This window comes from Paenibacillus sp. FSL H8-0280, from assembly GCF_045040665.1.
Classification (GTDB): domain Bacteria; phylum Bacillota; class Bacilli; order Paenibacillales; family Paenibacillaceae; genus Paenibacillus; species Paenibacillus xylanexedens_A.
Map to the genome: position 1 here is coordinate 3,517,956 of NZ_CP150296.1, position 230,686 is coordinate 3,748,641.

Below are 230,686 nucleotides of genomic sequence, written 5' to 3' on the forward strand. Positions count from 1 at the left end.
TCAAAATCTTCACCAAACCAGTCTGCAAACTCATTTTTTGAAAACGTCTGCTTCATTGACTGTCGTGAACAGATCAGTGGAACATGTAATAAGTCTGTAGATCGAATCGTATCTTTGGAGGCGAGTGGACTTTCTTTTCTCATAACCACTCCCCAAACATCTTTGTCGGAGAAATTGATATAGTTATATTTGGAGACATCCGCTGGCTGGATTAGAATACCGAAGTCAAGGAGTCCCTTGTCAAGCCGCTCAGTTACATCATCTTCGTTACCGCTGAATAGGTGATAGCGTATATTGGGATATTTATTCTGCACTTCTTTTGCCACTCTTGCAATCTGTTTCATGGCTTCCGTTTCTCCACCGCCTATATAAATATCTCCACTTATGGTTTCTTCCATGGATTGAAATTCTGCCTCTAATTTATCAACCATACCCACAATTTCTTCAGCCCTATTTCTTAAAAGCATACCTTCATCTGTGAGAATAATACTGTAACTACTGCGAATAAATAATTTCTTTCCCAACTCTTGTTCAAGGTCTTTCAATTGTCTGGACAAGGTGGGCTGCGTAACATGCAAGAAATCAGCAGCACGTGTAATGCTTCCTTCTCTGGCGACCGTAAGAAAATAACGCAATACTCTAATCTCCATTTTAACTCCTCCTTTTATCCTTCTATATTCTACAATAAACCTATCAGAAATGCCTTTCAAGCATATCTTGTTATAAGATATGAGTATTTGCTATGTGGTGTATAAACGCTAAACTAAAGAGCAAGGCAACTGGAAAGGAAATTGAAAGGAATGAATGATATGGATAAGACAAAAGTATGGTTTATCACTGGCGCTGGTCGAGGTATGGGCACAACTATTGCGAAGGCTGCTTTAACTGCTGGACATAAGGTTGTTGCTACCGGCCGGAATCCTGATGCAGTGGTTCGTGCGATCGGTGATTCCGAGAATGTAATGGTTATCCCATTAGATGTTTGCGAGCCTGCTGATGCACATGCCGCAGTTAAGGCGGCAATTGAACGGTTTGGGGCAATCGATGTACTCGTTAATAATGCGGCACATTTCTGTGGAGGGTATTTTGAGGAACTGACCCCGGACCAGATTGAACATCAACTACAGGTGGCGTTGGTTGGTTCCATGCACGTTACCCGGGCCATATTACCTGTGATGCGCACCCAACGTTCAGGACATGTGATCTCGATCTCTTCGGGCGCTGGCATTTCAGGATTTGAGTTTAATTCGGCATACAGTGCTGCAAAATTTGCGCTTGAGGGATGGATGGAGGCACTGGCTCCTGAGGTAGCTCCTTTTGGTATTCATACGACTATAGTCAATCCCGGATTTTTCCGAACAGAATTTCTTACGGATGCATCCTCAACTTTCGCTAAACCCTCGATTGAAGATTATGATGACCGAAGAAATGGTCATATGGAATTTTTCAAGAATCAGAACGGGCAACAACCTGGAGACCCAAAAAAACTTGCCAATGCTCTCCTTCAAATTGCAAACGATACCCAACCGCCGCAACGCTTCATTGCAGGAGCCGACGCGATAGACATTGCAGAGCAGAAAATGGCCAACCTTCAGACAGAGATCAATGCTTACCGGGATCTCTCTAAATCCATGGCATATGACAATTAAACGAAATCACCTGCTTGTATTCATTCTGACCTTTGGTGTATTCAGTATTTTAAATACGGAGATGGGCGTAATCGGAATCTTGCCTTTGATTGCAGAACATTACCAGGTTAGTATCTCAACCGCTGGTTTGATTGTGAGTCTTTTTGCGCTTGCGGTTGCTGTATCTGGCCCCATTGTACCCTTATTATTTTCGGGCATGAACCGCAAGCATGTTATGTTGTTCGTACTTGGCATTTTTGTTGTGGGCAGCCTGGTCTCCGCTATCACATCGAACTTTACGGTATTGGTCATTGCACGTGTCGTTCCGGCTTTTTTCCATCCTGTCTATTGCTCATTGGCATTTACGGTCGCAGCGGCGTCAGTCCCCAAGGAAGAAGCGCCGAAGGCAGTGGCTAAAGTATTTGTAGGCGTGTCGGCAGGCATGGTACTTGGAGTACCCCTCTCGAGTTTGATTGCCACCAGCACATCGTTGTTCTATGCGATGTTGTTCTTTGCCGCCGTAACGATCGTCGCATTTGTAGCAACACTTCTTTTTGTGCCCTCAATGCCAGTTACGAAAAGAATCTCTATGGGTACTCATCTGTATGTATTGAAAAGATCCGTGATGTGGCTATCCATTGCTAGCGTGATTTTCATGAACGGAGCTGTATTTGGGGTCTATAGTTACCTTGCCGAATTTCTGAAAACCGTGACAAGATATGACTGGAACACCGTCAGTGTGTTGTTATTTCTATATGGCTTGGCCAATATGGTTGGGAACATGATAGCAGGGAAACTGCTCGCTAATTTCCCTTTAAGAACGATCAAGATGTATCCCATTGCATTAATAACGGTATACATCTTGTTGTTCACCTTTGGACAATTCAGTGTGCCAACAGCCTTCCTTATTTTCATTTGGGGGATCATAGGAGGCATAGGGGGCAATATCACTCAATATTGGGTGGTATCGGCAGCACCAGAGGCACCCGAATTGTCGAATGGGATCTTTCTGACCTCTTCCAACCTGGGAACAACACTTGGTGCTAGTGTATGTGGACTAATCGTAACTGGAATAAGTACACAATATATTGTAGTTGGAGGAATCGTGTTCCTTATCTTTAGTATCGTAACGAATTACTTCAGAATCTCCATGACTGGCCGATTCGAGGGCTCCAAAGTTGGAGGATAAGAGGCGGACGTAGTGATAGGCGTTATGCATTACCGTTTCGGCATTTTGCTCTCATCCATATACAACAGGTTCCAGCGGTGACCGTCCAGGTCGGCAAATCCCGCGCCGTACATCCAGCCGTCTATTTCACCCGGCTTGCCAAAGATGGTTCCTCCAGCTAACTCGACTTTTTCAATAAAAGCATCAACTTCTTCTCTGCTGTCAGCACCAATCGAAAATATCACTTCTGCGCTATGGGAAGTATCTGCGGTTTTGGCACCTGTAAATTTCTCAAACGTTGCATCCGGAAACAGTAGAATCGTTGTTGAGCCTATGACAAGCTGGGCTCTCTCGTTGCCAACATTCTCCCCATGGAATCCAATCTCATTGAAAAAGGTAGTGGATTTCACAACATCTTTCACCGGCAGGTTCATCCAGATTTTTTGTGACATGGCAGTAGCCTCCTAGAGTATATTTTCGACACTCTTACTATACTCTACCTCAATTCAAAATTACATAATCGGGTACATACGATTATGAAAGAGTTAGATATAACTAATATAATGAAGGATGATTTAGAGAAATCGTTCTAATCAGTTCAGAATCCAAACCAAAAGAGCAATCTCCAATGAGGTTGCTCTTTTGGTCATGACTTATTTTGCCTAACGGTGTATACGCAGTTTCTTCCTCCGGCTAGAATGTATTCTCCCCGTTCAATATGAACATTATCGCCTAGAACTGTTTTGAATAAATGTAACTCATTCTTGCATAAACCGGTACATACCGCGGCCGCTTCACAGATCGGACAATGCTTCTCAATAAATAGAAGACTGCCATCATCCTGCTCCTTAACCTCGGCCATATAACCTTCATTGGTACGAATTTCGGCCAATTTCTCCAATCTCTCTCTAACTCCTGATGAATCGCCAAGATGCTGAAGATATTGTTCTTGCATATTTTTATTTCGAACATCCAGCAGCTTGTCCAGCCCTTCAGTACCAAAAGCTTCTTTCATCGAATTGATGAGGCTAACGGATAAATCCGAATATCCACTTGGAAAAAAACGATTAGCCGCGGGAGTTAATATCCATAGCTTGGTGGGGCGACCCATGGGACGGGCCTCTTCCACAGTGGTAACCAATCCTTCTTCTTTTAGCGCATTCAGATGTTGCCGAATAGCCATTCCGGATAACGAAAACTGAGTGGAGAGTGCCATAACATCCATTCCCCCGCGCTCTTTTAACAGATTAATAATTGCTCTCCGGGTACTGGTCGAGGCATCCTTTTTGGTTTGATTTCCGCTCATGGTGCACCTCCTTTTGAAACAACTGAATCTTCATGAATAACTACATTTTAAACAAAAATGTTGACAAAGTCAAAGCCGAACTGTAGCTTAGACATTATAAACAAAAATGTTTACTAAGTATCCGGATACGATGTATACATAACAATTTTCTTGGAGGTCACATTTCATGTCGTCTAATCATCAGAGTATTTTCAGCCCGCGTTATTTTGCATTATCCATAGGAATCATTTTGTCAGTGATGGCCGTTGGATTCGAAGGTCTATCCGTCACCACCATTGCTCCTTCAATTGCTGGAGACTTGAACGGTCTTAGCCTGTTCGGGTGGATATTCAGTACATATCTGCTTGCGCAGATTATCGGGACGCTGGTCGTCGGTCGGATCATTGATAAAAGAGGACCTGCAGCACCGTTCACTTTTGCACTTCTGTTGTTTATCGTAGGGCTGATCGCTGCCGCAACCGCAGGCGACATGTATACCATGATAGGATCACGGGCCCTGCAGGGTTTGGGTGCCGGAGCTATGATGACTTGTGTATATACGGCTATATCCTTAAGTTACCCAGATGAGTTACGTGCCAAAATACTTGGAGCATTTGGTACAGCCTATGTTCTTCCGTCTATGCTCGGTCCATATGTAGCCGGTCTTATCGCAGATCAGTGGTCCTGGCGCTTTGTTTTCTGGGGGATCTTACCTGTGCTAGTGGTTTCAGCATTGCTTAGTTTACCTGCCTTTAGGAAATTAAAAGTGCAGAAGACGGGAGTGGATAGCGGATCTTCATCCACTTGGATGGCGTTACTCTTAACGTTAGGTACAGGGATTTTCCTGGTTGGTTTAAGTATGCTTCCGAGCATTATGGGATTTGTTTTAGTCGTGATTGGCCTAGTATTGATGTTATTTCCGCTCCGTAAATTACTACCGAAGGGAACACTTACGTTGCGAAGAGGTATGCCAGCAATTCTGGCAACACGTGGGTTGTTCTTCGCTGCCTATACCAGCACACAGAATTTCCTGGTATTAGCTCTAATCGACGTGAAAGGAATTACACCTTCACAAGCCGGATTAATTGTCGCGAGTGCTGCATTAAGTTGGTGTATCATTGCGTATCTGCAAGGACGGTGGGATGCGGCAGATCAGGGCCGTGGACGTCATATGAGAATTTTTCTTGGGGTATTGCTGCTTGCGATAGGGATTGCCATCGTATTTTGGGTACCTGTTGTGACCGTTACCATCGCAGTTCTTGGTCAGATCATTGCAGGAGTTGGTATTGGATTGGCGCATCCGATTAGCGGTGTTGTCGCATTTTCCCAAACGGGGGAAGAAGGCGTGGGCCAAACCTCGGCAAATCTGCAATTTGCAGATTCTTTTACACCTGGTGTAGTGATCGGCATTGGTGGTTCCATTCTTGTAGTGTGTCAGGCTGGCGGTATGTCACTTCAATCCGGCTTAATTGTAGCCATGGGTTTCCATCTCTTGTTAATCGTCACGAGTATCATTGCCAGCACTCGGATCTCACCACGCGGATGAATAAGAAAGTGGGTGTACAGACCATTGCTCACTGAAGACCCGAATAAACTATTTACAGCTTATCGCATCATCGGAACGAAATGGACGATCCATATTTTATGTACTCTGTCTCAAGGCCCGAAGAGATTCGGTGAAATATTCGATAACATTCCTTCCATTTCCGAAATGATCCTCTCCAGACGTTTAAAGGGTCTTCAACATGATCATTTGGTCAAAAAAACAATACTGACACGCCCTACACAAATTATTTATGAACTTACGCCAAAAGGAGCTGCTCTTGCAGCATTCATACCCTGTCTAATGGACTGGGATACCAAATTTCAAAATGATACCACCGGGAGGAATAAAGATGATCATTGAGGTCAGTGATACAGCATCGGACAAAATCGTTGAGATCTTATCAAGTGCGGATATCCAAAATGCCTTCCTTAGAGTAGGCGTTGATGAAGGGGGATGCAGTGGTTTGTCTTATACCCTTATCGTGGATGAACAGCAGGCAGAAGAAGACATTGTGTTAAATAAAAAGCAATTCAAAATATTGGTGCACGCGAAAAGTATTCCATACATTGATGGTCTTGAGATTGACTATGAAGAGAGCGGAATGTTAGGTGGATTCACCATGAATAATCCAAATGCCAAAGTTTCGTGTGGATGCGGAGCCAGTTTCAGAATGGCCAATTATCGTGGCGAAGTGAAAAAATGTGACTGAAATGAAGGAAGGAGTGCAGAGCAATGATCTCATTTGTAGTATCTGAACAAGCAATCGATTCATTTAAGAATGAATGGGGATTGGAAGAGGACCAATATGTAAGGATTTATGCAAAATATGTCGGAGGAGGCTCCGATGCCTTTACAATTGGCATAAATGCGAGTGCTACACCGGTCGATCCCGCATTGGTTCAATCTATTGGAGGATTTCATTTCTTTGTTGAAAAAACAGATGCCTGGATCCTGGAGGATGAACTTCTCCAAATTGACTGTAATGAAGATGGCATATTTTCAAGCAAAATCTCCTATTGAACATGAGTACCCTATTCTAGACCATGATCTCACTTTTTAAACATTTAACTTTACAAAGTGTAACACTTCATGTATATTCAGGGAGTTAAAAGGTTTAATTTACCATAATAACCATCTAATTACGGAGGTGTGGAAGACAAACAACAATCAGATTGGGATTTTTGATGCTCAGTACAGGGCGACTACAATTGGTATTATGCTGGTTCTGGCAACCGTAGCTTTCGAAGGACTGGCTATCACGACGATTGCCGCGAAAATGGCACAAAGTTTAGAGGGCATTCATTTATACGGTTGGATCTTCAGCGCATTTTTGTTATCTCAGCTTGTTGGAACCTTGGTTATGGGGCAACAGATTGACAAGCGCGGTGTTTTTACATCCATGCTGATATCTTTTAGTGTTTTTGTGTTAGGAACTGTGGTCTCCGCTGTCTCTTTCGATATGCATATGCTTATTGCCGGAAGAGCCCTTCAAGGTTTTGGAGCGGGGGCCCTGATCACATGCATTTATACCTGTGTGACGTTACATTATCCAGATGCACTTCGTACTCAAATCCTGGCCGCATTCTCTATGGCATTTGTCCTACCAACCTTAATCGGACCTTATGCAGCAGGCCTTATTGCTTCCTACATCTCGTGGCGATATGTTTTCTGGATCGTTTTACCCTTGAGTGGAATAGCGTTGAGTCTCACATTCCGTTCTTTCCGTAATTTGCAGCTTCAGCAAGATCTGTCAGGTCCAGCGCGAGCAACCGACTCAAAGATTATGTATGCGATTCTGCTTGCCGTTGGAACGGGGCTGTTACTCACAGGACTTGGTATGATAACCGATTGGAAAGGTATAGTACTCACTTTGGCTGGATTAGTCGTCATGATCCAACCAATGCGTAAATTGCTGCCTGTGGGGACTTTTTCGGTAAAAAAAGGATTGCCTGCTACTTTGGTATCGAGGGGTCTATATGTTGCTTGTTATTTTACTACGGAAAGTTTTGTGATCTTGGCACTAACCGAAGTGAAGGGGTTATCAGCTGACCTTGCTGGTCTCATTGTAGCAGCTGGTTCCCTGAGCTGGTCCGCCGCAGCGTGGTTGCAAGCCAAGCTTGACGCACGAGATCAAGGTCGTGCCCGAAAGGGCAGAGTCATGACCGGCATTGGGATTATGATCGTTGGAACTGTACTTGTGATCCTGGCTCTTATTTTGACGGACGGCGGGATTATACTCATCCTTCTCTCGCAAATGATTACAGGGTTCGGTGTTGGATTGGCTAACCCTACAACGGCAGCCATTGCTTTACAACATGCCTTGCCCAGAAAAGAGGGAGAAATGTCTGCGAATCTGCAATTTGTGGACTCCTTCTATATGGGAGTAAGCATTGGAGTTGGTGGCGCATTGATTGCCTTGTCTGAAACTTTACAGTGGGGCATATCGACAGGTGTTTTGATCGTGTTAACACTGCAATTACTATGGGTCTTGTTAAGTTTCTTGGCATCACTACGAATTACCAAACTCGTTCATCAAGAACATCATCCAATCAGCCAAGTGAAGGATAACATCTCCATGTAACGGATGACGACCGCGTCGTTAAATACATCATGAAGAACGGGGGGACTAATTGCATTGGGAGGTGGGTAAGATGGCACGTGTATTAGTAGTCATTACTCCAGCTGAAGGACATGTGAATCCATCGTTAGGATTAGTTACTCAGTTGACGAACAATGGTGAGGAAGTCATCTATGTGTGCACGGAGGAGTACCGTTCCCGAATTGAACAAACCGGTGCCCAGATCATTACCTATCCGTTTCCACAAGATGCCTTCTCTCATGATCCGGTGTTGAAACCCCAGGAATATACGCATTCTTATCAGTTCATTTTTATGATGGTAAGCGGTATTATCCGGAGGATCATCCCCAATGTGCTACAGGTGATCGAGGATCAAAAGTTCGATTATATGATCTTTGACTCCCTGATGGGATGGGGAGGGACTATTCTTGCAGAAAAACTGGGAATTCCTGCGGTGTGCTCGATTGCATCCTTTGCTTTTGTGGAGCCTCTGGGGTCTAGCTCAGTTCTGAATGAGACGGAGACGAAGGAGCTTTATGAGGCTACGATGAAGATCACAACGGAGTTAGCTGAAGAGCTTCAAGTGAGTATTCCAGCCATGGAAGAGATTCCGGCACATGCAGGTCAGTTAAAGCTCGTGTACACCAGCCGTTATTTTCAGCCGCAGGCAGAAAAGCTGGATGATCGTTTTATTTTCACGGGTCCTTCGATCATAACACGTCAAGATGCTCCGACCTTCTCGTTTGAGGTGCTTCGTGAACGGTACCCGCAAACCGTGTACATTGCTATGGGTACGATTTTAAATAAAAATTTGGATTTCTATCAGCTTTGCTTTGAAGCATTAGGGGATCTACCCGTGAATGTTGTTCTATCTTCAGGAAAGTACACGGACATGACGCCGCTGGCGGATCAAGTTCCTCCTAATTTTATCGTCAAGCCATACATTGCCCAGTTAGACATACTGCAGCATACCGATGTTTTTATTACACATGCTGGAATGAACAGCACAAGTGAGGCGTTATATTACAACGTTCCGATGGTGATGATTCCATTAACATCGGATCAGCCTCTTGTCGCCAATCGGGTACAGGAGTTGGGCGCGGGTATTACTTTAAATAAACATAATCTCAGTGCAACTAATTTGAGAGAGGCATTAACAGAAGTACTACACAATTCACTTTATAGACGGCAGGCTTACCTCATTGGTGAATCTCTAAGGCAGGCAGGCGGTTACAAGCGAGCTGCCGAAATGATTATGAGTCATATGGGTTCAGATCGGAAAAGTTACACAATTTAATGGTTTTCCATTCAAAGTCGCTTAATAAGCGGCTTTTTTTGGTTTTAATAAACCTAAAGACTTGACCTACAGTTAACTCTATGTCTTATACTCCGATTAGGCTTGCAAATTATATAAGGAATTGGAGATTTTATTTATCATGGCGAAGAGCACGAATTGGAATGTTTTTGGACTTGCAGTACTACTAGGTTTATTTTCTACATTAGGTCCATTTACGATTGATATGTATTTACCGGCTTTTCCGGAGATTGCACAAAATATGAATACAACGGCATCACTTGTACAATTTAGCCTTACTGCCTGTTTATTAGGACTCGGTGTAGGACAACTCGTTATGGGTCCTTTGAGTGACGCGTACGGTAGACGTAGACCACTGCTAATCTGCATGGCAGCCTACATTATTTGTTCCTTGGCATGTGCTTTTGCTCCGAATATCGGACTATTGATTTTGTTTCGTTTCACGCAAGGATTTGCGGCATCCGCTGGAATTGTCATTTCCCGTGCGATAGCTAGAGATCTATATAGCGGACATGAACTCACTAAATTTTTCTCGTTGCTGTTGCTCGTAGGGAATTTGGGGCCTTTGGCAGCACCGATTGCGGGAAGTGGGGTTCTTTCCTTCACAACATGGGTTGGTGTGTTTATCTCTCTTTCATTCCTGGGGATTTTCTTATTAATCATGACAAAGTGGAGCTTAAAAGAAACACACCCCGTCGAAAGACGTATGGTTCCTGACTTCAAACAACAATTGGGTAATTACAGAATGCTTCTGCGTGACCGCAAGTTTGTAGGCTACATGCTGGCACAGGGAATCATGACCGCAGGGGTCTTTGCTTATGTGGCGGGAACCCCATTCATTTACCAAAATATATATGGAGTCACACCCACAGTTTTTGCTATACTGTTTGCTTCAAACGGCATCAGCTTGATCATCGGATCTCAAATCGTGGGTCGATTGGCCAAACGTATCCCTGAGCAGACGCTGCTATTATCGGGACTATGGCTTGCTATAATAGCAAGTGTGGCTGCTTTGGTGGTAACTCTGGCTCATGGTCCACTTTTCGCGTTGGTTATTCCATTGTTCTTCTTCGTATGCTCGATCGGCATTACGTCTACAGCGGCATTCCCACTTGCCATGGAGAGTCAAGCCAAGATGGCCGGAAGTGCAGCAGCTCTGCTCGGCGTTGTGCCTTTTCTTCTGGGTGCACTGGTTGCTCCTCTGGTCGGCATCGCAGGTGAGGACACTGCCGTCCCGTTAGGACTCACGTTATTAATGACCAGTATCATTGCGATTGTTACTTATTTTCTACTCGTTAAAAAAATCCCGCAGCATACACCTAATCATGCCCAGTCTAATGCTGACTTTTAGTATAGAAGGAACAGCTCGCCAAGCATTGGCGTAAGACATGAATGAATATGATTCCATTACAAGTCGCTGCAATAGCGGCTTTTTTTGGTTTAAGGGCAGAATAAGCTTAATCTCTCTTGTACAGCATTCAGGACTTCTTCCGGAATCTCCTTCACCTTGATATCTTCTCCTAGAAAAAGCAACCAATTGGTGATTTCGGTTAACTCTTCTGAGTTATGAACATTCATAAATGCCTTTAGGAGAGCCGTAGTCTGGTATGGATTTGTATAGGCAATTGAAAACTTTAAAGGATGGTATTTTTTGAATTGCGCAATCGCCTTTGGGCCAAGTTCCAGGACAAGGTTGATAACTTCTTCATGCGTATTTCGTTTGAGTTGTTCTACAATCTTTTTTGTACTCAGTCTTTTTTTCGCCGGGTATGCTTCGACATGGATGAGGTTGTCAACGGATACGATTCGTCTCTTTTCTTCCTCCAGGTCAAAACCTTCAATGATCCAATGGCCTTTTTGATGATGAAGGTGCAAGAGAACGATGGGATAGGACTTTGTTTTCTTCTCTACTTGGACAGTAACCAACAAATAACGTTCTATAAGAAGAATTTGGATGAGTTTTTCCAAGGTAGGGTGAGGCAGGTCTGATAGATCAAGCAAGTCTGGATTATGGGGATTGGTCCCTTCAAAAAGCAATATTTGATTCAAATGCACCAGGTCATCTTGCTGATTTTCTGAAATAAGGCCCAATAATTTTTCAGCCAAAGATTGACGACTCTTCAGATAAGGAAGTTGTTGATTTCTTGTCGCCATAAAGGCTATGAATAACGCTTTGATTTCATTATCGGTAAACCGGACTGTGGGCAGGAGGGAGTTGTTCATGACAAAATAACCCCCGTCCCGCCCAACTTCAGCGACAAGTGGCATTCCCATGGCTTCAATTTCTCTGATATCTCGAATGGCTGTTGAACGAGAAATATTAAATTCTCGCATGATTTCAGAAATGGTAAAGTGTGCACGGTTATTGATATACCGCGTGATGGTATTAATGCGTTCAACTTTTTTCATTGGGCCCCCTAAACAGTATCATATTCTGACACGATTTAAGGTTATTATAAACCTATCAAGTGAAAACACAAATCAATTGAAAATTGAAAGAGGACGGTGTAAACCATGAGTAATTATCATTTCGAAGAAAAAGAGAGCTTTATCGTGTTAGGTATTGGAACAGATCTTAAGAGCGACTATACAGACTATGTTGGCATCAGCAAGGAGAAGGCGGATTTTTGGTCCACGGTGAAAGCGGATGGAAGGTTGGACAAACTAAAGTCTCTGGCAACAAACGACTACATTTTTGCCGTAAACGAAGCAGTGAATAACCAGATGATGCATTATGCTGGTGTCATGACAGAAGAATCTCTGCCAGAAGCAACGAGAGTAATCCAATTTCCTAAGGGAGAATACCTTGTTGTGAAGGGTGAAGCAGAGACGGCTGATGCGCTCAGTAACATGCTTACTGGCATTGCCTTTGGTCAAGCTCTCCCCGTAGAAAAGGATTATGCCTATGTTGGCGGTCCGAATACAACAGTTGAAATGGGAGAGAAAAACGGTCTGGTATATGGTGAAATGTGGATTCCTGTTGTAAGGAACTAACGAGCAGGGGAGATTGGATAGTCGGTCGTATATCGTTTAAAGTCATGAACATAGTACTATTAAAAGCCGCTAATGTAGCGGTTTTTTTGTTGTTCATTAGGAGCATAATCATACATGAAAACAACAGATCACTAATAAAATAGATGAAAGGAAGAATTATGGAAGGGAGCAGTCTGAGTGAATACTCGTCTCGCTGAAACAACCATTTGTGGGGAGTTCCATATTAATTCAGCAACCATAACAGAGGTTTTAACCCTGTGGTCAGCATCTTCAACCTTAAACGTGCATGGTACAGTAAGTATTTATAATCATAAACAAAGTAATTCATCTGTCTTTTTGAACATAATACATAATGAAGGAACGTGTTCGCTTCCTGTTCTACCGGGTAACACCTGTGCGTTTAGCTGTGCCGGAATGCATCATATTGAAGTGGAGATTGAAAAGAGCTTAAACAATATTGCAAGCGGCACATTTGGAATAGATATATACTATCAGGTTCTAAATGGAGAAGAGGATGAGGAATAAATGGAAACAAAGTTGGAATAGCCCGAACCACTACTATTTCCCCACATATATTTATAGAAAGAGTATTTTTAAGGAGGTTCATTAATGGCTCAAATTGGTAATTGTAATAATACGGTTTCTCCAGCGGTGGTAAACGATGCCGTATGTACTACGATAAGTTTGTCAGATACGGGAGGGACACCAACAATTATATACGAAAATTCCTCAACGTTTCTGATAAACGGAACTATTCTAATTGAGAATAACGGAGTGGGGGCTTCACCCACCGCTGCTTTGCTTATTGACGGTGTTCAAATTCCTGGTTTTGTCGTAGCTCCAGGTAGCAGTAGATCTTATACTGCACCAACAATTAATTCTATAAGTCTCATTGGAGCCGGTTTGGGAACAACAAGTATCAAAATTGCGTTCTCTTTGAATTACAGATTCTAAGTATAGGATATTCAATGCAAAAGAATCCCTTCTTTTATAGGAAGTGGATTCTTTTTTTAGTTCGATGTCTAGTGATTATCATTTAATAGATTTAGTATTCCTCAAGTATGTTATCATATTCTTTGGGATGACGGCTTTTTATTATTTACATAAAGTCAATGGAAGGCAGGAGATATAGCAGTATGGTCACGCTGATACTTTCGCTCGTTATGATTATAAACATATTACTCTCAGCGGTATTTTTGTTTTTTGAAAGGAGAGACATTGGTTATACTTGGGCCTGGCTCATGATATTTTACTTCATTCCTATTTTAGGTTTTATCGTTTATCTCTTTTTGGGACGTAACCTTAAAAAGAAAAATTTCTACGGACTTTCAGCTGAAGAGAGAAACTCTCTAAAGTTAATTGTCGAGAACCAGTTAGTGACATTGAAGGAACAACGTAAGGAAAACAACCCACTGCTCATGAAATATGCTGACCTGATTCAATTGAATCTCACTTCATCTAATGCAATCCTAACCAATGACAATGAGATATTCATCTTTGATGATGGACAAGAGAAATTTGATTCTTTATTTGCTGATATCAAGGAAGCCAAGAAAGAGATTAACATCCAGTATTACATTATTCAACCGGATTCCTTAGGGAAGAAATTACGAGATGAATTAACTATAAAAGCTAAAGAAGGCGTAAAAGTGCGAGTTCTCTATGACGAAATTGGTTCAAAGAAACTTTCATTGAAGTTTTTCAGAGAACTGATCTCTGCTGGTGGAGAAGTAGAGGTCTTTTTTCCGTCACTGATTAGGCCATTGAATTTCCGTATGAATAATCGAAATCATCGAAAACTTTGTGTTATTGATGGGGAGATTGCTTATATTGGCGGATTTAATCTGGGGAATGAGTATCTAGGCATGGATAAAAAGTTTGGATACTGGCGTGATACACATTTTAAAATGCACGGAGATGCCGTTAATCATATTCAAGGAAGGTTTATTTTGGATTGGAAACACGCCAGCAAATCCCATCAAGTAAGTTACGAACAATACTCCTTCAACACAGCAAGGCTTGATGGTTCAAGTCCAGTTCAGATTGTGTCTAGTGGTCCTAACTCACAGGTGGAACACCTGAAGAATATGTACATCAAGCTTATAGTAAATGCCAAAAAGAGTGTGTATATTCAAACGCCTTACTTTATTCCTGACAGCACTTTTATGGATGCATGTAAAATCGCACTGCTATCCGGGGTGGATCTGCGCATTATGATTCCCAATAAGCCCGATCACCCGTTTGTATATTGGGCGACTTGGGCGTATGCTGGTGAATTATTGGACTATGGAGCCAAGATTCTGTTGTATGATAATGGATTCTTACACGCAAAGACCATTGTAGTAGACGAAGAAGTCGCTTCAGTAGGGACGATGAATATTGATTCCCGGAGCTTTAGGTTGAATTTTGAGGTGAATGCAATTGTATATGACGAGGGAGTTGCGAAACAACTTCAAGAATTGTTTCATCAAGATAGCCAGTTAAGTACAGAACTTACTTCTGATCGTTATAGAAACAGGTCCCTTATTATCAAATTTAAAGAAGGAATATCACGTCTTCTTTCACCTATTTTATAGCTCAGCTTCACTGCCGATGTTATACTCAACCAGGCACGATAAAACTTTCCACTGAAGTGCTTCTTAACGACTAGAGGTATTAGGAAATCCTTCTTTTTAAGTCAACAGTCAAAAGCTCTCTTCCAAATGGAAGAGAGCTTTCCCAATTGCACGACAGCATGTTATTAATTTAAAACGCCGCTGCCGACTATTGTAACCTTTACTTCCGGGTGAAAACGAACTTGGGCATATTCTTTATTCCAGTTTAGGCTTTTCCATAAGTTCGGGTAATGGGCAATTAAATGTCTGCCAATACCGAAGGAATCACAACCACTTTGCTGAAGTGTCTTGATAATTTGTTCTGCGTCCTGAGTCATGTCATCGGTTAACTTGCGGTTCAGACGTTCAATTGTGTCTTTTTCCTGAAGATGATTCATTGCATACTCAACGATCGTTACTGGAAGTTCGATACGGAGGTTCACATCAATTTGGCTATCACTTGCCACCTTTACCGCAAGTTTGCGCTTAATTTGTGCGATATTTGCTTCATAAGTGACATAGTTCCGCGGGTTGCTGGAAGGCCCTGGGTGGACCTTTTTGACAAAACGCGCTGTTTTATTCCATTTCCCACTCATAATAATGTATAGAGGAGCCTGTTCGGTAGTAAGACTCCCATTGAATCTTTGCCCATGAAACAGGGCGATTCCCTGAGCATCAATCTCCTCTCCATCCTTATATAGATAAGGCAGTGTAAAATCCTGTCCCGGATCCAGCATGGGAGGGAGAAGGGTCTCTAACGTCATTTCCGGAAAAATACATAATTCCTCCAGACTCTTAATTTTTTTCGTAATAAAATCACCAATCAATATGCTGCCAACTTTTTTTTGGTGTAACAGATCTCCGGCATCGCCATCCACAATCGCAATTTTCACATGTGAGGTTGGGTAATCGGGTTCCCGATATAAGACGTCCAGGTAGGGGTAGATATCATTTTGTGCGAGTTTGTTGCCGTATAAGATCATCCCATATTTAAAAAACCGGATATCACCAGTCACTTTAGCGCGAATTCTATCCGTACTTTGACGGACGGATCTCCCGGTGCCTGAGTGGACTTCATTACCGCTGCTCCCTTGTTGACTCTCAGAATCATCGACAATTTCAAGCGTCTGTTTAATTTCACCCTCTGAGGTGATGTCAAACGCCGAAGCATTAGCCAGTCTTGCATCTTTTAAACTATCCTGATCCCAACATCCCGTCATCACCATGAGCAGGGTCAGCAGGATGAGGATTTTCCCCCGTTTACTCATATCATCTTCTCTTTTCGTTTCATTATATAAGATAGAACCAACAGGAGCAGAGGCAGGATCATGAGAAAAAAGTATGCCGATCTGTTTGCTATCGTACTAATTAACTCAAGTTTTTCCTTCTGTTGTGGCAGATACGCAATTATGCAAGAAGCAAGAACGACATAAGGCACCGCTTTTTTATGGTGTTTTTGTTTGAAGAGATAACTTATACCATAGGATGCCGTATAGTAATAGCCACATATGGCCCCAAAAATGGATATTAACCAGATAGGGAGGAACAGGAAATCGGCCCGATCCATTGTCCCGAGTGGGATAGAGCGGAGCAGATAAATAACCGGTTCAGGCATTAAGTCAAGTTGCTGGGGGCTGAACGCCGTTGAACAAATGAACACGGTGAATGCATACAACACCACGACTACAGCACTTGCTAAAGCAACAGACTTGAGTTTGCCACCGCTGCTACCTTCAACCATAGGAAACACAACGAGAAAAAACTCGAATCCAAACATAGCCATTAATGTTTCCGTTGATCCACTAATGATATTGGGCCATCCTGCTTCGGTTAAAGGCAAAAGATATAACAGATTAACTTCCTTGAGTCCATAACTGATCAATACCATCATGGGCAAGACCAAAAAGGAGATGAGTACAAGTACTCGCGCAATGATTCGTAATTTTTGCCGAACCAAATAGATACTGCTGAACAAGAAGAGGGCTAATATAGCCCATCGAGGCGTATCCTGCAGCATCCAACGGTTAATCACACCGTAACCGTTCACCAGAACAGAAGTGCCCATTAACAGGAAATATCCAACGTAGGCAATGATCAGCAACTTGCCAATCCATTTCCCCGTAATCAGCGTTACAATGTCATAAATGGATGAACTCGGGAATCTTCGCATCAAAAGCCAGCACAACAGTATGACAAGTTGGATCAGGAACCCTCCAAGAAAAACAGAAATCCATCCTCCGCCTTTAGAGATAAGGTGTATACGGTAAGGGAGGGACAGAATATCTACACCGATCTCAAATTTCAAAATGAGCAAGAATAGTTGTCCCCGAGTGATTGTTGTTTCCTTATTCACGTTTTTTCCAACTCCTAGAGAACTTCTGCTGATTCAGCCGCTGCGGGCGGGCATCATGAGGACGCCCGCGAAGCGCCCAGATGGGAAATCGAATCCATACATCCTTCATGTCAGCTAATCGGAAAGGGGCCACTGGAGCAAAATAAGGCGATCCGAAGTTTTCCATCTTACAGAGGTGAATGGTTAGAATCACCAGACCAAATGCGATGCCGATATATCCAAAAAGCGCCGCTCCAATCATCATTGGAAAGCGGAGAATACGGACTGCCGAACTCATCTCATGCGAAGGCACCAAAAACGACGAGATAGCGGTTAGTGAAACCACAATAATCATTGTATAGGATACAAGCCCCGCACGAACGATAGCATCTCCGATAACCAAACCGCCAACGATGCCGATGGTCTGGCCGACTCGGCTGGGAAGTCGGACCCCGGCTTCTCTTAATACTTCAAAGATCAGTTCAAGCAGCATCGCCTCTACAAGTGCAGGAAAGGGGATGTTCTGCAATGATTTCTTGATCGTGTGTGCCAGTTCGATCGGTAAAATAGCGGAGTGAAAAGAGATGGTTGCAATATAAACAGCAGGTAATGTAAAAGCAATGACAAAACTCATCATGCGAATTAAACGTAAAAATGAACTGACAATCCAGCGACCATGATAATCATCCGGACTTTGATAAAAAGCAAAAAACGTAACTGGAGCGATAAGAGCTGAAGGACTTCCTTCCGCAAGTATGGCGACACGTCCTTCCATCAAGTTGGCAATAACCCGGTCAGGTCTTTCTGTATTGAGCTGCTGGGGAAACAGAGAGAAGGGGTTATCCTCCATAAACTCTTCAATAAAGCCTGGTGCGAGCACCATATCTGAAGATATGGACGTGATTCGCTCTTTTACTTCGTTCACTAACTCCGGATTGGCCAAGTCCTGAAGATATACAACTGCAATTTTGGTATGTGTCTTCTCGCCGACGTTAAAATATTGAACGATTAAGGATGGACTAATAATTTGTCTACGAATCAGATTCAAGTTAACCGAAAGCTGCTCTACGAATCCATTGTGCGGCCCTCGAATAACGCCTTCGTTTTCCGGTTCGGTTGTGCTTCGGACATACATTTTCTCGGTAGAAAGAATGTAAAACTCCGGGTACCCATCGATTATGTAAAGACATTTCCCTTGAATAAGTGAATCTATTCCACGTTGCAGATCCGTATCTTTTCGACTTTCTAAAGTGGTGAACGATGGGTAGATTTCCGAATGAGCTTGGCCATTCAGTGCTGTTAAGACATGTGTTTGAATGATCTCCTGATCTACAAGTGAATCAATATAGAGAAGCACACTCTGTACACCATTAAGTAAAAGCTGTTGTTGTTTCAAATCGTCTGTACAGTAGAGGGACTGTTCCACATAAGAAATATTCATTTTTAATTCAGAAAAAGCCTGATTGGCTGGGGTCATTGATCCACCTCTTTATAAAATGCGACATGAATTATCTTGTGCAAAATCAAGACTATTATGCAATAGGCGCTTCTTATTCAAAGAACTTATAACCAAACATTGAAAAAATAGTTGCACAAAAATCCATAATTTACAATTCAATTAGAAACTTTTTCCTAAATCTAGCGTCTAATATTATGACTTTTTGAGGGGTTATAAATTACTAGAGAGTAGAAGGAGCCAAAGACAACACATGAATATGAAGAAGAAATTATCCATTTTTACCGCTTTAGCCGTTTTTCAAGCATTTGCAGTTGGTTCTGTGAGTGCGCAATCAGCACCGCAAGGTGACACCGCGTCAGTAAACACAGCCAATGTAGAATCAGTTGAGGTGTTAAAACAAGAGCAGCCGATTGCAGAGCGTGAAGTGAAGACGGAGAGCAATAACAAATCTATCAATACTCCGCCCACTGAAGCCAAGGACACTCAAACCTCAACCGGTACTGAGGCAACACCTATAACAGAGAGCGAGAAACCTGCATTGGATGGGGGAGAGACCCCTGCAAACGAAACGGGTACAAAACCTGTAGTTCAAGAGGAAACCCCTGAGAAGGTTGAAACGCCAGCTACGCCTGCTCAGATAGAACAACCATCCGTTGATGGGACGTCTCCTACAGTAGCAGGTGGGAACCTGACGTTGTACATGAATAGCAACAAAATGGAGCAGGATGGAAAAACGTATCTTGCTGGACAGCCAATGGCTGTGAAAAACGGTGTATCCTATGTTGCAATCCGTGCGCTGGTTGACCGTGTGGGATATGGCGTCAAATACGATAACAAAACCAAGGAAACCATCATTATTAGTGGTGAGGATGAACTCCGATTCAAAACTAACAGCAAGGACTATACGGTAAATGGAGAGACCAGAACGATGAAAGGCCCTGCATATCAACAAAAAAGTACATTCATGGTGCCGTTAACTTCCATTACTCAAGCTCTGAACATCACCTATAAAGTGAATCAGTCGGCTAAAACGGTTGTGTTGAATCTTAATACAAAACCTGTTGCAAGCTTTACCATTTCCCAAAAGGAAATCTTTGCGGGTGATCAAGTGGACTACGTGACTTCTTCCAGTTCACCTAATGGAATGGATATCGTTGACGAACGCTGGACTGGTCGCCAGGATTCATTTGATCAAGCAGGTACATATACGATTTCATATCAAGTACAGGATTCCAATGGTCAATGGAGCGATCCCTATTCAACTACGATTGAAGTTTTGGCTCCTAATCTTCCTCCTGTAGCCATGTTCGCCACGGATAAAGAACAATATAAAATGGGCGAAAAAATAACATACACAGACCAAAGCACAGATGATGAAAATAATATTGATAAAGCGGTATGGGAGAACAATTCACTTGCGTTCTTTGAACCGGGTCCAAAAACGGTGACACTTACGGTTACTGATAATCACGGCGCTACGAACACGTACTCCAAAGTCATTACCATAACGAATGAGACCTTATATTCATTTACCGACTTCAATTTACTCTTCACGCCGGTAGGACAGAAATTCACCTTTAACGGCGGCGAAGTGACTACCATGGAGAAAGTGCCTTATACGTACATGGATGAGCCAAGTTTGCTGATCCGCAGTAACAGTCCGGAAACTGTGAATACGGAAGGCATTGTATATAAAGAATCATCTTCGGGGCAGACCCGTTTCATGATTCACCACGTGAACAATACAGGCAAAAGAGTAAAAATGTATGTGATTGCAACCAATAACAATCCGAATCCAGCCGTATTTGAACAACAGAATATGGGCTTTGCCGGACCTACACCGTATGCTACTGTAGCTGGGAAATTGTCTATTGATAAATGGTTCAAGTCGATTCAGACTGGAGCGGATCAAAAGAAAGAGTACCTTCAACCTGGAGAAAGCAAACTCATTTTGACCGAACTTAATAAAACGCCGATGAAAGAAGGACAAGTCATCTCTCTCTATTCGGACGCTTATAGTGATTATTCCTTAGACTATAACGTTATCCTGGTGGAAGAAAATAAAGATCCGTTCGAGGCTCTGCCATTGCTACCTGTGCTTGATCGTGACGGAGTGCACAACCGGGGTACGTACCCGAATGCGACTCGCGTTATAAAGTACGATGAGCACGTGGGAATCAAACCTGCCCGTCTGCCACTTGGTGACAATTCAAGCGATCCCAATCTGGTAGGAACAGATCCGATGGCTTACACAGACGCATCCAATGCGGGTAATTTCGGTGTATTGTACAAAATCACGCTGACCAATGTTGCACCGCGTACGCTTATCTCCTTTAACCCTCGTGGAGGGAAGTATTCCGGAGTAGCTCTGGTGAACAATCAGTTGGTATCGATTGCCGAAGGTAACGTTGCGGTTGCCAATTCAAGTGAACAAAGCGTTCTTTACCGCACCGGGTTAACTGGAGAGAGCGTAACGATTCTATTCTCTGCCGCGCCAGGAAGTAACCTGCCGGTGAATCTGCTCTTTACACCACTCCCATCGGAGAAGTAAAGTAGTTTTCTCTTATAACGAATGGTTTGGTGGCACGTTAATCATCGACAGAAAAGACTCCATATGGAGTCTTTTCTTTTCATAAGGCAATATGAGGATGTACTCAATGGATGCAGCTAAAAAAGCCATATATAGCACCGCTATTTCTACTTAGGAGGAATCAAATTCCGATGAATGTAGTCGTCAAGTTGATACGTGAATTCAAAGAGCGCGATACCCGGCGTTTGTTGAAAGATTATCGAGACAGAGTGGAGCTTATAAGGAAACGGAATTTGGAAACTTGGGACGATCGGCGCCTGCAAGCGGAATCCCTTCGGCTGCAAGAAGAAGCAAGATCAGGCACGCCTTTGGATGATCTGCTTGTAGATGCTTATGCTCTAGTCTGCGAGGTTGCGAAGAGAACACTCGGATTACAGCCTTACGATGTGCAAATTATGGCTGCGATTGCTTTGGACGAGAGATTTTTGATCGAGCAGCATACCGGTGAAGGAAAAACACTCTTTGCCGTTATGCCTGCTTATCTTAACGCTTTGACAGGCAAAGGCGTTCATGTGCTTACTTTTAACGACTACTTGGCAAATCGAGATGCGGAGTGGATGGGCCCGATCTATCGCTTCCTCGGGTTAACGGTAGGCTCGGTTCAATCGGGCATGAGCCTTTTCGAGAAACGGGAAGCTTACGCCAAGGATATAACCTATGTTACAGCTAAAGAAGCAGGGTTCGATTATTTGCGTGACACAATAACATTCAATGAAGCTGATACCGTACACCGTCCTTTCCACTACGTCATCGTTGACGAAGCAGATTCGCTGCTTCTTGATGAAGCGCGGGTGCCACTAGTCATTAGTGGCGATTCGAGTGCTTCCAAGAGTGATGGCGTTCTTTTCGCAGAAGTGGCCCGTAAGCTGCAGCCAGGAGAGCATTACGATTTTGACGAATTCCAACGAAACGTTTATTTGAATGAAGCGGGTGCTGCAAAAGCGGAGTTGCTGCTGGGATGTGGCAATTTGTACGATAGCCATAACAGTCATTGGTTAACATCATTGAATTGTGCGTTGCATGTGGAATCGTTATTAAAAAAAGACGTCGATTATATCGTCCGGGACGGTGTAATTGAGCTAATCGAAGAACATACCGGCCGTGTGGCCGAGAACAGGTATTTGCCGGACGGGCTGCAAGCTGCGCTGGTGGCAAAAGAAGGGTTGCAGTGGAAGGCCGGCGGAAGAATTCTCGGTACGATCACGATTCAGCACTTTATTAGCCTGTATTCGGGAATTTGCGGAATGACGGCTACGGCGCACGCTTCAGCAATGGAATTTGAGGATATCTATGCGTTACAGGTCGTGCAAATACCGCCAAACCAGCCAAACATACGGATCGACCACAAGCACCGAATTTACACCCATAAAGAAGCCAAATATAAGGCGCTTGTACAAGAAATCTCTTCCGTCCATAGGGTGGGACGCCCCATTCTTATTGGTACGTCAAGCGTCGAGGAATCTGATATGCTAGCGGAGGAGCTTGCCATTGCTGGGGTACCTTGCCAGGTTCTGAATGCAAAAAACGATGCAAAAGAAGCCGAAATCATCGCTAAAGCGGGAGAAATAGGCGCGGTAACGGTATCTACGAATATGGCAGGGCGCGGCGTCGACATTCGTCTCGGCGGTGGTAATCCCGCACAGGCAGAAGTGGTTGCCAAACTGGGCGGATTATACGTGATAGGTACATATGTGAACGAAAGTATGCGGATTGATGACCAGCTGCGCGGACGTTGCGGCCGCCAAGGTGACCCTGGAGCTTCCGTATTTTATATTAGCCTGGAAGACGAGTTGATGCTTCGCTTTGGCATTCATAAACTGTTTCGCGCCCCAAATCAGGACGAGGTTCTTGATGATCCGGCGCTCCGCAGCAAAATCGAGCATATCCAGCGCGTTATTATAGGTCAAAACTTCGATATTCAGCGGGAATTGAACTGTTATTCGGATATGGTGGAGGATCAGAGGCGAATTCTATATGAAGAACGGCTCGGAATTTTGAAAGCTGGGAGACTGATGAGTCCATCGGAGCAGCGTGTACGGCTTTTTTACATCGACGAGTTCTGGGCTGACCATCTGGCATTTGTTTCTTACATTCGTGAAAGCATTCACCTCGAGAGCATTACCAGTCGCAACCCGATCGACGAGTTTCATACGCAAATCACCCAAGCATTCGAGCAAATTCCGGCTAAAATAGATCATGAATCGGCGCATATGCTTAGAAAACTCGGAGGTTCGAATGATCCCGAGAAATGGGAACAGTTCGGTCTGAAGAGTCCTATTTCGACTCGGACTTATATGATCAACGATCAATACAACCAAGATAAGCGCAGTTCATGGACCGGAACGACGGTATTTGCTTTTTGGGGCAGTAAAATTTTGAAGCTGTTACTGAAGCCAGTATATAGGATGTCAAAATAGTGATGGGAGCGTGACGATCGATGAACAATAGAGAACGGTTTTCGAGCCGGGTCGATTCGTATTTGAAATACCGCCCGAGTTATCCAAAAGAGGCTATTGACTATTTGTACGACGTCGTCGGTTTACATGCGAACAGTACCATATCAGACATCGGTTCAGGTACTGGCATCATCTCAAAACTACTTCTGGAACGCGGAAGCTATGTAGTCGCAGTCGAGCCAAATCAGGCAATGCGGGAAGCCGCCGAGCAAATGTTAGAAAGTAATCCTAAATTTCAGAGTACATCAGGTTCTGCTGAGTCTACTGGATTACCTGATCAGTCGGTTGATTTTATTGTCTGTGCTCAGGCATTTCACTGGTTTGATCGCTCCGCAGCCCAAATCGAGTTCCGCAGAATTCTACGGCCAGGTGGGAGAGTAATACTCATCTGGAATTCACGTCTTACTAACGGTACTCCATTTCGTGAAGAGTACAATCAACTGCTCCATACATATGGAACCGACTACGAAAAAGTTAATCATAAAAATATTTCTCAGACGATGTTGCTCTCTTTTTTCAAGGAAGGTTCAATGCATGAAATGCGATTCAGAATGAGTCAGGAGTTCGATTTCGAAGGATTGAAAGGCCGTTTGTTATCATCTTCTTACAGCCCTGTACCCGGGCATGCAAATTACGATCCTATGATGACAGAACTGCGGAATCTATTTGATAAAAACAATCAAGAGGGTATTGTTGAATTCGATTATGAAACTGAGATTTTTTGGGGAGAAGTATAAATACGGCATGGAAAGTCGCTACTATAGCGGCTTTTTTTTATTTTAGTGGAACAAGTTTTTATCTCACTTGCCGGGATTAGCTGTTGGAACGAGCCCAGGCACACTTCCTTAAAATCTTATAAGAAATTCTTGATATTTCAGAAATTTATCCGAAAGGCGGGTGCTATTATACAAATACAAACAAAGACGAGGTGATGAAATGCAAGCAAAGTTGGCAGCGGACGCCATTCCCATCTCCAAAAAGCGAAAGACATGGATAAGGACGATCCAAAAGTACAAAGTGATGTATGCTCTCTTATTACCAGCCTTAATTTACTTTGCGGTATTCAAATACATTCCTATGGCGGGAATCATGATTGCTTTTAAAAACTACAACCTGGCTTTGGGACTATGGGATAGCCCATGGGTGGGATTCAAAAATTTTACGGATTTTATGAACGGCGTTTATTTCTGGGACATCATGAAAAATACGATCATCATATCGCTGTATAAGTTATTGTTCGGTTTCTCCGCACCCATCGTACTTGCTTTACTCCTCAATGAAGTTTATAGCCAATGGTTTAAGAAGATTGTTCAGACAATCACCTATTTGCCTCATTTTCTGTCATGGGTCATTGTGTATGGAATCATGGTAGCATTACTAGCCCCAGGCGATGGTCTCTTTAACATGATTTTGAAGGATTTTGGTTTTGAACCCATCTCGTTTCTTACGGAACCTGCCTGGGGCAGAATGCTGATCATCTTATCTGAAGTATGGAAGGATATTGGATGGGGGGCGATTTTGTACCTTGCCGCCTTGGCAGGAATCGATCCAAGCTTATATGAAGCGGCTCGAATGGATGGTGCATCCAAATGGAGACAGCTCTGGCATATCACGTTACCTGGCATTCGAGGCGTCATTATTCTGATGCTGATTCTTAAATTAAGCCATATCCTGGATGCGGGTTTTGACCAAATATTCATGTTTGCCAACACCTTTAACCAAGAGAAGATCGATATTATCGACACATGGGTATACCGGGAAGGGTTGGAGCGTCTTAAGATCGGTTTGGCTACTGCTGTAGGATTGTTTAAAGCTGTCATCGGATTTGCTTTAGTGTTGGCAGCGAATAAGCTCGCCAAAAAATTCGATGGGCAAATCTGGTGAGGTGGTCTTTAAAATGATCCATATGACAATCGGGGAAAAAGTCTGGCAAACCGTCGTTTATGTAATTCTTATTTTATTATCCCTACTGTGCGTGCTACCCTTTCTATATGTGGTTGCTGTCTCCGTAACGCCAGAATCGGAAGTATTAAGAAGAGGGATTGTGATTATACCAGAATCCTTTACCTTTCTGGCCTATAAAGAAGTATTCATTTCTCATGGGATCTGGCAGGCGTATAAAATTACGTTGTTTCGAACAATTGTAGGAACTGCGTTAAATGTGTTTTTTACGGTAATCGCGGCCTACCCGTTATCCAAAAAATATTTGCCCGGAAGAAGTCCGTTTTTACTCTTCATTGTGTTTACCATGATGTTCAGTGGAGGGTTAATTCCGACATATTTACTAATCCGCTCTCTGGGATTGTTAAACAGTCCTTGGGTATTGATCATTCCAAATCTCATTAGTGCATTTAATCTCGTGATCATCAAAGGCTTTTTTGAGCAATTACCTGGTGAAATCGAGGAATCAGCGAGGGTAGACGGTGCGAGTGAGCTTCAGACGTTATGGCGGATCATTTTACCCTTGTCCTTACCCGTACTTTCTACCATTTCCCTATTTTACGCAGTCGGGCATTGGAACAGTTATTTTGATGCCATTGTATATATCAATGATTCCAACTACATGCCACTTCAAGTGATTTTGCGCAACATCCTGCTTAACGTTGCAACTCAAAGCGCTGATTCGCTCGCCAATTCCGGGGCTGTCAGTACGTTCGCTGTACAGATGGCTACAGTTGTTGTAACTACAGTTCCGATATTGATCGTTTATCCATTTTTGCAAAAGCATTTTACCAAAGGTGTACTCCTGGGATCCGTTAAAGGATAAAAGATGTTCCAACCTAACTTATTACGGGGAAACCGTGATAATATACAAGCAAAGGAGAGGTCAATATGCAGCGTAAAAAGATTTCATTTGCTATTCTGTCGGCAATTTTAGGGCTTGGAACGCTATTGTCAGGATGTGGGGGAAATGAAGAAATTACATCGACAACTTCGGGTAATTCGCAAGGCCAGTCTGGCCAGTTTGCAAACAAAATGAAAATCTCAATGTTTAACCAAGGTACTTTTAATGCTGCTGCTCCGGTACCTCCACGTGATGAAGATATTCAACGCCAAATGTTGGAAGAAGAGATGAATATTGACTTGGAGATGATGATTCCTCAAGCGGGTCAAGCAACAACCAAACTGAATACACTCATTGCAGGCGGGGATATTCCAGACTTGATCTTCTTGAAGAGTCGTGCTGATCTTGCGCAATATTACGACCAAGGTGTTCTTGCGGATTTGACACCGTATATGGACCAATTCCCTGAATTACAGAAACGATTTGGCACCGACTCCTGGGAGGCGATGTCCTATCAAGGAAAAACGATTGGAGTTCCAGGCTATGATAATGTAAACGGTATCAGTCGAAGCTTCTTCATCCGTAACGATTGGCTGAAAAAGTTGAATATGGAAGTACCAACGACACCTGATGAGTTGTTCGAAGTTATGAAAGCCTTTACAGAGAAAGATCCGGACGGGAATGGTAAAAACGATACGTACGGATTCATCGGCGGTATGAATAAAGAAGGCAATCTGCAAACCTACGGCTTTGATAGCTTGATGTGGATGTTTGGCGTCAATCCTCCTTCGGCCGTTGAGATAAAAGATAATGAACCGGTATTTCTGTTTATCGATCCCAAAATGAAAGAGGCGCTTGCTTACATTAATAAAATGATGGCATCCAAGGTGGTTGACCCAGACTGGGTGACGATGAATTCGCCTGATCTGTTGGACCAAAAGATGTTTAAGGGAAAAGTTGGCTTCATGATCAGAGATGCTCGTAGACTGGAACCGGATTATCAACAGAAAATGAAAGAAATTAGTGGCGAGGTGCCCGAATGGATCGTTATTCCTCCGATGAAAGGTCCTTACGGGGATCAAATTGTAGAGAGAAAATCATTCCAAGGCAATTCATGGGCCATATCCGCAAAAGCGGACGAGGACAAAATCATTCGGATCTTGTCCATGCTAAATTATCTCTTTACGGATGAAGAAGCCTATCCGAACTTTGCATACGGAATTAAAGGCATCCATTGGGATGTCGTAGACGGCAAGATCAAGAATAAAACCTCCGAGTTATCAAAGGAAATGAAAGAGAAGTACCTATGGGTCGATCATTATAGAATGCCGCGCCGTGGTGATGATGCAGAGTACTTCAGCTTCCAGAATCCAAAGACGGCGGAAGCTTTCAAGGACAATCAGCAATATGTGGGGCCAACGTTGCCCGGAAATTTATTGACCCCAGACCCCAGCGATACCTTGGATGCTGACCGCACACGTTTCATTAATGAAAGCTTGGTTAAATTTATGACGGGCAAAGAGCCTCTTTCCAACTGGGACAATTTCCTCCAGACGCTGGATACCAAGTTTGACATGCAGAAATATAAGGAAACCGCAATCCAGCAATTTAAAGAAGCCGGCCTTATCAAGTGAAAATAAACGAAGAGAGAGTGGCTATTCGTAGCCCCTCTCTTTATTAGCATATGCTATTCTTAGTTTAAAACGGAACTAAAAGGAAGATGATGGATGCGAAGAAGAATCAGCTTGCCTTTAAAATTATTTTTTATCGTGTTTGCCTTTGTATTAGGCTGCATCATCTTGATAAGCCAATTGTCTTATCGCTATGTTCAAAAGGAAATAAGAACCAATGACATTTTTTACACCAATCAAATACTAGACAAGGTTGACCAGTATTTCACCGTTAATTTTTCCTCCTTCCAGACGATTCTCTTCTCAGTTGAAACATCAGTGAAAGCCAACATTAACAATACCGAAGTGATTAAAAAGCAATTAAGGGAGCTGTATGAACTCAACAGTATTTATGTCAGTAATATTTATTTGATCAAAAGCGATTTATCCATTTTGGGTGGAAGTACACCTACTCGAATATTCGATGAACCTTTATCTGAAAGAGCACCTTTATTTGATGCGGCTGACAAGAATAGAAGGACTACCTTTGTTAGTGAACCTTACAAATCGAAGTATTCCGGCTGGACCGTTACGATGGTTCGATATCTGAACGGTGCTCCGTTTCCTATGGCCATCGCGGTTGATTTAGATCTAAATGCCATTGAAGAAACCTTGTTCAAGATTAATAAACAGGAACAAATGAATCTGGCTCTGATCACTGCGTCAGGTAAGATCATTGCCGGATTTTCTGAAAATAAAGGACCTCTGAATATCCAAGATCATTCTTTTTCGATCGGAGAGACGTCAGCGGAAGAAATTCTGGATACAACAGAAACAAATCTTCAACTGTATACCAACGATGGTATTCCGGTCTCCCTTTTGAAAAAACCAACGGAGAAATTCAACTGGACCATCATCTCGATTAACGATGAATCACGCTTAAAAGCAGCGTTGTCCAGATTGGAAACCTATTACCTCGAGCTTCTTGCTGCAGGTCTTCTTTTAAGTTTGTTCATTTCTTTTTTGGTTGCCAAATATATAAGAAAACCACTTTATACGCTCAAAACAAAAATGAATCAGGTGGAACAAGGTATCCTCACAACGACAGTTACGATTAATCGAAACGATGAGTTTGGCGATCTTTCACGAGCATTCGATCGTATGCTTCAGCAGATTGTTGAACTGATTCGCCGAGCTGAACTTCATAATGAACTTGAGCGGAAGTTGGAAATCCAGGTGTTACAGTCTCAAATTAACCCACATTTTCTGTATAACACACTTGGTTCGATCAGCAATGTGATACGTCTCGGACAAATAGAGAAAGTAGATGTGGTGATCGGATCGCTCATTTCATTATTGGAATACGGAATAGACGATGCTTCAGAGAAGGTTTCCCTACGCCAGGAATTACGCAATGTAGCAGATTATATCGAGATCCAGAACATCCGGTATAACCGAAACTTCCACTTGATTGAAAATATCGAAGCAGGGTTGATGGATTTTCCAGTTTTCCGAATGCTGTTACAGCCCCTTGTGGAGAACAGTATCTTCCATGGTTATAACGGAGGGGGAATTGAGGGCCCTATTACGATTCATGCGTACAGGGAGGACGGCATCGTCATCATCGAAGTTATTGATCAAGGTGAGGGAATTACAGCTGATAAAATAAAACATATTTTAATCTCAGAACCGACTGAAGAGGAAGTAAAAAGAAAAAGAATCGGGCTGAACAATATTCATGGGCGAATAAGACTCCACTACGGAGATCAATTTGGGCTGGATATCATTAGCATACCTAAGGAAATAACCCGTATACGCGCTGTATTCCCGGCAGAATTGCCAAAAGGAGATGCATAATGGGGAGAGACTATACCTGCTTCATTGTTGACGATGAAGACCTGATCATTCAACGATTGGAATTGTTTTTTAATGAACTCTCTCACAGGGATAGACGTTTTGTTCTGGTGGGCAAAGCGAATAATGGGCTGAATGGGATCGAGGAGATCATAAAACTTAAACCGGATATCGTTATATCTGATATTGTAATGCCGCGAATGGACGGCATCTCCATGATTGAGCAGCTCAAGGCGGAGCTCCCCCATACCCAATACATACTGCTGACCGCCTATTCATCCTTCGAATACGCTCAGCGGGCGATTCAAGCCAACGTATTGGAGTACATTGTAAAGGTTCCGTTGAGGGAAGCCGATTTGAATCGAGCGTTGGATAAGGCAGCCGGAATTTTAAATGAGTTTGAGAAAAAAGAAGCGGAATTTCACTCGTTAAACGTATCCGTGCTTGAAAATAAATACAGAGTCCGCAAGCAATTTTTTAACGAATTGATCCGAGGTGAAATTCCTTCTCATCGGGCATCAGATTTTGCTAATCGCATGCAGTTTCATTTCTTTCAAGCGAACTATTGCTGCTTCATTGTTGAAATGAATACGTATGAAAGTTTCCGAAACGAATACGCGGCCGCAGATCAAAACATCTTGAAGTATGCGATTACAAATATCATCGAAGAAACGGTGATGAATGGTAGCAGTGGGGTAGCTGCGGATCTGTCGGATAATCGTTTTATTGGTTTTCTATCTTGGGAAAATAACCGCAGTGATATGGAAACGGAATATGCTTGCCTATCATTGGGAGGGCAGATCATCTCTCATTTGCATCAATATTTGAATAAAAGGGTATCTGTCGCTTTTGGAAGTCCGCACCGAGGCTGGGAATCGATCAAACAGGCGTATACGGAAGCTAAAAATGTGAGTGAGGACTTCTATTATCATACCGAAAAAGTCGTAAAAACACCGATGCATCGGTTCCAATACCATAATGACAAAAAAGCAGATTTTCAGCAGAAGCTGGCTGATTTTCTTATACGGCTGAAACGAAAGATTTCCAAGGAAGAGCTGGACAATGCACTTGCTGATCTGTCGCAATTTGTTACCGACCATAAAATCCATAAGTCTATCATGGCGCCAATGATTAGAGATTTGTACAGAGACATTACCGTGAAATTTAAATCGGGGAATAAGATGGCCACGGAAGTTCCAGACTTCCCCATGGAATTTATGGCTTTTCAGGAGCAGCTCGCCTATATTGGTGACTTCACATTCGAATACGTGCATGCGGGCCAACTATTACATCGTGCAGAAATTATGAGTGCTATGCATTATATAGAGACAAACCTGAAACAGCGCTTAACGCTGGAGGCAATTGCGGAGGAAGTGAATTTAGCGCCATCATATTTTAGCAGCTTATTCAAAAAAACAATGAACGAAGGCGTGATTAGCTACATTAACCGTAAAAAAATCCATCTCGCCCTTGAGTTGTTAAACGTTCGGGATTATTCTTTATTGGAATTGTGTGAGGAAGTAGGTATCGTCAATGAAGGGTATTTTTGCAAACTTTTTAAAGAATATACGGGGGATACACCCAAGCAATATCGGATAAAAATGACACGGTAGGAATCCAACTAAGGATGCAAAAAATGTATGATTTTTTCGCGAAATCTTGTAAAAAAAAAGGGGCCAAAACCATTACCATGATAGGAGCATCTAATCATGGAGGTTATCCAAATGGAACTTATGAAAGCAGATGTAACCGTCGTAGGTGGAGGAATTGCCGGGATATGCGCTGCCATTGCTGCCGCACGCCAAGGACTCCTGGTTTCACTTATCAATGATCGGCCAGTTCTGGGTGGAAATGCGAGCAGCGAGGTCAGAGTTCACATTAACGGGTCGGCATATCTCGGAAACAGTCCATCCTATTATGCTCGCGAAGGCGGGTTGGTAGAAGAACTCAAGCTGAAGATCTTTCATTATAATCCGTTATACAACAAAAAACTTATGCTTTCACTTTCGGATACGGTCTTGCTTGACATGGTTTATGATGAGCCCAACATTTCTCTATTCCTGAATACATGTGTGCATGAAACGGGCTTGGAGAACGGCAGAATCAAATGGGTGGAGGGCCTTCAATTGGCTTCCGAAAGAAAATTTCGTTTTGAAAGCCCAACCTACATTGATTGCTCCGGGGATGGAATTGTTGGATACCAAGCTGGTGCTCACTTCCGATGGGGAAGAGAGGCGAAGCATGAATACAAGGAGGAACTCGCTCCAGAAGTGGCGGATCATTACACCATGGGTGATACGATTCTGTTTCAAGCCCGTGACGTAAACTATTCCGTTCCTTACAAAAGACCAGGCTTTGCGTATGATATTACGAAGCTGGAGTTTTTCGATAGTATCCGAAAAGGATTAAACCATCGGTCTTTTCCAAGAAAAATCAACGGGCTTGGCGGATTGTGGTGGCTGGAATACGGCGGACATATGGATATTATCAAGAATAATGAAGACATCGCCTTGGAACTGCGGAAATTGGTGTACGGGATATGGGATTATATCAAAAATAGCGGTGAGTTTGATGATGTAGACCATCTCATCCTGGATTATGTATGCCCGATTCCGGGAAAGCGAGAGTCGAGACGTTTTATAGGGGAACACATGCTGTCTCAGAACGATCTTACAGCAAAGCCTCATTTCGAAGATGCGGTATCCGTCGGAGGCTGGTATATGGATCTGCATGCGAATAAAGGCATCTACGATGAGGGTCCCGCTACAGCGTGGAATTTTGTGCCGGGATTGTATAATATCCCGTTCCGCAGCTTATTTTCACGCAATATTCCTAATCTCATGTTCGCTGGCCGTAATATAAGCGCTACTCATGTGGCTTTTGGGTCTACAAGGGTGATGGCAACTTGTGGTTGTATGGGGCAGGCGGTAGGAACGGCTGCTGCGTTATGCGTAAAATATGATACAGACCCCGCGGCCATCGTCAAAGCGCATATGGGTGAGCTTCAGGCGCAGCTGCTTCGAGACGGGCAAACGATTGTAGGGCTTCATGAGCCGTTGGATCCTTATTTCGCTGACGGATTAACGATTCGGGCCTCATCTCAGCAAAGCTATGAACAACTTCATCCAACCGAAGAGATTTCCTTGGAGAACGCGTTATGTTTGGTCTTGCCGATCCAGACATCTCTGGTTGAAAGTGTGCAGATCAAAATTAAAAATAGATCCGAGCAATCAGAAATGCTGCAAGTGAAGCTGTTTGGCGGGGATCGGAAGGAAAACTATATTCCCACCAGCGAGCTGAAAGGCTACAACTTGTTGATTTCAGCGGGTCACGATGACTGGATTACACTGGACCTCAGCTGCAAGAAGCCAGAAGACGACAAAATCTACATCGTATTGGAAGGTACGGCGGACCTCACTGTACACAGCAATGAAGAGAAAATGACAGGAGCAGTGAGCTTCTATTATAGACCGGAAGAGCCATCCAGGCTAAAGAAACTTAATAAGAGCATTTGCTTCAAAGACCTGATACCATCCCAGGATATGTATAATCCCGCGAATGTCGTCAACGGTTTCTCCAGACCTTATGGTTTGCCGAACGGCTGGATTTCGGAACGTATAGAAGGACAGGAATGGTTGGAATTTGGTTTTGCAAACCCCAAGAATCTGGATGAAATCCATCTTGTTTTCAATTCACAGCTGAATTTGGAGCATTTCGACGATCCGATCGAGCCACTGATCCAAGATTATAATGTGACTTTAACCTTGGAAAACGGAACCAAGAGTGAAATTAAAGTCCGTGGGAATTATCTTTCGTTGAATAAACTTCAGGTGCATGCACAAGGTGTAACCCAAATCCGATTTGATTTCTGTGCAACATATGGTTCGCCCTATTATGAAGTGTTTGCTGTTAAATTTTTTGCTCTTAAAAACGCTAAGTGAGGTCGGGTGAAGTCGTGATGAAGGAATTTTTTCCTCGAAGAGGGCTGCCTAATGTCATTCAGAAGTTGGAAAATGGAGAAACAGTAACAATAGTCTATTTTGGCGGCAGTAATACACGTTCGAAAGGATACAGGGTCATGACGGCGGATTGGCTGCGAGGGCAATATCCCCATGCGGATATCCGCTGTGTGAATGCAGGCATTGATGGGACAGGATCGGACCTCGGCTGCGCCCGTTTGGAGACCGATGTACTGCGTCATCAGCCTGATCTCGTATTTGTTGAATTCGTTGGAAACGATGGGGGAGTTCCCGAATCCAAGGCACGGATCGAAGGCATTGTCCGCCAGATCCGCAAGCGCAGCCGGTTTACCGATATCATGTTTGTATATACGGTTAAGGAGCGGGATTTGACCTCATTTCAATCCGGCGAGTATCAGAAGGGCGCTCTTATGCAAGAGGAAGTCGCCGACTATTACGGCATTCCTTCGATTCATCTGGGCGTAGCGGTCAGTCAATTGGTTTCGGATGGAAAGCTCATTTTCACCTCAAGGGCAGGCGTGGCCATTCCCGGGGCAATTATTTTCACGCATGATTCGATCCATCCGACGATTCCCGAAGGACACCAGATTTACACGGACACCATCATTCGGTCGTTTGAGAAAATGAGCGAACTTCGAGATCACGTGGGAAAAGTCGAACATCACTTGCCGCAGGACCCCTTGGTCCCGGCCAATCCTTGGGAGTATGCAACCATGCTGCCACTGGATCGTCTCACTCATTTTACCGCAGGGTGGTCTTACATGACCCCAGATGATTTTCCTTTAGTGCGAGAGTATGATTGGTTGTTCCCCGGTCTATGGCGAGCAGTTGATCCCGGAGAGGCGATCACAGTGGAGTTTGAGGGAACCCACATCGGCTTATTTGATATCGGGGGGCCGGATTCTGGCCGATTGAAGGTGTCGGTGGATGGAAGGGAACCCTTCCTTGTTGATCGATTCACACCCTATAACGATCATAATCGAAATCAATATGTTTTCTTGCCGGAGCTACCAAATGGGAAACATACCGTTCGCTTCGAGATTGATCACGAGAAAACTGAAAAAGCGGCCGTGTTTGAGGCAAGTGGCAATGAACGAAGTATGGAGCATGTTCGGCAGCATCCTGCTTGGTATGATCAAACCGTCATTCAGCTTGGAAAGTTGTTATTGGTGCAGCCGCCTTTATAATTGATAAGTCCTCTTGGAACACTTGAAAGACCTATATTCTATCTGACTGCAACTGAGCAATCAATTAGGATGTAGGTTTCTTTTTTTACTTAAAATCGTATAAGAAATTCTTAAAATGAAAGAAATTTCACCGTCATGTAACATGCTAAGATAAAAACGACAGAGCGGAATTAGACAGAAGGGGAAGGTTAATTGCTTTTTTACAATCATTTGAGCAAAAGGCAATGCATTTATGGAAGCGTTATCATTTAAGGAGAGGCTGTGAATTGTATGGTCAAAAGGAAGCTGCTTTTCTTCATCGTTTTCATGTTGACGGTCGTAGTTCCTTCCAGCCTGATCGGAATAAGGGCCGCTGATGCGGAGACCTTACCTTATCAGACGATTATCATCGATGACGGGAGTATCAAGATCAATGATGTTGTGACACCTGATGCGGGTAACGAGAACAATGGATATGTGGCTCCAAATTGGACTACAAGCACAGGGGTGAAGGGGTATGATCTTTCCAGCACCAAATATACGAGTACAGCAGGCAGAACGATAACATGGAATCCACGCTTAGAAGAAGGAACGGCGAAAATATCGTTCTATAAGCTGGATTGGGCGGATAAGGCTGATAGCAATGTAAAAATCGAAATTGTTCATAATGGAACAACGGATGTAGTCTTTATGGATCTAAGACCCTCATCTGGCGCTCCAGCAGGGTGGGTTGATTTGGGAGAGTACTATTTTTCTGGAGTTGGTGAAGAATTCGTTCAATTGACCCGTTCTACCGGCACCACAAACACGATCCTTACACGCGCGGATGCGGTTAAGTTCGAAGGGAATATAACGCAGAAAGAGCCACATAAGACAATCATCATTGATGATGGGAGCCTCACAATTGATCATGTCGTTACGGTTGATTCCGGCAACGCTAATAACGGATTCTCCGCTCCATATTGGAGCACAAGCGCGGGAGTGAAGGGATACAATAATTCCAGTTCCAAATTTACAGACGCTGTAGGTAGAAGCATCACCTGGAATCCACGCTTGGAAGCAGGGACGGCGAGAATATCGTTTTATAAGCTGGATTGGGCGGATAAAGCAGACAGTAATGTGAAAATTGAGATTGTTCATAACGGGATTACGGATGTTAAGTTTATGGATCTAAGACCTTCGTCAGGTCCATCGGTTGGATGGGTGGATCTGGGGGAGTATGAGTTTAGTGGTGATGATAGCGAATTTGTCAGGCTGACTCGAACGCAGCCTTCTACGGGTACAATTATTACGCGGGCTGATGCAGTCAAGTTCGAGGGGAATATCCGTCAACAAGCACCACCGCTCCCCCCGCTAAGAAGCCGTACCTTAGCGAATCTCAGTTACACAGAGAAAGGCAGCATCGAAAATGCGAACTATAAGGCAACCTTCTATGAGGCAGCATGGGATGAAGGTAAATCCATCGTTCGTGACATGTTCTACAAAAACACGGAGACAGGGAACTGGGTTCCAATCAATAATGAATCGGAAAGACTTGAGGAACAATGGGTTCTATTGGACGGGAACGCGGGCAGCCGAACCAATTACTACGATACGATGAACAAACGCTGGATTACATTCGACGAGGTCCATTTTCCAGACAGCCAGACGGCGGTATTAACCGATTCTGCGCATGGCAGTGATTACGATTTTGAAGTGAACTGGTCCATGGCAGGGGATAAACCAGATGTTTCTTTTGCCTTTACACCTCGCCGCGACGGCAATTATGTGATTGGATATCAGTCCTTCACAACAGAGGCAGTCTCGGGCATCAATGAAGTGTTAAATGGATTCAGGTCACATGCCAAAATGGTAGGTACGGTGGAATCAACAAGTTTAAGAGAGCTGAGCGCTCCGATGAGCCTGGTTGAGAAAAATGATGGTTCAGGAAATCCATTGACGTATGGCGTATTTGTACCTTCGGCAGAGCTTCCGGTTGAATTTGAACCGACGGGAGGTGTTACGAAACAACGGCTTGGCATGAGCCTGGTTAACAACGAAGGCAGCGTGCAGCCAATCCTGTATGCGCCTCAATTAGGGACTTATTCGCAAATGGCCGCAGAAAACACCTATCAATTTCATATGGGGCTAATCGCTCAAAAAAGCAATCTATATGAGTCCTACGTGGATATTCTTCGCAATGAGTACGATTATTCGGCATACCGGAAAAATGTGTCAGATCAGTCGCTTACTGACGCGATGTTTAATATGATTGATCTCCTTAAAATTGAGCCGCAAGGAGACGACTCTGTTAATTATGTCCCATCACCCAGCGGGTGGTGGAGCCGTGCCAAGGGTTTTATTGATATCGAAAACGAGGATAGCGTCCGAACAAGCTCAAATGCGGTTCTTTTGGGAGCTTATTATTTAACTGGGGATGACCAGCTTTACGATACGAGAGCACTACCGTCCGTCCAGTATGGCGTATCGCGAAATGGTATCGGTTGGTCGCCAACGCAGAAGAAAGTATACGGTGTGCCTTCCTTATGGAAAATGGCTACTCTGCCTTTTGATGTTTCAAGCGTAGCGGCTGTTAATCAGATGATGGGCACTTCGGCAGGCATTGGTGCACTCGCTCAGGAAGAGTACCTTGTACGTGACCCGGATCAGAAAGACCGGGGGCCTGTCATTCAGCCCCTGATGATGTATCGGATGACGGGAGATGCACAGTATTTGCAAGCTGCGAAGGATGCAGCCGACAGTTATATCGCGCAACATATTGATACGCCTGCATCCGTCGATGTGAGTAAAAATGAGTTCATTTATTATTATAGCAAGCTGTGGATGGAGATCTTGGAGCTATATGAGGAAACTCAGGATCCCAAATACTTGGATGCCGCCTATAAAGAAGCCAAACGCTATGCGACCATGTTTGTTGCTCGTCCAGTTCCTGAAGGTAACGTTACAATTCCTCAGCCGGAGACATATAATTACGCCGAGTCGTTTCATTGGCCGGAAAGTGGTAAATTTCAATATCCTAGGCTCAAGCTTCCCGAAGATATTGCCGGAGGTGTTCAAGCGGAGCGTTGGCTTATTTCACCGAGCGGATTGACGTTTGAAGCAGGAAGTACAACCGGCTATTATCGGATGAATGCTCAGGAAGCTCCGTTCATGCTGAGATTGTCGCTCTATACAGGGGATGAACTGTTGCAGGATATTGCTCATAATGCGGTTATTGGACGATATTCCAGTTATCCAGGTTATTATTATAAAGGATTCGCCGTTAGCCAACTTGAACCGGACTTTCCTCTGGAAGGCCCCAGCGGGGCTACATCCATCTATTATCACCATATCCCTGGGCAACTCGGGCAAACGATGGATTATTTGATCAGCGAACAATCATTGAAATCAAACGGGAGCATTACGTTTCCTTCCGTATTTGAAACGAATTTTTTATGGTTCAAATATCACCTCTATGGGAATAAACCAGGTCAATTTTATGGTAATTCGGACGTTTGGCTCTGGATGCCTAAGGGGATTATTAAGACCAACCATCCTCAATTGAATTGGATAACGGGTGAGAGCGGGGATAAATTCTACATCGGATTAAGCAATGCATCGTCTGAAGAAGTTCAGACTCCGATTGAATTGAATGAACAGATCATTGGATTCAACCCGGCACAGGATTATACCGTAACGATCATCCGCGACAATGGTACACCAGAGCAAGCAGTTATGAGTGGTGGAATCATTCAAGCCACGGTTTCAGGCAAGGGCATCACCGCGATCATTGTAGAAGGACTTAACATTAATGTGCCGCTACATCAGGTCAGAACGGCAGATACATCGGATGCAAGTTATTTCTTTGATACCCACAGTCCAATTGATGCGGTTAAAGGCATGCTGATCGTTAAGCCCGACGAAACGGTCTATGATGTTTATGTGCAGGCCAAAACGACAAAACCAGCGACAATCCATTATTCATTGGATGGCGGAGCTACGTATACGACTATACCCGATACGATATACCCGATGGAATGGTCTATACGAGTGGATGATTTATCCCAAACCTTTACGTATTACGTGGAATCGGACGGGAAACAGACCAACAAGCGTACACTTTATCTGCCTGATCAGGTAACGGAAACTCCAGTCCAACCCGATGGGCAGGATAGTTCATCCATCATCGTGGATAATACGGAGGCGGAGACAGAAGGCGTCTGGATAAGGGATACGACGGCTAACGATTATTATTATGATAACTATGTGTATGCCAAATCTACGACCGGCACAGCGACAAGTAAAATGAGATGGCGGCCTGAGCTGCCGGAAAGTGTCACTTACAGTGTGTATTACAAGATTCCGCAAATCACGGCTGCGAGTGAAAATTGGGCAACAAATGTCTCATTTACCGTTTATCATAGCGGAGGTTCCGAGACGGTGACAGTTGATGAGACAACAGCGAATGGTACTTGGATGCACCTGGGGGATTATCCTTTTGCTGCAGGCGATAGCGGGTACGTGGAACTAACCAATAAGGCCAATAAGTCCAGAGTCGTTGCCGATGCAATCATGTGGGTGGACCCAAACAGGATACCGCAATTGGAGTCTGCTGTGATCCTGTCCGATCGGAACGAACTGCAGATGACTCAAACCGCACAACTGAATGTAACCGGTTATTTGGATAACGGTTTGGTCGGTGATCTTACACAAGCCGATGTGCAGTATTTCGTTGATCGTACGGATCTGGCCGAAGTGAATAACAGTGGGGTGTTGACCCTTCTTAATCTTGATGGAGACACGGATCACATTGAGGTATGGGCTACGGTTACGATTGACGGAGTGACCTTAACCACACCACCTTTGAACATCACGATCAGGGACCTAACGGTTATCGTCGATAGTACAAATACAACGGGGTTATACACGACAGAAGGGTCTTGGAGCCAAAGCAATTTAGCAGGATACAAAATTGGGGTTAAATCCCGCTATTCAACAGTTCAAGGCTCATCAGCAACGTGGAAAGGCCAGTTCCCAGAGGGGAAATATACGGTCTCGATCTACAAACTCGTCCATACGACGGCAAACGATAACAATGTCAAAGTGGAAGTGAAACATAAAACGGGTACCGAGGTCACCTATATCGATGCAACAGCCGGCTCATCGGGTTGGGTTAATCTGGGAATGTTCGACTTTACGGGTGACGGTAGCGAGTATGTCCGGTTAACCAGAGTTTCGCCTACCACGGTAGACCCGCCAACGCTTCCTGCGGATATGATCTATACGAGGGTTGACGCAGTTATGTTCGAACGGCATTCCGATGATTCGGAGCCGCTTGCCAATGAGGCGCCAGTTGAATCGACACTTTCTGAATAAGGGCAGTGATTTATGAATGGAAGTGGAACAACGGTACGTGATGTTAAACAAATGATTGTAAAATAACGCTAAGAGCCGAGTGGATCAGAACGATCCATTTGGCTCTTTGTGTCTAAGTGTAAGAAAGTGTGGTTACAAGGGAAGGCAGTCGGCCACCTTCCTCTTACCACCCATTAATCACTTAAGTTTGCCAAATCCAACTTTTTTGGATGCTCGTAAAAAAATTGCCGCGTTCAGATTATGTTTCGTCACACTCAAAACGTTTCTCTAGACCCACACAAATCTTCAATGGTACCATCATACACGTGCTTGAATTGAAGATTGCAGGAGGATATCATGTGGATCAACTTAAATACGATAATCTAAAGCTGGGGGAGCGCGGAGCTATCATCAGCATTATCGCCTACATATGTTTGACCGTATTAAAACTGATCGTTGGCAATATGGCCGGATCAGAAGCGCTCAAGGCGGATGGATTAAACAATGCCACCGATATTGTGGCCTCAATAGCTGTACTGATCGGTTTGAAGCTTGCCCAACGCCCAGCCGACACAGATCATACATATGGTCACTGGAGAGCAGAGACCGTTGCGTCACTTGTTGCTTCTTTCATTATGATGGCAGTAGGTTTACAAGTACTGTTTCAAGCCATTGGTTCTGTGTTTCAGGGTACACATGAATCTCCGGATATCATCGCCGCGTATACAGGCATTTTCTGCGCGGTTGTCATGTATGTGGTCTATCGCTATAACAAGAGACTTGCTTCCCGTATTAAAAGTCAGGCGGTCATGGCTGCAGCTCGAGATAATATCTCCGATGCCTGGGTGAGCACCGGTGCGGTCATTGGGATCGTGGGTTCCCAGTTCGGCCTCCCATGGCTGGATCCTGTAACGGCTGTCATCGTAGGTTTCCTAATCTGCAAGACTGCTTGGGACATTTTCAAGGAAGCCACACATCATCTGACGGACGGTTTTGATGTTGAACTGATTCAGGAGTACAAAAAAACGATTGCCGGAATTGACAGCGTAGAGACAGTTAAAGACGTGAGAGCGCGGAATTATGGCAATAACGTTGTAGTAGACGTTGTCATAACAGTCCATGCTGAGCTGGATCTTCAACAAGCACACGATATCTGTACAGACGTGGAGAACGAGTTAATGGAGGAACATGACGTATACACCGTTCACGTTCATGTGGAACCTGATACGTTGGAAGAGTGCATTTAAACTCAGGATTATAAAAGAGCGACTCGGCAAAGCAAAAAACCAGTGAGCTTTAATTCTTCACTGATTTTTTGCTGATTTCAATTTTCATTTTTAAAAGAATACGCGCGTTTTTTATCCCATACATGACTATCTCGGCAAATTGTAGGTAATCAGATTGTTATATTTATCCGCATGTTTCTGTTCGTCCAGGATGATTCCCCACACCGTGTCTTTATATATGCCATAAGGGAGACCAAACCATATTTTTCTATACTTTTCCACGGCCGCCAATTCACCCTGAAACGCCTTTTGCAATCCGACAAGATAAGAGGGTACCGTCTCAACTGGCTCACTGCTTACACCCGAAATCTCCTGGCCTGTCAGATCCTTGTACATTTGGCGGAACATTTGATTATGTCCTCGTTCATCATTACGGATGCTCGTGATGATGGCAGCCTGATTGGCATCGGGTGACAACTGAATCAGTGAATCATAGAACAGCTCATCGTTTCGTTCTCCTTGCACAGCTGTTTTGATTAATTCGAGTGCTTCGGCTGATGATGTTGCCCATACCGGAGTAAAAGTGTACCTGTAACCATAAGGATATGCCACATACATTACGAATCCCTCCAAGACGAATATGAGTTAAGATATGCACGTATACCCATCAGCGTTAACCCATATCATCTGTCCTGCCTTATTAGTGGAAAGCTTCAGTATAACTTCACTTTGTATACCTCAATAATTTGCTGTAACCATAAGCAAGAACAAATGGCAGGAGGTATGACAAAAAGGTCCAAAGAATGTTCCATCCATTAAAATAAAGAACATGCCCCATCATTTTGGCAACCCATTCGATTAATGTCAGCGACAATGATGCAACAAAAATCGCCAACCATGGCTTGGCACCTTTTTCAAAAATCGTATACATCATCAGACAGCCGGCAATCGGATAGATTCCAAGATCCATTGGAAGAGCAGCCAAGGATTGATTATGTGTATTCGGAAGAATGTTCCAGAAGTAATTAAACCCGATATTGTTGATGGATGCTGAAATAGCCACACCAAGTGGATAATATAGAATAAGGATTGTAAAGTTCCGACGCAGAATCCATACACCCACTATAATGGGAATGACCATACCCAGCAGAATGTTTCCTAACATGCCATTTTCCTCCAAAGCTTTGTTACTTCTGTAGTTTCACTATAAGCGGCATCAGCATTTATCGGATTTCTCTCACTTCAATACAAGTGGTTTTGTATAAGGTAACCAACTCCATGGGATATAATGCATATTAACAAATTCGAAATAGGCATGTGTGAGTCCAAACGTTAAAAAGGCCGCTTATCCAACAAGGGTAAGCGACCTTTTTTAGCGCATTTAGTAAACTTACATTAATGCAGTTTAAATTCGTTTAAAAACGGAGCAGCTTATCCACATGATTCATATGTTCCAGATTACGAATAAACTCGTATCGTTCTTGTTTTGTTCCATTAAATGGTGTTTCTAAAAGAAATTGATTGAATTTCTGTTCAAGCATATTCCAGCCAAACGGAGTTTCCATATCGCCTAGAGGTACAGGCATCCACCGTTCATATATATTGCCATCATGTGTTGTTATAACAACATGGGCAGCGCAAAAATGAGTCGGATGATCAGCCAGATATTGCTGCACTTCATCATCCAGGGTTACTGTAATTTTTTGCACCAGCTCCTGAACCTCCGGATCGGTGAAGCTATTGAATATTAATTCCTCTGAGTCCATACGACCGTATTTGAGAGCCACGGCTGAAGTGAATTGTGTGCTGGCCTGTGCTCCGATTGCGGTCTTGGGCTTAGGATTCGTCAGACGATATACAAATGAAGAGGTCCTCACATCAACAGACTTGATCTTGGATGGTGTTAAACTATAGTCTTCGCGAAGTTCCAACATAGCATCCAGAGTGGCGTGTAATCCACGCTGGCAGGCATGACGTTTGAAATAAATGTCAGTCACTTTAAAATCAGTTCCCCGTCCTTCCAGCACATGACTTGTGTCACAATGCCCGCTTGTTCCTTTGAAGGCCTGGAAGAATCCATATTTTCCTTCCAAAGCTGCATCAGGACCTGTGAAACCACAGGATGCCAGTCTCACGGCCCTTAATCCGGTCAATGCCGCCCAGCCGCTGCATAAAATTTTCCCTGAAGTTCCATCATTCTGATATTCAATCAAACCTCCTGTGAACAGAGAAGCAATCCCCATCGCATCCTTGGTCTGCTTGGCATCTGCATTTGTTAATTTACTTACCAAGGCCGCTGCTGCGACAGCACCGCATACCCCGGTAGCATCAAATCCTTTTTCCCGGTACATAAATGGATTGATCGCTTCGCCTAACCGAGCATATACGTCATAAGCCGCAACAATGGCGGTGATCATCTGTTTCCCATCGTTTCGGTGGAGCTGAGCCATACTTAGCAGGAGCGGAACAAGCACAGATCCAGGGTGGCCCATGGCGTGGCGATAGCCGTCATCCAGGTCTGCACAACGTGCCATCATGGTATGAATGAAGACAGCATGATCTGTGCTAGTGCGGACATCCTGTTCACCAATCAATGAGACCAAGTCTTCATTTTTAATAATAGAGTCTGCCAATCTTGCGTATTCCAAAATACGTTCACTTGTTTCAGAGTATCGACCAAATACCATATTACCGTAAGAGTCCAGTATTACCTGTTTACCTACTTCGATAGCCCTCTCGGAGAGATCCTCATATTGAAGACGGGTTATGTAGTTGGCAAGTTCTACAATCATATGATTCACAACAGTTCACCTCGTTATTTTGACTTCAATCCGCAAATACACGGGAAGTTTACATAACAGAAATATAAAGTTGTCATGATGTTGAACTCAAGCACAAGTTAACTGCACTAACTCAACTTTTGTATGCACATAAGTAATTGAACGCCAATATGATTCAATTGCTTTGATGTAATGAAGGGGTGCAATAACGTTTGACTATTTTTTTCAAATCCTCTACGTAAGAGGGGAAAATTTTAGATTTGTGATAGATCAATGCGAGCGGGTGAAGATAAGAAAAATCAGCGATTGGAAATACATGAAGGTGAGAATTCGTATGATTAGACTCATTTAATGCATGAATCCCTGAAAGATACATCGTTAATGAAAAACTGGCTGCGTAATCCTCAGCACACAAAAGGTGATGGATATCCGGTTGCGTCAATTCGTTAATACAATGCAGGGATATGTTACGTTCAGCGAGATGTTTATCGAGCAAAATACGGGAATTGAAGTTTTTCTTATTCAGAACAAAGGGTACATGTTGAAACAGACTCAAATCCGCACCCTGGTTAAATGTTTCGATGCACTCGGGATATTGATCAGGGAAATACTGCTTGAGCAAATTGTCCGAGATTACCATGTACATCTGCTCAAGCAGAATCGTTTCATACTTTACATTTTGCGTTACGATATTGTCCACACCCGAGAGAAACAGATCCAGTGAATTGTTTAACACCATCTCCTGCATTTGCGGTGAGGTTGTACGATGAATTTTAAGCTCCACTTTAGGATGCAGGGCATAAAACTCTTTTAATAATTTCGGCACGATAATGGGATAGCGGCCTTCGGTAATGCCAAAATGAATCGTGCCTGTCTTATCCTCTTTAAGATCAGTAAGTTGATTCTCCATGTTTTGATCCAGCAACTCAATTTGACGAAGCGTATCTTGCATAATTTTCCCCGCTGCTGTCAGCGCAATTTTAGGTTTTCTTTCGAAGAACGCAACACCATGTTTTTCTTCTAAGCTTTTTAGGTATTTGCTGAGTGATTGATGGGAAATATATAGTCGTTTCGCTGCATTGGAAATGTTTAACTCTTCGGACAGAATCAAAAAATATTTATAGTTATTAAGCATGCATACCTCCTGAGGTAATCTTCTGTGTGACTCTGATGTAAATACTATAGATGCATCACGGTTAAAGATCATCATACTGCAACTATTAGTTACATACAAGCAATCTAAATGTGCTTTGGGGTTGCGAATATCTATGATAAATTATGAATGTATTCACGATGTCCATAGCGGTGTAAGCGTGAGCAATATGCAAATGTCTGCTCCAAAATATAATTAACAGGAGGTTATGTGCGTGAGTAAAGTTGCAGTTCTATTAGCAGAAGGATTTGAAGAAAGTGAGACCCTGACGATTGTTGATATTTTGAGAAGAGCACATATCGAATGTCACATGATTAGTACAGCGGGTGAAATGGTTTGTGGTAGTCATGACATCGTGGTCAAGGCTGATGCGCTCATCAGTGAAGATGCTAAAACCTACGATATGATTGTACTCCCTGGAGGAATGCCCGGGGCCGCTAATCTTCGTGATGATGACCGTGTAATTCAACTTATTCAGGAAATGAATCAGTCCGGCAAATATGTAGCAGCCATGTGTGCAGCACCTCTTGCACTAGGCAAAGCAGGTGTGTTGGAGAACAAAAATTTTACCGCTTATGTAGGTTATGATCAGAAAATTGAAACGAGCGGTACTTTTAAAGAAGATATTGTTGTTAAAGATGGAAATCTGATTACAAGCCGCGGCCCCGCGACGTCTTATGCTTTCGCTTTTGCATTAGTGGATGCCTTAGGCGGAGACAGTATGGCTGTCAAAAATCGTATGGTATATTTCAATGCATTTGATGCTGAATAGGAGGGAACTGAAATGACGAATAAAGTAGCAGTATTGATGGCGGAAGGTTACGAAGAGGGCGAAACGCTGACGATTGTTGATATTTTGAGAAGAGCTGGATTAACCTGTGACACGTTTTATTTTGGCGATAAGCTGGTTAAGGGCATGCACGGCATCTTTGTAGAAGCAGACAAACCTTTTGGCGAAGAAGTAAAGCAATATGACATGATCGTTCTGCCGGGAGGCCGCCCAGGTGGACAAAACCTGAAGGAAAATCCGGATGTGATTGACATGGTGCAGTACTTCAATCAGAACAATAAGTACATTGGCGCAATGTGTTCCGGTACGGTGGTACTGTCCGATGCAAAGGTCATTGAGGGCAAACAGGTAACAGGTTATGTAGGGTACGCTGAGAAATTGATTGGCGGCATCTTCAAGGATGAAGTCGTCGTAGCTGACCAGAATCTCGTTACAAGCCAAGGGCCTGCAACACCTTATCCATTTGCATACAAAATTGCAGAAATCTTCGGCAAAGATACATCAGGCCTACGTGAAAAGATGTTATACAACTTTGCCGGAGGCAAGTAAAGACAGCTAAGAGGGCGGGGGAATCATATGAAAACAGAGGAATTGGCTAAGGAGATTATCGCTAACATTGGACAGGATAATATTACGTATGCCACGCATTGTGCAACCAGATTGAGATTCAACGTAAAAGATGAGTCTCAGGTTAACTTGAAAGCGCTTGATCGACTGGAAGGTGTCCTGCGAGCCCAGTTTAACAGCGGTCAGTTACAGATCATCATTGGCGCAAAAGTGAAAAGCGTTTTTGACGCAGTAAGTGAAAAGCTTGACTTGGAAAATCAGGACATTGAAGTGAAAGCAGTACAACAAAAAAAGAATGTGATTTCCCGAGTCGTGGAAACGGTGGCAGGTATATTCGGGCCAGTCATTCCAGTGTTGATTGGGTGCGGTATGGTGAAGTCTGTGCTTGCAATCCTGACGACAATGAATCTTCTTGAGACAACAAGTGGTGCGTACCAAACCTTTAGTCTGATTAGCGATCTTATTTTCTATTTTTTCCCCTTCTTCCTTGCAGTCAGCGCGGCCAAGAAGTTCAAAACCAACGAATATCTGGCTGTGGCCCTTGCCGGGGCTTACATGTATCCCACCATTATGGAAGGTGCAGCAAAAGTGGCAGAGACGGGTGTTACCAGTTTAAGCTTTTTCGGCCTTCCATTATTGCTCGTGAACTATAAATCAACGATCATTCCGATTATTATTTCGGTTTGGGTGATGAGCTACGTCTACCGATTTGTTAATAAGCGAATACCCGATATGTTTAAAATTTTGTTTGTGCCGATGATTGTGTTGTTCATTATGGTTCCACTTGGATTAATTGTTTTCGGACCTTTAGGAACCTACTTCGGCAGTGGAGTTGCTCAAATTGTAACGTATTTGTATACGGTGAATGGCGTCATTGGTGCATTTTTATTTGGAACATTCAGACCCCTTCTAATTATATTTGGCATGCATTACGCGATTACTCCAATTAACAGCCAGCTGATTGCTGAATATGGATACTCGGTAATTTCACCTGCGAACTTGACTGGAAATCTGGCTCAAGCCGGGGCATGTATTGGTGTATTCCTCTTATTGAAACATAAAGCGAGCAAATCCAGTGCTCTATCCAGTGGTGTAACGGCGATGTTTGGTATTACCGAACCGGCTATCTTCGGATTCAACCTTAAGTACAAGCGCCCATTTATCTGTGCAATGCTTGCAGGAGGTATCGGAGCAGCTTACATCAATTTCTGGGGTGGAGGAGCAACGGCTCTGATTCTGCCAGGTATCCTGGCCTTGCCAACCTATATCGCTGACAGTTATATACACATCATTATCGGGGTAGCAATCAGCATTACGCTTGCACTGGTTGCCGTCTTGATCTGGGGAATTGAAGAAGAGATTCCAGCTCCAGTTACTGCAAGTGTTGGCAATGGAACAGATGGTTCTGCTGCCGCTAATGTGATTACGTCGACCTCAGAATCCCATGCTTTGACTCGACCAACCGGAACACTAATCATTGGCTCTCCGATTAACGGGATAGTTAAAAATATAACGGAAATCGACGATCCCATCTTTGCTCTGGGGAGCGGTGCTGCAGTTGAATCAATCGATGGCAAAGTATACGCGCCATTTGACGGTAAAGTTGTATCGCTGTTCCCAACCAAACATGCCATTGGACTGATGTCGAATGAAGGAGTGGAGATGCTTGTTCACGTAGGGATTAACACCGTCAAGTTGAAAGGAAAGCATTTCACAGCTTATGTGCAGCAGGATCAGGTGATTAAGCAAGGAGATCTGCTGATCGAATATGATCATGAAGCTATTCGGGCAGCAGGATTTGATACGGTCGTGCCCATCATTATATCAAATACTTTTGAATATCAGAGTGTTGAGCAGATTGCTGAGGATCGAGTTGTCCAAAACGAAGCATTGTTACGCATTCACGCTTAGAGGTGGTTAATATGAGTAAATTATCTGAAGACTTTCTTTGGGGAGGCGCTGCAGCGGCCAACCAGTTAGAAGGTGGATGCAATGAGGGCGGCAAAGGAGTCAGTGTTGCAGATGTCATGACAGCAGCAACACATGGCTTGGAACGAAGAATTACACAGGGAATTGAGGAAAATGTATATTACCCTAGTCATCAGGCTAGTGATTTTTATACAAGATACAAGGAAGATATTCAGTTGTTTCATGAGATGGGATTCAAATGCTTTCGAACCAGCATCGCGTGGACTCGGATATTTCCAAACGGAGATGAGACGGAACCGAATGAGGAAGGTCTGCAATTCTATGATGACTTGTTTGACACCTGTTTGGCATACGGGATTCAGCCAGTAGTCACCATATCTCACTTCGAAATGCCATATCATCTAGTGACGGAATATGGGGGATGGCGCAATCGTAAATTGATTGACTTTTACTTAAACTTCTGCGAAGCAGTCTACACCAGATATCGGACAAGGGTTAAGTACTGGATGACGTTTAACGAAATCAATATGATTGTGCGCAAGCCATGGAAGCCGGGAGGCATTCAGTGGAACGATGGGGAAAACAAACTTCAGACCATGTACCAGGCTGCGCATTATATGCTGATAGCCAGTGCCAAAGCAGTCAAGCTTGGTAAAGAGATCAACCCGGACTTTATGATCGGCGGCATGTTCCTTCATCCAACATCATACGCAGCTACATGCGACCCTGATGATGTGCTTGCCCAGGTCAAAAAACTTCAACAAGCTTACTTCTTTCTCGATGTACATGTCAGAGGCAAATATCCACGCTCATATTATGGGTTCCTGAAGCAGCATCAATTGGAAATTGAAACTGCTCCTGAGGATGAATTGATTCTGAGAGAAGGAACCGTAGATTATATCGGATTCAGTTATTACTCCAGCTCTGTCGTTATGGCTAATCCAACCGATCAGGACAAGAGTGAGGGGAATGAAATAAGCGGTTATAAAAATCCGCTCTTGCCTGCCAGTGAATGGGGATGGCAGATTGATCCGGTAGGTCTCCGGATTACATTAAACTGGCTGTATGATAAGTATCAGATCCCGCTATTTATTGTAGAGAATGGTTTAGGCGCAGTGGATACGCTCGAAGAGGATGGGTCAGTGCATGATCCGTATCGGATTGATTACCTTAGACAGCATGTGAGTGAGATGAAAAAAGCGATTCTGGAAGACGGGGTCGAAGTGATAGGTTACACTCCTTGGGGTTGCATTGACCTTGTCAGTGCCGGAACAGGAGAGATGAAAAAGAGATATGGCTTAATCTATGTCGATAAAGACAATGATGGAAAGGGTTCATTAAAGCGAGTTAAAAAAGATTCTTTCTACTGGTATAAAGAATGTATTAAAAGTCAAGGGAAGATAATATAACACTTCGTCAAGTACACGAATGATCAATTAAAAGCCCTTGTCTCCATCGGCAACAACTGGAGACAAGGGCTTAAGCTTTTTCAAAGTTTTACCCGAAATTTTTAGGGATTTTTTTTACTGGTGCTTGCTGAGAATATCAAATATGATCTTGGCATTATCTGTGTTGTCGATCAAACCGGCGAAGCGATGACTTGCCGGACCGTAGGCATAGACCGGAACATCTTCACCTGTATGTCCACCTGTTGTCCAGCCCGTAAATGAACGGTTATCAATAATCGCTTCAATGGCATTATCAATCTTTGTTATATCCGCAGTTTGGGCTGCTTCTTTCACCGATTGAATCTCTTCAGGTTTCAACTCCAATTTCAGATAACTTTTCAGTGTTTCTTCAACCGAAGCACCTTTTGCAATTTGTGCTGCCATGAAGTCAGGTGTGCGCAGTGCAGCTTTGATCGGGTCTACGAAGAAGTTGTATTCTCCGTCTTTTCCAAGCGTAAGTCCACCCGTGGAGTGGTCGGCAGTAGCTACGACAAGTGTTTCACCGTCTTTTTTGGCAAAATCAATAGCTGCCTGAAATGCTGCTGCGAAATCTTCCATTTCACTCATCGCGCCAACGATATCATTATCATGTCCTGCCCAGTCGATCTGGCTGCCTTCGACCATTAGAAAGAATCCTTTGTCGTTCGAACTGAGGCGATCAATCGCTGTATTGGTCATCTCAGCTAATGATGGAGTTGCAGCAGTACGATCAATCAACTTGTCCAGCCCTCCGTCCGCAAACAGTCCAAGAACTTGTTGATTCTTATCAGCAAGGAGAGAGGAACGATCCGTCACATAGCTGAATCCGGCCTTCTGGAACTCCTTCGTCAGATCACGACCCTCGCGTACAAAATTGGATTTCCCTCCACCCAGAAGTACATCCACCTTATGCTTGCCATTAATCAACTCATCATAATAATCGTCCGCAATTGCATCCATATTTTTTCGACTGATATCATGGGCACCAAATGCAGCTGGTGTGGCATGAGTGATCTCCGATGTAGCCACGAGTCCGGTGGACTTGCCGTTGTCTTTGGCCTGCTCAAGTACCGTTTTGACTTCCTTCTGCTCAGGGTCAACGGCAATGGCCGCATTGTATGTTTTCACGCCCGCGGACATGGCCGTTGCTGCGGAAGCGGAATCCGTTACATTTTGTTTATCATCATCCGGATAGGTCATTTGTGCTCCAACCAGATAAGGGTCGAATACGGTTTTGTCCATGCCCTTAGTTGAAGGATCATCTTTCATATAACGGTAGGCGGAAGTATAAGAGGTCCCCATGCCATCCCCAATGAGGAAGATGATGTTCTTGATTTGTTTTTTCTCCACACTTACAGCTTGAACGGCACTTGCTTGTCCGGCAGACAAGAGAGTAGAAGCCGATACAGCCAGAGTCAGCGCTACCGCTGGTAATACTCTTTTGGATAATTTCACAATGATTCCTCCTCGTAATATCTCAACAACAAAAATGAATGCATGAATCTATATTCATTTGTTCATCATTAAGAAGATTAGCATTTATATGTAAATGAACACCAAGAACTTTGTATACCTGATGTAAATTAAACAAATACGGCGATAACTTTAATTTTTTTTGCATGAGGAGCAAGTCAAACATTCCAATTAGGACATATGTTTCCGGCGAAAGATTCACATGATCTTCTACATACGAGATTACAAAAATATACTCATCCCGCTGTTTTTGAAGTATGATACAACATAAGTAGAACGCTTTCATTTTTATATTACTGTTAGTATACAATCAATTTCATTTTCAGGAGGCTCTTTATCATTGACCAAAACAACTCCAAATTATGATGGGTATCTCTTTGTACATTTTATTGGCGAACAACCAGACGGAGAGCAGGTTTATTTCTCCTATAGCGAGGATGGTCTTCACTGGAAGGACCTTAATGGCGGATCGCCTGTGCTGTTTTCCGACCTTGGAGAAAAGGGGGTACGGGACCCGTTTCTGGTTCGTTCAGTCAAGGATAATAAATTTTATCTGATTGCTACGGATCTCCGCATCGCAAGCGGCAAAGGATGGACTCATGCCGTTAATGCCGGGAGCCGTGACGTAATTATATGGGAATCCAGCAATCTCGTGAACTGGTCATCCCCATGGAACGTTACACTAGGTGTTGAGGGCGCTGGATGTGTCTGGGCACCAGAAGCTGTGTATGATGAAATGGCAGATGAGTTTCTTGTATTCTGGGCTTCTGCGACGCAGGAACTACAGGAGCAAGAACGAAAACAAAAAATATACAGTGCTCGCACAAAAGACTTTCGTACGTTCTCTGCATCGGAAAAATACATTGAGCGGGATAATCATATTATTGATACAACGATTCTTCCTGCGGATGGCTCTTATTATCGATACTCCAAGGATGAAACAACCAAAAACATACGGGTAGAAAAAGGAGTCTCTCTCGACAAAGGGACATTTGTTACACTTCAAGCTCCGGTACTGGAGGCTATGGCAGGTGTGGAGGGACCTCAAATCTTTAAATTCAATGACCGGGAGGAATGGTGTCTGATTGTTGATCGATTTGCTGAAGGCAAGGGTTATCTTCCTCTGCTGACTACGGATCTGGGAAGTGGAGAATTCCGAATCGTCCCTGATGGTGAATTCGATATGGGAACGACTCAAAAGCGGCATGGAAGTGTCCTGCCAATCACAGCTGAGGAGTGCAGCCGGCTTCTCGCGGCTTTTGGGGATGGTCATCAGGTGCTTCCCGGACAATATGCCGATCCTGATGTCGCACAGTTTAGGGATCGTTACTATATGTATCCGACAACAGATGGCTTCGAGGGGTGGTCAGGGACACAGTTCAAAGTGTTTTCTTCTTCAGACCTGAAGCATTGGCCTTGATCTGGGAACAGAGGATGTCGCCTGGGCAACCGGTAATGCCTGGGCACCGGCAATTGCCAGCCGTAACGAAAAGTTCTATTTTTATTTCTGTGGCAAAATGCGGAACGGCGACAGTGCCATTGGCGTTGCTGTAGCGGATACACCGATTGGTCCATTCCTGGCCGAGTCGCAACCTTTGATCACAATGGAGCAGTTGAAACGTCTGGGCATTGCTATGGGCCAAGCTATTGATCCCTCCATCTATGTCGAAGATGATGGAAGACCGTATCTGCTATTTGGCAATGGACATGGTGCCATTGTGGAGCTTGGTGAAGACATGATAAGTGTCGTTGAGGACACAATGAGCAATCTGGCGGGCTTGCATGATTTTCGTGAGGCGGTAACCGTGTTGAAGCAGGGTGGACTATACCACTTTACATGGTCCTGTGATGACACAGGTAGCGAAGACTATCATGTGAATTATGGTACGGCAGAGCAATTATATGGTCCAATTACCTATCGATACCCAATCCTGAGCAAAAATGTGGAGAAGGGCATGCTGGGAACAGGTCATCACTGTATCTTTAATGAAAATGAAACCGGTCAACTACGGATTGCCTATCACCGTTTTGTAACGCCACTATCCAGATTTTCATCTGGAAAGGGGTATCACCGCGAAATATGTATGGACCCGATTCTTTTTGGTAAGGACGGACTGATTCAGCCGGTCATACTCTAACATAAAACGTTCAGTTAAATCACTATTTTATGAAGAACTGATACAGCATGATTGCCTGTCAAATGTCGCTTTTAGCGGTTTTGGCAGGCATTTTTATCATCCACCTGGAACAAGCCAAAACAGTAGGGTTGAGCGTGTATGGAACTTATTAAACGCATTAACTCCAGAATACATTTGACAGAAGAATCAATAAATCGTATTATTACGATATAACGATTTAGGAGGAATACTTTTGAACACTCCCGCTTTTGACAGCAATAACATTAAACAGTTGTTCGATGAACCAGCTAATCTGCTGAAAGCTTTGTCTCACCCCATTCGTTTATGCATTGTGCGGGGACTGATGATGAAAAAAAAATGTAATGTTTCTTATATGCAGGAATGTCTGGATCTTCCCCAATCAACAGTCTCACAACACCTCCAGAAACTTCGTAGTGCAGGTATTGTTGCTACGGAGCGGAATGGTCTTGAAGTGAACTATGTGCTTGCCGATCAACGGGTTGAACAGATTATCAAAACTTTATTTGAAAAGGATGATTGTGAATCATGAGCAAAAAAGTACTCATTGTTGGCGGTGTAGCTGGAGGGGCATCTGCAGCTGCACGTCTTCGCCGTCTGAATGAACATGCCGAAATTATTATCTTCGAGAAGGGACCCTATATCTCATTTGCCAATTGTGGTTTACCTTATTATATAGGTGGCACAATCGATGATCGAGAGCGTCTGCTGGTGCAAACGCCAAAAGGGATGGCAGATCGCTTTCGTATCGATGTGCGTACAAGAAGTGAGGTCGTAGCTATTGATTCGCAGAAGCGAGTGGTTAAGATACAATCCCAGGAGCGCGGTGCATATGAAGAAAGCTATGACGAGTTGATATTGTCACCAGGTGCAAAACCGATCATTCCCGATCTGCCGGGCAAGGACAATCCACTAATTTATACCGTACGAAGTATTCCTGATATTGATCGGATCAAAGAACAGGTGAGTTCTTCTAACAACCAATCTTCGATCGTAATAGGCGGTGGGTTTATAGGCGTGGAAATGGCTGAGAATTTAAAGGAAGCTGGTCTGGATGTAACGCTGATTGAGGGGAACGCACAAGTACTCACACCCTATGATACCGAGTTAGCAGCCGCATTAGCACAGGAAATGGAGAATCATGGTGTAAACCTGCTGTTTTCCAAACGTGTTCAGGGATTTCATTCCCTAGAGCAGGGCATAGGGGTTGAACTTGCCGATGGTCATGTGTTGACAGCTGACATGGTTATTCTTGCGATAGGCGTAACGCCGGACACCTATTTTTTGAAAGATAGCGGCGTTTCGCTGGGTGCACGTGGACATATTATCGTAAATGAAGCCTTGGAAAGTAGTGTGCCACATATCTATGCTGTTGGGGATGCCATCGAAGTTACGGAAACCATTCATGGTACGAAGGCAACGATTCCACTTGCCGGCCCTGCCAACAAACAAGGCCGTATTGTTGCTGACCGTATCGCAGGGCTTCCTTCTACCTATAAAGGAACACAAGGTACGTCCATTATCAAAGTCTTTGGAATGACCGCAGCCACGACAGGCAGTAATGAAAAAACACTGCAGCGTCTCGGCGTGGAATATCAAACCGTTATCGTACACCCTGCTTCTCATGCATCGTATTATCCGGGTTCAAGCGCAATTACTCTTAAACTGCTGTTTACTCCGGAAGGTAAAATTTTGGGCGCACAAGCAGTCGGTTATGATGGAGTGGATAAACGAATTGATGATATTGCTGTAGCCATTCATTTCGGAGGACATGTCCGGGATTTGACAGAGCTTGAACTGAGTTACGCGCCTCCTTATTCGTCTGCCAAAGATCCCGTGAATATGGCTGGATATGCAGCAGAGAATATGATTACCGGACGTGTTCAGACGTTCACCTATAATCAACTGGCTGATCGTCAGCCGGGGCAGTCGATACTTCTGGATGTTCGCAGTGAAATTGAGCATCAAAATGGTCATATTCCGGATTCACTCTCTATTCCAGTTGATGAGCTTCGTCAACGGTTAGATGAATTAGACCCATCCAAAGAAATCTGGCTATACTGTCAAGTCGGCTTACGTGGTTACACCGCTTCGCAAATTTTGCGTCAGCATGGTTTTAGCGTGAAAAACTTGAGTGGTGGTTATAAAACATACCGTCAAGCCCAGTTTAAGCCTGCTCCCTTTACTGCTGCAAAACAAGATCATCATGATCCTGCGGTGGACGTTAAGGAAAAAAAGTCTATTCCCACTGCCTCAACACAGCCGCAACGTATTGATCATGACTTGAACGTATGCGGATTAAGTTGTCCCGGTCCGCTAATACAAGTGAAGCAAAAAATGGATCAACTCTCGAACGGGGAAACCCTTCGCGTGAAAGCTTCCGATCCAGGCTTCTATGAAGATGTCAAAGCATGGGCCACGATGTCGGGTTCCACAATCTTGCAGTTGGAAAGAATGAAAGGCGGTACCATTGAGTCCGTCATTGTAAAAAATACAGCACAACCCGTATCGGATTCCCCCATCAGCGATCCTGCCAGCACGATGGTTGTCTTCAGTGGTGATCTGGATAAAGCGATCGCCTCACTCATTATTGCTAATGGGGCAGCAGCGAGTGGACGGAAAGTAACCCTATTTTTCACTTTTTGGGGATTGAGTATTATTCGTAAGCAGCAACCGCAGAAGTTATCCAAAACTATGATCGGCCGTATGTTTGATATGATGCTGCCTCGCGGGAGCCAGAAGCTTGGCATGTCCCAAATGAATATGCTTGGAGCAGGCCCGAAGATGATCCGTGGTTTGATGAAAAAACATCAAGTGCCGTCGTTGGAGGAATTGATTGAGAGCGCAATTACACAAGGAGTAGAGATCGTTGCCTGCCAAATGTCCATGGATTTAATGGGAATTCAGCGTGAAGAATTAATAGACCAAGTCAAGATTGGTGGGGTCGGTTACTATCTTGGACAAGCATCACAAGCCAATCATAACCTGTTTATTTAAAAATTAATCACAAACTCCAAAAAGCGTTGATTCGAATTCGAACCAACGCTTTTTGGACTTAATCATCAAGTAAACATTGACTTCATTTTTTTGATATTATAATATAAGCATACACTTATATGTAGTCGAAGGAGGAAGTGCTATGGATTCTATGCAAGAGGTAGCGGATAAGCTTAAATTGCTGGGTGATAAAACACGTCTTACGATCCTTACACTCCTCAAAGAACGTGAATGGTGCGTGTGTGAATTTGTAGAGATTTTAGACATGTCACAACCTGGAATTAGTCAACATTTGCGCAAGCTGAAGGATCAAGGCTTGGTTAAAGAAAATAAACGTGGTCAGTGGGTATACTACTCTTTAAATGTAGAGAATACACCCTATATTACATCTGTCCTGGAATTGATGCCGGATACAGCAACTATTCTTAAATCGTTAAATAAAGAAAACTTTACTTCAGGGTGTAATTAATTTTTGTTCAATATATAAGCATATCATTATATACAAATACAAAATTAAGATGAACTGAAAGGGGGTATATGGTTTTGTTTTCTACGCTGTTAGCCTGCATCATCTTTTTGATTACACTTGTACTCGTTATTTGGCAGCCTAAAAACCTGTCCATTGGTTGGTCTGCTTGCGGCGGAGCAATCCTTGCTTTATTTGTGGGTGTGGTCAATTTGGAAGATGTATGGGATGTGACACAAATCGTATGGAACGCCACGCTTGCTTTTGTGGCAATCATTCTGATCTCATTAATTCTGGATCGTATTGGCTTTTTTGAATGGGCTGCCTTACATATGGCCAAAGCCGCTCATGGCAATGGTGTACGAATGTTTGTCTACGTCTCCATTCTGGGAGCGGTGGTTTCTGCTTTCTTTGCCAACGATGGAGGCGCACTGATTCTGACACCGATTGTTCTAGCCATGGTACGTGCACTGAATTTCGATGAGAAAAAAGTATTTCCATTTATTATTGCCAGTGGATTTATTGCGGATACAACTTCCTTGCCGCTGGTTGTAAGTAACTTGGTCAACATTGTGTCTGCAGATTTCTTTGGTATTACGTTTATGGAGTATGCAGGAAGGATGTTTGTTCCAAATCTGTTCTCGCTGGCGGCGAGTATCGGTGTACTGTATCTCTTTTTCCGCAAGAGTATTCCCAAACGATTTGATGCCAGTGAATTGAAGCCTCCGGTATCTGCCATTAAGGATATGAAAATGTTTCGGCTGTCATGGGTGGTGTTGGGGGTTCTTTTCATTGGATACTTCACCAGTGAATTCGTCGGTATTCCTGTATCTCTTGTAGCAGGTGTTGTTGCGATATTCTTCCTGATCATGGCTTCCCGGAGTTCTGCTGTACCAACTACATTGGTTGTCAAAGAAGCGCCGTGGGCCATCGTATTTTTCTCCATCGGCATGTATGTCGTGGTTTATGGTCTACGTAACGTAGGTTTGACCGATCTGTTGGCCGTAGTTATTCAGGCTGTGGCTGATCAAGGATTGTTCGCTGCAACAATGGGTATGGGCTTTATTGCGGCAATCATTTCATCCCTGATGAACAATATGCCTACCGTGTTGATTGATGCGCTTGCCATTGATGCAACCACAGCTACAGGGACTGTTCGGGAGGCGCTTATCTATGCCAATATTATTGGCTCGGACTTAGGTCCCAAGATTACCCCAATTGGTTCACTCGCGACCCTTCTCTGGCTCCATGTTCTTAGCACCAAAGGTGTCAAAATCTCATGGGGCACTTACTTCAAGACGGGTATCATAATCACGATTCCGACTCTGTTTATTACGCTAGTGGGTCTGTATCTGTGGTTAAGCATTCTATAAAAGCAATCTATAATTCAAATAACGAGGAGACGATGAACATGAGTAAAAAAACACTGTACTTCCTGTGCACAGGTAACTCTTGCCGGAGTCAAATGGCCGAAGGCTGGGCCAAGAAATATCTGAGTGAGGACTGGAATATCTATAGCGCAGGAATTGAGGCCCACGGTCTGAATCCAAAAGCGGTTGAAGCCATGAACGAAGTTGATCTGGACATTTCAACTCAAACCTCGGACATCATTGATTCAGAGTTGTTGAACAACGCTGATTTCGTAGTCACGTTGTGTGGGGATGCAGCAGATAAATGTCCAATGACGCCTCCACATGTGAAGCGAGAACACTGGGGATTTGATGATCCTGCCAAAGCGCAAGGTACAGATGAAGAGAAATGGGCCGTATTCCAAAGGGTTCGTGACCAGATCGGGGAACGCATTAAAACATTTGCTGAAACCGGAAAATAATACAAACCTGCCTGAGCAGGATAATTGAATGCGTACCAAGAGAATGCCACGATGAGTGGCATTTTTTTGTTCAAAAAAAATGAACGTTTCATTCAGAAACGGTTCTTTGACTTACATTTAACAGCAACATAGAGTGATGACAAGGACGGTGGTTGATTTAGCTAGGCAAATGAGAAGCATATACACCCTTGACTTTCCCCTGTACGGGAAACTATATACTCGCATTATGTTAAAAGATTGGAGATGATATGTTGTTCAAAATCAGTGCGTTTTCCAAGCTAAGTAGGGTCTCATTAAAAACACTGCGTTATTATGACCAGATTGGCATACTTAAGCCGAGAAAGGTAGATCACGATACGGGTTACCGTTACTATTCCGCAGATCAGCTTCTCGAGCTTAACCGAATCTTCATTTATAAAGAATTGGGGTTCACGTTGCCACAAATCACACAGCTGTTACAGGAGCATATTACATTGGAGAATATTCAAGGCATGTTTAAGCTAAAAAGAAGCGAAATTCAGCAGATTATCGATACGGAACAAGCCAAACTCGTCCGGATTGAGGAACGCATGCAGCTTATAGAGGAAGAGGGGCACGTCGAAACTGGACAAGAAATTCGAATCAAAGAGGAGGGTGCTCGGCAGTTTCTTTTTCAGACAGGGTGCGGGAGGGAAGAGGATATCCCGAGTTTATTTCATCAGTTTGATCAATCATTAACAAAAGAAATGCGCCAACTGATCGACGGACCTCAGGTTGTTTTGTGGAAAGAAATCGCAGGACAAGAGGAAGAGTTCGAGTTTGAAATAGGTTACTTCTTAACCTGTGAGCTGCGATCACCTCCCGACCCATTTCAACAGCGGACTCTTCCTGCCGAGCCCATGATGGCCACCATAGCTTATCGTTCCAATGCCACCTTTGCCTGTAAAGCCTGTGTTCATCTAGCTACATGGATTGAGAATAATAACTATCAGATCAAGGAGAACGGAGCTGGTAGGGAATTATATTTACCCTTATCTCAAGAACAAGATGTACAGTTTATAGAAATACAAATTCCAATACTAAATAGATAACTAGAGAAGACGGAGTGGATTAAAGTGAAAAATAAATGGATTATATATATCTTGGCATTGGCTGTTTTTCTGATTGGAACCCTTGAATACATTATTACAGGAGTCATTGAAATGATCGCCTCAGACTTGAGCGTATCTACTTCCGAAGTGGGTTTACTGGTGACTGTATTTGCTCTGGCAGCGGCCATTATCGCTCCGATTCTCATTGCAATTACAATAAATATGGATCGCAAGAAGTTACTGTTGTCCGCCCTCAGTGTGTTTATTGCCAGCAACGGACTTATGCTTGTTGACCTTTCTTATGAAACTTTACTATGGGTGCGAATTATTCAAGGGGCTAGCGGAGGAGTGGCTACCGTAGTAGCGATGGCCGTATCGACACGACTGGTTGAAAAAGAAAAAAGGGGCAATGCCATCGGCATCATTTTGATGGGGCTAAGCAGTTCGCTAGTGCTCGGTGTCCCATTGGGCACATTTTTTAGTGAAATGTTTGGGTGGAGAGTTCTATTTATATTCATTGGATTGTTAAGTGTTCTTCCATTACTTATTATCTACAAGCAGGTTCCGGCAATCAAAGAGGAAGAAAAGATCACCCTCAGAATGCAGCTCTCCATTTTGAAAAATCCACTCATTCTGACTGCCTTGCTTATTACATTATTGTATATCGGCGGCTATTCGACACTGTTCACGTATATTACGCCTTTCTTGCAAGCTACATCCACTCTTTCTATGACCGAGATAAGCGGTGTTCTGTTTCTCGCGGGAATTTGCAGCTTTGTCGGATCAAAAGTGGGCGGACAATTGGCAGATGCAAAGGGATCAAAGTTTACAATTTGTCTAGGCCTTCTGTTACAAGGCGTAACTCTTCTTTTGTTTGCTCTAGCTGGAGTTAATCTTATCATGTTAATCTTGGTTTTAATGATTTTTATGTTAGCAACGTGGAGCATATCTCCGGCCCAGCAACTATATCTGGTTACACTGGCACCTCGTAATCCCGACATTGCCCTTAGCGTAAATACGTCATTTATCCAATTTGGTTTTGCACTGGGATCTGGATTAGGTGGGATTGTGATCAGTCGTACATCTGTCCTGTACTTAAATTGGTTGGGGTTTGGAGCTGTAAGCATTGCTTTACTTCTTGCCATCTTACTATTTAAGAAATCGAGAAGCAGGACTGGAACGCCAGATCCAGTGTAATTTTTTTGAGTTGCAATTGACCGTTATATGTAAAATAAAAAAAGATCTCTTCAGCATTCACTGCACAAGAGATCTTTTTGGCGTTTAACAAAGTAATAATGGGAATCACATTACATCATCATGACAGAATAGAGCATGAATCCATTAACAAATTACTGTTGTCCACCTGTATTCGAAGCCCAGACAGGATACCAGCCCAAGGCCGGATTTTCATTGTTGTACAGCACCAGATTGCCGTCAGTTTGCATAATGAGCACATTGCCTCTAAGATTGGCTGGCACATTGTCTGCTCCGTACCATGCCTTAGCCCACGCCAGGTTATCGGATGTCCAATAAGGTGTGTTTTGCGGATCTGATATGACCAACTTCCCGCTGAAATAATTAATCTGGAGTTTATGTATTCTTGTGTCTTTAGTGTTACTGTGCCATATCATTTTACGTGATTTGACGTCCCAGATCTGCGCATCCCCATAATTATCAAATTGAAACGAGAACCTGTTATTGTTTGACACTAACCCTCCACCTGCGACATTATACATAATGTCATAAATCAGCCGATCTCCACTGGCAGCGGAAGTCGCGGGTGAAAATGAAATCAAAAACATAAACATGGCAAGGCAAGATAAAAAGACTTTTTTCATAGAACATCCTCTTTTCCTTAATATGTTTTAAGTTACCTATCAAATATAGCATATATATTTCTTTAATGGATAAATTTTCAATTCGCGATCAACTATCTGCAATATTCTTTTTCTGGACTGATCAGTTCAGATATGTTATATTTCTGAAACGGGAGGTGTTACTTATCGCCAGGACTAAAGAATTTGACAAAAATCAAGCGTTACACGAAGCAATGCTGTTGTTTTGGAAAAAAGGATACGAGGCTGCTAGCATACCGGATTTACTGGAAGTGATGGGCATTAGCCGATCCAGCCTTTATGATACGTTTTCCGATAAGCAAACCTTGTACAGAGATGCCCTGGAGCATTATAAAAAAGGGAGTTCCAATAAGCAGACTATTCTTAAACAAGCATCAAACGTAAGAGATGGAATTCTTCAATTTTTTGAGTATCATATTGCTTCGGCATACGATACCAGCCTACCGGGCGGATGTTTTGTAACGAATACAGCTACAACATTGGAGTCACCAGATGAACAGATAAATGTCTTGATACAGACTAGTTTTTCGGATTTGGAACAAGCATTTTGTGAGCTTTTGGAGAAGGGCCAACAATCGGAAGAGATAGATAAAACAACAGATATCGAAACATTGTCTTATTTATTGCTGAATTTACATCAAAGCATAAATATTATGGCCAAAACAGGTCAAAATCCAGAACGTGCAAAAGAGATGATTAGCTATATAATTGCAGGGATATAATTTTTTTTAGCAATATTGGAATGATTGTTCCGTTATTATATTCCTCATATTTTGAAGGTGCCATTTGAAGAGTATCTGTAAGACCATAATTTTTTTAATCATTCTGGAACATTCATTCCGTTATCGAAACAATCCATCAACAATAAGGAGATGCAACCAATGAAGGTATCGTTTATTGGACTTGGTAATATGGGGCTTCCAATGGCACAAAACCTGTTGAAAGCGGGTTATGACGTAGTCATCTTTAATCGGACCCCTGAAAAAGTTGAACCGTTAATAAAACAGGGAGCACGTTATGTCCAAACACCACTAGAGGCAGCGAAAGAAAGTAATCTTGTAATTACCATGTTATCTGATGATGCTGCTTTGAGAGAGATTGTTGAGGGACCAAATGGAGTTCTGAACGGATTATCTGAAAATGGAATTCACGTATCTGCCAGTACGATCAGCGTAGATCTGGCTCGGAAATTATCCGCTTTGCATGCGGAGAAACACCAGCACTTTGTGTCTGCCACCGTAATGGGGCGCCCGGATGCCGCTAAAGCAGCTACATTGCGCATTATTTTAGCTGGTCCGGAACATGCAAGACAGCGAGTACTTCCCATGTTAACAGTACTAAGTCAAGAGATATTTGAGATTGGGGATCATGGCGAAGAAGGTAACATTATCAAAATAGGCGTTAACTTTCTAATTGCTTCAATGCTGGAAGCTTTGTCGGAAGCGCAGCTCATGGTTGAAAAGCACGGCATTAAGCCGTCCCGATATATGGATGTTGTGAATGCTCTTTTTCAATCTCCGGTATATCAGAACTACGGAGCGATCATGACCGAACAGCGCTTTGAACCAGCTGGTTTTAAAATGAAGCTCGGGTTAAAGGATGTTGCATTAGCTATCGAGGCAGCCAAGTCAGTTCAAGCTCCACTCCCTTTAGGTCAGCTTATTCATCAACACCTCTCTGAAGGAATTACCCATGGTTATGGTGAGTTGGATTGGACGGCTTTAATCCGTTGTCTTGAGCATTCCTCTTAAGGAAAGAAAAATATAAGGAGAGATTAATTATGGAAATAGGTGTTACTTCATTCGTAGAAACAAAGCCTGATACTAAGACCGGAGTTGTCATGAGTCACGCTCAGCGATTGCGAGAAGTCGTGGAAGAAATCGTCCTTGCAGATCAGGTAGGACTTGATGTGTTTGGCATAGGTGAGCATCATCGTGATGATTATGCAGCATCTTCACCAGCAATGGTGTTGTCCGCTGCGGCGCCCCTCACAAAACGAATTCGATTGACAAGTGCTGTGACGGTCCTATCTTCAGCAGATCCTGTCCGTGTGTTTCAGGATTTTGCCACGCTTGACGGTCTCTCCAATGGACGTGCCGAGATTATAGCGGGTCGGGGTTCCTTCATTGAGTCCTTTCCACTGTTTGGTTATAACCTGCATGACTACGAGGATTTATTTAATGAAAACATTGAACTGCTTCTTAAATTACGAGAATCCGAGAAAGTAACATGGAATGGAGGCCATCGACCAGCGATACATAATGTGGGGGTATACCCTCGTCCTGTTCAGAATTCTATACCTGTATGGATCGGTAGCGGAGGTACTCAGGAATCTGCCATACGTGCTGGAATTCTAGGTCTGCCACTTGTTCTTGCAATTATCGGTGGTAATCCAACGAAATTTGCGCCACTTGTAGAACTGTATAAAAAGGCGGCAACTCATGCTGGTCATGATGTATCGCAGCTCCGGGTAGGTTCACATTCTATCGGATTTGTTGCAGAAGATACAGAAAAGGCCGCAGAACTCTTTTTCCCGTCCACTCAGTACGGCATGAATAAACTAGGCAAAGAGCGGGGGTGGGCATATTATGATCGTTCCAGCTATGATGCTGCCCGCAGCTCTGATGGTGCGTTGTATGTAGGGGATCCGGAAACAGTTGCTCAAAAAATTATTCATCTGCGCAAACATGTAGGAATTACACGTTTCATGATGTATGTTCCCTTAAGCACGATGCCACATGAGTTGGTAATGCGGGCTATAGAATTGCTCGGTACAGAGGTTGCACCGCGAGTACGAGAGGAAATTTCCAAGTGGGAAGCTGAAATGAGATAAGAATTAACTAAAAAAACGTACACGATCGAATTCATTATTATATTTGGAGGAATTATAATGAGTATTGAGAAACGTATATTACCAGAATTAAGAGAGGTTTATTCACAATTTCCAGGGTTTGAGTTGGAGAAAAATTTAGAGTGGAGCAGAAACTTAGTATCGGCTGCATCGGTGAGGAAATCAGAGCATGTAAACACAACCAGCCGGAAAATTCCGAGCGATGGAGGTGAGATGCTTGTCAAAATATATGAACCTGCCGATCGAACAAATGATTTACTGCCAGCCATGTTATGGATTCACGGGGGCGGATACGTGTTAGGACATCCAGATATGGACGACAAATTGTGCGAACGTTTTGTTCAGACAGCAGAATGTATTGTCGTATCAGTGGATTATAGGCTCGCTCCTGAGCATCCATATCCTGCGGCGATTGAAGATTGTTATGCTGGATTGGTATGGATGACGGAGGAGTCAGCAATTCTTGGCATTGATGTGAATCGGGTTGCAATTGCTGGTGCTAGCGGAGGTGGAGGGCTGACAGCAGCACTCGCGCTGATGGCACGTGATAAAGGAGGTCCGTCTATTATTTTTCAAATGCCATTGTACCCGATGTTAGATAATCGTAACATCACGCCATCTAGTCATGAGATTACAGAAGAGGGTTCAATCTGGAACCGAACGGACAACGTGGCTGCTTGGAATATGTACCTTGGTGAGGCGAACGATGTCATTGAAAGTTCTTCTTATGCAGTACCTTCTAGAGCAGATAGCTTGGCCGGATTGCCGCCAGCCTATACTTGTGTAGGTCAGCTCGATCTATTCCGGGACGAGACGATGGAGTATGTGGCACGACTAGCACAAGCAGGTGTGGATGTTGCATTTCACCTCTATCCAGGTTGCTTCCACCTTTTTGAAATTCTTGCTCCAGAAACAGAAGTGAGTCAGCGCGCTGTTCAGGGTTATATGGATGCAATGGCTCGTGCACTTCATCCTAATAGAACCCTTAATTAAGGATTGATAAATCAAAACCTTTTAGGTTAAAGAAAATTTATAATAGGAAACTTTATGTCCGAAGAAGTCACTAAATTAGTGACTTCTTTTGTTTGGAGATATAAGTATTGATAAATAATCCCAAAAGTTCGAAATGGGGTTAAGCTCCAAGATTCCAATCAGGATAACTCGCTCTTTAGATTGCTTGTTCAATTTCGAACTCTGTTCCTATACTATAGTGAGTGACTCCGTCGAGCATATGCGGGAGTTGGATGATCCAGAGAATAAAGCAGGGTAACGTTCCTTGGTATCAAAATAAATGAGATCGGAGATTATTATGCGAAAATACATAATCGGAATTGACCTGGGTGGAACCAATATTAAGTCCGCCATCTTCAACGTGGAGTTTCAAAAAATTCATGAAAGAAGTGACCCTACGGAGGCAGAAAAAGGGCCGTTCCATGTCTTAAATCGAATGGTAGGCATTATTCAAGAGATGCTGACATATGAGGGCATCCAGCCAGAATCTATTCTATGCATGGGTATGGGCATTCCTGGATTATTAGATCCTGAGCAGGGACTATCTCTATTTTCACCTAATTTTCCAGACTGGGAAAACATTCATGTCGTTAACCATATGAAAAATCATTTTGAATTTCCTGCTTATATCGACAATGATGTTCGGGTAAATCTGTATGGTGAATGGCTGTTCGGTGCAGGCAGCGGGTATAAAAACCTGATATTGATTACGTTAGGCACCGGTCTTGGATCTGGTATTGTCATTGACGGAAAAGTTCTCTACGGTACTACATCAAGTGCGGGCGAAATCGGTCATATGAATATGTACCGGGAGGGGCGGCCTTGTCGTTGTGGAAGTTCGGGCTGTCTGGGGAGATACGTATCTGCGATAGGCATCGTCAAAACCTTTACAGACAAGCTTGAGGAAGGCCGGTCAAGTATGATTATGGAATGGGTGGGAGAGGATTGGACGACAATTACTGCCCGTATGATCTCGGAAGCATACGATCTTGGAGATTCACTTGCTGTTGAGGTTATGCATGAGACAGGAGAGATTCTTGGATTTGGTCTTTCCAATGTAATCAATCTGTTCAATCCAGAAGTAATTATTGTTGGTGGAGGAATGTCGGCAGCCGGTGATCGATTACTGAATACAGTGCGTGATACTGTTGAGAATCATGCGTTAAAGCTTTCTTCCGATGCATGTAAAATAGTGCAAGCGAAATTAGGCGGGCAAGCAGGGATGATCGGCGCGGCTGCATATGCAAAAAATAAGATGCCATTATAAGGTAGCACAATATGATAATTGATCAATCATGCTTGAGAATATGTCATTGCATCATACAGTCTAAAACCTTAACTTAAAATGACAGCAGAGAACGCTAACAACCTCGATGACGTTTATTCGGTTGCATGGCTAAGGTATGTTTGAACGCCCATTATTGGACAAAGTGAGAATTTTTCCAATGATCTACGTACATCCCTCTTAAGAGTGAGATTTAGCTCCCAACTCTGTTATGTCAGCCGGGACACCTTCACGTCGTTTATGAAACTGCTTAGGCGAGGAACCGGTCATCTGTTTGAACTGCCTGCAAAAATGCTCGACATTACGGTAACCGCATCGATCGGCAATCTCTGCAACCGTATACATATGATGTCTGAGATATTCTTTGGCCAAACGTATTCTGCTATGAATAACATCCTCCATACACGAGAGGCCAAACGATTTCTTGTACATTAACTGCAGGTACCCTGGACTGACGTTTATGATCTTCGCCATTTCTGATATTGTCCAAGGACGGCTGGGATGGTTATGAATTGCCGTTCGAAGCTTCAACAGAGGATAGTGCTGAGGACTAATATCCTCTTGGACACAAGACTCAAGCAATTTATTGAACAAGGTTCGCAGCAAGCAATTGATGGATGATTCCCGGTAATCGTTCTGAAAGGATTGCTCTGCAACAAGCAATTGGAACAGCTTATGACAGTATTCCGGATCATCCAGCGGGAAAGGTGTGCCTGGCGGAAGGGAGGTATCGGTTACAAACGGTTCATCACTTTCAAAACGAATCCAATCATTAATATAGCGCTCTGAACAAGCCCGATAATATATTTTTTGATACGGTTTGAAAAGTACAGCACAATGAGCCGGGTATTCCTTAAGTTGTCCATCAACCCAAAACTGGGCAGGGGTCTGTGTAATGACTAATAACCAGGCATCATGCCCTTCAGGGATATCAAAAACAAAATGGTTCTGATGTACCGCGTCACATTCCACGTAAAAAATAGAGGTCATGGTTCTTCCCCTTTCTCTTTAAGTTGTAGATAAGAATATTCAATACACTACTTAGCTATTTTCTATTATACGAGAGTTATCATCATTTCATAGAACGAATGTACTATTACGATTATATGAGGAGTGTAGCTGGAATGAACAAGCAGGGGTTTAACCCATATCTTCCATCCTGGGAGTACGTACCTGATAGTGAGCCTTATGTATTCAATGAAAGAGTGTATGTGTATGGTTCACATGACCGTTTTAACGGACATGCCTTCTGTCTGAACGATTATGTATGCTGGTCTGCACCCGTAAATGACCTGGGGAATTGGAGAAATGAAGGGGTGATCTACCGAAAAACAGATGACCCGCTGAATCCGAATGGCCATATGTGCTTGTACGCGCCAGATGTTACGCTGGGTCCCGATGGGCGGTATTATCTGTATTATGTGCTGGATAAGGTACCCGTTGTTTCCGTGGCTGTATGTGATGCACCTGCTGGTAAATATGAATTCTATGGTTATGTACAATATGACGACGGCACTCGTCTGGGAGAAAGAGAAGGGGACGAGCCCCAGTTCGATCCCGGCGTGATGACTGAAGGACAGCACACTTATCTGTATACCGGCTTCTGTGCGGCCGGAGACCAATCAAGACATGGCGCGATGGCCACGATGCTAGGTCCGGATATGCTGACGATTGTGGAAGAACCCATATTCGTAGCACCGAGCGAGCCTTACAGTGAGGGCAGCGGTTATGAGGGCCATGAATTTTTTGAGGCTCCTTCCATCCGGAAGAGAGGTGATACCTACTATCTGGTGTATTCCTCCATCGTTATGCATGAATTATGTTATGCCACCAGTCGATTTCCAAATAAAGGATTTACATATCAGGGCGTCATCGTAAGCAACTGTGATCTCCATATCGACTCCTACAAACCTGCTGACAAACCCATGTATTATGGAGGCAATAACCATGGCAGCATTGTGGAGATCAACGGAGACTGGTATGTCTTCTATCACCGTCATACCAATGGGGACGCATTCAACCGGCAGGGCTGTATTGAGAAGATATCTTTTGAAGAGGACGGCAGCATTCCTCAGGTGGAAATGACCTCCTCTGGTCCAAGTGGGAGACCGCTTGAAGGAAAAGGCGAGTACCCCGCATATATTGCATGTAATCTTTTGACCAAAGATGATCAGAAGTACACTGGAGGTTTCGGGGCAGGAGCCTGGCTGGACAGCCGCTTTCCAAAGATCACCCAGGAGGGTAGAGACGGTGATGAAGAAGTCGGATATATCGCCAATATGGTTGAATCCGCAACGGCAGGTTTTAAATACTTTGATTGCCGAGGAATTCGCCAGGTCTCGATCAAGGTACGGGGATATTGCCACGGGGTATTTGAGGTCAAAACCGCATGGAACGGTCCTGTCCTGGGTACAATTCCGGTACATTTCACCAATCATTGGAAACCCTATTCAGTCGAGATGACCATTCCGGATGGTATACAGGCTTTGTTTTTTACGTACAGAGGTTCTGGAAGTGCAAGCCTTGCATCATTTATTTTAGCGTAATCCTCAAACACATGATCTGAGCAATCCAGACAAAACAAAGCAGCTGCTGGTCATCCAGTAGCTGTTTTATTGACCACTCAGCCTCTGCGGCTCAGACAATTGGGGTTTTTATGATTAAACTTTTAGTCATCCGCATCGTTGGCTTCTCCGGCCTGTTGCGAATGGCTGCGATATTCGCTTGGCGCGATGCCTGTCCACCGCTTGAACTGGCGGCTGAAATGCGCATTGGTCTTATACCCCAGCATCATCGCAATATGGTCTATGTTCAAGTCGGTTTGCTTTAACAGCCGCTGCGCTTCGTTCAGAAGGGTTTCGGATAGAAACTTGCGTGGAGCGATGCCGTATACCTCCCGAAAAATACGATTAACCTGTGACGGGCTTATGCTCAGCGATTTGGCAATGTCCTGAATCCAGGTTCGATCGCTCTCCTGAATTTCCCCGTGAAGATGGATATACCTTACCGAATCCTCAATGTGCTCAGCAATCTGATGGGCAATGGTTTCTTTTCTCGACAACGTAACGGATGCTTGCTGAGATAACTGACCGACCAGGGAACCGAGCAGTTCAAACACGGCGGCGTGTACCTTCATTTGTTTGGAGGAAGATAGCGAGCTAGACAAATGCTCTGTAGCCAAACTATACAAGGTAGACAGGGAAGGGGAGAGCCCCAGAGCCAAATTCGAATTTGCCGGATAATAGATGTCTTTGCAACGGTTAAGTTCTCTGCAAAAGGATGTATCGTGTATGCTGAAATGCACGGAAAAATAAGTGAACCCCTCCGGTCCGGCTCCGGTGCAAGAGTGGGTCATACCAGGCCGGATGAACAGAAGGTCACCAACCGACTGACGATAAGACTGCCCGTTGACAACCATGTTCATCTGCCCGTCCATCATCCAGTGCACTTCATACATTGAATGTTCATGAGACGGATAAGTCCAGCTGGAATCTACTTTTCTTGCATGCAGCCCCAATAATTGAAAAGACATGCGAACATCGGGTAGACGACCTAAATACACAGCATCCGAAAGCTTGGTCACAGCAAACCAACCCCCTTGTACTATTCTATATTCCAACATCCTGTCATCGGAGTGTCCTCGTAAATTATCTTTAGTTTAATGGATCTAACCTCATCTTAACAGAAAAAAATGCGTGAAAAGGGTAAATCATCGGAGTGATTAGAACATCGTCATGAACCATAGCGGGTGCTATGGTAGTATTATCAACCCGATGGGGAAAAATGGAGGCAAGCTTGAATGAGAATTATTCGATTTCTGGACGGACAACAGAAGTGGCTGGCAGCCGTTACGGATGATGAACAAGCGTATCGTTTGCCACAAGCTGACTTTATGACTTTGATCTATCAAGCAAGAAAGCAGGGGATTTCTCCAGTTCAACTTGTTGAAAGCGCTTTTAAACCATTAAACAAGTTAACTGACGAGTGGACTTCCTTACATCTAATCACTCCATTGGAAGCTCCGGAAGTATGGGCGGCGGGTGTGACTTATCAGCGCAGCCGCGAAGCACGAAATTATGAAGCAACGGAAGGCAAGCTGGATGCAAAGACCTTTTACGATAAAGTTTATGATGCCGAAAGACCGGAGATCTTTTTTAAATCTACAGCAGCCCGCACTATAGGACCGCTTGAGGCAGTCACGCTTCGCAGCGATTCCAATTGGCAGATCCCGGAGCCTGAGCTGGGGTTGGTGCTTGCCGCAGATGGCAGCATTGTGGGATACATCGTTGGCAATGACATGAGTTGCCGCGATATTGAAGGGGAAAACCCGCTGTATCTGCCACAAGCAAAAATGTGGCGCAATTCCTGCTCTATAGGTCCGGCCATTCGTCTAGCGGAAACGGTGCAGAATCCATATGCGTTCAGCATCGTCTGCGAAATATATCGTGAAGGAGAAATAGTTGTCAAAAGCGAGGCAAGCACAAGTGAGTTAAACCGAAAACTCGATGAGCTGGTCTCCTTTCTGGCCAGAGATAACGATCTGTTTGACGGTACGGTGTTATTGACAGGCACAAGCATTGTGCCCCCTAATGATTTTACACTTGCACCAGGGGACCGCATTGAAATATCCATTAGCGATATCGGGACACTTATTAATCCAGTCATTTCAAACTAATGTACAAGGAGGATGAATGCGATGACCACATTTCAGGTAGAGCAGACATACAGCAATTACATTAATGGAGAATGGGTAAAGGCGACATCCGGTGAAACCGAACCGAGCATCAACCCGGCGAATCGGAAGGAGGTAGTTGGCTACGTACCCACCTCAGGCGTAGAGGATCTGAACCGGGCTGTTGCAGCGGCGAAGGAAGCAGCAAAAGATTGGCGGAGGTTATCGGGTGCGGAACGCGGCAACTATCTATTTCAGGCAGCCAATGTGCTGGAACGCCGGGCCGATGAAGTTGCAGAGGCGATGACCAGGGAAATGGGCAAAACACTCCCAGAAGCCAAAGGAGAGACACTGCGCGGTGTCGCGATCTTAAGGTATTACGCTGGAGAAGGCATGCGAAAAACCGGGGATGTCATTCCATCAACGGACAGCGAAGCGCTGATGTTTACGACCCGCGTACCCCTTGGCGTTGTAGGGGTTATTGCTCCTTGGAATTTCCCGGTAGCCATTCCGATTTGGAAAACGGCTCCGGCCTTGATCTACGGCAATACGGTTGTGTTAAAGCCTGCTCAGGAAACTGCGGTCACTGCGGCCAAAGTAATGGAGTGTTTTGAAGAGGCGGGCATTCCGGCAGGCGTTCTTAATCTGGTATGCGGCAGAGGCTCAGTGATCGGATCTGCACTTGCTGAGCATCCGGATGTGGGGGGAATAACGTTCACAGGCTCCAATGAAGTGGGCAAACGGGTCGGCGGTGCAGCACTGGCACGTGGGGCCAAGTATCAACTTGAAATGGGTGGGAAAAACCCGATTATTATCGCGGCTGACGCTGACCTGGATTTGGCTGTGGAAGCCACGATCAGCGGTGGGTTGAAATCGACCGGGCAAAAATGTACGGCCACCAGCAAGGTCATTATTGAACGGAAAGTATACGATGCCTTCAAAGAAAAGCTGCTCTCGCAAATCCAGGAAATCCGGCTGGGTGACGGCATGTCTTCTGGAAGCTGGATGGGTCCATGTGCAAGCGAAGGACAGCTCAATACCGTGCTGAGTTATATTCAAAAAGGCCAAGATGAAGGCGCCGTTCTACTCGCTGGCGGAAAAAGAGGGGACGGTCCGGGACTCGAAGAGGGATTCTATGTGCAGCCGACCGTATTTGAAGGGGTCGAATCCCATATGTCCATCGCCCGGGAAGAAATCTTTGGCCCGGTCCTGGCCTTGATTGCGGTAGATTCCCTGGAGGAAGCCATCGAAGCGGCTAATGATAGCGATTATGGCTTGAGTGCTTCCATCTATACACAGAACGTCGGAGCCATGTTGTCTTTCATCCGGGACATGGATGCAGGACTCGTCAGAATTAATGCAGAAACGGCCGGCGTAGAGCTGCAGGCTCCGTTTGGCGGAATGAAGATGTCAAGTTCACACTCCAGAGAACAGGGGCAAGCGGCTATCGAGTTTTTCACGGCCATCAAAACGGTCTTCGTGAAGTCATAAACTGTGGGAGGCTATCATGTACGAACAGATTACGTCGATTATGGGAGAGACCGCGTCCAACTGCTTCGATATCATAGCACATGCTCCAGGGGCTGCCGGACGTCTGCCTTTAACGGATGATTTGCTGCGGAATGCTCCAAGCGGCGACTTGTTTGGCATGTCCCAGAATGTTGGAATGGGCTGGAAGCCCGGGGAATTGAACGGAAAACAATTTCTGATCTTAAGTACACAAGGTGGCATACGCAATGAAGACGGCAGCCCGGCAGCACTCGGTTACCATACGGGCCACTGGGAGGTCGGCCTGCTGATGAAGGCTGCCGCAGAAGAACTGTCAAGCCGGGGAGGAATCCCGTTTGCTGGATATGTCAGCGATCCCTGTGACGGCAGATCACAGGGGACAACCGGCATGTTTGACTCACTCCCGTACCGGAACGATGCCGCTATGGTATTTCGCAGACTGATTCGCTCGCTACCGACACGTAAAGGCGTGCTTGGTGTCGCCACTTGTGACAAAGGTCTTCCAGCGATGATGCTCGCACTTGCCGGCATGCCGCAATTGCCTGGTGTAATCGTTCCCGGTGGCGTCACACTTCCGCCTACCGATGGAGAGGATGCCGGTAAAATTCAGACCATCGGTGCACGGTACGTCAACGGGGAGCTTTCTCTGGAAATGGCTTCGGATTTAGGATGCCGAGCTTGTGCTACACCGGGAGGAGGCTGTCAGTTTCTAGGTACCGCGGCTACGGCCCAGGTTGTAGCAGAGGCACTGGGTATGACAGTGCCACATGCCGCGCTTGCACCTTCCGGGCAACCCATCTGGTTTGAAATGGCACGCCAATCGTCACGTGCACTCATCCATATGGAGTCTCAGGGGATGAGGATGGCAGACATTGTCACGGATGCATCCATTCGCAATGCGATGACCGTTCATGCCGCGTTTGGCGGATCGACCAATCTGCTTCTTCACATACCGGCGATTGCCCATGCAGCGGGTTTAACCGTACCCACGGTACAGGACTGGATACAGGTCAACAAAAATGTTCCGCGGCTGGTTAGTGCCCTGCCAAACGGACCGATCTTTTATCCGACCATACGTGTCTTTCAGGCCGGAGGTGTACCGGAGGTCATGCTCCACCTCAGACAGCTTGGTCTGTTGGATGACTCTGTACCAACGGTTACAGGTACTTCACTGGGTCAGGTATTGGACTGGTGGGAATCGTCGGAACGCCGTCATCTCATGCGGAAGCAGTTAAAAGAGCAGGACGGCATCGATCCGGACAGTGTCATCATGAGTGTTGAACACGCTCAGCGGCTTGGAATCTCTTCGACCGTAACATTTCCAACCGGGAATATCGCTCCAGAAGGTTCTGTCATCAAATCCACCTCTATTGATCCTGCTGTGCTGGATGAGCATGGCGTATACCGTCATCGCGGCAGAGCAAAGGTGTTTACCACTGAACGTGAGGCGATCCATGCGATTAAGACCGGAGGTATTCTGGCTGGCGACGTTGTTGTGCTTCTCGGGCGAGGTCCATCGGGAACCGGAATGGAGGAGACGTACCAGCTAACCTCTGCGCTTAAACATTTGCCTTTTGGCAAATACGTGTCACTGATTACGGATGCCCGGTTCTCCGGTGTTTCCACCGGAGCGTGTATTGGTCATGTTGGCCCCGAAGCGCTGGCAGGCGGACCGATTGGCAAACTGCGGAACGGAGACCTAATTGACATCGCGGTTGATCGTAACACGCTGGAGGGTAGCATTAACTTTGTCGGAGAAGGCGATCTGGAGTTTTCACCGGAAGAAGGTGCTCTCATCCTGGCACAAAGGTCCTTTCATCCCGATATGCGTCCTGATGAAGCTTTGCCGGATGATACAAAGCTCTGGGCTGCATTGCAATCGGTCAGCGGTGGGACTTGGAGAGGGAATATATATGATGTCGAGCGGATCGTAACCGCCCTGGAAGCCGGCAAAAAAGCGCTAGGCTGGTACTGATATCCACCTTTTGTGTATCTGTTGTTGTACAGATCATTACTTTCATACCGGAGGTTTCTTCCATGAATAAGATCAAGAAAATGATCACCAATCCCATCCTTCCCGGTTTCCATCCCGATCCGTCCATATGCCGAGCGGGGGAGGATTATTATATCGCCACTTCCACCTTTGAATGGTTCCCTGGTGTACGGATTCACCATTCCCGGGATCTGGTTCATTGGCGGCCAATCGCTTCTCCGCTGACTCGTGTAACGCAGTTGAACATGGAGGGCAACATTAATTCCGGAGGCGTATGGGCACCCTGTCTTAGTTACAACAACGGTGTGTTTTACCTGATCTACACCGATGTCAAAAGCCGGGTAGGCGCTTTTAAAGATACCCACAATTACCTTGTGACAGCAACGGATATCGAGGGCCCTTGGTCCGAACCGGTGTATCTGAACAGCAGCGGTTTTGATCCTTCCCTGTTTCATGATGAAGACGGACGCAAATGGCTGGTCAATATGATATGGGATCACCGTAAGGGCAACAACCGGTTTGCAGGCATCGTTCTGCAGGAATATTCCGTCCAGGAACATAAGCTGATCGGACCGGCCATGAACATATTTAAGGGAACAGAATTAGGCCTGACCGAAGCACCCCATCTGTACAAACACAAAGACTATTACTATCTCATTACGGCTGAAGGAGGAACCGGTTATGAGCATGCGGTTACCGCAGCACGTTCCCGTACGTTACAAGGCCCTTACGAGGTCGATCCTTCCAATCCGATCCTCACTTCATACGGCAGACCGGATTTAGCTCTGCAAAAGGCAGGCCATGGTAGTCTAGTCGAAACGCATACCGGCGAATGGTACATGGCTCATCTGGTCGGACGACCCGTTCATCACAAATATTGCATTCTTGGACGTGAGACCGCACTTCAGCCCTGTACGTGGAGCGAGGACGGCTGGCTCAGACTTGCGAGCGGTGACCGATATCCGGAGGTTCAGGTGCCTGCACCGATGATCCCGTCCCATCCGTTTGAGCCGATTGCTGAAATAGATCATTTCGATCACTTTGAGCTTCGGCATGATTGGAATACACTTCGCATTCCACCCGATTCGACTTGGCTCAGCTTGACGGAACGTCCCGGTTACTTACGCTTGCACGGCATGGAGTCGATGAGTTCAACGCACAGGCAAAGCATGATCGCACGAAGACTTCAGGCCTTGGAGTGTGAAGCCGAGACGTGTCTGGAATTTGCGCCGGACCATCCACAGCAAATGGCAGGATTGATTTTGTACTACGATACCCAGGATTATCTCTACTTACGTGTAACTTATCATGAAGAGAAAGGGCTCTGCCTGGGAATCATTCAGTCCAAATACGGGGTTTACGACGAACTACTGGAGGATATTCCGCTAGAGTTGGTGAGCTCGCTCCGTTTAAAGGCTGTGGTGGATCAAGATCGCGCCCGCTTTTATTATTCGTTAAATAGTGATTCATCCTGGAATACAGCAGGCGAGTGGGTTGATATCACACATCTGTCCGATGAATCTCCGGAGTATATCCGGTTTACGGGAACCTATGTCGGTCTTTGTGTGCAGGATCTAGGTGGAACCCGAAAACATGCCGATTTTGATTACTTTATGTATAAAGAGACAAAGCCTGCAGCTGGTGTATTGGAGAACATGTGACGGTCTTCCTGGAAGGAGCAGGCGACCATGAAATGAAAATGGGGAGTATAGCAGCAGAATAGAAGAATACATGCTCACAGAAGAAAATTGATCAGGGGATAGTGCGTGGCGGTAAGGCTGCGTGTGATCGTGACGATTCTGCTGGAGCTGGACTTCGAGACACCTCGTACATTAACATAGATGGAGTGAGTCAATGATCGGTACAGTAATGTACCGTTTTTTTGTGTTTAGGAAGATTGTTTTGAAATAGTACCTGATAGAGGTGATCAAGCATGAGTGATTATTCGATAAACCAACCGTATACAAGCTCCCGATCTGATATTCAAAATGTTCTGCGTGATTCTCGTCTGCCTGCTTTGATCTGGGGTATTCTGATTTATTTTTCTGCATTGTACTCCCAGCTACCGATGTTGCCCACATGGTTTGAATTTATGATGTTTACAGCCCTCATTCTGGTTCACATTCTGCTGCATTGGTATGCCGGATATGTTGTCGATCGAAGACCCTGGATTTATTTTGTGACACAAGGATGTATTGTCTGGGGGTGTGCGTTATTTATGCCTAATGCTCATTCTCTCATCTTTGTAAGTCTATTGACAGCTTTGGCGGGTCAGAGTATTGGCGTATACGCTCAACGGATGAAGGTGCTTCTGGTATGTATCTTTTACTGCACCTTGTTTTCTGTCTCCCTGGTTTGGCTCGGGACTACCGAGGATTTGCCATCTACAGTACCATCGCTCTTCTTCATCATGTTTTTCGTAATCGGCTATGCTGCTTTGTTCTATAAACAAGTTCGTGCCAAATTGCGGACCCAGTCGTTTTTACGTGAATTGGAACGAGCGCACAGGAAAGTGGAGGAGCTAACGATTGCCAATGAACGTCAAAGGATGGCCCGTGATTTACATGATACCCTTGCACAAGGGCTGGCAGGTCTGATCATGCAGCTTGATGCCGTGGATGCGCATTTAGAAAATGATAATAACCATCGTGCACACGAGATTGTTAAGTTGTCAAAAGCCCAAGCAAAGCGCACGCTTTCAGAAGCGAGAAGCGCAATTGACGACTTGCGTTCGTATTCTGCAGAGGTCATAGATATTTCTAAAGCAGTGAAGGAAGAGGTTGAACATTTCTCACATATAACAGGGATTCGTATTTTCACTCGATTATCGATGCCCCATCTGGTAGTGCCGAAGTTGATCTTCGAACATAGCTTACATATCATCCGAGAATGCTTGGCCAATACAGCTAAATATGCTAATGCTACGAATGTAGAAGTCGTGGTTGCTGCACGGGAAAACGAAATCGAGCTAAGCATAACGGATGACGGAATAGGGTTCGATACCAACCTCATCGAGAAACAATCCGGTAGTTATGGCTTAATTGGCTTATATGAACGAACCCGAATTATGGGCGGGGAGATCGAAATTGAAAGCGGAAAGCAGGGAACCAAAGTTTCTGTTCGCATTCCATTACAACAGGAGGACACCACCGTATGACAATCAAGATTCTTATCGTGGACGACCATTTTGTCGTTCGTGAGGGACTTAAGCTGATCCTGGAAACCAATCAAAGGTACGAGGTAGTTGCAGAAGCATCTAACGGTATGGAAGCGATTCGACGGGTAGATACTTACAAGCCGGACATTATTCTATTGGATTTAAACATGCCTGAAATGGGCGGCCTTGATACCATGACAGCGCTCAGAGCTAAAGGAATGGATATACCGATCATTATTTTGACTACATATAACGAGGATGAAATGATGATCCGCGGGCTGGCTTTAGGTGCTAAAGGGTATTTGCTAAAGGACACGGGAAGAGAGATGATATTTCGCTCGATTGATGCAGCAATGCGAGGGGAAACGTTGCTATTACCGGAGATCAGCGAGAAAGTATTCGCTCACAATGCATCAGGAAAGGCGAAAGAGTCCCCCTCATCGAAAATATCACTTACAAACAAAGAGCTGATCGTACTTCAAGCGATTGCCCGTGGAGCTCGAAGTAGAGAGATCGGCTTTGATATGGGAATATCCGAACGGACAGTAAAGACTCATTTAACGAGTATTTACACTAAATTGGGTGTAGATTCGAGACCGCAGGCCGTCGCTGTTGCGATAGAACGTGGAATATTACATTTATAATCAAACATTTCATAGATTTGCCCGATCGTACACTTGGGGATTGCCCTTTTGTACGATTTTTTATTTTTTTCCTCCGTTTATGATAGTTGCATGAATACAAATTGGAGGAAAAATGATGAAAAAAAGACTGACAACGATTCTGGCAACTCTTCTCTCACTGACCATGCTCTCCGCTTGCAGTAGCACTAATAGCGGCACTTCCACACAGGAGGAAATTCAGAAACCTGAAAATAACGTTGCTTCCGCACAGAATGAGTTTCCGAAACCGACGGGAAGTTATACGGTCGGACGTACACAGATGGACTTCAAGTACACAGCATCTAACCATTCAGAAAGAGAACTGACGGCATTATTTTTCTATCCGTCCGACAGCAATGAGGGCAAACCGACGGCAGAGTATGCATTTCCGGAGTTTCATTCACTAAGGGATGAGCTTTTGGTTAGATTAGGAGGAACGGCGGGTGGTGAGCAACTTTTTGATTCCAATTTCAAGACATGGTCTTACGACGATCTGGCCTTGTCTGAAAAGGAAAAACAATATCCGGTTTTATTCTTTGTTCATGGCGCTGGTGCTTACCCACAGCAAGGCACTTTGTTCGCACAAGACCTGGCAAGCGCTGGCTATATTGTAGTATCCATCGGCCATGCCGAAAGTGGTGTGTACAAACTTAAAGATGGACGAACGGTTGGGTTGTCAGAGAAATTTATGGACGAGGTAACGAAATACGGAATGGAAGCGGCCACCCTAACTCCACCTGAAATTGTGACTGAGAAGCTTGAGGAAGAAGAAGCAATTGAGATTGCTCGCAAATTAACTTCCGCGCCTGAAGCAGTCAAGTTTGCAAAATATGCCGTTTTACAGAGCGAGGATATTCGATATGTTGCAGATAACTTGTACAAAATGAATACAGGTGACATGGAATCCATGTTTGAAGGCAGATTGCAGCTTGATATCGGAATGGGTGTGTTCGGACATTCTTTTGGAGGAACGACAGCGGCAATTGTTAGCCGTGACGATGACCGATTTGTCGGCGCAGTAAATCTTGACGGTAATATGTTAGGTGCCTTGGATAGCGATTTTAAGAAACCTTTCATGCAGCTCAGCACCGTGCTTGCCTATAATACGAATGCATTTCTACTTGAATCCAACAGCAAGGACACCTACTTTGCCATTATTGATAATGTAGTCCATGGTGACTTCTCCGATTCCTTGTTTACAACTACGGATAAAGCATCCAGAGGAACCCGGGACGCGATGGAACAGCGCAACATTATCACTTCTTATACAAAGGCGTTCTTTGATAAATATATGTTGAAAAAGGAAACGGATATTGACAGCCTTACCTTTGACGGCGTAGAGATGATTAAAAAACCTCAAAAGCCTTAGTATTGATTTGCCTGAATTTCGGGAGGGTTTATTGCGTAATAAAAGGAGAGAACCGGGTGATCGGATTTAACTGCACGTGATTCAACTCTGATCTTGAAATTAAAATGATAAAGAGACCTTACTTTTGCTTTAAAACGTTAAGGTCTTTTTATCATTTGGGGAAATATATTTCGAAAGAGAGAATGATACATAACTTAAAATAGTTCATATTTAATAAGTTTTAATCATTGATTTGTTCAAGACTCACAACCGTTCTAATGGGTGGCGAGGGTTCTAGTTGGTCTAAGCCAGCAGTGATTCTTACTCTTTGCCCTACTTCAAATGTTTCATATGTTTCTCTATCAACCAAATAATACGAAGCTTCCTGGTCTCGTGCTAGTTCTATAAAATCCTCAAGATTTCCATTCTCCAGATCTTCCTTACTTATATTTTGTAGTACAAGAAATTTGTACTTGTCATTTTCATCTGTTTTAAATACTACAGTGCCCTCGAAAACTGGATAATTCACTTTCTCATCCTTGTTAGAACAGCCCGCAAGTATAATCATACTAATGAAGATAAATAATATTATTTTTTTCATAATAACCTCCTTGATTTGAAATAAAGTTTTCCCCTTGCTTTTAAGTATACCCTACATAAAAAAAGCAAATTATTACTAAAAGGTAATTCATACAAAAAAAGCATGAAACATGGCATGAGGATTCCTTTAAATAATAAGTCCCTAGAGTAGAAAAACAAAAAGAGGTCACGATGATGGATACCCTAAAATGGATTCAAAGCTGGTATTATGAAAACTGTGACGGTGATTGGGAACATTCATACGGTGTGCGAATTGATACGGTGGATAATCCTGGTTGGTCTGTCGAAATCGATTTGACGGATACATATTTAGAAGATGTACCATTTGATTCGATTGAAGAAGAGAGAAATGAAGAAGATTGGTTCTACTGTATCGTGAGAGAGGGAGTGTTTCACAGTGCAGGGGGAGCAAAAAATTTAGAAGAGATGCTTAATTGCTTTAAAAATTGGGCTTCAAGTTTGGATAAAAGTTAATAGTGTACTTACCATCGGGAGTAATCTAAGGAGAAAACCAGATGTATCTAAAAGAATTTAATTTGGATTTACCGTATATTGTAGATGATGAAAATATTGAATCTATAATGAAAAAACAAAAATGTGAGTCCAACGAAGCAACAAAATTAGATTATGCGTTGAATTGGAAATGGAAAAGACGCTCTTTTAGTTTGGAAACTCGCTGTATTACAGCGATGTATGAACGTCTATTTGGGAAATACAAAACGAAAGATTGTTGGAAAGTCCTAATAGAGTGTATAGAAAACATTACGGATGAACGTATTGTTAACGTTTCTGGTGTGTGTTCGGTACCGATCCAATTTAGTTTGAATGACTTTAATGAAAAAAATGAGTTGGAGAAAAAAAAGGCTACGCTTCGCCTGCTAATGGAGGGCATAGAGAAACTTGCTCTACGTAATAATTGGGAGGTTGATCCATTTAGGGAGATAGCTTTGCAAATAGAGGCGTTAGGTTATGTAAATGAATGGACTTGGAGAAAAACCGTAAAGAGTCCTAATAAGAAGTACAATGCTAAAGTCATATGTCATCATAACGTAGAAAGCATGGATATATTCCTATCTATTTTACAACGAGATGGTACGCAAGTACTTTTAGAGAAGGTCATATCAGAACAACCAGATGAATTCGCCTATGCTAAACATCTAGGTGAACTTACATGGGTATCTGATTTTGAAGTTGCTTTAATTAATAAAAATGGCACTGAACAATTTTCTGCAACCCTAGAGCATTAATTATTTTGCCGCTAGAAAACATTGTCCAGCTGGTGTTATAGTCCCTTTTATTATTAGGCATGCATTTATCTCGAGGTTTTTATTCCTCTCGTGTAAATGACATGCCCATTTTTTATTTGTACTGTAAATCCCTTGTAATTTTACGTCCCGTTGGTGTCTGGGCGAGGCCGCCGCCGGCTGTTTCGCGAAGAGATTCAGGCATGGCTGATCCAACCTCCAGCATGACCTGCACTACCTCATCCGAAGGGATGACGCTGCGTACGCCAGCAAGAGCCATATCGGCGGCTCCCAGAGCAGTAATTGCACCAAAGCCATTGCGCACGATGCATGGTATCTCGACCAATCCGGCTACCGGATCACAAATCAGGCCAAGGGTGTTTTTCAGAGCAAGTCCAACGGCATGAATCGCCTGAGAAGGGGACCCGCCCCGGATATCCACCAACGCCCCGGCTGCCATCCCGATGGCAGAACCCACTTCCGCCTGACAACCTCCTTCCGCACCAGATATGAACGAATTGTTGGCGATGACGTAACCAATGGCTCCAGACGCGAACAGTCCGTAAACCATTTGTTCATCGGACCACCCAAACCGTTCCTGGCTGCTAATAAATACACCGGGAATGATGCCGCAGGAACCCGCCGTCGGTGTAGCAATAATTCGACCCATCGAGGCGTTGACCTCAGAAACTGCAAGGGCGTAACTCATCGACAGACTGGCATGGTCGCCAAGTAAGGATTGTCCATCTGCGCGGTAACCCATCAGTTTGCGGGCATCTCCGCCAGTCAAGCCGCTTTTGGAAGTAGTATCGGTATGCAGACCTTGATGCACCGCACTTTTCATAATTTCATAGTATTCTTGCATTTGGTTGAAGACAGCATCCTTGTCTTCGCCCGATTCATGACATTGCTCTTCCAGCATGAGCTGGCCGAGGGTGAGATTACGGGTCTCCGCCAGTTCAGCAAGTTGTTTTAACGTTCGAAAATTCATTGGCGAAACTCCTTTTTTTGAGAAAGCTGAAGTCAGATATTTAAGCTAAAGACAGAGTAGAGTGACTTCCTGGACCTCTGGAATGACTTCGATCTGGCGGACCACGGCAGGATCCACCTTGCCATCACATTCTAGTACCATCATAGCTTCACCGCGCCGATTCTTTCGATCCACGGACATGTGTCCAATATTAATGTGATTATCCACGAGCAACCGAGTGACGATGGCAATGACGCCCGGTTCATCGCTGTGACGGATGATGAGTGTAGGATAGAGCGACGTCAATTTCAGGTTATAGCCGTTGATCCGGACGATTTCGATATTTCCTCCACCGATCGATGTGCCTACCATATTCAATGTACGATTTCCCGCAGCGTTGGTTAATGCAATCTCGGCCGTGTTCGGATGAGGGTACAGCCCCGTCCCCGGACGGATGATGGTTTCCATACCAGCAGTGTCTGCATGGGCAAATGCATCAGGCAATCCGGGGTCATCCGTGTCCATGTCCAGCAGACCACCCACGATGGCGGTGTCGGTTCCATGTCCTTTGTACGTTGCGGCAAAAGAACCAAACATGAGGATCTCAGCATGTGAGGGACACTCCCCGAACAGATGTCTAGCTGTACGTCCAATCCGTGCTGCTCCAGCGGTATGGGAGCTTGAAGGTCCAACCATGGCTGGACCAATAATAGAAAATACGTCTTTGAACCTCACGGTCTTATTCTCCCCGTTTCGGAGGTTGCACATCTGCCGGAACGAGACAGTCGTAGGATTCCCCACCGAGTCTGTCCAGTAATTCCTGCTGCGCTTCCTTGACGATCTCTGGATGTAAAATGGATTCAATGGCCGTAGCCGCCATCGCTTTAGCTGCGAGCAACATGCCTTTGTGAGCAAAGCTGCTCTTGCCCTGAGCAACGGTTTGCCATGCGTGAAGCGGCGTGCCAAAGGCCATCGTGGTCGTGATACATTGTGCTGTCGGCACATTCCAGCTAACATCTGCTACATCGGTTGAACCACCCATGAACGTTTCCCGCTCATCCGAATACGGAGCAATAAAATTTGGTAGGGGGCGTTCAGCCAAAAGCGGCGCAAGCTCAGGGCCAACTAACGCGCCAGCTTCCTGTTGGTTCTGTAGGGGCAGCGTCTCATAGATCGCTTTGGCATAATTGTATTCATCCTCTTCATACTCAGGTGCGCCGAAGGCAACGAGATGTTGATGCATTATTTTTTCAAGCGTACTGTTCGGAATCAGGTTGGCGCAGGCGCCTTCATATTTGAAGTCCATCGTTGTTTCGGTCATCAGGGCAGCCCCTTCGGCCACTTTCACCAGACGTTCAAACAGACTACGTACCTGTGCGCTCTTGGGAGCTCGAACGAGATAAGTGACCTCGGCTTCCGCTTGCACTACATTGGGAGCCAAGCCGCCTGAGTTCGTGATCGCATAATGAATTCTGGCCTGATCAATCATATGTTCACGCATATAGTTCGAACCGATATTCATCAGCTCAACCGCATCGAGAGCACTACGTCCCAGGTGAGGAGCGGCAGCGGCATGAGCACTAATGCCTTTAAAGGTAAATGTGCCGTGAATGACAGCATTGGAGCTTCCATGCATAACGGCATTCAAGGAATGAGGATGCCAGGAGAGAGCGGCATCTACATCTTTAAAATAACCTTCGCGAGCCAGATAGGTTTTACCATATCCACTTTCCTCGGCAGGACATCCGTAAAAGCGCACCGTTCCTGGGTTTTCCGGATGTTCCTGAAGATAGTCTTTGACCGCAACTGCAGCAGCCAATGCACCAATGCCGAGCAGATTATGCCCGCATCCATGACCGTTTCCACGCGGCTGAACAGGTTGATATGTGCTGATTCCGGCTTCCTGGCTGAGATCAGCCAGGGCATCGTATTCGCCCAATAGAGCAATAACGGGCAACCCCGAACCATAGGTAGCGATAAACCCGGTTTCCAATCCTGCCACACCTTTCTCAATCGTGAAACCTTCGGATTCCAGCATCCCCATAAGCAGCTCTGCTGATTGAAATTCATCGAAACGTGTCTCTGCAAAGCCCCAGATTTGGTCACTGGCATTGGTGAACATATCGCGTTTTCCTTCAATGGCTTCCGAGATATATTGGGTCAAATCTACAGTTGTAGTCATAATTCATAGCACCTCTTATTCGTTAAAATGGTTGTATTGTCGTATAGAACATGAACTAAATGTCGAAGTAACATGTGGTAGCAAACTCTTGTGTTTATACAGCTTTTGCTTGCATCTCAGTTGTGTTATCCTGATCCGAATTCGAACGACGAGAGAACATCAAGGTAATGGAGCAGATCAGAGCGAAAGCGATCAGCATCATAAAGGCGGTGGCATAAGATCCCCCGGAAGCTTCAACCAGGAATCCGATCAGCATCGGAGTCAGAAAACCTGCAAGCTGAGCTCCTGTGTTAATGAATCCATTGGCTGTTGCGACGACAGATTCGGGCATCGTTTTAAGGGACTTCGAAATGATCAGTGTTGAGATAAATCCGGCCATTGCCGTAACGATTGTCATGTACGTAATGAATGTGGTGATGCTGCCCGCGGAGCCCATCAGATACAGGAACAAGGCCACAAGTACACCGAACACGGAAGCGATAATTCGATCTTTGCCTGCCGGGATACGGTCAAGCACATAGCCGCTGAGAATCATGGTGAAAATGCTGACCAAAGCCGGAATGGCGGCGAGCAGTCCCATTTGAGTCATATCCAGTCCTCGGACATTGACCATGTACGTCGGCATCCAGGATTGAAGTCCCCAGTTCACTGCATAAATGCTGAAATAGCTGATGAACAAATTCCAGATCATGGGCGTCTTCAGGACGGTTTTCAGTGACGTTTTGGGTTGTTGGCTCGAACGGGAGTTCGCAAGTGCAGGCTTGGCGGGTTCTTTTAATAAAAAGAACATCAAGGCTGTGATGAGGATCCCTACCGCACCAATGATATAGAACAGGTTGCGCCAGCCAATAGTCACAAGGGCATGTCCGGTAAGAATCGGAGTAATTACCCCCATAATGGCTGCGGATGATAGCATAATGGACATGGCTCCACTGCGCTGATTAATGGGAAAGTTCGTGGCAATCGCCTTGGAACCGGAAGGGAAGAAGCTACCTTCTCCAATCCCAAACAGGAAACGAACAAAGATAAGAGAGAACAACGACCAGGCTGAACCCGTCAGAATAGTGAACACAGACCAGGAGAACAAGGAAACGAGAATAACTTTCCGATAACCGAAACGGTCGGCGAGTGCTCCGCCTGGAATTTGCATAATGGCATATCCGAGAAAAAAGCTGCTGAGGATAATTCCTTGTGCGGAAGCACCTAGGCCTAGATCCTGAGTAATGCCTACAATGGCATAGTTGATGACGAAACGATCCAGGTTGCCAAGACACCAGCCGAGAAACAAGAGAGTGAGAACAATGTACTTGAAGTGTTTACTGTGCATGATTTTAGACATCGCGTTACCTTCTTTCTCATCAAATGTTAACTAAATTTCTGTGTTGCTTTAAAGTTACATGATGTAGGGGTTTCAAGACAATGTATATCTCTGTATAATTATCTGAATCATGATGTGAAAACCTACATTGACAGGAGGCGGCTGCATTGAATGGAATCTTACATAAAATCATGCAAGAACGCTTGGGAAACTGCGATTATGAGGTGTGGATCAGCAGTAACTGGGCGGATTGGGTACTGATCGAAGCGATAGGCAGAAGAGAAAGTACACCGCCTTGTTTTGCGGAACAGCTTCCACTGCAACATCCCAAAGTAGAACGGGAATCAGAAGAAAATATGTTAGTTTTTCTTCCATACAATAACAATATATGTGTGGCTATCCGGGTATTTAAGAACTGGGAGTTTTCTGCGGAAGATTTAGTTACACTGTCGTCTTTACTTTACCCATACTATACGGAAGCTGTGGCAAGCAAGAATGAACGAGCCTTGAATGAAATCATGAACAGCATCAGGGATGTGACTCAACTTCTGGATCTGAACGAGTTGCTTGGACGGATTTTGGTAAGTGCATTATCGGTTATCCCTTATGAGTGCATAGGTGTGTTGTGGAGGTATGACCCTGCGATCGACGCGTTGACGGTCAAGGCAAGAGCAGGGGAGATGGGTGAAGGCATGCTGAGAATGAAACTGAAGCCAGGTGAAGGGATCATCGGGAACACCTTTAAGCGAGGTACACCAAAGCTCTACAACGGTTTATCTACAGTAGAAGACGACTTTGGCAATATGACATCGGAGAACAAATATCATCTGAATTCGGCGTATAATTTTCAAGATATAGGTTCAATTATTTCGGTGCCGATCAAGGTAGAAGGCCAATCGGATTGTGTGTTAATCGTTTATCAAAAAGGAAGGGTCCCGCTATTCACGGAGTCGGATGTGCGACTGCTGCAAAGCTTTGCAGATCAGGTTTCGATTGCGATCACCAATGCCAAACTGTACGAGAATCTGAGCAAACAGAACGAGACACTCATGAAACGGGATGAGATTCACTCCTCGCTTATGCGGCTTTCGCTGCAAAATAAGGGCGTGGTATCTATTGTTAACGAACTGACACGTGTTATTGGCGTACCGATGACCTTTGTGGATTTTATCGACAACGAATGGATTCCGAAACGCAGCAAAATCATGAATGGCTGGAATACAGAAAGTCTTCGCAGCTTATACGAATCCTTGCATCATCCAGATTATCTGACGTGTATCGAGGGAGAAGCCGACCGATCGTATCAATATCTGTATCCAATCGCTTCAGCCAATCAGTGCCTTGGTTATCTCATTATCCAGATGAACACAAAGCTTGAACCATTGCAGTTGATTGCGCTGGAGCAGGGAAGCTCCATTTTGGCCCTGGAATTGATGCGCAAACAGTCCCTGGCCGAATTTTATTTTAAAAAAACACAGCAATTTTTCAACGATTTGAGGCTCAGTCAGGATTCAGAGGATTATTGGCAGAAGTCCGGGGAGATCGGAATCGTTCCTTCAACCTCCATCGTGGTGGGACTGCTGGAGTTCGCGGAGTGGGTCAACCCTTCTACACTTAGCGCATTGTCTGTTCAATTGGTAGCTTATCTAAGAGACAAAATGCCAGCAGGCGCGCTGCCCATTGCGTTTGGCAATGAAAGACGAATTACAGTACTGCTTATGCTAAACGAGTCGCACAAGCCAGGCAAACTGGAACAACAGTTCAGCGCATTGCTGCCGGAGTGGGAACATCGTAATCATGTGAAATTGTTGGGGGGATTAAGTTCAGTGCGGTCTGGGGTTGATGCCATTAATACGGGATACCAGGAAGCGGACAAGGCGCTTGCATACCAGAAGACAAGAGGAGAACAGGGGACGATTCGATATACGGATATTGGTGTTAACCGGTTGTTTATCCGGCAACCGGCTGAGGATTTAAATGCATTTATGGCAGAGATATTTGAGCCGCTTCGGCCTGCCAAAGGGCAGACCGGCGGACTAGAGGAAACTCTCATGACGTATATGGCGTGCGGAAGTTCTGCGGTCCAAGCTGCGGCAGCACTTCATATTCATATCAATACTTTGTATCAGCGTATTCATAAAATCGAAGAGATTCTGGGCATGTCCCTGAGTAATCAGGAGCATCTGCTCCATCTGCAACTGGCCTGTTATCTAAGGCAGACATATCGTTCATCGTGATGTTCAAATCAACTTACTTGAGATCAAGATTCAAACGTGTTACCGACATAATGAAAAGAGTGAATATGCGTTTTGGTGAGTTCAATCACGTTTTTGATAAATGCCTCGCGTGATTCACGATATCCGCTTAATATCCAATTGTTCAACAGTCCAAAAAAACCGTAGGCGGTATAGTACTTGAAATAGTCCATGTTCACTGGGGAGTTGTTAATTGTCTCAAAGACAAATTGCTCCTGATAGATTTTGAGTATGGTTTGTGGAAAGCCTGTATGTAAACCAGGTAACGTATCATCGTATTGAATCAGTTCGAAGAAGTCACGGTGTTCGTAGATATAATCCACGATTTGAAAAGATTCGGCATCCAGCTTGTTTGTTGAAACCTTTTGACCGTGCCAATAGGGTTTGCCTACTGCGCCCCTCAATCCTTCGAGTGTCATACTCAACAACTCTTCGGCGAGAATATATTTATCCTGGTAGTGTAAATAAAATGTGCTGCGATTATAACCCGCCTGATCAACGATGTCTTTGACAGAAACACCATGGAATCCTTTTTTCTTAATGAGCTGAATCAGAGCGGTTTTTAGGTGCTCCTTGGTTCGATTACGATGTTGAGATGTCACAATAAGTTCATTATTCATTCAAAAAAACTCCTATAAATATAGACATAGTTTTATAAAGTGTCTACGAGGTAGACACTTGGTCACATCTTAATGATTGGATTGTTACAATTTTAAGCATAGAATTAGTTTTGTAAACATCATATAGCACTATTTATATAGGCGCTATTCAAAATATTATACTGGGGGATTTATTCATGGGCAAACTTCAAGATAAAGTTGCAGTCATCACAGGAGGAGCATCCGGGATTGGTGCAGCGACAGCTCGCTTATTCGTTTCCGAAGGAGCTAAAGTGGTATTGGTGGATCTGAATGAAGAGAAAGGCAAGGCGTTTGAGCAGGAACTGAAAGCGCTTAAAGCAGAGGCTCTCTTTATTAAAGCAAACATAACAAGTGAAGAAGAGGTTGCTGAGATTTTCAAACAAACCGTAGAAACATTTGGTCAAGTGGATATCGTATTCAACAATGCGGGAATCGGACGTGTTCATCCGACGCATGAGCTTGATTATACCGAATGGCGCAATACGGTCAATGTTGATCTGGACGGCGTATTCTTGGTTGCGCGTGAATCGATCCGCGAAATGCTGAAAATTGGCGGAGGCACAATCGTCAACACAGCGTCCATGTACGGTTGGGTTGGTTCGCCTGGATCAGCAGCCTACAATGCAGCTAAAGGCGGCGTTGTGAATCTGACTCGTTCCCTCGCGCTGGAGTATGCTGAGCAGAATATTCGGGTGAACTCCCTTTGCCCAGGCTTCATCGATACACCGATTATCCCGGAAGAGAGCAAGCAAGCACTTTCTGCGGCAACACCAATGAAACGTCTGGGTCAAGCAGAAGAGATGGCGAAAGCCGTTCTATTCCTAGCTAGCGACGATTCTTCATATATGACAGGAAATAGCCTGATCATAGACGGAGGATACACCGCTCAATAAGTGCAGCAGTATCGAAGTACACAAGAAAGAATATAGTTCCATTAAAAGTCGCTATTCTAGCGGCTTTTTTTGTTTTATTGGTACAAGAGCAGTTCCCGAGCCAAGGACAACTAGCAAACAGCGAGTTTAGCTATTCATAATAGATGGCCTCGTAAGGAAACTCTAGCTTATTCATGCGATATTCTTTGGGAGACATGGACATATATTGACGGAAAACTTTGCCGAAATAGCTGGGACTCTCAAAGCCGCATTGTTGACCAATTTGGGAAATCGGAAGTTCCGTTGTACGTAGTAATCGTACTGCAACCTCAATGCGTCTGTCTTTGAGATAGGCTAACGGTGATGTTTTCTCGGATTTCTGAAATAACCTGCACAAGTAGTGTTTATTGATATCACAATGACTGGCCAGCAGATCCAGTGTCAAAGGGGAGGCATAATTCTCTCGAATGAACTTTTTACATTTTTCAATCGTTGTTATGGATAAGGCACCGATATCCTTCTCCGCATCTCGACTCGTCTGTACCAAGATAAGCAACCACCGATAGACTTGCATGGACAAGCGATACTTGTCCGTAACTTTCTCTTGATGAATCAAATGGATAATTTGCCATAACTCTTGAATCAAGGGAGAGTCCGCGTTTCGTCGAATGACATGTCCCTCATTATCATGGATCATATCCCAAATTCGGTTAGCTTCATCCCCGCGAATGTTGATCCATATAAATTCCCAGGGTTCGTTGTTCTCTTGTTTATAGTAATAGCAATGTTCTCCAGAGATTTTAACAAGTAGGGCATGTCCTTTTGGTAAAGGAATCGTTTGATTTTCAATATCCAGATAACCCTGACCATTAAGTGTGTATTGAAAAACGACGTGCCCCGGGTCCGGTCTATCATCACTTGGACAACGATATTCTTCGCTAGAAACGATCTGCCATCCAATAGAGTCAAGTGTCATGATTGATGTATCGTCATTACGAAAAGCATAAGAAACCGTATGAACCATCGTTTCATCTCCTTCCTAAAAAAGTCAATTATTTTATATAATACGTCACATTTTTTAGATTGTCTGTCTTTTTTTAGACCTGTAAGATAAATGTAAGCGGTAACATAAAGAGGAGGTGGCTGTAAATTGTGTTCATTTGACAACAAACAGGGCAGGATCGAACTGATGATTCTAAAAATGAATTCTTAGATAAGGAGGAGTTAATCGAATGATCCGAAGAACTGTTTCCATCCAGAAATCGATGTTTGTATCTTTTTTAGCACTCCTTATGGTTATTTCACTGGCTGTTCCTCCGGCACCGATGCGTGCAGAGTCATCATCAAACGGCCTGCCGGGTCGCCAAGCAGAATACCTGAACCGGGGTTTGGTTGCGGTTCTTGTAGACAACGGCGTTTTTTTAAGCTGGAGGTATTTAAACAACGACCCAGATGATATCGCTTTCAATATATATAAAAATGGAACCAAAGTGAACGCATCACCCATAAGCGATGTGACGAACTATGTGGACACCACTGGTTTCGACAGCTCGCAATATCAGATCTCCACCGTTATTGCAGGCAAAGAGCAAATGCAACCGGAGGTTGTATCAGTCTGGCATAACGATTATCTGCCTATTCCGCTCGATAAACCGGCTGATGGCCGGACTAAGGATGGTGGAACCTACTCTTATTATGCAGGTGACGCGTCCGTGGCTGACTTGGACGGAGATGGCGAATATGAGATCGTCTTCCTGTGGAGTCCAAGCAATTCCAAGGACAACTCGCAGGCCGGTTATACCGGCAACGTCTATATCGATGCGATCAAACTGGATGGCACAAAGCTGTGGAGGATTGACCTGGGAGTCAATATTCGCGCTGGAGCGCATTATACACAGTTAATGGTGTATGACCTGGATGGCAACGGAAAAGCCGAGGTTGTTGTGAAAACGGCGGACGGCACGAAGGACGGCCAAGGCACAGTCATTGGTGACGGGACGAAGGATTATCGCAACGACGGCGGATACATACTGTCAGGGCCGGAATATCTCACACTGTTTAACGGTGAGACTGGCGCGGCTGTATCTACTGTGAATTATGATCCACCAAGAGGCAACGTCAACGATTGGGGTGACGGCTATGGCAACCGTGTAGACCGGTTCCTTGGCGCCATCGCTTATCTGGACGGTACGAAGCCAAGTGTCGTGATGAGCCGGGGTTATTATACCCGCACAGTGCTTGTTGCTTATGATTATGTTGGCGGGGAACTCATCAAGCGCTGGACGTTCGACACGAATGAAGCAGGAGCACAATATCAATCACAGGGCAACCATAATCTAAGTGTGCTGGATGTCGACAAGGACGGCAAGGACGAAATTATGTTTGGCGCCTTGGCCATTGATGATGATGGCAGCTTGCTGTACAGCACTGGACTCGGCCACGGTGATGCCATGCATGCCGGCCAGCTCGATCCAAATCGAGAGGGGTACCAGGTCGTAAGCGTGCATGAACATTCGGATGCGGCATACGGATTGGAGATGCGCAATGCGGCAACAGGTGAAATCCTCTGGGGTGAGAAAACAGGTTTTGACACCGGTCGCGGGATGTCGGCGGACATTGATCCGAACTATCCAGGTTACGAATCATGGGCAACGACCGTTACCAACGGTCAAAGTGTACCTGTAACCAATACCTATTCAGCAGCCGGAGAGGCTATCTACACTGTGGAAGAAGGGCCCAAAACCGCCAATTTCGCCATCTGGTGGGATGGAGATCTTCAGCGTGAGCTCTTGGACCATGAGTGGGATAATAGCACAGCCAAAGGAATTCCGCTCATCTATAAGTGGGATTACCAAAACAAAAAGCTGAATGAAATCTTCCGGGCAACCGGTACGTTAACGAACAACCATACCAAAGGCAATCCGGCAATCCAGGCGGACATTCTGGGCGACTGGCGTGAGGAACTTCTGCTGCGGAGCGAAGATAGTTCGGAGTATCGTCTCTACACGACGACCATTCCTTCAGACTATCGCATCCCTACGCTGATGCAGGATCCTGTGTATCGACTTGGCGTAGCCTGGCAAAATGTAGCCTACAACCAGCCGCCTCATACCGGTTTTTATCTTGGAGCGGAAGCTACAGCATTCCCTAAAGCCGACTTGGCGCTGACTCGCGAAGCTGAAATGCTGGAGCCGGTCTACCGTTTTAATTTCGGTACAGAGACTGCGCCAGGAAGTACGAACATACAGGATACGCTCTACGCACAAGATCCGGGATATGGGTTCAAGGATACAAGTGGTGTTACGGTAGGGGCAAACCAGGTTTCGGTTGCGACAGGCACGACATTTGCCGTTGATCTGCCAAATGCCAACTATAAGGTGACGCTGCGATTGGGCGATGATGCAAATGACTCGAACGTTGGAGTTAAATCTGAATTCGTCCAGAAGCTCGCCGTAACCAATGTGACAGCAGGAGCACCACTGGAGTATTCCTATGATATTGCTGTGGTGGATGGACAGCTCGATCTTCTCTTCACGGGTACAGCCATAGACATCCAAGACGTCATCATCGATAAATATCCAGTGAAAGCGGCTGGTGCGGCAACAACGATCTATATGGCTGGTGATTCAACCATGCAATCTTACAGTGAAGCGCAGGCTCCTCAAGAAGGATGGGGCCAGCAGTTCGGACGTTATTTCTCCAATGGGGCAGTGGTCGTGAACGATGCGATTGGTGGCCGAAGCAGTAAATCCTTTATGGTAGACGGTCGTCTCGATACGATCCTGCAGCGAATTAAGCCAGGGGACTTCTTCTTCATTTCCTTTGGTCATAACGACGCCAGTGCAGGGATACCGGACCGGTATGCATCACCAGAGGATTATAAGATCTACTTAACTCGATATGTAAACGGTGCCAAACAGCGCGGCGCTACACCCGTATTGCTCACTCCGGTTGGACGCAGAGACTTTAACACGGTGACTCAAGAGTTCAACGTCAGCTTCCCGGCATATGTGCAGGCTGCCAAAGAATTGGCAGAAGAGCTTGACGTGCCGCTGATTGATCTGAGCAAGTTAAGTATTGCGTACTACGACAAAATTGGTAATACCGCTACGGAAAAAGTATTCCTATATGCTAATCCGGGTGAATATCCAAAATACCCGAATGGAATCAACGATAATACCCATTTCAGCAGCTATGGTGCACAGAAAATTGCCGGACTCGTTGCTGGTGCGGTCAAAGACATGGAGCTGAGTATCTCATCGCTGGTCATTGACCCGGATATTACCGAGCCAGAACCAGAGCCAGAAACCCAGCTCTATGAGGAGGATTTTGAAGGCGACGCTGCCAACTACCAGTATGCGATGGTCAATGCTACCGGAATAGCGGGAACCATGGCGGGAACGGTAGTTGAACAGTCCGGAAATAAGGTACTGTCCGTCACAGGGTCCGGATCGGGCAATCGAGCCAAGGTGTTCCGTCTGTTTGATGCCGTAAACGGCGATCAGGTGAATGTGAACTTTGACTGGCAATCCGGTAATGTGAGTGCCTATCCGTCAGAAGGTCATCTTACGGTCCAGGATTCGAACGAAAATGCCCTTTTCACGCTGTTTACGAAAACTGGAAGCACCAAAATTCATTATTTCGTCGGTGCGTATAACCCAGACTACGGCACAGGGGATACAGCCATACCTGAAGGGGGAACGGCTACAGATATTTCCAAGAACCAGTGGGTCAATGTGGAGGCTACCGTTAATTTTGCCGAGAAAACACTTGATCTGACATTAACGAACCTAGCGAATCCGACACTTACACAAACGATTCAAGATATCCCACTGAGTTCCGCCGCATATGCGGACAACGTCAGATCCATGCGGTTCCTGGGCACGAGAAAAGGTGGTGGAGGCACGTTGAACTGGACTACCCAGATCGACAACGTGCGAATTGAAGGCACTCAGCTCTCTTCGGAGGGTGGCGATCAGACTGCATTGATCGCTCTGTACGATGAGATCAAAGCACTTGATCTGTCGAATTATACAGAAGCATCCCAAGCTGTAGTGAACCGGGCTTTGGCAGCTGCGGAAGCGATATTCAACACGGAAGCCACCCAAGCTCAAGTTGACCATGTGTTTAATATGTTAACAGTCGCGAAGGATTCATTGACAAGTGCACCGAGCGAAGAGATAAGCGAATACAAATTTGACTTTGGTTCTGGCGGCGCAGCCGACGGATACATCAAAGTAGATGCCAAAAGAGCATACATTGAAGGCAATAGGTACGGCTTTGCTGATACTGCGCTGACCAAAGATGAGAACCGGGAAACCGGAGATTTGCTCAAGGAAGATTTCACACGAGTAAACGGTACCTCTTTCCTCGCGGAAATGGAGCCGGCGAATTACCGGGTAACGATGACCATCGGGGATGCGGAGGAATCGACCAGCGCAAATGTTGTTGTAGAGCAGATGACAAAACTGCCGCTGACAAGCATTGTCAAGGGCGAATTCAAAGAAATCACGTATGACATTGCCCTGATCGATGGGGTATTTAACTTCAATTTCACCGGAAATGCACCGAAGATCAATGCGTTGAAGCTGGAGCGTCTGCCAGATCACAGTGCAAGTGATAAACCTGTTATTTATTTGGCCAGCGATTCCACTGTGGCTAATTACGCGGAAAACTATCGTCCGCAAGCAGGCTGGGGAGAAACATTGGGTGGATTTTTTGATCCAAATGAAGTCAGTATTGATAACCGGGCAGTTGGAGGTTTGAGCAGCAAAACCTTCCTGGTCGGCGGATATCTCAACGATATTTTACTCGACATTCAAGAAGGCGATTATCTGTTCATGCAGTGGTCGCATAATGATTCCACACCTTCACGTCCAGAGCGTTATCTTACACCAGAGCAATTTAAGGTATATCTAAAAGAATACATTAACGGTGCTCTTCAAAGAGGGGCAATTCCGGTTCTGGTCACGCCAGTGAATCGTCGTGATTTTACCGGAGAAGTGCTGAACAAAAGCTTCCCGGAATACGTACAGGCGATGAAAGAAACGGCGCAGGAAACGGAAACACTTATCATCGATCTGAACCAAGCCAGTTGGGAGCATTTCCAGGAGCTTGGCACTGAAGGAACCAAATCGATATTCATGTGGGTAGGCACAACGGAAGACAATACACATTTGCAGATGAATGGCGCAATCAAGGTGTCTGAACTCGTGGCACGACTTGTAAAGGAATTGAATATTCCGCTATCTGATTTGGTTACGTTGGAAGGAGAAACTCCGGAGCAGGAAGCCCCGCATACTAAGGCAACTGTGGAAGGAGAATTGCAGAACGGCTGGTATACTTCTCCGGCACAAGTAACCTTCACAGCAAGCGATGAAGATTCCGAAATCGAAGGGACCTATTATAAAATTAATGGTGGCGAAACGGTGAGTGGCACACAGTTGACCCTAACTGAAGAAGGTACACATACCATCACCTACTGGAGTGTCGATGTTGACGGCAACAAAGAGAGTGAACAGTCATTGTCCATATCGATTGATCTCGTACCTCCAACCATTGAAATTCATGGTCAAACCGAGTACACCATTGATCAGCATGTGGAAATTGGCTATACAGCCTCCGATTCGGTATCCGGTGTGGAAGAACCGGAGGGTGTGCTTCTCGACACTCCTGCGTATACACTGGAACCCGGTCTGAACCAGGTTACGGCAACGGTCTCTGATTTGGCTGGCTGGGAACAGACGGTAGAATATCGTTTTGGCGTTATTGCTACATTCGACAGCCTAATTAATCTGACCAACACCTTTGCTGATGAATCGATCGATCCTAATGCTGGTGTTCTTGCTGATCAGCTCACAAACACATTACAGCAGGCCAAACAGGCAGCAAACGATCGTGAAGGAGCAAAAGCGCGTCAATTGCTTGCATCCTATGGTAATGACGTTCAAGCAGCTAGAGGAACCGTATTTACGGATGAGCAGGCAAGTGTTCTGATTAAGTGGGAGGAATGGCTCCATAAGACAACGCCACTAGCAAACGGTGCCCCTGGCACTCCGGTGTTATCTGATAATAATGGTTACGACACGGGGCTCAAAGACGGAGACTATACAATCACGATGAATCTGTGGTGGGGGAATAACGGCAATCAGTTCAAGCTGTATGAGAATGGTGAATTGATTAAGGAAATTTCTCTGGTCGATCAATCCCCGTCCGCCCAATCTGTTCAAGTTGATATTACTGGAAAGAAAAATGGCACCTATATCTATACTGGAGAATTGATCAATGCACTGGGTTCAACCATGAGTGTTCCGCTGACAGTCATCGTCACGGATGCTTCCCCCGGGCAAGCTGTTCTGTCGAACGACAACTGGGACGGTGACGGCAACTATAATGTCACCATGAATCTGTGGTGGGGAACAAACGCAACCGAATACGAACTTTACGAAAATGGTGTATTGATTGACACACAATCGCTGCAATCTCATTCGCCTGCTGCACAGTCTGCGGTTACCTCAATCTCTGGAAGGATACCTGGAATCTACGAGTATGAAGCTGTACTTCGTAATTCTTCAGGGGAAACCAGATCACACAAATTAAATGTGACGGTACGAGAGTAGACTGAAATGTGTGAGCATTCCATTAACAAGAAGTAATTACAACTGAAGTAAAGTACGCATATAAAAGTGCTATTCCTCATCATTTTGAGGAGTAGCATTTTTTATATACGCACAATATGAAAGCGTTTGACTTATTTGAATATCAATCTATAATGATGAAAGGAAATTGGACTTGGACGAGGCCTATGGAGAAAGATAACCGGCATAGCTGTATGTATATTCACAGCAAGCTTCCATACGCAGGAGGCTTGCTGTTTCATTTTCAGAAGGAGAATAGGTCCCCATGACACTCAAAAAAAGAATCTTTTTATTGTTCTTTCTCAGTGCGTTTATCCCCTTTATCAGCATATTTGCGATTTCTTATTATACGATTGACTCCATTTTCGCAAATAAGATCGATGATGGCATTCGCAGCAATTTACAGCAGGTGACATCTTCATTGGAGAATTCCATCACCAATCTAAATCACGTTACTCAGCAATTATCTTACGGTGGTACTGTAGGCAAAAGGTTGGATGAATTTTTGAATCCGTCCTCCGATATCTTCGAATTAATCGAGGCCAGGGACGAATTAAAGAGCGAGTTAAGTGTGGTCACGTTTACCAATCCGAATATCGGATTGACCTTATATTATTTCCAGAAAGAAGGCACTACGCAGTTCGGCAACTTTCCGATTAAGGATCATTTTTCTCCTGAATCTTTGCCAGTGCTCTTCCAAACTTATGGCATTAAGTATTATGGTCCCCATATCAGCATGAACCGGTTTGATGACCAACTCGTTCTGTCTGCCATGCGAAAAGTACAACTGCCCAAAAGGGACGACGTGTACATATACGTAGAATCCGGATTTCGCCTTACACAGGATATCTTGGGTTACAATCAATACAACGGAGCATTATCTCATCTCATTCTGGATGGTACAGGAAACATTGTGTACAGTGAAATACCGGAGGCCATGAAGGTCGGGGAGAATTTCTCCAGCTTAACGGTCGATCCTGCCAAGGACGGAATATCCCGTGGGTATCACTGGTTCAAGGAGGATTCCTCACAGAAATGGAGCGTTGTATCTGTCATTTCGCAGGCTCAATATCAACAGGAGAAAAACCAGTGGTTGCTTCAAATATTGCTGGTCGCTTTATTTTTCCTCGGCTTTACCGTGTTTCTTGCTTGGCTTCTGTGGAAGATGGTCTACAAACCTCTCGGTCTGTTCCATTCGGAAATCAACGGGATGTCCAAAAATCCACAAATGACAGGGAGCCGAGCTCGCACTCAAATTCCAGAATTTGATTTTCTGCTCAGTGAATTTTCGAATATGCAACATCAAATTGGTGACCTCTTCAGGGAAGTGCAGCAGAAAGAGAAGATTCGTGCAGACCTGGAAGTGGAAAAGCTGCTCTATCAGATCAACCCGCACTTTCTAATGAATACGCTAGATACAGTGCACTGGCTGGCCGTCATGAACGGACAAGGGGAGATCGACAAGCTGGTGCAATCATTGAATAAGCTACTCTATTACAATCTGGGCAAATTAGGACAAGTATCCACAATGGAAGAGGAGATTGATGCGCTAAGACAGTATCTGATTTTGCAGCAAATTCGCTATGATTTTGAATTTGACGTCCGCATTACTGCAGATGAGCAAGTGCTTCAAATTCCTGTGCCCCGCTTTATTCTGCAACCGCTGGTTGAAAATTCGCTATATCATGGATTGAGTGACGAAGGTTTTATTCAAATTGAAGTGACATGCACTGCAACGCTGAACATTATGATCCAAGACAATGGAGCAGGTATGACTGAAGAAACCATTCATAATCTGCTGAACAATCGTGAAGCTGAACAACAAAAAGTTGGGATGGGCATCGGACTCAATTACGTTCACCGCATGTTGAAGGCACAGTACGGGGACCAAGCACAGCTGGTGATCGAGAGTGAATTGGGAACAGGGACAAGCATACTGCTTGTATTGCCTATTAAAGGAGAAGATATCTCGTCATGATTAAGGTATTGATTGTAGATGATGATAAGTTGGTACGCAAAGGCATTAGCTCTGCGATGCCATGGAACGAGTTCAATATGGAGGTTGTAGGAGAGGCCAGCAACGGGGCGAAAGCACTGGATTTCCTGAAAACCCAACCGGTCGATCTGATGCTGACGGATCTTGCAATGCCCGTTATGTCAGGGATTGAACTGATGCGAGCTGCGAGTCAGCTCTATCCAGAACTTCATATCGTTGTGTTAACACTGCATCAGGATTTCGATTATATCCAGGAAGCGCTTAGACTCGGAGCCATCGACTATATAGCCAAAGTCCAGCTGGAGAAAGAGCAATTCGAACATGTTCTGCAACGGATACATACCCGAATTAGCGGGTTGACAAACACGATAAGAAAGATGCCTTCGCAGAATGAATTGAATGTCTATTATCAAAATGTGTATGCCCTTGTGTCACAGGATCGCAAATCAGAGCATCAATGGCCAATGGAGATAACTGCACATGAAGATGAGATACGGTGGGAGGTTGAGCGTAATAGCTGCATGTGGGCTGCACCCCTGTCGAGGGAGGATCAACTATTTCATCAATTGAAGGAGTTCCTGCATCAAGTTCCCCATAGTACGTTGTTGGTTTTGTCTGATGTACAAGAGCGAACGTGGTCGCAAATCAAAAACTGGATTATAAATTATACAGAGACGTCTTTATTCTATGCTTACAACCCCAATAACCAAGTCATTACCGTTTCGATGAATGAGGAAAACACATGTTCAAAAGAACCGCAGGATGAGGACCTTGACCGGATTAAGCAAAGTTGGTTCCAGACACCATGGACCCACCACCACAGTTACTATAACCAACTCATTGACCAGTTTATATCCTTACGATTACATAAAGGTCAGTTGATGGGATTGCTGTACTCGATCGTGATGGAATGGAACCACCTTTTTGCTCAAACTACGCTTGGAAAAATCTCGATGATCCATTCTTTCGAGTCTTGGTACGAGGTTGAAGAATGGATCAAACAGACTGCTGTAAGCATTCGAAAGGCTGATGAACAGACTTCGTATTCACAGGAAATCATCGATGCCGTGAAAAAAGCAGTGATGATTGTGCAGCATGATTTGGAACAGGCCTATACAGCTTCAGGTCTCTCCCAACAACTCAATATCAGCCGAAGTTATTTCAGTCAATGTTTCAAAGATCTGATGGGAAAAACCTTTAATGAGTACTCCCGGTTCATCCGGGTAGAGAAGTCCAAGGAGTATTTGCTCAATACAAACAACACAATTTTCTGGATTGCGGAACGAGTGGGTTATACGGATGAAAAATATTTCAGCCGGATTTTCCGCGAACTGACAGGTCTTCTGCCAAGCGAATATCGGCAGCTAGGTAGAGGGAATAAATAGCCGACAGCTTCCTGTTTTGGGAGCTGCCGGCTTTTGTTTTTGATGAAGAGCGGGGGGAGTTAGACAAATGTAGATCAATAGGTAGGGTAAATGCTCACAAGTTAACCATACTTCATCATACAGACTGAAAACTGTACACATTTCTCTATCCAAACGGACGTGTAATCCCTATCCCGATAGGACTTCACTTCATTTTATAATGAAAGCGCAAACAAATATTGAACATCAGAATAAAGGGGAATCGAACTAGATGAGAACAAAATGGTCTATGAAAAGCAACCGGTTGACGAAGCGTCTCGCCGTGCTGTCCATGTCTGCCTTTATGGTTGCAACCCTCGCGGCATGTGGAGACTCTTCCACTCCTCCTACTGCAGAGGAAGCAGGCAAATATGAGGTAACACCGGGAGATCCGTTCAGTGCTTATAAAGACGAAATTACAGTAACCATGGGACGGGTAACCACAGCCAACCCAAAACTGCCGGCTGGTGATACCTATGAGAACAACGCATATACTCGGCTGGTCAAAGACACATTTAACGCTCAGATTACAGATCAATTTGAAGCCAATGGCGAAGATTATAGCCGTCAAGTTTCGCTCGCTATCGCATCCGGGGAATTGCCTGATATGATGCGCGTTGATTCCAAAGATGAACTGAAAGAACTTGTGGATAATGACCTGATTGAGGATCTGACGGCCATTTATGATCAATATGCCACGGATAACATCAAGCAGATGTACGATTCCTATGATGGACGTGCTTTAGAAAATGCAACGATTGATGGACGTTTGATGGGACTTCCGGCGACTTCTCTGGATTCCGCACCAACGATGGTTTGGGTCCGTCAAGATTGGCTGGATCTGCTGGGGATTCAACTTGATGCAGATGGTGACGGCGCCATTTCACTGGATGAAGTGGAGAAGACCACACAGGAATTCCTGAAAAGAGATCCTGGCCAATCCGGGAACCCGGTAGGTATTCCATTTGTGAACACGATGAATACAACAGATTATAATGGCTCTGCTTATACGATGCTGGGTGTGGCCTCAACCGAGGGAGCCTTCCCGCAATATTGGATGAATGGTGAAGACGGCCAAATCGTATACGGTTCCACAACAGAAGAAACGAAGCAGATGCTGGGCATCATGGCCGATTGGTTCAAGAATGGGATCATTGACCCGCAATTTGGAACTCGCACGTTTGACGATATTACCGCACTCTACGCCAATGGCCAAAGCGGCATCGCCTTTGGACCGTGGCATATCCCTGACTGGGGACTGATCAGTGCAAAACAGATGGATAAAAACGCGAAATTCTCGGCTTATACACTGGAGGATGCAGACGGCAAGGTCAACGTAGCGCATGCCAATCCATCCAATCAGTTTATCGTGGTAAGAAAGGGATATGAACACCCTGAACTGGCCGTTAAGATTCTTAACCTGTTCTACGATAAACTGGCCAATGATAAAGATGCCGCAACAACCATGCCGGAAGCTGCCAAGTATCAGGAGACCGGGGTAGACGGATCTACGAGACCGTTTAATATCGAAGTCAATTCGGCTACATCGCTACTGGATGATTACTCTGACGTTGTTCGCGGGATTAAAGGAGAGATCAGCCTGGATGAGGTTCGCACAACCGAATCGAAGAACAATATCGGAAGCATCAAAACCTATTTGAGCGACATGGATACGGATGATGTGACTGCTTGGTCCAAATATCATTCGCGGATCAACGGAGTGGGACTGATCGACAAACTGACACAGGAAAACAAATTTGTATGGATGACACCTGCTTTCTCTGGTACTACACCAAGCATGAAACAGACGTGGGCCAATCTGACGAAGTTGGAGCAGGAGTCGTTTATCAAAATCATAACGGGTTCAGAACCGCTTGATTACTTCGATACATTCGTCAGCAACTGGAAGAAACAGGGTGGTGATCAAGTCATTCAGGAAATTCAAGACGAGATCGCATCGAAACAATAATATTCATGAACAGTAGCAGGGCTGCGATACGCAGCCTTTCTTCAACGAAAGGGGTTCATCCATGAAACAGGGGAATTTGAAAGCGAGAGGGCGGCTCGGCCCAGGTGCCATGTACCATATGATGATGCTGCCGGGCATTTTGTTTTTGCTTGTATTCAGCTATATCCCAATGGTCGGCGTCATCACAGCTTTTCAGGACTATGTACCGGCGAAGGGGATGTTCGGCTCCGAATTTGTAGGGCTGAAGCATTTTATGTATATGTTTAAGCTGCCGGATATCGCGCAGGTCGTAAGCAATACGCTGGTGATTGCGATTGGCAAGATTTTGCTTGGAACGATGATGGCCATCATTTTTTCCGTTTTATTAAATGAAATTCGTATCAAATACGTTAAAAAATCTGTGCAGACGATTGTTTATCTGCCGCACTTTCTATCCTGGGTTGTACTCGCATCCGTCGTTGTCAACATGTTCAGTTTGGACGGCATTGTGAACCAAATGCTCGCGTTCTTTGGCCTGGAGAATATTAATTTCCTTGGCAGCAACACCTGGTTCCAGCCACTGATTATAGGTACAGACGTATGGAAAGAGTTTGGCTACAGCTCTATCGTCTATTTGGCGGCGATTACGTCGATTGATCCCGGTCTATATGAAGCGGCAGGAATGGATGGAGCCAGTTGGTGGAGAAAAGTATGGCATATTACATTGCCAGGCATGCTGCCTATTATTCTGCTCATGGGCGTAATGAGCCTGACCAACATTTTGAGCGCCGGTTTCGATCAAGTCTATAATCTGTATAACCCGGTTGTCTATGAGTCAGGCGACATTCTGGATACTTATGTCTATCGGATCGGTCTCGTTGGACGACAGTATAGCTTCGGTACGGCAGTTGGCTTGTTCAAGTCCGTCATCGGTATTGTTTTGCTCATGTCTGCCAACCAGTTGGCCAAAAAATATACGGACCGAAAAATATTCTAAGGAGGCCAAACCTGTGTCCTATTCTGCAAACTTAAAAGATCGAATTGGCCGGTTTGCCATCTATGCCATCGTCATCATGCTGGCATTGGTCTGCCTTCTTCCGTTATGGAATATCGTCGCCATTTCATTCAGCAGCAGCGAGGCAGTATCCGCGAACGCAGTAGGTCTCGTTCCAGTTAATTTCACAACAGCAGCGTATACCAAAATTATTGATGATGCACAGTTCTGGCGTTCCTTTGGCATATCTGTTCTACGTGTCGCGCTTACTCTTGTGCTTAACATGATTCTGATTATTTTGATGGCTTATCCGCTATCCAAATCGAAGAGGGATTTCAAAGGCAGAAACATTTATATGAATATCATGATTTTTGCCATGTTGTTTAGCGGAGGCATGATTCCGAGTTACCTGCTGATCAAAAACCTGGACATGCTGAATACGATATGGGCACTTGTTCTGCCAGGCGCTGTCCCCATATTCAGTGTCATCCTCGTGATGAATTTCTTCTCCGCTGTACCTAAAGCGCTTGAAGAGGCAGCATTCATCGATGGAGCAAATCCCATTCAGGTCTTGTTCAAAGTGTATGTCCCTGTGTCCATTCCTGCGCTGGCGACAGTCGCCTTGTTCAGTATCGTGGGTACATGGAATGACTTCTTCAGTGGTTTGATCTATATGACCAAAGTTAGCAACTACCCGCTAATGACCTATATTCAGTCCCTTAACGTGAATATTGCCGATTTGCTTCAAGCCGGCACGAATTCCAGCGAACTCAGTAATCTGACTGAAATATCGAACAAAAACCTGAATGCAGCCAAAATCGTAGTCGCTGTTATCCCGCTATTGCTGATTTATCCCTTGCTGCAAAAATACTTTGTGACGGGCATTGTCGTAGGATCGGTCAAAGAATAACATTAGAGAGGTTGAATGGAACATGGAAAATAAAAAATGGTGGAAAGAAACCGTTGTATATCAGATATATCCACGCAGCTTTCAAGATCGAAACGGGGATGGCATCGGAGACTTGAAGGGCATTGTGTCACGATTGGATTATTTGCAGCAACTCGGCATCGGTGCGATCTGGCTATCACCCGTTTGCAAGTCTCCTCAAGATGATTACGGATATGATATTTCAGATTATCAGGACATTGATCCGATGTTTGGGTCTTTGGAAGATATGGAAACGTTAATTCAGGAGGCCGGGAAACGAGACATTCGAATCATTATGGATTTGGTGTTGAACCATACATCGGATGAACACCCCTGGTTTCTAGAAGCCAAAAAAGGTAAAGACAATCCGTACCATGACTACTACATCTGGAGAGATGGCGTTGATGGAACGCCCCCAAACGACTTGGGGTCCACCTTCGGTGGTTCAGCCTGGAAATGGGTGCCTGAGATCGGGCAATATTATTTACATCTGTTTTCCGTAAAACAGCCAGATCTCAACTGGGAAAACCCCAAAGTCCGGCAGGAAATATACAACATGATCAACTGGTGGATCGACAAGGGTGTGGGTGGTTTTCGCCTTGACGTGATCGACTTAATCGGTAAAGAACCGGATTTGAAGATTACGGGAAACGGACCTAATTTGCATCAATATATCAGGGAACTGAGCAAGGAGACGTTTCAAAAAGCGGAAGACCTGCTAACGGTTGGAGAAACATGGGGCGCCACTCCGGAAATCGCCAAACTGTACAGTAATCCAGACGGAAGTGAGTTTTCAATGGTCTTCCAATTTGAACACATCAGCTTGGATGAACAAGAAGGCAAAGGAAAGTGGGATCTTAAACCTTTGGATGTGATGGCATTAAAAAAAGTGCTGTCCAAGTGGCAGACGGAGCTCAAGGGTGATGCCTGGAACAGTCTATTCTGGAACAACCATGACTTGCCACGTATCGTATCTCGTTGGGGAAATGATGGAGAATTCAGAGTTGAATCGGCTAAAATGTTGGCTACCCTTCTTCATGGCATGCAAGGTACGCCTTACATATATCAGGGTGAAGAGCTGGGTATGACGAATGTTCAATATGCGATCGAGGATTATCGGGATATTGAATTGCTCAACTTTTATAAGGAAAGAATGGAGAAAGGTTATCCCGAACAAAGCGTGATGGAGTCGATCTACGCCAAGGGCCGCGATAACGCACGCACACCTATGCAATGGGATACTTCGGATAACTCGGGTTTTACACAAGGGGAACCCTGGATTAAGGTGAATCCAAATTATAAGCATATCCATGCCGAGGAAAGTTTGAATAACCCTGAATCCATATTCCATTATTACCGGAAGTTAATCCAACTCAGAAAAGATCATGAAGTCATTGTATATGGTGATTATGAGCTGATCTTTCCAGAGAACCCAGACGTGTTTGCATATACCCGAACGTTAAATGGTACGACAATTCTTGTGGTATGCAATTTCCAAGGATATACGACTGAACTTCCGCTTCAGGAGCAATTAACAGGTTCTCATCAGCTTTTGGTAGCTAACTATACAGGTGAACTCTCGGAGAGCAAATTACGTCCATATGAAGCAAGAATGTACCTTATTCATAATTAAATCATAATACGTTATATAATGTTCAGTTCTCAAGAAAGAAGGATTATATTCAATGAAAAGAGTATGGTGGAAAGAAGCAGTAGCTTATCAAATCTATCCGAGAAGTTTTATGGATTCCAACGGAGATGGGGTTGGTGACATCAAGGGGATCATATCTAAACTGGATTATATTCAAGATCTCGGTATTGATCTGATATGGATCTGCCCAATGTATAAGTCACCTAACGACGATAATGGGTATGACATCAGCGATTACTGTTCCATTATGGATGAATTCGGCACGATGGCGGACTTTGATCAATTACTGTATGAAGTGCATCACCGCGGCATGAAACTCATCATGGACTTGGTGATCAATCATACAAGTGACGAACATCCGTGGTTTATTGAATCCAGAGCTTCGCTGGATAACCCCAAACGGGATTGGTACATCTGGAGAGATGCGAAGAATGGAGACGAACCGAATAACTGGGAGAGCATCTTTGGCGGTTCTGCATGGGAATATGATGAAGTCTCCGGACAGTACTATCTCCATCTGTTCTCCAAGAAACAACCAGACTTGAATTGGGCAAATCAGGAAGTTCGGAAATCCATATATGAAATGATGAATTGGTGGCTGGATAAAGGGATTGATGGTTTTCGTGTGGATGCAATCAGCCATATTCACAAAGAAGAGGGCCTCTTGGACATGCCAATCCGAGAAGGCGTCAAGTACATCTCCTCTTTTGAAAAGCATATGAATGTCAAGGGAATCCAGAGTTATCTGCAAGAAATGAAAGAGAATACATTATCCAGATATGACGTCGTGACTGTTGGGGAAGCGAATGGAGTTAAGGTGGAGGACCAAGAAGATCTGCTGGATTGGATCTGTGAAGTCAGAGGGAAATTTAATATGGTCTTTCAATTCGAACACCTGGACCTTTGGAAAAACAGTACAGACAGGCAACTGGATGTTCCCAAATTGAAAAACGTCTTGACCAAGTGGCAAAAATCACTGGAAGGCGTAGGCTGGAATGCTTTATTTATTGAAAATCACGATCAGCCTCGTAAAGTTTCATCTTGGGGAAATGATACGGAGTATTGGTATGAAAGTGCCACAGCACTTGGAGCCATGTACTTTTTCATGCAAGGAACCCCTTTCATATATCAGGGGCAAGAGATAGGCATGACAAACGTGGCTTACCCTTCGATAGAGGATTATAACGACATAGCCGATCGGAATTTATATCAGATCAAACGCGAAGAGGGCATGTCGCATGAGGAGATCATGAACATCATCTGGGCTTCGAGTCGCGATAACTCCAGAACACCGATGCAGTGGTCTTCGGCCAAAGAGGCCGGGTTTACCAGTGGTACACCATGGCTGAAGGTGAATGACAATTACATCCATATTAATGTAGAGAAACAACTCCAGGAACCACGTTCTATTCTTCAATTTTATAAACAAATGATTCAGCTGCGAAAAGAGCACGATACGTTGACTTATGGTATTTATGAGCTTCATATGCCGGATCATCCGAGTGTATATGCATATACACGTACACTGGCAGATCAACAGGTGCTGGTAGTAATCAATCTTTCTGAACACATGGTGGAGCTTGAGGAAGATGAGCTTGGCCTCGACTTCTCAGAGATCTGGCTTACCAACTATGAGAATGGCATGCTGCCACTGATGTTGCGACCGTTTGAAACCATTGTTGGATTAAGCAATAAAGTAAAGTAGGATACGTAAAAGGAAAAAGGCGTCTATATCATTCAGAAAATGATATAGACGCCTTTTATTGCTGTGTAACCACATGAAAATTAGCTGCGAATATTCGTTTTATTGATGGAGAACATCCGCGTATTCGGAAATACGTTCGAAACGTCCCTTGGCAAACGGACATAGAGGTAAAATCTTAATACCGTTTTCCCGCGCGTATTCCACCATAGCTTTGATAAGTTCATCGCCAAGCCCTTGTCCTCGGTAAGCATTTTCCACCAAAGTGTGATCGATTATGTATAGCTCTGGACTCGAGATTACATAGGTCATCACCGCAGCAATGTCACCGTTATCTTGAATAAGAAATCTTTTATTGGCAGGTTCATGTTCTACGTTATGCATGTTCATCCTCTTTCTTTGTTGAATATTCACCGTCCAGAAGCTTATACGTCAATGCTCCGCTTGGACATGTGTCAATATGCCGGGCAATGGCCTCCGAAGTGTCACCATCAGGATCAACCCAAGGACGCTTGCTTAAATCAAAAACAGCAGGAAGGCCCTTTACGCAAATACCGGAATGAATGCAGACTTCCGAATTAAACATAACCTCGATATCTTTACCATAATATAATTTCTCTTTAACCATAATGCATTCACATCTTTCACTGTTGAGTTTGAGTTTGTTTACAGATCGATATCCCAGGCATCCATGGTAAGTCATGTCTAGCAGGCACTTAATGTTCGAATTATAAATGAGGAATCGTTAATAAGTCAACGTGACATAGGACAAGAACACGGTCATTCTATGTGCTGATCAGAACCCTGAGTCCTACGAAAAATTAACGCTCCAAGAAAGTTACGTTTCCGGCGGCGATTCTAAATTGTCATCTAACAACACCCTTAATGAGATTGGGAAATTATTTAGTGACTTCGATCTGAAATTGATCGGAATATGATTTGAGGTTGCCTGCAAGACCAGCGAGTTCCCCGGAGATGTTCGACAGTTCGTTTGCCGATCGCTGCTGCTCCACAGCACTAGCCGTGACTTCTTCGGCCATGGCTGAAGTTTCCTCGGTTGCGGAAGCAATATAACTGAGATTCTGTTCCAACTCCTGACGAATAGAGTGCATGTCCATCGTCCGGCTGTCCAAACTCTGAGCCAACTCATGCACTTCGGTCGATAAGCGGCTAACCTGTCCAAATGCCTGGAGACAATCAGCGATTTGTTTCTCCTGTTCCTTAACAGCTACCATATTCGCATCAAAATGACTGCCCATCCGATGTATCTCTTGAACAAATGAACCCAGGATCTCATCAATCTCTTGGATCGAACGTTCGGATTGTTGAGCGAGCTGTCCCATTTCACCTGCAACGACTGCAAAGCCTTTACCCGCTTCTCCAGCTCGGGCAGCTTCAATTGAAGCATTCAGGGATAGTATTTGAGTTTGTTTTAAAATGTTGTGAATTTGACCGCTAATAGAGGAAGCGAGTTCGGATTGAGTCGTCAAAGACCTGGAAATATCCTGTTGATGCTCAACACGCTTGGCATTCTCTCGGCCCTTCTCAAGTAGAACCTCATGTTCACGTGTAACTTGTACTTGAACAGAAGATAGCTGCTCTGAAGTATAAGTAAACTGTTTCACATATGAACCTACTTCATCCATTATTTTGCCCAGATTCTCTGAATGCTGGACGGAGTGTTCTGTCTCTTCAGCCTGTTTCATTGAACCTATGGCAATTTCCTCAATCGCTCTGGAAAGTTCTTCGCTCTGACGCTGGTTCGTCTGAGCGGTTTCCGAAATATCTTTTGATGACTGCTGCAACGTATTTGATCCTTGCTGTATTCCCATCAGAATGTTCGTCAATTGGGCAACCATGATGTTAATCAAATCACTGATGTCACCGAGTTGATCATTGGTCATATGTGTGGATACGACTTTAAGATTCCCATCAGCAACCTGCTCGAGGCTTGACTTAATATCGCGAACTTGTCTGAGAATGCCTCTTACTACGAATAACATCATGACCAAAGAAAGAATCAGTACAACCACAAAAATCGGAATAATGGTCTGATAAGCATTATTCACGGATGTCGTGGAGACTTGATTCACTGCTCCAGCAGAAATATCAATGCCCAGATAACCAATAATCGTACCTTGCGAATCCTTGATTGGTGTAAAGGAGGACAGCAGCTGGCCCCAGGTTGGATCGTCTACAATACCTGTTGTGATGACTTCTCCGCGTAATAAGCGTTCCTGAATCTGGGGGTTGAATTCCATGGCAGTCCCGTAAGGGCTATATTCAGTATCGTCCCAATCCGCTCCATCCACAGTGTAGCTCCACCCGTCTGAAGTTTTGTTATACATATAAACATACAAGGCACCCGATTGAAGCCTAACTTTAACGAGTTCGTCTCTAAGACGTTTATATTCGCTGCTCTCCTCCGAAGCAGTAGAGGACAATGTCTTGATTAATTCAGATTCCTGGCCTAGTTGAGAGGCAGTATTCACGGCCAGCTGCTGATTGTTATGCTGCATGGTCATCAGTGACGCATTTTTACTGGAATCTATCGTGGTCCACATGATTAGACCGCCCATGGTCAGTAGTGGAACCAGAATGATCAAATACAGTTTGAACCTTAAATCCATCTTTTTTTTGCGAGTCTGTCTCACGTTCTGTTCCCCCTTGGATGTAATCAAAAAATATGGTTATTTGTATAACCCCATACTATTTATCGTAATATTGAAGGGGGAAATGAAGACTAACACTAAATTTGTATATACATATACGTTGGAGAATGTGATCATTTGTCGTGCCAGTGCACTCAAACCGAATGTAAAAGTTACGTTTTGCATCAAGAAAAAAAAGGCTCCACCAGCTTTATGCCAGTGGAGCACTTAATTTTTCTCTTAGACATTCTGTTCAATATACAAACCTACTCACGGATGTTTATTGCAGAAACGGTCGATATAATCAGAACATTGCCCCGGCTCATCTTCCATTACGAAATGACCAGCTTTGGGAATGACATGTAGGCAGGCATGGGGAATATCCTGGACAAGCCTCTTTGCGTACATAAGGGGCTGCCATTCGTCTTCTTCCCCCCATAAAATTTGAACGGGAACTTTCAGCTTGGGTAAATCTGTTCCATAGGATTCAGTATATTTTGCATTATAATGAGCTACCTGATGGGAGAAAAAAGAGGCTTTCCCTAATGAACCTGAATGGGGTTCCAGATACGCATCCAGTGTATCGCCAGTCATAAGCTCTTTATTATACACTGCCATGGGTAATTGTTTCTTTAGCATGGTATCAAAATCAGCACGGGGCATTTGTTCAACCTGTTCAAGCTGTTCTTCGATAATTTTCTTCCAGGTTGGTGAGGGCCACGAATCATAGCTGGGCATGTTGAGTAACGTAAGCGATTGTACACGCTCAGGCTGTTCCAAGGCTAGTTGGACTCCAACAATTCCACCTAGATCGTGGGCTGCAACATGTAAACGATCCATTCCGAGTTCGTCTAAAAGCTGATTAAAAAGCGTATATTGTGCTGCCACAGAAGTATCTGCTTCGAGTGGTCTTTCGGATGCTCCATATCCAAGAAGGTCATGAACGTAGACTTTGTACCCTTTTTGAACCAGGGAGGGTATTACTTTTCTCCATTCATAACTATAAGAGGGTGTTCCGTGAAGGAGCCATATGGGAGAGCCTTCTCCGTATTGTTCATAAGCGATTCGATATCCATTAATCAAGATGGATGACGTTGCTGCTGTTTGCATGGTGATTACTCCCTTCCATAAACGATTGAGATTAAAAATGAAATGGGCTCTTAATGAGCTACATAGAATATAAACGATTGCTTTCCATTAGTAAAATTGATAGTTTATATGTAAACGATCATTTTTAATGATGTTAAAAAGAAGGGAGCCAATGATGGAAATACGTCATTTGGTCACATTTATTACAATTGTGGAACACGAGGGATTTACCAAAGCTGCTGAGCATCTTGGATACGCGCAATCTACAATTACATTGCATATCAAGGCGTTGGAAGAGGAGATTAACTACCCTTTATTTGATCGAATTGGTAAGCGGGTTATTTTAACGGAGACCGGGAAAAAATTGTTGCCACATGCACAGAAAATGCTTGATCTGTATCATATGATTAAGGAAGTGACTGCTGCACAAGGGGAATTAACGGGTAATATCGTGATCAGTATTGGGGAAACGCTGTTGATTTATCGTTTTCCACCTATTATTGAGGAATTCAAAAAATTGCATCCCCGTGTCAATATCGAGTGGCACCAATTAGATTCCGTACATTATAAAGAGAATTTGATGCAAGGTAAAAGTGATATTTCCTTCATGTTGGGGACAGAGGTGCATGATCCCAATCTGTACAGTGAGAAATTGGCTGAGGAGCCCATGATGCTGTTGTACCCCAATTCATTTGAGCTACAACGCGACATTGTACGAAGCAATTTACTTTTTACCGAAAGAGGTTGCGGTTATCGCACATTGTTTGAACAATGCATTGAGGAGTATCAGATAGGGATTACTTCCAATATTGAATTCTGGAGTATTGAAGCTGTGAAACAGTCGATATTGAGCGGTATGGGTATATCTTTGTTACCTCGAATTACGGTAGAGAAGGAGCTGAAGGAAGAAAAACTTTCAGGTCAGCAGTACAAACAAAATCTAGCTACGCAGTTGCTGTATCCCAAAAACAAGTGGATCTCTCCCCAAGTAGAAGCATTTATTGAGATCGTTAGAAAGCATGCCTCCCTATGGTAAGAAATGATAAGAGTGTCTTCTGTTAATTTCCCGTTAAAATATTTCTTCCGCTTTAGACAAAAATGAAGAGACTATAGCTCATCGCTATAGTCTCTTTCTGCTGGTCATAAAAATTAATTTAAAAATTCGCCTTACTCATTTCAACTGTCCTTTATAGCCTACTACTGAACCGTTGGATTGCTTCCTCGGTCACCGGCGTGAAGAGATTAACCAGATTACCGTCAGGATCGCGAAACAGCACAGCACGATTCCCCCACGGCATTGTGGTAGGTTCCTTTACCCACTCATCGACAAACGGCTTCAAGCGCTCGTATTCCTCATCGACATCGTGGACGTGGAACTCAATAATGACTGAACGATTGTTGGCCGCCACAGCGGAACCAGCGCCAAACAGTTGCACCGTCTGGGAGTGGCCGATCGCTAGAGTGCACGATGGCATAACAAGTTCGGCAAAGATAGGTGCAGGGCGTTCTGCTGAAACACCCGTAATTTTCTCATAGAACTGAACGAGACGATCCACGTCATCAGTAATGATGCGCACAGAAGCAAAATTCACTAGATATCATCCTTCCTATAATAAGTAATACGATTGCTTACTCCGACTATACAAAAACACTACTGACAACGGTATGTCAGTAGTGTTTTATGAAGTAACCATAAAATAAGAGTGATCGGATTGAACTAACGAGAAACGATAACGCAGGGGGAGGGATCTCACTGTGACCGGTTATAACGTTGATGGGGGAGCACTAAAGACTTTATAAGTATAATTGACAATTGTACTCCTGTGTACTATATTGTACTTATTGAGTAAGTACAATATAGTACACAGGGAACGCTGAATTTTTAATAGAAAGACGGTGTTTAAACGAAAAGTAAGGAGGAGAATGATGAAAAAAGAAACCAGATTTGGAGTGCAACCTAGTTCAAAAGGGAAAACCTTTACTAAAAAATAATCTAATTGGGGTACCTATATGGAGATTATCATAAGCAGCAATACAAGTAAGCCCATCTATGAACAAATAACATCACAGATCAAAGCGATGATTATGAGTGGAGAATTAAAGACTGGCGACCCCATTCCATCGATGCGATCTATGGCAAAATCTATTCATGTCAGTGTGATTACTGTTCAAAAGGCCTATGAGGATTTGCAGAGGGACGGTTTTATAGAGACTACCGTAGGACGGGGAAGTTTTGTTTCCGCGCAAAACAAAAATTTCTATCAAGAAGAAATCCAGCGCAAAGCTGAGGGACTTTTGCAGGAAGCCGCAGATATTGGACGTACAAATGGTATTCCTGTCGAAAAACTCATTGAGTTATTAAAGCTGTTCTATGAGGAGGAGTAATGATCATGAATCATGCTTTGACTGTAAATGGACTGACAAAGGCGTATCACGACTTTGTTCTGGACAATGTATCATTTCATGTACCGCGCGGGTCGATTGTGGGGTTGATTGGCCAAAACGGTGCAGGAAAGAGCACAACCATCAATTCGATTCTTGGATTGAAAAATAAGGATTCCGGCACGGTGACGATTTTGGGCAAGCAGGATCAGGAAATTGACAATGCTGTTCGCAATCAGATTGGTGTTGTGTTTGACGGAAGTAATTTCCCGGAAGGATTATCACCCAAAAAACTAAACCGTGTCTTCCAAAATATCTTTGCAGCTTGGGATGAAGAGAAATACTATTCTTTGCTAACTGAACTATCCTTACCTGCAGACAAAAAGATCAAAGAGTTTTCTAAAGGGATGAAAATGAAGCTGTCTATTGCTGTCGCACTTTCTCATGGTTCCAAACTTCTGATCCTGGATGAAGCGACGAGCGGACTTGATCCTGTTGTTCGTGATGATATTCTGGATTTATTTTTGGAATTTGTGCAGGACGAAAGTAACTCTATCCTGGTATCCTCACATATCACAAGTGATTTGGAGAAAGTCGCTGATTATATCGTATTCATTCATAACGGCAAGGTAATTTTCAACAAACCAAAGGATGAATTGCGATATAAGTATGGGATCATTAAATGTGGTACGGCACAGTATGATGCCCTTGATAAACAAGATATAATCGCTTACCGGAAGCAGGATTATGCTTGGGAAGTATTAGTTGCCGATAAAGATTTGGCACAAAAGAAATACCCGAATGCAGTGATTGATCCTGCCACCATTGATGATATTATGCTGTTATATATAAAGGGGGAGAGAACATGAAAGGGCTTATGCTGAAAGATTTCTATGCTATTAAGGATGCGTTGCTTATCCCCCTAATATTAATGGTCGTCATTGGAATCGTTTTGTCCGTCGTAAGCTCTCCTTGGCTTTTGATTGTGATCGCAGGAACCTCATTTGGAATGATGGCGGTAATGAGCATTCAAAGTGACAAAACAGCGCAGTGGGATAAATTTTGCGCTACACTTCCCGTCTCAAGAATTCAAAGCGCTTCAAGCAAATACGGTTTGTATGTGCTCCTTAGCCTGTTTGGAATTTTGGTTGCGACTGTAATTTGTATTATTGCTTCAATGATATTATCGAGCTTTGAGTTATCTGCTGTATATGTGAATGTATCCTTTGCGCTTATTCTTGCATTTCTGCCAGCCAGTGTGAATATCCCTAGTTCTTTTTTACTCGATGGAGAAAAAAGTATTGCCGGAATAATCCTATCTTATGTAGTCACTGCCCTTGCCATTGCAGGATTAAGAACATTGCTAGGTTACTATATGAACATAGAAGAAAATCTACTTTTATTATACGGAGTAGTAGCCGCGTTTAGTGTTGTCGTATATATACTCTCATGGATCATATGCCCAAGATGGCTAAGCCGTAAAGAATTATGAGGCAAAAACAGGAAACATTAATCAATCTAGTACAACTGAATGTATCCGTTATCTCAGAGCCAGACGTTAAAGCGCAGAGCTGATGACCGCGAGCAGAATCGCAGTTGTCGGCTCTCTTTGCATTCATTCATAACGTTCGATACTCATTTTTACACTGAAGGGCTAATGACACGAAGTGAGCGTAAGGCTAAAAATCGATTGTACTTGGTGGTAAACAGTGTTACTCTAAAAGTCTGTGTTCGACAATATATTTAATACTAGCCACCAATTTAGTTATAAAGAAAGGTAACACTATGATAAAAGTTGAAAACCTATCCTTCTCATTTCCACAAAAGGAACTATATAAAAACATTTCATTTACGTTTGAAGAGGCACAACATTGTGCTTTTATCGGAACAAGCGGAAGTGGAAAAAGCACATTGATCGATATCCTGATGGATCCAGAACGATATTTGTTCGAGGGCAAGTTAGAGATAGACCCAGATTGCAGAATCGGGTATGTGAGTCAGTTTTTGCAAGTAGATAAAACAAAAGAAATGACCGTTTTTGAATATATCGCAGAAGAATTCATCAAGATACAAGATGAAATTACAGCGATTTATGCGGAGATGGCCACCACATCGAATATGGATTCCCTGATGGAAAAGCTTCAATTGGCTTTGGATGCATTCGAGGCGATGGATGGGGATAATTACGAAAAAAACATCAATAAACAGTTAAACCTTGCCAACCTCATGAAGCTCAAAGATCTTAGTATATCCGCCGTAAGCGGCGGGGAATTCAAACTTATTCAAGTGATGAAGGAAATGCTGAATCGTCCAGACTTCATGATTATGGACGAACCTGATGTATTTTTAGACTTTGAAAACCTGAACGCGCTTAAAAAATTGATTAACACACACAAGGGAATGTTGCTGGTCGTTACGCACAACCGATATCTGTTGAACCATTGTTTCAACAAAATCATACACCTAGAAAACACAGAGCTCCAAGAGTTTGACGGGCGATATATCGATTACAACTTCTCACTGCTTCAGTCTAAGATCGAACTGCAAGAAATCGCAGTTGCTGAAGCTGAAGAAATTGAGAGATACGATCACATCATCGACAATCTTAGAGAGATCGCCACATATAATTCCGAAGCCTCCAGAGGCAGAGCGTTAAAAGCCAGAGTCAAGTTTCAAGAGAGATTGGAAGCACGTCGAATAAAAGAGCCATTTGTCGATATCAAACAGCCGAATATCCATTTTGGAATCGATAAGGAAATGGAAGACACCGTGGTGGTTAACGTCAATAACTATAACGTTTCCTTTGACGAGTTGCTTTTGGAAAATGTGAACTTTGAGATCAAATCTACAGATAAAGTAGCCCTGATCGGTCCTAACGGTACCGGGAAAACGACTTTACTCCGAGAAATCTTTAAAAATAATCAGGATGCCATTGAAATAAATACTGATGTTAAAGTGGCCTATTTATCTCAGGTTCAAGGCGAAATGCTAAAAGATTCGAATACCATCCTTAATGAATTCATTGATTCCGGCTTTCAAACGTATGATGAAATTAGATCGTATCTTCCAAACTATGGCTTTGAAGGAGAAATCCTTGATCAAAAGATTGAATCTTTATCTGGTGGAGAAAAAAACATGCTTCAACTGGCTAAAGTTTCTGCCAGTCAAGCCAACGTATTGCTCCTAGATGAACCGACAAGCCATCTGGACATCTATACACAAATCGCATTGGAGAAAGCCATTGAGGACTACAAAGGTGCGATTATCATGATTTCTCATGATTTCTATTCGGTTGTAAATGGTATGGATTATGTTTTAATTATCGAGGACAAAACGATTAGTAAAATGAGTATAGAAGAATTTAGACAGATGATTTATACGAGTCATTTTGATGAAAACTATCTAGAAAATGAACAAAAGAAAAAGTCTGTTGAAATGAAAATTGAATTGGCTTTAAAAGATACTAATTTTGAACTTGCAAAGAGTCTGGTTGATGAGCTGGAAAAGCTGATTAAGCTGCTTTAGACAAGGTGAATATTCCATAAATCTAAATCCCCCTGTATGTGGATTATTCCGCATACAGGGGGATTTACTTCTAGAAACAGCTAAACGAGCTGATTCGCTGCAGATCAATGCCGGTGTATAGCCAGAAGAAGCCATTCCAACGGAAGCCAGCCACTGAATTTCTACCTACAAATACCGGGTACATCCAGAAGCCCTGACCACGATCCGGCCAAATATATGTGTAGCGAAACAGGCAACCGGATATGGCTCTTGGATCTACCGCATATAACGAAGCGGGTTGCTGTGGAATGAATGATGGTGGCGGCCCTGTAGGTGCCTGCACGCCTTGTGGTCCGCCGCCTCCACCCCCGGGGAACGATGGCGGACCAGGAAATCCGCCGGGTCCTCCTGGTCCTCCGGGACCCCCAGGTCCGCCAAACCCTCCACCAGGTCCAAAAGGAGGTAAAAATGTCATATCACATCACTCCTGTTCATTAGTCTAATGTATTGTATGTAGGCAATTGAGAAGGGGAATGGGTGGAAGCCTATAGAAGGCCGCTAATAATCAAGTCGAATCAAGCAAATCAAATTGCAGAAAAATGTCGAATAAAGTGATTGCTAACTAAATTATTGTGTGATATTATGATTCAGTAAACGTTTACATCAACAACGAATTAAATATTAGCAGTGTTTGGCTGTTACTGGTAAAGCAGGCATGACCAAAATGATTTTGCATTTTCCTTATGTGAGTAGGGGAAGGCATATCGTTTTGGTCTTTTTTATATCCAAATTCAGAAATGAGGCATTGGTATGGATTATCGCAAGCTGGGACAAGAGATAACGGAATTGGTTGGGAAGAAGGATAATATCGCTCGGCTTACGCACTGCGCAACTCGACTTCGGTTCGAACTGCACGACATCTCCAAAGCGGAGACAGAAAAACTCAAAGCACTTCCAGGTGTCATTACTGTTGTGAACAATGGTGGACAATACCAGGTCGTTGTGGGCAATGAGGTGCAGCAGGTCTACCGAGTTATCACTCAGCAGATGGGTTCAGCTACCCGAAGTGCGGAATCCAAATCGGATTCTGGCAAAAATAACGGACCAAAACAAAAACAGAGCTGGATCTCCAGATTCATCAGCGTGATCTCAACAACATTTACTCCGGTAATTCCGGCAATCATTGGCGCGGGTATGATCAAAGCCATATTAGCCGTACTTGTGCTGACAGGTCTTGTAACGACAGAAAGCCAAAACTACTATATCCTTAATACCATTGCGGACGCGGCTTTTTATTTCATGCCTATTCTGCTGGCTTATGGAGCTTCCATTAAATTTGAAACTAGTCCCATTCTGGCCATGACAGTTGCCGGCGTGTTATTACACCCGGGATGGAGCGCCCTGATGGCGGAAGGAAAAGACGTGTTTTTCATCGGTGTTCCAGTTCGACTAACCGATTACGCGGGCTCCGTGCTGCCGATTATTATCGTTGTTTGGCTCATGTCCTATATTGAACGTTTCGCGGATCGGGTATCGCCTTCAATGATCAAATTTTTCACGAAACCAATGATTGTACTATTGATTACAGCACCACTTGCATTAGTGGCCATCGGCCCTTTCGGAACATACCTAAATGATCTGGTGGCGATGGGTGCAGAAGCAATTAATGCCAGAGCCAGTTGGCTGATTCCTTTGTTAATGGGCACTTTGCAACCGTTCCTGATTGTAACAGGCACTGCATGGGCGATGACGCCGATTGCAACTAGCCAACTAACCAAAAATGGATATGAAATGATCAACGGTCCGGGAATGCTCGCGTCCAATATTGCTCAAGGTGGGGCCACCCTTGCTGTAGCATTGAAAACAAAAAACAAAAAACTGAAACAGCTCGCTGCTTCATCCGGTTTCACCGCTGTGCTGGGCATCACGGAACCATCCTTGTACGGTGTAACGCTGAAACTGAAGAAACCCTTAATTGCCGCAATGATCGGTGGTGGTGTAGCAGGGATATACGCTGGTCTGACCGGATTAGTACGTTATGCCTTCGTGTCTCCAGGGCTTGCCGCGTTACCTGCATTCATTGGCAGCAATCCGATGAACATCGTTCATGCCATTGTGACTTGTCTGATCGCTTTTATCGTTACCTTTGCTCTGACATGGATCATTGGTTTTGAAGATCCAGTGGACGATGAAGAAGAAGGAAATACCAACGTTAACGATGACAAGACACTTTCCGGGCAGCCTGTTCAAGACAACAGCTCAAGCACACAGTCTTCTACAATAACAAATGCAAATGTACCGAGCCAAAATGAATTACGCCCACTTACGATCACCAGTCCGATGCAAGGGGAATTAGTCCACCTTGACCGTGTACCAGACGATGTCTTCTCTTTGGGATTACTGGGTAAGGGCGCTGCCATTATTCCTGCCAAAGGAGAACTGTATGCACCAATCACAGGTGAAGTTACGGCTTTCATGGACTCCAAACATGCGGTCAAATTAAATGGTTATGATGGAGAAGAGGTGCTCATTCATATTGGAGTGGATACCGTCAACCTGAAGGGGCGACATTTCAACTCTTCCATTAAAGTAGGGGATCGCGTACAACGGGGTGACTTGTTGATCCGCTTTGATATCGATGCCATCAAGGCAGAAGGGTATGAAGTCATAACCCCGATCATTATCGCCAATTCGGATCGTTTCCCGGACATTAAGCTGGAGAAACAGAGCCCTGTGGAGGTTGGAGCGACCATTATCCACCTTTCGTAACAACCGTAATATGGTCCGTCACATATCTTGATCAACATTTAAAATGAAGGAGTGTTTGAGATGTTATATCAACACATCAAACCATTCCCCAATGAATTTCTGTGGGGAGGCTCTACCTCGGCCTATCAAGTGGAGGGAGCTTGGAACGAAGATGGCAAAGGCCTGTCCGTCATCGATATGTGTGATCATCCGGCTGGAACCGCCGATTTCACAGTTGCGAGCGATCACTATCACCGATTCAGAGAAGACGTGAAGCTTTTTGCAGAGCTGGGCCTCAAAGCATATCGTTTTTCAATTGCATGGACTCGAATCTTGCCTTCAGGCACAGGAGCTGTTAATAAGAAGGGACTCGACTTTTATCACCAATTGATTGACGAATTGCTCCTTCATGGTATTGAGCCCATTGTGACCATGTACCATTTCGACTTACCCTACGAGCTTGAGAAAAACGGAGGATGGAACAACCGGGGGACGATCGATGCCTTCGTCGAGTATGGGCGTATCTTGTTTGAGCATTACGGGCATAAAGTGAAATATTGGTTGACCATTAATGAGCAAAATACGATGATTCTTCATCCCGGTGCTATTGGTACACCAAAAGGCGGGCGTTTGCCATCCAATAAGGAACTGTATCAGCAAAATCATCACATGTTTGTAGCTCAAGGCAGAACGATGCGACTATTTCATGATATGCTCCCGCAAGGCAAGATTGGTCCTGCATTAAACATGACTTCCATGTACCAGGCAACTTCCAAACCAGCCGATGCAATCGCTGCTCATAACTGGGAGACGATTCGTGGATGGGGTTTTCTCGACTTATCGGTGTGGGGACGGTATAATCCATTATTCTGGAGTTATTTACAGGAACGCGGCATAGAGCCGGTTATTGAGCAGGGTGACATGGAAGATATCCAGTCTGGCCGCCCCGATCTGGTAGCAATCAACTACTACTCGACGGCAACCATTGCCGCCAGTATGGGAGATGCGTCGGATGTTACAGCTCGTGCAGGGGATCAGCAAATTATGCTTGGTGAGCAGGGGGTTTACCGGGCAGCGGAGAATCCTTATACCGAAAAAACAAAATATGGCTGGGTCATCGACCCGGTTGGCCTAAGGCTGACATTGCGTAAGGTATGTGAACGATATGGTCTCCCTATTCTAATTACGGAAAATGGTATTGGAGCCCCGGATGTACTTGAGGCAGATAACACCATTAACGATACGTACCGGATTGATTTTATCGAGAAACATCTGGAACAGATCAGACTGGCTCTAACAGATGGAGTAGATGTGATTGGTTATTGCCCTTGGTCCGTTATTGACGTGGTAAGCACACATCAGGGGTATGGGAAACGTTATGGAATGATCTATGTAAACCGTGGTGAACAGGATCTGAAAGACTTGAAGCGTTTGAAGAAGAAAAGCTTCTCGTGGTATCAAGAGGTCATTAAACAGAATGGCAGATGTATCGGAAATTCGGATCAGGCGGTCACGAAAGAATAAAGGATCGTGATGAATTCATGAGAGTAATCAAAATATTAAATAACAGCTTGCTTCTGACCAAAGATGATCAGGGACAAGAGATGATTGTCATGGGAAAAGGGTTGGCATTCAAAGGCAAAGTCGGCGAGCGAATCGATGAGGAGCATATCCAGAAACGATTCATTCTGCAAAATAATCCGTCTGCCCAGGCTTACGTACGAACCATCGAAAACATGCCAGAAAAACATGTGAATGTCATAAACAAACTGATTACCAATGCAAAAGAACAGTTGTCTCTTGACGACCAAATCTTCTTTACGCTTATGGATCACTTGTCGTTTGCCATTGAACGATGGAAAAAAGGTGTAGCATTACAGAATCGCATGTTATGGGAGATCCAGAGGTTTCATCCTGTCGAATTCGAACTGGGCCTTGAAGCCGTTCAGATGCTGAATCTAGAATTGGGTATTGAACTGCCGGAAGAAGAAGCAGGGAATATCGCTTTTCATTTCGTGAATGCCCAAACGCATGAGCAGAATATGGAGCGCACAATGCAATCCGTTAAGATGTTAAAAGATATTTTTAACCTGATACAATACACCTTTGATATGCAATTGAACAAAAATTCCATTCATTATGTGAGACTTGTCACACATCTGCAATTCTTCATCCAGCGTTTACAAGAAGGACGTCTGGGCAATTCGGCGAAAGATTTTATATTTCAACACATGGTGAAGGAGCATCCGCTTGAATACAAATGCGCGGAGATGATCAAAACCTACGTGCAGAATATGCTGGATATCTCCATATCGAACGAGGAATTATTATATTTGATGATTCACATTGCTCGAATTGTGCAGGAGGAACAGGGTGACGAGGGACGATTATAAAAAAAAGTTTATATGCCTGTTAGTGAACAGAAAAAAGATACTTTCTAACTATGACCGTTTTCTCGTATTTTATCGGGAAACGGTCTTTTATTCTTGCAAATATGTAGCGACTTTTTTGATATTCCACGCGAACGAACTCCAGTTTCCTAAACTAACAATTACCAAAAGATAACTTTTTTATTATAACTATTGGAAATTTGTTATATGTAAGCGCTATCCAAAGAGCTATAATCTATTTATCTGGATGTTAATCCGTTCAGAAATACTTAGACCAAATCAAGAGGAGGAATTGTATGAGACGGTTAGGTCAATGGAATATAACAGCCTTGGTTCTTGTGCTGGTACTCGCCCTGCTTCCATTTTCGAATGTCTCACATGCAGCCAAAGCAGTTACGGAAGTGGAGGGAGGTCATTTGAGCACAAACTTTGAAGACGGTACACTTCAGGGATGGACTCCACGTACAGGTAACGAAAGGCTGACAGTGACACAGCAGGAAGCACACGAAGGTCAGTCCAGTATGCTGGTCGCCAACCGTGAGCGTTCCTATCATGGACCGATGTTATCCATGAAGGATCTGCTTAAGCGTAACCAAGAGTACGAAATTGCGGCATATGTAAGACTTACTCAGGAGCCCACCACGGATCAAACACTACAGCTCACCACATATAAAAAAACAACTGCCGAAAGCTGGAACCCAATCGGTAGCGTGAAAATTGCCAAAACAGAATGGAATACATGGCACAAGATCACCGGAAAATTTCAGTATAGCGATGATCCCACTGAATTGAATTTGTTCATCGAAACACCCTACATCTCTGAAGATAGCGTAGATACGTTATCGTTCTATGTGGATGATGTATCATTTACTCTGGCCGAGCAACTGGAGATTGAAGAAGGGATTCTGTCTCTGAAGGACCTGTATCAAGATGATTTCCCCATTGGTGCAGCGGTGTATCGCTGGCAGTTGGAAGGCGCATATGGACAACTGCTCACAAAGCACTTTAACAGCTTGACCGCAACCTACGAGATGAAACCAAAGTACATGTCTCCTTCCGAAGGTGTTTATGAGTTCGAGGCAGCCGATCAATATGTTCAGTTCGCCGAGGAGCATGGTATGGGCGTACGCGCACATGCGTTGTTGTGGCATATTGATGCAGCAGAGTGGATGTTCAAGGATCCTCAGGGTAACCCTGCGAGTCGAGAATTACTTCTTGCCCGGATTCAGGATTACGTTGAAACCGTCATGACCCGATACAAAGGTAAGATCTATGCCTGGGATGTGGTAAACGAGGCGATTGCGGATAGCAACGGTGATGCCAACGGTTTACGTAAAAGTCCCTTTTATGAACTAATCGGTCCGGATTACATTGAAAAAACCTATGAATTCGCTCGTGCAGCCGATCCGGATGCCAAATTATATTACAACGAATACTTCACGGAAGTTCCTGAGAAAAGAGAGCATATGTATCGGTTGGTCAAACGACTGAAAGAGAAAGGGCTCATCGATGGTGTGGGTTTGCAATCCCACTATAACCTGGAATCCCCGCCCATCGAGGAAATTGAAAAAACGATCAACATGTTCGCCGAACTTGGATTGGATATTCAGATCACGGAACTGGATGTTGATAGCGGAATTCCATTTGGTGAAGAGATGTCCGATGAAGTCGCAGTAAAGCAGGCGTATCGATATAAGGAACTGTTGGATTTGTACAAAAAACACAAAGACCACATTTCTTCAGTTACCTTATGGGGACTCCAAGATGAGAAGTCTTACAACAACCAGGCTATGCTGTTTGATTCAGCCCTTAAGGCCAAAAAAGCATACTGGGGACTTGTGGATGAATCCAGCTTGCCTGTGTTGACACAGAGAGCCGTCTCACTTTCGGGTAAACCGGATATCAAAAAACAGTCACAAGATCCGCTCTGGAACAAAGCGGTGTCTACTCCACTGAAGGGTGACTCTTCGGGATCAGCCAGTTTCCGCACCTTATGGGATCATAGTAACCTGTATATCCTCGTGGATGTTCAGGATGCGAAGGCAGATGTGAATGACAAAGTAGATATCTTTGTTGATCTCAATAATGGCAAGACCACTTCATATGAAGTAGATGACCGACATGTAATCATTAAGCGGGTTGGCAAAGCTGAGGGCGTGGAGCAGCGTTCATATCGTGTACGCGAGACCAAAACCGGATATCAGGTTGAATTGTCCATTCCGTGGGGTGGTATCCAAGTCGGATCAGAATATGAAGCCGGATTGGATATCCGTGTGACTGATGGCGGTATAAGTGGGACACAACCTTATAATCCACTGTACTGGAATGATCGAACACAATCTCAGGAACAGGATACAAGCAAATACGGCGTGATTCAGCTTGCCCCTATGCCCAAATCTGCACAAGCTGTACAAGGGATTGTTCAGATTGATGGGAAGAAAGACACATCATGGAATAAGGCTGCACCGTTTGAAGTAAACCGGTTGAACCAAAGCGAAGGTGCAGAGGCAGTGGCTCGCGCAATGTGGTCAGGTGAATATCTATACCTGCTGATCGACGTCACTGATCCAAACATCATCACAGATAGCATCAACCCATGGGATCAGGATTCGGTTGAGATTTTCCTGGACGAGAATCACCAGCGCACACCGTATTTTCAATATGATGATGCCCAGTTCAGAATCAGTGCAGACAATGTAGGAACCTTTGCAGGCGGTGCCTCACCCGGACGCCTTGTAAGTGCTGTGAAGAAAACAAATAAAGGATACCTCGTAGAAGCCAGAATTCATTTACAATCATTGACGCCCAAAACAGGAAATGTTCTCGGCTTCGAGCTTCAAATTAACGACAACCAGGGCGGAGGTAAGCAGAGCGTAGCTAAATGGAATGATACGACCAATGAGAGCTGGAGAAACACTTCCCAGTACGGAATACTCACTTTTGTGGGAAAGAACAAACTCGGGCATTAAACCATCGGCAGTAGTTGCAAGAATAGAAACCATCATAACAGTGGCTAAAACTCAACCATTGTTGTGATGGTTTTCATCGTTTACATACGTCACTCAAGCTGATGAGGGCGATACAATCTGCCTTGACTATATTTAACAGCCCTTGATATACTAAATGAATGTTATTTTTTCTTTTATGTGGATAAGAAAGTAATTAACTACATACTAACCGTTTGCGAGGGAGCCTTAACCGGCTGAGAGGGTGTTAAACCGACCTTACCTGATTTGGATAATGCCAACGTAGGGATGCAACGATGAAACACTGTACTTGGGTAGCTCATGCGAACTCCCTTGTTTTAGTGTATTTGTCTGCGAAACATCCTATGGATGTTTCGTTTTTTTTGTTTTTAAATACGTACATTATGAATTGGAGGAACACATGTTGACTATTTCAGAGAGACTATATCAGGCAGCACAGCCTGTGTGGAAGGAATGTCTTGAGCATCCCTTTGTTAAAGGGATCGGAGATGGTTCCTTACCGGTTGAACAATTTCGTTATTATTTGCTGCAAGACTACTTGTACCTGTTCGATTATGCCCGTGTATTTGCACTAGGTATCGTCAAGTCGCACGACCCCAAATTGATGCAGTTTTTTAGTGAAAACGTAGATAACATCCTGAATGGTGAAATGAAAATTCATCGTTCTTATATGGAGCGATTAGGAATAACAGAGGATCATGTTTTTCAGGTAAAACCTGCACTGAAAAATGCAGCCTATACTAACTATATGCTCTCTGTTTCCCATGCGGGTGGCATAGCAGAAGTACTTGTATCCATTCTGGCCTGCTCATGGAGCTATGCAGAGATTGGTCAAGTTCTTTCCCAAAAGCCTGGTGCAGCTGAGCATCCTTTTTACGGAGAGTGGATCACAGGATATGCTTCCTCTGAATACAACAGCAGCAATCAATCCCTTGTGACGTTAACGGATAAGCTATTAGAAGGCTGTAGCGAGGGAACGTACCAACGGATGGAAGATATTTTCGTGATGTGCAGTCGCTTTGAGCTTGATTTTTGGGAGATGTCATGGAGGCTGGAGCCTTGAGTTCACCGGTAGTTAATTCAATGAGAGAGTACCATATGACGCCACTCATTCAGATTCATTTAAGAATTGCCATCTATGATGATTACATATAAAAAGATTCAACAACAATCATGAGGTGATGGCAATGAGCATATACAAATGGCCTAAATTTATCGGTGTAGCGGTGTTATGTACTGCAATGCTGACGGCATGCAGCTCGACTAATCAAGAGAATGGAGACTCGGACAACAATCCGACTGAAAAGGAACAAACGAATACGGATAATCAGAGTAAAACGGAGAATACTGCGCAGACAGTAGGGTATGCCGATCAAATCAACAAAACTGAGGTTATGTCCATTTCGATTGATGTGGATGAAACGGCATGGAAAGAAATGCTGGATAATGCAAATGAGGAGCAGTACATCTCAGCTAATATTACGATTAACGGAACAACGATTGAAAACGTCGGAATTCGTCCAAAGGGTAACTCCAGCCTTCGGCAAGTCGCTAGCGATGATACAACGGATCGATATAGTTTCAAAATCAAGTTTGATGAGTATGTTAAGGATCAAACTTGGATGGGGTTGGACAAGCTCGTTGTGAACAACATGATTAGCGACAATAGTTATATGAAGGAATACTTGAGTTATGACATCATGAGTTATATTGGCGTAGACGCACCCTTATTCGCGTTCTCCAATATTAGTGTAAATGGAGAGACTTGGGGTTTGTACCTGGCTGTTGAAGACATTGACAGCGGATATCTCGCCCGAGCCAAGAATGATGAGGGTGAACTTTACAAACCGAACAATGATGACAACATGGGGGCAGGAGGAATGGGAGGGCCAGATGGCAATCCTTTTGCACAAGGGTATGGAAATATGCAGCCACCTACTGAAGGTATGGCGCCACCGGATGGTGCAAGTCCACCGAATATGAACAGCGGGACAGGGGAAGATGGAGCGAATACACTACCGGAAGCAGGTATGAAGGGTAACCGTGGTCCAGGTGGTATGGATGGAAGCGGCAATGGTGTTTCATTGGTGTATACCGATGACAAATCATCCAGTTACTCCGCCATCTTCGACAATGCTGAGACCAAAACAACAGAGGAAGATTATCAGCGTGTCATTGAATCGCTCAAAAACTTGAGCACAGGTACCGAACTGGAGAAATATGTGGATGTGGACGAAGTTCTGAGATATTTTGCAGCCCACACGGTCGTTGTCAATATGGACAGTTACACGTCCAACATGGGACATAACTATTATCTGTATGAAAACGATGGACAGATCAGCATGTTGCCCTGGGACTACAACATGGCCTTCGGTGGATTTCAAGCTGGTTCTGCCTCCGATGTCGTGAATCTGGCGATTGATACGCCGGTATCAGGGGGCAGCCTGGACGAACGTCCAATTTTAGGAAAGCTCCTTGAGGTGCCGGAGTATAAGGCCAAGTATCATGAATATTTGCAGGAGATCGTAGATGGATACTTCGCAGACGGAAAATATGAAGAAAAAGTGCAAAGCCTGAACAACATGATCTCAGAATATGTGAAGCAAGACCCTACAGCGTTTATTACGTATGATAAGTACGAGGAAGCTGTTACAGAATTGACCAAACTTGGCTCGCTGCGTGCAGAAAGTATACAAGGGCAACTGGACGGGAATATCCCTTCCACGACCGAGAAACAAAAAGAGGACTCGAATTCACTGATTGATGCTTCTTCGGTTGACCTGTCCAAACTGGGTGAAAATAATACGCGAGGAGGCATGGGAGGTCGCGGTCGTGAAGCTGCAGAGAGTAATCAGTCTCAGGATGGAAAATAAGTGAATTACGTAAAGCGAACAGATAATCAAGATGAGTTCAGTGATCAGCAAAAGATCGGACATTGAAGTAGACGGATAGCCTGACATTTAATAAAACCAATGCGTACCGACATTTTGTCGTTCGCATTGGTTTTTTGTTCCTTGGACATTTTCAAAAACACGTAGAAAAAGACGATTAAGGGCCAGGTATTAGAAAAAGTCTGGAACATATTATAGGTAATATCTATTCAAATATGTTAAGGAGGATATCATAAAACCTATGTTACCTATGGAAAAGTATTTCGGTAAGTTAGAACTCGTTCATTCCTTTTACGGGGCTATGCCTACAGGCGTTAGTGTATCCGAAACCGGGCGTATCTTTATTTGTTTTCCAAAATGGGGAGATGACGTCAGATTTACGGTAGCGGAAATTGTTGAGGGTCAGATGCAACCTTATCCTAATGTAGAAACGAATTTGATCAACCCATTGAATATCGTTATGTCCTTCATCAGTGTCCAAAGTGTTGTTGCAGATGGAAGGGGAACCTTGTGGGTACTGGACACGGCTGCACCAAATTTTTCTGAGCCAATTAAAGGAGGGGCAAAATTAGTCGCTGTAGATTTAAAAACAAATACAATAAGAAAAGTATATACATTTGCTGATGATGTAGTCTTGCCGACAACGTATCTGAATGATGTCCGATTTGACTTTCGTGTAGGAAAAGCAGGTTTCGCATATATAACGGACTCTTCTTCCAGAGGGCCAGGCGCTATTATCGTTGTAAATTTAGAAAATGGAAATGCGTATAGACGGTTAAATGGAGCAAATTCAACTTCACCTGATCCATATTTTTTACCGAAAGTGGAAGGTGAAATTTTGATAAATCGAAACACCGATGGTTCAACATCTCCCTTTCAATTGGCCTCTGATGGTATAGCGATCTCCCCAGATGGAAAAATGTTATTTTTTTGTCCACTATCCAGTCGTTATCTATACTCAATCTCAACAGAAGCTCTGCGAGACAGAACGATACCGGATCTCAATTTAAGTTATCTTGTGCAGTATTGGGGAGAAAAGGGGGCTTCTGATGGAATGATAACGGATGCAAAAGGAAACGTTTATGCTGGAGACTATGAAAACGATAGCATTCGAAAAATATCCCCGAATGGAATCATGGAAACCATCGCCCATGATCCGAGAATTTTATGGCCGGATACTTTTTCTATTGGTCCAGATCAATATTTATATGTAATTGTGAACCAATTACATAGGCAGGCCAGATTTCATTACGGAAAAGACCTGCGACAAAAACCCTATAGTCTACTACGTATGATAATAGATGAATTACCTGCTCCTACCTTTTGATATGTTGCGTAAGTCGAATCTGCCCTAAGACATCATTAAACAATTGAACAACAAGCTCTGATATAATAAGCAAATAGCGGCGATCTATTTTCTATGGAGGTGAGGCTATTGAAAACAATCGGGGTAGGATTCTTACATGCACAGCTCTATGCAAAGCCAGTGAAGAATATGGCAATGCTTTGCATAGAGCCTGGGAATAATCACATTGCCAACGACGAATCGTAATATTCTACTAACTGGCTTTGCACCTTATTGATCTATTAAATAAGGAGTGAGGCCCATGAAATATTCAAAAGCCGAGTCTATTTTTCCGGAAGAATTGTTACGTATCATTCAAGAATACGTTCAAGGCGAATTGGTTTATATCCCCAAACCCAAAGAGACGCATCTAAAATGGGGCGAGAAAACAGAGAGCAAGAGTAAGGTCTCTGCTCGAAACGCTGAGATTAAATCCTTATTCCTTAATGGAATCAGGGTAGAGGAGTTGGCGGATCGGTATTTCTTGTCCTGTGAAAGCATTAAGAAAATAGTCTATACAAAGAATTAATGCTATCCGCTAACACGTCTTATCGACGGTTTAGCGGATTTTGTTCAAAGATGACTTAAATCAACTTATACATAGTAACCGCACCCCTAAATCAATAGACTCAAGCTAAGGTTGTTGTGATGAAGGACAGCCGGATCATGAAAAGGGGTGTAATAAATGAACGAAAACATAAAGAAGATGCTGCTGGACAAAAATGAACTGCTCATTAAAATGGTGATCGAACGCGTAAAAAGAGATTTTCAAGACGATATCGCCATTATTGGGCTTACTGGTTCATTTAGCACCGGGGACTTTCACGAGAAGAGCGATCTTGATTTAATTATCATTAATAATACAGAAAGGGGATGGGAAATATCCGATTGTTTCATCTTGGACGACGTTGGATATGACATCTATTGCACGCCATGGGATTCAAGAATACAAGAGCAATCCACCTTGGAGAGTCCCAACGTATCGAGCCTAACCGACCTCAAAATACTCTACTATGCAACGCCTGAGGATTTGGAGAAATTGAACGACTTTCGGCAAAAAACTCTTGATGCACTTGCAACCCCGATAGGAGAAGCATGTCTTAATCGCGCAAATAAATGGATCGATATGGCTAAGCAAGCATATAGCGATACGATGCTGGGTGAAGATATCGGTTCAGTTCGATATGCATCTGCTGACGTTCTGTACAATCTAGTCAATGCCTTGGTGAGTATGAATAACACGTGTATCAAACGAGGAATCAAGCGATATTTGGAAGAGATACGTTCGTTTCGTTATGTTCCGGATGATCTCGAATCCTTATACATGTCAATCATTGAAGCTCATACCATTGAAGATATCCGAATAACATCTTTTAATATGTTGAACAGTGTTACCAGGTTACATAGCACGATGTGTGATAACTTCATTGTTAAACCGGCTCCGACCTTTGATAATCTAAGGGGAACATACGAAGAATTGTGGTGCAACTACCGCAATAAAATTTTGAACAGTGTTACAGCGAACAATGCTTCCTACGTCTTTCTTTCGGCCTTTGGAGCACATGGGTATCTTGATGAAATGGCCATGGAGAAAGGCACCAAGAAATATGATCTTATGCAGTACTTTGATGCAAGTAATTTACCAGTTATGAAAGAGAAGCTCCTTGAAGTGATGGATGATTATCTAGAAGAGTATGATAAGGTCGGCAGAACAGTCGAACATTTTACAACCTTCGAGCAACTATATGCCCATTATATGAATCACTGACTTTACATTCATTTATAAGTCCGCGGAGACGGGACTGTAGACAATCTTTCAGATTTATTTTCCGATTCTGTTATTAAATGAAGAATTTAGGTGCAACTCTAGTAGTCCCAATTAGGGGTCTTCAAAGCACCTGATGCGAAAGCCAACGGAATCAAAACCAACAGTGGTTGCAACTAAAAAAACATTAATCGTTAATTTATTGACCCCAGCTCGCTTAACCGGCTGAGGTTTTTTCATATGCATTGAAAAAAATGCAGATTACCACATGCATTCTCACCGAATAAAAGAATCCTGATCCCGATTTACCCTCATTCTCGAACATGATGAGGCTTAGTATACAAATTGCCGGTCGTATGATTTTTCGATTACAGGACAAGATATTAACCTTATCACCATTTTATTACTTTGATAAAGGAGAAGACCATGGTTGAAAAACACGAGCCTCAAATGAAAAATCATCAAAAGTCTACATGGCTTGATGATTTAAAACAGATATTAAACCATATGGAAGATGCCGAAATCATTGAGCACAAAATAGGTACGAGTGCTTCAGTCCATCTTTTATTTATAAAAACATTAATAGATCAAGAGCGTTTAAACGAGGCGATTATTCAGCCACTTCATCAATCAGTCGGAAATTCGCTTTCTTCATGCATAATCAATTCTGATGTTTCAGAAGTTGTATCGATCGAAGATGCTGGGCAAAAAATAATGCAAGGATATATTCTTCTATACGATTCAGTCAACGATCAATGGCTAGGCATACAGTTGGAAAATCCTCTTGGCCGGGCAATTGAACCTTCCCAAACGGAAACTGTTATATATGGAGCGAAAGATAGCTTCAGCGAACAAATCGATAATAACATTACAATGTTGCGCAGACGTTTGCCTATAACGACATTAAAAACGGAAAGCTTCACTATCGGATCACTAAGTAAAACAAAAGTTGTGTTAATGTACATAGACGGAATAATTAATCCGGAATTTGTTTCCATTGCAAGAGAGAAAATTGAAAGTGTGGATTTCGATCAGTTTTTAGACTCCGCACAGCTTGCAGCTTTTATTGAAGATCATAACCATACGGTCTTTCCCCAGTTTCTACAAACGGATCGGCCGGATGCCTGCGCCTTCGCTTTAGGTGAGGGTAAGCTGACTTTATTAGTCTCCAATTCACCGTTTGCTTTAATTTGTCCCATTACATTATTCCATCTATTCCAATCGCCAGAAGATTACTTTCTTCGTTGGCCGGTAGCTAGTTTTTTACGTTTAATGAGGTATGGAAGTTTTATTATTTCTTTGACGATGATTCCTTTTTATGTTGCGTTAACGACATTTCATTACCAAATGGTTCCGCTGCCGATTCTCTTCGTATTATTGGAATCGAGAAGCAAATTGCCCTTTACTCCGTTTGTGGAAGGAATTTTCATGATCGTAACGCTGGAAATTATCAAAGAAGCAAGTTTGCGAATGCCGACCAAAACCAGTCAAACTTTAGGGGTTATTGGTGGTATTGTCATTGGACAAGCAGCTGTAGAAGCAGGCTTTGCAAGTAAAGTATTAATTGTTTTGATGGGTATATCCGCTATTGCTTTCTTTTTAGTTCCGAATTATCAAATGACAAAATCCATGGTTCTGTTGCAATTGCTTCTTCTTATCCTTGCATCGTTTCTTGGGTTGCCGGGAATCGTGATCGGGCTGATCGGGATTCTTGCACATATCCATGCATTAACGTCATTAGGTCAACCTTATTTAGCGCCTCTTTCTCCTTTTTATGGGAAGGATTGGATTGACCTCTTTATTCGCGGGCCTTTGATTTGGATGAAAACGCGTCCGAATAATCTAAAACCACTACAGAAATGGCGACAGGAGAAGATGAAAAAATGAAGACTTTATCCTTATTCAATCAAACTTCCACCCTTGGCGGCATCCATTTCCTTTTATTGGTTAATCGTACGCAAATGCATTACTTTATTTTAATCATGCCCGTTTATTTGGTTCATTCGTATATGGTTTGGGGAATTGTCGCCTTGGGGCTACTGTCCCAACTTAATTTGATGATGCTGTCCAAATGGTTTACTTCCAGTTATGCAAGGAGAGGCTATCAAGGAATTGTACAGCTATTTGGGAAACGGACAGTTCAAGTTTTCGCAATACTTGGTTTTTTGATCATATTGTTAAAAATCTCAATCATAACACTGGGTTACGTTGAAATGCTCCATAATTTTATTTATCCATCAATGAATAAAAAGTGGCTGATCCTATTTATTCTTTCGATCAGCTTATTTGTGGCTTCACATGGAATGGAGAAAACATTGCGTTTTGTCGTTATCGCCTTTCTTTGTGGGGCGTGGATCTTAATCATGTTTATTCCTTTTTTCTTTCCACCGATTGCAAATTACCGCGATCTGTATCCTCTATTACCCACCGAATGGTCAGGACATTCATGGCAGGGTTTGTTGTTTATTTGGTCGGCATTTTCTGGTCCAGTATATTTGGCCTTTATGGTTCCATGGTTGAGCTCCAATAAAAAAATATCAAAATATCTTGTCATCGGAAACATGCTGACGATCTTGGAATATTCATTATTGTTCATTGCTTCGGTATTGTTTTACGGTTCAAACTTTTTAAGCAAGATCAACTTTCCGGTAGTATATATGGGAAGCTACATTCAAATGAGTGGTTTAGAACGGATCGATTACATCCTTATCTCTTTCCATATGTTTAATTATGTATTTGACATTTCAATTCTTCTGTTGTGTTTTTATGGAGCAGGAAGAGTCTTTATGAAAAAAATGAACGAAGGCACAACTCGGATCGGATTATTGTCGAGTTGGGTCATCATTTTGATAAGTATCATCATAATGGATCAATGGTTATGGCAAACGGTTCCGGGTCAAAAGATGTTACTGAACGTTCAAATCTGGCTCGGTGCATTCATTTATTTACTTGTTCCTACGATCCTTTTCACTATGGTTAAACGAAAGGAGAGTATGTAGGCATGATACCATACAAGCATTATGGTTTATTGGCGATTGTAAGCCTTATGTGGATGGCCGGTTGCTCTTCTCCATATGCCGAGAACAATATGATCGAAGAGATCGCTCCGGTAGTTTTCTGGTCGGTTGACAAGGGGACGGAGGGAAAGTTTAAAATCAGCACTTTAGTACCACCACTCATCAAAGAAAAAAAACGATTTCTCTCCAAGGAAGTTGATCTGTTAAAGCAGGGAGGCAAGGAATTTAATTTAATTTATTATCGGGAATTAAAACAGGGGCAGCTGCGAATGTTATTAATCAATGAGGAACTGGCCAAAAAAGAAGGCATTGAAAAGCTGATCAATACGATATTGGTTGATCCCGATATTTCAATGCGTGTCTATTTATTGATTGTCAGAGGTGATTTTGATGAATACATAAAAAATCAATTGACGAAGCAAGAAAACCAAGATTATTTTCTTTATCGGATGTTAAAGCATTACGAGGAACATAACCAAGGTGAAATGAGCATTGTCAATATTCATCAATTCATGAAGATGTTATATTCCCCTCTTAAGGATCCGATCCTGCCGGTTTTTCGTGCGGATAAAAACAACTTCAATTACGTAGGAACGGCCTTCTTCCAAAATGATAAAGAAGTAATGGTCACTCAAGACGTAAGCGATGAAATTTTTCAACTTCTGGATAACGATCATTTCTTAAAAGTCTTGGCCATTCCAAAGTTATCTATCAGTTTAGGACGTGTTCGATCCAATATTCGCATGAAATTATCGAGTGACTATTCATCCTTGTCTTTACATGTAGGATTGAACGGAAGAATTGAGGAATACCAGGGAGAACAGAATATACAAAGTGAGGAACAATTGGAACATTTAATTCATGAGATTGAGGTATACCTTGAGGAACAAACGTCAGAATTATTAAAAAGTATGCAACGGTTGAAAGTGAATCCCTTAGAGGTCGGAACACATTCACTTAAGCCTTTTTCTAAACCAATAACGGAAGAGCAATGGTCGAAATATTGGGAAAATATGAAAATTAATGTTGACTTCAACATCAAAATACAGCCTCTGATTAATGTTGAACGGCTGTCGTGATTCAAAAGATGCCCCCACATGATCAAATACATCATTGTGGGGGCATCTTTTTGTTCAAATCATGTACAAAGAGAGCTTATTGCTGCAGCTCGTGGCGGACAAGCCATTTGGATATCTTTAGAAAATGGAAAGTCTGACGATTTTATCGTCAACAATAACAAAATGATAATTCAATAATAGTGGATCGGGTAGACCAGTCTTGTCGTAGGTACCATCCAGCTCGCATGTTAGCACAATTTCATCACCTATTTTTTTTGCTAATGTTGGCTTTAACGTTACATTCGCCGCGAAATGGTTTTGATCACTCCATTCCCGAATCGCCTGTTTGCCATTTCGCTTTTTTCCTTCATCCAACACGACGGCACTTTCTGAGAAACAATCTACAAATGCTATCGGGTCTGGCTTGTTAGATGCAGTAATGTATTTGGCAATTACAGACGGTAAATGATTGAGATCCATATTGATTGTTCTCTCCCTTTATTAATTAATTTTTAGACGGTAGGGATCGTTCCCCCATCTATGACATATTCACTACCTGTAATAGATGCTGCTCGGTCTGAGACCAGAAATGCGACCAGTTCAGCGACTTCTTCAGGAAATCCTGGCCGACCAATTGGAATACCTCCGAGTGAAGTCATAAGTTGTTCGAGCGCACTTTCTCGACTTCCGGTTTCCGTTGCGATCCGATCAATTAATGCGTCAGCTGCTTCTGTCTGAATAAATCCGGGAGACAATGTATTGATGCGAATTCCTTGAGGGGAAAATTCATTCGATAATCCCTTGCTATAATTAGTCAGCGCGGCTTTGGCAGATGCATAAGCCAGTGTAGTTTCATATAAAGGCAAACGTCTCTGGATGGAAGTGAAATGAAGAATAACACCTGAATTATTTTCTAACATAAGTGGAATTAAGCCACGATCAAGTCGAACTGCTGCGAGTAAATTCCAATTTAATGTATGAAGCCAATCCTCATCACTCAATACAAGTGCGCCTCCTGGTCGTGTCGTTGATCCACCTACGCAATGGACAATAATATCGATACCTCCGAGTTGTTCTTTTACTGCAGTAATTATTTGCTCTACACCTTCAGGTGTGGCGAGATCTGCTTGAACAAATTTGACCGAATTTGGCAAGTCAGCAGATAGGGAACGGGCAGTAGTAAGAACTGTAGCTCCGCCGTTTGCAAGTCTTTTCACAACTGCTTGCCCCATTCCCTTTGTTCCTCCGGTTACAAGCACCCTTTTACCTTTAAATTCTGATACAGAGAACTCAAATTCTTTATGCATAACTATTCCTCCTAGTGATGGTATTCCATGATTAATTTGCAGTTGCTCTGTCTCTAAACCTTAATGTGTTGTTCGAGAGGAGCTAGAACTAATACTACACTTGCTACTTTCATAACGTCCAATTTATTATAATAATAGAAATGATGAATATTATTAATATATGGAGGGTTGTTTTAATGGAACTTACACAATTGGAATACTTTATGACCGTTGCACAGCTTGAACATATGACCTTAGCCTCCAAAAAACTCGGTATTACTCAGCCAGCGTTAAGTCATGCAATTGCCAAGCTTGAAAACGAAATAGGAGCTCCTTTATTTGAGCGAAATGGACGAAATATAAAGCTGAACCGAAACGGTACTATGTTCTCTAAATGGATTGGTAGGGCCCTACATAATATTGAAAATGGTCTAAGAGAAATCGAAGAGTGGTCCAATCCGGATACTGGTGTGATTACGTTGTCTTATCTAAACATTCTTGGTGTTGAATTGATCCCTAGCCTAATCCGGAGTTATCAATTGAAGTATCCCAAAGTTCGGTTCGAATTGACACAAGGGAACTTAGGAGATATTGATGAACATCTGGAGCAAGGATTTTCGGATGTTATGATTACATCGAGGGAATCTACTTTGAATAATCATCACTGGAAGACGATTCAAAATGTTCCTTTATACATTGTTGTTCCCTCCCAACATCGTTATGCAGATTGTAGCGCTCTTAGTTTGGCAGAGCTGTCTGGCGAGCCATTTATTGGATTGAAAAACAACTGTGGATTAAAAGCAACGATTATATCCCGGTTCCGACATACCGGATTTTTTCTTGCTTCGGCTTATGAAGCGGAGGACCTGATCACTGTAGCCGGTTTTATAAAGTCGGGTCTAGGTGTATCAGTACTGCCTAAGACGCTGGGGTTGATGTTAGATGAATTGGTCTGGATCCCTATCATTGATGAAGGATGGTACTGGGAAATAGGATTAAAGTGGAGAGATGATCATAATATTTCCCCAGCAGCGAAAAGGTTTATTGAATATGTGGATACTTTACATCTTTGAACACAAGGAAAAAACCCTTTTACAATGATTGGCAGTACGTTATAATACAATCATCAGGTAGATTACCCAACAAAAAATTGAAATATTGTAATATATTGTCACACTCGGCTCTTCATAGTTCTTTGAGCCGCATAACACAACATAATAGATATCGGAGGTATGGTTATGGTCAAGAAAAAAATTTCCACAGCCCTCAGCGCAGCTTTAATCGTTTCTATGATAGCTACTGGCGTAATAGTCTCTCTCCAAGGTAACACAACGTTAGAGGTAGCGAAGTCAGCAGGGGATAAAAAGGTTGAAGTTGTTAAAGCATAAGTGAGCCGTTAATTTATTTAGAACATGTTAAGAGACAAGAGCATATTTCTATTGAAGTCGCTATTTTAGCGGCTTTTTTTGTTTTATCGGTAAAATTGGGTTTAATACTAACGAATATTTTGTTGAACAAGTAAAGAGAATTTTAGATGTAACCATTTTTACATTTGTAAACCATTAGGTTTAAAGCAATAAAAAAATGATTAAGTCAACTTAAATAAAAAATTGTTTTTTTCTATAATCAATCATAAAATATGCAAATGTAAACTAAAACAGATATATACATAAATAATAATGTTCATTTAAACAAAAATACTTTGACAAATGAAAACGAGTGGCTTATTTTGTTAATAAGGAATGCAAATTACTTTTTTAGATTTTAAATAGCCTTAAGGGAGCGTGAATAAAATTAAAAAAGTACATCTATCAGGTGAAAATAATATCAGCAAAGATCCAGAAAACTTTATTTATAAAAATGAATACCGACCGCAAATACATTATTCACCTAAGGGAAATTGGATGAACGATCCTAACGGAATGGTTTATTACGAAGGAGAATATCACCTTTTCTACCAATATACCCCTCATGATACACAGCCTGACTTCGGCAGAATGCATTGGGGGCACGCAGTAAGTAATGATTTAGTACATTGGGATGAACTTCCACCAGCCATCTCGCCTGGGGAAGATGGAGCGATCTTTTCGGGAAGTGCGGTAGTTGATAAGAACAATACAAGCGGATTCTTCAACGAAGCAGGATCAGGATTGGTTGCAATTTATACTAATGATGGCAACAGCGCTCAGCCCGGTAAACAGCAGGTTCAAAGCATCGCCTACAGCAAGGACAAAGGTCGAACCTGGACAAAATATGAAGGTAACCCTGTTTTATTCCCCACTGAAACGCTAGACTTTCGAGACCCAAAGGTATTCTGGCATGAAGAATCTTCAAACTGGGTAATGGTTCTTGCCGTAAGCGACCGTGTAGAATTTTACACATCTTCGAATCTTAAGGATTGGTCTTTTGCAAGCGGTTTCGGTTCTGATATTAAGGGCGTCCATCGTGGAATATTTGAATGTCCTGATGTTTTTAAAATCCAAGTGGATGAGGACCCTAATACCACTAAATGGATTCTGACACTAAGTATCGGAGATAGAAATGGCGTAAATCCAAACGATTCAGAACCACCCGCAGGCGGTTCTGGCATGATGTATTTTATAGGTCAATTTGATGGTAAGGTTTTTACACTAGATGAAACATTGGAATCATTAGATACAATCCAATGGATAGATTACGGATCTGACTATTACGCGGCCGTGACCTGGGATGGTATCCCGAATGAGGATGGACGAAAGATTTGGGTCGGCTGGATGAATAATTGGCGTTATGCTTCCACTCTTCCTTCTAAAGAATGGCGTGGCCATATGTCAATCCCACGAGAGATTCAGCTTAGGACGTACTCGGAAGGACTTCGCTTAATTCAAGCACCCATAACTGAGTTAAATCAACTCAGAAGATCAATTCTGTCTCTACAAGACATTACGATTAAACCAGATATGAACGTTTTGTCTGCTGTTTCTGCTGCAAAGATGGAAATTATTGCGGAATTCGAAATCGGTAATGCAATAGAATTTGGGTTCAAGGTGCGAAAGTCTTCCTCTTCCAACCAGGAGACAGTCATCGGATATAATGTCTTGGATGAGAAGTTGTTTGTCGATCGAACGAAGTCAAACGCTGTTGATTTCCATCCCGATTTTGCTGCAAAACACAAGGCCCCTATGAAGCCAGAGCATAGACGGATACAGTTGAGCATCTATGTTGATTGGTCAAGTGTAGAGATCTTTGGCAACAATGGAACAACTATCATCTCAGACACGATTTTCCCCGACTTGGGAAGTAGAGGACTGGAACTCTATGCCATTGGCGGAGAACTAAAGGTCGTGTCGCTTCAAATCAATGATCTCGTAAGCATTTGGGAAAATCAGAGTGTTTAGAATTTAGCAATGGCTTGATTCGACAAAATGGTTACTGGGCGGTTTTGGGCAACCGAACTGAACCGGGTGTCCAAAACCAATTAAATTTGAACCGACTTTATAATCCTATTAGAAAAGAGGGTATGGAATGAAAGATAAATCTAAATTCGCAATATGTTTTCTGATGGCAACGGGACTAGTTCTGACTTCAAACGGTATTTTTACATCTAACTCAGTTACTGCTAGTGCTGTGCTCGCTGATCAGGAAACAAATAAACAGGCAAAGGAGGAGTTTGTTATTTTTGAAAGCGCATCCAAATCAAACACCAATCTGATAGGCTGGCAAGTGAAAGGAAAAGGTGAATTAGAGGATACTTCAGAAGGAATCTTGCTGACTTCGCAGCCTAAAGAAAATGTAATGGCCATCTCAGAGACGGTGTCCGATGATTTTATCTATGAAGCTGATGTCATGATCAGGGATACGAAGGCAGACGCCACATTGTTGTTTCGTTCTAATGAGGATGGCTTTAGCTCGTACATGCTGCAAATCGTTCCGGACGCAGGTCTGATTCGGTTACGAGATGCAAGAAATGGAGATGGGAAATTAAAGGAGGAGCGTAAAGTTTCTGTTGAAATGGGGCAAATCTATCATCTCAAAGTGAAGGCAGTGGGTTCCTCGCTAAAAGTATATTGGGGCAATCAATATAAACCATTAATTGATGTTGAAGACATTTCGTATCAAAGCGGAAAGCTTGGACTCCATGTATGGGATGGATCCGCCTTGTTTTCGAACATCGTGGTGAGCGATCTGAAAGGTAATTTGGGGACGGTGATTTCTAACAAGGGAAAATGGCAACCTGATATCAACGGCAAAAGAGGGACGGTAGAACAGGGGAGCATAGCACAGCAAATCTATAACAAAGAGGCGACTGATATGGTCTATGAAGGGAATATTACCCTTCGTCCTGATTCTATTGCAGCTCTCGCATTTCGATCTTCAACCGATGGAGCTGAAGGATATGAAGCTACTCTTACGAAGGAAGGAGATCAGGTCCGTGTAAGTTTGACGAATACAAGAGGAACAGTAATAGCAAGTTCACAACGTACTTATCCGAGTCAGATGGGAGCCAAACATCATGTGGAAATCAAGGCAAAGGGAGATCGAATTCAGGTCTTCCTGGACGGATACACTACGGCCGCGATTGACGTGAAAGACTCAACCTACAGGAGTGGAAGTACCGGAATCGTCGTAAAAAAGGGGACGGCTTACTTTCAGGATACTTATGTGACGGAACTGAGCCAATATTACAATGAGATATATCGTCCACAATATCATTACACGCCAATACGTGGTTCAGCGAGTGATCCGAATGGACTTGTCTACTTCGAAGGAGAATATCATCTCTTCCATCAGGATGGAGGAACATGGGCGCATGCGGTAAGTAAAGATATGCTGAACTGGAAACGGCTTCCGATTGCACTTCCCTGGAATGATCACGGACATGTCTGGTCTGGGTCGGCTGTTGCGGATATGACAAATGCATCTGGTTTATTCGGAGATTCAGGAGGCAAGGGTCTTATTGCATATTATACTTCCTTTAATCCGGATAGCCCGAATGGGAACCAGCGTATAGGTCTGGCTTACAGTAAAGACCAAGGTCGTACTTGGGAGTATTCGAAGGAACGCCCGATTGTGATCGAGAACCCAGGTAAGAGCGGAAATGAAGCTGGGAATTGGGATTTCCGCGATCCGAAAGTAATCCGTGATGATGAGAATAACCGCTGGGTTATGGTTGTGTCCGGAGGAGATCATATTCGTTTCTACACGTCAACGAATTTACTTGACTGGACATTGACAGATAATTGGGGATATGGGGATTACATCCGTGGAGGTGTATGGGAATGCCCTGATTTGTTCCAGCTTCCGGTAGAGGGAACGTCACAGAAGAAGTGGGTTATGATGATCAGTACAGGAGCGAATCCCAAAACAGGTGGATCAGATGCCGAGTATTTTATCGGTGATTTAACAGCTGATGGTAAATTCGTGAACGATAATCCGGCAGGTAAGGTGTTAAGAACAGATTTTGGTAAAGAATTTTACGCTTCGATGTCTTTTGCTAATATGCCTGATCATCGCACAGTGATGATGGCGTGGATGACGAATTGGGACTATCCGTTTGCTTTCCCAACGTCCAATTGGAAAGGTGAACTAACCATTCCGAGAGAAGTATCATTGGTAACAACCAAAGATGGAATTCGGATGGTGCAAAGTCCAATTAAAGAATTGGAATCACTGCGTAAACCTTTGTACTCTGCTTCTAATAAGTCGGTGAGTCCTTCTTCCGGGAATCTGCTAAAAGGTATTATTTCAGGTGCTTACGAAATTGAAGCTGAAATTGAAATCCCTGAAACCAGCACAGTGACCGAGTTTGGCTTTAACATTCGTGAGGGTGCAGATCAGAAGACGGTCGTGGGTTATAAGGCAAGTGATAGTCATATGTTTGTGGACCGAACTGCATCCGGTGAAACGGATTTTTCTAACCTTTTCAGTAAGAAACATGAAGCTCCTACGCACATGGAGAATAATCTGATTAAGATGCGTATTCTTGTGGATGAGTCTTCTGTTGAGGCCTTTGGTAACGACGGCAAAGTCGTCTTTTCAGATGTTATATTTCCGGATCCCGCCAGTAGAGCGATGAGTTTTTACGTGAAAGGTGGGAATGTGAACGTTGTTTCCTTGAAAGTGCATCAACTTCAATCTTGGAATAATGACATTCCTTCAAAAGCTCAAATAAAGATGGATACGAGGGTTCGGGAACTGGGGGTAGGAGAGTCGGATACACTGCAGGCGATGGTCGAGTATGGACCGGGTTTAGGCGTTCAACCGCTTAAGTGGAATTCCAGTAATAACGACGTAATAACCATAGACTTGGTAGACAACTCACACGCAGTTATTAAGGCGAAAAAAGAAGGGGAGTCCACGATCACTGTATCTACTCCGAATGGTAAAACTTCCACTAGTGTGCTCGTTAAAGTCACAGGCGGCGAGTTCCGGACAAACCTGAGTGGATGGACCAAAGATCTGTCTGCTGCTTCATGGTTAGTTAGTGAACATGGAATTCGTGGTAAATATTTTAGCGATGCGAATTATATTGCCAAAGAGAAAGCTGGGAATTTTACGTATGAAGCAGACATGATACTTGGTGAAACAGGAGGGGCAGGTTCTATTTTGTTCAGGGCTAGCGAGGATGGTCGCAGTGGTTATTATCTGAATCTAGACCCTAACATGAAAGCAATCCGTCTGTTCTACAAAATCAATGGAGGATTTGAAGAACGGCAGGTACTTGCAAAAGTACCAACTTTCATTCAGCCAGGTCATACGTATAAGGTGAAAATAGAAGCGAATGGTCCGCATATTGTCGTTCATGTGAACAGTCAAAAAGTCATAGATATCATGGATGGTACTTTTGCAGAAGGGCACTTTGGACTCCATGTATTTGGCGGCTCCGCATCTTATCAGAACGTCAATGTGAGCAACAGCGAACCCGCAAACATCACCAAGTCCAGCCTTATAAATGCCGCAACACAGAAATCCATTTACACAGCTAACCTTGTCAACGGGGAGCCGGTTACCTTGCAAGATGCAAGTGCAGCTTCCGTCCAGAAGTGGGTATTTGTTCCGACAGGCGACAAAGCAGGTTCGTATTCAATTCGTACTACGGCCGGTCAGACGCTTGATCTGGATATAGGGCAAAACAAACTTCAGCTATATCATTACTTAGGGTATAACAACCAGCGTTGGCTCCTTCACGAGAACAAAGACGGATCAGTTCATATTACTTCAGCTCATCATCAAAAAGCATTAGAAGTATCGGCAGATGGGACCGAACTCTTCCTAAGTGAACTGAATCAATCACTTGATCGACAAAAGTGGATATTAGCAAAATAATCAAAATTTATTCCATGATGACTTATCTCATAGATATTCCAATTATATTGGTTAGGATAGACTCAAAGGGGACGACAACTGGAGGTTTGTATCAAAGCACACACACGGCCATCCAAAAAAGGATGGCCTTTTGGGTTTGAAAGACAGACTCATTATTAGAAATAGGGTGTAATCTTCAAACCACTCCCAATCTATACGTACAAAAAGATGTACTATGTTCATTTAAATTGCCCTCTTTGCAAACGAAACGATTACGCTTAAGATTGGCTCACAACCAAATATTTTCACTCCTATAGTTAGCAAGCTAAATAATAAACTTAAGAGGGCAAGGAGTAACAGATTGCTGACTTCTATCCAAATCAAGAGAGTCGGAAGAAAGGGCATAAATTATTGGCTAAGGAATTAGGTGTTCTACAAGGAAAGTAAGTGAACTCGTGAAAAGGAGATCATTCAATTATGGAAGAAAGAAAGCTTAAACTAGGAGGAATTATTGATGGCGTGGGATGGAATTACACGGGTTGGAGACATCCACATATTCCAGCAGATGCCAGTGAAAATATTGAGTATTACGTACAGAAAGCTATACAACTTGAACAGGGGAAGTTCGATCTCATCTTTTTAGCAGACGTAAGTCATATCGGACCTGGCATGATCCCGCACTATCTAAGCATGTTTGAGGGTGTATCCATTTTATCTGCATTGAGTATGGTAACTCATTCTATTGGTTTAACCGCTACGATAGCGACTTCATATGCTGATCCCTTTACGGTTGCTAGGCAAATTGCTTCCCTTGATAAGATTAGCAAGGGCAGAGCAGGGTGGAATGCAATCACCTCCAATCCTGGAGGGTTAGCCAATTACAGTCGGTCCCATCTGAAGAAAGCAGATCTTTATCCCATGAAAAAAGAGTTTTTGGAGATTGTTGAAGGACTTTGGGACTCGTATGAAGATGATGCCTTTATACGTGATAAGGAACGTGGAGTATTTTATGACCCGCGTAAAATGCATCCACTAGATTATACCGGGAATTACTTTTCCGTGGAGGGACCCTTAAACATCAGTCGATCGAGGCAAGGAAGACCAGTGGTCTTTCAAGCGGGCACTTCACCGGAGTTCATGGATATTGCTGCACAGCATGCCGAAGTCATCATGGCACCTGGACATGATTTGGAATATCTCAAGGCATTTACTAATGAACTTAAACGTAAAGTTCAAAATCAAGGGCGTTCACCATATGACCTGTTGATGATGCCTTCTCATAACCCGATCGTTGGTAGAACGGAAAAAGAAGCCCTTGAAAAGCTAAGGGAAATTGAATCATGGATGCCTAAAGGTTATCGAATGCCGAAACCTGGATTGATAGGATCGGCAGAGCAGGTTGCCGAACAAATTGAACATTGGTATCGAGAAGGCGTCATGGATATCTTGCTGATTAGACAAGATCATCCTGCAGGATTTAAGGACTTTATCCAATTGGTTGTTCCTATCTTGCAAGATAGAGGCATATTCCGTAAGGAATATGAGGACGACACACTTCGGGGAAATTTAAGTTTACCTTACCCAGAAAATAATTATACGAAGTAATAATGTAAAATTCATTTAACAAGGGGAAAACAAATAAAATGACTAACAGAGTATGTGAAATATTAGATATTAAAAAGCCAATTATACAAGGACCAATGTCTTGGGTTACTAATGCCGAATTTGTTGCAGCAATAAGCAATGCGGGTGGATTAGGATTTCTAGGTCCAAATGCCGGTCAGGTTGATATAACTCGCTCACCCGAAATAAGTACGGAAAGAATGAGAACTGAAATACAAAAAACAAAATCTTTAACGAATAAGCCATTTGGAATTCCAGTGATCGTGAATCGTGATTTAGCTTACACATGGCCACTTATAGAAACAGTTATTGACGAGAAAGTTCCTGTTGTTCTGGTGAATGATACACTGGATGAAAGGATCTTTAAACCATTAAAAGAAAACAATATTAAAATTGTTTATAGACCCCTTACGCCTACTATTGAAAATGCAAAAGCTGCAGAAAAATTTGGAATAGATGTTTATGTAGCGACTGGATTTGATGAAGGTGGTACGGTTCCAGAACGAGTTATTGGAACATTTTCGATTGTTCCAATGATTGTTGATGCTATAAATATTCCTGTAATGGCAGCTGGTGGTATTGGAGACGTTAGAGGAGTGCGTGCCGCATTTGCTTTAGGTGCTGAAGGTGTGTTTGCTGGCAGTGTCTTTATTCCGACAAAAGAAAATCCGGCAGCTCAAAATGTAAAGCAAATGATTGTTGATGCCACAGCAGAAGACTTACAAATGTTTCGTACTTTACCAGCATACTATCGTTCTTTACCTACTAAATTGGCGAATAAACTAGTCGAAATGGATAAACAAGGTGCCAGTCGTGAAGAAACAGCAAAATTGATGCGTGGATCAATTGGAATGCGTATCGGAATGCTAGAAGGTAATACGGACGATGGCTATGTCACTGTTGGCACAGGAATCACACCAATTAAAGAGATTAGAACTGTAAAAACAGTCATCGATGATTTAATGCAAGATTTTAATTAATTGCCAAGCCGCTAACTTAGCTGCACAAGGAAAAACCTTTTACAATCATTGTCAGTACGTTATAATACAATCACCAGGTGGATTACCCATCAAAAAAGTTCAATTTATCAGTAAGTCTAAGCAAACGATATCGGAGGTATGGTTATGGTGAAGAAGAAAACTTCCACAGCCCTCAGCGCAGCTTTAATCGTTTCTATGCTGGCTACTGGCGTGATAGTCGCTATCCAAGGTAACACAACGTTAGAGGTAGCGAAAACAGCAGGGGATAAAAAGGTTGAAGTTATTAAATGAAGAAGCTAGATGCGACTCAAGTATTCAACAGAATCAAATAAAGAAAACACAAAATATTTAATTTTTTAACCTCAGCTCGGATAACTCAGCTGAGGTTTTTTATATTATCATGATGTATTGAAAAAATGCAGCTAAAGTTCTGAACTCAAGAAGAATTTGATGAGTCGCTAAAACAAATAGGTTTTTCGAAAATTGAAATATACGGCGAATATTGGATTTACAATGTCAGCCTGCTTATGATGCGTCGAGTATGCTGATGGCCTGTCGCTCGCGATTATACTCCCCATGTTCCTGCAGAACGGACAAGGACGCTCTACTGAGTACCGTGCTCATATTGCTGATAACATTACTTTTGTTCCGGTGATGTAAGGTAGATTAAACGCTCGGAATAACTTTGTGTGGGAATAGAGCCTTACTAGACGATTTCTCACTTCGTCTTATTGAAGTAGCAGAGGTTCGATGGCTATCGCGATGCGGATTCGTAAGCTTTCAGTTGGATCTTTGAGTTTCACACCCAAGAGTTTTTCACACTTTTCCAGTCGATACACTACCGTATTTCGATGAACGAAAAGTTGCTTGGATGTTTCGACAAGCTGGCATTGTGTATCGTAAAAAGCGTTCAAGGTGCGCAGCAACTCTTTTCTTTCATGTTCGTCTGCAATGTGCAGCAGGCCGTTTAAGGTCGCGTCGTAAAATTGTTTCAGTTCGTTGTGGGGAAGCATGTGGAATAAATATCCGATGTCCTTGGCTTGGTAAGATTGGACGAATCGCTTGCGTTTTAACCAGTAGCCGAATTGCAATGCATTAACCGCTTCTGTATATGAATGACGAACGCCGAGTACATTTGTTGCAGGTTTGCCAATGCCGATAGACAGACTCAGTCCAGTCTCATGATGCAGCTCTTTAAGCATTCCTGACAGCTGCTCGGTGATTTTCGCCTCATCCCACCCCGACTCAGGGATAGATAACAGAAGACAGTAGGTATCATGTTTGGTAAACATGACGAAGGAATGATCTAACCCACCAAAAATACGTTTGATGTGCTCGTATTGCTCCTCTTGCTCCGTGATATTATCTCCTTTCGGAGGCGCCGAACCTTCGTAATTAGGAAATCTTTGATGCATGTGATGCACTTCGTCATTACGCATGGTCAGCACAACGCTTGCACGCCCCTTGATAAGCCCACATCTCTTGCCGCGGTTCAGCGCCTCCTGCTCAGAAGTGATATATCCCTCAATCAGATCGGAAAAGAACTCATTTTTGTGTCTGCGGGAGCGCTCTTTGACAGCCTGTGATTTGGTCAGCTCCATGCCAATGACGTTGGAGGCCTGCTCTAGCGTCAGACCAAAAAGGCCAGTCCATTGATCCGGCGAATGAAAGGATAACAAATAGCCTTCGTGGCGGTAAGTTTTTACTGGATATACTAGCATGCAGCAACGCTCTCGGACTGATGTGTTGATGAAGCACAACGAAGTGGGACTAGAAATATCGGACACGTCTTGAAGTGTATTTACAGCGGCTGCAGTGAGTTCAGCAACACTTGTATTCTGGCTGGAAGCGGAGATGGTTTGCCATTTGTAGTTTAACAGGATGACTGGGGATGAGAACAGTTTGGACAGGGAATCGATAATACTGGAAATTCCTTTGCCACGCATGATCATCTCGGAGAATTTTTTGTGGATGCTGAGTGCATATTGCAGTTCGTCGCTCTTGTTATTCAGAATCACACTGGTCGATCGCTGCAAAATTTCGCCGAGGGATAGACGGACATCGGAAATTTCGATGATGGGAAATTCGTTCTTGTCCGCTTCCCAAAGTATTTCATCAGGGATCGGCAATTCAAATCGCTTGGTTTTGATAGCCAACCCCGAGCAATGAAGACGCTGCATGTCCCTGATTAGATGAATAAACATCTCTGGCTGCTGCTTCATGAAAAAGCCGTTGGTCAGCAAGAGCTCGTTCGGCCTTAGAAAGCGAATGATATCCGGACAGTCCATAATGTTGACCGTTTGAACCTCACGTACTAGACCCTTATGCCCCGTAATCACTCTGGCATCATCGTAAATGCCGTTTTTCAGCAAATCTGTCAGCAGCACATCGACCCATCCCTTTCTGGAACAAGTTATTTTATTGTTAAGTAATATAACACTTCGATCATGTGGAGTAAATATCTTTGGTTTGATCATCCAAGATTGCTAATTATTTTTATCCTTTTCATCCAATGATTTCTCAGAAGGAGTGAATTATGCTTAAAGTGTTTCTTGCGTGTAATAAAAGCGTACATGAACGGAGGATGTCATGATTGATCTACTTATCACGGATACGGTGATTTCCGGGGATGAAAGGCGAATGGATGTCGGGATATCCTCAGGCAAGATTGCATTTGTCACGCCATGCGGGGAAAGGAAAACCGAAGCGTCTCGTGTAGTGCAAGGCAAAGGGGGCTTATTGCTGCCCGGATTCGTCGAGCCGCATATTCATTTGGAAAAAGCATATTTGCTGGATTCCATGGATCGGGAGGCGGAGTCTCTCCAGGACGCGATTCAGATAACATCCAAACTGAAAAGTTCGTTCACAAGGGAGGACATGTATCGTCGCTCGCTGGTTGTCATTCGGGAAGCCGTCAGGAATGGTGTAACCCATATGCGTTGCCATGCAGAGGTTGATCCGGTTCTTGGACTCAGAGCTGTCGAATCTGCTCTTCGTCTCAAACAATCCTTAAAACATCAACTGGATTTACAGGTAGTTGCCTTTCCGCAAGAAGGGGTGTTTATGAGTCCGGGGACTGCTGGGCTGATGGAAGAGGCCATTCGTATGGGAGCCGATGTGATTGGAGGAATCACTTATCAGGACGCAGATCTGCGAGAACACTTGGATTTTGCATTTGGTCTGGCAGGGAAGTACGGAAAACCGCTGGATTTTCACGCCGATTTCTCGGTCGATTCCAACGACCGTGCCGTTGTGGAAATTGCAAAAAGGACAATTGCTGCAGGAATGCAGGGGCATGTAGCCGCCGGACATGTAACCTCGCTCGGTTCCCTCCCTGAACACGAAGTTTTGGCTATCGGAGAGCTTCTGTGTCATGCCGGAATCAGCGTCATTACGCTGCCGATGACGGACCTCTTTTTGAATGGAAGAGAAGGCCCCGAAGGACATCATAGAGGTTTGACTCCCGTGAAACTGCTACAGGATTGTGGAGTGAATGTGGCAATTGGCGTCAATAATGTGCGCAACCCATTCACGCCGTTTGGCAAGGCAGACCCGATTGAGGCTGCCTGGCTATTGGCAATTACTTCGTACATGGGCGGCAAACGGGATGCGTTCATCTTGACCAACATGCTGACGCATAACGCGGCACAGGCGTTAGGCATTGAGAATTATGGCGTTAAGGTTGGCGCTCCGGCTGATATGGTATTGTTCCGAGAGCGGTCGGAAAGGGCAGTGTTACTTAATAAACCGGAGGCTCGTACAGTCTGGAAATCGGGATTACAGGTAGCTTGTACCGACTCAAAACTTTTGGAATTACCGTGGTTGTCAGATGGGATCGAAACAATCTAATTATGAAGTAAGGGGATGGAGTTATGGAGAAAGGGTTAACACTCGTAAAAAATGTCAAATGGTCGGAAAACCTGTTTGATCTAACGATTGATCAAGCAACTGGACTTATTGTCAGCATTGAGACTGCCGGAACGGATGCGGATCTCACATCTGTAAATATTGCCGGTGGGGCGACAACCGTCATTGACGCGGACGGGCTCCACTATGTACCGCCAATGGCAGATATGCATACCCATCTGGACAAGCATTTTATTGGTGAGCCGTGGAAATCTTTGCAGCCGTTTGTCACGCTGCCCGGCCAGTTGGAATTTGAGAAAAGTATGTTGGGAGAACTACCGACCGGGGCGGGAGAACGTGCGAAACGAATGTTGGATTTAATGTTAGCCCAAGGTACAACGGCAATCCGCACACACGTTGACGTGGATCCACAAATTGGTCTCTCTCATCTTGAGGAGGTCTTGGAAGTGCGTGAGATGTACCGGGGACGCATTGAGATAGAAATTGTGGCGTTTCCCCAGCAAGGCCTGCTTAGGTCTGACTCCGTTTCCGTCATGCGGCAAGCGCTCCGTGCTGGAGCTAACTATGTTGGTGGTGTGGATCCGGCTGGACTGGACCGCCGGGTGGATGCCAGTCTGGAAGCCATGTTTGAACTTGCGACAGAGTTCTCTGCTGGCATCGACTTGCATCTGCATGACCCGAGTCATCTCGGAATATACACGATCAGCCGCTTCGCCGAACTGACAGAACAAGCCGGTATATCCGGCCGTACCGCGGTAAGCCATGCCTACTGTTTGGGCCAGGTTGGGGAAACAGAGGTGCGCTCACTCGCGGAAAGGTTGCGTGCGACCGGTGTAGCCATCATGACGAGTGTGCCCATTGACAGGCCTATGCCCCCCATCAAACTGTTGATGGAAACGGGCGTGTCCGTGCATATCGGTTCCGATAACATTTTGGATTCGTGGAGCCCATTCGGAAATGGCGATATGCTCTCCCGTGGGTCACGTCTCGCTGAAGCATCCGGTTGGGTGGAAGACTTCTGGCTGTTAGAAACGTACAAGCTTATTTCCAATGCGCCATTAACTCCAAAAGTAGGTGAAAGAGGCACTTTCTCGTTGGTAAATGCAATAAATGCGATGCATGCATTGGCGGCGGCACCTTCACGCGAAGCTGTATTTTCGGGTGGTGTGCTTGTTGGTGGTCGAATGTTTCCGAACAGCAGACAGATGGCAGCCATCCATTCGTAACAATCTTTAATTATACATGAAGCAGCGCATCCTTTTGCAGATGCGTTGCTTTTTGGCATGAAAAGGCTGATCACAGGCTTATAAAACGTTGCTTAACACAATATATGTCATAATACATAACATTTAAATTTAGACAGGCTTTTCTTTTGGTGTAATAATCCAAATGAATTCATTTTTTTTAGTGAATCACACCAATGACTGAGGCTTACTTACATCGTATTATTCATATAAGAACAATTTTAAGTCATATAAACTGACATTCATAGAATAGGAGGGATGTTGGAGGAGTTACACAAACCAAACATCATTGTTACGAACAGGGGGAGAGAGACATGCGTCGAGGTTTCCATGCAAACCGCATCCAAAACATTAGAAAGCATGGGCTGTTATTGGTCATGATTTTACCAGGCATCGTCTATCTGTTCATCAACAATTACTTGCCCATGTTCGGCATTGTGATTGCGTTCAAAGATATCAATTTTGCAAAAGGAATCTGGGGAAGTGACTGGGTAGGCTTCGATAATTTCGCCTATATGTTCCAAACGCAGGATGCTTGGGTGATTACCCGAAACACGTTACTCTACAACGGCGCATTTATCGTGCTTGGAACAGTGCTCTCCATAGCTGTGGCCGTATTGTTGAACGAGGTAAAAAAGCGATTTGCCTCCCGACTGTACCAAAGCATCATTTTGCTGCCCTATCTGATCTCGATGGTCATTGTCGCTTACTTGGTTCTGGCATTGCTCAACGAGGAAAACGGATTCGTCAATCATTACGTGCTTCCTTTGCTGGGGATTGACCCCGTGTCGTGGTATGCGGATTCCGGTAAATGGCCCTTTATATTAAGTGTCGTATATCTATGGAAAAACGTTGGTTATACATGCATTGTTTATCTGGCCTCAATTGTAGGCATCAGCCAAGAATATTATGAATCCGCCACGCTGGACGGAGCATCCAAGTGGAGACAAGTCTGGAGCATTACCCTTCCTTTACTTAAACCCACGATGGTCATTATGGTGCTTCTTGCAGTGGGACGCATCTTCAATTCCGATTTCGGATTGTTCTATCAGGTTCCGCTGAATTCGGGTGCACTGCAAACGACTACCGATGTCATTGACACATACGTTTATCGTGGATTGATGACTTTTGGGGATTTCGGAATGTCATCCGCTGCCGGACTTTATCAGTCCATAGTCGGTTTTCTGTTAGTATTGACGACCAATGCGATCGTTCGTCGCAAAAACCGGGATTTGGCGCTGTTTTAGCTAAGGGGGAGGACAACATGTATTCAAATAGGATATATCAAATGGCTGTTCACCTCGTGCTCATCATGATGGGAATCGCTGCAGTGTTTCCGTTTATACTTCTGATATCTGCTTCCCTAACCGAGGAACAAGCCATTATCAGGGATGGTTATCGTTTGTTACCAGCTCAATTCAGCTTCGATGCTTATGTGTATCTGTTTAATCAGTATTCGTTGATTCTGCGGTCGTATGGAATTACGACGTTCATCACGGTCGTGGGCACAATCGTTGGGTTGTTGATCACAACCCTGGTCGCTTATCCACTATCCAGAAATGTCCTTCCATTTCGTTCGTTCCTGTCATTCTTCGTATTTTTCACGTTGCTTTTCAATGGGGGGCTGGTGCCGATGTACCTAGTTTATACGGACCTCTTCCATTTGAAAGATACCATCTGGTCGCTAATCATCCCGAATTTACTGACCAACGGGTTCTACATTTTATTGATGCGCAGTTTCTTCTCCACATCCATTCCCGGCGAAGTCGTGGAATCGGCCTATGTGGATGGAGCCAACGAATGGGTTATTTATTGCAAAATCGTTCTCCCGCTTGCTCTCCCAAGCCTGGCAACCATTGGTCTGATGCTCATGATTTCGTATTGGAACGATTGGTTTAACGGTCTGATCTTCATCAATGATGGAAGCCTCTACAGCATTCAAAATCTGCTTAATCGAATGTTGTCTGATGTCCAGTACTTGCAGCAAAACAGTCTGTCTGGCCAGACGGCTGTTGTCTCATCCGTACCTCTCGGCAGTGTGAGAATGGCTATTGCCGTAATCGGCGTGTTGCCACTGATCGTAGCGTATCCGTTTTTCCAGAAGTTCTTCGTCAAGGGATTGACCATTGGTGCCGTAAAAGGTTAGTCATTGCTTCGTATCCAAGATGTCTCATCCAAAAGCAAACACGGGGAGTGAATGAAGATGTTTAGAAAAAGATTACCTGCGGGTTTCATAACGGTAATGTCCTTAATTTGTGCGGCCCCTCTATTGTTGACGGCATGCGGAAATCCAGACAGTAAGGAGGGAGCAGAACCTGGGAAAGCTTCAGCAACAGACATGTATGAAGTGGTCATGACGTATCCGGCTTTTGGGGATGTAACAGATGTTAAGGAAATTCAGGAAGCCATCAGTGATATTACAGCAGAAAAGGTAGGCGCCACCGTGAAGCTTTTGCCTGTTAATGGATCGAACTATGCCAATCAAATGAACTTGATGCTGGCGGGCAGCGAGAAACTGGATCTGGTGTATACCAGCGTTTGGTTCGGCCTTGAATCCCAAATCGGCAGGGGGCAGTTACTGCCCATGGACGAATTGTTGATTGAATTTGGTAAAAAGATACTGGAGGCTGTTCCGGAGGAAGCCGCAGAAGCCGGGAAGATGAATGGCGAAACATATGGCGTTCCCAGTATTAAAGCTTGGGCACTTTCTCCCAGTTTTGTGATGGATAAAGAGCTTGCCGATAAGCATGATATTGACCTTAACGCCATAAAAACCTGGAATGATGTTTCTGCTATATTGCAGCGTATCAAGGACAATGAGCCAGGTGTCACGCCGATTGTCAGCTATACCTCTCAGGAAACACCCGGACAAGCCATGCTGAATTTTGATCCATTGGGAACAGCACCTGGCGTACTGGATTTTGGCGGGGAGGACTTCACCGTGCAGAATCTTTTTGCGACTTCGCGGTTCTCCACAATGGCTGACCTGATGCGTGATTGGTATCAAAAAGGTTATTTCAGCAAAGACGTTGCAACGTCACAGGAAACGGGCTCCAATCTGATCAAGGCAGGCAAAGCCTTCTCGTATATCCGGAATATCAATGAGTGTTACTCGGAATCACTTGCGGCTGGGACTGAACTTGTATGCGTACCCCTTGAGGATTCGTATATGACGCGAAATAGCGTAGCTTCGAACATGATGTCTTTGGCAAGGAACAGTGAGCAGCCGGATAAGGCGATTCAAGTATTGGAACTGTTTTACTCGGACGAAGCAGTCATTAATCTGTTTACCAATGGAATTGAGGGCAAGCATTATGTTAAGCAGGATAATGACTTGATCGGCAAGCCGGAAGGTGTCACTGCAACAGGATACGATTCGAACCAATATGCCGTGGGCAACAATTTCCTGTCCTATATATGGGAAGGGAATGATCCTGACATGTGGGAGCAGTTGAGGGGCGAAAACGAGAGTGCCGTAAAATCAAGGGCGATGGGTTTCAGCTTCGACATCAATCCGGTTAAAACACAAATTACCTCGGTGGCCAACGTCCAAAACCAGTATGATGCAGGCTTTCAGACAGGAACTTTTGATCCGTCAGAACTAGGCGCTTATCTCGACAAACTAAAGAATGCAGGCGTAGAGAAAATATTGACGGAAAAGCAAAACCAGTTAAACCAATGGCTTGAAAATAAATAGAAGGAGCTGATCACGCATGTTTAATCCTGTCATTGATGTTCACCACCATATCATCTCTAAAGAAATGCAACGAAAGCAGCGGGAGCTGGGAATGGAGATTCCAAGTTTTATGCCGAAGTGGACGCCCGAGATCGGGATGCAAAAAATGGATGTATGTGACATCTCGTTTTCATTCCTTTCAGCCCCGTCAGACCTGACGTTCATCGACCAACCTTCTGCCAACGCGTTGGCCCGTAAAATGAATGAAGAGCTCGCATCGTATGCTCAACTTCATCCTGAGCGGTATGGTGCGTTTGCAACGCTTCCACTCCCGGATCCCGCAGCAGCCATGGAAGAAACCTTGTATGCACTTGATGTTCTCGGGATGGATGGTGTTGCAATGCTAACAAGTTATCAGGGGAAATATTTAAGCCATCCGGATTACACCGAATTGTTAACCGAATTGGATCGGCGCAGTGCTGTTGTGTTTCTGCATCCCATCCTTATACCACAAAAAATCGCTGGACTTAGTCCTGCGCTGCTTGAGGGCACCTTCGATACAACGCGGGCTGTCACTACGATGGCTGTTCATCGCATTTTCGACCAATATCCATCCATTACGTTCATTCTTCCCCATACAGGGGGCATGGTTCCTTATATCAAATGGAGAATTGCGCTTGCCGCCATCGGGCAAGATTCAATTCAGGTTGAAACGACACCGGAACAATTTCAAGCTGAAATAGCCAAACTGGACCACCTTTATTATGATTCCACGTTGAACCTCGGCACAATTCAAAAGTTGATTGCACCTGATCGGATTCTGTTCGGAGCGGACATACCTTGGCCAGCGGACAGCGTCCTTCGTATACAGCGGGAGTCAGTATTCCATGAAGCACAGCAGATCAGCGAAGAAAACGCGAAGGCGATCGCTTATGGCAATGCTTTTCGTCTATTTCCCCGCATTTCTAAGCTTTTTGATATAGAGAAAAAGTTAATTTAAAGTGACAGGAAACGATAAATCAATCATATATTATATTTTTTCCTTCTTCACTTAGTTTTCTCAAAGATGTAATCATGTGATTAATCTCTTCTTCAGAGTGTCTTTCCCATGAAGCTAATTCAGCTATTATTTTAAGTGGCGATTTAGATCGATATGAACGTGTTGGATTTCCAGGAAACTTTTTATCAGTTACGTTTGGATCACTTTCAAAATCTCCTAATGGTTCTACAATGTAGATTCTTTCTTTTGCATTAGATCTTGCCAATTCAGCACCCCATTTGGCAGCATTTAATGTTGCAGTAAAGTATATATGGTTAGAATTTTTCTCTTGGTAATTTGATAAAAATTGTGGTTCTAATAAATCACCAATTTGCAGTTCTGCTTTTGTACCATGAAAAAAAGGACCTTGGTCTATGATCACTTTTTTGTCAACCATACTGATCCACCTCTTTTTTAGTTTTGTATTTAGCAGTATAGTGTAGGAATTTCAAAAAAAACAGTCTATAAAAACATAAAAAATAACGGTATAATTTAAGTAGAGAGAACGATACTGAGTCCAATAACCCAAGTTAAGAAAGCAGCCGATCAGCGTGATCGGCTGCTTTTGTTTAACTAACGAGCAGGTTAAAAGATAATCCGTTCAAGGCAGGTCTCTGTCCTGGATTATAGAGTAATGTTGTAATGCCAGAGAATGTAGTTGATAAGCATTATCATTCATGATATATTGTTAACAAGTAAACTAAATATAAGAATTTATTTAGAATAACCCTATTTATTAAATATTTTTTTTGTTTACAAGTAAATAAGGAGCGATCAAAGAATGATCTCAAAAGATCGAACAAAACAGTTACTTTATGAACAATTTATCCGTTTTTTACATGTGTATGAGAACCACAAGGATACAGAAATTGAGCATTTCCTAAGTATCGCCCAGCGAGAAAGCATCGAGAAAATCCCTCAGCATTTGACCGCGGTTCATATGATAGATTGCATAGGCAAGCATGAGCCCATTAACAACACGGGTATTGCCGAGGCGATGAATTTGTCCAAAGCAAGTATCACCAAAATTGGCAACAAACTGCTGGAGGAAGGATTTGTCAAACGTACGAAAATGAACGACAACAAAAAGGAGAGCTATTTCCGGTTGTCACCGCAAGGTAAAAAAATCTTTGAACTGCATGAACGCCTGCATATACATGAGGCTGAGCGCTTCTATCATACTCTCGACAAATATTCGGAAACGGAGCTAAAAGTAATCCATCAATTTCTTCAAGACAGCAGTATAAATATTGAATCCAGATAGAACAAAGGAGAGTGAAGCATATGAGTCTAGCGGAATTGATCAGGGAGCGCAGGAGTATTCGTAAATGTAACTCTACGCCGGTGGACCAGGAGTTAATTGTAGAATTACTGCGTAAGGCTACAAGGCTTCAACCATTTGTTCAGTCTGGCTCGTGGCGTGTAGTATATGCCGGAACGCCAGAAGCACGCAAACGGTTGGTGGACTGCATGCTGGAACAGATGTCGCAAAGCAAGCTCGGCAAGCTGATTCCAGTGAAACTTCTGGATGTTTTTAAAAAGAGATTTACCGATATTCCTGCGCACGTCATTGTTATGTCGACTGTAGGATCGAATCGTCTGACCAATGACCGTAATTATGCGGCTGCCTGCGGGGTGATGCAGAGCTTCCAACTGCTGGGCTGGGAACAAGGTCTAGGAATGTTGTGGGATACAGAGTCCATGATTCAGCATGAAGGGTTCTTCAATGGAATTGGCTTACGTGAGGATGAAAGATTCGTTGGTATTCTTCATATAGGGTATTACGACAAAGCGCCAAGAAGTCGGAAAAGAACACCAGCCGAGCAGAAGTGGACCGTATTGCGAGGACAGTCTACATAGAAGAGGAGGATGTAAAAATGAAATTGTCAGATCTGGAAGGAGACATGGACAGTCCAAGTGAGTTTTTGGATCGACCGGTATCGCAGGATCTAATCCTTGAGTTGCTCAATCATGCCGTATGGGCGCCAAATGATGGCCTCCGAGAGCCGTGGCGATTTATCTTTGCAGATAACCAGTATGGGGACTTCATGCAGGGATTACAGAATCAGGCTCCTGCGTATCTTCTGGTCTTGGTGAAGGAAGAGGCAGATAAATATAAGCGGGAAGAGGACTTTGCAGCTGTCTGCTGCCTAATTCAGAATTTCCGCTTGCTGGCTCATGAGCAAAGTCTGGGTGTGCGCTGTACCTTGCATGACTGGATGTACGACCCGAGCCGTACTGAAATGTTTGGTGTACTGAGTAACGAGCGCATTGCTGCGGTTCTGGAATTGGGATACGGTGCAAATCAGTGGAAAGGGAATACGGAGTTACCTGAGACTCAACTTCATTTTGAACTGCTGTAAGGTGGGGACGATGGGATGAGACTCCAAATGGAAAAAATTGTTTTACAATCATTGTCAGTACGTTATACTACAATCATTAGGTGAATTACTCAATAAAAAAATGAAATATTGTAATTGATTAGTCACCCTCGGCTCGTCATCGTCTTGAGCCGCTTATTACATAATAAATATAGGAGGTATGATTATGGTCAAGAAGAAAATGTCCACAGCACTCAGTGCAGCTTTAATCGTTTCTATGTTGGCTACTGGCGTGATAGTCGCTATTCAAGGTACAACAACGTTAGAAGTAGCGAAGTCAGCAGGGGAAAAAAAGGTTGAAGTTATTAAATAAAGCATACGTGAGAGACCTGCTAGAAAGTTAAAAGAACCTCATCTCGGTTAACCCGGCTGAGGTTTTTTCTGTATCATTAGGCATTGAAAAAATGCAGACCTAAGTCCGTGAACGCTTGACCACCATTTACCATGACGCAAAGTCCAATCTAATGTACACGGAACTGGAAATGACCAACCAGGAAAAACGGCAATCCAAGCAGTCACAATTAGTTGCTTACTACAAAACACCAGATAACGAGTATTAACAGCTCAACATTACGAGAGGTGAGGGAACGCTTAACGCAGGGAAAGATATGCTTAATATCGTTATTTATTATGATCTCTTAAGGAATGGAGTTTATGAGACAGGTTCTACTGACCATAAACTCATTATGGAAGTCATTGACCCGAGCGGGAAATCCATAGAGAAGATATTAACACTTGGTACCGATTTAACCGTTGGCAATAATAGATCAAACTTCATGAACTTGAATACCAACTTAAGCAAAATCATAAATAGTGGGACAGTTCGAATCACTCTGTATGATCGACCTCTGTCAAGAAAGTGGTCACTTACTCTACGGATTTTCCGGTAAATTGCTGTGCAAAACGGGCAGGGGAAAGGTACCCCTGCACCAAAGCATCATAACTGATTGAGCTTGCTTTCAGGCTCCTCACCATTTTCTACACGTTTTATATTCTTTATAAAGAAATCATATCTTGTTTTATGAAATTTCCGACCATCAGGCATTCCTGCTGTATGGGGAGTAAGTATCACATTACCCAGATTCCGGAGCTCACTATCCATAGGAAGCGGTTCAGATTTAAACACATCCAGGCATGCGCCTGAAATATCCCCGTTTTTTAATGCATCAATCAAGTCTCTTTCGTTGACAATGCCTCCGCGGGCTGTATTGATAAAAAGAGTGGTATTTTTCATTTTTTTGAATGTCGCTTTGTTGATCAGCTGTTTGGTTTGCTGATTCAAGGGTACATGTACACTGACTATGTCTGATGTGCTTACAAGAGTATCGAAATCCGTCATTTTCACAAAACCATCCGATTGTACAGTGGCATTTCTCGCATACGCTAGCACATTCATGTCAAAAACCCTGCAAAACGCAGCTACTTTTTTTCCAATAGCACCCAAACCGATAATTCCAATCGTTTTTCCTTTTAACTCACTCCCTGCATAGTCCAATTGATTTTCATCCATCTTGTTTTTCATGAAAGTATCAAGAAACGGTATGTTTTTATAATAAGACAATATCAGTGCCATGACGTGCTCAGCCACTGCCTGTGCATTCACTCCTGCAGCATTGGCCACCCAAATGCCGAGCTGTGTACAGGCAGGGACATCCACATTATCAAATCCTGCACCCGTCTGTACCAATTTTATTTTTTTTGCGTTAGAAAGCAGACTGTGATCCACTTTAATATGTTCAGGGATGAGTACCTGGCAATCTTCAATATGATCCAGCATTTCTTTTCCGGGCGGGACAATTACAACATTCCAGTCTTGCGGAAAACTTCTTAAAATATTCGTTACTGAAATCTCGCTAAAATAGCCTACTATGAGAATCTTCATTTGCCAAACCACCTTTCATAACCTATACCATTCTTCGAATAAAACCCGTTGGATGCTTGTCATTTTATCCTTTTAATACAATTTTATCAAGAAAATCTCATCACGTTCTATTGAACAAGAATGGAAAAGAATCTAGATAAACAATATACTAGCTATATAGTTTTTTTGTTGAGGTGAATAGTTCTAATGTCATTCTGTTGTGGATCGTCATACTCGGAATTGGTGGAGGTTTCGCCTTTAGTTTGGCCATGATGTTTTTCGGGTTACGCACTGAAAATGCGCATCAAGCAGCGGAACTATCTGGCATGGCCCAATCGATCGGATATCTTCTTGCCGCAATCGGTCCAGCCCTTATAGGATATCTGCACGATGCAACAAATAGTTGGAACCTGCCACTTTTCATTCTTCTTGGGGCTTCGGTGTTACTCTTTGTAGTTGGTATAGGAGCAGCAAGTAATCAAAAACTCAATACCATGAAATAATAAAAAGCCCGCAAGGATGCGGGCTTTTGTTAGTTTTAACATCAAGTATACATTACCTGCCAGAAATTTCATTCAGCGAGATTTCCTGTTCCTCCAACAGTCGTTTCAGCTTTTGGCGCTGCCGTTTTTCCTTCTGACGGCGCTCTTTGTCCTCAGCCTTTAGAGCCTTGAGCAGGGAGAAACACATACCGATAAGAACAATAGCGAACGGCAATGCGGTTACAATGGATGCCGTCTGGAGGCCAGTTAACCCCCCGCTGATTAGCAGTACTACCGCGATGGAGGACTGCATGATTCCCCAGGTTAATTTCACTCTTGTAGTTGGGTCCAGTTTTCCATCTGAAGTGAGCATGCCCAGTACAAAGGTAGCTGAATCAGCCGACGTAATAAAGAAGATCATGATCAGCATTGTGGCGATGAATGCCACGATCGTGCCCAAAGGCAGCTGCTCCAGCATAAGGAATAAAGCGGTTGTCGTATCTTCCTTGACAGCCTCCGCCAGATGAGCGGCATTGAACAATTCCATGTGAAGTCCTGTTCCGCCAAAGACGGAGAACCAGATAAATCCGAAAAGACTTGGAATAACCATGACGTAAATTACAAATTCCTTTATGGTTCTTCCTCTGGATACCCTTGCGATAAAAGTGCCGACAAAAGGAGCCCATGAGATCCACCATGCCCAGTAAAATAACGTCCATGCTCCAATCCAGGTTTCTCTTGAGAACGGCGTCAGTCTCAAACTCATGTTAATAATATTCTGCATGTAACTGCCCAAGGTTGTTGTGAATGTGTCAAATATAAAAGAAGTCGGTCCAGTCACCAATACAAACAACATCAATAACAAAGCTATAACGAGGTTGACGTTGCTCAGAATCTTAATACCTTTATCCAGACCGGAGGTTGCCGAGATTAAAAACAGTACGGTTACAACTATGATAATGACAACCTGAGACAGAGTCGAGTTAGGAATACCGAATAAGTGATTCAGACCCCCGCCGATCTGAAGAGCACCCAATCCAAGCGAGGTCGCAACACCAAAGATGGTGGATATGACCGCCAGAATATCAATAACCTTACCAAGCCAGCCAGCAGCAAGACGCTCACCGATCAGAGGAATAAAGGTGGAACTGATCAGCCCTTTGTATCCTTTCCGGAACTGGAAGTAAGCAAGCGCTAAGCCGATGACGGTATAGATAGCCCAAGGGTGCAGCCCCCAGTGGAAAAAGGAATAACGCATTGAAAGTATGGCAGCTTGCGTTGTTTCGGGTACCGCCCCCTCAGGTGCAGATAAATAGTGGGACAGCGGTTCAGCAACTCCCCAGAAAACCAGCCCAATGCCCATACCAGCGCTAAACAGCATGGACAGCCAGGAAACCGTAGAATACTCCGGCTCATCATCGTCATCCCCAAGCCTAATACCCCCAAACCGGCTGAACGCCAGATAGAAAGCAAAGATCAGGAAGAACAGTGTCGCTAGCAAATAAAACCAGCCAAAATTCTGAATAGAAAAGTTGTAGGCAACATTAGCCACATCCGCTAGCTGATCAGGAGCGACGGCTCCCCATATTGCAAACAGTGCAACGATGATAATTGTGATTGTAAATACCATGATGAGACCTCCATTATGTAAGCTTCAGCCAACTGTTTCCTTAGTATGTGCTAGTCCAACTTGTAATATTTCGAAAAGCTAGCTGTTGATAAATTAAAACAAACCGCCATGTAATGAAACACTCAGCGGTTTGTTTTGATCTTGCCTGAATAATATATGGCCTATAATCTCTTGTTAATCTGAAATATTGTATCATCTCATCTAACTAGTTTTATTCATTTATGAAAAGAATTCTGAAGAAGGCTGACTGTCATCGTAAATTTACAGATCCTTAAGATTAAATTGCATGCGTGTAAGCATGTCAGTCATCATTGCAACTTCTTCTTCACTGAAATCCAGTATCATCTGATGAAGAAACTGGTTTCGATCCTGCTTGAAATTGGCGATATGCGTTAGCCCTTGTTCTGTTAACCGGACGAAGGTTTCCCGATGATCGTCGGGGTTTTTTCTTCGTGACACCAAACCGTCTGCTTCCAGTTGCTTCAAATGGCGTGTAACAGCAGCACTGTCAATATGAATGGCCTTCTGCAAATGGCTTTGTGTAACTTCTTCATGAAGATAGAGATGATACAACAGAACGTATCGTGAGGAACTGATCCCCGTACAACGTTCAAATTTAGGTTTCAACTGATTGCTTATATTTTTAAGTAATATTAATAAGGTTTCTTGTTCCAGCGAACAATTCATGTTTGCCCCTCCTTGAATGGTGCAGAATGTCTTGAAAAGCTTCATGTAACAAGGGCAGATTCCTTCCAAGACATTCAGCAACTAAAGGCAACTATATCACAATGTGGAGACTGCTCGCACTATCGCTTTGAATCATGCCCAAAACGTGGTCTCTTCGGCTGGCATACGGTAGGAGGTGTATCCCTCGCTTGCAGCTTTTCCAATTGTCAGTAGCATGACTGGTACATAACGTTCTTTATCCAAGCCAAACACTTCGGCAATTTGATCTTTTTCATAACCGCCGACTGGATTGGTGTCATACCCATGTGCACGGGCAACCAGCATCAATTGCATGGAAACCAGACCGGCGTCAAGCATAATGACATCGTTCATTTCAGCATCGGACATGTTGTTATAGATCGGTTTGAAAGCCTTCAACTGAAAGTCCTTAACATCTTGTGGCATTAAGCCATGCTCAACAGCTTTTCCATAGATGTTTTCTGCATAATCGAAGTTGTTTTTGTCCGCAAACACGGCAATGACAGCAGAAGCTTGAGCGACTTTTTCTTTGTTAAAGCGGGACAGTGGGACGAGTTTTTCTTTTCCCTCTGGAGTATCCACCACAAGGAAGCGCCAAGGCTGCATGTTGATGGAGGAAGGGGCAGTGCTAGCCTCATTGATGATTTGAGTCATTTCTTCCCTGCTGATTTTTACGGATGAATCGTATGTCTTAATGGAGCGGCGTCCATAAATAATTTCGTTAAAATCGTTTGTTTGTTGGTATGGTTTCATAATAGTTACTCTCCCTTTATATTTTGTTGAGTCATCAATGTTTGACTAGTCAATTGTTGATAAGTCAAATATAAACGATAACCAAGTCCATTTCAATAGTTTTTTTATGTAAAATTATAACAATAACAGCAACGACGATTCTAACTTAACTTTTGCATAATTTTATCCTGGTTGTTTAAAAATGAGTAAGGATAATATGCATGAACACTCAGTGACTAGATACAAATAAATAATCAGGAGCAGCACGTAAAAGGCTATTAACTTAGAGGAGTGATACAAAAATGAAAGCAGTTGTGATTAATCAATATGGAAGTAAAGAAGAGTTAGTTGAACAGGAAGTGAATAAACCGAAGGCAGAAGCCAATCAAGTTGTTGTAAAACTAGAGGCTACCTCCATTAATCCAATCGATTGGAAATTAAGAGAGGGTTACTTAAAAGAAATGTATGATTGGGAATTTCCTATTATCTTAGGGTGGGATGTAGCTGGGGTCATAACTGAAATTGGTTCAAACGTTAGCAAATGGAAAGTTGGAGATCGAGTATTCAGTCGTCCTGATACAACACCTTTCGGTTCGTATGCTGAATATACAGCAGTTGATGAGCACCTTCTGGCAAAACTACCTGATTCAATCTCATATGAGGAGGCTGCGGCTGTACCTTTGGCTGGTTTAACAGCATGGCAGGTACTGTTTACTCATGGCGATCTAAAAGAAGGTGAAACCGTACTTATTCACGCTGGAGCTGGTGGTGTAGGTATGTATGCCATTCAATTAGCAAAACATGCCGGCGCTCATGTTATTACAACAGCAAGTGAAAAAAATCATGAACTTCTTCATTCGTTAGGTGCTGATCAGGTCATTGATTACAAAAAGGAAAACTTTGAAGAAATTCTAAAAGATATAGATTTAGTGTTTGACACGATGGGTGGAGAAGTAGCTGAGAATAGCTATAAGGTGATTAAGCCAAATACCGGAAGACTGATTACCATTGTTGGTGAACCCAATCATGATACTGCTAAGTCTCACAATGTATTAGCAAAGGGGATATGGCTACAGCCAGATGGTGATCAATTGCAGAGAATGGCAGATCTGATGGAAGAGAAAAAGATAAAGTCAATTGTAGGGGCAACATTCCCGTTCAGTAGACAGGGTATTTATGATGCACATGCTTTGAGTGAAACTCACCACGCTGTAGGTAAGATTGTCATTACATTTTAAAAAAGAAGACTGGGAAAAACCGCTAAACGTTAAAATAGGCAACTGTCGAAGGACAAAAACATATTCCCATTAAGTCGCTATCTTAGCGGCTTTTTTATATTATCAGTACAAGTTCGTGTCCCGAGCCAAGGACAAGAACTTGTACCGATTGCGATTTAAGAGATTTATGTAAGCAAACTTTGCGTCTCTTTAATAAAAGCGGCGATATCAGGAGAGATCGCTTCCAGGGAGGGGACTGCTAATCCTATGACACGGTTAATGGAAGGGGTTAACGGTTTTGCCAGGATATTAGCTGGCACAGCCGGTAGTATCATCGAAGGCAATCGTATGGCTAACGCCCGATTGGCTGGTATTTTTCATTTTACACTCGAAGGGCAATTCATTATCATGGATTCTATAGAGCAGATGGAGGTGGGTCACGACGATGATAAATTTGCGAGTCGTTCATTTTATACCTACAGGTTTCTCCATTCAAGTTGGAGAATTCGCGCATGTAACCCTTGAAGATTATTTGCGCCTGGCCGAGAATTGGGAGGATGTTCATGATTGAACTGATCAGACACGTTATGGAAGACATGAACAAGCAGCTCGACCGTATTGAGAAGAGTTTGAACTTGCTGAATGATGAACTCATTTGGATAAGAATAAAGGGCTCCATGGAATATCGAGAGAAAAGCTGATTCTTCTTCTTCGGGAAACCAGAAAGGAATCGGAAAATGTTGTAGCTGCGTTATCGAACGACGATTTGTCCCGAGAGGTTATCATTCGCTATGACCGTGAGGATTGGAACCGAACGCAACCAACGAATAGGTGTACTGAAGAAACCTACGATACAAGAGTAATCGGTCGTCTGCTTATCCAGGTATCGGCACACTACGGATATCACGCAGGACAGATCGTTGTGCTTGCCAAGATGCTGCAAGATACGCAAGAACATGTCACGGGTCAGTACCATTGAGGTGGGCATTGATGGTCATGATCAGACTTGAACCGTTCAAACATCCCGATTCAACAAGGCTGGTTCTAACGAACTGGAAGTCGAGAAAACGGAGGATAAGCTTCTGAGGAAAGTCCACGCCAACGTGAATCCAATGCTGATGTCCCATGCGATCGCCAACCTTTTGGACAATGCCATCAAATATTCAGGCAGTCCATCGCTAATCGAATTGAAGCTGGTACATACGACAAGCGAGATAGTTATACGGATACGTGATCAAGGTATCGGTATCGCGGGCGATGAGCTGGAGAGAGTGCAGGAACGTTTTTACCGGGCGAAAAATGCAAGCACAGCGAACGGTTCAGGTCGATGTAAAAGAACGAATACCCTTTAAAGTCGCTATTTTAGCGGCTTTTTTTGTTGTGAAGAAAAGGTACAAGTGCTTTCCAGAGTCAATTAGTTCCCTTTAATGAAAAAATAAAAGCACAACTTTAATGGATACAAATATGCGGCACAGAGAAGCGGATGACCAAACCGTTGAAATTGTCGGTCTATAGGAGTGAGAGAAGGATTAGGATATAAGGAATGCAATTTCTCTCCTGTTCCTAAAACGTAAAGAAAGCGGGGTGAAATAAATGGCTATTTTATCAACTGGACCGATTGAGAATAATCCGGTCAGTGGTGTAAGACCAACACAACAGCTGACCATTAATATTGATAATAGAAATTTGGTTACGAATGCAATTGTTTTGATTCAGGGTTATTACCTAAACGGAACCAGAACGGAATATATACTCGAATTAATTAGCGTAAATCCAAATCAAGCCATAAAAAAAGATTATTTTGCAAACCTAGACGTATTTGAATTTGTCTTTACAACGAGCGGTTTAGCAGAACAACAAGTAGAAATTTCAGTTTGGGGAAAAAACTCCATGGGACAGCTCGTAACGCCTCACCGTATTGTATCTTCAGAATTGTTAGAAGACAATGGAGCCACGGGAATCACAGGCGCAACCGGCGCAACTGGGGCAACGGGCGTAACTGGAGCAACGGGGAACACAGGATCAACCGGTGCGACTGGGGCAACGGGCGTAACTGGAGCTACAGGGAATACAGGCCCCGCTGGAGGTGCAACTGGAGCCACGGGGACCACAGGGGCAACGGGTGTAACGGGAGCAGCAGGCATCTCAGGTGCAACCGGGGAAACAGGCATCACTGGCGTAACTGGGGCAACCGGAGCTACGGGCATCACCGGGGCTACCGGGGAAACAGGGGCAACGGGCGTAACCGGAGCCACAGGCATCTCAGGCGCAACCGGCGAGACAGGGGCAACGGGCGTAACCGGAGCCACAGGTATCTCAGGCGCAACCGGCGAGACAGGGGCAACGGGCGTAACCGGAGCCACAGGTATCTCAGGCGCAACCGGCGAGACAGGGGCAACGGGCGTAACCGGAGCCACAGGTATCTCAGGCGCAACCGGCGAGACAGGGGCAACGGGCGTAACCGGAGCCACAGGTATCTCAGGCGCAACCGGCGAGACAGGGGCAACGGGCGTAACCGGAGCCACAGGTATCTCAGGCGCAACCGGCGAGACAGGGGCAACGGGCGTAACCGGAGCCACAGGTATCTCAGGCGCAACCGGCGAGACAGGGGCCACGGGGGGAACCGGAGCTACGGGCATCACAGGTGCAACCGGGGAGACAGGGGCCACGGGGGCAACCGGAGCTACGGGCATCACGGGGGCTACCGGTGAAACTGGTGCAACCGGGATCACAGGTGCTACTGGGGAAACTGGTGCAACCGGCGTAACGGGAGCCACGGGCATCACTGGCGTAACCGGGGAAACAGGCATCACGGGCGTAACTGGGGCAACCGGAACTACGGGCATCACGGGGGCTACCGGGGAAACTGGTGCAACCGGCGAAACAGGGGCCACGGGCGTAACCGGAGCCACAGGCATCTCAGGCGCAACCGGGGCCACCGGGATCACAGGTGCTACTGGGGAAACTGGTGCAACCGGCGTAACCGGGGCCACCGGAATCACAGGTGCTACTGGGGAAACTGGTGCAACCGGCGTAACCGGAGCTACGGGCATCACCGGGGCTACCGGGGAAACGGGTGCAACGGGGGGAACTGGAGCCACAGGCATCACGGGCGCAACCGGGGAAACAGGGGCCACGGGCGTAACCGGAGCCACGGGGATCTCAGGCGCAACCGGCGTAACCGGGGCCACAGGGAGCACAGGGGCCACGGGCGTAACTGGAGCCACAGGCATCACGGGCACAAGTGGGGCAACGGGTGTAACTGGAGCCACGGGAATCACAGGCACAACAGGTGCAACGGGCTCAACTGGAACCACAGGGAGCACAGGTGCAACCGGGGCAAATGCCACAATACAAAATGGATTATTTAATGTTAGCGTACCGTCTGTTGCAAATGCGACAGCTATCTCGTATACGACCGTATTTATTAATGGCACTAACATATTGCACCCAACAAGTACTACCTTTGTACTAGCATCAGGGCACATTTATTTGGTTTCGTATACGTTTAGAGGAACGAGTTCTGTAATTGGGAACGTTACGGTTACACCAAGAATTAATCTTGTATTTCAAAGTCGGTTTTCAGGGAGAGCAGTTACAGGAACTTTAGATGCGAATGTAAGTGTATCTGGGACGTTTTTAGCTGATGCTACTTCAACTGCGATTACAATCGATTTTCTTTATAATGGGTCAGCAACAGCTACACTTACAGATGGTTCTGTTTCGATTATTCAGGTTCAGTAGCGGAGTGGAAGATGAGCGCCTAAATTTTTGTTAGTTTAAAACCAAAGGGGTGGAGGTGGATGAATATTTCTGCCTCTATCATTTGGAAAAAAGGAGAATAAAATTTTATGGCTATTTTATCAACCGGACCGATTGAGAATAATCCGGTCAGTGGTGTAAGGCCAACGCAGCAACTGACAATTAAAATGGATAATCGAGATTTAATCAATAGTGCCGATGTTTTGATTCAAGGATATTATCTAGACGGAACTCGAAACTTATACGTAAACGAACTCATTAATGTGAATCCAAATGAAGTAATAACGAAGAATTATGATGGGGACTTTAATGCTTTTGAATTTGTCTTTACAACGAGCGGTTTAGCAGAAGATCAGATGGGAATCTCGGTATGGGGAAAAAATGTAGAGGGGCAACTTGTAATTCCCCATCGTATTGTATCTTCAGAATTGCTAGGCGCAAATGAAGTAACAGGCCCCCCAGGAACAACGGGAGCTACGGGAGCTACGGGAGCTACGGGAGCTACAGGAGCCATAGGACCCACTGGGGCTACAGGAGTTACAGGAGCTACGGGAGCCCAAGGTACGATTGAGCCTAATGCGACCATCGTGGGAGTAGGACCCAATGTTAGCTCTCAATTTAACGAATTAAGAACCAACGAAAAAACACCGATTATTGAGTTGACTTCTGTATATGGCTTATCCAACCTAAGAGACATTGTTTTAACATTGGGCGATGCTACAGTCGGAAGTAATAATACGGAATTTCAATTAACTACAACTATATCCGGATCTGACATTGCTATCCTTCAAAGCTCGGAGAGAGGAAGGTATGAATCAGGCTTAGCGGGAGAAATAGGAATTGGTGCTCGTTTACCAGCTCCACCGACAGGGACCCAAGTGGTCAGATGGGGCGCTTTTGACGATCAGAACGGCTTATTCTTTGGACAGAGCGTAGTGAATGGAATATTTGTAGCGATCAGAAGAGCAAGTGTTGATACTATTATTCCTCAAACATCTTGGAATGTGGATAAATTAGATGGAACAGGTCCGAGTGGCGCGACGCTTAATTTATCTAAAGGGAATATATTTCAAATCGTATTTACTTGGTATGGGTATGGAGTAATCGAATTTAGAGTTGTCATCCCTGATCCTGCGACTTTAGCACAAGAAGTAATTACCGTTCATCGCTTTTCCCCCAATGGGCAAACCAGTCTGGCCGATCCTAATCTTCCTCTACGTGCGGAAATCTTTAATAATGGCACAGAATCAGAACTCAATTTATTCGTTGGAGGAAGACAATACAGTATATTGGGTAAATATAATCCCATTTTCAGGGTTACTTCCGAAAGGAGAACTGTAACTGCAACAGGGTCACTCACACCAATTTTGTCTTTCCAGAGAAAGACATCCTTCCCGCCAGGTTCAGGTAGGGCAAATTCAGTGAGTGTCAAATTAGAAAGTATTGATCTTATAACTACAGATGATATTTACTATCAGGTCATATTAGGAGGAACGATTAATGGGGGCTTCGTGAACTTTCCAACTGCAACAACTAATATTCCAACTTCGGAAACAGCTCTTCTAATTAACAACACACTAACGACAATAGCGGATGGTCAAGTCCTATTACAAGGCTTAGTAGCCGGAGTTGCGGGAAGTGTCAGAATATCAGCTTCTTCTTCATTATTGGATTTCCAATTACCTGACTCTGAAATTGTGACTTTAGCCGTAGGAAATTTAAGCGGGGGTACTAATCCTGTTACGGCCACCTTCAGTCTTACTGAAGAATGGTAAAAAGTAATAGAAAAGGAGGGATTCACTTTTCCCTTTCTGCGAAGGAGGAACTATCTTGTCAGATATTATTATCTCGAATATTGGTCCGAATATAAGTTCGCAATTCGATGAGCTGATTGTATCGGAAAAAACCCCAATTGTGGAGTTAACATCTGCATATGGTCTATCCATTCTAAGAGATTCCGTTACAACCACTGGGGATGGTACGGTTACCAATGATGCAACCGAATTTAATCTAAGCAATACCACTAACGGAACAGATTCGGCCATTCTAGAAAGTGTATTACGAGGTAGATACGAGCCAGGATTCGCAGGAGAGGCCGGAATCGGCGTTCGAATACCTATACTGCCGATAGGCAATCAGATTGGAAGATGGGGATTTTTTGACGATCAGAACGGGGCCTTTTTTGGAGTAAATAGCACAAATGTATTCGTGGTCATACGGCGAGGAGGCTCCGATACAACATTTCCTCAAAGTTCATGGAATGTAGACCGATTAGATGGAACAGGTCCGAGTGGAGTGACACTTAGTTTATCTAAAGGGAATATATTCCAAATCGTATTTACTTGGTATGGATATGGAGTAATCGAATTTAGAGTGGTCATCCCTAATCCGGCGACATTAGCGCAAGAGGTATTTACCGTCCACCGATTCTCCCCAACTGGTCAAACGAGTTTTATTGACCCCAATCTTCCATTAAGAGCACAAATCGATAATAACGGAACTGCAGAAGCTTATACCCTTTTTGTAGGAGGAAGACAATATAGTATTATCGGAAAATATGATCCTACCTTTAGAGTCACTTCGGAAAGGAGGAGGGTTACCAATCTCACATCAACACTAACACCCGTCCTATCATTTACAAGAAAAGCAATCTTCCCTTCGGGATCAGCTAGAACGAACTCTGTTCAAGTGGATCTAGAAGAAATAAACATTATCTCATCCGTAGATCTTAGTTATCAAGTACTTGTGGGTGGAACTCTCGACGGAGCATTTATTAATTATCCAACAGCTACAACGATCATTCCCGATAGCGAAACAGCTCTGTTGGTAAACAACTCTTCTACGACGATTACCGGAGGAGAAGTAGTGTTTCAAGGTGTTACAGGAGGCGGAACAGGAGGAAACAGGATATTAGCTTCTTCAGAACTATTCGATTTCACGCTTCCTGAAAATCAGGTCGTAACATTAGCTGTATCAAATATTGGTGGGGCAGGCTCAAATATAGTTGATGTGGTATTTAGTGTTGCTGAGAGCTGGTAAAACCTCAGGTCATAGTGAAATACAGTAAATGTTGGAAAGGGGTAAGAGAGAATGATTTTATCCACCGGTCCGATAGAAAATAATCCTGTTAATAGTGTAAGGCCGACACAACAGTTGACGATCAAAATAGATAATCGCAACTTAGTCGATGGCTCAAATATCTTGATTCAGGGTTATTATTTGAATGGAACAAGAACACTATATGTACTTGAGTTAATTTCTATAAATCCTAATCAAGTCCTAACCAAAAATTATTACGCAGACTTTAATTCTTTTGAATTTGTCTTTACAACGAGCGGTTTAGCAGAGCAACAAGATCAAATTTCAGTTTGGGGTAAAGATGCTGCCGGACAGCTTGTCTCGGCGCATCGCTTAGTAGCTTCTGAACAACTTGACGAAGCATAAGAAGCAAGAATTTGATAATATTTGTATTTTTGCGAGATAAACTAAAGGAACACGGTGTAAAATCAAAGCTTGAACCTATGTCGTGGAAAATGCTCTAAACGTTTTCAATGCGCATGGGCATGAACTTAAGTGGATTTGCTGTTCAGAAAGAAGCAACCAGAATAACATTGTTCCATTTAAAGTTGTCGAGGGACAAGAACATATTCCCATTGAAGTCGCTATATTTAAGCGGCTTTTTTTATTTTATCGGTACAAGTTCGTGTCCCGAGCCAAGGACAAGAACTTGTACCGATTGCCGATTAGATGTGTACTTAACTAAAAAGTACATAAGCCCTCATTAGTACCGAATAATTTTATATAAGAACAGAATCATATTAAAATATATTACTTATGTAACATTTCTCAAAGAAAGACTCTTCAACTATAGTCTTTCTTTTTTGTCTCAAACTCTCAATAAAAACAGGTAGTTATCTGGATAAACTTAATTGAGCGAGTAAAAATGAAATAAAAATTGCTTCTCGATCGTGTATGCGATATATTGCATATAAGAATAATTGTAATGAGGATGAAAACAATGCCAATTCCTAAAGATTTTTCCTTACCAGTCCGTATGTCCGCAAAAGAAAGAGCGTTTTCTCAGATTCAGCGATGGATCATTGATGGAACACTGCAACCAGGTGAAAAGCTTATTGATGCGGAAATGGCTGAATCGCTTGGAGTCAGCCGGACACCGATTCGGGAGGCATTTCAGTTACTCGAAGTTCAAGGCCTCGTGTCCATGCATCCAGGAAAAGAAACAAAAGTAACGAATATTGAGAAAAACGATATTTTTAAGATGTATTCAACGATGGCTGCTCTTCAGGCCTTAGCTGCTGAAATCACCGCCCAAACTATTGTTCCAGAACAGATCGAGAAACTAAGATCCATAAATTTGGAATTCGCAAGTTCTATTAAAAATGGACAAGTTTATCAGGCTATGGAGGTGGATGAGCAATTTCATAATCATATTGTGGAGCTCTCAGATAATCCTTATGTAGCTACATTTAATACATCTCTTCAGATTCACATTAGGCGATTTAAATACGTATTTTTAAAACAACCTATTACGGCTACACTAGCTTCAGTTGAAGAACATGATCAGATTATTAAAGCTTTTGAAGGCAAAAATAGCAACGATGCCCATAATTTAATGAAACAAAATTTTATTCGACCGATGCAGGAACTGAACGAAATACTTTGAAATGAGGGAAGAAACATGGAAAATAAAAAAGATCTTCGCATTCGAAGCAAGGTAATCAGTGAAGGTGCTAACCGGGTACCGAACAGAGCGATGCTGCGTGCAGTTGGATTTCAAGATGAGGATTTTAAAAAGCCAATGATCGGAATAGCAAGTACGTGGAGTGAAGTAACACCGTGTAATATGCACATCAATGATTTAGCGGTGCAAGCTAAGCAAGGCGCACGTAATAACGGCGGTGCTCCACTAATTTTTAATACGATTACCGTTTCTGATGGGATCTCGATGGGGCATGGCGGGATGTTGTTCTCGCTACCAAGTCGGGAAGCTATAGCTGATTCAATTGAAATTGTGACCGGAGCCGAGCGTTTTGACGGCGTTGTTGCGATCGGTGGTTGTGACAAGAATACGCCTGCATGTCTGATGGCTATCGGACGCATGAACATTCCTTCCGTTTATGTATATGGGGGAACCATTCAACCTGGTAATCTCGACGGTAAAAAAGTGGATATCGTTTCAGCATTTGAAGCCGTTGGGCAATATCAAGATGGAAAAATAACAGATGAACAATTGCATAAGGTCGAATGCAGTGTTTGTCCAGGTCCAGGGGCTTGTGGGGGGATGTATACCGCTAATACGATGGCCGCAGCTGCAGAAGCAATGGGTATGTGTTTGCCTGGTTCTTCTTCGACATCAGCTATCTCAGCGGATAAAGCATTGGAATGCGAAGCAGCCGGTAAGCAGGTCATCTCACTTCTTGAACAGGAAATCTACCCAAGAGACATTATGACGAAGAAAGCATTTGAGAATGCGATCACCGTTGTTATGGCTCTAGGGGGATCAACCAATGCATTTCTCCATCTGCTAGCTATTGCGCACTCCGTAGAAGTGGATTTAACCTTGGATGATTTTGAACGAATTCGCTTGCGTGTTCCTCATTTGGCAGATCTGAAGCCAAGTGGTCAGTATGTCATGCAGGATTTGAATGATATTGGTGGTGTTTCCGGGGTAATGAAGCTATTGCTTGCTGAGGGATTACTTCATGGGGATTGCCTCACCGTAACTGGTAAAACGTTGGCGGAGAATTTAGCGGAAGCTGCTCCACTTCAGAATGATCAAGAGATTATACGTCCACTCAATAATCCGCTTAAACCAAATGGACCACTGGTTGTGCTTCGAGGAAACCTAGCTCCTGAAGGCGCTGTTGCCAAAATGTCAGGCATGAAGATACAACAGTTTTCCGGACCGACAAAGGTGTACGATAGCGAAGATGAAGCGACAGAAGCGATCATGAATGATGAAATTCAAGAAGGGGACGTATTGGTCATACGCTATTGTGGACCGAAGGGTGGACCAGGTATGCCTGAGATGCTTTCCGTTACAGCACTCATTGTAGGAAAAGGTCTCGGGGGGAAAGTTGCTCTCATAACAGATGGTAGGTTCTCCGGTGGATCGCATGGATTTGTAGTCGGCCATGTATCCCCTGAGGCACAAGTAGGTGGACCGATCTCTTTGCTCCAAAGTGGAGATATTATCACCATTGATAGCGACATTCAGGAAATTAAGGTTGAAGTGCCAGAAGAAGAGTTGGCCGCTCGAGCGCAAGCTTGGGTACAACCGCCACTGAAAGTGAAGTCCGGTGTACTTGCCAAATATGCTAAATTAGTTTCCTCCGCTTCCAAAGGGGCAGTAACAGATTTGATGGAATAAGACAAATAAACATTAATGCTGCATATAAAATGGGAATGGAGAATCTGCTACAACGAATGCATGAAGCACGCGAAACAAAAAAACGCCAGCTTTAGAGATCAAGAAGTTCGCAAGAAAATGATGAAGAATACGTCAAAAGATTAAATTATTAACCCCCGTTTGTTTTATCATTTGAAAATTAACGGGGGTTTGTTTTGTCGAGGGACAAGAACATATTCCGATCCTCGCCAAAGTTTTTTACTATACCCTGAGTCGTTCAACTAATTTCACTGCTATTTCTTCGCATCTCCACTAAAGGTATTTCAATTGTAGTAATATTCATAATTTTAGCTATGGTAGATTGTCAAACCCTATAACTGCCAGTTCATCCGGTATTCAAATTCCTTCCTACGGGATGCAAAAGGGAGACAGCGCACCTAAAGTTACAGAACAGGAACAGCTTGAGCAGGTTGTTCAGACACTGAAAGAATGGATGAAATCAGTACAAAAATAAAAAAAGGACCGTAAGTGTTCATCTTTCATCGATGAATGCTTTCGGTCCTTCTATGTTTATCCTGCACTAATGAACGACGGTATCAGTTTCCGCCTCTCTTGGTTAACGTCTTCGGATGGCTCCACCGCGTGCCAGAGCGAAGAAGATGAGCAGGGCAATAATCGAGCCAACGATGGCGGGAATAATATGAAATCCGCCAATTACCGGCCCCCTTGGTCCCAACAATTCTGTTCCTAACCAGGAACCGATAAAACCCGCAATAATGTTCCCAAGTACACCGCCCGGTACGTCCCGCCCAATCAAGTTGCCGCTTAACCAGCCAATAAGTCCACCAACAATGAGTACCCAGAGCAGATCCATGAATTGTTCTCCTTTCTTCGGGTTTATTACAAGTTATGTTGGGCTCAGTGGAATATACCTCATCTTCCAGTTGGTGGAGAAATCTAAAGCGCCTGTGCTAAGATGGGTTAATAGTTGTTTAAGCTCGTGTAAACAAGGATAGATAGGGGTGTACAGTTGAAGAAAATCCTAGTCATTGATGATGAAATCGCAATTCGAGATTTAATTGAGCTGGTGCTAAGGAGAGAAAACTACGATGTGCAGACCGCAGAGGACGGCAAAACGGGCCTGCAGCTACTCGACTCTTTTCAACCCGATTTAGTGGTACTTGACTTGATGCTGCCAGACTGCTCCGGCTATGAGTTGTGTAAGGAAATCACCGGAAAGCGTGCCATCCCTGTGATCATGCTCTCTGCCAAAAATGAGGTAATCGACAAGGTGTTGGGACTTGAACTAGGCGCGGAAGATTATATGACCAAACCCTTTGACAATCGTGAATTGCTCGCCCGAATCAAGGTCATTCTGAGAAGAAACGAGAGCAAGGAGGAATCCATTGAAGGAACAGAAGTGAAATCTACACGCATCATTCATGAAGAGCTGACATTTGATCTGGAAAGCCGAAGGGTGCTAAAAAACGGTGTACCCGTGTCTTTAACGGCCAAAGAGTTTAAAATTCTGGAAACGTTACTCAAAAGGCCAGACAAAATCTTTACCCGGGATGAGCTGCTGCAGATCGGATGGGGATATGACTTTATGGGAGACAGTCGAAGTGTAGATATGACCATCATGCGGTTAAGGAAGAAGCTGGAGGATAACGCGGACGAACCGAAATATGTCAGGACGATCTATGGATTTGGCTATCAACTTGGAGGTGGCGAGGCCTGAAGTATGCAACCCGGTTACTGCTGAATTATTTATTTTTCTCCGTGCTGTCCTTTGGCATCATCATTTTTGCGGTGAATAAAGCCATCGATTACTACAGCTTCATTACCATTGAGAAACAGATGATGGAGAAAGCGGATCTGTCCGAGTTGTCCTTCCGTGAGGTGTTGTCACAGCATAGGTCATCTTCAGGAGAGCCCCAGACCAAGGAAATTGTCAGACTTGCTCTGGAGAAGCTGAAAGCTTCAGGCAAGGAAGTACGTATCTATGACAGCTCCAAGCAGTTGCTGGGCTTGGCTGTGGATGGCATCATCATTAATGATGGCAAACCTCTTATTTTCGCAAAAAATATTGATAAAGCACTGAGCGGCAGTTATGCCTACACCGTAACGGAAGATCATCTGCTGTATTTTGCGACGCCCATTCAGGATCAATTCTACGAAAACGCTTATGTGTATGAGTTCGTGGAGGACATTTCCTACTTTTATGCGATCATGGATCAAATCCGTTATATCCTGTTTGTCGGTGCAGGCGGATTTATTGTGCTGATTACGTTATCCAGCCTGTGGATTGCCCGCAACACAACCAAGCCGATTAAGCAGTTGCTTGGCGCTGCGCAAAGTTTCTCCAGACAGGAGTTTCGGAGAGTTCATCTAAACCGGAAGGATGAGTTGGGCATGCTGGCAGATGGGCTGGACTCCATGGGGCGGCAGCTTCATGATTACATTCAGTACCAGAAACAATTTGTCTCCAACGTATCTCACGAGTTAAAAACACCCTTGGCAGCCATTCGTGGTTTCTCTCAATACTTGGTTGAAGGGGAGACTGAGAACAAGGAGCTGCAAAAAATATATGCTCATCTGCTGCAGGAATCGGATCGGCTGACACGTTTGATTAATGAACTGTTGTTGTTATCCCGATTCGACAAGGCTGGTTCTAACGAACTGGAACTTGAGAAGACGGAAATGAACGAACTGATTCAGCAAGTCGTAATGAATATGGGAGCCAAGGCTAAGGATAAAGAGATCGAGATCAGAGTCAGTCAAGCGGAGGAAGAACCGGATGATGAGGGTACGACAAGAGTTTACGCCAACGTAAATCCAATGCTGATGTCTCATGCGATTGCCAATCTTGTGGATAATGCCATCAAATATTCTGGCAGTCCATCGCTGATCGAATTGAATTTGGAATATACGCCAAGCGAGGTAGTTATACGGATACGTGATCAAGGTATCGGCATCTCGGGCGAGGAGCTGGAACGAGTGCAGGAACGCTTTTACCGAGCGAGAAATGCTAGCACAGCAAACGGCTCAGGTCTTGGACTTTCCATTTGCAAAGAGATTGTAGAGCGGTTTAATGGATATATCGACATCGAAAGTCAAATCGGGGAAGGAACGACCGTTACCATTGTGTTGCCCCGTGCGGAAACACAATCGTAAATAATTAACGTTACAAGATTGGTACATTTCTGTTATGAGACTAACAAATGTTTTATTTATAATCACTTCATAAGAACAAATCACACATTTATGGAGGGATCATGATGAAATTGATAAACAAAGCAACAGGTGTTATCGTACTAGGTGCTTTACTAACGGTGGCATTAACGGGCTGTCAGTCCAATGATGCTACGCCCCCAGCAACCGGACAGAACACAGCGAATGAACAGAGCAAAGGCGAAGGAGCAACAAATGCTAATGCGCCTGCTTCCGAAACTTCTGAAGAAAAGGGTAGTGAAGCCATAAAGGAAGGTTCGATGGAGAAGGAAGGCAATGTGGTGCTGAAGGAACTTGCTTTTGTCTATAATGAGCACACTATTGCGATTTCGGATACAGCGAATGAAGATCAGATGGAACAGATGCTGGGCAAACCGGATAACCTGAAATCTCATACGTACAGTGCTGACGATGGAACAAACATGGATACGTTAATCGGTTTTACAGAAAAGGTATACACGTATCCTGGTCTGGAGATTAAAACAATCAGTATACCGGAGGGCAAACAAGACTCCATCTTTCATATCGAAATCACAGATCCTAAGTACACGACAGTGCGAAACATTAAAGCAGGAGATAGTCTGGATACACTCAAAAATGCCTACCCTGAGGGGAAACTACTTGGTGATGGAGCCCCTGATGAGGAGGATGACTTCCGTTACGAGCCATCCAATTATGTGGATGTGATGTCGTTTCATATCAAGGATGCCAAGGTGGAGAGTATTCAAATCTACAGCCTTCTGGACTAATATTTAGTGATCGATGTTGGTAAACCTTTTAACGATTCAACTTTAATACCTGCCCGGGAGAGGGGCAGGTATTTTCTATTTAGCGGCTTTTTTAAGCTGACGGCACGTTAGCTTGGTGATAGGTTTTTTTGATTGTCTAGGAGGGGAATATAGGTGTATTATCTGTACCCAGGCTGTTACGATCAGATATAATAGAAAATAGTTATTAGTCAGATTATATAGTATCAATATACTTAGAAAAGAAGTTGGTGGAATAGATGAGAAAAAACACAAACTCAAAAAAACGAATAACCCTGAAGGATGTAGCAGAGCACGCAGGTGTTTCTACAACGACTGCTTCGCTAGTGGTTAGAAATAATCCCAGAATTCCGCAAGCCACTCGTGAAAGAGTTTTAAATTCAATTGAGGAATTAGGTTACATCTACGACAGGGTAGCTGCAAATATGCGTTCACAAAGTTCAAATTTGGTTGGAGTCATTGTGACCAATATTGCAAACAAATTCATTTCAGAATTTCTGATTGGAGCACAAAATAAACTTGAGGAATTCGGATACACTGTATTACTTGGTACAACTTCTGACAATGCAACAAAGCAACAAAATTTAATCTCTACTATGGTAGAACATAGAATTGACGGTCTGATTTTAAATCCTTCTTCCATTAGTTTAGAAAAGACCGTAAAACAATTAAATAATCTGAAAACCCCTCTGGTACTAGCTAACCGGGAATTGTACAGCATTAGCGCTGATTATGCAGGTATCGACTATGAAGAAGGAGCATACCTGGCTACGACGCACTTAGCAAAAAAAGGACATCAAAGAATTGCATTTCTAGGTGGTGTCAAAGAATCTTCGACATGGGTAAAAAGGATGGATGGATATCGTAAGGCCTTCAAAGACCATAATCTAGAACTTGAAGAGAGTATCATAATAGCTAGCGATCCTACAAGCGAAGGAGGAGAGGAAGCTGCGAGGTTATTATTAAAATCCCCAAATCCTCCTTCAGCCATTTTTTGCTTTAGTGATTTGATTGCTTTTGGAGTCATGAAAGTCTTAACTAAAGAGGGCATCGTTGTTGGTCGTGACGTAGATGTTGTCGGATTTGATAATATACCTGATGCAGAAAATTACCACCCACCTCTGACGACGGTCTCATCCTTTCCTAAATTGATAGGCATTCAAGCAGCCAAGCTTCTGCATAGCAAGATTATTGGTGAGAATGAAGGAATTCAGCGTATGATTCTTAAACCAGAGCTGGTCATAAGAGATACATCGAAATAAAAAATTTCCCCAAAATAAAATGATGGATGAAACTGAAAAACACCTCCGAGTGAGAAAATGGATCGTGATCTAACGTTCCAAGTATCGCTCGAAGGTGTTTTTTTGATTTTCACATTTTAATACTTAAGATAGCCCCACTAGGACACAGAATATAATAACTAAAAAAACCCTGTGAAATTTATCACAATATTGACACATTTTTTTGTGAGGAGTATAGTAAGTTTTGCGCAATAATTAGTATATCGATATACTTGATTTTATCCTTATAATTAGAAGTGTATTTTATTTAAATTCATTTTATTTTGTACATCGATATACCTCTGTTTATGCATCAAGGTATATTTCCTAATATAGGAGTACAGAATTGTATCATTAGGGGGCAAAGAAATGTAATTATTATATCGAGTTGTTGAACTTGTATTTTAGCAAAGGGGACAACAAATGAAATATCCGCACCTAAAAATGGGATTAGGGATTTACCTAAGCTATTTACTATTGGGAATGGTCAGTATCATACTCGCTTCAAATATGAATTTTTTATCCGAGCGACTACATGTTGCCCCAACAGACATCAGCTTGCTTATCTCTGTTGTTGGGATTGGCCACTTAGTAACAATAAATATTGCTGGTAAGTTATCCGATCGTTTTGGCAGAAAACCTTTGATCATTGCAGCTGCGTTGCTATACGCTGTTTTTCTTGTTGGAATACCATTAACAACTCACTTTCAGATTGCGCTCTTATTCGCTTTTTTAGCCGGAATAAGTAATTCGCTTCTGGATTCCGGTTCTTACCCAGCCTTGAATGAAAGCTATCAAGAAGCAGCAGGCACTGCAATTGTGTTAATAAAAGCATTTATGTCAGTAGGAGCTATCATTCTACCGGCTTTAGTAACATTTTTAATGTCTAAAGAACTATTTTTTGGTTATGCATTTTTCATTCCTGCCATTCTGTTTGTTTTTTTAGGTATGTATTTTGTGACCATTCGCTTTCCTGGAATGACTGTCCAAAACTCCGACAAGGAGAAAAACGAGAAGCTTTCCAGTGATCAGAAGACCGACTTGTATAGTTGGAAAGAAGGTGCTGCTCTGGTCATCATCGGTTTTTTTTCTGTATCGTTGTCAACAGTCATTCAGACATGGCTGCCTACTTATGGTAACCAAGTCTTACAGCTAAATGAGAAAAAGGCAGTGGAGTTACTTAGTTTTTACAGCATGGGTGGATTAATTTGTATCTTGGTGCTTGCTTTCTTATTAAAAAAGTTCATTAAACCTATTACGGCAATGGTCGTTACACCTGGAATAGCAACCGTCGTTTTAATTGTACTGCTGACGTTCCGTAATCCAGTCATTGCTCCGTTTATTGCATTTTTTCTTGGGTTGTTCACCTCAGGAATGTATCAATTAGCTATGACGGTCATGATTGATTTATTTCCAGCTAGAAAAGGGGTAAGCGTATCTTATGTAAGTGCTTCTGCTAGCGTAGCTTTTATGGTTATTCCTTTTATCACAAGTTTACTCGTTAAACATATAGGAATATCTGCTGTGTTTTATTTTGACTTATGCATTGCTGTGATGAGTACATGTCTAGCGCTTTATTTATCAAAGCAAATAAGATCAATTTCAAAATAATGTTTCACCAAATATTTGCTTGTAATATACACGGAGGGGAAGCAAATGAAGAATCCATATATTAAAACGTCTCTTGGCATGTACTTGAATTACTTTATGCTTGGGATGATCAATATCATTATAGCTTCAAATATGAGTGCCCTATCAGATAACTACAATCAACCTGTTGAAAAGATTAGTTTGCTTGTTTCTGCAATTGGTATCGGTAAGCTGATAGCTCTATTCTTTGCCGGCCGGTTGTCCGATAAAATCGGTCGTAAACCAATCATCATTACAGGAAGTTTTCTGTATTTACTGTTCCTTGTTGGTATTCCTTTAATGTCAAGCTATCCTGTGGCCTTTGTATTGGCCATCACTGCCGGAATAGCAAATTCATTGCTGGATTCAGGAACATACCCAGCATTGATTGAATCATTTCCTAAGAAATCTAGTTCGGCTACGGTTTTGGTCAAAGCGATCATGTCCATCGGAGCCACGTTACTGCCATTCATTCTCGCGTATCTAGTTGCCAACGATATCTCTTGGGGCTGGTCATTTTATGCTTTGGGAATCTTGTTCCTGATCAGTGGAATTTACTTGATCTTTATGCCGTTCCCAGCGTTTAAGTCCAACTCAAAAGATGAAGCAGATAGTGCAACCTACAAAAATCATTTCAAGGAAGAACCGAAGTTTTGGGGAGAAGGATTGGCAATCATCCTTATCGGTTTTACTTCCACAGCATTGTTTGTGGTTTGGCAAACATGGCTTCCAGAGCTTGGGTCTAAATATATTGGACTAAGTGAGAATGTCTCGATAAAACTTTTAAGTTACTTTAGCATTGGGGCATTGGTTTCGGTACTTTTGCTTGCAGCTGTATTAGACAAGTTCATAAAACCAATTACTGTGATGATCTTATATCCAACGATAGCCTTCCTATCCATGCTGAGCTTGTTCTTTATTCAATCATATACAATTGTTATTATCATGACGTTTATCTTGGGATTGTCCACTTCCGGTACCTTCCAATTGGCTATCACTATAATGACAAGATTCTTCGTTAAAAACAAAGGAACGACAACATCTTATGTGAATATAGCAGGAAGTGCTGCTTTTATATTGGTTCCCTTCATATCGAGCTTCTTAGTGGGACAGATCGGTATTTCCATGACACTTGTTTTTGATATGGTCATTGCTTGTTTGAGTGTATTGCTTGCAGTTTTTGTACTTATCCGAGGAAAAAAAGTGTTTCAATAAAAATTCAACTCATAAGGAGTCTTTCAAATGAATAACGATAAAAATCTTGCCAAAATTGACGCAAAAACAACTTTAGTTGGATTACTTGCAACACCAATCGGACATAGCGTTTCCCCACAAATGCACAATGTCGGTTATACGATCAGTGGGTTGAACTATGCATATTTGGCTTTTGAGGTTGGGCCAGAGAAGTTGAAAGAAACAGTTGAAGGTATGAAAGCAATGGGCGTTGCAGGATTCAATGTGTCCATGCCAAACAAAATCGATGTTATTCAGTATTTGGACGAGCTGGATGATACCGCTAAATTCTCAAGAGCCAGTAATACCGTCGTAAATAAAAATGGCAAGTTGGTCGGATATAATACGGACGGATTAGGTTACGTAAAAAATCTTGAAGAACATGGAGTCGAGCTAAACGGGAAAAAAGTAACTTTAGTCGGTTCTGGAGGTGCTGCAACACCGATCGCTATTCAGTTGGTTCAATCAGGCATTAAAGAGATTAGTATCTTCGCCAGAAATGACAAATTCTTCTCCAAGGCAGAAGAAAATGCAGCATATATTAACAATGAGATGAAACACTTCGGCGTGAAGGCTAACGTTTTCCCTTTGGAAGATAAAGAAGCATTTCGTAAAGAAATCGCAGATAGTGCTATCTTAGCGAACGCTACAAGCTTGGGCATGAAACCATTAGATGAATTGAGTATTGTTGACGATGTAGAAGATGTGTTACGCAAAGATTTGGTAGTAACCGATGTTGTATACAATCCTCGCAAAACAAAACTGTTAAAACAGGCCGAAGCTGCTGGTGCCAAAGCGATTAACGGTCTCGGTATGGTGTTATGGCAAGGCGCACTTGCTTACAAACTATTTACAGGAGAAGATATGCCAATTGCAGAGGTGAAAGAGAGCGTATTTGGTACAGAGATATGAATGGATAATAGGGTAAGTTAATATTAGAGTTATTACAGTTGAAAACCAAAAACTGCTCTTATTAAAGCCGCTATGTTTAGCGGCTTTTTTCTTTTTCCGGTATAAGTTCGTTTCCTGAGCCAACAGCACGAACTTATACCGATTGCCGAAATGGGCAAAAATATAGTCCGACTAATATAAATATTTACCTCTTGCATAAAGAACGTGTGTTCGGTTTATAATATATACAAACATACGTTCTTAAAAGTACAGGGGTGATTTCAGTGTTGGCTAAGCAGCGAACCATTATGCTCATTGATATGCAGAGCTTTTATGCTTCAGTCGAGAAGGCGAAAATGCCTCAATACAAAAATAGACCACTCGCCGTCGCTGGCGATCCAGCAAGACGTTCTGGAATTATCCTTGCCGCTTGTCCGTTGGCCAAAGCTAAAGGTGTATCTACCGCGGAACCACTCTGGCAGTCTCTTCAGAAGTGTCCTGAACTGATCATTGTGAAACCACACATGCAAGAATACATTGAAGTATCCACCCAAATCATGTCCATTATTGAGGAGTTCACCGATCTGGTCGAACCGTACAGTATAGACGAATTATTCGCTGATTTTACAGGGTCTATGCATCTATTCGGTAATGATCCAATTGATTTGGCCAAGCAAATTCAAGACAAAATCTATAATGAAACAGGCGTTTACGCGAGAGCTGGCATTGGTGAAAACAAAATTATCAGTAAATTGTGCTGCGATATGATTGCTAAAAAAGCTGAGGGTGGCATTTTCCACTTAAAGAAAGAGGAATTACACCTCCACATTGGAGATAAGCCCATCCGCGATATGTGGGGGATTGGCTCAAGAATGGAAAAACATCTGTGGAAGATGGGCATCCGAACCATTAGAGACCTGGCGAATACGTCTCTTTCCAAATTAAGAAGTAAGTGGGGTGTTAATGGAGAAGTCATCTGGCGAGTGGCAAATGGACTCGACAATTCACCAGTAACCGTCAATACACACAGTACACAAAAGGATATCGGAAACGGAATGACCCTGCCAAGAGATTTCATAGAGGCTTGGGAGATCGAAGTAGTTATCCTCGATATCTGTACAGAAGTGTGCAGAAGAGCCCGTAAAAAGGGACTGATGGGTAGTGTCGTTTCCGTGAGTGTATCTGGAGCCGACTTCGACCAACCAACGGGTTTTCACAGGCAAGTTAAACTGTCTGATCCAACAAACATAACCGTTGATGTGTGCAAACTAGCCAAACGCATATTTCATCAACATTGGGATGGGCAACCTGTGCGCCGTGTTGGCGTATCCCTGTCTCAATTATCCAACGCGGATACATATCAACTATCTTTTTTTGATGATCAAGAGCAGAAACGAGCCATTGATCAGGTGATGGACGACATTAAGGATCGATTTGGCGACATTGCCATTCTACGAGCGAGCTCCATTACGGCTGCTGGCCAAGCGATCGATCGAGCATCTAAAATTGGGGGGCATTACAAATGAGCAAAAAACTGGAGGCCAATGGATTATGGGAATCGAGCCGCATGATGCTTCCACAACATAAAGAACGAATTATACAGCATCGTACTCAAATTCATTATCAAACGAAACCACTGATTCATCAAGATGAGTGGGAGATTATTACTCAGAATATAGATATGTCTCTCAATTATACATTGCAAGCCGCCTTTGAAGTATTTAATGAGTCAGGCAATCGGTATATACACGGAATCGTCACTTCAGTCAGTTCCTTTGGAAAGAAAATAAAAATTGAAATGGAGAATGGATTTGAATGGGTCGATTTTGATCAATTGGTCGCTGTAAAACTTGAAGAAGGAGGCGTGTAAGGTGCGACAGACTTCTGAGGAACTTTCACTCGTGAAGAGGCTGGTAGAACTCCCTTATCTTTTAGGTGCGCTCGAGGTAGATAAGCAAAAAATATACGCTTCAAACTTTAAGATGAAATCTGTATATGTTGACTACCTGGACGGCACCCAAAAGAAAATTGCTTTAGAGATGTACAAATCGAAACAAATTTTAAAGGAACATCATATAAAAATCATAGATGAAAAGAGGTCTGAGCTGAGTTTAACGGTAGATTATTCGGTAAGAGGTTACCTTCATAAAATGACACTATTGTGGAGCAAAGTGAAAGTGGATGTAACCTTAATGCTTACTGAACATATGAGTGTTGATATTACTGATATGACAAGATAAACATAGAGTTAGAGCAGAATAAGGTATATAACGGCATAGGGTGGATATAATACAGTTATAACCATTGTTTTCTTCTCCCTATTGGGTAAACCGACCTTTGATGTTGAAAGGTCGGTATTTTTGCCTCAAATTTTTAGATTATGGTTCCACGATCTTAATAGCTAGGAGTATTAAAATACAACGTCGAATAAGAATACTATGTTAGTGTCCTTTTGACTGTTTTCTATGAAGATATGAACGCCACACTTTATGACTTACAGTTGAGCTAACGGAGGATTTTGTGGAGGAGAGGAAAGATATGGACTACCATTCACGGAAGGAAGCGGTGTTTGAGACGAAACGTTTCCGTAACTGTACCATAGCGGCAGGTCGTCGTCATACCGTTGCTCTTAAATCTGACGGAACAGTAACAGCTGTGGGTGATAATAAATACGGTCAATGTAAGGTAAACGATTGGTGCCATATCGTCTCAGTTGTTGCTAGTAATGTTCATATGGCTACGAACACGGGTAACGCCCATACCGTTGGTCTTAAATCTGATGGTACTGTAATAGCTATAGGTTGGAATAAGCATGAACAATGCAATGTAAGCGAATGGTGCGATATAGTAACTGTGTCGGCAGGTTGGTGCCGTACTGTTGGGGTTAGATCTGATGGCACGGTGGTTGCGGTGGGGCGAAATAATGAAGGCGAATGCAACGTGAGCAGCTGGCATGATATTGTATCAGTCACGACTGGTGACTGGCATACAGTCGGTCTAAAAATAGACGGAACGGTAACAGCAGTTGGTAACAATAAATATAACCAATGTAGCGTAAACGACTGGAGTGACATATTGGCTGTTGCGGCGGGGTATCTTCATACGGTTGGGCTTAGATCGGATGGCACGGTAGTGGCTGTGGGTAGAAATAATGACGGTGAATGCGACGTAAGCGGTTGGCGTGATATTGTAGCAGTTGCAGCAGGGAGTTACCATACCATTGGTCTTAAGTCTGACGGTACGACGGTTGCTGTGGGTTCAAATAAACATCACCAATGCGATGTAAGTGTCTGGCATGACATTAGAGCTGTTTCGGCGGGATGTGTCCACACGATTGGACTGAAATCGGATGGTACGATGGTTGCTGTAGGTGATAATGATTACGGACAATGTGATGTAAGCGGATGGAGTAACATCCAACAATAAATAATGAAATAAGATGCAAAATGTCGAGGGACACAAGTACATATTCCCATTGAAGTCGCTTATTTAGCGGCTTTTTGCTTTGATCGGCATCTTTAAGAGACATGATCTAAGCTTTTTTTCATTGATTTTCATCTACAACACTTCCATATCGTAGTTTAACTATATATCATCCCTATATTGATTCTTACTATAAAAGAAATTTTGATTATATATTGGTATTATAATTAATATTTTGATTGATCTACAAGTGTAGATTAAAATCTAATTTCATAGAAAGGATGAATCTTCGGTGTCTGACATGAAAAAAGCTGTGGTGATCGGAGCAGGGATTGCTGGATTAATTACTGCAAGAATGTTAGCTGATTATTATGAGGAAGTATGTGTGATTGAAAGGGATGAATTCCCTTCGGAGCCAAATAACCGGCAGGGTGTACCTCAATCTTTTCATCCACACCGTGTACAACCACGCGGCGCGCTGATTATGGAACATTATTTCCCAGGATACAATGACGAATTGATAGCATTGGGAGCGATCTCTTCACACGATGAGAAGCTTATAGTTACTAATCGATACGGTACATTAGTTAACAAGGAGGATCCTTCTTCATTAAAAATTGCATCGTGCAGCAGAGCTTTGCTGGAATGGGTGCTGCGCAAGCGAATCCAAAATATCCCTCATATAAGCTTTTTAACAAGTATGGAAGTTACCGGACTCATCGTATCTGAAGACCAGCATACTGTTACAGGCATTTATACCAGAGAAAGAAGCGGTGAAAAAAGGGAAGACCAACTTCCAACGGATATGGTTATTGATGCTTCAGGACGTTCTTCCAAATTGATTAGGTGGCTTGATAAATTAGGGTTGAATGTGCCAGAACCAGAAGTGCTAAAGGTATCTCTTGGTTATAGCACCCGTTATTACAACATTAAATCCTCCATTCCGAACGCATGGGTGATGTCTGATTCAGATCCTGAGCAAGGTATTCGTGCAGGCATATTTACGCGCATTGAGGATGATATCGTTGGACTCATTCTATTCAATGCTGGAGGAGATGAGTATCCGTCCACTCAGCCCGAAGAGTTTCAAGAACAAATCAAGCATCTATTTGCTTCAGATAAAATTGTAAAGTTAATGGAACAGTTAGAGCCATTGCAAGGGCCTAGGGGGTACCGTATTTCCGAGTCTGTTCGCCAGCATTTTGAACTCATGGAAGATTGGCCCTCTGGTTTACTCGTCCTTGGTGATGCATTTTGTAGCTTTGATCCTATTCATGGACAAGGTATCACCGTTGCTGCGATCGAAATTTGACTATAGGAAAGTCTTTGGAAGCACAGCGCTTGCATCCCGATCCGCAGTTTGAACGGAACGTATTGCTGCGTATGCAGCAGGCCATCGATCCGGCTTGGTGGCTTAGTTCCGTGGCTGACCTGCGTTGGAGAGGGGTAGAACATGGTGGGCCTTATGAACTAAAAGGAGTGGATTTTGCTCAGAAATATATCAACTTATTTACGAAGCAAGCGATGAAAAAAGCGGATAAGGAAAAAGATAACCATCTCTTTTTTATGCAATTCCTGATGAATGCTTTGATCCTTCCTCCAAGTGAATATTTCAAAGTGGATGTCCTGGACATGATTCTGGACGACAATGGTTCAGAAGAAGAAATGGAATTAAGAGCAGCGCTTCGTGTCCAGGATCCGGATTTGTACCAGCAAAAATTAGATGAGATCATTCCATTATTCCAACTGGAATATGATGAAGGGATTAAGAAACTGCTGGGAACACTTGAGCCTGCCTCTTTTAATGGATAACTTGTTATGATGAAGTCGTCATTTTGACGGCTTTTTTATTTTGTGTCTATTATGATGGCGTGTTAGAAGTACAGTTACCCTTGAGCTAACATGCAACAATCCTTTAAAACACTGTGTTACTTTTATGTTACAAATGTGAATCTGTGATACCTTGAACTAAATTCGAAATAACATATATTTTATAAATTAATCTATGTAACATAAGTTGTGAAAACAAATACATGATATAAAAACCGATAAAGCGGGATTCGTTTTTTATCCAGATCAGCTGAAGGTTTAAAAGAAAGGTGGGCTTACCAAATGAGTCAAACATTTCAATTCCCTAATGGTTTTTTGTGGGGAGGCTCCGTCTCTGCAAACCAAATTGAGGGGGCGTATCTAGAGGACGGGAAGGGACTATCCATTCAGGATATCATGCCACACGGCATTCAGACACCTCCAACAACAGATCCAACAGAGGATAATATGAAGTTAATCGCGATTGACTTCTATCATCGATACAAAGAAGATATTAAACTCCTTGCCGAAATGGGTTTCAAAGTTTTTCGCACATCTATAGCTTGGTCCCGAATCTTCCCCAAAGGGGACGAACTTGAGCCTAATGAAAAAGGCCTCCAATTTTACGACAACCTTTTTGACGAGTGCCGGAAATACGGTATTGAACCTCTGGTTACGATCTCTCATTATGAGACTCCTTTACATCTCGCTAGGGAATATGATGGCTGGGTGAATCGAAAAATGATCGATTTCTATGAACGATATGTGCGAACCATTTTTGAGAGATATAAAGACAAAGTGAAGTATTGGCTCACATTTAACGAGATTAATTCGATTCTGGAACACCCGTTTGTAAGCGGTGGGATCAACACACATAAGGATCAACTGAGCAAACAGGATCTGTACCAAGCCATTCACCACGAGTTTGTTGCAAGTGCACTGGCTGTTAAAATAGGGCATGAAATTAATCCAGACTTCAAAATTGGTTGTATGGTCATTGCTATGCCGATTTACCCACTGACTCCTGACCCTAATGATATGATCAAAGTGATGGAAGCTGATCATAAGAACACAGGTTTCATGGATGTTCATGCGCGTGGTTATTACCCAGGTTACATGAAACGTTATTTGAAAGATAACGGGATTACTATTCATTTTGAACCTGGCGACGAAGAAATATTGAAAAACACCGTTGATTTTATTTCCTTTAGCTACTATCAAAGTTGTTGTGAAACGGCTGATCCTGCCAAGCAAATTAAAGGAGAAGGAAACCTGATTGGCGGTATTCCAAATCCGCATTTGGTCGCGAGTGAGTGGGGTTGGCAGATCGACCCTCAAGGCTTAAGGTACATCATGAATGCAATCTATGATCGTTATCAGAAACCATTGTTCATCGTTGAAAATGGATTAGGGGCCGTAGATGAACTTATCACGGACGAACATGGCAACAAAACAGTTAGCGATGATTATCGCATCAAATATTTGAAGGATCACTTGCTTCAAGTTGCTGAAGCCATTCAAGATGGTGTTGAATTGATGGGGTATGCAACATGGGGTTGTATTGACTTGGTTAGTGCGACAACTTCAGAATTAAAAAAACGGTACGGATTCATCTATGTGGATCGTCATGATGATGGTTCAGGAACATTGGAACGCTATCGCAAGAAGTCCTTTCACTGGTATAAAGATGTCATTCAGAGCAACGGAAGCAGTTTGTTTCGTGAATAGTGATAGCGCTAATGGGAGTAGAAGATGAGAAAAAAAATATTTTTAATTATTGCATTATTTGTTGCTACATTGAATTTGCGCCCAGCTATTAATTCCATATCTCCGCTGTTAGATACGATTCGGGAAGATCTGGGGATGAGCGCTGCACTAGCCAGCTTGCTAACTTCAATACCTGTACTATGTATGGGCGTATTTTCACCTTTTGCCGTCAAAGCAAGTGGGAGATGGGGAATAGAACGAATCATTGGATATTCCCTGATTGTGGTGGGAATCGGAATAGCCACTCGGCTATTTACACAGTCTACGTTCGTTTTACTTTTATCTGCATTGATCGTAGGCATCGGGATCGCTTCGATTGGCCCGTTAACTTCAGGTTTTATTAAAAAGTATTTTCCCGATCATGTTCCATCCATGATTGCACTCTATAGTATTGCGATCACTGTAGGGGCTGCAGTTAGTTCAATGGTATCCATTCCCTTAGAGGCATATTTCAATTCTTGGCAGACAGCGGTAGGGGGATGGGCAGTAATTGCCTTTGTGGCAGCGATCGTTTGGTGGATCATGGTGAAGCCGCGATCTGAATCTGTTCATGTGAGTGAAATAAAAGAACGTCCGCAAATTAAACTTCCCTGGGGAAATAGAAGCGCATGGACGCTTACGCTTTCATTTGGATTAATGGCTATGTTGTTTTATTCTTTTACAGCGTGGCTCCCGTTAATGATTCAGGAAATGGGGTATAGCAAATCCTATGCAACGCTTTGTCTGACCATATTTGTTGTAATCCAAATCCCGATTAGCTTTATACTTCCTGTATTATTGAAGAACTTTCCTTCAAGAAGAGTATGGATGGTTGGTGAATCTCTGTTCATGATTGTTGGTTTGATTTTATTGATGATAAATTTCATACCGATGGTTTCCGTTGTGCTCTTTGGGATTGGAGCAGGGGGCTTGTTCACTTTAAACCTGATGTTACCGATTGATTCTACAACCAATGTGAACGATGCAACTTCCTGGTCAGCGATGCAGCAATCTGCTGGGTATGTCATTGGTGCACTTGGTCCAATACTGCTAGGTTGGATTCATGATGCTTCCAATAGTTTCACACCTGCTATGATTGGAATGATTGTGATCATCATCTTAATGATTATGACGCAAATTGCAGCAACACGAGCAAAACAAGTAACGGAAAGAGTCTAACGTAGTTATCCAGTTGAGAGCCATAACGACTTAAAAGAGAGCCAATAGGGCTCTCTTTCTGGTGCGTATTTTTAGAAAGAACGAGTTCTCTCTTATAGCTCTAATTCTGTATTTACCATTTCTTTGAAAACCTCTCGTCCCAGCCATTCTAACAGGAACGTAACAGGAACCTGAGTGGTGATGTTAGTGGATTCGTAATACTCTTCTTTTACATAATAAGGGACACTTACATCTGATATTTTAGCCATGGTGGATTGGCGATTGTTCGTTATCGCCACAATTTTATTTTTCTCCTGCTTGATCCGTTGGAGATACGGTAGAACATACGGGTTTTCACCTCGCGTAGATAATGCAATCGTAACGCTATTTTTTTGCATTCTGGTATGAACAGGATAATGAGGATCTTTTATGTACACGGAGCAGATCCCTAAATTTGAAAAAAATCGGGCTCCATATTCGCCCATTATTCCGGAGCTCCCGATACCAATAAAAATGACGCTGCTGGCTTTAGCAATTAACTTTGCTGCCGTTTGAATTTTTTCCTCCAATTCAGGAGATTGAGAACGTTCAAAAAACTCATACACAGCATGATGTGGACTTTTTAACTCCTGCTTTGTTAGTTTATCCTTTTGAGAAATAAGCATCTTAAGTTTTACTTTAAATTCTGAAAATCCCTCACATTGATTCTTTCGGCAAAATCGCATAATGGTGGCTGTAGATACATGAGTTTCATCGGCCAGCTCTCTAATCCGCATGTAAGCCACTTTTTCCATATTCTGTGAAATATAGTTATATAAAGATAGTTCCAATTCATTATAGGATGAGATTTGTTCACTGGTGAACATGGATATACACTCCCTTAGACCATAATAATAACAACCTGCTTAGGCAGTATACATTACCTCCCCCCAAAAAACAACGCGTTACATTTTTGTTACAAAAATCAACGCAGTCGCTGGGTCTTTTCTGGGAACCTTTTCTGTTAAAGCCTATTTCATTGGCACTGTAGGTCTTCCGGGAGTTACTTATATTTTGGGCTTCCAGGAAGAAGCAGCTGCACCATCAGCAATGTCCGCAACTACACCTGTAGTAACTGAAGACACTAAATTACAGGATCAACAAATGTTCAGCCACATGAATGGGGAAGTTAAGCCACTTAGCCTAGTGCCAGATCCTGCTTTTTCCGAAGAAATGATGGGTAAAGGATTTGCCATTCAACCTGCTGAAGGACGTGCAGTATCTCCGGTTAACGGCACAGTAATTTCTGTGTCCAAGAGTGGACATGCTATTGGTCTCGTAAGTGATCTTGGCGCAGAGATGCTGATTCACATCGGAATTGATACTGTAAAGCTGAAGGGCCAAATTGCTCACCAAAGGTACAGACAGGAGCTAAAGTATCCGTAGGCGATGTATTGATGGAATTTGACCGTGAAGATATCGAAAAAGCGGGTTACAATATGATTACTCCGGTCATTATTACGAACATGTATCAATATACCGATGTCCAATCGGCTGGGCGTACCACAATTCATGAAAAAGAATTGATGTACACAGTCAAAGCCTAATTTGATGTTATTAATAGCGGCAGTGATTCCAAGTTATTTCTGGAACGCTGCCGTTTTTGTCATGGTGCTGCATAGTAAAACCAAAAAAATTGTTCTTTCTACATAATTTTAAAAAACATTGCGTTACTTTTGAGTAACAAATGTGATCTCATGTTAATTCAAACTAAAATGCCGAAATGTATATATTTATTTGAATAATAAAAGTAACATAAGTTTTGCAAAATAAAATTTATTACAGACGGATAAGTAGAATTACTCTGAATATGGAGAAATCTCTTATGGATTCAACACTGAAAGGTGGAACACACAAATGAGTCTAACCATTCGATTAGCGGCTGTTTTAATGTGGGAAGGTCTTTAGCTACTAATTCAATAGAAGGGGCATATATAGAAAAGGGTTTGTCCCAGATGAGTGAATGTAAAATATTTATTTTAGTGAATAGTTAATTTATCTATTTTTCTAGAAATATAGAAATGAGAAGGTGCAATTGTTGAAAAATATGGGGAAAATATATTTATTAGCTGTAATTAGTTTTCTTAATGGATCATCAGAATATGTTATTGCCGGGATCCTGGACAAAGTAGCTGAGTCTAGCAACATTTCAGTTTCTTCTGCTGGACAGCTCATTACTGTGTTCTCTATAGCTTTTGGTGCAGGGACTCCTTTTTTAATTGCTTTCACATCAAAATTAGACCGAAAAAAACTCTTAGTTTATGCTCTAACTGTATTCTCTGTTGTTAACATTTTAATAGCAACGATAACAGGATATGAGATGCTCATCGTAGCTAGAATTATTTCAGCACTTAGTGCCGGTGTTATTCAGGTTACGCTCCTTACTCTTGCTGCGGTTTTGGCTGCTCCAGGAAAGCAAGGCAGTTCAATTGCTACTGTTATTATGGGAAATAGTACGGCATTAGTTATTGGTGTACCTATAGGCAGGGTTGTAGCTTCCCATTATGATTGGAACCTCATATTTATTGGTCTTGGAGTAACCGGACTTATTCTCTTATGCCTAGCGCTGCTGATCATACCTAAAGTAGTTGCGGAAAAAGCTGTTCCTTTGCGTGAGCAGTTCAAATTCATCGTGCAACCCCGTATCGCAGCAGCGTTACTAATTACGTTCGTGTGGTTAGGCTCATATTCCATTTTATTTACGTACATTTCACCGTATCTCCTTGATATATTTAGCATGAGTGATCAAGGTGTAACGGTAGCCCTGTTTATATTTGGTATCGCTAGTGCTATTGGTTCCAAATTAGGAGGAATTAGTACAGACAAATGGGGCACATTCCGCACACTAACTGGTGGAATGCTACTTCATGCCATTGTATTACTGCTGTTCCCGTTTATAGGCCAATCCGTATTGCTTCTATATATATTGCTTATTTTCTGGGCACTAGCGGCCTGGTCTTCAGGGACGCCAATCCAATTTCAGCTTATCAGTCTTGCTCCCGCTGCGTCAGGCATTGTTCTTAGTTTGCATAGTGCGATCGGACAAGTTGGAATGGCTGCAGGTGCGGGTATCGGGGGGATTGCTGTCAACCACAACTTGTTGAACTATATTCCATGGATCGGTGCGCTTGCCCTTGTGATTGGCGTTGTAACAACGTTGCTTGATAACTCGCTATCTAGAAGAAAACAAACGAAACATTCTTTGCAATGAATAAACAATTGTTTCATCTTCGTTTGATACTTGGGGTTAACGATATACGAATAGCTGTATTCAAAATTGGCCTATAACAAAACTACTTTCTTCTCGTTCAACCTAATGGGAAACATCACCTCTAGAACAACAAGAAAGCAACTGACCCATGTGATCAGCTGCTTTCTTTGTTTTATAACTCATAACTCATAACTCATTAACCCAATAGCAATCAGTAGATACATCGTTGGAAGGAAGCTGCCTGAGTAGTCGTATAATAACCCAATGAAAGTAGGTCCAACTGCCGTCATAACATCAAAGTCGAATCACGTCACAGGTCTGCCCTAGCTTGAATACTCCAGCGAGTACTAACCTCCAAGCCTTGTTACACCACAACTAACAGTACGATAATTCCGAGTAAAATCAGCCAGCATACTGGGTGACCAAAATTTAATCCCCAGCCGACTCCGAATCTTTTCTCAACGATTAGGTTTGGATCCTTGCGATTGAAATAAATCATACCTAATAGCCATTTATCATCATCATGGACAGGTCTGAAATTGGAGCAATCTGCCGATTGCTCCAATCGGCTTCCGCCCTGACCAGCCCAGAACGATAAGGCTAAGGCGTATAGGATGATAAAGGCTATTATGATTAGGACAATGGGAATAGCGAAATTGATGTTAAGCAGAGATATCATATTTAGTTGCACGACGGACAACAGGATAACTATTAAAAAGCTTGCTGTAATCATAAAACCTGACCAAGTACGGCGGAAAGTTACGTCTTGTCTGATGGAACGGTTCGGATCAGGGGGTTGAACCTGCTGCTTCACTCTGCGAATACTCCAATTCTCAAATATGAACACAAGTATTAAGAACACTTGCATTATCGTAGGCATAAACACAGAACTATAAGATTTAGCTGCATAGCCGTCTACGTTCCAACTGCTGTTGTAATGGATCGGAATCTGATCAGGAATTAGGTCGTAGTTGAGTAGCACAGTTACAATACCAACAACAATAATGAAAACATGGATGAGGAACCAATTACTAGACAAGCTAATGTTTCTTTTCCGAAAACCAGTGTCCACTGCCATGATCGATGGTTCAAGAGCAATAGGCAGCATAGGTAGTAAACTTTTCATTTTGAAATGATAGCTAATGTTTATGACTAGGGAGATTACGACCATGGCGAGTGAATAAGTGACAATGATCCAACTTTGTTGCTTGGAATGTTCATCACCGTATATTAGGCAGATGATACAAACAATGAATAGGATGGTATGCAAGGTAGCACTATTCTTAGCATATGACTTCCGCATCTGGCGCAGAGGTTCGCTGTGAAATTGTACAGCGCTGACGGTGACCCCAAAACTAATCGTCTCTCTTGTTAAATAAGGCATGCTTACCATGAGTACAATAGTAGGTACAAATACAAAGATCATTACTATAACAGGCATTATCGTCATATCATTCCTCCTTTTAACTTAGGGTAGGTAATCGACTTGAATATAAGTTAATTATAAGCGATTTTAGTGGATATATGGGTGAAATTAACATTTATCCAGATCTTTTTGCTACGCAGCGATACTCATCTGACAACGCAGTAAAGTTCACTTGGTAAAATTGTGAAGGATATATCACATTAACTGGAGTGGATACTATGCTTTCTGAAGAAGATTATGCGAAGGTGGCGAAAGAAGCTTTACATCAATACCCAATCTATTGGGAAAAACTTGTGTATCTCGGAAAGAGTGATAATGTTACATTTCAAGTTCAGACCAACGATGATCATCAAAAGTTTCTTATCAAAATCCATATCTCAACGATTTCCATTCAATCAAAAGGGAATATCACATCAGAGCTTATTTGGCTTGAAGCTTTGGTTAAAGATACAAATCTCGTCGTACCTGTACCTGTTAGAAATCTTCAAGGTGATCTGGTAACAGAAATCTCAACTGATCTTAGCGAAAATACAATCATGGTGACTATTCATCATTGGATTCATGGAAGCGTACTTCAAAGAGAGCCAACAAGTAATGAAACTGAAAATTTAGAGCTTATCTCAAGCGAAGTGTTTGTTCATGTGGAAGAGTCAGCACATAAAATAGCAAATGTGATACAAAATCATAAACGTTTGCCAAGTAACTGGGGAGTTATTCATTCTGACCTTCATGAGAGTAACTATGTTTTTTATGAGGATACTCCTCGACCTATAGATTTTTCTAATTGTGGCTATGGCTTTTATTTATTTGATATGGCTGAAACATTTTTGCAATCTTTCATCTGATAATAGGAAAGTATTTATTTCATCGTATAGCAAAGTAAATCAACTGGAAGAGAATTATGTCGAGTTATTAGAAGCATTTTTTATTTGGTCAATCATTAGGACTTTCGCATTCCATTCTCTAAATCCAAATGAACAACAATCCTTAGCGGCAAATTTTCCATCAGTTATTGAAAACTATTTTAGGAAATATCTTAAAGGAGAAAATTTTTTGTTAAACTAAGGGGCAGGTTAGTGTAATCTGATGTGGCTTTTTGTGTAGAATTTGATTCTGAATCAAATTCAGTATATTTTCAATCAGCACCTGTTGTTACCATAAAAGTAAAGGGGGAGATGTTATATGGATAAAAAGATTAAACTACTATATACACAAGATATATTGAGACAGTCCGCGCAATGTTTTGGTATACGTGAAGACTCTGTTTTCGAATTAAATGGGTTTCAAAACTTCGTTTATTCCGGGGTAGTTGGAGATCGAGAAGTTATTTTAAGAATCACCCATGTCACTCATCGGAATGAATTATTAACAAGAGCGGAACTAGATTTTATCATGTTCCTGGCTGATCGCGGAATGAAAGTAGCAAGGCCTATTCAATCTTTATCAGGGGATTTTATTCATATCATTGATGAGTCCTTTGTTGTGACAGCTTTTGAGAAAGCACCAGGCAGAAATGCAGTAATAGCCGAGGAGAGCAATACATTTTATGAAAATATTGGTCAAATGGTCGGGAAAATACATAAGTTTTCACTTCATTATTCGTCCCAACATTCACGCTATGAATGGAATGATAATGCCCTATTAGCCACATTTAAGAAGTATTGTCCGTTAGAATTACACGATAACTTTGATCGTTTAATTACTGAAGTTAGTGCCCTGCCCAAGGAAAAAAATACATACGGTCTTATTCATGGGGATATCAGCCCTGGCAATTATCTTAATGATGGGGACAAAGCCTTTATTATTGACTATGATGAGGTGGAATATAGCTGGTTTGTTTCTGATATTGCCACACCATTATTTTATGAAATCCCAATCCCTTGGGTTGTGTCAGGAGATGTGAGGAAGGAGATGTGAGGAAGGAGATTGCAAAACGCTACTATTGCAACTTCTTAAATGGCTATTGCAAGGAATACACTGTAAGCCAAAGCCAGTTAAACAAAGTTCCACTATTTATAAATTTAAGGCAAGTTAGAGTTTTAGCTGCGCTCTATAGAAGCAGAGATTTTAACGCTCCTGATTGGACTGAATGGTATGAGCAAGCCCGACGCTTCTACTATGAAAATTTATTAAATAACACTCCTTATATTGATATGGACTTTTTGTGTTAACGGGTACTTAGGTTCTATGCTGTTAATTAGAATCACACTTATTACGATTCTCCGCACTGTCTGTAACGGTAAGTTTAAAGGCCATCCTTTATGGGATGGCCCTTCCTTTTCTGAGTTATAGATTCTCAGCAAGAAGAAATATCTCTTATTAACTTTAAATGAACTGGTATGCAGATTTTTTGATTAAGCAGGCTAGATTTGATTTTTGATGTTATCTAACCCGATCTGACCTAGCATTTCTATATTACTTTTACTAAGTAACTGGTTCGCTATTCCTCTTTTCGTCCTTAGCCATTTTACCTGTTCGCCTAAATTGGACATAATATAATGCCGCTACGACAACGATAAGAATGGGAAGTGTCAGGAAAATATTGCTATATACAAAAGTTGCACTGTTTTGTGGTATCGGATTTAAGCGAATGGTCGATGTGCCCAGATCTAGTATCTTGCCGATAACAGCTGTTGATGTGGCAGTAGCAATAAAAGTGACCATCGAGAATAATCCCATCCCTACGCCGATATTCTCTTTTGAGAGTGTACGTGAAACCGTGTTTGACATTGCAATTTGCATGAACGATTGACCTAGAATACCAAAAATAAGAAAGATCGCAATAAATACTGGCGACATACCAACGACTGAAGACAAAGAGAGAAAACCGATAATAAGAAGTGCAGCTGCAGTAAACACAAGGAAACGATTTCCCTTATCATCTGCTAATTTACCGCCTTGTCGACCCAAAAGCGCGGCCATTAAAGACGAAGGCAGCATAACTATTCCGATGAAAACCGGTGACAAGTGGTTTACAGAAGAAAGTAGCTGAGGTGTAATGAATGGAAAGGCAAAGCCAATCCCGATCATGACGAAAGTAATAATTAGACCGAATGAAAACGGTTTGTTTCGAAATATGGCCGGGTTTATGAAGGGGTTTGGAGTATAGCGTATACGTAATACGAAAAAAATGAAAATAAGAATCCCGCCTAAGGCAAGCCAAACACTTCCGTTTGTTAAAGCCAGTAACAAAATGGCTACGGTACCTGCCAGAAGTATTCCACCAAGATAATCCATTTTTCCGGAAACTCCCTTTTCATCATCTAAATATTTCCGATACATCGGTAAAGTAAGTAATGATAAAAGCGAGATTACAAATAGTACCCGCCAGTTCCATGTACTGCTTACCACGCCGGCAATGATCGGACCAATGGCCAAACCGAGAAAATCCGATTGCAACGGTACCTAATGCACGACCGCGCCTATCAGATGTAAAGTAACGTACGGGTACAATCATAGAAATCGCCGGAATGACTGATGCACCAGCTGCCTGTACAATTCGCCCCACAATGACCATCCAATATTCACTAGCCACTAAGCCGATAACAGAGCCAATGGCAAAAAGTAGTAGACCAAACGTCAACAAATTCTTCAAGCTGTATCTGTCTGTCAATTTACCGTAAGTTACCGAGCCAATTGCGTACACAATCATATAGCCTGTGATGATCCAACTCGCTTGCGATGAAGAAATTTGAAATTGTTTACCGATATCAGGGAGTACAATATTAAACATGGTTGCATTCATGACGGATATGATGAGTGTAAAGACAAGTAAACCAAGTAATAACTCTCCTTTATTTTTTTGAACGCTATGATTGGTTTGCATTGGAATGCCTCATTTCTATAGGATAAAACTGTATTGATGAAATAACGAGCCTGTATTCCTTTGATGATAAAAATTTCATCTATAAACCGACAATGTAATGTTTTAAATACTTCGCTGGCAGAGATGGTCAACGCTAATTTACTGAAAAGTCCTCAATGATGAGGACTTTTCAGTTTTTCTGGATATATTTTAAATTTCACTTTGTTTTTAATCTTGCTCCCACAGCCGCAAATGACGGTATGCTTCAAAATTATAATTGGCTGCTGGCAATTGGGGCATACATGATGATGTGGCTGATCGTTCAGCTTCACCACTTCCTCCGTTCTTGACTCCGCATTGCATGGAGTACTTTATTTTTCATATCATTCTTTCCTATGCTTCAACATCTTGGTTTACTTGATTTCCCCTGTTGCCATGAGAACTGCTCTCCCCAGCGTATGACTCAGCATGGTGAATCCAAGGAGAGCTGGCGTGGAATTAGGGGCGACACTAATATTTTCGACATCCAGCGCATGAACGACAAAATAATATCGATGAGGACCGTGTCCCGCTGGAGGCGCTGCACCGATAAAGCGTTCGAGTCTCAAATCATTCGGTAGTTGCAGGGAGCCTTGCGGCAAACCGCTGGAATACTCGTCACCTGCGCCTGTAGGTAGCTCAGTTACGCTGGCAGGGATGTTGATAACGGCCCAGTGCCACAACCCCGATCCAGTTGGGGCGTCCGGATCATATGCAGTTACGACAAAACTCTTTGTCCCGTCGGGTGCACCCGACCACTTCAAATGGGGCGAGAGATCTTTACTTCCCTCTAGTGTTGACATCTCCGAATAATGCTGGGTCGGTAGAGGATGTCCCTCCATAATGTCATTACTCTCCAACTGAAAGACTGCCACTTCTGGCAATTTGGAAAATGGATTGTTGTTCATTGTAAATTACCTCCTTTTATTTTCATTTTCGATAATACATTAAAGAATCGATTCTGTAAACTATAATCGTTTTTATAATTCACTATCGAATTTTGTGTTTGTTTTTTATTGATAACGGTGTAAACTATCTACATACAATTACGTAGAATTATAATGTGTATGAAGGAAGGTGCTGCTTCATGGCCAAAAGGAATGGTTCGTCCACCTTAAGCGAGAATGTCAGGAAGAAACTACAATCCGATATTTTGACTGGACAATATGAACCAGGTTCTCCATTAAAAGTTTCGGAATTAGCTAAAGGTTTCGAAGTCTCAGTTGCTGTTGTTCGCGAAGCGTTGACGCGATTGGCGACTCAGGGTCTGGTACAGCAGAATCCTAACCACGGATTTTCAGTAAAGACGGCGTCGGAGGAAGAACTAAATAACATCATACAAGCGAGGTTAATCAATGAATCTGAAGCTTTACGCCTATCCATCGCCAATGGTGATCTCACATGGGAATCCAATGTAATTGCCGTGCATCATAAGCTATCGCAAACGGCAGAGTACAAGGAAGCGAATGACAAGCTTGTTGTCCGCGAAGAATGGTCCGAGATTCATCGTCAATTTCATTACGAGCTTATTGCTGCGTGTCCGAATCCAGTTCTCTTAGATATCTGCAGCAACCTTTGGGATTTGAGCGAATTTTATCGACATTGTTCCCCCCCGCAACAGCAAGTCCGCGATGGACTCGCTGAACATAAGGCATTAACAGATGCCGTTCTTAACCGCGATGGTGAACATGCTACACAGATCTTTAGAGCACACATCCAACTAACCGCAGAGGTCTTATTTGACAAGCAATAAGTTGTTTATATGATTCAAAAGTTTACATCGAAACTTATCGATTACCTGGGGAATTGGATAGGGACGGGGATACTTAATGTTCGCATAAGCGATTTCTTGGTTAATCTAACTATTTTGTATGGAGCTGAGGCTATTGAAAACAATCGGCTAAAGCTGGAGGCGAATGAGATGCTGGAATTAGAGTTTACGACTATAGAGGAGTGGGATGAAGCATTGTGGGCGCGGATGGAGCGAATCTATCATGAGGCTTTTCAAAGCGGCGCTAAGACAAAAGCGATTCTACGCAGTATGCTGGACCGGAAGATTGGTTATTTACACACGGGCGTGCATCATGGAGAAGTGGTTGCGATGGCTGTTACTGGACTGGAGGGGAAGGTTGCGGAGCGCATCCTGATCATCGATTACCTCGCGGTTGAACAGAAGATGCGTGGGTGGGGCATAGGGACCTGGATGTTAGAACAGCTCAGAGCCTGGGCGTTAAGAGAACACCGGATCAAAGGTATGATTATCGAGGCGGAGTTCGGGACAACGGAGACTCATCAGGAACGCATTCAGTTCTGGCAACGCAACGGGTTCATCCTAACCTCCTATGTCCATCAATATAGAATGGTGCCAGAGCCGTATCAGGCAATGATGCTGCCACTGGATACAAGTACGCATGTGCCTGATGATGGTGAAGCACTGTTTCGTTATATCAATGCTTTTCACAAGGTTGCTTACCGGAAGAGTTAGACCGCATTCAAGTGAAAAGGTTAGGAACGTGGTATCAATATCGATTAGAATATTTATCGAGGCACCTGCCTTCACACTTTGGGGAGAATCGGTGCTTTTGTTCATCTATACAAAAATTTATGTTTATCCATTGTGACCATCCTCTTTCAAATAGGATGTAAAATGATCAGTTCTTGACTGCATGGTCAATAACTGATACATTAATCCCATGAGTAGACCAAGAGAATTTGATGTCGATCGTGTATTACACCAGTCTATGGAAGTGTTCTGGAATCAAGGCTTCAAAGCAACTTCTTATGAGGACCTTACGCGTACTACAGGAGTCAAAAAGCAAAGTTTGTACTGTGTTTTTAAAGACAAGCGATCGTTGTTCCTGAAGGCGCTGGCACTTTACCGTGAACAGGTTATAGCGAAACTGAAAGAGATTGAAACCCTGGATTCGTCTCCCGTTGATAAACTGGATGCCTTACGATATTCCCTTTTAGACGATGAAACTAGCTGTCAAGGGTGTCTAATTGTGAATGCATCACTCGAATTCGGAACAGATGACGAGCAGGTCACACGCGAAGCTGAGCTCATGGCAGAAGAGATTCAACTGGTATTAGAGAAGATCATAAGTAGTGGCCAGAAACAACAGTTAATTTCCAACCGGTATACGAGTATAGAGCTTGCATCTTATCTAAATAACACCATTCTTGGTGTGAGAGTTATGGAGAAATCAGGTTCATCCCGTGAACAGATCGAGACGGTTCTGCGTACTTCATTTGGCATGATCATGTCTTGATCTTTTTTTTGTAAAATTCTTGACTACGAAGTCAAAAATAATTGAAGGCGGATTAATGCACCACGAAACCTTGAAGGAGGTGGGGCTTTTCGATAAAAATCGTGTATTGATTCATTTGGAAATAACGTCTAGCTGTTAACCAGGCTGGTTGCTGTTTAACATCTCCTAGGTCAATTTATATAAAACGAAATATGTGGAGGTTATTATGAATTATTCTCAATCCGTAGAAGCATTGTTCCAACCTATAGAGTTAGGTCACTTGAAGTTATCCAATCGGATCGTGATGGCGCCGATGACGCGTCAATTTTCTCCGGACGGTATCCCGGGTTCGAATGTTGCGGGCTATTACCGCCGTAGAGCAGAGAACGCAGTGGGACTTATTGTGACAGAAGGGACAATAATTAATCATCCGGATGCATCCAATCAAGCCAATGTGCCGCACTTTTATGGCGAAGCTGCAATGAATGGTTGGGCACATGTTGTATCTGAAGTACATGAAGCTGGCGGTCGAATTATTCCACAGATCTGGCATATGGGAGCCAAAGGTCATGTTAATGATTATTCGGAAGCTGAGATTGCTACAATCGTTCAGGAATTCGCACAAGCAGCCTCAGAAGCGAAACGCGTTGGGTTCGATGGTGTTGAAATCCATGGAGCACACGGCTATCTGATCGACCAATTCCTGTATGAGAAAACCAACTCTCGTACGGATCGTTACGGTGGAGATATGATGGCTCGCACACGTTTTGCAGTTGAAGTGATTGAGGCTTGCCGTGAAGTAGTGGGATCGGAATTCCCTATTGTACTGCGTTTATCTCAGTGGAAGACAGATGATTATCAGGCTAAATTGGCTGAAACACCGGAATTACTGGAGCAGCTTCTCGCACCGTTGGTTCAAGCTGGAGTCGATATCTTCCACTGTTCCACACGCCGTTTCTGGGAGCCGGAATTCGAAGGGTCTGATCTGAATTTTGCTGGATGGACCAAAAAACTGACTGGTAAACCGACAATCACTGTTGGATCGATTGGTCTTGATGGTGACTTTACAAGTCTGTTCACAGAAGGTAAAGGCGCAAGTAACGTCGGTATCGAGGGATTGGTACAACGACTTCAGAATGATGAGTTTGATCTGGTTGCTGTAGGCCGTGCTCTTCTAGTCGACCCTGAATGGGTTAAGAAAATTCAAGAAGGACGTACTGATGATCTGGTTCCATTCACAAGAGAGGCGATGACTGTACTTACTTAATTGTAGTTATAATCATTAGGAATATGTATTAATCAAACACACCTTCAAATGAAACCTTGTCGTAAGATAGGGAGATCATCTTGGAGGTGTGTTTGTAATGGCAACCAGAGTGAGTTATCCGGTGGAATTAAAGATGAAAGACATAGAAATGAGACTGGCAGAGGATGCAAAGAAACATCGGAATAAGATCCTCAACTTCATTATTGCCGGTTCCTTAATTTCTACATCATCACTCAACAACACCACTGCTTGGGGGGAGCTCTCCCTCCGAAAGATCAATGCTTCTCTTCACTGAGTTCCCAACGCAAGTGACGATCTATTCATTAATGCTAAGTGACAACAAGTGTTTTAGATTGTCATCAATAAATTGATTATCCGCACTGTTGATTCCACGACCGGCAAAATGGCCCCAGATCGATTGGATTGGTTTCAAGACAGCATTAGGTATACGCTTAGCTTCGTATTCATTATCGGCCGCAGTGCAGAAGAGATCCGTGCTTCCCGGCATGATACAGGCATAAGCTTTTATGCTCTGAAGTGCTTTATCAAAGTCTTCGTTATAGGAGGGATTTGCACTGATATCTGCATGTTGTCCTGTCCATAACATGGCCAGAACATTATGCGGATCCATATTCATAAAGCTATTTTCCCAAACACCAGCTACAAAATCCTCCAATGTGTCAAATCCCATCTCACGGTAAAGCTCTTCTCTATAAAACGCATGTGATAGTCCCCATCCCGCATAGACCCGACCAACGGCACGCATGTCTATCGAACTTAGTTGGTTTAATTTACTTGAGTCGAAGCCGACTGCAGATAGCAGTGAAGCTTTCACGCCTTCCAGGACCACAAATGTGTGAGGCCAAGGTTTGGCGATGCCTCCAAAAGGTGCGATTCGTTCAACCATCTCCGGGTAACTTGCTCCCCATTGAAATGCCTGAATGCCACCCATCGACCACCCGACGACAAGAGCAATCTTTTCAATACCGAATTTTTCGGTCAGCAGTTGGTGCTGGAATCGAACGTTGTCATAGATGGTTACCTGTGGAAAGTTAGCCCGATCAAATGGAGGAGGCGTGTTACTGGGAGAGGAAGAGAGGCCATTGCCCAGCAAATTGGGAACGATAATAAAATATTTCTCTGGATCGAGTGCCATCCCACTGCCAATGAGCCATTCATTTTGAACATGCTGATCACCAAAAGCCGTTGGATAGACAATAACATTATCTTTCTGTTCATTTAATTTTCCGTAAGTTTTATAAGCGAGATAAGCATTTGGTAACGTCACTCCTGATTGTAAGATGACATCACCCAAGTTAAAAATTTCATAATCCATCGTATAATTGCTCCCTTCAAAATGAAAAACCACAGGTTCACTGTGATCTCTTGTACTCAGTATAGAGCTGTGATATTCTCAATAAAAGTGAACAGAATTCATAATAGTGTTCAATAAAATTGAAAGATGAAGGGGGGATTATCGGATGGAATTGCGTCAACTGAATACGTTTTGTACGGTTGCAAAAACATTGAATTTCACGCGGGCAGCAGAAGTGCTGAGCTACGTTCCTTCCAACGTCACGATGCAAATTAAAGCATTGGAAGATGAGCTAGGTGTTCGCCTCTTTGATCGGTTGGGCAAGCAACTCGCGCTCACAACTGCAGGTAAACGATTTTTAACACACGCCCAAGGCGTTCTTGATAAAATGGACGAAGCTCGTAGTGCTGTCCATGATAATGAAGAACTAAGTGGTACCTTAACGATAAGTGCAAATGAGGTTATTTGCTCCTACCGGCTTCCACCTGTCTTTCAACGGTTTCGTTCGCAGCATCCGGGAGTTCGCCTAATCTTCCGCTCAGTGCCGAATCAAGAACTCAAGCAAACGCTCTTTGAGGGAACCACGGATATTGTTTATATGTTGGATGAACCCATTCGCTCGAGTGGACTTTCCGTGGAACCTTTGCTGGAAGAACATTTCCGATTGTTAGCTGCCCCAGATCATCCACTCGCCAAACGAACTGTGCTGCAATTGGAAGATTTTCATGAAGAAGTGTTCCTCACAAATGAGAAGGGTTGTCCATATCGAACGATGTTTGATCGATCATTTGAGAAAGAGGGCATTGATAACATTACATATTTAGAGTTTCAAAGTGCTGAAGCCATTAAACAATGTGCAATTTCAGGCATCGGTATTGCCTTTCTTCCTGAGATCGTCGCGGAATCTGAAGTTGAACGTGGAGAACTTGTTGTCCTCCCGTGGCAAATTCCGGACTTGCAGGTATATACACAGATGTTGTGGCATAAAGACAAATGGCTTTCACCAATGATGTTATCTTTTATAGAAGCAACCAGGGTAGTGTTTGATTCACAGAGTGAGAATAAAACCGTATAGCTTATGTACGAGACATCAAACTGTTGAGCACAGTAAAACGCTGTTGAAAGTGGGGAGACATTATTTATGATTCCATTAGTATATGACCAGATTAACCATTGGGGAAAAGACGATGAATTTTTCCTTGCATTGTTAAAGAGATTACAAGTAGAATCTATAGCTGACCTGGGCTGTGGAACAGGAAGATGGACTACTCATCTTGTTCCGTGCGGTTATAAAATTACCGCTATAGATCCCAATGAAGAAGCGATTGAAATGGCGCGAAGTAAAGATAATTCTGGAAATGTGAATTGGATTATAGGTGATAGTGCGGATTTACAAACCAATACCTATGATGCGGTAATTATGACAGCCAATGTTGCACAGGTATTTCTTACAGATGATAGTTGGAAGCGAGTAATCTCAGACGTATTCCGATCCCTAAAAATTGGGGGTCACTTTATTTTTGATACAAGAAACCCTTTTGTAAAAGTATGGGAAGAATGGGAGAAGGACAAAACTCCTGACTTAGCTAAAGATAGACTGAGAGGAGATCCTTTAGAAATTTATACAGAATATGAAGGGTTTGAGGGAGATATTTACACTTTCTATGAAATTGTAAAAAATACCAAAACAGATGAAGTGTTAGTTCATGAAAAAATGCAGCTGAGGTTTCGAAATCAAGAAGAATTCGATGAGTCGCTGAAACAAATAGGTTTTTCAAAAATTAAAACATATGGTGATTGGGAATTCAAAGAAGCAAATTCTGAGAATAGATCGTTTATTTTTCATTGTGTAAAATAGCAGTTAGTAAAAAAATCTCAAGGGACCAGAGCAGATTGAACACACTTCTTATTACTAAAATAACTACAAACATTGTTCATTCAAATCCATTCAATGAAATTTGTTCATATATGACCAACTGGAGTATGATGGGGGAAGGCGTTGCTGATAATTATCATATAATCAATGCCAAGTATAGAGTGTAATTTGATATAGGTCTAAAGCTTTTGGACCCGGCTATACAACACCATACTACCTTGAAGGGGGACATCTGTTTTGGATGAGCAGTTTCTAGATTTATTGGCCGTAAAATATGATACGGAAGAAAAAATCATAACAGAGATCATCAACCTTGAAGCGATCTCCAATCTCCCGAAGGGAACCGAGCATTTTGTCAGTGATTTGCATGGGGAGTTCCAGGCTTTTCAGCATGTACTACGAAACGGTTCGGGTACCGTCAAAGAAAAAATCAAAGAATTATTCCGAGAGGTTTGGACGGATCAAGAGATCAATGATTTTGCGGCGTTGGTTTATTACCCGGAGGAAAAAATACAGCTGGTTATAGGGGAACTGAGCAATAAACAGGCTTTGAACCAGTGGTATAGACTAACAATTGAACACATGCTTAAACTTATTTCTTATGCCTCTTCCAAGTATACACGCTCAAAATTGCGTAAAGCGCTGCCGGAGCAATATGTATATATTGTAGAAGAGCTTTTATACAAGACGGATTCGACCAACAATAAGGATCCTTATTACGAGGAAATATATCGGCAAATTATATCCTTGGGCCAGGCGGACAATCTCATTATCGGCCTTGCTTATACGACACAGCGCCTGGTGGTTGACCATCTTCATGTGGTTGGAGATATCTATGACCGGGGGCCGTACCCCGATAAAATTATGGATACACTAATCAACTACCATTCTGTAGACATTCAGTGGGGTAACCATGATGTCCTCTGGATCGGAGCCTACGCGGGTTCTCTGGCCTGCCTTGCGAATATTATTCGGATCTGCGCCAGATACGACAATCTGGACATCATTGAAGATGTATACGGAATCAATCTGCGCCCACTGCTAAACCTGGCGGAGAAATATTATGAAGACAATCCGTCCTTCAGACCTAAGCTACAGGCTGGCCATAATGTATCAGAGCAGGAAATTCTGCAGATCACCAAAATTCACCAAGCCATTGCCATGATTCAGTTTAAACTTGAAATCCCGATTATCAAGAGACGCCCATATTTTAATATGTCTGAAAGACTTTTGCTGGAGCAGATTGATTACGACAACAATGAAATCAACATCTGCGGTAAAACGTACCTGTTGGAAAACACTTGTTTCGCAACCGTGAATCCGCAGAAGCCTGAACAATTGCTGGAGGAAGAACGCCAGGTGATGGAAAAGCTGCTGTTCTCCGTTCAGCATTCCGAAAAGATGGCCAGACATATGAATTTTCTCATGAAAAAGGGTAGCCTTTATTTAAAATACAACGGGAATTTGTTAATCCACGGCTGTATTCCTTTGGATGAAGAAGGAAATATGGAAGAAATGCAGATTGAAGACAAGACATATGCGGGCCGTCAATTGCTCGATGTTTTTGAAGAAAACTTACGTTACGCCTTTGCGCATCCGGAAGAGACAGAAGATCTGGCGACGGATATGGTATGGTACATCTGGACAGGGGAATGCTCCTCGCTCTTTGGAAAGAGAGAAATGACCACTTTTGAACGGTATTTTATCCAAGATAAAGAAGCACATAAGGAGAGAAAGAACCCTTACTACCATTTACGTGAAAATGAAGAGACCTGTCGAAAAATCTTACAGGAGTTTGATTTGAATCCCGATCATGGACATGTCATTAACGGTCACACGCCAGTCAAAGAAAGTCGTGGAGAGAGCCCTGTTAAAGCAAACGGAAAAATGATCGTGATTGATGGCGGTTTCTCCAAAGCCTATCAATCCACAACGGGCATTGCCGGATATACCTTGTTGTACAATTCCTTTGGCATGCAGCTCGTCGCCCATCAGAAATTTAACTCAAAAGAAGATGTGTTATGTAACGGAACGGACGTATTATCTCTAAAAAGATTGGTGGACAAAGAACTGGCACGGAAACTGGTGAGGGAAACCAATGTCGGGGAAAAGCTACTGCAGAAAATCTCAAATCTGAAGGATCTTCTAGAATATCGCTACATGAAATGAAACGATTGCTACAAGTACACATCCGGATCAACCGTTTGAGTGCAATTTGACGTAGACGCTCGTATTGGGCAGGGAAGTAATAATCCCCTGCCTGTGCGAGCTTTTCTTTTGTTACAGTGAAGACCAATCCTTCTGCTGGATACAAAATCTGGTCTAGTCTTCATAAAACGTCGGAAGCTTGAATATATCTTTTCTTCAGAAAGACAAAGCATAAAAGTAACATCGATTGTTATTTATTTGATCGTTATCTATTTATTGAATCATTCCGAGATTCTGATTTATGGAAAATAAATAATACAAATCCATACCATTTTTCTATTTTTATATTTAAAATACGATGTTATTCATCATTTTACGATATGCAATGACTATATTTACAAAATCCATCATTTACAAAAATTACAAAATTGATTATAGTATATTCAACAAGCTTTTCAACTAATTCAATCGTTGTTTCGGCACGTTGAAGATAGGAAAATGCACATATAATGATAGTTTTGTGTTAAATTACATCCTTCTGTCCCTGATCAACGGGGATAGCGGAGTTTATTTGATATGTCTATTGATGTGCTTGTAAGGAGGTGCTCAGACTGAGCGATTCCGTTGTTTTTATGTTTTCTGGACAAGGATCGCAGTATCCGCAGATGGGGAAGGAGCTGTTTGAGCAGGATGCATTGTTCAGGGAAACAATGCTTGCTCTGGATCAAACGGTTTTGGAATGCGGGGGCGAATCAATCGTGCAGTATATGTACGGCGAATCGTCAACCGATGAGGACCGCTTCGAACGTACTATTCTGTCGCATCCCGCCATCTATATGGTGGAATATGCACTTGCCCAATCGTTATTGACTCGTGGCGTGATACCTGATTACGTCCTTGGCAGCAGCCTTGGGGAATTTGCCGCCGCTGCCATTGCGGGCGTATTCAGTGCAAAAGATGGCTTGCGCTGTGTTATGAAGCAGGCAATACGATTCGAGCAACATTGCCCTTCTGGCGCGATGTTAGCGATATTGGGACATGCATCTCTATATCCGGAACTTCCGGAAATTGAATATTGTACCTTGGTGTCCGTCAATTATGACGGACATTTTGTTATTTCCGGACCGGTGCATGCACTGACAAAAGCACAGGAGTGGCTCACATCACATGCTGTGTTAAGTCAGATGCTTCCGGTTTCTTTTGCCTATCATTCTCAATGGATTGATAGCGCAGAGGCTGCATACACGAAGGATTTGCAGGCATTTACATTTGCCGCGCCTCATATACCGTTAATCTCCTGTATGACTGGAGGGGAGGCTGCCCGAATTGCACAAAATCACTTCTGGCATGTTGCCCGAAAACCAATTCTCTTTCGCGAAGCAATACAAAAGCTTGAATCTGCCGGACCGCATCACTATATCGATATCAGTCCGGGCGGTACGCTTGCAGGTTTTGTGAAACGGCTTGCAGACAAACAAGCTTCATCAGCGGCGGTCGTTTTGTTATCTCCCTTTTACAGGGATAAGGAACAATTGGAGAGCGTGGCCAGGCAATATCAACAGCGGTCCATGAACATTCAGAGGGGAGAGCAGAACATGAGGGCTTATGTATTTCCAGGGCAAGGCTCGCAGTTCAAGGGCATGGGGCACGACGTTTGGAATCTTTATCCGGACCTGGTCCGCACCGCAGATGAAATATTGGGATATTCCATACGCGAGCTGTGTCTTGAAGACCCCGGAGACCGACTCAAACGTACGGAATACACCCAGCCGGCCCTGTACACCGTGAATGCCCTGATGTACTACAGGGAACTTGAGCAACAGGGGAAGCCGGACTATGTTGCGGGACACAGTTTGGGTGAATTTAATGCGTTGCTGGCTGCAGGCGTGTTTGATTTTGCAACCGGACTACGTATCGTCCAGTTCCGCGGTGAATTAATGGGAAGGGCAGAGGGAGGTGGGATGGCAGCTGTGATCGGGCTGAATTCGGATGTTGTGGGTAAGATTCTTTCGCAGCATGGCCTTGACCACTTGGATATCGCTAATATGAACAGTCCCAGTCAGATCGTTATTTCGGGTCCGCAGGATTTGCTAATCCAGGCGAAGTCTGTGTTTGAGCAGGAAGGCGCATCCAATTACGTCATCTTGAATGTGAGCGGCGCATTTCACTCCAGATATATGGAAGCAGCCAAGCAGCAATTTGCTGCATATCTCAAGCAATTTCAGTTTGCTGCCCCGACACTATCCGTTATTTCCAATGTTGGGGCAAGACCCTATACACTCGATCATCTGCAACACAACATGTTGGAGCAGTTGACGTCCTCTGTGCAATGGACCGATACCATTCGATATCTGATGGGAAAAGGGATTAACGATATTGTACAGATTGGACCCGGGACGGCTCTAAGCAAACTCGTAAAGGCTATCCAGACTCAGGCTCAGCCACTTTTTGTGGAGAAATTATCTGTTGAACCGCCTCCGGCTTCACCCGCAGTGATAAAGGACGTACCTAAGGATGAATCATTGCGAGTGTCTGAAACCGCTGCCCATCCGTTCAGCAGTTCGCGGCGTTTCCAATCTGAACGGATGGGCAGCGCTGAATTCAGGCAGGATTATGGTGCCAGGCTGGCATACGTTGCGGGAGGCATGTTTGGCGGCATTTCATCTGTGGCAATGATCACAACACTTGCAAAAGCGGGTATGGTCGGCTTTCTCGGAACAGGTGGACTGCGCGTTGAAGAAGTGGAAGAGGCGGTGATGTCCATCCGCCAAGAATTGCCTGTCCAACATTGCTGGGGATTAAATGTGCTTCATGATCCTCTCCATCCTCAGCGCGAGGATGAGATGATCAAGTTAATGCTTAGATTGGGCCTGAATAAGATGGAAGCAAAAGGATTTTTGGGCATGACTCCGGCACTTGTCCACTATCGGGTCAAAGGAATCTATCGCAGATCCGATGGTACTGTGGCTTCATCTCATCTTCTTCTCGCCAAATGCTCTCGTCCAGAGGTAGCAGAGCTGTTTATGAGTCCAGCTCCGCAACATATGCTGGACCAATTGCTGGTTGAAGGACGTATTTCCGCTGAACAGGCCCAATGGGCGCGGCAATTGCCGATGGCGGATGACATTTGTGCAGAAGCCGACTGTGCCGGATATACCGATGGTGCAGTATCCATGACCCTGCTGCCTGCTATGTTGTCCCTGCGCAATCAGATGATGAAAAAACATGGTTACGCCAAAGCAATCCGGGTCGGTGCAGCTGGAGGTATTGGTACTCCCCAGGCAGCCGCGGCAGTATTTGTCATGGGGGCGGACTTTATTCTGACCGGCTCAATTAATCAATGTACGGTCGAAGCCAATACTAGCCAACTCGTAAAGGAACTGCTTCAGCAAATCAACGTCCAGGATACCGGATATGCGCCCGCAGCAGGCATGTTTGAACTGGGAGGCAAAGTACAGGTGTTGAAGAAAGGCGTTTATTTTCCTGCGCGTGCTAACAAACTGCATGAGCTGTATCGCCAGTACGACAGCATTGACGAGATCGATGAGAAAACAAAAACAAGGCTTCAGGAGCAGTATTTCAAAAGGAGCTTTGACAGCATTTACGCGGAGATGGAATCCGTTCTTACAACCCAGGAGAGAGCACTTGCCGAACGTAGTCCCAAGGCAAGAATGGCCGTTATTTTCAAATGGTATTTGGATCACTCCGCCAAACTGGCGCTTCAGGGGGATGAGAATCATCAGCACAGGGTGGACTTTCAGGTATATTGTGGTCCGGCACTCGGTGCTTTTAATCAGTGGGTACAAGGAACAACGCTCGAATCCTGGACACAGCGCCATGTGCATCTGATCGGAGAGAAGTTAATGGAAGAAACAGCCCAGCTGCTTAACGAAAGCCTGCTTCAACTGGTATAAAACGGTCCAGCACAATTAGATGCGCAGTGAGATAAGCCAATAAGGAGGAATCGAATGGATATTGAAAGTGAAGTGCTTATTGTGGGGGCGGGCATTGCAGGCGTGGCGCTGGCGCTGGCCATGGGCAGAAAAGGTCGACAGGTGGTGTTGATTGAACGCTCAAAACAATTTCCCAACATTCCCAAAGGTGATTTTCTTCAGCCCATAACGATCGATCTGCTGGACAAGCTTGGCGTTCTTCCTGAAGTAACCAAACACTGCGCTCATGTAGCACGGGTAAACTACGGCACGCTTGGGGGTGTCAACTGTTTTACGGGCAGCTATGAAGAAATGGACATGCCTGTGCGTTATGCATTGAACGGGGACCATCACCACATTCATCAAAGCCTGTTTAATGCCATTGAGGAAATGCCCAATGTACGCTTCTACCCCGGCATGAACGCAGGCAAACTGTTGTTCACCAATCATTATGTGAGCGGAATCGAAGCAGATTTGGCGGGTGAAAAGGTACGTATCAGCAGCAAAATCCTTGTCGGGTCGGATGGCATCAAGTCCAAAATTCGTGATCAGCTGGGGCTTAAGTATCACCTTTATCCTTATGAGGAAAAGATGGCAAAAATGTTCGCTTTTACTTTTCACGATGTCACACATACCAGGGAAGAGGCCAGCTTTTTCTTTGGCGAAGGTGTAAGCTGCGGAGTCTTTCCTTTGCCCGGCCAAAGGCTGAGGATCTACCTAGCTTTGCGAAAGGATATATGGCAGCGCATCCGTGAGGACGGTATCGAATCGTTGCGCGGCATGCTGCTGTCCCTGTGTCCTCACTTGCAGCAAGAAATATCGCAGATCGTGGATTTCAAACAGGTTCAATCCATTCCGGCCTATTATCTGCATACCGAAAAATGGGCGATTAACGGTGCCGTTCTGCTAGGAGATGCATGCCATGCACTAAGTCCGGCACTGGGACAGGGAATGAATCTGGCGATTCAGGGTGCTGTCGAACTGTCGAATACGTTGGAAGAAGCGCTCATTACCGATGACTGCTCGGAAAGTCAGCTTCGCCTGTATGAGAAAAAAAGAAGAAAATATGTGCGTCTCATCCAGCGCAACAGCACAGCTCATACCTACTGCTGGTTTGTGAAAAACCGCGCCTTTGTGACGCTTCGCAATGCTGCTTTTCGTCGAATCGGCAAGTGTCCCAATCTGCTGAAGGAACAAATGCTGACTACGTCGGGATACAGTGACAAACCACCGTCATTCTCACACATGCTGCGCTTTGCGGGAATTATGAAGCCCTGATGAGATGAAAGGTCAGTATGCCGATACCAAAGGAGAGGAGACATTCAGATGGGAAGCAAAAGGACGGAAATTGCCGTTGTGGGTATGGCCTGCCGTTTCCCGGGAGCCGGCGGATATGATTCATTTTGGGAAAACCTGATTCAAGGTCGCAATTCCATCTCTGAGATTCCCCCGGAACGCTGGGACTTGGAGCAGTTTTATTCGTCAAACTCGAATGACACAGGCAAAACCTCAAGCAAATGGTGCGGGTTGGTGGAAGGAGCATATGATTTTGACCACAGCTTTTTTAACATTTCCCCGCGTGAGGCTACGAGCATGGACCCACAGCAGCGTTTGCTCCTCGAAGATACGTGGCATTGCATCGAGGATTCGGGCATTTCTCTGTCAGAGCTTCAGCAGAAGGTGACAGCTGTTTATACCGGCGTGATGACAGCGGGTTATTTGCAGCAAATGGAAGCCTCGCAGGCGGACAGTTACGCCTGTCTTGGCAATTATGAGAGCTTGCTTGCGAACCGGATATCTTATGCGTTTAATTTGAGTGGCATGAGCCTGCCGATTAATGCGGCCTGCGCTTCCTCACTTGTGGCTATTCACGAGGCGAGACGTGCCCTGATTCTGGGAGAATGTGATTATGCCTTGGCTTCTGCCGTGAATTTGAATCTCGACCCGCTCAAATATGTTTCCTTTTCCCAATCAAGAATGTTAAGCCCCACAGGGCAGTGCAAAACATTTGACCAGAGTGCGGATGGATATGTCCCGGGAGACGGGGTTGCTGTATTGCTTCTACAGCGGTTGGAGGAAGCCGTTGAGCAAGGAAATACGGTTTATGGCATCATTAAAGGCTCTGCTGTCAACCACACGGGGAAAAGTTTGTCTATTACGGCACCTCGCATGGAGGCACAGCGTGATGTCATTTTGGCTGCGTGGAAGGCTGCAGATATCGATCCTCGCACCATTACCTATGTCGAAGCACACGGGACTGGCACCTCGCTGGGGGACCCGATTGAGGTCGAGGCGTTAACCCAGGCATTTCGGCACTATACCCCGGATCGGTCATTCTGTAAGATTGGATCGGTTAAAACAAACATCGGTCATCTGGAGAGTGCAGCGGGCATAGCTGGTCTTATTAAAGTGATGATGATGATGAAACATCGGAAAATTCCGGCCTCTCTTCATGTGAAGACGCTGAATCCGATGATTCCTTTTTCGCGCACCCCGCTGGAGGTTGCACGGAAACAAGAGACTTGGCACAGTCGGGAGCAGGGGCAGCCTTTACGCGCAGGGATAAGTTCATTCGGTTTCGGAGGTGTAAACGCCCATGTTGTGGTCGAACACTACGAACCTGCTGCTAAACCCTCTGTTCCCTCCAAGCTATCTGTTCAGCAGGATTCCAGAGAGCCCTCCAGATTATTTCTGCTGTCTGCCAAGTCGGAAGCGAGCTTGCAGGAGCATGTCGCAGATTGGCAGCAGTGGTTCGACAGGCATTCTAATGCGGAAGATACACTACGGGCCATCAGCCTGTCGCTGCTTAAAGGCAGAGAGCATTTCAAATATCGGTTTGGCGGATGGGCTCATACCCGAGAAGAGCTCAGGACATTGCTGAATTCCGACTGTTACGGCAACACGCCAATTGGAGCATCCGCAAGGTATCTGAACATTCAGAGTCCCACATGGGAGGGATACGCCCAATTGAAATGCTCTGGACATACGTCTCAGTTATTACTGCGTAAGGCAGAAAGGCAAATCGAGGCAGCATTAAAAGCAAACGGCATGAGGGAAGAATGGGAAGACTTGATGGCAGGGTACTATCAGGATACGTGGCATGAAGATTGGCGAGAATTGTATTGTTTTATAGCCGGATATGTTCATGCAAATTCCTTGATTCAACTAGGTTTTGCCCCTCGGTGGATTCAGGGAACAGGAATTGGCATGCTGATTGCATGGGTCATTGGAGGTCACATTTCTGTTGAAGATATGATCTCCGTGCTACTCAATCAGAAGCGTGCCGAAGACGTGAGACTGTGCAGCCCCATATGGCCTGTCATGCAAGAGGGAAGCTCATCCCTAATCATGCCCTTTGCTTTTGATGATTCCTATGTACATGATTTGATTCAATCTGTACGGATCGTGGAGGAACAGGCTTACGACGGGTTCCGAGACGAATTGATGGATCGTGCGCATCGATTATACACCCATCAGTATACGTTCAGGAACTACATAAATGAATGGAATGACGAATGGCAGGAGAGCACGGGAACAACCATCCCATGGCCGTTGCAACCAACATCTGACAGCAGTAGTTCAAGCGAATCTTTCCGTCCCATGTCGGCTGTGCTATGCATTGCAGTCATGGATGCACTGCGCAGGGTGAAACGAAAGTGGCAGCTTCAGATCTCGGAAGAGTCAGACATTCCGGCTGTACAGGAACTGCTTGATCTTCTGGCCGATAAGGTTATTACTCGGAGAGACATTATCGAGATGTTGTTGAACGAGACAGGGGAACATCATGAACTTTCACGGATCACAGCGCAGTTAAACCAGAATTCCGGACTCATGCTGCCAGAACGCGCGTACACACTCATTCGTCAGCATCAACAGCGGACAGGTGGAATGCACAACGCATTCCAATTTCTACATGACTTCCTTCAACCCGGTAGTGAGAATGAAAAGGATCGCAAGATATCTCTACCTCATTCAGAAAAAGCCACAGACTGGATGAAGCAGACCGGACAAGAAGCAGAGGAAGTGACCTTGGAATTACCATTTCACGAAAATGTACTGCGATTATGGCTGTCCGGCCTGGAGCTCGATATGCGTCAACTTGCGGAAGAGGGGCCTTATCAGAAAGTACGATTGCCACGTTATGCATTTCAAAGAAAAACATTCCGTTGGTCTGCCAACTTGGGTAGAAAGGCGAAGGATTCCTTTCAAGAAACGGAAAGCAAAAAAGAACATGATCAGCTTCATCCAATGCTTCACCGCAACCTTTCGGCTAATCAGGACACAAGATTCCGTTCGGACTTTACAGGGCATGAATTTTTTCTCAACGATCATCGGGTTCGAGGGCAACGGGTACTTCCAGGTGTGGCTTATCTGGAGATGGCCCGCATGGCTTTGCACAGTGTAAACCAAGCGCCCTCTTCCTCCTTTGCGGCGTTCCAGATTAAGAATGCAGCCTGGACAAGTCCAATTTTCGTGGATGAACAACCAGTTGAGGTATCCGTTCGACTACATTACGAAGACATGGAACGGGGAGTTCTGCGATATGAAATCAGTGCGGAAGGCAGCGAAGCCCCAGATCGTCTGAGCTGTGGTACAGGCCGCGTCGCTTTGAATTCGTTGGCACCTGTTGATCGTCTTGATATTTCGTCTCTGATTGCAGCCATGCGAGAGGAGAGTTTGTTGGATCATGAGACCATCTATGGCCGCTTGCGAGAACAAGGGCTGGAATATGGACCAGGTCATCAGGCGATTGAACGAATGTACATCGGTTCGGGTCAGGCTCTGGCACATCTGAACATCCCTTCCCATATAAAGCATACAATGGGCAATTATGCGTTACATCCGAGCATGATGGATGGCGCCTTCCAGACAGCGATGTTATTGCTTGACGATAAATCCACCCTTCAGGATCAAGAGAAGGGAACGAAGCTTCCTTTTTATATGGAAGAAATGGTTTGTTTGTTACCGTGTACAGCGGAGATGTGGGTGCATGTCCGTTTCAGTGATGGTTGTCCAATCGGAGGGAACGTGGTGAAGCTGGACATGGATCTAATGGATGCCAAGGGAACCGTCTGTGTCCGGATTCGGAATTACATGTGCCGCAGCATACCGGGAGAGAAGAGACAGCAGCACGTGATGCAGGATGCGGAGCGGGTAACGATCACCAGGGATTTGCACGAAGATTTCCCACCTGGTACAGAGTTGCTGGCTCCTGTGTGGAGTGTGCTTCCATTGGAGAAAGACAGCAGGATTTCTTTGGAGAGTCTCAGAACGGCCATCATTGTTGCAGGGACAGTAGAGATGAGCGGATACCTTGATGAGGTTAGACAACAATATCCGGGAGCTTCGCTGATATTGCTGAAGCCTGGCGAAACTGTGGAACAAATGGCCCAAAGACTGGAAAACTGCGGACAGTTTGACCATCTGCTATGGGTCTCGGGGTTGGGCAACGCAGAAGGGAAGGATGGCAGCGCGATCACTCAGAGCCAGGAGGAAGGCGTGATTATTGTATTCAGTTTGGTCAAGAGTCTATTGCAGCTAGGGTATGACAGGATCCCTCTCCAATGGACCGTAGTTACTTTTAGTGCCATAGCCATTCATGCCCAGGATGTAGTTCATCCGCTCCATGCAAGCATACATGGCTTCCTCGGTTCTTTGGCCAAAGAATACAAAAACTGGACGTTCCGGGTAGTTGATCTTGATTTTGCAGATCGAAGTCTGCCAGCGCTGAGCGACATGCCCATTGTGCCTGAGAACTCTTGGAGCAATCTGACTGTCTATCGGGCCAAACAGTGGCATCGCTGCGAATTACTGCCTGTTAAACTGCCTTCCATTCAGCAATCGGCTTATCGACGCGGCGGCGTATATGTCGTTATAGGCGGTGCTGGCGGATTGGGTAAAGTTTGGAGCGAGTATATGATTAGTCACTACAACGCTCAGATCATTTGGATCGGACGAACACCGCTCAACCCCGATATTGCAAAAGAGCAGGAAAAGCTTGCTCTGACAGGCCCGGCTCCAGAATATATATCAGCAGATGCAGGCAGTCCCGATTCCTTGCATGAGGCCTACAGGTTAATCAAACAACGCCACGGAACAATTCATGGTGTTATTCATGCTGCCATTGCACTCAGAGACAGCAGTGTAATGAAAATGGACTTGCCACAATTCAATGAAGGATTATATGCAAAAGTCAACGTATGCGCGGGAATGCTCGAGGTCTTTGAGAAGGAGTCGCTTGATTTTATGCTGTTTTTCTCCTCCATCAATGCGTTTGCCACACCTGCCGGGCAAAGCAATTATACAGCCGGGTGTACATTCAAGGACTCATTCGCCCAGTGGCTTCATCGTTGTCTTCATTACCCTGTTAAAACCATTAATTGGGGGTATTGGGGAAGCACGGGAACGGTGGCTTCTCCAGCTTATCGTGAGCGGATGACCAAACAGGGCATTGGCTCGATAGAGCCTCCCGAAGCGATGGCTGCGCTTGAACTGCTTCTGGCCAGTTCACTTCCTCAACTGGGACTGGTCAAAATCATTGGTGAGGCAAAGCCATACGCGATCAGCGAGCAAGAATTCATAACAATACATTAGGCATGAAGCGTGTAATCCAACAGGAGGGCGAAATCATGCAAGATAACGAGCGGTTATCCTTACAGCACAAGCTGTGGAATTCATTAAACGAGAAGCTGATGCATGTGTTGATTGTTCAGATGGAGCAGCTTGGAGATGTTAGAACGATGGCAGGAGCTTCGTACTGCACTTCTTATCCTGGTGTGCTTCCTGCATACCAACGATGGATGGACCACACGCTTCGCATTCTTCAGCGTAACCCGGAACTCGGTGAATTTGAACGAAGTAACATTTGGTCTGATTGGGAGGAGCACAAGGAGCGCTGGATTACGCAGCCAGAAATGAGAGCAAGGGTGGAGCTCGCTGACGTGATGATCCGGGCGCTGCCCGACATTGTTACAGGCAAACAGTCCGCAACAGAGATCATGTTTCCGGGTGGCTCCATGTCAAGAGTGGAGGGAATATACAAGCAAAATTCAATTGCTGATTATTTCAATGCACTGCTTGCAGATGAGGCCGCCCAGCTGATCAGCGATTTCTCCGGGCATGGCAATCGCAAGATCCGCATTCTTGAAATCGGCGCCGGAACTGGAGGAACAAGCTCCATGCTGTTTCAAAAGTTCGAGCCCTACCGTGAACTTATTCAGGAATACTGTTACACGGACGTCTCCAAATCTTTTCTACAGCATGCAAGGAAACAATATGGGCCGTATTATCCCTACCTTACGTACAGCCTGCTCAATATTGAAGAGCCTTTGCATTCTCAGGGAGTTGAAGCGGGACGATATGACATGGTCGTGGCTACCAACGTGCTGCACGCCACACGTCAGATCCGCCATACTTTGCGCAATGCCAAAGCGTTATTGACCTTGAATGGTAAACTGCTAATCAACGAAATTATTGAGGATTCCCTGTTTAACCACGTAACGTTTGGCTTGCTAACCGGATGGTGGCTGTTCGAAGACGAACAGGTGCGTATTCCCGGCACTCCGCTGTTGCATCCGGATCAGTGGAAAGCGGCACTGGAGCTGGAGGGTTACTTTGACATAGAATTTCCCGCATCCAATGCCGAAGGACTGGGCCAGCAAATTATAAGCGCAGCGAGTGACGGAATGGTCCGGCAGAAACACACCTTTTCATCAGCGGCTCAGATGCTGCCCACAGCTGGAAAGGAAGAGCCTCTAAAGCCACAAGAGACTATTACAGTTCAAGAACCAGAACCAGCCTTAAACGCGTTAAACTCGAAAAACCCTGCTGTAGATGACAGGGAATTAAAACAAGCATGCATGATGTATTTACAAAAGATGATCGGTGCCATTCTGGATGTAGAACCAGAGCAAATCGATCCCTTGGAAGCTCTAGAAATGTATGGACTGGATTCAATTCTCATCATTCAGTTAACCGAACAGCTAAATAAGGAAATGGGGGAGCATGTGAGCAGCGTGCTCTTTTTTGAATATACAACCCTTGACGCACTGGTCAATCATTTTGTGGAAAAGCGCAGGTTTGAACTGATCTCGATGCTTGGGTTAACGAAAATGCAACAGGAATCGATAACAGAGCCTGAACTGGATATGGGTGGAATTTCGGCAGAAGCCGCCACTCATCTAACTGAAAGTTACAAGCAGCAACGACCATCTGAGGCAACAAGTGAAGTAGCCATCATCGGGCTTGCCGGGCGTTACGCTCAGGCTGATGATTTGGCAGAATTTTGGAACAATCTGATGCAGGGCAAAAATTGCATTACTGAAATACCTTCACAACGTTGGGATTGGCGAACCCACTACCATTCGGAGAAAGGAAAAAAAGGAACGTCTTACAGCAGGTGGGGAGGATTTATTCGTGGCATCTATCACTTTGACCCGTTGTTCTTCCATATTTCTCCTAAAGAGGCCGAACAAATGGACCCTCAGGAGCGGCAGTTCCTGCAAACGGTCTATATTGCCATCGAAGATGCCGGCTATACCCCTCAGGCTCTTGCCAATTCGGGTACAGTCGGTGTGTACGCAGGTGTAATGAATGGCAACTATCCTACGGGAGCTTCCTTTTGGTCCATAGCCAATCGGGTATCCTACACGTTTAATTTCACGGGGCCAAGTCTGGCCGTGGATACGGCATGCTCTTCCTCCTTGACGGCCATTCACCTGGCAATGGAAAGTCTGCGCAACGGCACCTGTGACCTAGCCATCGCAGGCGGTGTGAATCTGATCGTTGACCCGGTTCATTATGTCAGGTTATCCGAAAAAACCATGATGACTCCAGACAACGAGTGCAGTCCGTTTGGAGAGGGAGCCAACGGTTTTGTGGACGGAGAAGGTGTTGGTGCATTACTCCTCAAGCCGCTTCATCTGGCGGAGGCCGACGGGGATTTTATTTACGGCATCCTTAAAGGAAGCATGATTAATGCAGCGGGTAAAACAAAAGGATACACCGTGCCCAATCCCGGCCAGCAGGCAAAGGTGATCAGCGATGCCCTCTCACGATCTGGAGTAGATGCCCGGACCATCAGTTATATTGAGGCACATGGCACCGGTACAGCACTGGGTGACCCGATTGAAATCGAAGGCTTGCGCAGGGCATTTGAGAAACATACAACGGATAGACAATTTTGTGCAATCGGCTCGGTGAAGTCGAACATCGGCCATGCCGAGAGTGCGGCTGGCATCGCCGGGGTCAGCAAAATATTACTGCAAATGCGTCACGGCTGCCTGGTGCCTTCACTGCATGCAGAGAGCAGCAACCCGAATATCCGGTTCAGTCAAACCCCATTTCACGTTCAGCAGCACATGACTCCATGGGTTCGTCCCGTACTGGATACACCTGAAGGCATGCGCGAATATCCGCGGATTGCGGGCATCTCCTCATTCGGGGCAGGCGGTGCCAATGCCCATGTCATTCTTGAGGAATACAGGACGGATAACAAGGTGGACCAGAAATCGGTGATGGCAGGGGATCCCAATGCACCGGTAATGATCGTTCTATCGGCAAAAACCGAAGATCGTCTCAGGATAAAGGTGAGACAGCTTGTGCAAGCCGTTCAGGATAACACTTATACGGACTTACATCTCGCCCGGATCGCCTACACACTGCAAACCGGAAGAGAAGAGATGGAATGCAGATGCGCTTTCACGGCGTATACCATCAAGGAGATGGTAAGCAAATTGCAGGCGTATCTCACCGGGGAAACAGCACATGAACAGATATTCACCGGAGAGATCGATATTGAACGGAATGACAATCGACTTGTAGACGATGACGATATGCAGGAACTGGCAGCCAGCTGGATGCGCAAACGAAAAACGGTTCGGCTTCTGGAGCAATGGGTTCGCGGAATGAAGTTGGATTGGCAGCAATGGTATGGAACGGCTAAACCACAGCGAATTAGCCTGCCGGGATATCCTTTTGCGGAAGAGCATTACATGATACCTTCTTTATCCTCCTCATCAGGGAATGAAGGCTTTGAAACCACGAACGTCGTAGCGCCAAGCCAGACAGAATGGCTGCATCCGCTGCTGCACAAAAACACCAGTTATTTGGGCAGTCAGCGGTTTAGCTCACGTTTTACCGGAAACGAATCATTTCTGCGTGATCATCAAGTAAGAGGGGTGAGCATATTACCCGGAGCGGCTCATCTGGAGATGGCTGCAGCAGCACTACGGCATTCCCTACCGCCCGAAGAACATAACAGAGAGCACAACGGAAACGATCATATTCGTCTGCATGATCTGGTATGGTTGCATCCCGCATCTGTAGAGGATCAGCCGTTGTCTGTACATCTCGAATTGCAGGCCGAGCGACACCAACAGGGGTACCGGTTTGAAATTACAAGCAATGCGAAGGCTGAGGCTCCATCCGTATTATGCAGTCAAGGATTCGTTTCCCTGATTCGCTCCACAGGAGACACGCCAGTATTCCAACCTGCTGATTGGCATAAGCGTCATGGCAACAAGATCGTTCCACCTGAGAGAGGTTATCAATTTTTCTCTCAAATAGGACTGGTTTATGGAAGCACTCACCGCTGCATCTCACATTTGTATACAGGACAACACAGCGTTATGGCACGACTAGCCATGCCATTGTCGGGTACAGAAAGTCTGGAGGATTACGGACTCCATCCATCCATGCTAGATTCGGCTTTTCAGGCGTGTCTTGCACTTGCTATGGATTTGAGCCAAGAAGGAGGTCTTTCGCCTGAGCCCTGGTTGCCATATGCACTGCAACAAGCGGAGATTTACAGACCATGTTCTTCTGTGATGTGGGTAGAAGTCCGTTATACCGCGGACAGTGGTCCTGGGAATTCCATGCCTCGTTATGATCTCACGCTCTATAGTGAGGATGGACTGCTTTGCGCGAAGTTTGAAGGTTTGGCGTTACGGAAGTGGGCTGCCACGCCCCAATCCCAGCAGGATTGGACCGGAGAGGAAGCTGGCTTGACTAATCAGTTCGGACATCATTTAAATAATCTGCATGCACTGGAGCCATTGACACAAGATCTGACTATGTCGGCGGCAGCGGAAACGGCAACAGCGGAAAAAGATGATGCTAAACTGGCTGTTCTTACAACGGTGTGGGCCCCATTAGAGCAGCATTCATCAAGTGAAGACGTTTCCGGCACTGAGGTGTTTTCGACGAAAAAACTTCTGATTCTCTGCGAAAATGCCGACATGAACATCCGTTTCCCGAGAGGGGATGCTTTTCGGCAGATTGTCTTTCCGAGACAGGCATCTGTGACACAGATGGTGGATATGCTTGCTGCCGAAGGTGATTGCGATCATATGATCTGGCATTGTCGCCACGTTATGTCCGAGAATCACATGACAGAAACAAACAGGGAAGAGCAGGAAAGCTTCGTACCCGAACTTACTCGTTTCTTCAGATTTGTCCAAAGCATTCTGCGCCTGGGATACGGTTCCAGAAGTCTTCACCTCACGGTCGTTACAACGAATGCGCAAGCGCTCGCCTTCGATGAAACCATCGACCCGGACCAGGCAGCCATTCATGGGTTGACGGGTTCACTTGCTAAGGAATATGCCCATTGGGCCATTCGCGTCATTGATCTGAATGGCGGCGAAATTCTCCCAATGGATGCTATTGCAGATATGACAGCGGACCCTCACGGAAACGCATATGTGTGGAGGGATCAGGAATGGTATCGCCAGGAATTAGTGCCTGTAGAATACGACCCCGTTCCACTAGCCGCTTATCGGCAGGGAGGGGTCTATTTGGTTATTGGCGGAGCCGGAGGAATTGGCGAAGTCTGGACACGTTATATGATTGCGACTTACAACGCCCAAGTGATCTGGCTAGGAAGAAGTGCCATGAGTCCCGAGATTCGCCGTAAAATCGAACAGTTGGGCCAGTTAGGGCCGGAACCTCTTTATATCCAGGCAGACGCTTCGCTCCCCGGTCGTCTGGAACAGGCTTATGAGTCTGTCATAAAGCGGTTTGGACAGGTGAATGGAATAATCCACTCTGCACTAGTGTTGTCTGACAGAAGCCTGGCGCGTATGGATGAGGAGATTTTCAACAACGTGCTTTCTGCCAAAGTTCAAATTAGTGAACAAGTGAATGCATTAATGAGTCGGCTTCGGAAGCAACCCGATTTTGTCTTGTTTTTCTCTTCGCTGAACTCCTTTATGAAACTGCCAGGTCAGGGCAACTATGTAGCTGCCTGCTGTTATGCCGATGCCCTGGCCTCGCAGATGAACAGGAAATGGCCCGGACGGATCAAAGTGGTCAACTGGGGATATTGGGGCAGCGTTGGTTCGGTCGTATCTGAGCAGGTAAGGCTAAGCATGCATCAGAAAGGCATTGGTTCTATCGAAGCTGAGGAAGCCCATCCCATTCTGGAATGGCTGATGTCAGGTTCCCTGCAACAGGCCGTCATACTCAAGATGATCCGCAAACCCGAAATGCTTGTACTAAATGAAAATCAAATGTTAACGGTATATCGTTAGACCAAGTGCACATTGACCGATATGCAAAGGGAGTGTAGTAGATGATCATTACAGAACATATGGATTCGGTTCAGGAGCAGATGAGCAGCATCGAACGGCTTCTTATTCGGTTATTATGGGGGCAACTGCACCATGCGGGATGTATGGACGAACATTTTGTGTTTGAAAAAACGGTCCGCCCATTCTATCAGAAATGGCTGATCGAAAGTCGCCTTATGCTTGCCGAATATGCCCAGGAGTTGCCTGGTCCGGTTGAAAGCCTCCAATCAGAAGAGATTGCGGCCTGGACCCGGTTATCCTGGGAGGCATGGGAGAGCAGACTTCCGGGCTGGCTCTCGCATCCCGATGTGCGCGCTTATGCGAGATTGGCCGATTCGACGATTCGTGCTCTTCCGGACATTCTCAAAGGAAATAGGGCCGCTACCGAAGTGATGTTTCCCGACTCGTCGATGCATATGGTTGAAGGTATTTATAAACATCATGCCATTGCCGATTATTTCAACGGAACTCTTGCGGAACAGGCGCTGAGCGTAATCAATGAATTGACGTCCGAGATCACAGGACACAGGAAAGTAAGCATTCTGGAAATCGGCGCCGGTACGGGAGGCACAAGCGAAGTCGTTTTTGAAAAGTTAAAACCCATCGCACACAAGATACAGGAATACTGTTATTCCGATATTTCCCGTGCCTTTCTCATGCATGCTGAGCAGCAGTATGGCCCCACGGTACCCTATTTGACATACAGAATTGCCGATTTGAAAATTCCTTTTGCCGAGCAAGGCATTGAACCGGGTAGGTATGATCTCATTATTGCGAGCAACGTCCTGCATACCACCCCGGATATACGAGACACACTTCGCATGATCAAGGCATCACTCAAAAAGGATGGACAATTGCTGTTAAACGAGATTACGCGCAAAACCGTAATAAATCACCTGACCTTTGGACTGTTGGAGGGTTGGTGGCAGTACACGGATGAGAATGTCCGCATCCCGGGGTGTCCGGCCTTGTCGGCCGCAAACTGGAAAAAGATGCTTCAGCGGGAAGGCTATCATTCCGTTCATTACCCGTCAGCACAGGCAGACCGCTATGGACAGCACATCATTGCTGCCAAAAGTGACGGTATCGTCATTCGTGCTAATGGTTCTGCACCTGTTGTCAAGAACGTTTTTCAACCCAGTCGTCCTGCCGATATCGCACACCAGAACGAATCGTTCTATGAACAGGAGCAGCCCGTTGCGGATCATGGGATCATCACCGCGGAGATGACTGAACAGTTTGTAAAAAAGGCGATTCGTGAAAGCATCGCGGAGGACCTGAAGATGGAGCAGTCCAGAATCCAGAACAATCGCAGCTTCTCGGACTATGGCGTCGATTCCATTATTGCCGTCCATCTGGTCAACGTGCTTAATCAAAAGTGCAAACTGACCTTGCAAACGACTGTGCTGTTCGACTATAACAATGTGGATCGTCTGACAGAACACATTTTGCAG

179 protein-coding genes, 3 pseudogenes and 1 riboswitch (2 of these 183 only partly in view) are annotated in these 230,686 nt (G+C 43.8%); of the genes and pseudogenes, 140 read left to right on the forward strand and 42 right to left on the reverse strand.

Features of this window, described 5'->3' with window-relative positions; translation table 11 throughout:
* On the reverse strand, positions 1-650 hold the 5' portion of the coding sequence (locus tag MHI12_RS15590; protein WP_338586823.1) for a LysR family transcriptional regulator. It extends 241 nt beyond the left edge of the window; the window shows 650 of its 891 coding nt (coding positions 1-650); it begins with the start codon at positions 648-650; its stop codon lies beyond the left edge, outside the window.
* A gap of 150 nt (positions 651-800) precedes the next feature.
* On the opposite strand from MHI12_RS15590, the gene MHI12_RS15595 reads away from it, so the two are divergent.
* Both MHI12_RS15595 and MHI12_RS15600 read left to right on the forward strand, forming a co-directional pair.
* The gene (locus tag MHI12_RS15595) at positions 801-1,649 is read left to right on the forward strand and encodes an SDR family NAD(P)-dependent oxidoreductase (RefSeq protein WP_405169638.1); all 849 of its coding nucleotides are present in this window, start codon (positions 801-803) and stop codon (positions 1,647-1,649) included.
* The gene (locus MHI12_RS15600) at positions 1,639-2,817 is read left to right on the forward strand and encodes an MFS transporter (protein ID WP_405169639.1); all 1,179 of its coding nucleotides are present in this window, start codon (positions 1,639-1,641) and stop codon (positions 2,815-2,817) included. The genes MHI12_RS15595 and MHI12_RS15600 overlap by 11 nt, the downstream gene beginning before the upstream one ends.
* A 29-nt stretch (positions 2,818-2,846) precedes the next feature.
* On the opposite strand, the gene MHI12_RS15605 is transcribed toward MHI12_RS15600, so the two are convergent.
* Both MHI12_RS15605 and MHI12_RS15610 read right to left on the reverse strand, forming a co-directional pair.
* A complete protein-coding gene (locus tag MHI12_RS15605; RefSeq protein ID WP_340914613.1) occupies positions 2,847-3,248 on the reverse strand; it encodes a VOC family protein in 402 nt (133 codons plus the stop codon).
* 194 nt (positions 3,249-3,442) lie between these two features.
* Positions 3,443-4,102 (reverse strand): helix-turn-helix transcriptional regulator, encoded by a 660-nt coding sequence (locus MHI12_RS15610; protein ID WP_405169640.1) that lies wholly within the window; start codon positions 4,100-4,102, stop codon positions 3,443-3,445.
* A gap of 166 nt (positions 4,103-4,268) precedes the next feature.
* Between MHI12_RS15610 and MHI12_RS15615 the strand changes: the two genes are divergently transcribed.
* The 7 genes from MHI12_RS15615 to MHI12_RS15645 all read left to right on the forward strand — a co-directional run bounded on the left by MHI12_RS15615 (position 4,269) and on the right by MHI12_RS15645 (position 10,871).
* A complete protein-coding gene (locus MHI12_RS15615) occupies positions 4,269-5,627 on the forward strand; it encodes an MFS transporter (protein ID WP_339309510.1) in 1,359 nt (452 codons plus the stop codon).
* A 12-nt stretch (positions 5,628-5,639) separates the two neighbouring features.
* Positions 5,640-5,987: a winged helix-turn-helix transcriptional regulator gene (locus tag MHI12_RS15620; RefSeq protein WP_405169641.1), complete on the forward strand. Its 348-nt coding sequence runs from the start codon at positions 5,640-5,642 to the stop codon at positions 5,985-5,987.
* Positions 5,977-6,336 carry an iron-sulfur cluster assembly accessory protein gene (locus MHI12_RS15625; RefSeq protein ID WP_341007562.1) on the forward strand — a complete coding sequence of 120 codons (360 nt, stop codon included), beginning with the start codon at positions 5,977-5,979 and terminating at the stop codon, positions 6,334-6,336. Before MHI12_RS15620 ends, MHI12_RS15625 begins: the two co-directional genes overlap by 11 nt.
* Before the next feature lie 23 nt (positions 6,337-6,359).
* On the forward strand, positions 6,360-6,647 hold the full coding sequence (locus tag MHI12_RS15630) for a Fe-S cluster assembly protein HesB (protein ID WP_339309512.1): 288 nt from the start codon (positions 6,360-6,362) through the stop codon (positions 6,645-6,647).
* A gap of 196 nt (positions 6,648-6,843) precedes the next feature.
* The gene (locus MHI12_RS15635; protein WP_405173004.1) at positions 6,844-8,208 is read left to right on the forward strand and encodes an MFS transporter; all 1,365 of its coding nucleotides are present in this window, start codon (positions 6,844-6,846) and stop codon (positions 8,206-8,208) included.
* Positions 8,209-8,278: 70 nt separating this feature from the next.
* Positions 8,279-9,502 carry a macrolide family glycosyltransferase gene (locus tag MHI12_RS15640; protein WP_405169642.1) on the forward strand — a complete coding sequence of 408 codons (1,224 nt, stop codon included), beginning with the start codon at positions 8,279-8,281 and terminating at the stop codon, positions 9,500-9,502.
* A gap of 139 nt (positions 9,503-9,641) precedes the next feature.
* Positions 9,642-10,871: a multidrug effflux MFS transporter gene (locus MHI12_RS15645; protein ID WP_341007564.1), complete on the forward strand. Its 1,230-nt coding sequence runs from the start codon at positions 9,642-9,644 to the stop codon at positions 10,869-10,871.
* Between the two features lie 89 nt (positions 10,872-10,960).
* Here the strand turns inward: MHI12_RS15645 and MHI12_RS15650 are convergent, their stop codons facing one another.
* Positions 10,961-11,929 (reverse strand): helix-turn-helix transcriptional regulator, encoded by a 969-nt coding sequence (locus MHI12_RS15650; protein ID WP_405169643.1) that lies wholly within the window; start codon positions 11,927-11,929, stop codon positions 10,961-10,963.
* 105 nt (positions 11,930-12,034) lie between these two features.
* On the opposite strand from MHI12_RS15650, the gene MHI12_RS15655 reads away from it, so the two are divergent.
* The 4 genes from MHI12_RS15655 (at position 12,035) to cls (ending at position 15,090) form a co-directional block, all read left to right on the forward strand.
* Positions 12,035-12,514 (forward strand): GyrI-like domain-containing protein, encoded by a 480-nt coding sequence (locus tag MHI12_RS15655; protein ID WP_405169644.1) that lies wholly within the window; start codon positions 12,035-12,037, stop codon positions 12,512-12,514.
* 177 nt (positions 12,515-12,691) lie between these two features.
* Positions 12,692-13,039: an S-Ena type endospore appendage gene (locus MHI12_RS15660; RefSeq protein WP_156946123.1), complete on the forward strand. Its 348-nt coding sequence runs from the start codon at positions 12,692-12,694 to the stop codon at positions 13,037-13,039.
* 84 nt (positions 13,040-13,123) lie between these two features.
* Positions 13,124-13,468, forward strand: coding sequence for an S-Ena type endospore appendage (locus tag MHI12_RS15665; protein ID WP_341007568.1), 345 nt, complete (start codon positions 13,124-13,126; stop codon positions 13,466-13,468).
* Positions 13,469-13,650: 182 nt separating this feature from the next.
* Positions 13,651-15,090 (forward strand): cardiolipin synthase, encoded by a 1,440-nt coding sequence (cls, locus tag MHI12_RS15670; protein ID WP_405169645.1) that lies wholly within the window; start codon positions 13,651-13,653, stop codon positions 15,088-15,090.
* Positions 15,091-15,254: 164 nt separating this feature from the next.
* On the opposite strand, the gene MHI12_RS15675 is transcribed toward cls, so the two are convergent.
* Genes MHI12_RS15675 through MHI12_RS15685 form a run of 3 tightly spaced genes read right to left on the reverse strand, consistent with a single transcriptional unit; the run spans position 15,255 to position 18,917 of the window.
* Positions 15,255-16,376: a Ger(x)C family spore germination protein gene (locus tag MHI12_RS15675; RefSeq protein WP_405169646.1), complete on the reverse strand. Its 1,122-nt coding sequence runs from the start codon at positions 16,374-16,376 to the stop codon at positions 15,255-15,257.
* Complete coding sequence (locus tag MHI12_RS15680) at positions 16,373-17,461, reverse strand: endospore germination permease (RefSeq protein WP_249910593.1); 1,089 nt, start codon at positions 17,459-17,461, stop codon at positions 16,373-16,375. Before MHI12_RS15680 ends, MHI12_RS15675 begins: the two co-directional genes overlap by 4 nt.
* The gene (locus MHI12_RS15685; RefSeq protein WP_405169647.1) at positions 17,454-18,917 is read right to left on the reverse strand and encodes a spore germination protein; all 1,464 of its coding nucleotides are present in this window, start codon (positions 18,915-18,917) and stop codon (positions 17,454-17,456) included. Before MHI12_RS15685 ends, MHI12_RS15680 begins: the two co-directional genes overlap by 8 nt.
* Before the next feature lie 232 nt (positions 18,918-19,149).
* Between MHI12_RS15685 and MHI12_RS15690 the strand changes: the two genes are divergently transcribed.
* The 12 genes from MHI12_RS15690 to MHI12_RS15745 all read left to right on the forward strand — a co-directional run bounded on the left by MHI12_RS15690 (position 19,150) and on the right by MHI12_RS15745 (position 41,921).
* The gene (locus MHI12_RS15690) at positions 19,150-21,450 is read left to right on the forward strand and encodes a stalk domain-containing protein (protein WP_405169648.1); all 2,301 of its coding nucleotides are present in this window, start codon (positions 19,150-19,152) and stop codon (positions 21,448-21,450) included.
* A gap of 170 nt (positions 21,451-21,620) precedes the next feature.
* On the forward strand, positions 21,621-23,906 hold the full coding sequence (locus MHI12_RS15695) for a DEAD/DEAH box helicase (RefSeq protein WP_405169649.1): 2,286 nt from the start codon (positions 21,621-21,623) through the stop codon (positions 23,904-23,906).
* Positions 23,907-23,926: 20 nt separating this feature from the next.
* The gene (locus tag MHI12_RS15700) at positions 23,927-24,682 is read left to right on the forward strand and encodes a class I SAM-dependent methyltransferase (RefSeq protein WP_405169650.1); all 756 of its coding nucleotides are present in this window, start codon (positions 23,927-23,929) and stop codon (positions 24,680-24,682) included.
* Positions 24,683-24,881: 199 nt separating this feature from the next.
* Positions 24,882-25,829, forward strand: a complete 948-nt coding sequence (locus MHI12_RS15705; protein ID WP_341007575.1) for an ABC transporter permease subunit — start codon at positions 24,882-24,884, stop codon at positions 25,827-25,829.
* 13 nt (positions 25,830-25,842) lie between these two features.
* Positions 25,843-26,712: a carbohydrate ABC transporter permease gene (locus MHI12_RS15710; protein WP_076210617.1), complete on the forward strand. Its 870-nt coding sequence runs from the start codon at positions 25,843-25,845 to the stop codon at positions 26,710-26,712.
* A gap of 65 nt (positions 26,713-26,777) precedes the next feature.
* On the forward strand, positions 26,778-28,364 hold the full coding sequence (locus MHI12_RS15715) for an extracellular solute-binding protein (protein WP_405169651.1): 1,587 nt from the start codon (positions 26,778-26,780) through the stop codon (positions 28,362-28,364).
* Positions 28,365-28,457: 93 nt separating this feature from the next.
* Complete coding sequence (locus MHI12_RS15720; RefSeq protein ID WP_405169652.1) at positions 28,458-30,197, forward strand: histidine kinase; 1,740 nt, start codon at positions 28,458-28,460, stop codon at positions 30,195-30,197.
* The gene (locus MHI12_RS15725) at positions 30,197-31,807 is read left to right on the forward strand and encodes a response regulator (RefSeq protein ID WP_047843079.1); all 1,611 of its coding nucleotides are present in this window, start codon (positions 30,197-30,199) and stop codon (positions 31,805-31,807) included. Before MHI12_RS15720 ends, MHI12_RS15725 begins: the two co-directional genes overlap by 1 nt.
* A 111-nt stretch (positions 31,808-31,918) precedes the next feature.
* On the forward strand, positions 31,919-34,135 hold the full coding sequence (locus tag MHI12_RS15730; protein WP_405169653.1) for an FAD-dependent oxidoreductase: 2,217 nt from the start codon (positions 31,919-31,921) through the stop codon (positions 34,133-34,135).
* A gap of 17 nt (positions 34,136-34,152) precedes the next feature.
* The gene (locus MHI12_RS15735; protein ID WP_405169654.1) at positions 34,153-35,361 is read left to right on the forward strand and encodes a GDSL-type esterase/lipase family protein; all 1,209 of its coding nucleotides are present in this window, start codon (positions 34,153-34,155) and stop codon (positions 35,359-35,361) included.
* 270 nt (positions 35,362-35,631) lie between these two features.
* Entirely contained in the window at positions 35,632-40,695 is a 5,064-nt protein-coding gene (locus tag MHI12_RS15740) for a hypothetical protein (protein WP_405169655.1), read from the forward strand.
* A gap of 338 nt (positions 40,696-41,033) precedes the next feature.
* Positions 41,034-41,921, forward strand: a complete 888-nt coding sequence (locus MHI12_RS15745; RefSeq protein WP_405169656.1) for a cation diffusion facilitator family transporter — start codon at positions 41,034-41,036, stop codon at positions 41,919-41,921.
* A 126-nt stretch (positions 41,922-42,047) separates the two neighbouring features.
* On the opposite strand, the gene MHI12_RS15750 is transcribed toward MHI12_RS15745, so the two are convergent.
* The 4 genes from MHI12_RS15750 to MHI12_RS15765 all read right to left on the reverse strand — a co-directional run bounded on the left by MHI12_RS15750 (position 42,048) and on the right by MHI12_RS15765 (position 45,815).
* Complete coding sequence (locus tag MHI12_RS15750; protein ID WP_405169657.1) at positions 42,048-42,518, reverse strand: ferritin family protein; 471 nt, start codon at positions 42,516-42,518, stop codon at positions 42,048-42,050.
* A 106-nt stretch (positions 42,519-42,624) separates the two neighbouring features.
* Positions 42,625-43,065 (reverse strand): hypothetical protein, encoded by a 441-nt coding sequence (locus MHI12_RS15755; RefSeq protein ID WP_405169658.1) that lies wholly within the window; start codon positions 43,063-43,065, stop codon positions 42,625-42,627.
* A gap of 250 nt (positions 43,066-43,315) precedes the next feature.
* Positions 43,316-44,692: an MmgE/PrpD family protein gene (locus MHI12_RS15760; protein WP_405173005.1), complete on the reverse strand. Its 1,377-nt coding sequence runs from the start codon at positions 44,690-44,692 to the stop codon at positions 43,316-43,318.
* 163 nt (positions 44,693-44,855) lie between these two features.
* The gene (locus MHI12_RS15765; RefSeq protein WP_405169659.1) at positions 44,856-45,815 is read right to left on the reverse strand and encodes a LysR substrate-binding domain-containing protein; all 960 of its coding nucleotides are present in this window, start codon (positions 45,813-45,815) and stop codon (positions 44,856-44,858) included.
* 232 nt (positions 45,816-46,047) lie between these two features.
* Between MHI12_RS15765 and MHI12_RS15770 the strand changes: the two genes are divergently transcribed.
* Genes MHI12_RS15770 through MHI12_RS15785 form a run of 4 tightly spaced genes read left to right on the forward strand, consistent with a single transcriptional unit; the run spans position 46,048 to position 50,528 of the window.
* Complete coding sequence (locus MHI12_RS15770; RefSeq protein ID WP_353882985.1) at positions 46,048-46,605, forward strand: DJ-1 family glyoxalase III; 558 nt, start codon at positions 46,048-46,050, stop codon at positions 46,603-46,605.
* 12 nt (positions 46,606-46,617) lie between these two features.
* Positions 46,618-47,172: a DJ-1 family glyoxalase III gene (locus tag MHI12_RS15775; protein WP_036615521.1), complete on the forward strand. Its 555-nt coding sequence runs from the start codon at positions 46,618-46,620 to the stop codon at positions 47,170-47,172.
* Between the two features lie 27 nt (positions 47,173-47,199).
* Positions 47,200-49,101 (forward strand): glucose PTS transporter subunit IIA, encoded by a 1,902-nt coding sequence (locus tag MHI12_RS15780; RefSeq protein WP_047843086.1) that lies wholly within the window; start codon positions 47,200-47,202, stop codon positions 49,099-49,101.
* Between the two features lie 11 nt (positions 49,102-49,112).
* Positions 49,113-50,528, forward strand: coding sequence for a 6-phospho-beta-glucosidase (locus tag MHI12_RS15785; RefSeq protein ID WP_405169660.1), 1,416 nt, complete (start codon positions 49,113-49,115; stop codon positions 50,526-50,528).
* Positions 50,529-50,642: 114 nt separating this feature from the next.
* On the opposite strand, the gene MHI12_RS15790 is transcribed toward MHI12_RS15785, so the two are convergent.
* A complete protein-coding gene (locus MHI12_RS15790; RefSeq protein WP_405169661.1) occupies positions 50,643-52,001 on the reverse strand; it encodes an alkaline phosphatase in 1,359 nt (452 codons plus the stop codon).
* A gap of 358 nt (positions 52,002-52,359) precedes the next feature.
* Here MHI12_RS15790 and MHI12_RS15795 point away from each other — a divergent pair, with 358 nt between their 5' ends.
* The 9 genes from MHI12_RS15795 to MHI12_RS15835 all read left to right on the forward strand — a co-directional run bounded on the left by MHI12_RS15795 (position 52,360) and on the right by MHI12_RS15835 (position 61,736).
* Positions 52,360-53,439, forward strand: coding sequence for a 1,4-beta-xylanase (locus tag MHI12_RS15795; protein WP_405169662.1), 1,080 nt, complete (start codon positions 52,360-52,362; stop codon positions 53,437-53,439).
* 52 nt (positions 53,440-53,491) lie between these two features.
* Positions 53,492-54,157: a family 43 glycosylhydrolase gene (locus MHI12_RS15800; protein ID WP_405173006.1), complete on the forward strand. Its 666-nt coding sequence runs from the start codon at positions 53,492-53,494 to the stop codon at positions 54,155-54,157.
* A 232-nt stretch (positions 54,158-54,389) separates the two neighbouring features.
* Complete coding sequence (locus MHI12_RS15805) at positions 54,390-54,707, forward strand: ArsR/SmtB family transcription factor (protein WP_405169663.1); 318 nt, start codon at positions 54,390-54,392, stop codon at positions 54,705-54,707.
* Positions 54,704-57,172 carry an FAD-dependent oxidoreductase gene (locus MHI12_RS15810; protein WP_405169664.1) on the forward strand — a complete coding sequence of 823 codons (2,469 nt, stop codon included), beginning with the start codon at positions 54,704-54,706 and terminating at the stop codon, positions 57,170-57,172. Before MHI12_RS15805 ends, MHI12_RS15810 begins: the two co-directional genes overlap by 4 nt.
* Before the next feature lie 142 nt (positions 57,173-57,314).
* Positions 57,315-57,641, forward strand: a complete 327-nt coding sequence (locus MHI12_RS15815) for a metalloregulator ArsR/SmtB family transcription factor (RefSeq protein ID WP_253508665.1) — start codon at positions 57,315-57,317, stop codon at positions 57,639-57,641.
* A gap of 68 nt (positions 57,642-57,709) precedes the next feature.
* Positions 57,710-59,011: an arsenic transporter gene (locus MHI12_RS15820; RefSeq protein WP_405169665.1), complete on the forward strand. Its 1,302-nt coding sequence runs from the start codon at positions 57,710-57,712 to the stop codon at positions 59,009-59,011.
* Positions 59,012-59,049: 38 nt separating this feature from the next.
* The gene (arsC, locus tag MHI12_RS15825; protein ID WP_047843093.1) at positions 59,050-59,469 is read left to right on the forward strand and encodes an arsenate reductase (thioredoxin); all 420 of its coding nucleotides are present in this window, start codon (positions 59,050-59,052) and stop codon (positions 59,467-59,469) included.
* A 251-nt stretch (positions 59,470-59,720) separates the two neighbouring features.
* Positions 59,721-60,539: a helix-turn-helix domain-containing protein gene (locus MHI12_RS15830; protein ID WP_339199987.1), complete on the forward strand. Its 819-nt coding sequence runs from the start codon at positions 59,721-59,723 to the stop codon at positions 60,537-60,539.
* Positions 60,540-60,563: 24 nt separating this feature from the next.
* Positions 60,564-61,736, forward strand: coding sequence for an MFS transporter (locus tag MHI12_RS15835; RefSeq protein ID WP_405169666.1), 1,173 nt, complete (start codon positions 60,564-60,566; stop codon positions 61,734-61,736).
* Between the two features lie 152 nt (positions 61,737-61,888).
* Here the strand turns inward: MHI12_RS15835 and MHI12_RS15840 are convergent, their stop codons facing one another.
* Entirely contained in the window at positions 61,889-62,377 is a 489-nt protein-coding gene (locus MHI12_RS15840; protein ID WP_405169667.1) for a hypothetical protein, read from the reverse strand.
* Positions 62,378-62,442: 65 nt separating this feature from the next.
* On the opposite strand from MHI12_RS15840, the gene MHI12_RS15845 reads away from it, so the two are divergent.
* From MHI12_RS15845 to MHI12_RS15865, 5 genes are all read left to right on the forward strand, one after another.
* Entirely contained in the window at positions 62,443-63,117 is a 675-nt protein-coding gene (locus tag MHI12_RS15845) for a TetR/AcrR family transcriptional regulator (RefSeq protein ID WP_405169668.1), read from the forward strand.
* A gap of 159 nt (positions 63,118-63,276) precedes the next feature.
* Positions 63,277-64,146 (forward strand): NAD(P)-dependent oxidoreductase, encoded by an 870-nt coding sequence (locus MHI12_RS15850; protein WP_405169669.1) that lies wholly within the window; start codon positions 63,277-63,279, stop codon positions 64,144-64,146.
* 29 nt (positions 64,147-64,175) lie between these two features.
* Entirely contained in the window at positions 64,176-65,228 is a 1,053-nt protein-coding gene (locus MHI12_RS15855; RefSeq protein ID WP_405169670.1) for an LLM class flavin-dependent oxidoreductase, read from the forward strand.
* Positions 65,229-65,285: 57 nt separating this feature from the next.
* Positions 65,286-66,239 carry an alpha/beta hydrolase gene (locus MHI12_RS15860; RefSeq protein WP_405169671.1) on the forward strand — a complete coding sequence of 318 codons (954 nt, stop codon included), beginning with the start codon at positions 65,286-65,288 and terminating at the stop codon, positions 66,237-66,239.
* 316 nt (positions 66,240-66,555) lie between these two features.
* A complete protein-coding gene (locus MHI12_RS15865) occupies positions 66,556-67,524 on the forward strand; it encodes an ROK family protein (protein ID WP_405169672.1) in 969 nt (322 codons plus the stop codon).
* Positions 67,525-67,722: 198 nt separating this feature from the next.
* Here the strand turns inward: MHI12_RS15865 and MHI12_RS15870 are convergent, their stop codons facing one another.
* On the reverse strand, positions 67,723-68,532 hold the full coding sequence (locus MHI12_RS15870) for a helix-turn-helix transcriptional regulator (RefSeq protein ID WP_405169673.1): 810 nt from the start codon (positions 68,530-68,532) through the stop codon (positions 67,723-67,725).
* A gap of 134 nt (positions 68,533-68,666) precedes the next feature.
* Between MHI12_RS15870 and MHI12_RS15875 the strand changes: the two genes are divergently transcribed.
* Entirely contained in the window at positions 68,667-70,088 is a 1,422-nt protein-coding gene (locus tag MHI12_RS15875) for a family 43 glycosylhydrolase (RefSeq protein ID WP_405169674.1), read from the forward strand.
* 122 nt (positions 70,089-70,210) lie between these two features.
* On the opposite strand, the gene MHI12_RS15880 is transcribed toward MHI12_RS15875, so the two are convergent.
* Positions 70,211-71,125 carry an AraC family transcriptional regulator gene (locus MHI12_RS15880; protein ID WP_340904747.1) on the reverse strand — a complete coding sequence of 305 codons (915 nt, stop codon included), beginning with the start codon at positions 71,123-71,125 and terminating at the stop codon, positions 70,211-70,213.
* 216 nt (positions 71,126-71,341) lie between these two features.
* On the opposite strand from MHI12_RS15880, the gene MHI12_RS15885 reads away from it, so the two are divergent.
* The 7 genes from MHI12_RS15885 (at position 71,342) to MHI12_RS15915 (ending at position 80,904) form a co-directional block, all read left to right on the forward strand.
* Complete coding sequence (locus MHI12_RS15885) at positions 71,342-72,217, forward strand: fumarylacetoacetate hydrolase family protein (RefSeq protein ID WP_405169675.1); 876 nt, start codon at positions 71,342-71,344, stop codon at positions 72,215-72,217.
* A 21-nt stretch (positions 72,218-72,238) separates the two neighbouring features.
* Positions 72,239-73,705, forward strand: a complete 1,467-nt coding sequence (gene gucD / locus MHI12_RS15890) for an alpha-ketoglutaric semialdehyde dehydrogenase GucD (RefSeq protein ID WP_341007597.1) — start codon at positions 72,239-72,241, stop codon at positions 73,703-73,705.
* A gap of 16 nt (positions 73,706-73,721) precedes the next feature.
* Positions 73,722-75,698, forward strand: a complete 1,977-nt coding sequence (locus MHI12_RS15895) for a YjhG/YagF family D-xylonate dehydratase (RefSeq protein ID WP_405169676.1) — start codon at positions 73,722-73,724, stop codon at positions 75,696-75,698.
* Between the two features lie 62 nt (positions 75,699-75,760).
* On the forward strand, positions 75,761-77,377 hold the full coding sequence (locus MHI12_RS15900; protein ID WP_405169677.1) for a glycoside hydrolase family 43 protein: 1,617 nt from the start codon (positions 75,761-75,763) through the stop codon (positions 77,375-77,377).
* Positions 77,378-77,649: 272 nt separating this feature from the next.
* The gene (locus MHI12_RS15905) at positions 77,650-78,873 is read left to right on the forward strand and encodes a sensor histidine kinase (RefSeq protein WP_405169678.1); all 1,224 of its coding nucleotides are present in this window, start codon (positions 77,650-77,652) and stop codon (positions 78,871-78,873) included.
* On the forward strand, positions 78,870-79,517 hold the full coding sequence (locus MHI12_RS15910; protein WP_405169679.1) for a response regulator: 648 nt from the start codon (positions 78,870-78,872) through the stop codon (positions 79,515-79,517). The genes MHI12_RS15905 and MHI12_RS15910 overlap by 4 nt, the downstream gene beginning before the upstream one ends.
* Before the next feature lie 112 nt (positions 79,518-79,629).
* Complete coding sequence (locus MHI12_RS15915) at positions 79,630-80,904, forward strand: choline esterase (RefSeq protein ID WP_405169680.1); 1,275 nt, start codon at positions 79,630-79,632, stop codon at positions 80,902-80,904.
* A gap of 220 nt (positions 80,905-81,124) precedes the next feature.
* Here the strand turns inward: MHI12_RS15915 and MHI12_RS15920 are convergent, their stop codons facing one another.
* Positions 81,125-81,484, reverse strand: coding sequence for a DUF3221 domain-containing protein (locus tag MHI12_RS15920; RefSeq protein WP_405169681.1), 360 nt, complete (start codon positions 81,482-81,484; stop codon positions 81,125-81,127).
* Between the two features lie 170 nt (positions 81,485-81,654).
* On the opposite strand from MHI12_RS15920, the gene MHI12_RS15925 reads away from it, so the two are divergent.
* Positions 81,655-81,957: an immunity 53 family protein gene (locus MHI12_RS15925; protein ID WP_405169682.1), complete on the forward strand. Its 303-nt coding sequence runs from the start codon at positions 81,655-81,657 to the stop codon at positions 81,955-81,957.
* A 41-nt stretch (positions 81,958-81,998) separates the two neighbouring features.
* Positions 81,999-82,730: a hypothetical protein gene (locus MHI12_RS15930; protein WP_405169683.1), complete on the forward strand. Its 732-nt coding sequence runs from the start codon at positions 81,999-82,001 to the stop codon at positions 82,728-82,730.
* Positions 82,731-82,842: 112 nt separating this feature from the next.
* Here MHI12_RS15930 and sdaAA read toward each other — a convergent pair whose 3' ends face one another.
* The 4 genes from sdaAA to MHI12_RS15950 form a co-directional block, all read right to left on the reverse strand.
* Positions 82,843-83,718 carry an L-serine ammonia-lyase, iron-sulfur-dependent, subunit alpha gene (gene sdaAA / locus MHI12_RS15935; RefSeq protein ID WP_405169684.1) on the reverse strand — a complete coding sequence of 292 codons (876 nt, stop codon included), beginning with the start codon at positions 83,716-83,718 and terminating at the stop codon, positions 82,843-82,845.
* Positions 83,719-83,763: 45 nt separating this feature from the next.
* Positions 83,764-84,432 (reverse strand): L-serine ammonia-lyase, iron-sulfur-dependent subunit beta, encoded by a 669-nt coding sequence (gene sdaAB / locus MHI12_RS15940; RefSeq protein WP_340914556.1) that lies wholly within the window; start codon positions 84,430-84,432, stop codon positions 83,764-83,766.
* Between the two features lie 4 nt (positions 84,433-84,436).
* On the reverse strand, positions 84,437-85,879 hold the full coding sequence (locus tag MHI12_RS15945) for a M20 family metallopeptidase (RefSeq protein WP_405169685.1): 1,443 nt from the start codon (positions 85,877-85,879) through the stop codon (positions 84,437-84,439).
* Positions 85,880-85,973: 94 nt separating this feature from the next.
* Complete coding sequence (locus MHI12_RS15950) at positions 85,974-87,218, reverse strand: MFS transporter (protein WP_405169686.1); 1,245 nt, start codon at positions 87,216-87,218, stop codon at positions 85,974-85,976.
* A gap of 146 nt (positions 87,219-87,364) precedes the next feature.
* Between MHI12_RS15950 and MHI12_RS15955 the strand changes: the two genes are divergently transcribed.
* Complete coding sequence (locus MHI12_RS15955) at positions 87,365-89,434, forward strand: helix-turn-helix domain-containing protein (RefSeq protein WP_338586888.1); 2,070 nt, start codon at positions 87,365-87,367, stop codon at positions 89,432-89,434.
* Positions 89,435-89,457: 23 nt separating this feature from the next.
* Here the strand turns inward: MHI12_RS15955 and MHI12_RS15960 are convergent, their stop codons facing one another.
* Positions 89,458-90,072: a TetR/AcrR family transcriptional regulator gene (locus MHI12_RS15960; protein ID WP_076253168.1), complete on the reverse strand. Its 615-nt coding sequence runs from the start codon at positions 90,070-90,072 to the stop codon at positions 89,458-89,460.
* Positions 90,073-90,248: 176 nt separating this feature from the next.
* On the opposite strand from MHI12_RS15960, the gene MHI12_RS15965 reads away from it, so the two are divergent.
* Positions 90,249-90,986, forward strand: coding sequence for an SDR family NAD(P)-dependent oxidoreductase (locus MHI12_RS15965; RefSeq protein ID WP_405169687.1), 738 nt, complete (start codon positions 90,249-90,251; stop codon positions 90,984-90,986).
* Between the two features lie 130 nt (positions 90,987-91,116).
* On the opposite strand, the gene MHI12_RS15970 is transcribed toward MHI12_RS15965, so the two are convergent.
* A complete protein-coding gene (locus tag MHI12_RS15970; RefSeq protein WP_074095228.1) occupies positions 91,117-91,989 on the reverse strand; it encodes an AraC family transcriptional regulator in 873 nt (290 codons plus the stop codon).
* A 208-nt stretch (positions 91,990-92,197) separates the two neighbouring features.
* On the opposite strand from MHI12_RS15970, the gene MHI12_RS15975 reads away from it, so the two are divergent.
* The 8 genes from MHI12_RS15975 to MHI12_RS16010 all read left to right on the forward strand — a co-directional run bounded on the left by MHI12_RS15975 (position 92,198) and on the right by MHI12_RS16010 (position 109,227).
* Positions 92,198-98,584 carry a GDSL-type esterase/lipase family protein gene (locus tag MHI12_RS15975; protein ID WP_405169688.1) on the forward strand — a complete coding sequence of 2,129 codons (6,387 nt, stop codon included), beginning with the start codon at positions 92,198-92,200 and terminating at the stop codon, positions 98,582-98,584.
* Between the two features lie 283 nt (positions 98,585-98,867).
* The gene (locus MHI12_RS15980) at positions 98,868-100,580 is read left to right on the forward strand and encodes a histidine kinase (RefSeq protein ID WP_338586893.1); all 1,713 of its coding nucleotides are present in this window, start codon (positions 98,868-98,870) and stop codon (positions 100,578-100,580) included.
* The gene (locus tag MHI12_RS15985; protein WP_405169689.1) at positions 100,577-101,983 is read left to right on the forward strand and encodes a response regulator; all 1,407 of its coding nucleotides are present in this window, start codon (positions 100,577-100,579) and stop codon (positions 101,981-101,983) included. Before MHI12_RS15980 ends, MHI12_RS15985 begins: the two co-directional genes overlap by 4 nt.
* A gap of 250 nt (positions 101,984-102,233) precedes the next feature.
* Positions 102,234-103,970 (forward strand): sugar ABC transporter substrate-binding protein, encoded by a 1,737-nt coding sequence (locus tag MHI12_RS15990; RefSeq protein ID WP_405169690.1) that lies wholly within the window; start codon positions 102,234-102,236, stop codon positions 103,968-103,970.
* 61 nt (positions 103,971-104,031) lie between these two features.
* The gene (locus MHI12_RS15995; RefSeq protein ID WP_405169691.1) at positions 104,032-104,946 is read left to right on the forward strand and encodes an ABC transporter permease; all 915 of its coding nucleotides are present in this window, start codon (positions 104,032-104,034) and stop codon (positions 104,944-104,946) included.
* A 13-nt stretch (positions 104,947-104,959) separates the two neighbouring features.
* A complete protein-coding gene (locus MHI12_RS16000; RefSeq protein ID WP_405169692.1) occupies positions 104,960-105,853 on the forward strand; it encodes a carbohydrate ABC transporter permease in 894 nt (297 codons plus the stop codon).
* 22 nt (positions 105,854-105,875) lie between these two features.
* The gene (locus MHI12_RS16005; RefSeq protein ID WP_405169693.1) at positions 105,876-107,504 is read left to right on the forward strand and encodes an alpha-glucosidase; all 1,629 of its coding nucleotides are present in this window, start codon (positions 105,876-105,878) and stop codon (positions 107,502-107,504) included.
* A 52-nt stretch (positions 107,505-107,556) separates the two neighbouring features.
* Positions 107,557-109,227, forward strand: a complete 1,671-nt coding sequence (locus MHI12_RS16010; RefSeq protein WP_405169694.1) for an alpha-glucosidase — start codon at positions 107,557-107,559, stop codon at positions 109,225-109,227.
* Between the two features lie 99 nt (positions 109,228-109,326).
* Here MHI12_RS16010 and MHI12_RS16015 read toward each other — a convergent pair whose 3' ends face one another.
* The 4 genes from MHI12_RS16015 to MHI12_RS16030 all read right to left on the reverse strand — a co-directional run bounded on the left by MHI12_RS16015 (position 109,327) and on the right by MHI12_RS16030 (position 112,985).
* Complete coding sequence (locus MHI12_RS16015) at positions 109,327-109,608, reverse strand: GNAT family N-acetyltransferase (protein WP_036615433.1); 282 nt, start codon at positions 109,606-109,608, stop codon at positions 109,327-109,329.
* Positions 109,601-109,852: a (4Fe-4S)-binding protein gene (locus MHI12_RS16020; protein ID WP_340982454.1), complete on the reverse strand. Its 252-nt coding sequence runs from the start codon at positions 109,850-109,852 to the stop codon at positions 109,601-109,603. The genes MHI12_RS16015 and MHI12_RS16020 overlap by 8 nt, the downstream gene beginning before the upstream one ends.
* 271 nt (positions 109,853-110,123) lie before the next feature.
* Positions 110,124-111,878 carry a methyl-accepting chemotaxis protein gene (locus MHI12_RS16025; RefSeq protein ID WP_405169695.1) on the reverse strand — a complete coding sequence of 585 codons (1,755 nt, stop codon included), beginning with the start codon at positions 111,876-111,878 and terminating at the stop codon, positions 110,124-110,126.
* A 267-nt stretch (positions 111,879-112,145) separates the two neighbouring features.
* Positions 112,146-112,985: an alpha/beta fold hydrolase gene (locus MHI12_RS16030; RefSeq protein WP_405169696.1), complete on the reverse strand. Its 840-nt coding sequence runs from the start codon at positions 112,983-112,985 to the stop codon at positions 112,146-112,148.
* Between the two features lie 151 nt (positions 112,986-113,136).
* Here MHI12_RS16030 and MHI12_RS16035 point away from each other — a divergent pair, with 151 nt between their 5' ends.
* The gene (locus MHI12_RS16035; protein WP_405169697.1) at positions 113,137-114,000 is read left to right on the forward strand and encodes a LysR family transcriptional regulator; all 864 of its coding nucleotides are present in this window, start codon (positions 113,137-113,139) and stop codon (positions 113,998-114,000) included.
* A 151-nt stretch (positions 114,001-114,151) separates the two neighbouring features.
* Here the strand turns inward: MHI12_RS16035 and MHI12_RS16040 are convergent, their stop codons facing one another.
* Positions 114,152-114,556, reverse strand: coding sequence for a VOC family protein (locus MHI12_RS16040; protein ID WP_405169698.1), 405 nt, complete (start codon positions 114,554-114,556; stop codon positions 114,152-114,154).
* Positions 114,557-114,974: 418 nt separating this feature from the next.
* Here MHI12_RS16040 and MHI12_RS16045 point away from each other — a divergent pair, with 418 nt between their 5' ends.
* The 4 genes from MHI12_RS16045 to MHI12_RS16060 all read left to right on the forward strand — a co-directional run bounded on the left by MHI12_RS16045 (position 114,975) and on the right by MHI12_RS16060 (position 118,871).
* On the forward strand, positions 114,975-115,349 hold the full coding sequence (locus MHI12_RS16045) for a GntR family transcriptional regulator (protein ID WP_062834670.1): 375 nt from the start codon (positions 114,975-114,977) through the stop codon (positions 115,347-115,349).
* 5 nt (positions 115,350-115,354) lie between these two features.
* A complete protein-coding gene (locus tag MHI12_RS16050; RefSeq protein ID WP_405169699.1) occupies positions 115,355-116,215 on the forward strand; it encodes an ABC transporter ATP-binding protein in 861 nt (286 codons plus the stop codon).
* Positions 116,212-116,838, forward strand: a complete 627-nt coding sequence (locus MHI12_RS16055; RefSeq protein WP_405169700.1) for an ABC-2 transporter permease — start codon at positions 116,212-116,214, stop codon at positions 116,836-116,838. Before MHI12_RS16050 ends, MHI12_RS16055 begins: the two co-directional genes overlap by 4 nt.
* Positions 116,839-117,131: 293 nt before the next feature.
* Positions 117,132-118,871, forward strand: coding sequence for an ABC-F family ATP-binding cassette domain-containing protein (locus MHI12_RS16060; protein WP_405169701.1), 1,740 nt, complete (start codon positions 117,132-117,134; stop codon positions 118,869-118,871).
* Positions 118,872-118,941: 70 nt separating this feature from the next.
* Here the strand turns inward: MHI12_RS16060 and MHI12_RS16065 are convergent, their stop codons facing one another.
* A complete protein-coding gene (locus MHI12_RS16065; protein WP_405169702.1) occupies positions 118,942-119,325 on the reverse strand; it encodes a collagen-like protein in 384 nt (127 codons plus the stop codon).
* Positions 119,326-119,660: 335 nt separating this feature from the next.
* Between MHI12_RS16065 and MHI12_RS16070 the strand changes: the two genes are divergently transcribed.
* The 12 genes from MHI12_RS16070 to MHI12_RS16125 all read left to right on the forward strand — a co-directional run bounded on the left by MHI12_RS16070 (position 119,661) and on the right by MHI12_RS16125 (position 137,072).
* A complete protein-coding gene (locus MHI12_RS16070; RefSeq protein WP_405169703.1) occupies positions 119,661-121,619 on the forward strand; it encodes a beta-glucoside-specific PTS transporter subunit IIABC in 1,959 nt (652 codons plus the stop codon).
* Positions 121,620-121,679: 60 nt separating this feature from the next.
* Entirely contained in the window at positions 121,680-123,122 is a 1,443-nt protein-coding gene (locus tag MHI12_RS16075; protein WP_405169704.1) for a glycoside hydrolase family 1 protein, read from the forward strand.
* 17 nt (positions 123,123-123,139) lie between these two features.
* Positions 123,140-123,991, forward strand: coding sequence for a BglG family transcription antiterminator LicT (gene licT / locus MHI12_RS16080; protein ID WP_405169705.1), 852 nt, complete (start codon positions 123,140-123,142; stop codon positions 123,989-123,991).
* 293 nt (positions 123,992-124,284) lie between these two features.
* The gene (locus MHI12_RS16085; protein WP_405169706.1) at positions 124,285-126,957 is read left to right on the forward strand and encodes an endo-1,4-beta-xylanase; all 2,673 of its coding nucleotides are present in this window, start codon (positions 124,285-124,287) and stop codon (positions 126,955-126,957) included.
* A 206-nt stretch (positions 126,958-127,163) separates the two neighbouring features.
* A riboswitch (TPP riboswitch) is annotated at positions 127,164-127,261 on the forward strand.
* A 114-nt stretch (positions 127,262-127,375) separates the two neighbouring features.
* Positions 127,376-128,038 (forward strand): thiaminase II, encoded by a 663-nt coding sequence (gene tenA, locus MHI12_RS16090; RefSeq protein WP_405169707.1) that lies wholly within the window; start codon positions 127,376-127,378, stop codon positions 128,036-128,038.
* Positions 128,039-128,162: 124 nt separating this feature from the next.
* Complete coding sequence (locus MHI12_RS16095) at positions 128,163-129,848, forward strand: CotH kinase family protein (RefSeq protein WP_405169708.1); 1,686 nt, start codon at positions 128,163-128,165, stop codon at positions 129,846-129,848.
* A gap of 250 nt (positions 129,849-130,098) precedes the next feature.
* Positions 130,099-131,193: an L-dopachrome tautomerase-related protein gene (locus tag MHI12_RS16100; RefSeq protein ID WP_405173007.1), complete on the forward strand. Its 1,095-nt coding sequence runs from the start codon at positions 130,099-130,101 to the stop codon at positions 131,191-131,193.
* 280 nt (positions 131,194-131,473) lie between these two features.
* A complete protein-coding gene (locus tag MHI12_RS16105) occupies positions 131,474-131,740 on the forward strand; it encodes a CD3324 family protein (protein WP_076327501.1) in 267 nt (88 codons plus the stop codon).
* A 156-nt stretch (positions 131,741-131,896) separates the two neighbouring features.
* Complete coding sequence (locus MHI12_RS16110) at positions 131,897-132,979, forward strand: nucleotidyltransferase domain-containing protein (RefSeq protein ID WP_405169709.1); 1,083 nt, start codon at positions 131,897-131,899, stop codon at positions 132,977-132,979.
* A gap of 423 nt (positions 132,980-133,402) precedes the next feature.
* Complete coding sequence (locus MHI12_RS16115; RefSeq protein ID WP_341007631.1) at positions 133,403-134,863, forward strand: spore germination protein; 1,461 nt, start codon at positions 133,403-133,405, stop codon at positions 134,861-134,863.
* Entirely contained in the window at positions 134,860-135,975 is a 1,116-nt protein-coding gene (locus MHI12_RS16120; RefSeq protein WP_405169710.1) for a GerAB/ArcD/ProY family transporter, read from the forward strand. The genes MHI12_RS16115 and MHI12_RS16120 overlap by 4 nt, the downstream gene beginning before the upstream one ends.
* Before the next feature lie 2 nt (positions 135,976-135,977).
* Positions 135,978-137,072: a Ger(x)C family spore germination C-terminal domain-containing protein gene (locus MHI12_RS16125; RefSeq protein ID WP_405169711.1), complete on the forward strand. Its 1,095-nt coding sequence runs from the start codon at positions 135,978-135,980 to the stop codon at positions 137,070-137,072.
* 117 nt (positions 137,073-137,189) lie between these two features.
* Here the strand turns inward: MHI12_RS16125 and MHI12_RS16130 are convergent, their stop codons facing one another.
* Entirely contained in the window at positions 137,190-137,531 is a 342-nt protein-coding gene (locus MHI12_RS16130; RefSeq protein WP_405169712.1) for a nuclear transport factor 2 family protein, read from the reverse strand.
* A gap of 32 nt (positions 137,532-137,563) precedes the next feature.
* The gene (locus tag MHI12_RS16135; protein ID WP_405169713.1) at positions 137,564-138,358 is read right to left on the reverse strand and encodes an SDR family oxidoreductase; all 795 of its coding nucleotides are present in this window, start codon (positions 138,356-138,358) and stop codon (positions 137,564-137,566) included.
* Between the two features lie 176 nt (positions 138,359-138,534).
* On the opposite strand from MHI12_RS16135, the gene MHI12_RS16140 reads away from it, so the two are divergent.
* The 7 genes from MHI12_RS16140 (at position 138,535) to MHI12_RS16170 (ending at position 148,515) form a co-directional block, all read left to right on the forward strand.
* A complete protein-coding gene (locus MHI12_RS16140) occupies positions 138,535-139,410 on the forward strand; it encodes a LysR family transcriptional regulator (protein ID WP_405169714.1) in 876 nt (291 codons plus the stop codon).
* Between the two features lie 165 nt (positions 139,411-139,575).
* Complete coding sequence (locus MHI12_RS16145; RefSeq protein WP_282321272.1) at positions 139,576-139,725, forward strand: hypothetical protein; 150 nt, start codon at positions 139,576-139,578, stop codon at positions 139,723-139,725.
* A gap of 396 nt (positions 139,726-140,121) precedes the next feature.
* A complete protein-coding gene (locus MHI12_RS16150; protein WP_405169715.1) occupies positions 140,122-141,714 on the forward strand; it encodes a glycoside hydrolase family 32 protein in 1,593 nt (530 codons plus the stop codon).
* A gap of 127 nt (positions 141,715-141,841) precedes the next feature.
* Positions 141,842-145,642, forward strand: a complete 3,801-nt coding sequence (locus MHI12_RS16155) for a GH32 C-terminal domain-containing protein (RefSeq protein ID WP_405169716.1) — start codon at positions 141,842-141,844, stop codon at positions 145,640-145,642.
* Positions 145,643-146,098: 456 nt separating this feature from the next.
* Positions 146,099-147,226, forward strand: coding sequence for an NtaA/DmoA family FMN-dependent monooxygenase (locus MHI12_RS16160; RefSeq protein WP_341007638.1), 1,128 nt, complete (start codon positions 146,099-146,101; stop codon positions 147,224-147,226).
* Between the two features lie 38 nt (positions 147,227-147,264).
* Positions 147,265-148,224 (forward strand): NAD(P)H-dependent flavin oxidoreductase, encoded by a 960-nt coding sequence (locus tag MHI12_RS16165; protein ID WP_405169717.1) that lies wholly within the window; start codon positions 147,265-147,267, stop codon positions 148,222-148,224.
* A gap of 144 nt (positions 148,225-148,368) precedes the next feature.
* Positions 148,369-148,515: a hypothetical protein gene (locus MHI12_RS16170; protein ID WP_339783630.1), complete on the forward strand. Its 147-nt coding sequence runs from the start codon at positions 148,369-148,371 to the stop codon at positions 148,513-148,515.
* Positions 148,516-148,952: 437 nt separating this feature from the next.
* Here MHI12_RS16170 and MHI12_RS16175 read toward each other — a convergent pair whose 3' ends face one another.
* On the reverse strand, positions 148,953-150,611 hold the full coding sequence (locus MHI12_RS16175; RefSeq protein WP_405169718.1) for a PucR family transcriptional regulator: 1,659 nt from the start codon (positions 150,609-150,611) through the stop codon (positions 148,953-148,955).
* 202 nt (positions 150,612-150,813) lie between these two features.
* Here MHI12_RS16175 and MHI12_RS16180 point away from each other — a divergent pair, with 202 nt between their 5' ends.
* From MHI12_RS16180 to MHI12_RS16205, 6 genes are all read left to right on the forward strand, one after another.
* Entirely contained in the window at positions 150,814-152,073 is a 1,260-nt protein-coding gene (locus tag MHI12_RS16180; protein WP_405169719.1) for an amidohydrolase family protein, read from the forward strand.
* 23 nt (positions 152,074-152,096) lie between these two features.
* Positions 152,097-153,317 carry an amidohydrolase family protein gene (locus MHI12_RS16185; RefSeq protein ID WP_405169720.1) on the forward strand — a complete coding sequence of 407 codons (1,221 nt, stop codon included), beginning with the start codon at positions 152,097-152,099 and terminating at the stop codon, positions 153,315-153,317.
* A 332-nt stretch (positions 153,318-153,649) separates the two neighbouring features.
* Positions 153,650-154,582 carry an ABC transporter permease gene (locus MHI12_RS16190; RefSeq protein ID WP_405169721.1) on the forward strand — a complete coding sequence of 311 codons (933 nt, stop codon included), beginning with the start codon at positions 153,650-153,652 and terminating at the stop codon, positions 154,580-154,582.
* 17 nt (positions 154,583-154,599) lie between these two features.
* Positions 154,600-155,481, forward strand: a complete 882-nt coding sequence (locus MHI12_RS16195) for a carbohydrate ABC transporter permease (RefSeq protein ID WP_405169722.1) — start codon at positions 154,600-154,602, stop codon at positions 155,479-155,481.
* 57 nt (positions 155,482-155,538) lie between these two features.
* Positions 155,539-157,032 carry an ABC transporter substrate-binding protein gene (locus MHI12_RS16200; RefSeq protein WP_405169723.1) on the forward strand — a complete coding sequence of 498 codons (1,494 nt, stop codon included), beginning with the start codon at positions 155,539-155,541 and terminating at the stop codon, positions 157,030-157,032.
* Between the two features lie 16 nt (positions 157,033-157,048).
* Positions 157,049-158,011: an amidohydrolase family protein gene (locus MHI12_RS16205; RefSeq protein ID WP_405169724.1), complete on the forward strand. Its 963-nt coding sequence runs from the start codon at positions 157,049-157,051 to the stop codon at positions 158,009-158,011.
* A gap of 19 nt (positions 158,012-158,030) precedes the next feature.
* On the opposite strand, the gene arr is transcribed toward MHI12_RS16205, so the two are convergent.
* On the reverse strand, positions 158,031-158,447 hold the full coding sequence (gene arr / locus MHI12_RS16210) for an NAD(+)--rifampin ADP-ribosyltransferase (RefSeq protein ID WP_405169725.1): 417 nt from the start codon (positions 158,445-158,447) through the stop codon (positions 158,031-158,033).
* A 384-nt stretch (positions 158,448-158,831) separates the two neighbouring features.
* On the opposite strand from arr, the gene MHI12_RS16215 reads away from it, so the two are divergent.
* The 4 genes from MHI12_RS16215 to MHI12_RS16230 all read left to right on the forward strand — a co-directional run bounded on the left by MHI12_RS16215 (position 158,832) and on the right by MHI12_RS16230 (position 160,744).
* The gene (locus MHI12_RS16215) at positions 158,832-159,314 is read left to right on the forward strand and encodes a MarR family transcriptional regulator (protein ID WP_405169726.1); all 483 of its coding nucleotides are present in this window, start codon (positions 158,832-158,834) and stop codon (positions 159,312-159,314) included.
* 20 nt (positions 159,315-159,334) lie between these two features.
* Positions 159,335-159,910 carry a nitroreductase gene (locus MHI12_RS16220; protein ID WP_405169727.1) on the forward strand — a complete coding sequence of 192 codons (576 nt, stop codon included), beginning with the start codon at positions 159,335-159,337 and terminating at the stop codon, positions 159,908-159,910.
* A 17-nt stretch (positions 159,911-159,927) separates the two neighbouring features.
* Positions 159,928-160,413, forward strand: coding sequence for a nitroreductase family protein (locus tag MHI12_RS16225; RefSeq protein WP_405169728.1), 486 nt, complete (start codon positions 159,928-159,930; stop codon positions 160,411-160,413).
* A 184-nt stretch (positions 160,414-160,597) separates the two neighbouring features.
* Positions 160,598-160,744 carry a hypothetical protein gene (locus MHI12_RS16230; protein ID WP_164783312.1) on the forward strand — a complete coding sequence of 49 codons (147 nt, stop codon included), beginning with the start codon at positions 160,598-160,600 and terminating at the stop codon, positions 160,742-160,744.
* Positions 160,745-161,368: 624 nt separating this feature from the next.
* Here MHI12_RS16230 and MHI12_RS16235 read toward each other — a convergent pair.
* Complete coding sequence (locus MHI12_RS16235; protein WP_405169729.1) at positions 161,369-162,313, reverse strand: NAD(P)-dependent oxidoreductase; 945 nt, start codon at positions 162,311-162,313, stop codon at positions 161,369-161,371.
* 179 nt (positions 162,314-162,492) lie between these two features.
* Between MHI12_RS16235 and MHI12_RS16240 the strand changes: the two are divergent.
* Positions 162,493-162,795 (forward strand): annotated as a pseudogene (locus MHI12_RS16240) (MFS transporter); the annotation flags it as partial.
* A 52-nt stretch (positions 162,796-162,847) separates the two neighbouring features.
* Here MHI12_RS16240 and MHI12_RS16245 read toward each other — a convergent pair.
* From MHI12_RS16245 to MHI12_RS16255, 3 genes are all read right to left on the reverse strand, one after another.
* On the reverse strand, positions 162,848-164,404 hold the full coding sequence (locus MHI12_RS16245; protein ID WP_405169730.1) for a BCCT family transporter: 1,557 nt from the start codon (positions 164,402-164,404) through the stop codon (positions 162,848-162,850).
* A 261-nt stretch (positions 164,405-164,665) separates the two neighbouring features.
* Complete coding sequence (locus MHI12_RS16250; protein ID WP_340982437.1) at positions 164,666-165,091, reverse strand: MarR family transcriptional regulator; 426 nt, start codon at positions 165,089-165,091, stop codon at positions 164,666-164,668.
* 132 nt (positions 165,092-165,223) lie between these two features.
* Complete coding sequence (locus MHI12_RS16255; protein WP_036615355.1) at positions 165,224-165,862, reverse strand: nitroreductase family protein; 639 nt, start codon at positions 165,860-165,862, stop codon at positions 165,224-165,226.
* A 281-nt stretch (positions 165,863-166,143) separates the two neighbouring features.
* On the opposite strand from MHI12_RS16255, the gene MHI12_RS16260 reads away from it, so the two are divergent.
* The 10 genes from MHI12_RS16260 (at position 166,144) to ilvD (ending at position 177,211) form a co-directional block, all read left to right on the forward strand.
* On the forward strand, positions 166,144-167,079 hold the full coding sequence (locus MHI12_RS16260; protein WP_405169731.1) for an NADP-dependent oxidoreductase: 936 nt from the start codon (positions 166,144-166,146) through the stop codon (positions 167,077-167,079).
* Between the two features lie 424 nt (positions 167,080-167,503).
* Positions 167,504-167,629, forward strand: coding sequence for a hypothetical protein (locus MHI12_RS16265; protein WP_405169732.1), 126 nt, complete (start codon positions 167,504-167,506; stop codon positions 167,627-167,629).
* An 84-nt stretch (positions 167,630-167,713) separates the two neighbouring features.
* Entirely contained in the window at positions 167,714-168,037 is a 324-nt protein-coding gene (locus tag MHI12_RS16270) for a hypothetical protein (protein ID WP_405169733.1), read from the forward strand.
* A gap of 133 nt (positions 168,038-168,170) precedes the next feature.
* The gene (locus MHI12_RS16275) at positions 168,171-168,410 is read left to right on the forward strand and encodes a sensor histidine kinase (RefSeq protein WP_405173008.1); all 240 of its coding nucleotides are present in this window, start codon (positions 168,171-168,173) and stop codon (positions 168,408-168,410) included.
* Positions 168,411-168,651: 241 nt separating this feature from the next.
* On the forward strand, positions 168,652-170,802 hold the full coding sequence (locus MHI12_RS16280) for a beta strand repeat-containing protein (protein WP_405169734.1): 2,151 nt from the start codon (positions 168,652-168,654) through the stop codon (positions 170,800-170,802).
* A gap of 107 nt (positions 170,803-170,909) precedes the next feature.
* On the forward strand, positions 170,910-172,595 hold the full coding sequence (locus MHI12_RS16285) for a hypothetical protein (protein ID WP_405169735.1): 1,686 nt from the start codon (positions 170,910-170,912) through the stop codon (positions 172,593-172,595).
* A 55-nt stretch (positions 172,596-172,650) separates the two neighbouring features.
* Positions 172,651-173,859, forward strand: coding sequence for a hypothetical protein (locus MHI12_RS16290; protein ID WP_405169736.1), 1,209 nt, complete (start codon positions 172,651-172,653; stop codon positions 173,857-173,859).
* A gap of 51 nt (positions 173,860-173,910) precedes the next feature.
* Entirely contained in the window at positions 173,911-174,264 is a 354-nt protein-coding gene (locus tag MHI12_RS16295) for a hypothetical protein (protein WP_405169737.1), read from the forward strand.
* A gap of 574 nt (positions 174,265-174,838) precedes the next feature.
* Positions 174,839-175,504, forward strand: coding sequence for a GntR family transcriptional regulator (locus MHI12_RS16300; protein ID WP_091029830.1), 666 nt, complete (start codon positions 174,839-174,841; stop codon positions 175,502-175,504).
* 15 nt (positions 175,505-175,519) lie between these two features.
* Positions 175,520-177,211, forward strand: coding sequence for a dihydroxy-acid dehydratase (ilvD, locus tag MHI12_RS16305; protein WP_405169738.1), 1,692 nt, complete (start codon positions 175,520-175,522; stop codon positions 177,209-177,211).
* A 595-nt stretch (positions 177,212-177,806) separates the two neighbouring features.
* Here ilvD and MHI12_RS16310 read toward each other — a convergent pair.
* Positions 177,807-178,064, reverse strand: a complete 258-nt coding sequence (locus tag MHI12_RS16310) for a GlsB/YeaQ/YmgE family stress response membrane protein (RefSeq protein WP_405169739.1) — start codon at positions 178,062-178,064, stop codon at positions 177,807-177,809.
* 156 nt (positions 178,065-178,220) lie between these two features.
* Between MHI12_RS16310 and MHI12_RS16315 the strand changes: the two genes are divergently transcribed.
* The 15 genes from MHI12_RS16315 (at position 178,221) to MHI12_RS16385 (ending at position 194,378) form a co-directional block, all read left to right on the forward strand.
* On the forward strand, positions 178,221-178,928 hold the full coding sequence (locus MHI12_RS16315) for a response regulator transcription factor (RefSeq protein ID WP_405169740.1): 708 nt from the start codon (positions 178,221-178,223) through the stop codon (positions 178,926-178,928).
* Between the two features lie 71 nt (positions 178,929-178,999).
* Positions 179,000-180,364 carry a sensor histidine kinase gene (locus MHI12_RS16320; RefSeq protein ID WP_405169741.1) on the forward strand — a complete coding sequence of 455 codons (1,365 nt, stop codon included), beginning with the start codon at positions 179,000-179,002 and terminating at the stop codon, positions 180,362-180,364.
* A 101-nt stretch (positions 180,365-180,465) separates the two neighbouring features.
* Complete coding sequence (locus MHI12_RS16325; RefSeq protein WP_405169742.1) at positions 180,466-181,170, forward strand: hypothetical protein; 705 nt, start codon at positions 180,466-180,468, stop codon at positions 181,168-181,170.
* Between the two features lie 257 nt (positions 181,171-181,427).
* The gene (locus MHI12_RS16330; protein ID WP_341007662.1) at positions 181,428-182,450 is read left to right on the forward strand and encodes a LacI family DNA-binding transcriptional regulator; all 1,023 of its coding nucleotides are present in this window, start codon (positions 181,428-181,430) and stop codon (positions 182,448-182,450) included.
* Positions 182,451-182,891: 441 nt separating this feature from the next.
* On the forward strand, positions 182,892-184,079 hold the full coding sequence (locus MHI12_RS16335) for an MFS transporter (RefSeq protein ID WP_405169743.1): 1,188 nt from the start codon (positions 182,892-182,894) through the stop codon (positions 184,077-184,079).
* Positions 184,080-184,124: 45 nt separating this feature from the next.
* Complete coding sequence (locus MHI12_RS16340) at positions 184,125-185,312, forward strand: MFS transporter (RefSeq protein ID WP_315935625.1); 1,188 nt, start codon at positions 184,125-184,127, stop codon at positions 185,310-185,312.
* A gap of 27 nt (positions 185,313-185,339) precedes the next feature.
* A complete protein-coding gene (gene aroE, locus MHI12_RS16345; RefSeq protein WP_341007664.1) occupies positions 185,340-186,242 on the forward strand; it encodes a shikimate dehydrogenase in 903 nt (300 codons plus the stop codon).
* Between the two features lie 287 nt (positions 186,243-186,529).
* A complete protein-coding gene (locus MHI12_RS16350; protein WP_405173009.1) occupies positions 186,530-187,747 on the forward strand; it encodes a DNA polymerase IV in 1,218 nt (405 codons plus the stop codon).
* On the forward strand, positions 187,744-188,091 hold the full coding sequence (locus tag MHI12_RS16355) for a YolD-like family protein (protein WP_341007666.1): 348 nt from the start codon (positions 187,744-187,746) through the stop codon (positions 188,089-188,091). The genes MHI12_RS16350 and MHI12_RS16355 overlap by 4 nt, the downstream gene beginning before the upstream one ends.
* Position 188,092: 1 nt before the next feature.
* Positions 188,093-188,461: a hypothetical protein gene (locus tag MHI12_RS16360; protein WP_341007667.1), complete on the forward strand. Its 369-nt coding sequence runs from the start codon at positions 188,093-188,095 to the stop codon at positions 188,459-188,461.
* Positions 188,462-188,759: 298 nt separating this feature from the next.
* Entirely contained in the window at positions 188,760-189,647 is an 888-nt protein-coding gene (locus MHI12_RS16365) for an RCC1 domain-containing protein (protein ID WP_405169744.1), read from the forward strand.
* Between the two features lie 298 nt (positions 189,648-189,945).
* Positions 189,946-190,956, forward strand: a complete 1,011-nt coding sequence (locus MHI12_RS16370; protein ID WP_405173010.1) for an FAD-dependent oxidoreductase — start codon at positions 189,946-189,948, stop codon at positions 190,954-190,956.
* Positions 190,957-190,970: 14 nt separating this feature from the next.
* Complete coding sequence (locus MHI12_RS16375; RefSeq protein WP_405169745.1) at positions 190,971-191,456, forward strand: hypothetical protein; 486 nt, start codon at positions 190,971-190,973, stop codon at positions 191,454-191,456.
* Positions 191,457-191,756: 300 nt separating this feature from the next.
* Positions 191,757-193,181, forward strand: a complete 1,425-nt coding sequence (locus MHI12_RS16380) for a glycoside hydrolase family 1 protein (protein ID WP_405169746.1) — start codon at positions 191,757-191,759, stop codon at positions 193,179-193,181.
* Positions 193,182-193,205: 24 nt separating this feature from the next.
* On the forward strand, positions 193,206-194,378 hold the full coding sequence (locus MHI12_RS16385; RefSeq protein ID WP_405169747.1) for a CynX/NimT family MFS transporter: 1,173 nt from the start codon (positions 193,206-193,208) through the stop codon (positions 194,376-194,378).
* A gap of 92 nt (positions 194,379-194,470) precedes the next feature.
* Here the strand turns inward: MHI12_RS16385 and MHI12_RS16390 are convergent, their stop codons facing one another.
* Positions 194,471-195,223 (reverse strand): MurR/RpiR family transcriptional regulator, encoded by a 753-nt coding sequence (locus MHI12_RS16390; protein WP_405169748.1) that lies wholly within the window; start codon positions 195,221-195,223, stop codon positions 194,471-194,473.
* A 289-nt stretch (positions 195,224-195,512) separates the two neighbouring features.
* Between MHI12_RS16390 and MHI12_RS16395 the strand changes: the two are divergent.
* Positions 195,513-195,943: pseudogene (locus MHI12_RS16395) on the forward strand (PTS glucose transporter subunit IIA).
* Between the two features lie 488 nt (positions 195,944-196,431).
* Complete coding sequence (locus tag MHI12_RS16400) at positions 196,432-197,607, forward strand: MFS transporter (RefSeq protein ID WP_405169749.1); 1,176 nt, start codon at positions 196,432-196,434, stop codon at positions 197,605-197,607.
* Between the two features lie 364 nt (positions 197,608-197,971).
* Here MHI12_RS16400 and MHI12_RS16405 read toward each other — a convergent pair whose 3' ends face one another.
* Positions 197,972-199,057, reverse strand: coding sequence for a DUF1648 domain-containing protein (locus MHI12_RS16405; RefSeq protein WP_405169750.1), 1,086 nt, complete (start codon positions 199,055-199,057; stop codon positions 197,972-197,974).
* A 194-nt stretch (positions 199,058-199,251) separates the two neighbouring features.
* On the opposite strand from MHI12_RS16405, the gene MHI12_RS16410 reads away from it, so the two are divergent.
* Positions 199,252-199,878 carry a phosphotransferase gene (locus MHI12_RS16410; RefSeq protein ID WP_405169751.1) on the forward strand — a complete coding sequence of 209 codons (627 nt, stop codon included), beginning with the start codon at positions 199,252-199,254 and terminating at the stop codon, positions 199,876-199,878.
* A 337-nt stretch (positions 199,879-200,215) separates the two neighbouring features.
* A complete protein-coding gene (locus tag MHI12_RS16415) occupies positions 200,216-200,950 on the forward strand; it encodes a phosphotransferase enzyme family protein (RefSeq protein ID WP_405169752.1) in 735 nt (244 codons plus the stop codon).
* A gap of 507 nt (positions 200,951-201,457) precedes the next feature.
* Here the strand turns inward: MHI12_RS16415 and MHI12_RS16420 are convergent.
* Both MHI12_RS16420 and MHI12_RS16425 read right to left on the reverse strand, forming a co-directional pair.
* Positions 201,458-202,859 (reverse strand): annotated as a pseudogene (locus MHI12_RS16420) (MFS transporter).
* A gap of 392 nt (positions 202,860-203,251) precedes the next feature.
* Positions 203,252-203,785, reverse strand: a complete 534-nt coding sequence (locus tag MHI12_RS16425) for a YbhB/YbcL family Raf kinase inhibitor-like protein (RefSeq protein WP_076288791.1) — start codon at positions 203,783-203,785, stop codon at positions 203,252-203,254.
* Positions 203,786-203,964: 179 nt separating this feature from the next.
* Between MHI12_RS16425 and MHI12_RS16430 the strand changes: the two genes are divergently transcribed.
* From MHI12_RS16430 to MHI12_RS16450, 5 genes are all read left to right on the forward strand, one after another.
* Positions 203,965-204,630: a GntR family transcriptional regulator gene (locus MHI12_RS16430; protein ID WP_341007679.1), complete on the forward strand. Its 666-nt coding sequence runs from the start codon at positions 203,965-203,967 to the stop codon at positions 204,628-204,630.
* Between the two features lie 168 nt (positions 204,631-204,798).
* Positions 204,799-205,362, forward strand: a complete 564-nt coding sequence (locus MHI12_RS16435) for a GNAT family N-acetyltransferase (protein WP_341007680.1) — start codon at positions 204,799-204,801, stop codon at positions 205,360-205,362.
* 208 nt (positions 205,363-205,570) lie between these two features.
* On the forward strand, positions 205,571-206,146 hold the full coding sequence (locus MHI12_RS16440) for a TetR/AcrR family transcriptional regulator (protein ID WP_341007681.1): 576 nt from the start codon (positions 205,571-205,573) through the stop codon (positions 206,144-206,146).
* Between the two features lie 205 nt (positions 206,147-206,351).
* Positions 206,352-207,392 carry an NADH:flavin oxidoreductase gene (locus tag MHI12_RS16445; RefSeq protein ID WP_405169753.1) on the forward strand — a complete coding sequence of 347 codons (1,041 nt, stop codon included), beginning with the start codon at positions 206,352-206,354 and terminating at the stop codon, positions 207,390-207,392.
* A gap of 97 nt (positions 207,393-207,489) precedes the next feature.
* Positions 207,490-207,687 carry a hypothetical protein gene (locus tag MHI12_RS16450; protein ID WP_405169754.1) on the forward strand — a complete coding sequence of 66 codons (198 nt, stop codon included), beginning with the start codon at positions 207,490-207,492 and terminating at the stop codon, positions 207,685-207,687.
* A 21-nt stretch (positions 207,688-207,708) separates the two neighbouring features.
* Here the strand turns inward: MHI12_RS16450 and MHI12_RS16455 are convergent, their stop codons facing one another.
* Positions 207,709-208,728 (reverse strand): alpha/beta fold hydrolase, encoded by a 1,020-nt coding sequence (locus MHI12_RS16455; RefSeq protein ID WP_405169755.1) that lies wholly within the window; start codon positions 208,726-208,728, stop codon positions 207,709-207,711.
* 145 nt (positions 208,729-208,873) lie between these two features.
* Between MHI12_RS16455 and MHI12_RS16460 the strand changes: the two genes are divergently transcribed.
* From MHI12_RS16460 to MHI12_RS16495, 8 genes are all read left to right on the forward strand, one after another.
* Positions 208,874-209,782 (forward strand): LysR family transcriptional regulator, encoded by a 909-nt coding sequence (locus tag MHI12_RS16460; protein ID WP_405169756.1) that lies wholly within the window; start codon positions 208,874-208,876, stop codon positions 209,780-209,782.
* A 66-nt stretch (positions 209,783-209,848) separates the two neighbouring features.
* Positions 209,849-210,565, forward strand: coding sequence for a class I SAM-dependent methyltransferase (locus tag MHI12_RS16465; RefSeq protein ID WP_405169757.1), 717 nt, complete (start codon positions 209,849-209,851; stop codon positions 210,563-210,565).
* Positions 210,566-210,820: 255 nt separating this feature from the next.
* Positions 210,821-212,752 (forward strand): fructose-1,6-bisphosphatase, encoded by a 1,932-nt coding sequence (locus MHI12_RS16470; RefSeq protein ID WP_405169758.1) that lies wholly within the window; start codon positions 210,821-210,823, stop codon positions 212,750-212,752.
* 611 nt (positions 212,753-213,363) lie between these two features.
* On the forward strand, positions 213,364-216,645 hold the full coding sequence (gene fabD / locus MHI12_RS16475) for an ACP S-malonyltransferase (RefSeq protein WP_405169759.1): 3,282 nt from the start codon (positions 213,364-213,366) through the stop codon (positions 216,643-216,645).
* 54 nt (positions 216,646-216,699) lie between these two features.
* The gene (locus tag MHI12_RS16480; RefSeq protein WP_405169760.1) at positions 216,700-217,941 is read left to right on the forward strand and encodes an FAD-dependent oxidoreductase; all 1,242 of its coding nucleotides are present in this window, start codon (positions 216,700-216,702) and stop codon (positions 217,939-217,941) included.
* A 48-nt stretch (positions 217,942-217,989) separates the two neighbouring features.
* Positions 217,990-223,257, forward strand: coding sequence for an SDR family NAD(P)-dependent oxidoreductase (locus MHI12_RS16485; RefSeq protein WP_405169761.1), 5,268 nt, complete (start codon positions 217,990-217,992; stop codon positions 223,255-223,257).
* 35 nt (positions 223,258-223,292) lie between these two features.
* The gene (locus MHI12_RS16490; protein WP_405169762.1) at positions 223,293-229,193 is read left to right on the forward strand and encodes an SDR family NAD(P)-dependent oxidoreductase; all 5,901 of its coding nucleotides are present in this window, start codon (positions 223,293-223,295) and stop codon (positions 229,191-229,193) included.
* Between the two features lie 41 nt (positions 229,194-229,234).
* Positions 229,235-230,686, forward strand: the beginning of a protein-coding gene (locus MHI12_RS16495) for an SDR family NAD(P)-dependent oxidoreductase (protein WP_405169763.1). The gene runs 16,233 nt beyond the window's last position; only the first 1,452 of its 17,685 coding nucleotides appear in the window; its start codon is at positions 229,235-229,237; its stop codon lies beyond the right edge, outside the window.

What these genes read in the sequence shown, in the direction of transcription:
- MHI12_RS15595 (WP_405169638.1), top strand. Translation starts at nt 801, where the DNA reads ATGAATGATATGGATAAGACAAAAGTATGGTTTATCACTGGCGCTGGT.
- MHI12_RS15600 (WP_405169639.1), top strand. Translation starts at nt 1,639, where the DNA reads ATGACAATTAAACGAAATCACCTGCTTGTATTCATTCTGACCTTTGGT.
- MHI12_RS15605 (WP_340914613.1), bottom strand. Translation starts at nt 3,248, where the DNA reads ATGTCACAAAAAATCTGGATGAACCTGCCGGTGAAAGATGTTGTGAAA.
- MHI12_RS15610 (WP_405169640.1), bottom strand. Translation starts at nt 4,102, where the DNA reads ATGAGCGGAAATCAAACCAAAAAGGATGCCTCGACCAGTACCCGGAGA.
- MHI12_RS15615 (WP_339309510.1), top strand. Translation starts at nt 4,269, where the DNA reads ATGTCGTCTAATCATCAGAGTATTTTCAGCCCGCGTTATTTTGCATTA.
- MHI12_RS15625 (WP_341007562.1), top strand. Translation starts at nt 5,977, where the DNA reads ATGATCATTGAGGTCAGTGATACAGCATCGGACAAAATCGTTGAGATC.
- MHI12_RS15630 (WP_339309512.1), top strand. Translation starts at nt 6,360, where the DNA reads ATGATCTCATTTGTAGTATCTGAACAAGCAATCGATTCATTTAAGAAT.
- MHI12_RS15635 (WP_405173004.1), top strand. Translation starts at nt 6,844, where the DNA reads ATGCTGGTTCTGGCAACCGTAGCTTTCGAAGGACTGGCTATCACGACG.
- MHI12_RS15640 (WP_405169642.1), top strand. Translation starts at nt 8,279, where the DNA reads ATGGCACGTGTATTAGTAGTCATTACTCCAGCTGAAGGACATGTGAAT.
- MHI12_RS15645 (WP_341007564.1), top strand. Translation starts at nt 9,642, where the DNA reads ATGGCGAAGAGCACGAATTGGAATGTTTTTGGACTTGCAGTACTACTA.
- MHI12_RS15650 (WP_405169643.1), bottom strand. Translation starts at nt 11,929, where the DNA reads ATGAAAAAAGTTGAACGCATTAATACCATCACGCGGTATATCAATAAC.
- MHI12_RS15655 (WP_405169644.1), top strand. Translation starts at nt 12,035, where the DNA reads ATGAGTAATTATCATTTCGAAGAAAAAGAGAGCTTTATCGTGTTAGGT.
- MHI12_RS15665 (WP_341007568.1), top strand. Translation starts at nt 13,124, where the DNA reads ATGGCTCAAATTGGTAATTGTAATAATACGGTTTCTCCAGCGGTGGTA.
- cls (WP_405169645.1), top strand. Translation starts at nt 13,651, where the DNA reads ATGGTCACGCTGATACTTTCGCTCGTTATGATTATAAACATATTACTC.
- MHI12_RS15675 (WP_405169646.1), bottom strand. Translation starts at nt 16,376, where the DNA reads ATGAGTAAACGGGGGAAAATCCTCATCCTGCTGACCCTGCTCATGGTG.
- MHI12_RS15685 (WP_405169647.1), bottom strand. Translation starts at nt 18,917, where the DNA reads ATGACCCCAGCCAATCAGGCTTTTTCTGAATTAAAAATGAATATTTCT.
- MHI12_RS15690 (WP_405169648.1), top strand. Translation starts at nt 19,150, where the DNA reads ATGAATATGAAGAAGAAATTATCCATTTTTACCGCTTTAGCCGTTTTT.
- MHI12_RS15695 (WP_405169649.1), top strand. Translation starts at nt 21,621, where the DNA reads ATGAATGTAGTCGTCAAGTTGATACGTGAATTCAAAGAGCGCGATACC.
- MHI12_RS15700 (WP_405169650.1), top strand. Translation starts at nt 23,927, where the DNA reads ATGAACAATAGAGAACGGTTTTCGAGCCGGGTCGATTCGTATTTGAAA.
- MHI12_RS15705 (WP_341007575.1), top strand. Translation starts at nt 24,882, where the DNA reads ATGCAAGCAAAGTTGGCAGCGGACGCCATTCCCATCTCCAAAAAGCGA.
- MHI12_RS15710 (WP_076210617.1), top strand. Translation starts at nt 25,843, where the DNA reads ATGATCCATATGACAATCGGGGAAAAAGTCTGGCAAACCGTCGTTTAT.
- MHI12_RS15715 (WP_405169651.1), top strand. Translation starts at nt 26,778, where the DNA reads ATGCAGCGTAAAAAGATTTCATTTGCTATTCTGTCGGCAATTTTAGGG.
- MHI12_RS15720 (WP_405169652.1), top strand. Translation starts at nt 28,458, where the DNA reads ATGCGAAGAAGAATCAGCTTGCCTTTAAAATTATTTTTTATCGTGTTT.
- MHI12_RS15725 (WP_047843079.1), top strand. Translation starts at nt 30,197, where the DNA reads ATGGGGAGAGACTATACCTGCTTCATTGTTGACGATGAAGACCTGATC.
- MHI12_RS15730 (WP_405169653.1), top strand. Translation starts at nt 31,919, where the DNA reads ATGGAACTTATGAAAGCAGATGTAACCGTCGTAGGTGGAGGAATTGCC.
- MHI12_RS15735 (WP_405169654.1), top strand. Translation starts at nt 34,153, where the DNA reads ATGAAGGAATTTTTTCCTCGAAGAGGGCTGCCTAATGTCATTCAGAAG.
- MHI12_RS15740 (WP_405169655.1), top strand. Translation starts at nt 35,632, where the DNA reads ATGGTCAAAAGGAAGCTGCTTTTCTTCATCGTTTTCATGTTGACGGTC.
- MHI12_RS15750 (WP_405169657.1), bottom strand. Translation starts at nt 42,518, where the DNA reads ATGTATGTGGCATATCCTTATGGTTACAGGTACACTTTTACTCCGGTA.
- MHI12_RS15755 (WP_405169658.1), bottom strand. Translation starts at nt 43,065, where the DNA reads ATGTTAGGAAACATTCTGCTGGGTATGGTCATTCCCATTATAGTGGGT.
- MHI12_RS15760 (WP_405173005.1), bottom strand. Translation starts at nt 44,692, where the DNA reads ATGATTGTAGAACTTGCCAACTACATAACCCGTCTTCAATATGAGGAT.
- MHI12_RS15765 (WP_405169659.1), bottom strand. Translation starts at nt 45,815, where the DNA reads ATGCTTAATAACTATAAATATTTTTTGATTCTGTCCGAAGAGTTAAAC.
- MHI12_RS15775 (WP_036615521.1), top strand. Translation starts at nt 46,618, where the DNA reads ATGACGAATAAAGTAGCAGTATTGATGGCGGAAGGTTACGAAGAGGGC.
- MHI12_RS15780 (WP_047843086.1), top strand. Translation starts at nt 47,200, where the DNA reads ATGAAAACAGAGGAATTGGCTAAGGAGATTATCGCTAACATTGGACAG.
- MHI12_RS15785 (WP_405169660.1), top strand. Translation starts at nt 49,113, where the DNA reads ATGAGTAAATTATCTGAAGACTTTCTTTGGGGAGGCGCTGCAGCGGCC.
- MHI12_RS15810 (WP_405169664.1), top strand. Translation starts at nt 54,704, where the DNA reads ATGAGCAAAAAAGTACTCATTGTTGGCGGTGTAGCTGGAGGGGCATCT.
- MHI12_RS15815 (WP_253508665.1), top strand. Translation starts at nt 57,315, where the DNA reads ATGGATTCTATGCAAGAGGTAGCGGATAAGCTTAAATTGCTGGGTGAT.
- MHI12_RS15820 (WP_405169665.1), top strand. Translation starts at nt 57,710, where the DNA reads ATGGTTTTGTTTTCTACGCTGTTAGCCTGCATCATCTTTTTGATTACA.
- arsC (WP_047843093.1), top strand. Translation starts at nt 59,050, where the DNA reads ATGAGTAAAAAAACACTGTACTTCCTGTGCACAGGTAACTCTTGCCGG.
- MHI12_RS15840 (WP_405169667.1), bottom strand. Translation starts at nt 62,377, where the DNA reads ATGAAAAAAGTCTTTTTATCTTGCCTTGCCATGTTTATGTTTTTGATT.
- MHI12_RS15845 (WP_405169668.1), top strand. Translation starts at nt 62,443, where the DNA reads ATGGATAAATTTTCAATTCGCGATCAACTATCTGCAATATTCTTTTTC.
- MHI12_RS15850 (WP_405169669.1), top strand. Translation starts at nt 63,277, where the DNA reads ATGAAGGTATCGTTTATTGGACTTGGTAATATGGGGCTTCCAATGGCA.
- MHI12_RS15855 (WP_405169670.1), top strand. Translation starts at nt 64,176, where the DNA reads ATGGAAATAGGTGTTACTTCATTCGTAGAAACAAAGCCTGATACTAAG.
- MHI12_RS15860 (WP_405169671.1), top strand. Translation starts at nt 65,286, where the DNA reads ATGAGTATTGAGAAACGTATATTACCAGAATTAAGAGAGGTTTATTCA.
- MHI12_RS15865 (WP_405169672.1), top strand. Translation starts at nt 66,556, where the DNA reads ATGCGAAAATACATAATCGGAATTGACCTGGGTGGAACCAATATTAAG.
- MHI12_RS15870 (WP_405169673.1), bottom strand. Translation starts at nt 68,532, where the DNA reads ATGACCTCTATTTTTTACGTGGAATGTGACGCGGTACATCAGAACCAT.
- MHI12_RS15875 (WP_405169674.1), top strand. Translation starts at nt 68,667, where the DNA reads ATGAACAAGCAGGGGTTTAACCCATATCTTCCATCCTGGGAGTACGTA.
- MHI12_RS15885 (WP_405169675.1), top strand. Translation starts at nt 71,342, where the DNA reads ATGAGAATTATTCGATTTCTGGACGGACAACAGAAGTGGCTGGCAGCC.
- gucD (WP_341007597.1), top strand. Translation starts at nt 72,239, where the DNA reads ATGACCACATTTCAGGTAGAGCAGACATACAGCAATTACATTAATGGA.
- MHI12_RS15895 (WP_405169676.1), top strand. Translation starts at nt 73,722, where the DNA reads ATGTACGAACAGATTACGTCGATTATGGGAGAGACCGCGTCCAACTGC.
- MHI12_RS15900 (WP_405169677.1), top strand. Translation starts at nt 75,761, where the DNA reads ATGAATAAGATCAAGAAAATGATCACCAATCCCATCCTTCCCGGTTTC.
- MHI12_RS15905 (WP_405169678.1), top strand. Translation starts at nt 77,650, where the DNA reads ATGAGTGATTATTCGATAAACCAACCGTATACAAGCTCCCGATCTGAT.
- MHI12_RS15910 (WP_405169679.1), top strand. Translation starts at nt 78,870, where the DNA reads ATGACAATCAAGATTCTTATCGTGGACGACCATTTTGTCGTTCGTGAG.
- MHI12_RS15915 (WP_405169680.1), top strand. Translation starts at nt 79,630, where the DNA reads ATGATGAAAAAAAGACTGACAACGATTCTGGCAACTCTTCTCTCACTG.
- MHI12_RS15920 (WP_405169681.1), bottom strand. Translation starts at nt 81,484, where the DNA reads ATGAAAAAAATAATATTATTTATCTTCATTAGTATGATTATACTTGCG.
- MHI12_RS15925 (WP_405169682.1), top strand. Translation starts at nt 81,655, where the DNA reads ATGATGGATACCCTAAAATGGATTCAAAGCTGGTATTATGAAAACTGT.
- MHI12_RS15930 (WP_405169683.1), top strand. Translation starts at nt 81,999, where the DNA reads ATGTATCTAAAAGAATTTAATTTGGATTTACCGTATATTGTAGATGAT.
- sdaAA (WP_405169684.1), bottom strand. Translation starts at nt 83,718, where the DNA reads ATGAATTTTCGAACGTTAAAACAACTTGCTGAACTGGCGGAGACCCGT.
- MHI12_RS15945 (WP_405169685.1), bottom strand. Translation starts at nt 85,879, where the DNA reads ATGACTACAACTGTAGATTTGACCCAATATATCTCGGAAGCCATTGAA.
- MHI12_RS15950 (WP_405169686.1), bottom strand. Translation starts at nt 87,218, where the DNA reads ATGTCTAAAATCATGCACAGTAAACACTTCAAGTACATTGTTCTCACT.
- MHI12_RS15960 (WP_076253168.1), bottom strand. Translation starts at nt 90,072, where the DNA reads ATGAATAATGAACTTATTGTGACATCTCAACATCGTAATCGAACCAAG.
- MHI12_RS15965 (WP_405169687.1), top strand. Translation starts at nt 90,249, where the DNA reads ATGGGCAAACTTCAAGATAAAGTTGCAGTCATCACAGGAGGAGCATCC.
- MHI12_RS15970 (WP_074095228.1), bottom strand. Translation starts at nt 91,989, where the DNA reads ATGGTTCATACGGTTTCTTATGCTTTTCGTAATGACGATACATCAATC.
- MHI12_RS15975 (WP_405169688.1), top strand. Translation starts at nt 92,198, where the DNA reads ATGATCCGAAGAACTGTTTCCATCCAGAAATCGATGTTTGTATCTTTT.
- MHI12_RS15980 (WP_338586893.1), top strand. Translation starts at nt 98,868, where the DNA reads ATGACACTCAAAAAAAGAATCTTTTTATTGTTCTTTCTCAGTGCGTTT.
- MHI12_RS15985 (WP_405169689.1), top strand. Translation starts at nt 100,577, where the DNA reads ATGATTAAGGTATTGATTGTAGATGATGATAAGTTGGTACGCAAAGGC.
- MHI12_RS15990 (WP_405169690.1), top strand. Translation starts at nt 102,234, where the DNA reads ATGAGAACAAAATGGTCTATGAAAAGCAACCGGTTGACGAAGCGTCTC.
- MHI12_RS15995 (WP_405169691.1), top strand. Translation starts at nt 104,032, where the DNA reads ATGAAACAGGGGAATTTGAAAGCGAGAGGGCGGCTCGGCCCAGGTGCC.
- MHI12_RS16005 (WP_405169693.1), top strand. Translation starts at nt 105,876, where the DNA reads ATGGAAAATAAAAAATGGTGGAAAGAAACCGTTGTATATCAGATATAT.
- MHI12_RS16010 (WP_405169694.1), top strand. Translation starts at nt 107,557, where the DNA reads ATGAAAAGAGTATGGTGGAAAGAAGCAGTAGCTTATCAAATCTATCCG.
- MHI12_RS16015 (WP_036615433.1), bottom strand. Translation starts at nt 109,608, where the DNA reads ATGCATAACGTAGAACATGAACCTGCCAATAAAAGATTTCTTATTCAA.
- MHI12_RS16020 (WP_340982454.1), bottom strand. Translation starts at nt 109,852, where the DNA reads ATGGTTAAAGAGAAATTATATTATGGTAAAGATATCGAGGTTATGTTT.
- MHI12_RS16030 (WP_405169696.1), bottom strand. Translation starts at nt 112,985, where the DNA reads ATGCAAACAGCAGCAACGTCATCCATCTTGATTAATGGATATCGAATC.
- MHI12_RS16035 (WP_405169697.1), top strand. Translation starts at nt 113,137, where the DNA reads ATGATGGAAATACGTCATTTGGTCACATTTATTACAATTGTGGAACAC.
- MHI12_RS16045 (WP_062834670.1), top strand. Translation starts at nt 114,975, where the DNA reads ATGGAGATTATCATAAGCAGCAATACAAGTAAGCCCATCTATGAACAA.
- MHI12_RS16050 (WP_405169699.1), top strand. Translation starts at nt 115,355, where the DNA reads ATGAATCATGCTTTGACTGTAAATGGACTGACAAAGGCGTATCACGAC.
- MHI12_RS16055 (WP_405169700.1), top strand. Translation starts at nt 116,212, where the DNA reads ATGAAAGGGCTTATGCTGAAAGATTTCTATGCTATTAAGGATGCGTTG.
- MHI12_RS16060 (WP_405169701.1), top strand. Translation starts at nt 117,132, where the DNA reads ATGATAAAAGTTGAAAACCTATCCTTCTCATTTCCACAAAAGGAACTA.
- MHI12_RS16065 (WP_405169702.1), bottom strand. Translation starts at nt 119,325, where the DNA reads ATGACATTTTTACCTCCTTTTGGACCTGGTGGAGGGTTTGGCGGACCT.
- MHI12_RS16070 (WP_405169703.1), top strand. Translation starts at nt 119,661, where the DNA reads ATGGATTATCGCAAGCTGGGACAAGAGATAACGGAATTGGTTGGGAAG.
- MHI12_RS16075 (WP_405169704.1), top strand. Translation starts at nt 121,680, where the DNA reads ATGTTATATCAACACATCAAACCATTCCCCAATGAATTTCTGTGGGGA.
- licT (WP_405169705.1), top strand. Translation starts at nt 123,140, where the DNA reads ATGAGAGTAATCAAAATATTAAATAACAGCTTGCTTCTGACCAAAGAT.
- MHI12_RS16085 (WP_405169706.1), top strand. Translation starts at nt 124,285, where the DNA reads ATGAGACGGTTAGGTCAATGGAATATAACAGCCTTGGTTCTTGTGCTG.
- tenA (WP_405169707.1), top strand. Translation starts at nt 127,376, where the DNA reads ATGTTGACTATTTCAGAGAGACTATATCAGGCAGCACAGCCTGTGTGG.
- MHI12_RS16095 (WP_405169708.1), top strand. Translation starts at nt 128,163, where the DNA reads ATGAGCATATACAAATGGCCTAAATTTATCGGTGTAGCGGTGTTATGT.
- MHI12_RS16105 (WP_076327501.1), top strand. Translation starts at nt 131,474, where the DNA reads ATGAAATATTCAAAAGCCGAGTCTATTTTTCCGGAAGAATTGTTACGT.
- MHI12_RS16110 (WP_405169709.1), top strand. Translation starts at nt 131,897, where the DNA reads ATGAACGAAAACATAAAGAAGATGCTGCTGGACAAAAATGAACTGCTC.
- MHI12_RS16115 (WP_341007631.1), top strand. Translation starts at nt 133,403, where the DNA reads ATGGTTGAAAAACACGAGCCTCAAATGAAAAATCATCAAAAGTCTACA.
- MHI12_RS16120 (WP_405169710.1), top strand. Translation starts at nt 134,860, where the DNA reads ATGAAGACTTTATCCTTATTCAATCAAACTTCCACCCTTGGCGGCATC.
- MHI12_RS16125 (WP_405169711.1), top strand. Translation starts at nt 135,978, where the DNA reads ATGATACCATACAAGCATTATGGTTTATTGGCGATTGTAAGCCTTATG.
- MHI12_RS16130 (WP_405169712.1), bottom strand. Translation starts at nt 137,531, where the DNA reads ATGGATCTCAATCATTTACCGTCTGTAATTGCCAAATACATTACTGCA.
- MHI12_RS16135 (WP_405169713.1), bottom strand. Translation starts at nt 138,358, where the DNA reads ATGCATAAAGAATTTGAGTTCTCTGTATCAGAATTTAAAGGTAAAAGG.
- MHI12_RS16140 (WP_405169714.1), top strand. Translation starts at nt 138,535, where the DNA reads ATGGAACTTACACAATTGGAATACTTTATGACCGTTGCACAGCTTGAA.
- MHI12_RS16145 (WP_282321272.1), top strand. Translation starts at nt 139,576, where the DNA reads ATGGTCAAGAAAAAAATTTCCACAGCCCTCAGCGCAGCTTTAATCGTT.
- MHI12_RS16155 (WP_405169716.1), top strand. Translation starts at nt 141,842, where the DNA reads ATGAAAGATAAATCTAAATTCGCAATATGTTTTCTGATGGCAACGGGA.
- MHI12_RS16160 (WP_341007638.1), top strand. Translation starts at nt 146,099, where the DNA reads ATGGAAGAAAGAAAGCTTAAACTAGGAGGAATTATTGATGGCGTGGGA.
- MHI12_RS16165 (WP_405169717.1), top strand. Translation starts at nt 147,265, where the DNA reads ATGACTAACAGAGTATGTGAAATATTAGATATTAAAAAGCCAATTATA.
- MHI12_RS16170 (WP_339783630.1), top strand. Translation starts at nt 148,369, where the DNA reads ATGGTGAAGAAGAAAACTTCCACAGCCCTCAGCGCAGCTTTAATCGTT.
- MHI12_RS16180 (WP_405169719.1), top strand. Translation starts at nt 150,814, where the DNA reads ATGATTGATCTACTTATCACGGATACGGTGATTTCCGGGGATGAAAGG.
- MHI12_RS16185 (WP_405169720.1), top strand. Translation starts at nt 152,097, where the DNA reads ATGGAGAAAGGGTTAACACTCGTAAAAAATGTCAAATGGTCGGAAAAC.
- MHI12_RS16190 (WP_405169721.1), top strand. Translation starts at nt 153,650, where the DNA reads ATGCGTCGAGGTTTCCATGCAAACCGCATCCAAAACATTAGAAAGCAT.
- MHI12_RS16195 (WP_405169722.1), top strand. Translation starts at nt 154,600, where the DNA reads ATGTATTCAAATAGGATATATCAAATGGCTGTTCACCTCGTGCTCATC.
- MHI12_RS16200 (WP_405169723.1), top strand. Translation starts at nt 155,539, where the DNA reads ATGTTTAGAAAAAGATTACCTGCGGGTTTCATAACGGTAATGTCCTTA.
- MHI12_RS16205 (WP_405169724.1), top strand. Translation starts at nt 157,049, where the DNA reads ATGTTTAATCCTGTCATTGATGTTCACCACCATATCATCTCTAAAGAA.
- arr (WP_405169725.1), bottom strand. Translation starts at nt 158,447, where the DNA reads ATGGTTGACAAAAAAGTGATCATAGACCAAGGTCCTTTTTTTCATGGT.
- MHI12_RS16215 (WP_405169726.1), top strand. Translation starts at nt 158,832, where the DNA reads ATGATCTCAAAAGATCGAACAAAACAGTTACTTTATGAACAATTTATC.
- MHI12_RS16220 (WP_405169727.1), top strand. Translation starts at nt 159,335, where the DNA reads ATGAGTCTAGCGGAATTGATCAGGGAGCGCAGGAGTATTCGTAAATGT.
- MHI12_RS16225 (WP_405169728.1), top strand. Translation starts at nt 159,928, where the DNA reads ATGAAATTGTCAGATCTGGAAGGAGACATGGACAGTCCAAGTGAGTTT.
- MHI12_RS16230 (WP_164783312.1), top strand. Translation starts at nt 160,598, where the DNA reads ATGGTCAAGAAGAAAATGTCCACAGCACTCAGTGCAGCTTTAATCGTT.
- MHI12_RS16235 (WP_405169729.1), bottom strand. Translation starts at nt 162,313, where the DNA reads ATGAAGATTCTCATAGTAGGCTATTTTAGCGAGATTTCAGTAACGAAT.
- MHI12_RS16245 (WP_405169730.1), bottom strand. Translation starts at nt 164,404, where the DNA reads ATGGTATTTACAATCACAATTATCATCGTTGCACTGTTTGCAATATGG.
- MHI12_RS16250 (WP_340982437.1), bottom strand. Translation starts at nt 165,091, where the DNA reads ATGAATTGTTCGCTGGAACAAGAAACCTTATTAATATTACTTAAAAAT.
- MHI12_RS16255 (WP_036615355.1), bottom strand. Translation starts at nt 165,862, where the DNA reads ATGAAACCATACCAACAAACAAACGATTTTAACGAAATTATTTATGGA.
- MHI12_RS16260 (WP_405169731.1), top strand. Translation starts at nt 166,144, where the DNA reads ATGAAAGCAGTTGTGATTAATCAATATGGAAGTAAAGAAGAGTTAGTT.
- MHI12_RS16265 (WP_405169732.1), top strand. Translation starts at nt 167,504, where the DNA reads ATGATAAATTTGCGAGTCGTTCATTTTATACCTACAGGTTTCTCCATT.
- MHI12_RS16275 (WP_405173008.1), top strand. Translation starts at nt 168,171, where the DNA reads ATGCTGATGTCCCATGCGATCGCCAACCTTTTGGACAATGCCATCAAA.
- MHI12_RS16280 (WP_405169734.1), top strand. Translation starts at nt 168,652, where the DNA reads ATGGCTATTTTATCAACTGGACCGATTGAGAATAATCCGGTCAGTGGT.
- MHI12_RS16285 (WP_405169735.1), top strand. Translation starts at nt 170,910, where the DNA reads ATGGCTATTTTATCAACCGGACCGATTGAGAATAATCCGGTCAGTGGT.
- MHI12_RS16295 (WP_405169737.1), top strand. Translation starts at nt 173,911, where the DNA reads ATGATTTTATCCACCGGTCCGATAGAAAATAATCCTGTTAATAGTGTA.
- MHI12_RS16300 (WP_091029830.1), top strand. Translation starts at nt 174,839, where the DNA reads ATGCCAATTCCTAAAGATTTTTCCTTACCAGTCCGTATGTCCGCAAAA.
- ilvD (WP_405169738.1), top strand. Translation starts at nt 175,520, where the DNA reads ATGGAAAATAAAAAAGATCTTCGCATTCGAAGCAAGGTAATCAGTGAA.
- MHI12_RS16310 (WP_405169739.1), bottom strand. Translation starts at nt 178,064, where the DNA reads ATGGATCTGCTCTGGGTACTCATTGTTGGTGGACTTATTGGCTGGTTA.
- MHI12_RS16325 (WP_405169742.1), top strand. Translation starts at nt 180,466, where the DNA reads ATGATGAAATTGATAAACAAAGCAACAGGTGTTATCGTACTAGGTGCT.
- MHI12_RS16330 (WP_341007662.1), top strand. Translation starts at nt 181,428, where the DNA reads ATGAGAAAAAACACAAACTCAAAAAAACGAATAACCCTGAAGGATGTA.
- MHI12_RS16335 (WP_405169743.1), top strand. Translation starts at nt 182,892, where the DNA reads ATGAAATATCCGCACCTAAAAATGGGATTAGGGATTTACCTAAGCTAT.
- MHI12_RS16340 (WP_315935625.1), top strand. Translation starts at nt 184,125, where the DNA reads ATGAAGAATCCATATATTAAAACGTCTCTTGGCATGTACTTGAATTAC.
- aroE (WP_341007664.1), top strand. Translation starts at nt 185,340, where the DNA reads ATGAATAACGATAAAAATCTTGCCAAAATTGACGCAAAAACAACTTTA.
- MHI12_RS16350 (WP_405173009.1), top strand. Translation starts at nt 186,530, where the DNA reads ATGCTCATTGATATGCAGAGCTTTTATGCTTCAGTCGAGAAGGCGAAA.
- MHI12_RS16355 (WP_341007666.1), top strand. Translation starts at nt 187,744, where the DNA reads ATGAGCAAAAAACTGGAGGCCAATGGATTATGGGAATCGAGCCGCATG.
- MHI12_RS16365 (WP_405169744.1), top strand. Translation starts at nt 188,760, where the DNA reads ATGGACTACCATTCACGGAAGGAAGCGGTGTTTGAGACGAAACGTTTC.
- MHI12_RS16370 (WP_405173010.1), top strand. Translation starts at nt 189,946, where the DNA reads ATGAAAAAAGCTGTGGTGATCGGAGCAGGGATTGCTGGATTAATTACT.
- MHI12_RS16380 (WP_405169746.1), top strand. Translation starts at nt 191,757, where the DNA reads ATGAGTCAAACATTTCAATTCCCTAATGGTTTTTTGTGGGGAGGCTCC.
- MHI12_RS16385 (WP_405169747.1), top strand. Translation starts at nt 193,206, where the DNA reads ATGAGAAAAAAAATATTTTTAATTATTGCATTATTTGTTGCTACATTG.
- MHI12_RS16390 (WP_405169748.1), bottom strand. Translation starts at nt 195,223, where the DNA reads ATGTTCACCAGTGAACAAATCTCATCCTATAATGAATTGGAACTATCT.
- MHI12_RS16405 (WP_405169750.1), bottom strand. Translation starts at nt 199,057, where the DNA reads ATGACGATAATGCCTGTTATAGTAATGATCTTTGTATTTGTACCTACT.
- MHI12_RS16410 (WP_405169751.1), top strand. Translation starts at nt 199,252, where the DNA reads ATGCTTTCTGAAGAAGATTATGCGAAGGTGGCGAAAGAAGCTTTACAT.
- MHI12_RS16415 (WP_405169752.1), top strand. Translation starts at nt 200,216, where the DNA reads ATGGATAAAAAGATTAAACTACTATATACACAAGATATATTGAGACAG.
- MHI12_RS16425 (WP_076288791.1), bottom strand. Translation starts at nt 203,785, where the DNA reads ATGAACAACAATCCATTTTCCAAATTGCCAGAAGTGGCAGTCTTTCAG.
- MHI12_RS16430 (WP_341007679.1), top strand. Translation starts at nt 203,965, where the DNA reads ATGGCCAAAAGGAATGGTTCGTCCACCTTAAGCGAGAATGTCAGGAAG.
- MHI12_RS16435 (WP_341007680.1), top strand. Translation starts at nt 204,799, where the DNA reads ATGCTGGAATTAGAGTTTACGACTATAGAGGAGTGGGATGAAGCATTG.
- MHI12_RS16440 (WP_341007681.1), top strand. Translation starts at nt 205,571, where the DNA reads ATGAGTAGACCAAGAGAATTTGATGTCGATCGTGTATTACACCAGTCT.
- MHI12_RS16445 (WP_405169753.1), top strand. Translation starts at nt 206,352, where the DNA reads ATGAATTATTCTCAATCCGTAGAAGCATTGTTCCAACCTATAGAGTTA.
- MHI12_RS16450 (WP_405169754.1), top strand. Translation starts at nt 207,490, where the DNA reads ATGGCAACCAGAGTGAGTTATCCGGTGGAATTAAAGATGAAAGACATA.
- MHI12_RS16455 (WP_405169755.1), bottom strand. Translation starts at nt 208,728, where the DNA reads ATGGATTATGAAATTTTTAACTTGGGTGATGTCATCTTACAATCAGGA.
- MHI12_RS16460 (WP_405169756.1), top strand. Translation starts at nt 208,874, where the DNA reads ATGGAATTGCGTCAACTGAATACGTTTTGTACGGTTGCAAAAACATTG.
- MHI12_RS16465 (WP_405169757.1), top strand. Translation starts at nt 209,849, where the DNA reads ATGATTCCATTAGTATATGACCAGATTAACCATTGGGGAAAAGACGAT.
- fabD (WP_405169759.1), top strand. Translation starts at nt 213,364, where the DNA reads ATGTTTTCTGGACAAGGATCGCAGTATCCGCAGATGGGGAAGGAGCTG.
- MHI12_RS16480 (WP_405169760.1), top strand. Translation starts at nt 216,700, where the DNA reads ATGGATATTGAAAGTGAAGTGCTTATTGTGGGGGCGGGCATTGCAGGC.
- MHI12_RS16485 (WP_405169761.1), top strand. Translation starts at nt 217,990, where the DNA reads ATGGGAAGCAAAAGGACGGAAATTGCCGTTGTGGGTATGGCCTGCCGT.
- MHI12_RS16490 (WP_405169762.1), top strand. Translation starts at nt 223,293, where the DNA reads ATGCAAGATAACGAGCGGTTATCCTTACAGCACAAGCTGTGGAATTCA.